We start from the raw sequence: 220893 nt of genomic DNA, 5'->3' as shown, positions 1-220893 counted from the left end.
TCCGAAAGGCGTGCTCCTCTACGGGCCGCCCGGCACGGGCAAGACCCTGATAGCGAAGGCCGTCGCCAACGAGACGAACGCGAACTTCATCTCGGTGCGTGGCCCGCAGCTGCTGTCGAAGTGGGTCGGTGAGTCGGAGAAGGCGATTCGGCAGACGTTCCGCAAGGCGCGGCAGGTCTCCCCGACCATCATCTTCTTCGACGAGCTCGACGCGCTCGCCCCGGCCCGCGGCAACGACATGGGCAACAACGTCTCCGAGCGCGTCGTCAACCAGCTCCTGACGGAGTTAGACGGCCTCGAAGACGCGGGCAACGTCATGGTCATCGCGGCGACCAACCGCCCGGACATGATCGACCCCGCGCTCATCCGCTCGGGCCGGTTCGACCGCCTCGTGCTCATCGGCCAGCCCGAAGAGGAGGGCCGCGAGCAGATTCTCGACATCCACACGCAGCAGAGTCCGCTCGCGCCGGACGTGAGCCTCCGCGAAATCGCGGAGATAACCGACGGCTACGTCGGCTCCGACCTCGAATCCATCTGCCGCGAGGCGGCCATCGAGGCGCTCCGCGAGGACTCCGACGCCGAGGAAATCGAGATGCGCCACTTCCGCAAGGCGATGGAGTCGGTCCGCCCGACCATCACCGAGGAACTGATGCGCTACTACGAGGACATCCAAGACCAGTTCAAAGGCGGCTCCCGCGAGGGGCTGTCGCCCGACACCCGCGACGGCGGCCGCATCGGCTTCCAGTAAGCCCGACGGCCGGCGTTCTGCGGTCGTGTTGTTCTCGCAATTTTCGAAGAAGACGGTGAAGACAGCGACGCGTCGGCGTGAGACGCCCGCTTAGAACAGCAGTGAGTCGTCGTTGTCGATCATGTAGAGCGTCCGCGCCGCGACGTTGACGGCGTGGTCGCCGATGCGTTCGAGGTCGCGCACCGTCAGCAGGAGTCGGCGCACGTCGACGAGGGCGGTCTCGGGGTCGAGGTCGCCGTCGCCCTCGAAGTCGTCGCCGCTCATGAGGTCGCGGACGATGCTCTGGGAGGCGGTGTCGCACATCGCGTCGAGGTCGTCGTCGCGCTCCGCCACGGAGCGACAGAGGTCGGTGTCCTCGGACTCGTAGGCGTCCAGCGCCTGGTCGACCATGTCGAGGGCGGCGTCACCGATGCGGCGGATGTCGACTTCCGCGTACACGTCGTTTTCGGCGTCGATGGCGTACTGCGCGAGGTTGGTCGCGAGGTCCCCGATGCGTTCGAGGTCGGTGATGATTTTGAACGACGCCGCGATGAACCGCAGGTCGCCCGCGACCGGCTGTTGGAGCGCGAGCAGGTCGATGCAGTCCTGTTCCAAGTCGAGGTAGATGCGGTTGATTTCGTGGTCGCCCTCGATGACTTCCTGTGCCTTCCGCTCGTCTTTGTCTTCGAGCGCGTCGAGGGCGTACCGGACCCGTTCGGCGGCGAGTTCGCTGAGGTACAACACGTCCTCTTCGAGCTGATTGAGGCGAGATTGGTACGTGTTTCTGGCCATACGTGACGTTCCGACAGGCGAAGTGAAATTCCTTGTGATGGTTTCGGTGGCCGCGCCGCCGATACCACCCGAACGACCGTGTCGGATGCGCGGCGGCGGGACGCGGCCGTCGCTCCGCGGGTACGAATCGAACGTCGCACAGAAGCGACCCGAGGGTCGGGCGAGCGCCGGTGAGCGCCGGTGAGCGCCGGTGAGCGCCGGCGACGGAGTTATCCGAACTTGCCGGTGATGTAGTCTTCGACGCGCTGGCTCTCGGGGTTCTCGAAGATTTTCTGGGTGTCGTCGAACTCGACGAGTTCGCCGCCGGTGAGGAAGACGGCGGTCTTGTCGGAGATGCGCGCCGCCTGCTGCATGTTGTGGGTGACGATGACGACCGTGTAGTCCTCGGCGAGCTCCTCGACGAGGTCTTCGATTTGCGAGGTCGCCACGGGGTCGAGCGCCGACGCGGGCTCGTCCATGAGCAGCACCTCGGGGTCGGTCGCGATGGCGCGGGCGATACAGAGGCGCTGTTGTTGGCCGCCGGAGAGGTCGAGTCCGGACTCGTGGAGGCGGTCTTTCACCTCGTCCCAGAGGGCGGCGCGCTTGAGCGACTCCTCGACGACCGCGTCGTAGTCGGCGTCGATGCCCTGAATCTTCAGGCCGTAGACGACGTTCTCGTAGATGCTCTTGGGGAACGGGTTCGGCTTCTGGAACACCATGCCGACGCGGCGGCGGAGGGCGACGGGGTCGACGTCGTCGTCGTAGACGTTCTTCCCGCGGAGCGTGAGTCGGCCCTCGACGCGGGCGACGTCGATGAGGTCGTTCATGCGGTTGATACAGCGGAGGAACGTGGACTTCCCGCAGCCGGAGGGTCCAATCATGGCGGTCACGCTGTTTTCGGGGATGTCCATCGTGATGTCGGTGAGCGCGTGGTCGTCGCCGTACCAGACGTTGATGTCCTCGGAGCTGATGACCGTCTCGACCCCTTGGCTCACCGAGTTCCCCGACGCAGAGAGCCCGTCGCTCACGTCGGTTTCGACGAGCATCTCGTCGTTCGTCGGGTCCTCTGTTCCGTTCATGGCTTGCTGTTCTCCCTCGGGTGCTTTGTCTCTTTGGCTCATTGGTGGTGTTCAGGATTCACTTTCGAACTTGTTGCGCAGGACGATGGCGATGGAGTTCATGGCGAGGAGGACCGCCAGGAGGACCACGACGCCCGCCGGGACGGCTTTCGTGTAGAAGTCCTCGCTGGCGAACAGGCTGGACCACGCGTACACCTGCAGGGGCATCGCGCTCACCTTCGAGGTGAGCTCCGTCGGCAGGTTGAAAAGCACGTTCGGCGCGCCGATCATGATGAGCGGCGCGGTCTCGCCGATGGCTCGGCCGAGCGCGAGGATGGTCCCGGTCAGGATGCCGGGGAACGCCTCCGGGAGGACGACGTTCTTCACGGTCTGCCATCGCGTCGCGCCCATGCCGTAGGACGCCTGCCGCATATCGCTGGGGACCGCGCGAATCGCCTCGCGCGAGGAGATGATGACGATGGGCAGGATGAGGAGTGCGAGCGTCGCGCCGCCGATGAGGACCGTCCCCGTCGGCTGGCCGAGGTAGGTGACGAACACGCCGAGCCCGAGCAGGCCGTAGACGACCGAGGGGACGCCGGCGAGGTTCGAGATGTTCACGTCGATGAATCGGGTGAAGGCGTTGTCGGGGGCGTACTCTTCGAGGTACACCGCCGCGCCGACGCCGAGCGGGAACGAGAGGGCGGCGACCGTCGCCATCAGCAGGATGGAGCCGCCGATGGCCGGGTAGAGACCCGCGTTCTCGGCGGTTCCGCTGTGGGCGCTCGTGAGGAACTGCCAGTCGACCCACGACTGCGGGCCGGCGAAGCCGAGCACGTCGACCGCGACCGCGCCGACGAGCGAGCCGCCGACGACGACGGCCGCGAGCAGGAGGCCGATTCGCTCCCGTTCGCGGGTGACCGCCGCGCCGCCGGCGTACGCCAGCGTGGGAACGAACGCGACCGACGTGACGACGGCGGCGGCGTTGGCGTCGACGCCGAGCGTCGGGCCGACGACGGCCGCGAGGCCGGTCAAGAGGAGCGCGGACGCGCCCGCGGCGAGGCCCGCGGTGGTGTCCTCACGGATGCGGGCGACGTACTGGCCGACGGCGACCGCGGCCACGCCGCCGAGGACGAGCGTCAGAATCACCCAGTCGGCGGGGACCACGGGAAGTTGGCGGACGATTTCGGGAATACTGTGGAAGTAGCCCGGCACACCGACGAGCGAGAGGACGAACGCGGCCCCGGTCGCGGCGACGCGGAGGGTGAAGGAAATCCGCTGTTCGTACTTCGTCAGGACGACGACGAGCGCCGCCGGGACGAGGAGGCCGACGACGTACGAGAGGCCGGTCAGCGGCGGAACGATGTCGACGAAGACGATGGCGACGCCCCCGCTGAACAGCAGGAACACCGCGAGCATCCCGACGACCATGCCGCCGAGTTTGAGCGCCGGCACGTTCCGGCGCGCGAGATAGCCGCCGACGACCGCGGCGGGGACGACGAGCGTCAGGAAGAAGGTGAGATGCCAGCCGGGGTCGGCGGTGAGCGGGCGAATCGCGTCGTTGGCGACGTAGACGAGGAGGACCGCGAGCGTGACGATGCCGAACATCGTCGCGGCCAACAGCAGATACCGGAAGACGGTCCCGGTGGTTCGGCTGACCTGTCCGAAGCCGTCGATGTAGCCGGAGTCGGTGTCGGTCGCCATCTCAGTATGCCTCCCGGTAGCGCCGCGAGACGTAGTCGCTGATGACGTTCATGACGAGCGTGATGACGAACAGCACGAGGCCGATGGCGAACAGGCTGCGGTAGGCCAGCCCGCCGCCGGTGATGTCACCGGTGAGAAGCTGGACCATGGCGGCGGTCATCGGCAGCGCGCCTTCGAGATACGACGCGGGGTTGAGCGGGTTGAGGAACTTCGCCTGCGCGCCCGCGGCGACGGTGACGGCCATCGTCTCGCCGATGGCGCGAGAGAGCGCGAGGATGAACGAGGAGAAGATGCCGGACAGCGCGGCGGGGACGACGATGCCGGTGGACACGTCGAACTTCGTCGCGCCCATGCCGTAGCCCGCCTGCCGGAGTTCGTCGGGGACGGCGGACATCGCGTCCTCGCTGATAGAGGCGACCATCGGGATAATCATGATGCCGACGACGATGCTCGCAGACAGCATGTTGAACGTCCCGATGCTGGGGAAGACGACTTCCAGCGCCGGGGTGATGTAGATGAGCGCGAAGAAGCCGTAGACGACGGTCGGGACGCCGGCGAGGATCTCCAGTGCCGGCTTGAGGACCGACCGAGCCTGCGCGCTCGCGTACTCGCTGAGGTAGATGGCGGTGGCGACGCCGAGCGGGAGCGCGATGATGGCCGACCCGATAGTGACCATCAGCGTCGAAGACACGAGCGCCAGCACGCCGAACTCTTGGCTGTGTATCTGCCACGTGGTTCCGGTGAGGAAGTCGACGATAGAGGCCGTCTCCCCCGCGACACCCATCAGCGGGGCCGTCAGCGTGAAGAACTTGGCCGCCTCCGTGATGAGGAGTCCGACGATACTGAGGGTCGTCACGACGGACAACGCCGCGCACAGGAAGAAGAACGACCGCGTCAGTAGCTCACGCGGCGCGTTCTCCGTGTTCCGCGTGAGGTCGGTTTCGAGGTCATCTGTGCTCATTGGTTGGATTGAATCGTGGTGTATGAAAAAGCGCTTCGTTAGCTGATTCTGTCGAGAAAGCGGCTAGTTGGCTTCCTCGATGGCCGCGTTGAGGGTGTCGAGCATCTCCTGTTGCTCGTCTTCGCCCAGCGGGACGTAGCCGACCTCGTCGGCGACGATTTCGCGACTGGTGGAGTTCTCCATCCAGTAGCGGGCGAACTCGGCGACGTGGTCCTCCGCGAGCGACTCGCGGGCGGGGTAGGTAAACAGCGGGCGGGAGAGGGGGTTGTACTCGCCGGACAGCGCCGTGTCGAGCGACGGCTCGACGAACTCGCCGGCGTCGTTCTCGATGGCGACCGCCTGCACGGCGTCGGTGTTCTCGCTGTAATACGCGAAGCCGAGGTAGCCAATCGCGTATTCGGAGCCTTCGACGCCCTGGATGATAGTGCGGTCCTGCTCGGTCGCGGAGTAGTCCTGACGGTGGCCCGGGCCCTCCTCCCCGATGATGGCCTCGATGAAGTAGTCGTAGGTACCGGAGGCGTCGGTGGGACCGTAAATCTCGATTTCCTCGTCGGGCCACTCGGAGTTGACGTCCGACCACGTCGTCGGCGTCGACTCGGCCGAGAAGATGGTTTGGAGCTGTTCGACGGTGAGCCCCTCGCCGAGGAAGTCGTTGTCGTTGTTGACGATGACGGTCAGCGCGTCGGTTGCGACCTTGAGTTCGACGGGCGTCACGTCGTTGTCCTCGCACTGCGTCTCTTCTTCGCCCTTGATGGGGCGCGAGGCGTTGTTGAAGTCGGTCTGCCCCGTACAGAAGTAGTTCGCGAAGCCGCCACCGGAGCCGGTGGACTGGAGGTTGATGTTGACCTCCGAATGCTCACTCTGGAAGCGCTCGCCCATCGCGGTTGCGAGCGGGAACACCGTCGAGGAACCGGCGATGTCGATGGTTCCCGAGAGCTCGTTGCTCCCGTCGCCCGACGAGTCCGTTCCCTCGGAGTCGCCGCCGGAGCCACCGTCGGAGCTCCCGCCCTCGCCGCCGGTGTTGTTCTCGGTACATCCGGCGAGTCCCGCGAGACCGGCCGCGCCCGAGGCAATCAGGAACTTACGCCGCGAAAGAACGCTGTCCGAGTTACGCGTCATCGATTTTGAGGAGCCGATTTTTCCGTAAATACCCTGCTATGACGACTATATAGTGGTACGTTCCGGTATGTCCCCAATGAATGCTAACGTGTGACAAGAACGGATTGAAATCGACAGAAACAGCCGATTGCCTCATTCATGGCCGTCTCGTGCGCGAACTTTCTCCGATGTGTCAGAAAACTCGGGGCGTTCGGGGCGACGGACGCGGGGCAAAATGACTACTGAGTGAGCGGCAGTTCGCGCTCGAATCGGCACGAGTCACGTTCGGTCGCACTCATCACATAAAAACGAACCCCAATATATAGACATAGACAGTTTTATTGTGGATTGAGAACCACCCACGGACATGGTCGAAACCCGAAAGGTGCAGGTGACGGGCGGTTCCACCTACACCGTCTCGATTCCCAAAGACTGGGCGACGGACAACGGCGTCTCGGCGGGGAGCGAAGTCGAGTTCTATCCGGAGGGCGACTCGCTGTTCTTGACGCCCCGTTCCGAGGAGGAACGCACCGAGGGAACTCTCGATATCGCGACCCTCGAAGGCGACGAACTCACGCGCGCCGTCATGACGATGTACGTGAGCGGGTTCGACATCATCGCGCTGGAGAGTTCGCGCATCACGACCGACCAGCGCCGGACCATCCGCGAGGCGACCCAGAGTCTCGTCGGGCTCGAAGTGCTCGAAGAGACGCGCGACCGGGTCGTCATCCGCGACCTGCTCGACTCCTCCGAGCTTTCCATCCACAACGCGGTCACTCGGATGCGACTCATCGCGCTTTCGATGCTCGAAGACGCCATCGCGGCCATCGCCGAGCAGGACGACGACATGGCCCGCGACGTCATCCAGCGCGACGACGACGTCGACCGCCTCTGGATGGTCGTCTCCCGCATCTTCCGGGCGACGCTCCGGACCCCGAAGGCCGCAGAAGAGCTCGGCCTCCCCCGCGAAATCTGCTTCGACTACCAGTCCGCCGCCCGGCAACTGGAGCGCATCGGTGACCACGCGACCAAAATCGCCCACCTCTCGTTGAACTTCGAGGAGCCCGTCGACGGCGAAATCGTCGAGGCGATTCAGGAGCTGTTCAAGGACACCGAGAGCGTCGTCAACGGCGGGATGGACGCGCTGTTCGCCGAGGAGAGCGACGAGGCGAGCCGCCTCGCCAACGAGTCCCGCGAGGCCGTCCAGGCCATCGACGCCAGCGCCCGCGGCATCGACGAACTCCTCCGTGACCTCGACCCGGCGCGCGCGCAGCTGCTCGGCCTCATCGTCGACTCCGTCTCGCGGAGCGCCGACTACGGCGGCAACATCGCCGAAACGGCGCTCCAGAAGGCCGCGCCGACGCCCTGACCGGCCGACCCGCCGCGTCGGCCCGCCGGTCGGTTCGTCGCACGATTCGATTCGGTACCGTCCAGTTCCGTGTTCGACTTCGACCAATCGCGCCCGCGAGCGACGGCCGCGCGGCTCGCGGGAGTAAAACAGTCGAGCCGCGCCGAAACGACGACGCGGGGAGAGAGAGTTACTCGTCGTCGACGACGACGGCGTTGACCTGTCCGTCCTGACCGGGGCGGGAGGTGACGCGGGCGCGACCGGCGCTCGTGTCGATGATGGAGCCCTTCGTGATGATGTTCCGGCGGGCGTAGTTGACGTTCGACGGGTTGTCGACGACGCCTTCGATGTCGGCCTGCGTCACGTCGGCACCGTCTGCGACCTGCGCGACGTTCGTCGAGAGCGCGCGGAGCTTCTCGTTGTTGCCGCGGGAGTCGATAATCTGGAACCGGGGCTCGCCGACCGTCGTGGCGGCGGGTTCGCGGCCCAGCTGGTATCGCTTCTTGTTTCGGGACGGCTTGCGCCGACCGCCGGTCCGCTTCCGCTTGGAGCGTCCTTGGTCCTTCATACGGGGTAAAAACCTCGGTGACTACTTGAATCGCTCGAATCGGTGCTCGGCGGAGACGGGTGCCACCACGTCGCTCGGGGGCGGAGGCAACACAAACCGTTTAGTTCGCCCGCGCCCGCCGTCGAAGCGATGAGTCTCGACGTCACCGTCGCCGTCCCCTTCCAGCAACACGGCTCGACCCGCCTCGGCGAGGGCGAGTTCGTCGTCGCCCTGTCGCTCGACCGCGACTGGTTCTCCCCGGACCAGGCCAAGCGCCTCATCGACCTCGCGGCGGGCCGCGGCCTCGTCGAACGCGACGACGGCGAGGTCGTCGCGACGTTCGACCCCGCCGACGTACAGATTCCCGAGGAGTTCGAACCCGACGCCGCCGTCCTCCGCGAGCAGTCGGCGTTCGAGCAGATTCTCGACGCCTGCGTCGCCGCCGGCGTCGAAAAGCAGGCCGCCGTCGCCGGCATCAACGAGCGGCAGTCGCGCCTCGGCATCACCGCCGAGGCCGCCGCGGTCCTCTTCGCGCGCTCGAACGACGTGAACGTCGACGACGCGGCCGCGAAAGCAAAGCGCTCGCTGGCGGAGTAGGTCACATTTTCCGCGCTCGTCTTCCCCCGCCGCGAAGCGACACCCCGAAACCGCCCGGGCGCGAACGACCGGCATGGTCGTCGATTCGCTCTCCGACGGGACACGCATCGCCCAACTGCTCGCCTCGGAGGTCACGGGCCACGAGGACGCCTTCTCGGTTCTCTCCGTCGTCGATTCCGACCCCGACGTGGAACCGACCGACGACGGCGCGCTCGCCTACGCGGTCGCCGCCGACGACGAACGCGTCGCCGAGGTGTACGTCCAACCGGACCGCGCCCGCGTCGAGTTCCTCGCCCACCCCGACGTGACCGCCGAGGCCGCCTCCGAGGCGGGGCTTCGCGTGCGCCCGAAGGCGGTCCGCCCGCCGCGAACGCTCGTGTTCGTCGAGGACGGCGCGCAGGTGAAGTGGACGCTCCCGGCGTTCCGCGCGCTGGTCGCGGCGCTCGACGCCGGGGAGCGAGAGGAAGACGAAGGATAGACGCTCTCGCGCGACCGGTTCAGAGGTCCGCGAGGAGCTTCGGAAGCTCGGCCGGCAAGTCGTCGTGGTGGATATGTGCGATTGCTCGCGGGTCGGGGTCGTCACAGCCGTCGCCGAGCACCTGCACCGGACGCAGCCCGGCGTCGTGCGCGCCGGCGATGTCGTGGTGGACGCTGTCACCGACGTAGACGGTCTCGTCGGGGGCGGTTCCGAGGTCGTCGAGCAGGGCTTCGAACGCCCGCTCGTCCGGTTTACCGGCGGGGAGTGCCCCCGTTACGAGGGCCGTGTCGAAGTGGTCGCGCCACCCGAGTTTGTCGATTTTCGCTTCCTGGGCGACGACCGGCCCGTTGGTGAGGAGGCCGACGCGGTAGGTCGTCCGCAGGCCGGCGAGCATCGCCTCGACGCCCTCGACGGGGACGACCGCGTCGGTGATTCGCTCTCTGTACGCCGTCGCGACGCGCTCCGGGTCGACGGGAGAGCCGTGCTCGTCGAGGAGCGTCTCGAAGATGGGCGCGCGGGTCTCGCGCGTGAGATTCTCTTGGTGTGCCCGGAGATACGCCTCTCGGGTCAGCGGGGGCGCGCCCGCCGCCGCCGCCGCCTCCGAGAGAATCGTTTCGCGGTCCCGCGTCGGCACCGCGAGTGTGTAGTCGAGGTCGAACCCGACCGCGCTGACAGACATCGTCGGTGAAGCGTTGGCAACGGAGCGGTATGAGCGTGCCGGGACCTGTCGAGGGGACGAGTCGTCGCGCGCCGGCTCGCACCGGCCCCGTCGCGGCGACACCCACCGACGACGACAACCACTATACTCGTCGGCGACGACGCCGAGATATGACCCTCGACCCCGTCCACGTGGACGACATCGCGTCCATGGCGAGTTCCATCGCTGACTCGGTCGACGACGCCGACTACGACGACCTCGCGCGGACGGTCTGGGAGTCGTGGCTCGACCCCCTCGAATCGCCCGACGGGGGACTCCCAATCGTCGAGCCGCTCGGCGAAAAACAGCTCCACGCCGCCGATATCGACGACGTGGCGCTCACGGAGTCGCCGTTTCCGACCGTCCACGGCCTCGACTCGGGGACCATCAACCCGACGACGTTCAAAAACGGGCTCGTCCTCGACGTGGCCCACGCCGCGATGGCCGCCGAGCCGTCGAACCTCGACCTCCACCGCCACCGCTCTATCGTCATGGCGGCGCACACCCACGACCCGGTCCAGTTTTTCGACACCGACGAGTGGCTCCACTCCGACGAGGGCTACGGCCGCCGGCGCGTCCTGAGCGTCCCGCGGGTCAACCGCTACGCCGAGGGGGTCGTCCACGCGCTCGCGCTCTACCTCGCCGAGAGCGCCCACGCGCTCGAACACGCCGACGCCGTCTCCGACTTGCTCATCCTCGACGGGCCGGTGTATCCGAAGGAACTCCTGAACTGGCGCGACCGCGACGCCGAACTGAAGGACCTCGCGCGGGACGCCAAACCGAAGGCCGTCGTGGAGAACTACGTCCGCCTCGTCGAGCGCTTCGTCGAGCGCGACGTGCCCCTCGCCGGCTTCGTGAAAAATCCGGGCGCGAAACACGTCGTCCGCACGGTCAGGAAACAGCTCGACGGGAGCGACGCCGGCCGGCGGCCGTGGGTGGACGACGCCGCCTTCTTCGTCAGCCTGCTCGAACGCCGCGAGGGAGCCGACGGCGACGAGCGCCGCACCGACGAACTCACGTTCACGAGCTGGTTCGTCTCCCGCGGCGGCTCGGACCGCCAGCTGAGCGCCGAGGGCGAGGCGTTCGGCATCGAGCGGAAGCTCGACCCCGAGGCGTACGCGGTGACGTTCTTCGTGCTGTACGACCCCCGAACCGACGTGTGCTACCGGGTCGAAGCGCCCTACGCGTTCACGAAGGACCCCGACCGCCGCGCCGACCTGATGCACCACGTCGTCCGCGACGTGGCCGCCACGCGCGGGCCGCCGCTTGCGGTCGAGAAGGCGGACGAACTCGCGCGGGTGAGCGTCGGTGAGAAGGCGGCGCTCAGGCGCAAACTCTCCGATAAGCTCGATTCGGACCAGATGAAAAGCTACGATAACATCCGCTGGGTCGACGCCGACGAGTGAGTCTCGGGGCGTCGCCCGCGCGGCAGACCGGAATCGCATCGGGGCGCGCGCCCGACTCAGCGCGCCCTAGTGCGACGCGTCGCCCTCGGGAGAGCCTTCGTCGGCGGAGCGGTCCGTCGGGACCGGCTGTTCGGCCTCCGGCGTCCCCTCCTCTTCGGGCCTGACGACCTCGACCCGCACCTCGTCGGCCGGGACGCCGACCCGCGCGAACTGCGTCCTGACGTGTTCTTTCGCGGCCGACAGCGCCTGCTCGCGGGTGTCGAAGCCGCGGGGAAGCGGCGTGTCGAAGGCGACGCGAATCGTCCGCCCGTCGATTTCGGTCTCCGAGCCGCCGCTTTCGACCTCGTAGAACTCGTCGCAGACCCAGACGTAGGGCGCGTCCTCGTCCGGCGCGCCGCGGTAGGTCGGCGCTTGCTCCCCCCGTTCGAATATCGTCCCGGTGAGTGCCGTGCCGCCGCCGTGACCGCGGACCAATAACATAGCCGGGCTAGGTTCGCGAGACGGAAAAGTCGCACGCGACGCCCCGACTCCGCATCAGGCGGCACCCCGAGGCCGCCAGACCGCGCGCCGCCGCCGACGCGTGGCTTTTTACTCGCCGCCCGCAAGCGTTGGAACATGACCGACTTGGGGGATTTCAGCGACTTCGACGGCGACGACCCCGACAGTTCGTCCGATGCGGGTGGCGACGAGCAGGCGGGGTCCGCCGCCGGGAACGGGCGCTCGGCGCGGGCCGACCCCGTCTCGGAAACCGAGAGCGCGACCGCCGCGAGTTCGGCCGACGGCGACGGCGTCGATGCCGACCGCGACGACGACAGTTCGACGGGTGTGACCGGTGGGGCCGGCGCGACCGACGACGGGGACGATCTCCAGTTCGACGACTACGACGCCGACCCCGTCGGCGACGAGCGGGGCCTCGGTGCGATTGCGGTCTCGCAGGGCCTCCGCGTGTCGGAGGACTCGGACCGGACGGCGCTCCGGGCGTTCGTGACCGCGGGCAACCGCGAGCGCGTCCGCCTCGGGAAGTATCTGGTCGTCCCCTACCCCGACGACGAACTGCTGTTCTGCCGCATCGTCGGGCTGGAGTACGCCCAGGAGTTCCAGGCCGACGACGCGACGGAGATTCACGCCCGCCGGGCGATGCGCCGCCCCGCAGACGAGTTCGAGGAGCGCGATTTCAAATTCATGGCCGAACTCGAACCCATCGCCGTGCTGTTTTCCGACGACGGCGACCTCAAGCGCCGGATGGTCGACCGCGTGCCGAAACCGCAGGCGACGGTCGGTGAGGCCACCGACGCGACCCAGATTAAGACCGGCCTGAAGATTCCCGAGGCGGGCGTCTTCCTCGGCCACCTCTCGGTCGGCGGCGAGAAGGTCCGGACCGCGGCCCGGCCGCCGACTATCGACTACCGGCTGAAAGACGACTACACCGACGGCGACCCGCTCGTGTTCCGCCACACGCTCGTCGCCGGCGGCACCGGGTCGGGGAAGACCCACGCCTCGAAGAACATCCTGCGGCAGTATCTCTCCGAAGAGCGGAGCTACGAGATGGACGACGGCCGCGAGGTCCAGACCGCAGTCGTCCAGTTCGACCCGCAGGACGAGTACGCCCAGATGCACGACGACAACCCCGACATGGACGACGAGACGGCCCGGCGCTACGAGCGCGAGGGCGTCGCCCACGGCGGCCACGACGACACCGTCGCGCTCGTCCCCAAGATGGCCGGGTCGTCGTACCCGGGCGCGAACCACCGCGCCGAGCAGTTGGAGTTCACCGTCCCCTTCTCGATGGCGCGGGACCTCCCGTGGCTCGTCGCCGGCAGCAGCCTCAACGACAACCAGTACTCGGCGCTCACCGAGCTCCTGAACCGCTTTTTCCGGGACTACGGCGACGCGGGGACGTACAAGCAGTTCCTCCAGTACCTCGACGACCCGGCGCTGAAAGAGGAGCTTCACGAGTCGGGGCGGGTCCACGAGGCGACCTTCGACGCGGTGAAACGCCGGGTCCGCGGCGTGCCGAGCGGCGTGTTCGACCAGGACGCCCGCCCGATAACCGAACTCGACCACCAGCTCGTCCGCCCCGGCGGGCTGACGGTCGTGCCGACCTACCATCTCTCGTCGAGTCGGGCGAAGGAGCTGTTCGTCCTCGCGGTGTCGGCGCTGCTCATCGACGATAAGCTCTCGAACGACCCGTCGAGCGACCGCATCAAGGAGACGCCGGTCGTCCTCGGGATGGACGAGGCGCACAACTTCCTCACCGACGCCGATTCGGTGCAGGCGCAGAAAGTCATCCAGAAGTTCACCGAGGCGGCCAAGCAGGGCCGCAAGGAGCGCCTCGGCCTGTTTCTCATCACGCAGGACCCACAGGACATCGCCGACCCGGTGTTCAAGCAGGTGAACACGAAAGTCGTGCTCAACCTCGGCGACGAGGACGCCATCAAGAGCGTCAACATCCCGCCGAACCTCGAAGACAAGGTGCCGTACATGGAGAAGGGCCAGATGGTCGTCTACTCGCCCGACAACTCCGACCCCGTCGAACTGACGGGGCTTTCGACCTGCGTGACGCGACACGGCGACTGAGCGCCCGCAGCGCGGCGCGGCGGGCGGATTTTTAGCCCGCGCCCGAGTAGGCCGCGACATGGCCGAACACGTGCTCGTCCCAATCGACGGGTCGCCGCAGTCAGTCGCCGCGGTCCGCTTTGCCGCCTCGGAGTGGCCCGACGCCGAACTCACGCTGTTGAACGTCATCAACCCCGCCGACGCCGATTACAAAGAGCGGGCGCTCAGCGGCTCCGAGGAGTGGTTCCAAGCGGAGAAACGAAAGGCGAGAGAGACGTTCGCCGAGGTGAAAGCCGAAGTGGGACTCGTCGACGCCGACAGGCCGGTCACCGACCGCATCGAGGTCGGCAGCCCCCAGAAGCTCATCGTCGAGGTGCTGGCGGACGACGACGCCGGCTACGACCACGTCGTGATGGGCAGCCACGGTCGGACGGGCGTCTCGCGCATCCTGCTCGGCAGCGTCGCCGAGGAGGTCCTCCGGCGGTCGCCGGTGCCCGTGACCATCGTGCGGTGAGTCACGGCGCGCGACACGCCGCAACGGGACCGCGTATCCGACCCTTCGGTAACACCGGCGTCACCTAATGAGGCGATGTTATGAGTCCTGCGAGCACACCGGAATCGGCCGGTTCGACCGGATTGCAACGCCCTATTTCCGTGCCGTCCCTGGCGGCAACCGATGGAATTCACAGAGGTCGTGACGACCCGCCGCTCTATCCACGAGTACGCCGACGAGTCGCTCGATGACGAGACGCTCCGGACGATATTCGAAAACGCCGTGCAGGCCCCGTCGAGCTACAACCTCCAGCCGTGGGAGTTCGTCGTGCTGCGCGAAGACGAGACACAGCAGCTGCTCCGCGAGGCGGCCTACGACCAAGACCACGTCACCGGTGCCGCCGCGTCGGTCATCGTGCTCGGCAACAAGGACCCCGAAGCGCACGCCGAGACCGTCACCGACGACATGCTGGAGAAAGGCTACCTGCCGAGCGAAGAGGTCCGCGACGGCATCCTCGACAACATCGCCGGCATGGCCGACCTCCCCGAACAGGAGCGCCGCGTCTGGACCGTCCGCTCGACGTCGCTCGTCGCGATGTCGCTCATGTACGCCGCGTGGGACGAGGGCGTCGCCTCCTGTCCCGTCGGCGGCTTCGACGCCGACGCCGTCCTCGACGCGTTCGACATCGACGGCGAGCGGTACGAACCCGTGATGCTCCTGACGATGGGGTACCCCGCCGAGGACGCCGACGAACTGCAAGCGGAACGCAAGTACCGCCGCCCGGTCGACGAGGTCGTCCACTTCGAGAGCTTCGAGTCCGAACAGTCGGCCGACCCTGCGACCGCCGACGACTGAGGTCTCGACGGCAACGCCGACGACGCTTTTTTGCCGCGGAGACGCGCCCTTCAGCGGCCGACGCCACCGGAACACGGAACACGGAGCACGGAACACGGAACACGAAACGCGGAACGCCGGACGCGGACTCAGAAAATATTCGCCTGCTGGTAGACGCTGATGCCCTCATTCGTGAGTTCGTACGGTTTGGTCTCCCGGGAGTGGTTGGCGTCGCGTATCTTCTGAATCTCGATTGCGAGCCGGGTCTCCCGGAAGTCGTCGCCGCGGACGTACTGGAGGACGAACACGGCGTCCGAGAGGTACTCGACGATACCGTGGCGGGAGACGTACGGCGTCGACTGGTCCGCCTCGGAGGTGAGCATCGTCGTCACGCCGGCGTCCTTCAGCGACCGCGTGAAGTTGAACACCTCGCTGCGGCGCTTCGAGGGGTGGTCGTACATCATCTCCAGAAGCGAGACGGAGTCGAGGACGAGTCGGTCTGCGCCGAACTCCTCGACCAGCCGCGGGAGGTCGTTGCGGATGCTCGACAGGCTGTTGGCCATCTCCACGGGGTCGAGGTCGACGACGGCCAATCGGCCGTCGGCCTCGTACGTCGAGAACTCCCAGCCCTTCTCGTCGGCCGTATCGAGGATGCGCTCGCGGCTCTCTTCGAGCGTGATGTAGACGCCGCTGCCGCCGTCTTCGAGGGCTTTCCGGAGGAATTGTAGCCCGAACGTCGTCTTGCCGGTCCCGGCGCTCCCGATGGCCACCATCAGCGACCGTTTGGGGACGCCGCCGAGAATCATGTCGTCGAGCCCCTCGATGCCGATGTCGATGCGGTCGATGTCGGAGTCGAACTCCTCGTCGTCGAACGTCGGGGAGTCAGACCCCCCGGGACCGGAGCCGGGAGCGGGACCGAATCCGAAATCGTCGTCCGACGAGTCGCCGCCGAACCCGCCGCCCGCGTCGGGCATCGGCGCGTTGTTGAACGCCGTGGCGAAGTCGGTCGAAAACGGGTCGTCGTCGCCGTCGAGTGGGTCGTCGTCGCGTGAGTCGTCGCCCGTACTGTCCCCGAACGGGCCGTCACCGAACGACAGCGGCTCGTCGCGCTCGTCGGCGGCGTCGGCCCCCTCGCTTTCGGTCCCGAACTCGGCTCCCCCCGTCACCGACGAGTCCGGCGCGTCCGACTCCGCGGCCGAACCGCTGTCCGCGTCGCCCGCGTCGGTCCCGCCGTCGTCGGTCTCGCCGTCGTCACGCTGCTCGCTTTCCTCGGGGTCCGCGTCGTCTGCGTCGGTCTCGCCGTCGTCCGTCTCGCGGAGTGCCCGTTCGAACCAGTCGTCGTCACTCACGGGAGCCACCACCGAACGACAGCGCGGCCGGCGTCCGTGCCTGCCATCATCACATGGTGTGTCGGCGTCGTGATGAACGTTTCCCGTGCGCGGAGCTACCACGCAGCGTCACCGAGGGCGGCGAGCCGAGACTCGCCGGGACGAACCGAGCGAGCCGGGACCGGACGACGTGACGGTGGGCTTTTGCCCGGGGGCGTCAAATCGCGGGGCATGAAGGTCGGCATCGTCGCACAGAAGGGCAACAGCCGGGCCGCGTACCTCGCCGCGGAGACGTGCGAGGCGCTCGCCGGGGTCGACGCCGAGGCCGTCGTCGACGCGGCGACCGCCGAGGAGTTGGGCGTCGAGGGCACGCCCGTCGAGTCGTTCGACGACTGCGACCTCGTGGTGAGCATCGGCGGCGACGGAACGTTTCTCTACGCCGCCCGCGGTGCCGACGGCGTCCCCATTCTCGGCGTCAACCTCGGCGAGGTCGGCTTCCTGAACGCCGTCTCGCCCGCCGACGCCATCGACGAGGTGCTGGCCGAAGTCGCCGCGTTCCGGGAGGGGGACCAGTCGGTTCGAGAGGTCCCTCGCATCGTTGCCAGCGGCGACGGCTGGGAGATGGACCCGTCGATGAACGAGGTCGTCGTCCACGGGCCTCGGCGGGGTCACGGCGGCGGCGCGGACCTGGAAGTCCGCGTGGACGGCTCGCTGTACTCCGGGAGCCACGCCGACGGCGTACTCGTCACGACGCCCGCGGGGAGTTCCGCCTACAACCTCAGCGAGGGCGGCCCGCTCGTCCACCCCGGCGTCGAGGGACTCGTCGTCACCGAGATGGCGGCCGACGAGGGGATGCCGCCGCTGGTCGTCCCTCAGGGTGCCGCCGTGAGCGTCACCGTCACCGGCGCGGCGTCGGCGGTCGTCGTCGGCGACGGGCGGACCCGGCGGACGGTGTCCCCGCCGACGGAGGTTCGCATCGAGCGGTCCGACTCGCCGGTCCGACTCGCCGGTCCGACCTCCGACTTCTTCGAAGCGCTCGGCAAACTCGACTGACTGCGCCGCCGCCGACTACTCCGCGAGTTCTCGCTCTCGCTCTCGTTCGCTCTCGTCGCCCGCCGCCTCGGCCCGGGGAAGCGGCGTCCAATCGATATCGACCACGTTGTCGGCCCGCTTGCGGAGTCCGGGGCGAGAGACGACCTCGAACGTCCGGTTTTCAGTCTCGCGGGTGAAAAGCGAGTGCGCGAGGACGTTCGCCACGTCGGCGCGGGGGATGCTCCCGCGGACGGAGTCGCCGCCCTCCCCGACGACCACGTCGCCGGTCGCGGGGCCGTCGGTGAGCGCGCCGGGCCTGATAATCGTGTGGTCGAGCGGCGCGTCTCGGAGCCGGTTCTCGCTTCGTTCCTTCGCCGAGAGGACGCCCGCCGCCGTGAGAAGCGCGCGGAGCGACAGCGGGAGGCCGCCCTTCGAGTCGCCGACGCCGATAGAGGACGTGAGGACGAACCGCTGTGCGCCCGAAGCGGTCGCGGCGTCAACGAGGTTGACGACGCCCGCGCCGTCGACGAGGTCGCCGCGGATGGTTTCGAGCCCCGCCGAGACGCCGACCGCGGAGACGACGGCGTCGGCGTCGAGGACCGCCTGACGGGCGTCGTCGGGGTCGAGGAGGTCGCCGACGACGACCTCGTCCGCGCCGCGCGCTCTGAGCTCCGACTCGGCGTCGGCGTCGCGGGTCAGCGCCCTGACGACGAGGGGCGTCTCGGCCAGCGCGTCGAGGACGTGTCGGCCCGTCCGACCCGTCGCACCGGCGAGGAGGACGCGACCGCGATTGCGTGCCATACCCGCGCATGGGGGCGCGGCTCAATAACCTTCGGGAACGCGTCAAAAGTCCGGACCGGCGGCGGTCAGCGACCGCGAGAAAACACGGTCGAGTCGGCGGCGAGTCGAGGAATCGAGTCGGGTGGGTCGCGGGTCGCGCGCCGTACTGGCTCTTACTGGCCCCAGTTGGCGACGACGCGCGGGCGCTCGCCGACCGGGAGCACGTCGATGTCCTCGTCGGCCGCGCCGCGGGCTTCGAGCGCCGCCTTCGCGGAGGCGTACGTCGAGAAGTAGCTGACCTCCTCTTCGACGCAGTCGATGAGCGTGTCGCGGTCGCGGGAGACGACGAAGTCGAAGTCGCCCTCGCGGAGCATCGTGAGGAAGTCGTCGACGTCCTCGGGCGTGAGCACCTCGTAGTACTCGTTGAAGGCGTCGAGCAGTTCCTGTCCGGCCTCGCTGTCGGCGTCGGGGAACTCGGGGTCAGCGAGGTCCACGTAGACGGTGCCGTCGGCCGGAATCGGGTCGTTGGCTGCCGACTGGGCCTTCTCGTAGGCCTTGCCGAACGAGGTCGCGGTGCCCATGACCTCGCCCGTGGACTTCATCTCGGGGCCGAGACGCGGGTCCGAACCCGGCAGGCGGTCGAACGGGAGGACGACCTCCTTGACCGACACCTGCTCGGGAATCTGCTCGCTCACGTCGAGGTCGGCAAGCGAGTTGCCGGCCATGACCTTCGCCGCGAGTTTGGCGATTGGGACGCCCGTCGCCTTCGAGACGAACGGGACGGTCCGCGAGGAACGGGGGTTGGCTTCGAGGACGTACACGTCGTTCGAGCCGTCCTCGTTTTGCTTGACCGCGAGTTGGACGTTCATCAGGCCGACCGTGTCGAGGGCGCTGGCGATGTCCTCCGTGACCTCGCGGACGCGGGCCATCGTCTCGTCGTCGAGCGAGCGCGGCGGAATCATACACGCGGAGTCGCCGGAGTGGACGCCGGCGGCCTCGACGTGTTCCATCACGCCGCCGATGAGGACATCTTCGCCGTCGGAGACGGCGTCCACGTCGAGTTCGACGCCGTCAGCGAGGAACTCGTCGATGAGGATGGGCTTGTCGGGGGAGACGCGAACGGCCTCCTCGATGTACTCCTTGAGGTCCGCGTCGGAGTGGACGATTTCCATCGCGCGGCCGCCGAGGACGTACGACGGGCGAACGAGCACGGGGTAGCCGAGGTCGTTGGCGAGGTCGAGCGCCTCTGCCTCGCTGGTCGCGGAGCCGCCTTCGGGCTGGAGGATGCCGAGGTCGTCCATCAGGCGGTTGAAGCGGTCGCGGTCCTCGGCGAGGTCCATCGCGTCGATGGTCGTGCCGAGAATCTCGCAGTCGACGCCGCGGCGGTCGAGTTCGGATTCGAGCGGGTGGCCGATGTTGACCGAGGTCTGCCCGCCGAATTGGAGCATGACGCCGTCGGCGTCGATGGCCTCGATGACGTCGGCGACCTCTTCTGCCGTGATGGGCTCGAAAAAGAGGCCGTCGGAGGTGTCGTAGTCGGTCGACACCGTCTCGGGGTTGTTGTTGACGACGTGCGCGTCGATGCCCATGTCGCGGAGCGCCTGCACCGCGTGGACCGAACAGTAGTCGAACTCGACGCCCTGCCCGATGCGGATGGGACCGCCGCCGACGACGACGACGCTCTCCATGTCGCGGTCGACGCGGAGTTCGTTACCCGCCGAGTCGCCCTCGAAGGGGCCGCGGAAGAACTCGGGCTTGCGCGCGGAGTAGTAGTACGGCGTCTGCGCGGCGAACTCGCCGGCGCAGGTGTCGACCTGCTTGTAGGTGCGGCCGGGGACGTTCTGTTCGACCTCGCCGACGCTCGTGCCGGTCGCCGCGGCGATGCTGGCGTTGGTGTGGCCGGCGGAGGCGGCGGCGGCGAAGTCGCCCTCGGCGGCGGCCTCGACCGCCTCGACGACGCGGCCGAAGCGCTCGACGTACCACTCGTGGATGTCGGTCAGTTCGACCACGTCCTCCGTGGTGTAGCCGCGCTCGAACGCCTCGAAGATGGCGTACGGGCGGTCGGGAGTCGGTTTTTCGAGGTACTCGGCTTCGAGTTCCTCGTCGGACACCTCGTCCCAGTCGGCGGCGGGGTCGTACTCGGACGACCGAAGCGCCTTCAGAAGCGACTCCTCGAAGGTGCGCCCGATGGACATCGCCTCGCCGGTGGACTTCATGGCCGTCGAGAGCTCGAAGTCCACGTCGGTGAACTTGTCCTTGGGCCACCGCGGCACCTTCGTGACCACGTAGTCGATTGCCGGCTCGAAGGCGGCGGTGGTCTCGCCGGTGATTTCGTTGGTAATCTCGTGGAGGCGCTTGCCGAGTGCGACCTTCGCCGTGACGCGGGCGATGGGGTAACCGGTCGCCTTGGATGCGAGCGCGGAGGACCGCGAGACGCGCGGGTTCACCTCGACGACGCGGTACTCGCCGCCGGGCGTGCCGTCGTCGTGCCACGCGAACTGGATGTTACAGCCGCCCTGAATGCCGAGTTCGCGGATGACCTGGAGCGCGGCGTCGCGCATCTCCTGGTGGCCCTCGTCGGGGATGACCTGCGAGGGCGTGACGACGGTGGACTCGCCGGTGTGAATCCCCATCGGGTCGATGTTCTCCATGTTGCAGATGATGATACACGAGTCGTCGGCGTCGCGCATCACCTCGTATTCGAGTTCGACCCAGCCGGAGATGGACTCCGTGATGAGGACTTCGCTGTTGCGCGAGAGGCGAAGCCCCTTGCGGACGCGGGAGACGAGTTCGTCCATCTCGTGGACGACGCCGGAGCCGGAGCCGCCGAGCGTGTAGGTCGTCCGCGAGATGACCGGGAGACCGCCGACGGCGTCGACGGAGTCTTCGACGCGCTCTACAAGGGCCTCCTCGGTGATGTTCTCGACCGCCTCGCCTTCCTCCAGCGAGATGGTCGTCGACTTCGGGACGGGCTGGCCGATTTTCTCCATGCGCTGGCGGAACAGGTCGCGGTCCTCCGTCGCGTAGATGGTGTCGAGCGGCGTGCCCATGATGTCCACGTCGAACTCCTCTAAGACGCCCTCCTCCGCGAGTTCGGCCGTGACGTTGAGTCCGGTCTGCCCGCCGAGTCCGGCGATGACGCCGTCGGGGCGCTCGCGTTCGATAATCTCGGAGATGGCCTCGGTCGTGATGGGCTCGATGTAGACCTTGTCGGCCATCTCGGGGTCGGTCATGATGGTCGCGGGGTTCGAGTTGACGAGGACAACTCGCGCGCCTTCCTCTCGGAGCGCGCGGCAGGCCTGCGCGCCGGAGTAGTCGAATTCCGCCGCCTGTCCGATCTGGATTGGGCCGCTTCCGATGAGCAAAATCGTCCGGTCCTCCGTGCCTTCCTGAGGGCCGGTCGAGGTGTCCTCGTCAGTCATCGTCGGAATCCAATCCGCACATCGTAATAAGTCCGGCGAAAAATTACGAGGTCCGAAACTCGATTGCGAATTTCGAAAATGTTGCCGAACGCCGCTGTCGCGGCCGGGGAAGGCTTTTGACGGGTATCCGAGTACCGGCTACGCATGCCCGCGGTATTCACGACGCCGCCGCCGCTCGACGCCGGAGACCGGGTCGCGGTCGTCGCGCCGTCGCGCCCCATCGACGAGTCACAGTTGGACCGTGCGTGCGCGCGACTCCGCGACGTGTTCTCGCTCAACCCCGTCGTCTTCGAGTCGGCCCGACGCGACTGGGGGTGGCTCCGGGACAACCCGGCGGCGCGCGCGGAGGACGTGATGGCGGCCTTCGAGGACCCGTCGATACGCGGCGTCATCGCGGTCACCGGCGGCGACGACCAGCTTCGAATCCTCCCGCATCTCGACCCGGCGCGGCTGACCGCGTCGCCGACGCGCTTCTTCGGCTTCAGCGACAACGACAATCTCCGGCTGTTCCTCTGGACCCACGGCGTCGTGAGCTACGGCGCGACGCTCCACCCGACGCTCACCGTGGACCCCGAAATCCGCCCGTACGTCGAGCGATACCTCCGGCGGGCGTTCTTCGAGCGCTCTCTCGGCGTCGTCGAGCCCGCCTCGGAGTGGACCGACGACTGGTTCGACTTCGACACCGAAGAGCCCCGAGAGTGGCGCGATAACCCGGGTCGGACGTGGCGGGGCGACGAACGAGTGACCGGGCGACTCTGGGGCGGTAACTTCAGCGTCGTGAAGTGGCATCTCCAGACCGGCCGGTACCTCCCGAACCCCGACGAACTCGACGGGGCGGTGCTCGCGCTCGAAACCTCGGAGGACGTGCCGCTCCCCCGCGAGGTCCGGTACACGTTGCGGTCGATGGGCGAACGCGGCTTGTTAGAACGATTCGACGGCGTCGTGGTCGGTCGGCCGCGGACGTACTCGCCCGAACTGGAGTGGGAACCGCCGGCCGACTACGGCGCGCAACTCCGCGCGGAGCTGCTGTCGGTCCTCGACGCGTACAACCCCGACGCCACGGCGGTGTTCGACGTGGAGTTCGGCCACGCCGACCCGACGGTGCCGCTCCCGCTCGGCGCGAAGGCGACGCTGGACCCGGCGGTCGAGCGGCTTCGAATCGACTGAAAAGCGGGGCGTCCCCGCCCGAGCGCTACATGTACGGCTCGGGGTCGAGGTCGCGCTGGGCGCGGTACTGGTCGACGAACTCGCCCACGTCGAACTGGAGCATCTTCGACTCGAACTCCGAGACGACGTCGTCGTCGTCGGCGTGGCTGACGGCGTGTTCCATCAGCTCCACGACGAGTTCGACGATTATCTCGTGGAGCCTTCGAGAATCGAAATCGGTCACCCAGACGATGCCCGCGCCGAGTTCGCCGTCCTCGGACACGTCCTCGGAGACGACGGCCTCGGGGAACTCCTCCAAGACGATGCCCATGAGGTGGGCCGTCCCGAACTCGGGCATGTCGTCGCTCGTGGTCTCGATGGTCTCCTGAAGGATGTCGACGAGGAACTCCGGGAGGAAGCGGTCGGGCGGGTGGACGTCCATGACGACTGCGTGGCTGTCGCCGCACGGACAGTCGAACTCCCGTTTGCCCAAGTCGAGTTCCCGGACGCGCTTCGTCTCGCCGCAGGGGAGGTCCAAGACGGCCCCGCGGCCGCCGGGAACGCTCGGTTCAGACATACCCGTGGGTTGCGGTTCTCGCCGTTTAAACGTCGCGTTCTTCGGAATCGGCGCGAGCGAAAAACGAGGCGCGGACCGTCGGTTGCGGTCGGTCGGTCCGTCGGACTGTCGCGAAAAACGGCGGTGAGTCGGGCGAAACCGCCCGTCGGCGTCCCCTCAGCGACGGCCCGAGACGTAGACGATGGGGCCGACGACGAGGAGCGTGATGCCGAGGAACATGTAGTGGGGCTTGGCCAGCGTCACCGGGGTCAGAAGGAAGATGAGCCCGAACAGCGTGGCGTTGATGCCGAGGATGTGCCGGGACTTCAGCGGCAGCGTTCCGACCGTCGACAGGACGAACACGAGCAACAGCGCCTGCCCGATGTTGTAGTCGAGCAGGAAGGTGTCTACGAGCTGAAGGGGAAGCATTCTTGTTTTCTCGGTCGGTTCGAATCGACTATCAAAGTTCCGTTATTCTCGTTGGAAACCGGCGGTCGAACCCCCCGATATTGGGGCGACCGGGCGGTCGGTGCGGTCCCGGGAGTCGGTGAACACCGCTGTCGGTGCGGGTGACGCCCGACGGACGGGGGCGCGCTACTCGGCCGGACCGGTGATGTCGAGCGGGCGAATCCACCCGTACCAGACGATAACGACCATGCCCGCGTAGCCGAGCGTGAACACGACCATCCCGAGGTCGTTGTAGCCGGCCTCGCCGAGGAGGCGTCGCGCCACGCCCGGGAGGACGATGCCGAGCGTCACGACCGCCGCGAGGAGGAGGTTCCCCCGCGACAGAAACGACTGCTTCGTCTCGCTCATGAGCGGGACTCGGGACCGAGGCGACGTGAATCGCACGGTTCCGAGAGCGACCCCGAACTCCGGTCCCGACGCGCCCGAATCGCTGGACCGCGCGCCCGCGGCACCGAAAACCTATATCGTCCCCCGACGCACCGCGGGTATGCACCTCCGTCCCCTCCCCGAGGAGCACCGCGAGACGTACCGCGAGTTCCTCAACTACGCCTTCCGGCCCGAGAACGGCCCCGACTGGTCGGACGAGCGACTACCCGACCCGGAGAGCTACCGCCCGCGGGGGTTCTACGACGCCCCGCCCGACGCGCCCGTCGAGGACCTCGACGCGGCCGACCTGCGGACGGTGTGTGCCTTCTACGACTTCACGGCCCGCGTCCGCGGCGAGTGGCACCCGCTCCCCGGTATCTCGGCGGTCGCCTCACCTCCGGAGGCGCGCCGACAGGGCCACGTCGCCGCGATGCTCGACGCCCTCCTCGCGGAGTTCCGCGACACCGGCCGGTATCTCTCGGCGCTCTGGCCGTTCGAGTACGCTTTCTACCGCCGGTTCGGCTGGGCGACGGCGAGCAACTACGCGAAGACGACGGTGCCGCCCGACGAACTCGGGGCGGTCGCCGCCGACCCGGCCGGGGAGTTCGTCCGACTCGACGCCGACGACTGGGGGCGGGTCAAAGACGTATCCGCGGCCGCGGCGACCGAAGACCTCGCGGTGGACCGAAGCGAGGGCTGGATTCGCCACCGGCTGTTCCGCGGGTGGGACGACGACCCGTTCGTCTACGGCTGGGAGCGAGACGGCGACCTCCGCGGCTACGTCGTCTACGACGTGACCGGCGACTGGGAGTCGCGGACGCTGTCCGTGGACGAACTCGTCGCCGCCGACGCCGAGGCCCGCGCCCACCTGTTTCGGTTCCTGCGAGACCACGACTCGCAGGTCGACGAGGTCGTCCTCTCGTCGGAACACGAATCCTCCCGGCTCATCGACGACCTGACCGACCCGCGGGCGGCGACGGTCGAACTCAAGCCCGGCCCGATGGTCCGTATCGTGGACGTGCCGGCGGCCCTCGAAGCCGTCTCGTTCCCCGCCGACGCCGCCTGCGACCTCGTCCTCGCGGTCGAAGACGGCCGGTGCGACTGGAACGACGGCCCGTTCAGCCTCATCGTCGCCGACGGCGCGGCGAGCGTCGAATCGGTTGGCCGCGACGCCGACCCCGACGCGACCGTCGAAATCGGGGCGCTCTCGCAACTCCTCGTCGGCGCGCGGGCCGTCGAGGCGCTCGCTCGCACCGACCGCCTCTCGGTCGCTGATGCGGAGGCGGCCGACGCCCTCGCCTCGGCGTTCACAGAGCGGGACCGCTACCTGCGCGAGGGGTTCTGAGCGAGCGGAGCGTCGAATCCGACACCCGGCCGGGTCGGGTTTTTTCTCACCGGCCGCCGAAGTCCGGGCGTGGCATCAGTTCCGGTTCTCGTCGGATTCACCGTCGCCGGTGCGATTCTCGCGTGGAAGGGCGGCGACATGCTCGTGCAGGCCTCGGACCGGTTGGGCGCGTACTACGGGCTCCCCGCCATCGTGCAGGGGGCTATCATCGCCGCCGTGGGGTCGAGCTTCCCCGAGCTATCGAGTATCGTCATCGCCACGCTCCGGTACCAGTCGTTCGACATCGGGGTCGGTGCAGTCGTCGGGTCGGCCGTCTACAACATCCTCATCATCCCGGCCGTGTCGGCGCTGGTCGGTGAGGGCCAGCGGCTCGCCTCGAACCGCGACTTAGTCTACAAGGAAGCGCAGTTCTACTTGCTTTCTATCGCCGTCCTCGTGCTCACGTTCTCGCTTGCGGTCATCTACCGCCCCGCCGCCGACACCGCGGGCCTCGACGGGTTCGTCACGCGCCCGCTGGCGTGCATCCCGCTCGGGCTGTACGGGCTGTATCTGTTCATGCAGTACCACGACACGCTGGAGCACCGCGCCGGACTCACCGCCGTCGTCGACGACGTGAACCCGAAACGCGAGTGGCTCGCGCTCGGCGGGTCGCTCGCGGTCATCCTCGTCGGAGCCGAACTGCTCGTCCGCGCGGCGGTCGGTCTCGGCGACGCCTTCGGCACGTCGCCGTTCCTCTGGGGGCTGACGGTCGTCGCCGCCGGCACGAGTCTGCCGGACACCTTCGTCAGCGTCGGAGCCGCTCGACAGGGCAACGCGCCGATGAGCCTCGCCAACGTCTTCGGGAGCAACGTCTTCGCGCTCCTCGTCGCCCTCCCCGTCGGCATCCTCGTCGCCGGGGGCGCGGTCATCGCGTTCGAGGAGGTCGTTCCGATGATGAGCTTCCTCACGGGCGCGTCGGTCGTCTTCTTCGCCGTCCTCCGGACCGAGATGGCGCTGACGCGCGGCGAGGCGTACGTCCTCCTCGGAACCTACGCGCTGTTCGTCGCGTGGCTGGTCGCAGAGAGCCTCGGCGTGACGGGCGTTCTCGGCTGAGGCGACGCTCGGGAGCAACCACTCAGAAAACGGAAAACGGACTCGCCGCAGGAAGGGCAGTCGCGGCGAGCGAGGTTGACGATGACTGCACGCGCAGTCGGGGGTCGAGGGTCGGTCCGAACCCTGTTAGTCGCCGGGCGTGTTACCACGCTGGTACCGGCCGACCATCTTCCACATCGCCGCGTCGAGATCCTCGCCGTCGGCGGCGGACTCAATCTGGCGGTACAGGTGTTCGGAGACGTCGATGGTTGGCATCACCAACACGTATGGCGTGTACGGATTTAATACTACTGGGATACAGAACTGAGTAAATTTGTTCGGGAGGGACGGACGCGTAGCCACGAGACCGGGCGACAGCGCCGCCGTTCGGAGGTGTGAAACGGTTGGTGCCGAGAGAAACTCGGAGTGGAAGACGTGACAGAAGCCAGAGTGTTGCTACTGCCGCGCCTGCCGGAGCGACGCGCCGTCGAAGCGCTTCAACGCGAGTTCGCCCGCTTCGAGCGGGTCGACGGGCGTGTCGTGTTCGTCGTCCATGTGTTCCATCGCGAGAACGCCGACGCTCTCGCGGGAGTCGGCCGTGGAGGTGTGGCCGCACCCGTACAGACAGGTGAGTTCGTATTCCATGTTATTCAGTACCACAATCTATTGCGTGATATATCTTTCTCCGTATTCGTCCGTTCGACCAACCAGATGCCGATAAATGCGAACGAATCTGCGTAAAGAGACGTGAGTTTGTGCGAAACAATCGGATATCTGAGTCAAACATTAGTGATTCTCTGTATCGGGTCGTCGTCGGTCGGATGGGGGAGTCGAGACTCCGTCGCTGATTCGTCCCGACGACACGAACGATAGACCGAGCGTTCTCTCGGTCGGTGATATTCGCAGAAGTTGGGTGGCCGGGGAGTTTCAGCCCCTGACTCGCATCGGCAACGAAACGTTATCGATGGGAGTGGGCCAACGCGGATTTGAACCGCGGGCCTCCCGGTTATCAGCCGAGCGCTCAACCTGACTGAGCTATTGGCCCAGGTAAGCGCATTCACTCGTTGTGCGCTGTTGATTTTAAGACTTTCTTTTCGGAGGCGCGTTGGTGCGTGTTAGTGAATGTCGTCGCCGTCGGTCGATTGCGGGACTCGAAACGCCGGCCAATCGCGTGACTGCGCGGGTGAAACACTCGGAACAACCGACACGAGAGCGGCGAAAACGGTTACGTGGAGTCGTTGCTGTCGCGGTCGAACCGATACGAGTCGGGGTCGGCGTCGTAGACGCCGTCACCGCCGCTGCTACTGCCGGAACTGCCGCTGCCGCTGGAACCGCTTCCGCCGCTCGGGCCGGGCGAGCCACCGGGACCGCCGGGACCGAAGTCGCCCTGCGGGAAGCCGGTCGTCCAGACGTTGCCGGTGACGAAGCCGTCGGCGCGCTTGTCGAGGTACGGCTTGACGACGAAGCGCTTGAGCACCTCGCGGATGGGGTACCGCGTCACCGGGATGGCGAGCAGGAAGCCGATGGTGTCGGTGACGAGCCCCGGCGTGAGGAGGAACGCGCCCGCGGCGATGAGCAGGCCGCCGTCCATGACCTCGTTCGTCGGGAGGTCGCCGCCGGCGAACTTCGACTGGAGGCTTCTGAGGGTGTGTCGCCCCTCGGCGCGGACGATGAGCATCCCGACGAGCCCAGTCAGGACGACGAGCGCGACGGTCGGCACGAGGTCGATGTACTGCGCGACGACCACGAGCAGCAACGCGTCGGAGAGGGGGATGAGGAGCAAGAGCGCCATCAGCGTGCGCGTTCGCATGGGCGACACTACCGGGCCGCGGCCCATAGCCCTTTTGTCCCGCCCGCGGCGCGCCGGGTTCTCGCATCCGTCCGCGACGGTCGTCGAGGGGTTCGCGCGACCCGCGGACGGCGACCGGTCGTGCCACGAGGGCTCGAAGCGCTTACCCGCGTCCACCGCGGATGGGTGGACATGACCGACGAGACGCGCGTCGAATGGCGAGAGTGGGGTCCCGACGCGTTCGCCGAGGCGCGAGCGGCGGACAAGCCAATCTTGCTTTCGCTGTCGGCGACGTGGTGCGAGGACTGTCACGAGATGGACGCCGAGACGTACGCCGAACCGCGCATCGCGGCGAACCTCAACGACGGCTTCGTCCCGATTCGGGTGAACGTGGACCGCCAACCGCGCATCCGCGAGCGGTACAACATGGGCGGCTTCCCCTCGACCGTCTTCCTCGCGCCCGACGGCCACCCCATCACGGGCGCGACGTTCATCGGCCCCGACGGCATGCGGCAGGTTATCGACCGCGTACGCGAGGTGTGGGACAAGAAGGGCGCAGAGGCCGGCCGCCTCCCGCGGGCGCTCAGGGGTGACCTCCCGCCCGCGGGCGAGGTGTCGCCGCAGATCGAATCGCACCTCGCCGGCCAGTTGGAAGTCGCCTTCGACGAGGCCCACGGCGGCTGGGGCGACGCCGCGAAGTTCCCGCTCCCGCGGACCGTCGAGTTCGCGCTGAAGCGCGACCGAAGCCGGGCGCTCCGGTCCCTCGACGCGATTCGCGACGGGCTGTACGACCCCGTCGAGGGCGGCTTCTTCCGCTACGCCGACGACGCCGCGTGGTCGAAGCCGAACCGCGAGAAGACGCTCGAATCGAACGCCGCGCTCCTGCGGGCGTTCGCCAACGGCTACCGCTACACCGGCGAGGACGCCTACCTCGACCCCGCGTCGGGGACCGCCGACTTCCTCGTCGACTCGCTGTGGACCGGGACCGGCTTCGCCGGGAGCATGGGCCCCGCGGCGGGGACGGACTACTACCTCCTCGGGAAGGAGGGCCGCGACAACGCGCCCGGCCCGCGAACCGACCTCACGGTGTACGCCGGCGGCAACGCCCTCGCCGCGGACGCGCTGTTGGTGCTGGCGGGGCTCACCGACGACGAGCGGGCCCGCGAGTTCGGTTCGCGCGCGCTCTCGCGGGTCGCAGAGGACCTCGTCGACGACGGCGTCGTGACGCACTTCCGGTCCGGCGGCGACGCGGGCGAGGACCTCCTGCTCGAAGACCAGGCGCGCGTGGTCGCCGCGGCCTGCCGCGCCCGGCAGGTGCTCGGCGACGAAACGGTGGCGGGCGACCCGCTTCTGGACTTCGCCGCCGAGGTTGCCGACGCCGCCATCGACGAACTGTTCGACGAGGGCTCGTTCCTCGACGGCCCCGCGAGCGGCGAGGCGCTCCTGTCGTCGCCGCTGCGCCCGCTCGACGGGAACGTGGAGATGGCGAACGCGCTCGTCGACCTCGCGGCGCTCACCGGCGACGAGCGCTACCGCGAGGTCGCACAGGAGACCATCGCCGCGTTCGCTGGCGCGTGGGACCGCATCGGCGTGCAGGTCGCCGCCTACGGAACCGCGGCGGCGCGGCTGCTCCGCGACCCGCTTCTCGTCGAACTCAACGACGGCGTCGGCTCCGACCTCCACCGGGCGGCGCTCCGCGTCGCGGACCACGAGGCGCTCGTGGTTCCGGATGCCGATGCCGACGGTCTCCCGGCGGGGACCGCGCGCGTCAGCGCCGGCGAGACGGCGGTGGAGGCAACCACTCCCGAGGAGTTGATGGAGGCGGTCTCCACGGTGACGCCCGACGCCTGACCGCGACCCGCGGCAACCGCAGACGGGTGTAAACATCCGGTTTGTTTATCAGGGAGAAACGAGACGGACGGTGCATGACCAGTTTGCGAGACCTCGGGCTGTCCGAGTACGAGGCCCGAGCCTATCGCGCCCTCCTGCGGACGGGCGCGACGACGGCCAAGGAGTTATCCCGCGCCAGCGACGTGCCGATGGGCCGCGTCTACGACGTGCTGAACAGCCTCGAACAGTACCACCTCATCCGGAGTCAGGCGGCCAGCCGGCCGAAGAAGTACGTCGCCGTCGAGCCCGACACGGCGCTCGACCGCCTACTCGAATCGAAGCGCCAAGAGCTGGCCGAGAAGGCCGAGCAGTACGAGAACGTCGTCGCCGAGCTGACCGACGAACTCGACGCCGCCGAGCCGGTTCACGACCAGTTCTGGACGGCCGCGGTCGGCGCTGACGAGACCATCGACCTGCTCGTGGAGCGACTCGCGGCGGCCGACGACTCGCTCGTGATGGTCGCCGGGACGCCCTCGCCGCAGTTCGACCTCGACGCCGTCGGCGACCTCGTCGTGGACGAACTGGAGGCGGCGCTCGACCGCGGGGTCGACGTGTCGATGCTCATGTCGCCGGGGCTCGTCGACAGCCTGCCCGAGAGCGTCGGCCAGAGCTACATGGACCGGCTGTCGAGCAGGTCGAACTTCCGCGCGCGCACCGCGGAGAACGTCACGGGCGTGTTCAACCTCATCGACGACGTGGAGGTCTGTATCGAGGTGCCGAACCCCCTCAACCCCGGACAGGCGTTCGCCATGATAGACCTGAAAGACCCCGAGTTCGCCGCCGACCTCCGCGCGACGTTCGACCCGCGCTGGGAGGAAGCGGCACCGCTCCCGTTGTAGCGGTTCGCGGCGGTACAGAATCGAGGTTCGAAAAACGAGCGTCTCGGGCGTCGAGGGCGTTCAGGCGTCGAGTTCGTCGCGGAGCTGTCCCAGCGTCACCTCGCGCTCGGCGTGGGCGTTGTGCTGGTGAATCGACTCGTCGTTCGACTGTTTCATGTGGACCACCGCGTCGTCCCCGAGGTGGTCGAGCGCCTCGATGGACAGCTCGGCCATCGAGCGGACGCAGTCCTCGACGAACTTCGCGTTGGCGTGGGCGTGGTAGGTCATGTGGTCCTCGTCGGGGCGCTTGGCGAGGTTGTAGATGCGCGCCGACATCGAGTCGCGGGCGATGTCGATGAGGTCCATGAGGTCGACCTCCGGCGAACCTTGCGTCTCGACGGTGAGCGTGGCGTGGCCGCGCTGGGAGTGACCCGGCTGGGGGACCTTGTCGAGGAACTCCTCGATGGTGTCGTCGTCGACGGCGAGGTCCTGCAACACGTCGCGGGCGCGGGAGGCGGACATGCCCTGCGAGCAGGGACAGACGGTCATGCCGACCACTTCCGCGCCGATTTCCTCGCGAGTGCCCTCGTCGGTCGCGGTGGCGCTGGCGATGATTTCGGCGGTGCTCTGGGTGGAGAGGCCGCTTGCGGGGGTGTCCTCGCGGACGACGAGTTCGGCGGTCATGCTGACCTCGGCGGTCGTCGTGTACTCGTGTTTGGCGAGGAGGCGCTCGGCGGCGTCGCCGCACATGTCCTCGACGCGGTAGGCCGGCTCGGAGACGGCGGCTTCGAGGACCTCGTCGATGACCTGCATATTTCGGCTCATGTCGATGCCCTTGCGGCCGCCGGGGAGGTCGACGAACACTTCGAACTCCGCCATCAAGACGAGGGGTCGCTTCCCGTCGCGGGCGATCTTGACGAGCTTCTCGACGCCCGTGACGCCGACCTGGCTCAGCCCGACGGTCACGTCCGGCTGGGAGGCCTGTACGTCAGGCAACTGGTGACTCATCGAGGAGTAAAAAGTGCCGTTGCTGATTAGTGCTTTCGATAGGGGAACGGAATCGCGGGCGAACGCGCCGCTGTGTTCCGACTAGGGCCAGTCGTCGCGCCCCTCGGCCTCGAAGGGGTCGGCGGGGGCGTCGTCGTCGCCGGCGAGCACCCACTCGGCGGCCTCGGCGGCGTCCTCGACCGGGAGGTACTCCCAGCCGGTTTCTTCGGCCACCGCGCGGTCCTCGTCGGACGTGCCGATGAAGACGTGCCGGTCGGTGTCGAACTGGCGCATCACGTTTTCGAGGCTCTCCTCGACGCCGCGCGGTCCGGAGAAGAAGTCCTGCCGGATGCGCTCTTTCCGGGTGAAGTTCGTCACGACGTAGGTCGGCTTCTCGCTCACCACGCCGATGTACTTCGTCCACGTTCGCGCGTCCGAAAACGCCGCGTTCGGGTCGCCGAGCTGTTTGAGCGCGGAGAGTTCGAACGCGAGCGTCATCGTTCCTTGGCCGCCACCTGTTGCCATACCCGGCGATAGGCGGCGACGCGTGGAAAACGACTTCGGTCCCGGCCGTCCGCGAGCGGGGGACCGCCGGCTCGGCGGCGACCGGGACGGGCGGCGAACGCGAGCAACGGGGCGGCGCAGAGAACTTACTTGACGCGAACGTAGTCGGTGAACACCACGATATCGCCCCGCGAGAGCCGCGAGGTGGTCGTGTCGATGTCGAGCGTGCCGGCGGGGGTCGCGGTCGCGAGCGCGCGCTGGGTCCGCTCGCTCAGCTCGTCGAAGTGATGGACGCGCACGCCGGGCGGTACGTCAGAGACGGGTGCGACGGTCGGCGGTGCGGTGGCGTCTGGAGAAGACGGCGGCTGTCCGTCTTTAGATGACATGTGGTAACACACTACATAGACGGAGATAAATGTTTGGCCGTTGGGGCGTCGGACGACGAGGGACGAGACGAGACGGGACGGTGAGTGCGCCGGACGAAAGAGAGCCAAAACGGGAGCGAGCGAACCGCGAGCCGCGGGCGGCGCGCGAGCCCGGACCGGCGGACACGCGCAGACGCGGCTGGCCGGGTGAAAACAGCGGGAGCGGGTCCCGAGTTACTGTTCGGCCGCCGCGCCTTCGAGGTCGTCGAGCTGGAAGTCCTGCTTCACGAGGACCTCCTTTTGGCCGCTCACGTCGACCTGCTCGCGCATGAGCTTCTTGTACTTCGTCTGCGGCGAGAGGTCACCGATGAGGACGCCGCCGACGATTTTGCCGTCCTTGATGGCGAGTCGCCGCCACTCGGTGTCGGAGTACTTCGCTTCGACGTGGTCGTCGCCGAGCGTCGGGTGGCCGAACGAGAGGAACGGGAAGTCGAAGTGAGTGATGGAGTACGACGAGACCCAGCGGAACTCCTCGGAGCCGTAGTCGACCATGTTCTTGGCCGCGATGGTCCCCTGTTCCTTGGCGGAGCCCCACGCGCCGTTCTGGGCGCGGTCACCGAGGATGAGGTCGTGGAACTCGGTGATGTCACCGGCCGCGAAGATGTCATCGTGGTTCGTCCGCATGAACTCGTCCGTGTAGATGCCGTTGTCGTACTCGATGTCGGTGCCGCCGAGAATCTCCGTGTTGAAGTTCAGGCCGATGGCGATGCCGACGAAGTCGGCGTCGTAGCGGTCGCCGTTGGGGTCGACGGCGGTCGTGACGCGGTCGTTCTCGTCGACCTCGAAGTGGTCGACGCCGGAGTCGAAGACGGGTTCGACGTTGCGCTCGCGGAGCGCCTCGTGGATGATTTCCGCGCCCTCCTCGGAGAGGGCGTAGCGCCACCACGCCTTGCCGCGCATGAGGTACTTGCCCTCGACCTCTTGGGCGGCCGTGATGGCCGCGAGGTCGATGCCGAGCAGGCCCGCACCGATGACGACGGAGTTGTCCGCGCCCTCGATGTGCTCTTTGATGTCCCGGGCGTCCTGGAACGTCCAGAAGTGGTGGATGCCCTCCGCGTCGGAGTTCTCGACGGGGAGCTGGGTCGGCGTGCCGCCGACGGCGAGGAGGAGTTTGTCGTAGTCGTACTCGGTGCCGTCGTGGGCGGTGACGGTGTGGCCCTCGGGGTCGATGTCCGTGACGAGCGTGTCGAGTTCGAGGTCCACGTCGCGGTCGTCGTACCACGACTCGTCGTGGATGGAGATGGGGGCCTCGGGCAGTTTGCCCTTGGCGAATTCCTTGATGAGAATGCGGTTGTACAGCGGTTCGCCCTCGTCCGTGATGATGGTGATGTCGGCGTCGGGTTCCTCTTCGCGGAGTGTCTCAGCCGCTGAGGCCCCGGCGATACCGTCGCCGACGATCACGTACGATTGGCTCATGACCCGACGTTTGTATTCGGGGTTAATGTGGATTGCTATCTCCCTCATGATTGTTTTGCAGGCGGAACTCGGGGCGAGATGGCGAGACGGGAGCCGAATCGCGGGCGTTGCTGCGGCTCACCGAGTCACTCGGTGAAGCCGCCGTCGGCGGCAGCGGGGCACTCCGACGGTCCCGACGCCGCGTCGTCGTCGCCGCGAGCGAGTGCGTCGCGGGCGAGGCCGCGAACGCGGCCGGGAACGCCGCTGGCAGCGACGACACCGACGGCCCCGCGAACGACGGCGATGCCGACCGCGAGGCCGAGCGGCCAGCCCAAGAACAGCGCCACGAGACCGAGACCGGGTACGAGCGGGGCGACGAGCGTCGCGACGGCAGTGGCCGCGAAGACGCCGACGACCGCCGCGACCGCGGCGAGAGCGGTCTCCGAAAGCGTCCTGAACCGCTGCGGGAGCGTCGCTCGCACGTCGTCGCGGCCGAGATGAGTATCGTCGAACATGGTCGTTCTCCTCGTGTGGAGAGACGACCGTCGACACCAAAATAGTAATCTGAATTACATTTCTGTAAGCGGGTTTACCGTAGCGAGCTTATGAAATTCGCTCGATAGGTTCGACCGCGGAGTCGACGACCGACAGGTCGCCGTCGAGTTCGACGACGAGATGCTCGTCGTCCGCGTCGATGCGGACGCGGATGCGCCACGGCTCCTCGGAGACGACGGTGAGCGCCTCGTCTCCGACGACCCACGGGAACCGCCAGAACGGCGTCCCGCACACGTCTTCGCCCCGCGAGGAGAGGAAGCCGAGGACCGTCGACTCGTCGAGGAGCACCAGTCCCACGGGCGAGACGGCCTCGTAGGCGCACTGGGCGCAGCGGTGAGTGACGACTACCTCGAGGTCGAACGGGTCGGCGTCGCGGGACAGCGCGGTGCTCGTCGTCCCGCCGCACTCGGGGCAGACGCCGTCGGCGGCGAGGCAGTGGAGGTGTCGCACGCGCTGGTCGAACGCCGACAGGAGCGCCTCCGACGAGCGGCCTTCGAGACCGCCGGGCGGGAACTCCTCGTGGGCGTGGACCCGAGCGCAGTCGGCACAGGAGATGGTGAGTTTCTCGTCGCCGTAGTCGGCTTCGAGCGAGCCGCCGCAGGCGACACAGGAGCCGGGGGCCGGAAAGGCGGGGAGGACGGGGTCCTCGTTGAACGTCCCCGCGAGCACGGCGCGGACGACCTTCTCGCCGGCGTGGCGGAAGTCGTAGCCCTCGTCGGTCTTGCGGACGAACTGACCGCGGAGCTTTCCGAGGTGGTAGTTGAACCGTGCGCTGTCGTCGACGCCGACCCGTCGGCGGAGCTCGGAGAAGGGGATGGGGCGGTCGGGTGACTCCCAGAGCGCTTCGAGGATGGTGAGTCGAGTCTCGTCGGCGACGATGCCGAACGCTTCGGCCGGCGAGATGCAGTCGTCGCAGTCGAGGACCGAGTCCTCGCGGACGGATGCGGAGTCGCTCATACCCCCCTCATTCGGGCGAGTCGCATTAAATCACCTCGTCAAATCTCGTTCGGGAGCTTCGCGGGCCGCGACGGGGTCGGTCCGTCTCGCTCGGGGCGAACGCGCGTCGTCGTCCCCGGAGACGTGGTCTTTACGTGTATTCGACCCGAAGCGAACGACGAAATGAAGATTCGCCAGAACATCCGCCACTTCGCGACGAAAAAGGCGCTCACCATGCCGGTCATCGGCGACATCGCCACCGAGAAGATGGTGGACCTCCACGTTCGCATCTTCAGCGAGCGCGCGGACCCCGACCGCCGAGACGAGCGCGAGGACCACATGGCGGCGTTCTTCGAGTGCACCTTCGACACCTACCTCGCGGCGCTCGACGCCGGCTTCCCCGAGGCCGAGGCCCGCGAGATAACCCACGTCCAGGCCAACTTCGACTTCTACAACCACGGCTGGACCGAGATGATGGAGATTCCGGTCGACGAAATCGAGGCCCACTACGAGCGCTACGAGGAGTTCTTCGAGCGCCACGGCATCGACATCGCGGAGCCGCTCGGCGAGTTCCGCACCATCGATATCCCCGACGCGCCCGCGACGCTGGACAAACTCGACGACCCCGACCACCCCCACGCTGAGGGCGGCTTCGCCGACGACGTGTACGTCGAAGACGACTCGGGCGAGGTCGGAGTCGGCGGGGCCGACGAGCCCGAGGACGTGGACGTGTCGGCCGCGCCGGGGATGCAGGACGTCGACCGCACCGACGAGAAGACCGCTTAAAAGGGACCGCGCGGAGTCGTTTCTCGCTTAGTCGTCGGTCGGCACGGCGGGGCCGACGTCGACGACGCTGTTTTTCCACGTGCCGCGGGTGAACCACGCGAAGGCGAGCAGCGCCACCCCGACGTTCGAGAAGGCGATGCCGTACCAGATGCCGGTCGGGCCCATCGAGAAGAACTCCACGAGGACGAACGCCGCGGGGATGCGAAGCACCCACAGCGAGATGAGCGAGAACACCATCGCCGTCCGGGTCGAGCCGCTGCCGCGGAACCCGCCGTTGACGACGTTGAACGCCCCGAGGAACAGGAACGTCGGGCCGATGATTCGCAGGTAGTCCACGCCGATGGCGATGACCGCCGGCTCGCCGGGGATGAACACCGCGACGATGGGTTCGGCGAACAGGTAGGCGGCGGCGGAGACGAACACCAGCGCGGTGACGATGATGCCGACGCCCCAGAACACGGCGTGTTCGGCGCGCTCGGCCTGGTCAGCGCCGAGGTTCTGGCCGACGACCGTCGAGGTCCCCTGCGCGAGGCCGATTGCCGGCAGGAACACCAGCGAGTTGAGGCGGTTGCCGATACCGAACGCGGCGACCGCGGTCTCGGTGCTGGCTCCGCCGGCGTTGACCGCGGCGTAGGCGACGAGCGCCGTGAGGGCGGTCACGCCGAGCGCGCGGGTCGACTGTTCGATGCTCGACGGCGCGCCGATGCGGACGATGCGCTCGACCATCTCGCGCTCCGGAATCAGGTCGCGCGGCGAGAGGCTGATGCCGACCCGGCCCGACAGCAGGAGCCAGAAGCCGACGAGCGCGCCGACGCCGCGGGAGAACACCGTGGCGATGGCCGCGCCCTGCACGCCGAAGCCGGTGAAGCCGGTCGCGGCGAACAGCGACTGTCCGAGGCTTTCGAGCCCGAGGAGGCCGAATATCGGGTTCGCGTTGAACCCGAGGATGAGAAACGGGTCGAGAAAGACGTTGATGACGACGCCGAGCCCCATCAGGTACATCGGCGTCTTGGTGTCGCCCCACCCGCGGAGCAGCGCCTGGAAGATGAAGAAGCCGAACATGAACGCGACGCCGAGGAAGATGGTGCGCGTGTACTCGACCGCCAACTGGTGGACTTCGGTGCCGGGCGTCGTCCCGATGAGCGGGAGCAGTATCGGCGTCAACAGATAGCCGATGACCGCGAACCCGGCCGAAAGCAGGATGACGAACCCGAGGGTCTGGCCGGCGGCGTGGTCGACTTCGTCGTGGTTGCCCGCGCCCTTGTTCTGGGCGACGAGGACCGTCCCGGCGACGGTGAACCCGCCGCCGAACGAAATCATGAGGAAGACGAGCGGCCACGAAAACGACAGCGCCGAGACGGCCTCGGAGCCGACGCGCCCGACCCAGAAGGTGTCGGCGAGGTTGTACGCGACCTGCATAATCTGCGAGAAGACGAGCGGGAGCGACAGCACCAACATCGGCTTGACGAGGTCGCCGTCGACGAGGTTGACGTCCTTGGCCTTCGCGCTCATTCGTCACCTCCCTCGCGAACGAGGTTCTCGACGACGAACTCGTCGAGCGCGGCGCGGACCTCGGTCGGCGCGTCGAAGGCGGACTGACTCGCCGTCTCGGTTCCCGAGGGGTCGGTCACGGCGACGCGCTGGAGGCGCGCGCCGTCGAGCGCGGCGAAGAGGAGCGACGCCGTTCGGTCGGCGTCGACCTCGCGGAAATCCCCCTTCTCGACGCCCTCGCGGATGATGTCGGCGAGGCGGCGGCGGATGACCGCCTCGTTGCGGGCGACCCGCTCGCGGTAGGTCTCGACGTAGGGGGCCTGCGTCCGCAGTTCGTTGAGGGCCAGTCCGAAGCGGTCGTAGTCGCCGTCGTAGTCGCCGTCCGGGACCATCTTGTCGAGGAGGACCCGGAGCCGCGTCTCGGGGGCGTCGCCCTCCGTCGCGGCGACCCGCGCCTCGAAGCGGTCGAACAGGTAGTCGAGAAAGGCGACGAGCAGTTCCTGTTTCGTTCCGTAGTGGTAGTGGAGGAGGGACTTGCTCTTTCCGGCCTCGTCTGCGATTCGTTGCATCGTCAGGTCCGCGTAGCCGTGGGCGCACAGCGCCCGGTAGGTCGCGGCCATCAGTTCCTCGTGGACCTCGTCGGGGACCGACTGGTCCGGCGTCTCGTCTGCACTCACTAACTGACTAGTCAGTCAGCAGCTTAAAAAGCAGTTGCGAACGGGAAACCGATTGCCGGTAAGCGTGCGACTAAGCGGCACGAGAGACCGTTGCACGCCACGACGACGAACCGCGCTGAAACGGCTTCGAAAGCGGCGCTGTGACGGCTACTGGCTGCGGTCGATGCGGTCCGCGACCTCGTAGCCGGCCACGATACCGCCGTTCAGCGACCGCTCGGGGTACTGCGCCTCCGACGCCATCCCCGCGTAGTAGACGCCCTCGGCCACGTCGTCGCCGAGGTCGTACGGGACCACGAGGTCGAGATAGCCGCGTTCGTACACCGGGCCGGCGCGGGGGTTACGAGCGATTTTGAACTCCTCGACCGCCGACCGGTCGAAGTCGGGGAACATCTCCTCGATTTCGTCGAACCACGCGTCTTCGACCTCCTCGTCGCTCATCTGCCAGAGCTCTTCGTGCGGTCCCTGCACGTAACTGGCGACGTACAGCAGGTGGTCGCCGCCGTAGCGCTCTTTCGGCACGAAGTTCGTGTGCTCGATGAGCGACCCGAACGGCGCGTCGTGGGCGATGTTGAGCCAGTAGGTGTCCATCAGCGACTCCGACATGGTCGCCAGCCCGCAGACCGCCCCTTGGAAGTCGATGTCGCAGGGGAAGCCCGTGAGGTCTTCGAGCACGTTCGGCATCGTCGCCACGACGACCGACTCGACCTCGTGGGTCTCGGTCCCGTCGTCCGTCTCGACGGTCAGCGTCGAGACCGCCTCGCCGTCGGTGTCGAGTTCGGTCACGCGCGCGCCGGTCTCGATGTGCTCGCGGCCGACCGCCTCGACCAGCGCGTCGATGAAGGGCGCGAAGCCGCCGTCGAAGTAGCCGAGTTTCTCGCCGCGCAGCAGGTCGCGCTCGCCGCGGAAGCGCACGCGCCCGAGGAACCACGACGCCGACACGTCGCGTTTGCGCTCACCGAACTTGCCGTCGAGAAGCGGGTCGACGAAGTTGTCGTAGACGCCGCGGGTCGTGTGCTCGACGACGAACTCCTCGATTGGGGTGTGTTCGTACTCCGCGAGTTCCTCGTAGGCGTCGAAGTCGGGGATACCCCCGCGCACGTCGACGCCGAGGGTGAGCATGCCGAGGCGGAACTTGTCGTAGAGGCTCATGTGGGGGTACGCGGCGATTTGCCACGCGGTGTCCAGCGGGTGGACGACGCCGTCGACGTAGTAGGCGTTCTTGCCGATGCGCCACTCCAAGTCGTCTTCGAGGCCGAGTTCCGCGGCGAGTTCGACGATGGTTTCTTCGGACTTCGAGAGGTGGTGGTAGAACTTCTCGATGTCGTCGCCGTTCGTCTCGTAGGTCGCTGCGAGGCCGCCGAGGGAGTCGGCCGCCTCGAAGACTCGAACGTCGTGACCCCGGTTCTGGAGTCGGTACGCCGCGGCGAGGCCCGCGATGCCGCCGCCGACGATGCCTATCATGCCCCGAGGTTCGGCGTGGGGTGGAAAGTCCTTTCTGATTGGCCGGTTCCGGCGCCGACGGTGGGAGTTTTAATCCCTGTCGATAGAAAGCGGGGCATGCACGGCGCTCCGTACTGGCAAACGACGCCGTACACGATTCCCATCGGAATCGGTGCGCTCCTCTTTGTCGTCCTCGCCGCCTCCCTCTTCCGCCGCCGGACGGAGCGCCGCCTCGTGCCCGGCGCGACCCTCGGCGCGCTCCTGTTGGTCGCGTCCGGGCTCTGGATGGGGACGTACGCGCTCGAACTCTCCGTGACCGACTTCTCGACGAAGGTGCTGTTGAACCAGCTCGGCTACGTCGGCATGGCGCCGCTGCCCCTCCTGTGGTTCGCGTACGTGACGCGCCACGCCGGCGTGAAACTGAACTCGCGGGCCGCGTGGGTCGCACTCGGGTCCGTGCCGGTCGCCGTCGTCGCGCTCGTGGTGACGAACCCGTGGCACGGGCTCATCTGGACCGACCTCTGGGTCGACGCCGACCACGGCTACGCCGTCCTCGTCAACGAACACGGCGTCGCGTTCGACGGCTTCATCGCCTACGCCTACGCGCTCATCCTGCTCGGGTGCGGCGTCCTCGGCCGGACGCTCCTGCGGGCCGACGGCATCTACCGGGAGCAGACGCTCGCGCTCCTCGGCGGCGGTCTGGTCCCGGCCGTCGGCGGCGTCGTCTGCGTCGCCGGACTGAGTCCGGTCCCCGGTCTCGACCTCCCCGTGTTGGCCTTCTCCGTCACCTCGGCCGCCGTCGCGTGGAGCGTCTTCCACCACCGGCTGTTCACGCTCGTCCCCGTCGCGTGGGAATCGGCCGTCGAGTCGATGCACGACGCCGCGCTCGTCCTCGACGGCGACGGGCGCGTCATCGACGTCAACCCCGCGGGCGAGCGGTTCCTCTCGCTCCCCCTCTCGGACGCCTACGGGCAGTCCGTCGCGCGCGTCCTCCCCACGGAACTGGTCGACGCGTTGGGCGGCGTCCCGACCGCTGGGTCGGAGGCGGAGGCGACCCTCACGACGGAGGACGGCGAGCGCGCCCTCCTCGTCGAGACGACGCCGCTGGGCGACGAGTCCGACATGTCGGGGTCGCTCGTGCTCGTCCGCGACGTGACCGAACGGGTCGAACGCGAGCGACGGCTCGAACGCCAAAACGAGCGGCTCGACGAGTTCGCGTCGGTCGTCTCCCACGACCTTCGGAACCCGCTCACCGTCGCCCGCGGCTATCTCGAACTGGCGGCCGAGACCGGCGACGCGGAGTACTTCGAGCGAATCGAGAACGCCCACGACCGGATGGAGACCATCATCGAGGACCTCCTCACGCTGGCGCGGCAGGGCGAGACGCTCACGGACGTGACGCCGGTCGCCCTCCGAACCGTCGCACAGGAGGCGTGGGACGGCACGGTCGTCGGCGACGCGACCCTCGACGTTCGGGTCGACCGGACTATCGCGGCCGACCGCGGCCGCCTCCGACAACTGCTCGAAAACCTGTTTCGGAACGCCGTCGAGCACGGCTCGACGGGCAGTCGGGATACTCCCGACGACGCCGTCGAACATGGTTCCACGGGCAACCTGACTGCGTCTGGTGACGCCGTCGAGCACGGCTCCGACGGCGGCTCGCTCACCGTCGTCGTCGCGGGAGTCGACGGCGGCTTCACCGTCGAAGACGACGGCTCCGGCATCTCCGAGGCGGAGCGCGCCGACGTGTTCGAGCGGGGGTACACGACCCACGAAAACGGGACGGGCTTCGGCCTGCCCATCGTCAAGACGGTCGCGGACGCCCACGGCTGGTCGGTCGAACTCACCGAGTCGGACGCCGGCGGCGCGCGGTTCGAGTTCACCGGCGTCGAGACCGAACCGGAGTCGGTGAACGCGGAGCAGCCGACGAGCGACTGAACCGGGACCGTTGCGACGTTCGCCACATTTTTATCTGCGATAAGGCAACAGCGGGGCATGGTTACGGTCCGCGCACCCGCCACGAGCGCCAACCTCGGAAGTGGGTTCGATGTTTTCGGCGTGGCTCTCGACCGCCCCGCCGACATCGTGCACGTCGAACGGGCGGACCGGACGACAATCGAAGTGACCGGCGTCGGCAGCCAGTACATCCCGACCGACCCCGACCGGAACGTCGTCGGTGCGGTCGCGGAGGCGCTCGACGCCCCCGCGCGCATCCGCATCGACAAGGGCGTCCGCCCGTCGTCCGGCCTCGGGTCGTCGGCGGCGAGCTCGGCCGCCGCCGCGGTCGCGCTGAACGAACTGTACGACCGCGGCCTCTCCCGGGAGGAACTCGTCCCCGTCGCCGCCGAGGGCGAAGCGGTCGTCTCCGGCGAGGCCCACGCCGACAACGTCGCGCCCGCGCTCCTCGGCGGGTTCACCGTCGCGACCGACGAGGGCGTCACGACCGTCGACGCCGACATCCCGCTCGTCGCCTGCCTCCCCGAAATCGCCGTCTCGACCCGCGACGCCCGCCGCGTCGTCCCGAGCGACGCCAGCATCGAGGACATGGTCCACACGGTCGGCCGGGCGGCGACCCTCGCGGTCGGGATGTGCCGCCGCGACGCCGACCTCGTCGGCGCGGGGATGGACGACCGCGTCGTCACGCCCGCGCGGGCGGAACTCATCAACGGCTACCACGACGTCCGCGAGGCCGCCCTCGCTGCGGGCGCGACCGGCGTCACCGTCTCCGGTGCCGGCCCGTCGGTCCTCGGCGTCTGCCAAGCCGCCGACCGCACCCGCGTCGCCGGCGCGATGCTCGAAGCGTTCGACGAGGCCGACGTGGCCGCCCGCGCCTACAAGACGCGGGTCGGTCGCGGGGCCGAAGTATTCGAATCCTGAGTAGTACAGAGAGAACCACTCGCACACTCGTATCTCGCCTTTTCTCGCGCCTGAGTCACTGTAACGCGTTGTCGCGGCCGGTGGTAACACGATTCCGAGAAGACTTTTCTCACTATCACGATATATTCGAATCATGGAACGAGCACTCGTCGTCGTCTCCCCCGAAGAACGGTCGCAGCGAATCCTCCGCGAGGCGGGCGAACTCGCCGCCGGCAGCGGCGCGGAACTCGTCGTCCTCACGGTTCTCCCGGACGAGGAGTTCGAGCGAACCCGCTCGGCGCTCGCCAGCGTCGGCTCCTCGGACGTGGTGTACGGCATCGACCAGGCCATCGAGTCGGCCACCCGCCGCGCCAAGCGCGTCGCCCGCGAGGCGTTCGAGGGGCTGGACCTCGACTACCGCATCGTCGCGGACATCGGCCCCGAGGCCGACACCATCTTAGAGACGGCCCGCTGGGAAGGCTGTGACCACCTCTTTATCGCCGGTCGCCGCCGCTCGCCCGCCGGAAAGCTCATCTCCCGGGACATGACGCAGTCGGTCATGCTCAACTTCGACGGCCCGGTCACCGTCCTCCTCGGCGAGGCGTCGTCCGACGACGCGAAGGGGAACGAAAAGGAGAAGTCAGGACTCCTCGCCTGAGAGCGGAGCGCCGAGACCGAAGAAAAGCGGAACCGGAAGGAATCGAAAACCGAGACGGTGAGTCAGTCGGCGGCCGCCGGATACCGCCGCGTTAGACGCCGCGGCCCTGAAGTTTGTCCTCGTCGGCCATGCCGACGTTCGCCTCGCCCTTCATGCCCTTGCCGATGCCGGCGGCGATGTCGGCGAGCGTGTCCGGGTCGTCCCAGTTGTTGACGGCCTCGACGATGGCCTCGCCCATCCGTTCTGGGTCCTCCGCGCCGAAGATGCCGGAGCCCACGAAGATGCCGTCGCACTCGTGGTACATCATGAGCGCGGCGTCCGCGGGCGTGGCGATGCCGCCGGCCGCGAAGTTGACGACCGGCAGGCGTCCCATCTCCGCCGTCTCGTGGACGAGTTCGGCGGGCGCTTCGTGCTCGCGGGCCCACTTCTCGCGCTCGTCGAAGTTGAGGCCGGTCAGGCTGCGAATCTGGTGTTTGATGGTGCGCTGGTGGGTGACGGCCTGGTTCACGTCGCCCGTGCCGGCCTCGCCCTTGGTGCGAATCATCGCCGCGCCCTCGTTGATGCGGCGGAGCGCCTCGGGGAGGTTGCGCGCGCCGCAGACGAACGGCGAGGTGAACTCGCGCTTGTCGATGTGGTAGTCGTTGTCCGCCGGGGTGAGCACCTCGCTCTCGTCTATCATGTCCACGCCGATGGATTCGAGAATCTGCGCCTCGGTGTGGTGGCCGATGCGGGCCTTCCCCATCACCGGGATGGAGACGGCGTCGATAATCTCCGTGACCGTCTCGGGGTCGGCCATCCGGGAGACCCCGCCGCGCTTGCGGATGTCGGCCGGGACGGCTTCGAGCGCCATGACGGCGACCGCGCCGGCTTCCTCCGCGATTTTCGCTTGCTCTGCGTTCACGACGTCCATGATGACGCCGCCCTTCTGCATCTGGGCGAACCCGCGCTTGACGAGTTCGGTCCCGCGCCGAAGCTCCTCTAGGTCGGTCTCCTCTGGCATATCCGTCGCTTGCGACCGGGTTCACTTAAGCGGTCGCTTCCACACGCCAACCGTTCGCATTCCGCACAGGTCGTGTTTCGCGGTCGACGACACCGGCCGCAGTCACCGAGACCGGCATCACTTTTTCGTCCCCCCGCTTCGGCGTGGGTATGGACGCGGCGACCCGACTGCGCCGACTGCTCGATGACCCCCGCCAGCTCTTTCAGGACGACGGCCTCCCGGCGGGAACCGACCTCCCGCGGTGGCTCGCGCCTCTGCCGGAGTGGTTGGAGAACTTCGGCCTCAACATCGCGTGGCTCGTGGTCGTCATCAACCTCGTCGGGACCGCCTTCGGCTTCTGGTACTACGGCTACCAGTTCGGCATCGAACCGACCGCGATGTGGCCGCTCGTCCCCGACAGCCCGGTCGCCACGCTGTTTATCGCGCTGTCGCTCGCGCTCTGGAAACTCGGGCGCTCGAACGAGTACGTCAACGCCCTCGCCTTCTTCGGCTGTCTCAAACTCGGGCTGTGGACGCCGTACGTCCTCCTCGCCTTCAAAAGCGACTTCTCGTACCTCCACTGGGCGATGTACAACTTCCTCTTCTGGAGCCACCTCGCCATGGTCGTCGAGGCCTTCCTCATCCAGCGGTACGCCGAGTTCCCGTCTCTCGCCGTCCTCGTCGCGGTCGGCTGGTACGCCCTCAACGACCTCGTGGACTACTTCGTTCCCATCGTGGGCACGCCGCACCACACCCTCATCCCGGCCGAGCCGGTCGTCGACGGCGTCGTCCAGCACGTCTCGCCCGCCCACGAGTACGCCGCGGCGGGCGCGGTCCTCCTGACCGTCGCGGCGACGTTCCTCGCGCTCGCGACGCGTGTCGCAAAGCTCGAACGGGGCGGCATCGACTGACCGAGAACCGACGACGCGTCGGCCGACTCGGACGTAGCCTTTTGCCTCGCCCCGCCCAACCGACACGCCATGAGCCTCTTCGACCGCGTGGCCGACCTGCCGGTGACCGTCGAGTCCGTCTCCCGCGACCGCTTCGAGAGCGACACGTCGAGCGGCTTTCTCCGCAAGACGACGGTGTTCTCGCTCGCCGGCGACGGCGCGGTCGGCCGCGGCGAGGACGTGACGTACGACGCCGAGGACCACGACGCTCTCGCTGACGCCCCCGAAGACGCTTTCGACCTCGCCGGGAGCTACGATTCCTTCGCCGCCTTCTCCGCGGCGCTCGACGGCGTGGACCTGTTTCCGACGAAAGCCCCCGAGCGCGAGACGGCCGAACACTACCGGCGCTGGGCGCTCGAATCCGCCGGCCTCGACCTCGCGCTCCGGCAGGCCGACACCGACCTCGCGTCCGCCGTCTCCCGCGAGCGCGACCCGCTCCGGTTCGTCGTCAGCACCCGTCTCGGGAACCCGCCGTCGGCCGACCGCGTCGAACTGCTCCTCGACCGCGACCCCGACTGCGAGTTCAAACTCGACCCGACAACTGACTGGGACGATGAGCTTGTGGCGTCGCTCGCCGCCCGCGACCGCGTCCGCATCCTCGACCTCAAAGGCTACTACGAGGGGACCGACGTGGACCAAGCCCCCGACCCGGAACTGTACGAGCGCATCCTGTCGGGGTTCCCGGACGCCGTCATCGAGGACCCGGCGTTCACCGACGAGACGCGCCCGCTGTTCGACGGCCGCGAGGGCCGCGTCTCGTGGGACGCCCCGATTACCGGCGTCGAATCCGTCGAGCGCCTCCCGTTCGAGCCGTCGTGGCTGAACATCAAACCCTCGCGGTTCGGCACGATCGAGTCGCTGTTCGACACCATCGAGTACGCCGACGAGCGCGGGATGTCGCTGTACGGCGGCGGCCAGTTCGAACTCGACGCGGGGCGCGACCACATCCAACTGCTCGCGTCGGTGTTCTATCCCGACGGCCCGAACGACGTGGCCCCCCGCGAGTACAACCTCCCCGACCCGCCGGCGGACCTGCCGACGAGCCCGCTCGTGCCGTCGGCTGACCCGTCCGGCCTGGAGTTCTGACGCCGCGACTCGGTCGGAGAAAAAACGACGACCGCCCGCCGCCTACTCGTCGCTGTCGGCGTGGGCGCGGACCCACAGTTCACCGATGCGGGAGAGGCGCGTCCGGTAGGACTTCCCGCGTTCTTCCTGTTCGATGTAGCCCTTGCCGCCGGGGCCGAGGCGGTCGACGTTGTAGATGACCTTCGACCGGAAGGAGTCGGTGTACTCCTCGTTCATCTCGCGGGCGAGCGCCTCCGCGAGTTCGGAGACCGACCCGAACTCGCCGTGCTCACCGAGTTTGAACAGGATGACCTCCTCGAACGGCTTGACGTTGGAGAAGGAGGCCACCGGGAGTTCGACGATGTGGCGGCCATCGATCTGCTTCGCGCCGATGGTCGTCCCACGCTCGTCGAACTCCGACAGCAGGTCGGAGGTGGCGTCGAGGCGCTCGCGGATGCGGTCGGCGTCGATTTCGCCGGAGTCGAGGAGGTCCTGGAGAAGGGCGCGCTCGGTCCGCAACTCCTCTGCGAGTTCGGTTTCGAGGTACTTCTCGGGGGCCGTGTAGTAGGTGTGGATGCGCTCGCGGTCGGCCTGTCGCTCGACCATGATGGAGTGGGCGGCGGTGGCGAAGGCGAAGGAGACCGGCCGGGGCATCGCGCTCACGTTGACCCACACCTCGCCGGGTTCGTCGTCGTCGCCGCGGAGTTCGTCGTCGGCGTCGAGTTCGGCGTTGATGAGGTCGTACGCCTGCTCGAACGCCGCGTCGTAGTCGTACACGTCGTCGACGATGACGCGTTCGGTCTCCGCGCCGAGGAGGTTCTCGAAGTCCTTTTCGAGCTTTCCCGAGAGATTCCGCGAGTACTCGACGTTCGCCTCGCTCCCGACGGCCCCTTCGAGGAGGATGACGCGGTCCACGTCCAACTGATCGCGGATGAGCGGCGCGATGAGTCGGTCGTAGTCGAAGCCGACGGGAACGATGTGCGTCTGCATACGTGGTACGTGGGCGGGGTCGGTTATGAAACCGACCAACTGACCCGACTATCACATCCCGTCCCACACCGCGCGACCCCACCGCTCCCACGCCAGCCACGCGACCACCCCGCCGACGAACGCGACGCCCAGATTCACCGCGACGCCGACGACGCCGATGGCGACCACGAGGGGGTAGCCGTCCGCGCGGGACAGACTGGTCAGACTCGTCCGCGCCAGTTGCAGGCCGATAATCGCCAAAATGACGCCGAGCATGGCGACCGGGTAGGCGGCGACCACGTCCGCGGCGAACAGGGCGACGACGACGTAGCCGACGCCGAGAATCACGTTCGCGCCGGCGGTCCGCGCGCCGAAGGCGTACTTGCCGGCGACGCCGCCGCTGCCGTGGCACATCGGAAAGCCGCCGAGAGGGACCGCGAGAAGGTTCATCGCGCCCATGCTGGTGGCGAGTTCGTCGGCCGAAACGTCGCGGTCGAAGTAGTCCGCGAGCAGGACCGACGTGGCGAGCGCGGCGTTGCCGACGGTCATCGCCAACTGGGCGACCGCGGCCTCAACGACGGCGAACGAGAGGTTCCCGAGCGAGAACAGACCGGCGTCCCGGACCGGCGGAACGGCGAGCGACAGGTGGCCCACGTCGGAAAAAGCGACCGCGCCGCCGACCGCGAGGACCGCGAGGGCGCTCACGTTCGAGCGTCTGGTGAGGAGGGCGACGGCGGCGACGGCGACCGCGAGGCCGGCGAGCGGGAGGTCGCCCGCACCGAGTTCGAGACCCGTCGAGAGGAGGACGAGCGCGACGCCGAACTGGACGCCGCGGACGACCGGCGCGCCGATGTAGCGACTCACGCGGCCGAGCGAGCGCGTCCGGCCGATAGCGAGGAGGACGACGCCGAGGCCGAGCCCGGCGAGGAGCGCTTCGCCGGTCGTGACCGTCTCCGCGAGGACGAGCGCGGCCAGCGCCTTCATCGGTTCGACCGACAGCGGGGCCGCGTAGTACAGCCCCCAGACGACCTGAAACACGCCGAACCAAACGAGCACGACCGCCAGCGAGAGGTCCGTCAGGCGGGCGACGGCGACGACGATAGGGAGGACCGTAACCGAATCACCCACCGCGCCGGTGAACTCGTGCCACTCGAAGTCCACCGCGAGCTCGTCGCCGTACGGGAAGGAAACGCCCATCGAGATGGGGATTCCGCGTCGACGGGCAAATGCATTTGCGTAATCGAGAGACGGAACGACGGTCGGTCAGAGAAACCGGATTAGGTTACGCGCATCCGCGGTCGAACCCCGCGCTCATTCGAACGTCGAGAGGTCGAAGTGGACGCCGCCGCGGAGGTAATCGACGCCCATGAACAGCATCACGGGGGCGAGCAGGAGCGCGAACAGCCCGCCGAAATACGGGTCGCCGCGGGCGTCGAGGACGGACGAGAGGCCGTTTGCGAGCACGGCCAGCCCGAAGCAGACGTAGCCCGCGCCCGCGACGACGTGCCACCGGAGCGTCGTCGACCCGAGGCCGACCGACTCGCGGACGCCGGCGACGACCAACAGCACGCCGGCGGCGGCGAACAGCGCGAACCGGGCGAACGAAATCGGGTGGGCGGGCGGCCCGAGAAGCGCGAGGCCGCCCGCGATGAGGAGGTCGAACACCCCGACGACGGCGAGAAATCGACGGTCCATGTGCGCCGGTCTCGACGCGGAGATGTAAAACTAGCTACAACCCAGCGGCCGCCCGGCGGCGACGGCAGCCCGCCGACCGCTCACCGCGTCGTCGACAGGTCGGCCGACTCGACGACTGTCGCGAACTCCCGGTTCAGATGTGCCAGCGCGGTTCGGTGCATCTCGTCGGCCGAAAAGCGCTCGCCGTCGTGGCCCTCGCGGTCGAACGTCGCGGTCGCGTCCGCGGGGAGGTACACGTCGAAGCCGAGGTTCTCGGCCATCCGCGTCGTCGTCGAGACGCAGTGGTCGGTCGTGAGGCCGCAGACGACGAGCGTCGAGTGGTCGCGCTCGCGGAGCCACGCTTCGAGGTCGGTCCCGATGAAGCCGCTGTTGACGCGCTTCGTGAACACCGGTTCGCCGTCGACGGGTTCGGCCTCGGGCTTCCACGCGAAGCCTTCCCCGTCACTTCGGAGCGGCGAGTCGGGCTCGGCGGAGTCGTGGCGGACGTGGACGACGGGGCGGTCGGCCGCGCGCCACGCCGCGAGCAGGTCGGCGACGCGCGCCTCCATCTCGGGGTTGTTGCGGTCGCCCCACGCGGGGTCGTCGAAGCCGACCTGCATGTCGATGCAGACGAGCACGGCGTCGTCGGGGAGGTCGGCGGCGGTCATCGCTCACCCTTCGAATCGGACCCCGCCATCAGTCGTCCGCCGGGGCCGTCGGCACCTTCGGGTGCTCGCGGGTGATGCGAATCGGGCACTCGTCGGGCGCTTGCGACTCGTCGGCGGAGAACATGTACTGCGGCCACTCGCGGTCGCCCTCGACGCCCCAGTCACCGAGGTCGGCGTGGGGGCAGACGCCGTCGTACTCCTCGATGCGGTTCTGGATGACCGCGCGGGCCTGCTGGCCGGCCTCGGTGTCGGCGGTGATGCCGTCGAACAGCGCCCGCGGCTGGAAGGTGATTTCGAGGCCCCACGGGCAGTAGCGACTGATGCGCTCGTCGTAGAACGGCGCGCGGGTGGTCGGGAACATGGGCTCGCCGCCGAAGGAGAACTCCCACGTCGGGTCGTCGGGGTCGGTCGGGATGTCCGCGGGCCACGGCTCCGGGTCGTTGACGTGGAGGAACTGGAGGATGTGCCAGAGGCGTTCGTGGTAGTCGGCCTCGGAGAGGTCCGCCGCCGGCGGCTTGAAGAACGTGACGAGCGAGCACGCCTCGGAGTAGTCCGGGTACACCTCCAGATATTCGAGGAGGGTGTCGCGGAGCGCCAACAGCGCGTCCTTGTCGGTCATCGAATCCACGAAGGTGTAGAGGGCGTCGCCGTTTCGCTCGGACTCGATACCGAAGTAACACGGGAACGGCGCGCCGTCGCGGTCGCCGAGCATCGTCTCGCGGAACGTCTCGTAGTGCTTTCTCGCCCAGTCGGGGAGGTCGCCGTCGTCGAGGCGGCGGCGGAGCACACCCTGCTCCATGAGCACTTGGTTACCCGACTCGTTCATGCGCGTCAATTGGATTCAGCGGCTTTGAGAGTTCGGGTTCGCGGGGCGAACACGACCCTCGAAGCGGCGGGCGACGACTCCCGATTCGGCAGTCGGAGTCGCCGTCGGCCCCAGCTTCAGAGTAGGCGGTCGAGTTTCACAGCGGGCGGTCGAGTTTCAGATAGCGCGTCTCGTACCCCATCGACTCGTAACACGACCGGGCGGCGTCGTTGTCGGCGTGGACGCTCAGCGCGGCGCGCTCGCAGCCGCGGTCGCGGCCCCACTCGTGGGCTCGTTCGAGGAGTTCCGTGCCGACGCCCTCGCCCCGCGCCGCGGGCGCGACGTAGAGGTCTTTCACCTTGGCGACCGGCCCGCGGGCGAACACCGGCGGCGACTCGGACGCGGCGACGGTGACGTAGCCGCGGAGGTCGTCGATGGCGTCAGCCTCCGCACCCGCGTCCGCGACGGCGACGAACGTCTGAACGCCCTCGGCGTCCACCTGCTCGCCCCGGTAGTCGAGCGCCTCGGCGCGGGCATCGACGTCCTCGGCCAGCGCGTCGTAGTCGTCGACCTCGCCCATCTCCGCGGCGAACGGGAGCCACAGGTCGTCTACCAGCGCGTCCACCTCGTCGGCCTGAAGCGGTCGAATTCCCATGAATCACCGACGACTCGCGGCGGTGTCAAAAGAGTAACTGTATTCGGCGGTCGCCGGCGGCGAGTGTCGGCCGCCTCACTCGATTTCGAGGCCGCTCCCGTCGGCACCGTCGTCAGCGCCCTCGTCCCACTCCAGTTCGAACTCGATGCTCAGTTCGTAGGGGCCGCCGGCGGGGCCCTCGCGCTCGGCTTTCACCTCGAACGTCGGTGATGCGGGCGGCTCCATCGTGACGGTCTGGTCGCCGGCTTTCAGCGTAATCGGCTCGCCCGCGTCGAGTTTGTCTGCGACGGTGCGGAGGTACGACGCGATTTCGGCGCGGGCCTGTCGGTTCTCGGACTCGAACAGCACTTCTTCGGGCATGGAGTGGAGGTTACTCGCGCAGGCAGATAAGGTTCGTTGCGGAGCAGAGCGGACCGGCGCGACCCGGCGTCAGTCGGCCCGGAGGCCGTCGGTGAACCGGGACTGGTTTTCCTCGGGCGCGGCGGCGGTCATCGCGGAGACGCCGACGGTCAGAAGCGCCGACAGCGCCATCCCCCAGAGGGCGTAGTCCCACGTGAGGTAGGTCGCGCCGAACAGCGTCACGGAGCCGACTTCGACCGCGGGGACGAACACGTGCGCGAGGTAGAACGCCTGCGAGCCGAGGATGCCGGCGAACATCCCCGTCCGGGTCGTCTTCGCCCAGTAGAGCGCGACGATGACCGGTAGGGCCATCTGGGCGAACCCGCCGAAGGCGGTGTCACCGACGGAGACGAGCGTGCCGGGCCGGAACAGGCTGGCGACGAACGTGAGCGTGGCGAACAGGGCGACGCCGATGCGGGCCAGCCACGCCTCGCGGGCGTCGCTCGCGTCGGGGTTGACGAACGGCCGGTAGAGGTCGCGGGTGAAGTACGACGACCCCGAGAGGAGCATCGAATCCGACGACGACATCATCGCGGCCATCGCGCCGGCGACGACGAGCGCGGCGAACCACACCGGCGTGTACTCGTTGAGGAGCACCGGAAGGACGTTCGCGCCCTCGGGGACGGCGACGCCGAGGCCGGCGGCCCACGTACCGAGGATGAACGCGGGGACGAACAGCAGGACGACGAGGACGGGCCACAGCGCGAACGAGCGCTTGAGGACCGCGCCCGACTTGGCGACGAAGAAGCGCTGGTTTATCTGCGGGAACATCGCCACGCCGAAGGCGATGGTGACGGCCGACGCGATGATGTACTGCGGCGAGTAGAGGCCGCCGCCGAGCGCGAGGAACTCGGGTTTGTTGGTCGCGAGGGCGTTCGACAGCGCCGTGGGGCCGCCGGCCGCGGCGGCGACCCAGCCGACCGCAATCCAGACGACGCCGAGCATGAACAGCCCTTGGAGGGTGTCGGTCCACGCGACCCCGCGGAGGCCCGCGATGACGACGTAGGCAATCATGAACACGGTGATGCCGGCCGCGCCGGCCCAGTAGGGAACCATCCCGTTCGTCAGCCCGACGATGGCCTCGCCCGCGCCCATCTGCTGGAGCATCACGTACGGGAACAGCCAAAACAGGCTGATGCCGGCGACGACGGCGCGCAGGCGGGTCGAGCCGAAGCGGTCACCGAGCATCTCGCCGAGGGTGACGTAGCCGTGGGCGCGGCCGACGAGCCACTGCTTGTAGCCGACGACGTACCAGAGGATGGCGAACAGCACGCCGTCCATGACGCCCATCACGAGAATCCACTCGGGGCCGGCGCGGTAGGCGAGGTCGGGGCCGCCGAAGAACGTGAACGCAGAGAGGAGCGTCGCAAACGTGGTGAACAGGAGGACGACGGTCCCGATGGAGCGACCGGCGAGGTAGTAGTCCTCCGCGTCGCGGCTGGTCAGGCGGTAGGCGAGCAGGCCGACCGCGAGCGCGACCACGAGGTACGCGCCGACGACGCCGAGTTGGATACCGAGCGCCGAGACCATCAGCGACCCTCCCCGACGATGCCGCGGTCCCACGCCGTCCGGGTGAACAGGTGGAAGACGACGGCGGTCAGCCCCATCCAGCCGATGTGCCACCAGAGCCACAGCGGCAGACCGGCGAAGACCCGGCTGTCGCCCCAGAGGAACCACGGAACGGCGAACGTCACGAGGATTGCGAAGACGGCAACCCAGCGGTAGTCGATGCGCACTCGCGTCATTCGTAGGAACGATAATCGATAATGATGCGTAAATCTTACTCTATCGACCTACGTTGCCCCTGATTGAAGAACTATTTTCTTCAACAGGCCCTGTCGAATGACCGGAGCCGCTCACGTCGCGGTCGCGGTGCGGGTGGCGGTCCCGTCGGTCAGTCGGTCGGTCACGGCGACCCGAGCGCCGAAACAGTTTCCAGCGGCGCGGACGAGCGGACGCACATGAACTTCGGCATCCAGCTCTACTCGCTTCGAGACCTCGACGAGTCGACCGCGGCGCTCGTGCGCCGGGCCGCGGACGCCGGCTTCGACGGCGTGGAGTTCGCGGGCGTCGACGACGCGGCGGCGGTCCGCGCGGCCCTCGACGACACCGGGGTCGGCGCACCCGCCGCCCACGTCCCCATCGAGGACCTCGAAGCCGACCTCGACGCCGTCTGCGAGCGCTACGGCGCGCTCGGCGTCGAGACGCTCGTCGTTCCGTTCCTGCCCCCGGAGGCGTTCGCCGACGCCGACGCGGTCGACGAGACCGCACACCGGCTGGACGACCTGACCGCGAAGTGCGACGACCGAGGCGTCAGACTGCTCTACCACAACCACGACCACGAACTCGTCACGGTCGAGGGCGAACCCGCGCTCGACCGGCTCGCCGAGGAGTCGGGAATCGGCTTCGAACTCGACCTCGCGTGGATTCTCGCCGCCGGCTACGACCCCGTCGCGTACATCGACCGCTACGCCGACCGAACCCCGGTCGTCCACCTGAAAGACGTGGTACTCGACGCCGACGCGAAACGCGGCGGGCGACCCGTCCCGCTCGGCGAGGGAGAACTCGACATCGACCGCTGTCTCGCGGCCGCCCGCGAGGGATTCGTCGAGTGGGCCGTCGCCGAACACGACTTCCCCGAAGACCCGGCGGCGTTCTGCCGGGACGCCGGCGAGTTCGTCGGCGCGCACCGAACTGACGAGGAGGCGTAACGAATCGGGCGGTCGGCGGCGGTCGCTGGCGGCGGACGGAACGCGGGGATTCGCCGGCGACGGAGCGGATTTCGGGGACGAGACGAACGACTAACTGACGTTCGAACCGTCGGCCACGATAGATATTTCCCTCGGGCGCAACTTATATAATGACGTTCGTGGGTTCCGCCCATGACGCCATCACAATCATCACATCACCACCCCCAGCGGGGTGACTTCACCAATGGACGACACTTCAAAATATCTCATTCACGCTTCCATCTCCGCCGACGGGGTCGTCGAACGGAGCGACGTCGTCGGGGCCGTCTTCGGGCAGACCGAGGGCCTCCTCGGCGACGAACTCGACCTCCGCGACCTCCAACAGTCCTCCAAGGTCGGTCGGATAGACGTACAGATAGACTCGGAAAACGGCCACTCGTTCGGCCAGATGACCATCGCCAGCAGCCTCGACAAGGCCGAGACGGCCATCCTCGCGGCCTCGCTGGAGACGCTGACCCGCGTCGGTCCCTGCCAGGCCGTCATCGAGGTCACGAACATCGAGGACGTGCGCGAGGCCAAGCGCCGGATGGTCGTCGAGCGCGCCAAGGAACTCCTCGCGGAGTCGTTCGACGACACCGTGATGTCTTCGACGGAAATCCTCGAAGCGGTCAAAGAGAGCGTCCGCGTCGAGGATATCACCGAGTACCAGGGTCTCCCGGCGGGCCCCCGCGTCGCCGATTCCGACGCCATCATCGTCGTCGAGGGACGCGCCGACGTGCTCACCCTCCTCCGCTACGGCATCAAAAACGCCGTCGCCGTCGAGGGAACGAACGTCCCCGACGCGGTCGCCGGCCTCACCCAAGAGCGGACCGTCACGGCGTTCCTCGACGGCGACCGCGGCGGCGAACTCATCCTGCGGGAACTCTCGCAGGTCGGCGACGTTGATTACGTCGCGTTCGCGCCCGACGGCCGGTCGGTCGAAGACCTCGACCGCGCGTCGGTCGTCCGCGCCCTCCGGAACAAGGTCGCGCTCTCGTCGCTTCCGGACGACGGCGACGGGGACTTCCGGGCCGCCGTCGCCGCCGCCAACGGGACGGGGGCGGGGGAGGCTCCGACGGACCCTCACACGGAGTCGCCGACGACTGAGGCGTCGTCGACTCCACCCGCAGACGGCCCCATCAACGGGTCGGCCGACGCGGTCACCGACCCCACCGCCGAGGGCGGTAACGGTGGCACCGTCGCGGTCGAGCGGCCCGCGGACGCCGCGAGCGAGAACGCGGCGGCCGACGGCGACGCCGCCGACGCGGAGGTGTTCACCGAGTCCGAGGTCGAAGCCGTCGCCGAGGCGGTCGACCCCGCCGACGAGCGACCCTCGCTCACCGACCACGTGCAGGCGGTCATCGCCGACGAGAGCGGCATGGCACGCCTCCTGAACGACGGCCTCGACATCGACGACGAGGTCGCGGTCGAGAAGGTCTACGACACCGTCGAGTACGCCGACCCCGCCCCGGCAATCGTCGTCGTCGACGGCGAGGCGAGTCAGAAACTCGTCGACATCGCGGCCCAGCGCGGCGTCGGGCACGTCGTGGCACGCTCGAACGGCGAGTACGTCAAAAAGCCCGTCAGCGTCCGCGTCAGAACCGCGGACCAGCTCCTCGACTGAGGGCGGAGCGGCCCGACGCCGGCCGGGACTCAACCCTCGCTCGATTCGAGGACGAGCCGAAGCCCGTCGTCGCCATCGAACGCGTCCGAAATTCGGGCGTCCAGCCGGAACCCGAGTGCTTCGTAGCAGGCGCGCGCGCCGTCGTTCTCCGGATGAACCAGCAACGTGAGCGGTGCGTCAGCCGCGTCGGCCGCGTCGGCGTCCGAGCGGCGCGCGTCGCGGAAGGCTTCCACGAGCGCGGTGGCGCGTCCTTCGCGCCGGTGGTCGGGCGAGACGGCGAGTTCAGTCAGATGCGCGCCGACGCCGAGCAGGTAGCCCACCGGCCGGTCGTCGGCGTCAACGGTGACAAGCAGCGTGCCGACGGCGGGCCACGCGTCCAAGAGGCCGGGCGACGGATGAGAGACGAATCGCTGGAGCGACTCGACGGCCGGCAGGTCGGTGTCGCGGGCGGGTCGAACGCCCGCCACGTCGGCGTCGCCCCCGTCACGGCCGTGTCCCCCCGTCACAGCGGAATCCAGACGATGACCGCGCCCAGCGCGCCGGCGAACGTGGCGAGGAAGTTGACCGCCTGATTGCCGAGGCCGGCCCCTTCGACCGTCGCGCCGAGGAGGCTATCGACGGTCATGCCGACGAGGCCGCCGGCGAGAATCGCGATGGCGGCCGTCTGAGCCGGGATGGGGAGCACCAGCACGCTCACGCCGGCCACGAAGGCAGCGCCCACCGCGCCGGCGACCTCGCCCTGCCACGTCACCGCGCCGTCGGTCCCCGCCGGGACGGGCTTGAGCGAGGTGATGAGCCGCGGCTGGTCGAACAGCCCGCCGATTTCGCTGGAGAGGGTGTCGCTCATCGCGGCGGCGGCCGACCCGGCGAACGCGAGGACGAGCAGGTCGCTGACGAACGGATAGCCGAGGGTTTGCGCCGCGGCGTAGCCGACGACGGAGACGAGCGAGACCCCCGAGTTGCCGAGGACGTTGCCGGTGCCGCGAGCGCCGTCGTTGTCCTCGGCGACGCCGCGTTCGGCCTTGCTGTCGTACCGGAACTTGGTGGCGAGCGCGCCGACGCCGAAGAAGGAGACGAGCACGAGCGCCCATCCGAAGCCGCCGAAGACGACCGCGAAGAGGAGGAGGAGCACGCCGGTTATCATGCCGGCGACGGAGGCCGTTCCGAGGGCGTAGGCGGCGTAGCCGAGCGCGACCGTGAGAGCGAGCGCGACGCCGGTCTGCGTCGGTGATACCGGCCCCGCGAGCACCTCGACGCCCCAGAGGACGAGCCCGATAGAGAGCATGACGAGCGGGTCGTCGCGCTCGTAGAGGGCCGTCCGGAGCACCGCGCCGACGAGGCCGCCGACGGCCGCGAGCAGGGTGAATCGGGCGAAGAGCATCGCCTCGCCCGTCAGCGACGCGATTGCCGCCTGTCCCGCGGTCCCTGCGAGGACCGCGGCCGCGACGAAGCCCGCCGCGCGAAGCGACTCGTCGGACGTTCTCGAATCCACCAGTCGCGCGCCGAGGTTGCCGTAGGCGAGTATCAACACCGCGGCGGCGAACACCGAAAGCGGCATCGTGACGCGCGGGACCGTCGCCAAGAGGGCGAGGCCGGTCGCGGCCAGCGCGAACCCGGCGAGCCCGTTGAGCCGGCCGTCCTGCCGGTCGCCGGGGCGCGCGAACAGCTCGAACAGCGGGCCGTCGTCGACGACGAACGCCGCCAAGAGCGCGACTGCGGTGAAGGGCGCGAACGCGGCCGCGCCGAGACTGGGGGCCGCGAGGGCCAACGTCCCGACGACCGCGAACCCGCCCGCTCGCCGTACCGTGGAAGTCACACCATTCGGTATCCCCGACGCGCACTTAACCCTCCCGACATCACCGACGACCGCACAACCGCGGGTCTGCGGGCCGGTGCCGAGGGGCGGAATCTCGGGCCGACGCCGAACCCGAAGCGTTAGGAGAATCGCCGCGAGAACGATTCCCGTGGGACTGTACGACTCCTATCTCGCCCTCCGGTTCCGCCTCGACGACGCCGACGCCCCCGAGCACGTCGCGCTCGTCATCACCGAGCGCGACCTGCTGGAACAGGGCGCCTACGAGACGCTCGAAGCGTTCGTCGGCTGGGCGTTCGAGTTCGGGAGCGACCGCGTCACCATCTCCGTGAGCGTCCTCGACGAGGCGGTCGTCCCGACGCTCGCCCGCGAACTCCGCGACCTCGACGTTCCGCACCGAGTCGAGCTTCGCGAGCCGGGCGACACCGAGCGCGCCGACGCCCCCGTACAGGTCAGTATCGGCCTCGGCGGGAAACGCGAGTTCGCGTCGGTCGTCCGGTCGCTGGCCGGGGAGGTCGACGAGGGCGCGCTCGACCCCGACGACATCGACGCCGCGGACATCGAACAGCGACTCGTGTTCCCCGACGAACCCGACTTCGTGGTCAAGACGGGCGCGGAGCGCCTGTCGGACTTCATGATTTGGCAGTCCGTCTACGCCGAACTCTACTTCACCGACGTGAACTGGCGGGACTTCAGGAAGCGGGACTACCTGCGGGCGTTGCGGGACTATCAGGACCGCCAGCGGAGGTTTGGCCGATGAGCGTCAGCGAATCGGCCAACCGTTGTCGCGCTCGAAGAGTGCGACAGAAGTTCGGCCGCTAGGGCGAATCGCGTGGCGGCGTTGCCGACGCGTCCTCCTCGACCGCACACATATGTTGATTGAATAGCAACACGTCCCTAATGCCCTCCACCTCGACCGACAGAACGGACCTTCTCCCGCCGCCACCGCCGGCCAGCGAGTGGCTCGAAGACGGACACGTCATGTTCGCGCTCACAGTACTGCTCGTTCTCTGGCTCAATCTGCCCGCCCAGCCGGACTGGCCGTGGGCGCTCGTCGGCGTCGCTGTCGTCCCGCCGTGGCTGTTCCTCGAATCGCGTTACGAGGGCTGGCGCTCGTGGGTTCCGACCGTCGCCTACGGCGGGGCGGTGCTACTGTTGGGGCCGCGGTACGAAGCCGAGTTCGTCGCCATCGTGCTCGGCCAGAGCGCCACGCTACTGGCGTGGTTCTGCTGGCGGACGTTCCGACGGCGGGTTCGCCGGTAGGGTGACCCGCCGCGGTCTCTCAAACCGCTGTTTGTGCTTACAGAAGACATATTGTTAGACGGCTGAACTTTCCGGCATGAACCGCCGCGAGATGTTGGCGTTGTCGGGCGCGCTCGCCGCCGCGACGATAGCCGGCTGTACGGGCGACGGGCAGTCACCCGCCGAGACCGAAACCGAGGCGACGGCCACCGAAACTGCGACGATGGATACGCCGACAGAGACCCCGAACGATGAACCACCGACCGGCGAACCGAGCGTGGACAACGAGCGACTCGCCGCGCTCGCGGCCGGCAACGCCGAGTTCGCCCTCGACCTGCACAAACAGGTCGCGTCCGAACAGGGCGGCAACCAGTTCCTCTCGCCGTACAGCATCTCCGTCGCGTTGGCGATGGCCTACGCGGGCGCTCGCGGAACGACCCGCGAACAGATGGAAGCGACGCTCCACTACACGCTCGGGGAAGACGTTCACCCGGCGTTCGCAGACCTACGGGCGGCGCTCGAAGAGCGAGAGACGGCTCGGGCCCCAATCGACGGCGGCGAAGCCGACGCTTTCCGATTGGCCGTGGCGAACGCGCTGTGGGGCCGCGAGGGGTTCGCGTTCTCGGACGCGTTCCTCGATAGCCTCGAATCGAACTACGGGGCCGGGCTTCGACGGGCCGATTTCGCCGGCGACCCGGACGGCGAGCGGGAACGAATCAACGAGTGGGTCGCCGGCCAGACAGAGGGCCGAATCGAGGACCTACTTCCGGCTGGCTCCGTCACACCCGACACGGCGCTCGTCCTCACCAACGCCATCTACTTCATGGCGCAGTGGGCGCACACGTTCGACTCCGAGGACACCGAGGACGGAACGTTCACCGCGCTGGACGGGTCCGAGTCGACGGTGCCGCTCATGCGGCAGGAACTCAAGGCGAACTACGCCGACCTCCCGAGCGCGCAGGCCGTCGAACTCCCGTACCTCGGCCGGGACGTGTCGATGGTACTGCTGCTCCCGGACGAAGGCGAGTTCGAGTCGTTCGAACAGAGTCTGACCGCAAGCCGACTGTTCGGCGTCTTCGAGGAGATGCGAGAGCGAATCGGCGACGTCGTCCTCCCGCGGTTCGAGTTCGAGACCGAGGTCCAACTCTCGGAGGCGCTGTCGAGTCTCGGGATGTCCGCCGCGTTCGGCTCGGATGCCGACTTCGGCGGCATGACCGAGGGTGACGGGTCAGCTCTCGCCATCGACGAGGTGTTCCACAAGTCGTTCGTCTCCGTGGACGAGGAGGGGACAGAGGCCGCGGCGGCCACGGGCGTCGTCGTCGAATCGTCGCTACCACCGAGTTGGGGCGAGCTCCGGTTCGACCGGCCGTTCCTGTTCTGCATCCGCGACAGGCCGACGGACGCGACACTGTTCTACGGTCGCGTCGTCGACGCCGGGGCTGCGCAGGGCGACGAATAACCGCAAAACAGTTCGGACGGCCGACTCAGTCGGCCGTCTCGTCGGTCCGCTTCGCCAACTCGGCGGACACCTCGTCGGCCCCCGACGAGGGGAGTTGCTCGCGGAGGCGACCGGCGACGGTGCGGGCGTCCTCCAACTCGACTTCGGCGACGGCCCGGACGAGCGTGACGGCGCGCTCGGTCCGGGTGCGCTGCCACGACTGCTCTCTGGACTCGTAGGTGCGGATGCCGCGCAGGAAGTCGACCTTCGAGAACTCCGGCCAGTAGGGCGCACAGAAGTAGACCGCGGCCTCGTTGCCGTTGGCGTGCCACGGCAGGAAGTTCGAGGTGCGCTCGTCGCCGCCGGGGCGGATGATGAGGTCCACGTCGCGGACGGGTTTTCTGGACAGGCGGCGGTCGACCGCCGACACGTCCACTTCGTCGGGCGAGAGGTCGCCGCGCTCGACCGCCCGGCAGACGTCGCGGGCGGCCCCGAGGAGTTCCGCCCGGCCGCCGTACGCGAGGGCGATGTTGAGGGTGAAGCCGTCGTAGTCGGCGGTCCGGGACTCCGCGTACTCGACGGCGTCGCGGACGCGGTCGGGGAGCAGGTGGACCTCACCGATGGCGCGGACGGCGACCTCGCGGTCGTGGACGCGCTCGGAGTCGGCGAACTCGTAGAGCTTGTCCTCGATGAGGTCGAAGAGGGGTTCGCGCTCGTGTTCCGGGCGGTCGAAGTTCTCGGTCGAGAAGGTGTACAGCGTCAGCTCCTCGATGCCGAGTTCCTCGCACCACGTCAACACGTCCTCGGTCGTCTGCGCGCCGGCCTTGTGGCCGTCGGGGGCGTCGTCGCCGTTCTTCCGGGCGTACCGGCGGTTGCCGTCCTGAATGATGGCGACGTGGGTCGGTCCGTCGTCTATCTCCCGGTCGAGCACCCGCTCGTAGGCGCGTCGAAAGCCGCGTCGGACCCACCCGAACATATACCGCCGGTCGTCTCCCGGGGCAATGTGTCTTGTGGGTTACACCGTCGCACGGTGCGGCGGGCGACGAATCGCCACCCGTTTGTACCTCCCCGAGAAGACTCGGACATGAGCGAGACCATCGACGAGGACCTCTACCAGCGGACCCTCGCGCTGCTCGAACCCGGCGATATCGAACTCGTCGGGGCCATCGTCCACACCGACCTCACCAGTCGCGAGGACCTGGAGATGCAGGAGCTGACCGTCGAAATCAACGATGTCATCGCGGAGCACGCGGGGAAGGGCGACGCGTGGATTTACGCCGGCAACGACGACACCGACTTCTCGTCGAACCAGTTCCAGGGCCTCTCCGTCGAGGACGACGAGTTCGTCTGGGAGTGCCAACAGCTCGTCCGCGACGGCACGTTCGACCTCGTGTTCTACTACGAGGCCATCGCCGACCAGGACGCCATCGTCGAGGGCCTCGAAGCGCTCGACGACATCGACCGCGTCACGCCGGTCCCCTGACGCGGTCCCTCGACGCGGGCCGCGGCCCGTCGACGCTCGAACGTCCTTTTTTACCCCACGGGCCGGGCGCTCGCGCCGCCCGCGTCGAGCGTTCACGGACGGCTCGCCGGGCGTTCGGGTCTGTTCGCCGCGGTGAGAACAAGCGAGGCGTTTATCCGCCTCGCATCCCGAGTGACGCCCATGATACAGGCGGACGCGGACCTCTCTCGTCTCGACCGCGCCATCGTCAACGCCTTCCAGGGCGGCTTCCCCGTCGTCGAACGTCCCTTCGAGCCAGCGGCGGCCGCGCTCCGCGAGCGCGGGGTGGACGTGTCGGCGGCCGACCTCTGCGAGCGGGTGCGGACGCTCGACGAGGAGGGCGTTCTCTCGCGGTTCGGCGCGCTCGTCAACGCCGAGGAAATCGGCGGCACGGCGACGCTCGTCGCCATGCACGCGCCGCCCGAGCGATTCGACGAGGTGGCCGAGCAGGTGAACGACCACCGCGAGGTCGCGCACAACTACGAGCGCGAGCATCCCCACCTGAACATGTGGTTCGTCGTCTCGGTCGCCGACGAGTCGCGGGTCGAGGAGGTGCTCGGTGACATCGAGGACGAGACGGGCCAAGCGACGTACAACATGCCCAAGCGCCACGAGTTCCACGTCGGCGCGAAGTTCCTCCTCGACGGTCCCATCTCGGACGGCGACCTCGACCTCTCGCACCTCGGCCCCGACGTGGAGCCGACGGACGCGCGCACCCTGACGCCCGACGAGCGCGACCTCGTCATGGAGATTCAGGGCGGCCTGCCGATTACGGAGACGCCCTACGCCGACGTGGCGGCGGCCATCGGACAGGAGCCGTCGTGGGTCGTCGAGACCATCAAGCGGTTCAATCTGGAGGGGAAGGTCCGCCGCGTCGGCGTCATCCCGAACCACTACGCGCTCGGCTACTCGGAAAACGGGATGACCGTCTGGAACGTCCCCGACGACCTCGTGATGGAGGTCGGCCCCGAAATCGCCTCGCTGGACTTCGTCACCCACTGCTACCGCCGGCCGCGACACGAGGGCGTCTGGCCGTACAACTTCTTCGCCATGACCCACGGCCGCTCCGAGGCGGAAAGCGAAGCCCGCATCGAGCAGGTGCGCGAGGTCATGAGCGACTACTGGGACGTGGGCGACGACGACTGGGACACCCTGTTTTCGACGCGCATCCTGAAGAAGACGGGAATCAGACTGGACGAACGAGCCGAGGCGAACACGGAGTGAGATGATTCCGCTGGTCCACGACCTCTCCGACGAGACGGTCGTCGTCTTCGGCGGGGGGCCCGTCGGCGCGCGGAAGGCCCGCCGGTTCGCCCGCGAGGCGCGGACCGTCGTCGTCAGCCCCGCGTTCGCTGACCGCGACTTCGGCGACGCGGAACGCGTCCGGGCGGCCCCCGCGCCCGACGAGGTTTCCGACTGGGTCGAACGGTTCGCCCCGGCGCTCGTCGTCGCGGCGACCGACGACGACGACGTGAACGACGCGGTCGTCGCAGCCGCCCGAGACGCCGGCGCACTCGTCAACCGGGCCGACCGGAGCGGCGAGCGCGACGCGGGGAGCGTGGTCGTCCCGGCCACCGTCGAGGACGGCGACGTGTCGGTCGCGATTACGACCGGCGGGGCGAGCCCGGCGCTCTCGAAGCACCTCCGAGAGCGCGTCGAAGCCGAGTTGGCGGGAGCCGGCGAGATGGCCGCGTTGACCGCGGAGCTTCGGGCGGAGCTCAAGGCGTCCGACCGGTCGCCGGCCGAGCGCCGTGATGCGATTCGCGCGGTCGTGCGAGACCCGTCGGTTTGGAAGGCTTTACGTACCGGCGATGCAAATCCCCGCCAAGAGGCAGCGCGCGTGATACGAGACACACAGCGAGGTGATTCATGAGAGATTCGGGCGTCATCTCCGGTGTGAGCGTCGCCCACGACCGGGCCAGCGTTCGCGAGATAGAAGCCGCGTCGAGCGACGACGTTCAGACCGTCGTCGAGCGACTCCTCGCCCGCGACGGCGTCTCCGAGGCGTTTTCGCTCCAGACGTGTAACCGCGCCGAGGCGTACGTCGTCACCGACGACGCGGCCGACGGCCGCCGCGCGCTTGACGATTTCGCTCCCGACGTTCGAGACGGGAGCGTCCGCCACATGGACCACGAAGAGACCCTCCGCCACCTCATGCGCGTGGCGTCGGGGCTCGAATCGCTCGTCCTCGGCGAGGACCAGATTCTCGGACAGGTCAAAGCCGGCATCGAGGCCGCCCGCGAACAGGACGCCATCGGCCCGATGCTCGAAGACGCGCTCATGAAGGCCGTCCACGTCGGTGAGCGCGCCCGCGACGAGACGGCCATCAACGAGGGGGCCGTCTCCCTCGGGAGCGCCGCCGTCAGGCTCGCGCGGGCCGAACTCGACGCCCCCATCGGGGAGGTCGAAGCCCTCGTCGTCGGGGCCGGCGAGATGGGCACGCTCGCGACGAAGGCGCTCGCGTCGGTCGACGTGGGCGACCTCGTCGTCGCGAACCGGACGGTCGCCAACGCCCGCCACCTCGCCCGCGAGGTGCCGGGCGTCTCGAAGGCCGTCGGACTGGGCGACCTCGGCGGTCGCCTCCGCGACGCCGACCTCGTCATCACGGCCACGAGCAGCCCCGACTACGTCGTCACCCCGAACCAGTTGGACGACGCCGGCGAGACGATGCTCATCGACATCGCCCAGCCGCGGGACGTCGACCCCGACGCCAGCGACCTCGCCGGCGTCCGCGTCCGCGACATCGACGATTTGGAGACGGTGACCGACCGGACCGCGGAGCGCCGCGAGCGCGCCGCCAGCGAGGTCGAGGCGATGATAGACGAGGAGTTCGACCGCCTGCTCGCCGCCTACAAGCGCAAGCGCGCCGACGAGGCCATCAGTTCGATGTACGAGGCCGCAGAGCACGTCAAGCGCCGCGAGGTGTCGACGGCGCTGTCGAAGCTCGAATCGCAGGGCGACCTCACCGACGAGCAACGCGAGACGGTCGAGTCGCTCGCGGACGCGCTCGTCGGCCAAATCCTCGCCGCGCCGACCAAGAGCCTCCGCGACGCCGCCGGCGACGACGACTGGACGACCATCCAGACCGCCATGCAGCTGTTCAATCCCGACTTCGGCGACCTCGGGGCGTCGGAGTCGGCCGGGCCGTCCGAGCCGTCCGGACCGTCCATCGAGTTTTCGGGTGAGCCGCCGGAGGACCTCGACCGCGAGGCGCTCGAAGGCGAGGTCCCGCGGCGCGTTCTCGAACAGCTCTCCGACGACTGACGGCGGCCGAAGCGGCCGACGACCGAACCTTCTTATCCGAACGCGGGACCACTCCGCGACGATGTTACCACGCCGACCGAAAGCGACGAGCCTCGTGTGTGGCTCCCGTTTCGACGCCGACCACCGAGGAGCCGCGGCCAGCGCGTTCCCGGCCGTCGGCCGGCGTCTCGTGAACCGCCTCCGGGCGCGAGCGCGTCGCCGCCTCGTCGGGGCGACCCCGGAACGACGAGTTCACGACCTCGACGGCGTCGCTCGGGCGACCGTCGTCGGCACGGTCGCGGGCGTCGCGGGCGACGGGCCGGCGGTCGAGGTCTGGCGGGGCAAGGCGAGCGCCGGCGACGGCCGACGAGGGGACGGCGGTCGGCCGGTCGTCGGCCGTGCGACGCGCCCGTTCGTCCTCCGCGACGCGACCGGCGAGGTTCGGGTTCGCGTCCCGCCGGGCGGGCACGTCGCGTTCGGCGGCGAGGAAGTGACGGGGGTCGTCGCCCGCGGCGACGAGGTCTCGGTGACGGGACGCGTCGTCCGCGGCCGCGACCGCGAGCGACGACGGCTCCTGACGGGGCCGCGGTTCGTCGTCCGCGCGGGCGACACCTGACAATCCGGCAGAATCCTTATCGGGGTGCCACCCGACGGGTTCGGCATGGCAGAGCTGCTCTCGGACGACGAAATCGACGCACAGCTCGGGTCGGATTGGGAACGCGACGGCGACGAAATCGTCCGCGTCTACGAGTTCGACGACTACCTCGACGGCGTGGCGTTCGCCGCCAGCGTGGGCGAGGTGGCCGAAGAGGAGTTCCACCACCCCGAGATAACGATTCGGTACCAGGAGGTCGAAGTCCGCCTCACGAGCCACGAGGAAGGCGGCATCACGGATAAGGACCTCCGACTCGCTGACCTGTTCGACGACGAGCTGTGAGCGACGGGGAGACCGCGGAACTCACCTACGTCTTCCGGGTTCGCTTCCGCCTCGACGCCGCCGCCGGTGTCGAGACCGACCCGCGGGAGTTCGAGACGACGGTCCGCATCACGCCGCCGCCGCCCGGCGAGGAGGGCTGGCTGTTGTTCCGCGACGCGCTGTGGCGCGGCGAGGTGAACGACGAGCGGCACGCCCGCGACCTCGCGTCGTCGTGGCTCGACGCCCCCGTCGTCTCGTGTTCGTTCTCCGAGGTCCGGGCCGACGAGGCGTCGCTGGACGCGTTCCGCGAGGCCGTCGCCGCGGACCTCGACGCGTTCAACGCCGACTCGGTCCGCGAGGTGCTCCACAAGTACTTCGGGAGCGCGATTCGCGTCGAATCGAGCGATTCGTGACGCGGGGCAAGACATTTATCCACGCCTGACGTACTGTGTTGTCCGAATGGTCGCCGATGACTACGATTTCTGGCTGTTCGACCTCGACGGAACCCTCGTCGACGCCGAGTGGTCGTACACGCGCGACGTGTTCGACCGCGTCGGTGACCGACTGGGTCGTCAGTTCACGGACCGCGAAGCCGAGACCATCTGGCACGGACTCGGCGGCGCGCGCGACCCGATGCTCCGCGAGTGGGGCATCGACCCCGCCGAGTTCTGGCCCGCGTTCCACCGCGAGGAAGACCCCGTAAAGCGAGCCGAAGTGACGTACCTCCACGACGACGCCGAGCGCCTCATCGAGGAGATTCACGCCGCCGGCCGGCCGGTCGGCATCGTCACGCACTGTCAGCAGTTCCTGACCGACCCCGTGTTGGACCATCTCGACGTGCGCGACTGGTTCGACACCGTCGTCTGCTGCACCGAGGAGACGGGGTGGAAACCCGACGCCGCGCCGGTGCGGCGGGCTATCGGTGGGCTGGGGTTGGACGACCGGCTCCTGACCGACGGCGGCACCGCGGGCGTGCTCGCCGGCGACGGCGAAAGCGACATCGGGGCCGCGTGGAACGCCGGTTTGGACGGCATCCACGTCGAGCGCCACGGTCCGGAACACCGCGGGCGCTGCGTGCTCGGGGAGTACCGCGTCGAGAGCTTCGACGACCTCGTTCGCTCCGGATAGGTCGGCCGATTCCGCTCACAGAGACAGAGTCCACGGGAATCGCGGGGGCAACGGCCGAGAAGAGTCGACGCTCAGGACAGCGTGTGTTCGGGCGTCGGGCGGGCGAAGATGTCGCCGGTGCTCGTGACGGCGACCTGAACGTCTTCGTACGGGAACCGGACCTCGATGCCGGGGCGCTCTTCGTCCTCGACGACGGGTCGGAGCAGTTCTTCGAGCGCGTCGGTGTCGATGTACTCGTACAGCGGCGTCTCGATGGCCGAGAGTCCGCCGTAAGACTCGACGGCTTCCACGATGACGATGCCGAGTTCCTCGTCACCGAACCATTGCCCGACGAGTTCCCAGTTATCGTCGAGGCCGAACGTGGCCTCGGCGGCCGCGTCGGCGTGGTCTTCGAGGGCCTGCGTGACCGCGGAGGCGCCGACGGCGAGCGCGGAGTCGGCGCTGTCGTCGTCGACGATGCCGCGCACGCGCTGGAGGACCGTCGCGAGGTCGCCGGGGCCGGCCTTCTGGACGTACTCGGTGACGCCGGCGGTCGAGGCGACATCGGCAACCTCTGGCCATTCTTTCGCCGTGAACAGGAGGATGGGGATGTCCGCGTGCTCCTGTCGGACGGCCTTGACGAGCGGCACTCCGTTGGGGAGGACGAGCGAGTCGCTCACGACGCAGTCGACCGACTCGGCGGCGATGACGTCGAGCGCCTCCGTCGCCGTCTCGGCGGTGAGAAAGGAGACGGCGTCGAGTTGGCGGAACGCGGCGGCCGAGAGGGCGAGCATCTCGGGGTCGTCGTCGACGTGTAGGACCTTTAGCGGGCGGTTCATATACCAGTTATACACGCTACGTGGATAAAAACGTTCCACTTAGTTTATACTTCAGCGGAACGCGACTATCTGAACCGCTCGCGGCGACTTCCTAAAGGGTTACCGGGGTGTTTGGCCCCTCTCGAACCCTGCGAGGTCGGCAAAGGCATCGTCGCTCGCCGCGAGCGCGTCGCGGAGCGAGTCGACGCCGGGTTTCTCGATCCGGGCCGGATTCGCGAGGACGGCGACCGGCTGTGTCCCGAGCGAGACGAAGTCGAGTCCGAGCGAGTCGGCGGTCGCGCGGAGGCCGAGTCCCGCGTCGGCGCGGCCGGCGGCGACCGTCCGCGCCGGGCTCTCGAACGCCTTCGTCCCGCGGTCGAACCCTTCGATTGACTCCACGAGTTCGTGGCGGGTCGTCCCGCGCTCGTCGGCGAGGGCGGCGACCGCGTTGCCGAGGTCGGTCCGCAGGCCGGAGTTCGAATCCCGGTTGATAAAGCGGAGGTCGTCGTCCACGAGGTCCGCGAGGCCGGACACGCCGTCGGGGTTGCCGGCGGGGACGACGAGGCCCCACTCGCGGGTCCACGAGCCGAGTTCGACCGCGTCGATGTCGTCGATGGCGTCGCCCCGGTCGCCCGCGACGACGGCCACGTCCGAGATACCGTCTCGGAGCCGTCGCAGGCCCTCGCGGGAGCCGAACGGGAGATACCGCGGCGACGACACGCGGTCGAGGACGCGCGAGAGCGCGGGGTCGTCCTCGCCGACGCCGAGCAGGTCCGGCGCGCGAACGTCGGGCGAGAACAGGTGGACCGTCACCGACTCGCCTTCCGCGAGGTACTCCACGTCGGCCGGGACCTCGACGACGCCGTCGGCCTCGACGAGGCTCGTCGTCGCGCCGGACCCCTTGTCGACGGGGTAGACGAGCGTGTTGCCGTCGCCGTCGGCGACGAGTCCGACGGGCATGAGCCGCGTCCGGCCCTCTGCGTACCGCTCGCGGGCGGCCATCGTCCCCTCGACCGTCGCGGTCCGGGGTTCCGGAAGGCCCGCGGCGTCGCGGACCGCCGGCGCGACGAACGTCCGGAAGATGGTGAGCGCCGACACCGGGTAGCCCGGCAGGCCGATGTAGGCGCTCCCCTCCCCGAGCGTGCCGACGAGCATGGGTTTGCCGGGCTTGACGGAGACGCCGTGCAGCAGGAGTTCGCCGCGCTCTTCGACCACGCGGTAGATGACGTCGACCGCGCTCGCGGACGTGGAGCCAGACGAGAGCACGAGGTCGCACTCGTCGGCCGCCCGCCGAAGCAGGCGCTCCATCTCCTCGTAGTCGTCGCCCGCGTGGGGGTAGAGCTTCGGCACGCCGCCGGCCTCCTCGACCCCCGCGGCGATGGTGTAGGAGTTCACGTCGTAGATTTCGCCCGCCTCGGGGCGTAGTTCGTCGCCCGGCCGGACGAGTTCGTCGCCGGTCGAGACGATGCCCACGGTGGGCTTCCCGCGGACCGGAACCTCGTCGACGCCGAGCGCCGACAGCAGGCCGATTTCGCGGGGCGTCAGGCGCGTCCCGGGGCCGAGGGCGCGCGCGCCGGCGGCGATGTCGGTCCCGGCGGGCATCACGCTGTCGCCGGGGGCGACCGACGAGTAGACGACGAGCGAGCCGTCTCGCTCCTCGGTTCGTTCCACGATGACGACGGCGTCCGCGCCCGGCGGCATCACCGCGCCGGTGGAGATTTCGACGGCGGTTCCGGAGTCGACCGCCACGTCCGGTTCGGTGCCGGCGTGGACCGCTCCGGCGAGGTCGAGTTCGACCGGGTCGGACTCGTCCGCGCCGAAGGTGTCGCGGGCGCGGACCGCGTAGCCGTCCATGCTCGCGCGGTCGAAGCCGGGCACGTCGAGTTCGGCGTCGATGCGCTCGGCGAGGACGCGGCCGCGGGCGTCGTCGAGCGCCACGGTCTCGGCGTCGGGCGTCAGGTCGAGCGACGCGATGGCCTCGCGGGCGTCCTCGGGGGAGGCGAGGTCGCGGAACTGCTTTCTCATGCGGACCACTCCCAGCCCTCGACGGCGACCGTGTCGCCCTCGTCGTAGCCCTCTATCTCCTCGGGGACGACGACCCAGCCGTCCGCGAGCGCGACGCTGGAGAGGATGCCCGACCCGCTCGTCCGGGTCGGCTCGGCGGTCGGCTCGTCGCCCGACGCGTCGAGTTTGACGCGGGCGAACGTCCGCGTGCCGGGGGAACTCGGGAGTTTTCTGGTGAGCGTCGCCTCCTGCGTCGGCAGGGGGCGCTCGGGGAGCGAGCCGACGTGCTTCAGCACCGGTCGGAGGAACTGGAAGGCGTTGACGACGCAGGCGACCGGGTAGCCGGGAAGCATCACGACGGGCGTGCCCTCGACCACGCCGACCGCGACGGGGTGGCCGGGTTTGAGGGCGACGCCGTGGACCAACACCTCACCGATATCGTCGATGACCTCGGGGATGAGGTCGCGTTCACCGACCGACGACCCGCCGGTGGTGACGACAACGTCGTGGTCGAGGTCGGACTCGACGGCCTCGCGGAGCAGGTCGGCGTCGTCGACGACGATGTCGCGGTAGCTCGCTTCGCCGCCCCAGCGTTCGACCAGCCGGGAGACGGTCAGGCCGTTGGTCTCGATGACCTCGCCGGGGCCGGGGTCGGACTCGACGAGCTCCTCGCCGGTCGGGATGACGGAGACGCGGGGGCGCTCGAACAGCGTCACCTCCTCGACGCCGACGGAGCGAAGCAGGCCGATGTCCGACGGGCGAAGCTCGTGACCGGCCTCGAACAGCGGGGTTCCCTCGCGGACGTCTTCGCCGCGCTCCCCGACGTTCTCGCCCTCCGCGAGCGCGTCGAACACTTCGAGTTCGTCGCCGAGGCGCTCGGTGTGTTCGACCATCACGACGGCGTCGGCCCCGTCGGGCACGTCGCTGCCGGTGTGGACGCGGGCGGCGGTCCCCGGTTCGACCGGGCCGTCGACGATTCGGAGGACGTTCGGTGAGCGGCCGCTCGCGCCGAAAGTGTCCGACGCGCGGACGGCGTAGCCGTCCATGGCGGCGCGGTCGTAGCCGGGCACGTCGGCGGGGGCGACCGCGTCCTCGGCCAGCGCCCGGCCGTCGGCCTCGGCGAGCGGTCGGCGCACGGTTCGGTCGTGCGGCGTCGCCGCCGCGAGAAGTTCCTCGCGGGCGTCCGACAGCCGCGTTCGTTGCTTGAACCCGGCCGTGCGTCGGTCGTCGTGGTTCATACCGACCCTTCGGTTCGGGGGGCAAAAAGCGTCGGCCTCGGGCGCGGCGGCTGGCGATTCCAGAACCGGACGATGGTGTCTCGCGCTCGCGCGAGCGCGCGAGACCGCCGGGTTTTTCGACCCCGGCTCCCTATGAGCGTTCATGTCAGCACTGCGCGACGCGCTGTCCGACCTCCCGGACGCGGTGTTCGCCGACCTGTTGGAGTCCGAGACGGCCTACCTCTTGGTCCTCGACCTCCCGGGCGTGACCGCCGAGACGGCGGAGCTTCGGGTCGAGAAAGGCCGATTGGTCGTCGAAGCGCGACGCGACAAACAGCTTCCCGCCGAGTTCGACTACGTCCGCGAGGAACGACCGCTGTTCCTCGACGCCGAAGTTCCCCTCCCGCCTGACGCCGTGGCCGACGAGGCCGAGGCGTCGATGGAACGCGGGACGCTGGAAATCCGGCTCCCCAAGCGCGAGGCCGCCTCCGAGCGGACCATCCCCATTACCACCGGCGACGAAGACGCCTGACGAGGCGGGTGGTCACGCTGGTCAACCTCCGCGCCTACTGGCGGTTCCTCGTCGTCCTGTATCAGTTCTTTCCGCTCATCGTCGCGTACACCCGTGACAAGCGGAAGTACCTCCTGTTCGGCGGCGGCCGACGCGTCACGACCGAGATGCGCGTCGAGCGCGCCGACGTCCTCCTGGAGTCGCTACTGACGCTCGGGCCGACGTTCATCAAGCTCGGACAGCTCCTGTCGACGCGCCCCGACATCCTCCCGCCGGAGTACATCGAGGTGCTCGGCAGCCTCCAAGACGACGTGCCGGCCGCGCCGTGGGACGAGTCGAAGGCCGTCCTCGAAGCCGAACTCGGCCCGGTCGAAGAAGCGTTCGACGCGTTCGACAGCGACCCGATAAGCGGCGCGAGCCTCGGTCAGGTGTACGTCGCGGAGTACGAAGGCGAGAAGGTCGCCGTCAAGGTCCGTCGCCCCGGCATCGAAGACCTCGTCGAGGCCGACCTCCGGGTGATTCGGTGGTCGATGCCGCTTCTCATGCGCTTTATCGGTGAGGGGCGGGCGTTCTCGCTTGAGAACCTCGCCGACGAGTTCGCCAAGACCATCCGCGAGGAGATGGACTACGCCGAGGAGGCCGAGACGCTCGTCGAGATTCAGGAGAACTTCGCGGACGACGACACGCTCGTCATCCCCGAGCCGATTCCCGAGCGCTCCGGCGACCGGGTGCTCACGATGGAGTACCTCCCCGGAACCAAGATAAACGACATCGACGCGCTGGACGACCGCGGCATCGACCGCACGGAGTTGGCGACGAACCTCCAGCGAATCTACCTCCAGATGATCGTCGACGACGGCGTCTTCCACGCCGACCCCCACCCGGGGAACCTCTCCGTGACCGACGACGGCCGCATCATCTTCTACGACTTCGGGATGCACGGCGAGGTCGACCCGTTCATCCAGGAGAAAATCGTGGAGTTCTACATCGCCGTCGCCAACCAGGACGTCGACGGCATCCTCGACACGCTCATCGAGATGGGGACGCTCAGCCCGAACGTCGACCGGCAGGTGATGGGCGACGTGATGGAACTCGCCATCGCCGACGCCCGCGGCGACGACATCGAGCAGTACCGCGTCAACCAAATCCTCGAACAGGTCGAATCGACCATCTACGAGTTCCCGCTTCGGCTCCCGCGGAACCTCGCGCTCGTGCTCCGGGTCGCCGGCGTCGTCGAGGGCGTCTGCGTCACGCTCGACCCCGAGTTCGACTTCATCTCGGTGGCGACCGACTACCTGACCGAGGAGGGCTACCGCGAGGAGAGCGTCCAGAAAATCATCGAGGGCGTCGGCCAGCAGGGCCAAAAGACCGCCCAGTCGCTGTTCCGCGTGCCGCCCAAACTCGAACGCGTCCTCGACCGGGCGGACCGCGACAACCTGACGCTCAACGTCCGGCTGGAGGACAACCGCGGCGTCCTCGACAAGCTGGCGAAGCGACTCATCTACGGCATCTTCCTGTCGTTCGGCTTCGTCTCGACAGTCATCATCTACGCGCTGAACCCGGAGAACCTCGTCGCGGTCGGCGCGGCGGGCGTACCGACGGGCGTCGTCGCCCTGCTCCTGTGGCGGTCGTTCCGCTCGCGGAGGGGCATCCGGACGACGCCGCAGTTCACCCGGCAGAACCTCAAAGAGCGCCGCAGAGAGTAATCAAAGCTGAGAATCGGGCGCGTAAGTTTATCGGCTCTCGCGGACACACTCTCGGTTATGACGGAGTGGCGAGCGGTGTCCGTGGGGGTGTGTCTCGCCGCGTGCACCGAATCGCTCGTCTACGCGATGACGGGGCAGTTCACGCTCGTCGGCGGGGTCACGGGGAGCGCGCTCGCCGGCTACGTCGTCGGCACCGACCCCGCCGACGGCGGCTGGCACGGCCTCATGGCCGGCGTCGTCTGGGGCTGTCTGCTCATGCCGCTGTCGGTGCTTTTGACGTTTCTCGAACGGACGCCGATTCTCTTTCCGTTCCAGTACGTCATCCCGCTTGTCGAGACGCCCGGCGAGCTGACGACCGCCATCATGCTCGCGCTCGCGCTGCCGAACGTCGCGTCCGGGGCGCTCGGGAGCCGCGCCAGACGCGACGCGACGGGGACGTGGTTCGACCCGGAGATGGCCGAGGTCGACGCGGTCGAAGACGCCTGACCGAACCGGCCGACGGCCGCGCATTCCACGGCAGAGATTCGCGTGCGAAGACGGTTCCAAACCGTTTATACCCTCCATCCGATAACGGAGAGACATGGCGAAAGAGCAGAAGCAGGTGCGCGAGCTCCAAGAAGGAAGCTACGTCATGATGGAAGAAAAGCCGTGCAAAATCAACGCTTACAGTACCGCCAAGCCGGGCAAGCACGGCAGCGCGAAGGCGCGCGTCGAAGCCCGCGGCGTCTTCGACAGCAAGAAGCGCTCGCTCTCCCAGCCTGTCGACGCGAAGGTGTGGGTGCCCATCATCGAGCGGAAGCAGGGTCAGGTCGTCTCCGTCACCGGTGAGGACGCCCAGATTATGGACCTCGAGACGTACCAGACGTTCACGATGCGCATCCCCGAGGAGGAAGACCTCAACCCCGAAGACGAGATCGAGTACCTCGAGTACGAAGGCCAGCGAAAGATCGTCTAAACGGGGGCCACAGAGATGTTCCCCGGAGCAATCGCAGACCGCGAGGTCGCTGACTACGTCCTTCTCGGCGCTCCGCTCGACATCTCGACGTCCTTCGAACCCGGAACCCGTTTCGGACCGAATCGAATCCGTCGGTTCGCCGGGTCGTTCGACGACTACGACCGGCGCACCGACCAGTTTTTCACCGACTTGCGCGTCCACGACGCGGGCGACGTCCGCGCGTGGGACGACGCACCTGAGTACGTCGAATGGCTCGCCGGGAGCGTCCGCGACGCCGTCTGGGACGACGCCGTCCCCGTCGTCCTCGGCGGCGAACACACCGTCACCGCCGCCGGCGTCACCGGCGTCGACCCCGACGTGTTCGTCTGCCTCGACGCCCACCTCGACCTCCGCCGCGCGTACGACGGCAACGAGTGGAGCCACGCCACCGTCACCCGCCGCGTCCTCGACGAACTCGGCGTCGACGAGGCCGTGATTCTCGGCGCGCGAACCGGCTCGCCAGACGAGTGGGAGCGCGCCGCGGCCGACGACGTGACCGTGGTCGAACCCGAGGCCGTCCCCGACTGGGAGCCGGCGTTCGACGGCGACCAGTCCGTCTATCTGAGCGTCGATATCGACGCCGCGGACCCGGCGTTCGCGCCCGGCACGGGCACCACAGAGCCGTTCGGCCTCACCTCCCGGGAGATGCGAGACGTGGTCCGAGCGGTCGCACCTCACGCCGACGGTTTCGACGTGGTGGAAGTCAACGACCGCGACGACGGACAGGCCGCGTCGCTGGCGGCGAAGCTCCTCCGGGAGTTCGTCTTCTCGCACGCCGCCGGGCGGTCGTAAGCGACTGACGGTCGGGCGGAGCGCCGACCGCTGGACGGTCGCCACGAACCGCCGAGTCGCGCGCGTCGCCGCCGACATCGCGAACCACCGAACCGCGCACCGTCCCGTTCCTTACAAGTCCCCGAGCCACCACTCCCCGGTATGCAGCTCTCCGACATCGTCGCCCGACTCGACGAGACGCTCGCGACCGACGACTTCGCCGACGTGGACGCCAGCGCCAACGGCTTGCAGGTCGGCCCCGACGAGAAATCGGTCGAGAAAGTCGCCTTCGCCGTCGACGCCGCGGAGGCGACCATCGACGCCGCGCTCGACGCCGACGCCGACCTGCTCGTCGTCCACCACGGCCTCGTCTGGGGCGGCCTCGACCGAGTGACCGGCCGCGACTTCGACCGCATCGAGCCGCTGGTTCGCGGCGACCTCGCGCTCTACGTCTCGCACCTCCCGCTTGACGGCCATCAGGAACTCGGCAACGCCGCCGGCGTCGCGGACCACCTCGGCCTCGGGGACACCGAGCCGTTCGGCTCGCTCGGCCCGATTCACATCGGGCAGACGGGGAGCTTCGAGTCGCCGCAGACGGCCGACGAGATTCGGGCGGCGCTCGACGAACTCGACGGGAGCGCGGGGACGACCGTCCTCGACTTCGGCCCCGACGAGCTTTCGTCGGTCGGAGTCGTCACCGGCTCCGGCGTCGACTGGCTGGACGAAGCCATCGACCGCGGCGTCGACGCGCTCGTCACCGGCGAGGGCAAACAGAAGGTGTACCACGAGGCGCGCGAGGCCGGCGTCTCGGTGTTCCTCGCGGGCCACTACGCGACCGAGACGTTCGGGGTGCGAAGCCTGCGCGACCTCGCAGACGAGTGGGGGCTCGAAACCGAGTACGTCAGCCATCCGACCGGGCTGTAAGGCCGAGCGAACGCCTGCCAACCCGCGGCACGGCCTCGTCGGACCGGGGCGTTCAAACGCTCGGCCGACGCACTCCCTCGCATGAGCGACCACGACGATGACGGCTACGAGATGCCGGACCGCGAGGAGTTCCAACACGACCCGCTGGGCCACGCCGAGGTCCGCGGCGGTATGACCGTCGGCGAGTTGGTCGAGCAGTACGGCCACGCGGGCATCGGCGCGGCCGACGTACACGAGGCCGCCGACATCTACGCCGAGATGCTGGCCGACGACGACTGCACGGTGTTCATGTCGCTGGCCGGCGCGATGGTCCCGACCGGGATGCGCAAGGTCGTCTCCGACCTCATCCGCGACGGCCACGTCGACGCGCTGGTGACGACGGGCGCGAACCTCACCCACGACGCCATCGAGGCCATCGGCGGCAAGCACCACCACGGACGGGCCCATCCGGACCCGTCCAGCTCCCCCTCGCACGGCTCGCGGGAACACGGAGCCGAGCACCACGGCGAGAAGACCGAACGCGAGCACGACGAGACGCTCCGCGACGAGGAGGTCGACCGCATCTACAACGTCTACCTCCCGCAGGAGCACTTCGCGCTGTTCGAGTCGCACCTTCGCGACGAGGTGTTCCCGGCGCTGGAAGCGGAGGGGACCGTCAGCATCGCCGCCCTCTGCCGCGAACTCGGTCGCGCCAACAGCGAGGTCAACGACCGCGAGGGAATCGAGGAGGACGCCGGCGTCGCCGCCGCGGCCTACGAGGCCGACGTGCCCATCTACTGTCCGGCGGTGCAGGACTCCGTCCTCGGCTTGCAGGCGTGGATGTACTCGCAGACCTCGTCGTTCTCGCTGGACGCGCTGGCCGACATGACGCCGCTGACCGACCTCGCGTACGACGCCGACACGGCCGGCTGTCTCCTCGTCGGCGGCGGCGTCCCGAAGAACTTCACGCTCCAGACGATGCTCGTCACGCCCGGCGCGTACGACTACGGCGTCCAGATTACGATGGACCCCGCCGCGACCGGCGGGCTCTCGGGCGCGACGCTCGACGAGGCGCGCTCGTGGGGCAAACTGGAGAAGGACGCCCGCAACACGACGGTCCTCGGCGACGCGACCATCATGCTCCCGCTGCTCGTCGCCGCGGCGCGCGAGCGAATCGAGTAACGCCGCGAGGTACCACGACCGGCCGCAGACGGGCGCGACTGCCGCGGCCGTCCGCCCTCTCGGCCGTCGCGGCCCGTCGCGTCAGGTGGGATACCTTTTTGCCCGGCGAGCATCCTTCCATGCCAACGAATGGCACGAAAGGGTGCGCAGGGCGTTCGCGTCTGTCTCGACATCTGGCACCCCGACTGCTGGACGCTCCAAGTGACCGCGGAGACGAGCGGCGGCCTGCTCGGTTACGGCGTCCACGAGATAGACGGCCTCGCCAACGGGCGTTTCACCGCCTACGCCGACACGGTCGAGGAGGTGGACGACCTGCTCGCAGCCGTCCGCGAGTCCCCACTGACCGAGTCGGTGTGGGAGACCGACGACCACGACGGCGACGCCGGGGTGCCGGGGAGCGCGGCCCGCGGCATCGTCGTCCGCTACGACCTCGGGAACTCCATCAACGACGCCCTCGTCTCCCGCGGGTTCATCCCCGACGAGCCGGTTCGGATGGAGGGCGGCTGCGAGCGCTGGACCGTGCTCGTCCACGAGACGCGCCAGACGGTCCACGAGCGGCTAGAGGAGATTCGAGCGGAGCGAAACGCCGACATCGACGTGGAACTCATCACCGCACCCGAAGACGGCGGCGGCATGTTCCGCACCGACGCGCTCTCCGAACGCCAGCGCGAGGTGTACGAGTTGGCCCGCCGCCGCGACTACTACACGTGGCCCCGCGAGGTGAGCGCGGCGTCGCTGGCGGCGGAGTTGGACATCTCGAAGGCGACGCTCCTCGAACACCTCCGGAAAGCCGAATCGAAACTGCTCGGAGACTACTGACGCCGCGTTTCGGTTCTCCGGGCCGAAAGCCGACGGGTCGGCGCTCACCCCACTCATGAGAGGGAGGGGTACTTTACGCGACAACTGACCCATGTGATAGCATGTCATCGATAGACGTGAACGACGGACGGAGCCTCTCGCGGGACATCGGGTTGTTCGGCGCGGTGAGCACCGTGGCGCGGGCACCCTCGGCGCGGGGCTGTTCGTCACCCTCGGCACGGCGAGTTCGACGACGGGACCGAGCGTCATCCTCGTCGTCGTCCTCTCGGGGCTGCTGGCGATGAGTATCGCGCTCAACTATGGCTGGATGACGACGATTTTCCCCGGCGCGGCGGGGTCGTACGCCTACGTCTCGGGGGCGTTCGACAGCCGCCTCCCCGGGTTCGTGGTGACGTGGTCGAAGTGGCTCGGCTACATGGCCGCCGACGCCGCCGTCCGATTCCTCGGCTGAGGCGGCGTCCGTGCCCGCTCCCGAGGCCGCGCGTTCTCAACGCCGAGAACCGGGCGCAAACACCTAACAGCCTCGCCCGGCACCTCGGACGCAATGACAGCGCCCCGTCTCACGTCGGTCGTTTCGGACCGCACCGACGTCGAACTCGCCGCCGTCTTCGAGCGCGTCTGGAGGGCGCGGGGCTACCAGACGCGCGTCCGCTTCCGCGGTCCTGACGTGCACGTGGACGCTGTCGGGAAGACGCCCGAGGGCGCGAAACGCGAGCTCCGAATCTGGATGACGTCGACGGGAACTGTCACCGCGGACAAGGCGAGCGCGTTCGTCCGGCGGTGCGAGCGCGCCGGTATCGAACCCTACGTGGCGGCGGTCGGCGGCGGCCGCGTCGCACCCGACGCCCACCGCCCCGGGCTCGTCGTCCTCGACGCGCCGGCCATCGCCGTCGAAATCCGCGAGACGGGCGTCGAGTCGTTCGTCCGCGACCTCGCCGCCGAGGGAGACGGTGCGAGCGACGGCGAGGGCGGGGGTCTCGGCTCCGAGGGCGACGACGACGCCGAAGACCCAGAAGACGATGAGGCCGACGAGAACGACGCGGCCGACCGACTCACCCGCCGCGAGGCACTCACGAAGGTCGGCACCTACGTCGCCGGCGGCCTCGTCACCTACCTCGCCGTCGAGCGCGTCTCCGATTTCGTCCAGCGGTCCCCGAAACTCCGCGCCGCGGTCGCCCGCCGTGTGGCGTGGCTCGACGCCCGCCTCCCGGACGTGCGCCTCCCGACCGTCGAGTGGTCGGTCCCGACGCCACAGCCGCTCTCGGAGGAGTCGACCCTGCCGAACCGAACGACTGCGGTCTCGACGCCGGCGAACGCGACGACGATTCCTTACGCCGACCTCCGGGAGCGCCCCGAGACGTACACGGGGACGGCCGTCACCTACGCCGGCCGCGTCGAGGAGACGATGGAACGCGACGAGGTCCGACTGGCGCTCGTCGCCGTCGAGGACGACCGGGGGCGACTCAGCGGCGACGTGGTCGCTCGCTGGCCGACCGGCCGGTTCTTCGACGACGACATCGGCTTTCGACTGCTCGCCGACGAGCGCGTCCGGTTCTGGGGCGTCGTCGCCGGCGAAGGCTCGATTTCGGGCGGCGTGCAGTATCCCCGCATCGACGTGTCCGTGTTAGAGAAGTCGTGAGTGAGTCGGTTGCGGGGCGGGCGAGACCGATGGTGATTACTCGGTTGCGAGGCGAGAGCGAGGTGGCCGATGACGACGGCACCGTTCCGAACCGAACTAGGCACTCGGTGATGCGGAGCCCTATGAGTGCCGAGGCCACTTTCTCACTCGAAGTCCATCAGCCCGTAGCCTGTGTCACGCGACCCGGTGACTTTGTCGCTCGACTCTCTTAAGCCTGCTTTCGGTTCGACGGGACAGAGAACGGTGCGCGTACTACAACAAACTCGGTCACAAACACACAGAAAGACACAATGACTTCAGTCGTGATTTTGGCACTCGCGGCGAGCGTCCCAATCGTCGTCGCGTTCGTCCTCCTCGCCGGGCTTCGGTGGTCGGCGGCGCGGTCGATGGGGGTCGGGTGGGTGTTGGCGACGGCGCTGGCGTTCGCAGTGTGGGGTATGGAGCCGACAGCGTGGGCGGGAGCCGCGGTGTACGGCGCGCTTGAGGGGCTCAACATCGTCCTCATCGTCTTCGGGGCGATTCTGCTCATGAACTACTTGGAGGTCAGCGGCTCCATCGAGACGATTCGGTGGTACTTCCGCCGGCTGGAGCGCGACCGCCGCATCCAGTTGCTCCTCATCGGCCTCGGCTTCGAGACGATTATCGAGGGCGTCGCGGGCTTCGGGACGCCGGGAGCGCTGGCCGCGCCGCTGTTTATCGGCCTCGGCTTCCCGCCGCTGGCGGCGGCGGTGTTCGGGCTGTTTTTCAACGCGCCGAACCCGCAGTTCGGGGCCGCGGGGACGCCGATTATCGGCGGCGTCAGCCAAATCGAGTCGATTCTCCCGGCGGCGATGGCGGGCGGGCCGTTCCGGCAGTTAGTCTCGGCGTGGACCGGCGTCATGACCGGGCTGACGTTCGCGTTCTGGGGGCTCCTCGGCGTGTTCCTGCTGGTCTACTGGTTCGGTGACGACGACGAGCGGTCGGTTCGCGGGGCCGCGCGAGCCGCCGCGCCCATCGCGCCGTTCGCGCTCGTCCTCGGCGGGCTGACCGGCGCGGTGCAGCTCGCCGTCGCGTGGTTCATCGGCCCGGCGCTCCCCGATATCGCCGCCGGGTTCGCCGTCCTCGCCGTCGGCGTCGTGATGGCCGACCGGGGCGTGCTCGTCCCGTCCGAGCGATGGACGTTCCCCGACCGGCGGGGCTGGCTCGACGAGTGGTTAGGCGGCCTCGACCCGTCGTCGCTCGACACCGAAGAACCGCGAAAGCGGATGCCGGTCTGGATGGCGTGGGCACCGTACGTCGCCGTCGCGCTCGTGTTACTGGTCACGCGCTGGCCGACGCTCGACCTCGTGTCCGTCTTACAGGGGTTCACGGTCGGCCCCTACCGGATATTCGGGTACGAGACGATGGAGTGGTCGCTGGCGTATCTCTACCTCCCGGGGACGATGCCGTTTCTCCCCGTCGCCGTCCTGACCGGCCTGTTCTACCGGATGGACGCCGGCGAGATGGCCGACGCCTGGGTCGAGTCCGGGCGGCAGGTCGCGACGGCGGCGGTGACGCTCGTCGTCGCCGTCTCGCTCACGCAGGTCATGATTCAGTCGAGCATCAACCCCACCGACACCGTCGGGATGATGAACGTCCTCTCGTTGGTGTTAGCCGAAGGGGCGGGGGCGGCGCTTCCCGTCGTCGCCCCGTGGATCGGCGCGCTCGGGACGTTCGTCACCGGGAGCAACACCACGTCGGACATCCTGTTCAACGCCCTGCAGTACAACGCGGCCGCCGACGTCGGTATCTCCCGCGCGCTCGTCGTCGCTATTCAGAACGTCGGCGGCGGCGTCGGCAACATGATATCGGTCCTCAACATCGCCGCCATCTCCGGCGTCATCGGCATCGCGGGCCGCGAGGGCGACATCCTCCGGAAGGTGGTCGTGCCGACCGTCGTCTTCGCGCTGTTCGTCGGTGTCGTCGGGTCGCTTCTGGTCTACGTCGTCGCCCCCGGCGTGTTCTAGGCGGCGGTGGGGCGACGCCGGTCCCCGAGAGAGCGAACCACTTTTGGGCCGATTCGTGAAACGGACCCCATGCAGCGACTCGAGGAGTCCCTACACGAAGCGCCCATCATCGACAAGGACGGTTACTCCTACCTCGTCCATCCCATCAGCAACGGCGTGCCGATGCTCGACCCGCAACTCCTGCGCGAGGTCGTCGTCGGCATCACCCGCGCCGCCGACCTCGACGTGGACAAAATCGTCGCCCCGGAGGCGATGGGAATCCACATCGCCACCGCGCTCTCCCTTCAGACGGACGTGCCGCTCGTCGTCATCCGCAAGCGCGAGTACGGTCTCGACGGCGAAGTCGCGCTCCACCAGACGACCGGCTACTCCGAGTCGGAGATGTTCATCAACGACATCGAAGACGGGGACCGCGTGCTCATCGTGGACGACCTGCTTTCGACCGGCGGAACGCTCGCGGCCATCTGCGGCGCGCTCGACGACATCGGCGCGGAGGTCTCCGACATCGTCGTCGCCATCCGGAAGGTCGGCGAGACCGCCCTCGACGACACCGACTACGAGGCGACGAGCCTCGTGGACATCAGCGTCGACGAAGAGGGCGTCGAGATTCACTGAGCGGAGCCAGTTGCAGTCGGTGCAGTCGGTGCAGTCGGTGCGATGTCAGTTCCCCCACTCGCCCGTCAAGTATGCACGTCTGTGTCCAATACATCGCACCAAGTGCAGTGAAATACGCTCGAACGCGAAACTATTATTGAACGGGAGTCGCTCGTGGCGAGTACAGATGGCAGACGAGAGCGGTGAACTCGGCCTCGAATACGAAATCGACGACCGGCCACCGTTGCTGGAGTCGATTCTCCTCGGGATACAGCACGTCTCGGTGATGATCGTCCCGGCGACCGCCGTGGCGTTCATCGTCGCGGGCGCGGTCGGTCTCGGCGTCGCCGACACGGCCTACGTGGTCCAGATGGTGCTCCTGTTTTCGGGGCTCGCCACCGTGGTCCAGGCGTACGCCGTCGGGCCGGTCGGCTCGCGGCTCCCCATCGTGATGGGGACGAGCTTCACCTTCGTCGGCGCGGCGACGACCATCGGCGTCGACTACGGCCTGAGCGCGGTGTTCGGCGCGATTCTCGTCACCGGCTTCCTCGTCGAGGGACTCATCGGCTGGCAGTTCGACCGCATCAAACCCTTTTTCCCGCCGTTGGTGACGGGCCTCGTCGTCGTCATCATCGGTCTCTACCTCGTCCCGGTCGGGATGGACTACGCCGCCGGCGGGGTCGGTGCCGCCGACTACGGCGCGACCCACAACATCGGCCTCGCGGCGCTCGTCCTCGGGGTCGCCATCGCGCTCAACCTCTTTACCGACGGCATCACGCGACTCCTGAGCACGCTCGTCGGCATCGCCGTCGGCTACGCGGTCGCCGTCCCGCTCGGCGTGGTGGACTTCTCGCCCGTCGCCGACGCGGCGTGGTTCGCGATTCCCCGCCCCGGGGCGTTCGGCGTCACCTTCGAACCCGTCCCCATCGTCACCTTCGCGTTCCTGTTTCTCGTCTCCGCGATGGAGACCGTCGGCGACATGTCCGGCATCACCGCCGCCGAGGGACGCAACCCGACCGACGAGGAGTTCCGCGGCGGCCTCTTTACCGACGGTCTCATGAGCTCCGTCGCCTCGGTGTTCGGCGCGTTCCCCGTCACCTCGTTCTCGCAGAACGTGGGTATCGTCAACTTCACCGGCGTGATGAGCCGCTACGTCGTCGGCATCGCGGGCGTCGTCCTCGCCGTTCTCGGCCTCAGCCCGAAAGTCGGCGCGGCGGTCGCGACCATCCCGAGCGCCGTCTTCGGCGGCGCGGTCCTGCTCATGGCCGGCATGGTCGCCGCCAGCGGCGTCCGCCTCGTCTTCCTCCACACGAACCTCGACCGCCGCAACATGGTCGTCGTCGCCGCCTCGCTCGGCCTCGGACTCGGCGTCGCCACGCGACCCGACGCGCTCTCGGGGCTCCCGCAGGCCGCCGCGACGTTCTTCGGCGAGCCGGTCATCGTGACCGCGCTGACGGCGCTCGTGCTCAACACGCTCGCGCCGGGCGACCAGAGCCCGCTTTTCGACGCGGCCGACGAGTCGGTCGCCGCGGACGCCGCCGACGGCGCGGACGGTCGCGCGTCAACCGACGACTGACACGCATCGAACAGATGGTAACTGGTTCCGGTTTCAACGGGTGGGTTATAGTTCGTGTCTCACGACTGTCGGGAAAGAGTCCGGATTACCGACGAGTTCATTTCTGTCCGCAGCCTTACCGGTGTACGAGATGAGCGAGCAGCGGGTCACATTCAACGGGGATACGCGGGTGCTGTACCGGCAGGCAGTCAGAACGCCGCTGCCGAACGAGGACGCCGAGCGGCTGTTTCACGAGAACATGATGAACATCGCGGACGCCCAAGAGCGGAAGGCGGATATGCTCGCCGACCCCGACATCTCCCTGCTCGAAGCCTACGAGACGCAACTCGAAGGGATTGCCAAGAGCTACAAGCGACGCTGTCGACACATCGCCGGCGACGACTACGAGGAGATTGCGATGGCGTACAACCGCGGGGAGCGCGACGACCGCGTCGGCGCGCTCACGGCCTACTACTTCGAGGGGCTCTGGCGGATGCAACAGCGAATCACCGTCACCGATATGCTGTTTTTCCCCATCATCCTGCGGTATCCCGACTGCTTCACCGTCAACATCCGCTTCGCCAGCGGCCACACGACCACGGAGTCCGTCCTCTACGAGTCGCCGGAACACTCCACCGAGGAACTCGACGACGAGTACGCCGAGCGCTACTACAACGAGAGCCTCTACTCGCAGAAGGAGGCCGCCGAGTACATCAGAGACACCGCGGAAATCATCCGCGAGGAGTTCCCCAGCCCCGACGAGTCGACGTTCGAGGAGCGACAGTACGGCGGTATCACCTCCGCCGGCGGCCGGAAGGGGCCGGTGTTCTCGTCGATGCTCAAGCGGGTCGAACCGGACCCGAACCGGTTTTCGGAGCCGGTCGACCAGCCGACGCTCGTCGAGGAGGGCAAGGAGGCCCGGCGGACCGAGCGTGAGCTACTCCCCGAGGGCGCTATCGTCCTCTGAGACGGTCGCCGCCGGGTCCCCCCGCCGTCGGGCCATCACCTCGCGGACGACTGTATAAGTAGCCCAGCCCCGAAGACGGTGTATGGACGGTCACGCGCGGAGGTCGCGCCGCGAGACGCCGCGGGACGTGGTCAGGTTCTATCTCCTCGACCATCGAACCGCGGTCGGCAAGGCCATCGACATCGCGCTCCTCGGGCTCAACTTGCTTTTCGTCGGGGTGTTCGTCGCCGAGACCTACCCGCTTTCGGCGTCGGTCCAGTCGACGCTCTGGTCGGTCGAGGCCGCCGTCTCCATCGTGTTCCTCGCGGAGTACCTCCTCCGACTCTACGGCGCGCGGGACCGGACCGCCGAACTGCTCAACGTCTACTCGTTCGTCGACCTGCTGGCTATCCTGCCGACGCTGGCGGTGCTCGTGCTTCCCGTCTCGTCGGTCGCCGCCAACATCGGCTTCCTGCGGGCGATTCGCGTGGTCCGCGTCCTCCGGTTTTACCGCTTTACGCGCGACGAGGAGTTCTTCTTCGGCACCGTCTCGGTCGGGACGCTCCGCGTCATGAAACTGCTGTTGACGGTGCTCACCATCTTCTTCGTCGCCGCGGGGATGTTCTACTCGTTCGAACACCGGGTGAATCCCAACATCGGGTCGTTCGGCGACGCCTTCTACTTCGTCGTCGTCGCGCTCTCGACGGTCGGCTTCGGTGACATCGTCCCGGTGACCGAGGCGGGGCGGTGGGTGACGGTCGCCGCCATCCTCGCGGGCGTCATCCTCATCCCGTGGCAGGCGAGCAAAATCGTCAAGGAGTGGGGCCACCGCGACAAGGTCAACGTCACCTGCCAGAACTGCGGGCTGGCCTACCACGACGCCGACGCCTCGCACTGCAAGTCCTGCGGCCACGTCATCTATCAGGAGTACGACTCGCGGGAGTGAAGGCGAGGCTCCGGCCGGGCAGACGGTTCGCGGGCCGAGAACGCGCCCGCTGTTCGAACATGAATATTTATTATAGATTGGTCTGTACTGCCGGGTACAACAATGTCGGTCGTACGCGTACGTCGCTAACTCTTCTCGTCGCCGCACAGCCGTCCGACCGACCCGAACCCATCCCGAAATCGTGAGCACACACGCCACCCCGACCTACGAACCGACCCTGCGAACCGACCGCGAACGGTCCGCCGAACGCGAGACCACTACCCCCGACCGCGCCGCCCCTGTCGACCCCGCCGACTCCGCGTCGGGCGTCGCCCGGTGTCAGCGCCAGTTCGAATCGACGCGCACCGAGCGCATCCACAACCTCGTCGACCGCGAGAACCGGTCGATGCCCCGGATGAATCGGGCGTCCGCGACCGACTGAGTCGCGGCGGCGGCCCGCGCGTCCGGTTTTCTCGTACCCGCTTGCGGAGACACGTCGCTTGAAGTGAGTGGCCGACGCAGGGGCGAGTAATGCGATTGGCACGGATTCGAACCGACGGCGGAGTGGTCTCGGGCCGGTACGACGACGGCGTCGTGACGGCCGACGGCGAGGAGTACGAAGTCGGCGTCGACGCCGAGTTGCTCGCGCCCTGCGAACCGACCGCGCTCTACTGCGTGGGCCGGAACTACGCGGCGACGGTCGACCAGATGGACTACGATATCCCCGACCAGCCCGACTGGTTCATCAAGCCGCCGGTGTCGGTGCTCGACCCCGGCGCGGACATCGAGTACCCCGACTGGACCGACGAGCTGACGTACGCCGGCGAACTGGCCGCCGTCATCGACCGCGAGTGCTCTGACGTGGCCGAAGAAGACGTGGACGAGGTGGTCCGCGGCTACACGATTCTCAACGACCTCGACGCGCTCGACCAGCCCGGCCGAACGGCTCGAAAAGCGTTCGACGGCTCCGGGCCGCTCGGCCCGTGGATTGAGACCGACGTGGAGCCGTCGAACATCGACATGACGACCCACGTCGGCGGCGAACTCCGGCAGGAGGCCAACACCGAGCGGATGCTCTTTTCGCCCGCCGAAGTGGTCTCGTTCCTCTCGGAGCGCTACACCTTCCAGCCGGGCGACGTGATTTCGTTCGGCAGCCCGGCGAATCCCGGACTGGTCGAACCCGGCGACGACGTGGAAATCTGGTACGAGGGCGTCGGCACGCTCACGAATCGCGTCGTCGACGGCGAGTGAGGTGGCTGCCGGCGACCGATTGCGGGCGGTGGCGGTGGCCGGCGGCCGTCAGTCGCCCGGCTCAGTTCAGCGCCTCGACCTCGTCGCCGAGGTCGGCCGGTTCGTCCACGGGGCCGTTGACGAACAGGCCGTGCGCCATCACGACCGCGGCGAGGGCGCTGAAGCCGACGAGCGTCGTCTGCGGCTCCATCGGCGTGAGTTGGCCGACGACGACGCCGGCGAGGAGGCTCCCGAGGATGCCGAGAAGTACGAGGTCGTAGTACTGCCACGTGTAGCCCATGACGAGTCGTTCGAGGGCCAGCGCCGAAGGCGTGGCGTTCGGTTCCGTCGTCGGAGATGCTGAAACGAAGTCGGCGCGTCGGTGCCGCGGCAAAGACGGTCACGGAACGGCTATACGTCGCCAGACACTCGAACCCCTATGGAGTATCAGACTGCGCTCGACCGAGCGCTCAACGTCCTACCGGAACGAAACGTCGAACAGGAACGCCTCACGGTGCCGGATCCGTCCGGCGAAACCGACGGCGCGTTTACCCGCCTCACCAACCTCGGGGAAATCGCGGACGCGCTCTCGCGGACGCCCGCGCACCTCCACAGCGCCATCCAGCGCACGCTCGGGACCAGCGGCCAGTTGGAAGGCGACCGCGCCCGATACAGCGGGTCGTTCTCCATCAACGACTTCGAGGAGGCCATCGACGGCTACGTCGAGGAGTACGTCATCTGCTCGGAGTGCGGCCTGCCGGACACTCGCCTCGTCACCGAGGACGGCGTCGACATGCTTCGCTGTGAGGCCTGCGGTGCCTTCCGCCCGGTCCAGAAGCGCTCCAGCGTGAGCAACAAGCGCCAGCGCGAGGCCGTCGAAGAGGGTCGTACCTACGAGGTCGAAATCACCGGGACCGGCCGCAAGGGCGACGGCGTCGCCCAGCGCGGGAAGTACACCATCTTCGTGCCCGGCGCGCAGGAAGGTCAGACCGTCCGCGTCTACATCAAGAACACGAGCGGGTCGCTCGCGTTCGCGCGACTCGCCTGAATCGGTCGCACGCGTCGCGCCGACGCGCCGGACCACGAGTCGCTCGGCGACCGACTGCCGCGCACAGTCTCATATTCTCTCGCCGCGGTCGCTTCTTTCGCGGGCCGGATTACCGCCGTCGCGACGCCCGCGAGACGCAGTTATGCGTCGTCGCCTTCGCTGTCGTCGCCGTCACCGCCGCACCGACCGCGGAGGCCGACGAGCGCGACCAACAGGAGCACCGCTCCCTCGACGCGCGCCGCCGTCGTCACCCACGGTTTCGCCGTCATCTCGCCGCCGTCCTCGTAGGCGAGGCGCGTCATCACGGCGACGAGTTTATCCGGAACGAGCAGTTCCACCAGACCGAACGCCGCCAACAGGGCTCGGAGCATACCCGAATATCGGCGCGGAATCGGTGAAAAACCGCCGTTCGTTCTCACACAACGGGAGCGGCAACACTCATTCTGCCCTGAAGCCAATGATTGATTATGAAAGTATACCTCACAGACGGAACCAGCTTCGAGTGCGGCGGCTACAAGGCGCTCGACTCCGGCGGGGTCGTCCTCACCGCAGACAGGAAGCGCAAACAGGTCGTCGGCTACGTGCCGGCGGACGCGCTGGTCTACGTCCTCCCCGACGACGTGGCACCGGGCGATTCGCTCGCCGATGCGGACGACGGCAACGGAGACGAGCCCGAAGACGACGACGCCGACACCGATGCGGACGACGCCTCCGAAGATGACGAAGACGAAAACGAGGGCGAAGCCGACGAGGCCGGCGACGGCGAGACAGACGACAGCGGCAGCGACGACTCCGACCGGACCACCGTCGAAGCCGGGGTCGACCCGGACGTGGCCGGCGTGACCGGCGTCGCCGACGAGGAGACCGAACACACTCACGACGACCTCGCGGCGCGCATCGACGAAATCGACGGCCGAGTTGACGGTCTCGACGGCCGGGTGGACGAGATGACCGAACAGCTCGCGGCGGTCGTCTCGGCGGGCGGCGTCGATGCCGAGGAGGCCGAAGAAGCACGCGACCCCGAGGACCCGCGGAACATCCGCGGCATCGGCGAGGCGTACGCGACCCGGCTCCGGGCGGCGGGCATCCACACCGTGACGGCGCTCCGCGAGGCGTCGGACGAGGAACTCGCCGCCGCCGCAGACGTGTCGGCGCGGCGGGCCGCCGACTGGAAACGGCGGGCCGAGCGGTACGCCGAGCGACCGGCGTCGGAACGCGAGGCCGAACCGGAAAGCGACGCGGCAACCAAGTCCGAAACTGACGCGGCCAGCGACCCCGAGACAGACGCCGACGACGCGACCGGTGACGGATAGCCGCCTGCACCGCACCCGTCTCCGGAATCGCGTCTCCCCGGTCGAGACTCGTCCCGCGTAGTTCCCATCGCGCGGGAACTGGCGAAGAGGGTGATACTGTCCCCGCCTAATCCCCAGTTGATGTACGACACAATCCTCGTGCCGATAGACGGGAGCGACTCGATGCAGCCGGTCGTCGAAGACGCCGCGGAACTCGCCGCAGAGCGCGACGCCGCCGTCTCCCTGCTCTACGTCGTCGACGAACGAGCCTTCTTGACGCTCGCCGACGAGCGCGTCGACGAGGTGTACGAGGAACTCAGGTCGCAGGGCGAGGCCGCGCTCACCGAGGCCGCCGAGACGATGGCCGAGTACGGCGTCGACGCCGCCACCGAACTCCGCCGCGGCGACCCGGCCGAGGAGATTCTCGCGTTCGCCGAGAAGATAGACGCGGCGCTCATCTCGATGGGCACCCACGCCCGGTTCGAGGACAACATCCTCGGAAGCGTCTCGCGGTCGGTCGTCGTCCAGTCGAAGATACCCGTGCTCGCCACCCCCATCGAACGACAGTAATCCGGCCGCGCCGGGTGGGCGAACACGTCGCACCACCGAAGCGGGTTCCGAGGTCCCGCGTCTCGCGTACTCTTCTGCGGTTTCCCGAGTTCGACCGACCTTCGAGTCTCGCCGCGTGCCCCGGGGTCAAACCGCGATTCAGAGCCGAAGGAGCAACAGGAGGACGCCGAAGAACGTCGAGGCGGCGCTGATGAGCAGCAGGCCGCCGCTGAGGACCAGCGTGCCGCCGTCGAACGCCGGGGTCGCCCCGCTGACGGCGACGTTCATCACCGTCAGGCCCGCCGAGAGGTCGGCGACGGGAGCGAGGACGGCGATACAGAACGTCACGAGACCGGCGACGACGAGGGCGTACGGCGTGAACGGCGGGCCCCGCCGTGTCGGGTGACGACTGGCCGGGTAGCTGCGAGACATACAGCACGTACGTCGCCACCCTAGTTTGGTACGTGTCGACTACCCACAAGGCGTGTGCGTTAGACCCGTCCTACCGCCGCGAAAGCGGGCTTCTCGATGCGTCGTGCGCGCCGGCAGTTCGTCCGCGCCGGGCGAGCGGTTTTCGGCGTAATTTGGGCCTAACCCCGGGCGGATTCACGACCGACTCGTGTTCGAGTTCGGAAAATCCTCTTTTAACCCCCCAACGACCGGACAGACGAGGAACGAATCATGAACAGACTCACAACGCTCGGGGTGGCGTTCGTCGTCGCCTCGCTCGTCTTCGCGGGGACGGTCGCCGCCGCCGGCGGCCTCGCGGCCCAGACCCACGCCTCGGAGACCGTCTACGCGACCGACGGGACCGCCGTCCGAGCCGCCGGCGGCTGGCACGGCCCGTTCAACGGGTCCGCGAACGAAACCCGATACGCCCCGGGCGACCGCCTGCAAGACCGCTACGACCTGACCGACGAGCAGACCGACGAGGTTTGGACGCTCGTCGCCGACATGCGCGACGACGGCGCGACGGCCGAGGAGATTCGGACCGCCGTCGACGAGCAACTCACCGAGTTCGGCGTCGACACGTCGACGCTCGCCTGCGACGGCGGTGGCGGCCCACGACAACACGCGGGCGGCCCCGGCGCACCCGGCGGCTTCGGGCCGCGCGGTAACTAACCCCCGTGTCCCTCGCTGACGCCCCTGTGTCCCTCGCTGACGACTGCCCCCCAACGCGACCGGCGCACTCCCTCAGTCCCCATGCCGAACACACCCACTCGCCCGACTCCCGCCACACACGACTCCACTGCGGGCCGCCGAAGACGCGGAGCCGAGGCCTGCCGTTTTATTACGTCCGGATTTGACGAGTTAGCCGGATGCGACGTGTGCTGTGGTGGCTTATCGGCGGGTCGCGCGGGGGACGAAACCGCCTGCGAATTATCCGCGCGCTCGACGACATGCCGATGAACGCCAACCAACTCTCGAACGAACTCGACCTCGACTACAAGACCACACAGCACCACTTGGAACTCCTCGTCGAGAACAACGTGTTGATGACTATGGGTGACAACTACGGAAAGACGTACTTTCTGACCGACCAGATGGAAGCCAACCTCGACGTACTCGACGAGGTGGCTCGAAAGGCCGACTTAGACGACGTGACGGTCGGAGGTGACGACGCGTGAGCGACACGTCCAACCGCGACCCGGTTCGGCGGACCGCGGTCGTCGTGGGCGTCTCGCTCGCCATCGCGGCGCTCGTGACGTGGTTCACGCCCGACCTCGTGGCGTGGTTCGCCCCCGACCTGTTCGGCCCGCACAAGCCGGGCGGCCACGGCGGTCCGCCCATCCCGGACCTGTTCATCCAGTTGAAGCTGTTCGTCTCGACGTACAACCTCGTCGCGCTCGGCTTCCTCGCGGGAACCTACGCGATGCTCTACCGGGAGCTGCCGAACCGCTTTACGCTGAGCTTACTCCTCTTTACGGCGGCGCTGCTCCTGTACGCACTCACGTCGAACCCGCTGGCGTCGCTGTTCCTCGGGTTCAGAGGCAGCGGGCTGGGACCCTTCACGTTCCTGCCCGACCTGTTTGCGGCCGTCGCCGTGACGTTCCTCACGTACCAGAGTTCGGCGTGAGGAAGGCGGGGTGGTGTTCGATGGTTGGGCGTTCTGGTTCTGTCGACGCTTAGTTCTCGTCCGCCTCGAAGTCGAGCGCGACCGAGTTGATACAGAAGCGCTTGCCGGTCGGCTCCGGTCCGTCGTCGAAGACGTGCCCGAGGTGGCCGTCGCAGGTCGAACAGACGACCTCGGTGCGGTCCATGCCGTGGCTCAGGTCGCGCCGAAGCTCGATGTTCGAGTCCTCGGCGGCGTAGAAGCTCGGCCACCCGCAGTTCGAGTCGTACTTCGTCTCCGAGTCGAACAGCTCGGCCCCGCAGCCGGCGCATCGGTAGACGCCGTCGTCGCTCCGGTCGACGTGCTCGCCGGAGAACCGCGGCTCGGTCCCCTGTTCGCGGAGGACGCGATAGGCGTCCTCAGAGAGTCGCTCGCGCCACTCGGACTCGGAGAGGCTGAATTCGCTGTCGCTCATGCGTCGAGAGAGGGTTCGGACGCCCAAAGGTTCGTCGGCTACCCGCGTCGGCCGTGTGGCCGGCTACCCGCGTCGGAGGAACTCCGGCAGCCGAATCCGAGAGAAGTCGTCGCCGCCGCCGTCGAGGGCGGACGCCCGACCGACGGCGTCGGGGATGCCCTGTTTGTCCGTCGGCTTCTGCATCGTCACGTCGGCGCGACCCGTCGTGGCGGGCGTCGTCTCCTCGTCGACGAGCGCCTCCCACACGTCCTGTTTCGAGTCGTACTCCGACTCGTTGCGGGCGACGCGCTGTTTGCCCTCCTCGAAGGCGAGCTGGAGGACGCTCCGACCGTAGGCGGTGCCGGCCTGCCGGCGGATGCGCTCGAACTCCCCGCGGTTCGGGTGGCCGAGCGCGCTGGAGACGCCGAGGGCGTACATCCGGCGGATGGCCTCCTCGTCCGAAATCGTCCGCCAGTCCGTTCCGAAGACCCGTTCGTACATTGTTGTTACCTCAGAGGTCGACCTTCGACCGGGGGTCGACGACCAGTCCGTTGTCGGTGAACTCGAGCGACCGGATGTCGCAGTCGATGTTCGTTCCGCGCATCTTGATGACCTGAATGCCGCGTGTCATCCCCGTCGCCTCCAGATAGTTGTGGAAGAACACCACGCCGTGGGCGAGGAAGTGCTCGTCGGAGTACGACGAGGGGTCCGTCATCTCGGAGATGAGAAGCGTCGTGGCGTCGCCCTGCTTGAGCGCCGTCAGAAACCGCGTCATCTCCTCGGAGCCGTTGGCGAAAAACAGCCGAAGCAGCATCGTCGAGTCGATGACGAGGCGGTCGACCTGCCGGGAGTTGACGAACGCGACGATTTTGTCGGTGAGGCTCTGGACGCTCGACGACCCCCCGGTCTGTGAGAACTGATTGAGGATGTGTTTCCCCTTCGGGCTCACGAGGTTGATGAAGCGAAAGCCCTCGGAACTGGCGAGCGTCTCGAAGCCGAAGTCGAAACTCGACATGTCGTTGACGAGTTCGTCTTCGGTCTCGTGCATGGTGATGTACATACACTTCTCGCCGTTGCGAAGTCCCTCGGCCATGAACTGCGCCGTGAACGTCGTCTTTCCGCTCCCCGGCGGTCCGCTCAGGACGTACAGTCGGCGCGGAAGGAAGCCACCCTGAATGAGCTCGTCGAACCCGCTTACCCCACTCGGAATCCGCATGGTCGGACACTCGCCCGCCGTGTTATAATCGTTCCGGGACCGGTATCGAAATTGAGACTTCGAGACGGCACCGAGCGGCTGAACCGTCACTCGGGAAACAGTTCGACTTCAGATTCGATACTGTCGATGGCCGCCACGTCGGCCGCGTCGAGTTCCAGCGAGACGGCGTCGAGGTTCGCCCGGAGGTGGCGCTCGCTCGACGCCTTCGGGATGGGACACAGCCCCTTCGCGGCCAGCCACGCGAGGCTCACCGCCTCGGGCGTCGCGTCGTGTTTCTCCGCGACCGCGACGACTTCGTCCACGTCGCGGACGCGGCCCCCCGAAAGCGGCGAGTACGCGACCACGTCGTAGCCGCGTTCCTCGGCGTGGTCGAGGAGTTCGGAGCGCTGGAACAGCGGGTGGTACTCCGTCTGGTGAGCGACGAGCGGCGCGTCGAGCAGGTCGAGCGCCTCGTCCAACTCGGCGGCGGTGAAGTTGCTCACGCCGACCCCGCGGGCGAGGCCGTCGTCGACGAGTTCGTCGAAGGCCGCAAGCGTCGCCTCGGGGTCGTAAGTGTCGATGGGGCGGTGGACGTACAGGAGGTCGACGGAGTCGGTTCCGAGCTTTTCGAGGCTCTCGCGGGTCGTCCGGCGCACGTCGGCGGGCGCGAGGCTGTCCGCCCAGACCTTGGTGGCGAGCGTCACGTCCTCACGGGGGACGTCGGCGGCCGCGAGCGCGTCGCCGACGACCGCCTCGTTCCCGTAAATCTGCGCGGTGTCGACGTGTCGGTAACCCAACTCCAGCGCCGTCGTCACGGCGGCGGCCTCGTCGGGCGTGTCGAGGCCCATCGTCCCGAGACCGATGCGGGGGAGCGAGGCGGTCATCGGGACGACGCACCGCCCTCGCGGCCGCCGTCGGCCGCGGGGTCGGACGGTGCGGACGCGCCCGCCTCGCCGGCCGCGACCGGGACGCCGTCGAGTTCGAGCAGGTCGTCGAGGCCGGCGATTTCGTGGGTCGGGTCGGGCGTCGGCGTGTGGTCGGCGCGGTGGCCCCGACGGATGAACGCGGAATCGACGCCCGCGGCCTCGGCGGCGGCGATGTCGCTGTCGCTGTCGCCGACGAACAGCGGCGACTCGACGCCGAGGTCGGCCATGGCGCGTTCGAGGTAGTAGGGTTCGGGCTTCTTGCGGTGGAGGCTCGTCATCGAGGGCTCGCGGCCGTAGGCGGTGCCGAACAGGTCCGCGGCGTCGAGGTGGTCGACGACGAAGTCGATGGTCGCCTGCTGGTTGCTGGAGACGATGCCCATCGGGGCGTCGATGCGGCGGAGCGCGTCGAAGTCGTCGTAGGGGACTTTGCGGCCGTCGGCGATGGCCCGCCGTTGGGCGGCCGACTGGCGTTCGTCGCGGACGCGGAACAGCGCCTCGGGGTCGAGGCCGTAGGGCTCGGCGGCGGCGCGCACGTCCTCGGGCGTGACGTGGATGACCACCTGCTCGACGTGGTCCGGGTCGGGGTCCGAAACGCCGAGTTCGTCGAAGGCGTCCCACGTCGCGTCGCGGAGGGGAGAGAGTTCGACGAGCGTCGTCAACACGCCGTCGTGGTCGAAGATGACCGAGTCGTACATACACGGACTCCGGCGGCGCGACGTGAATCGTTTTCGCCTCCGGGCGCGGTCGCGGGCGCGAACACGGTCACCAATCCCGCCGCGTTGCGAGTCTTTTAGCGCCTCGAAGCCTCACGTCTGACCGATGCTGGCTGGACTCACACGCGGGGTGGCGAGATGACTCGCGACGTGTGCATCGTCGGAGCCGGGGCCGCTGGGGCTGGCGCGGCCTACGCGCTCCGCGAGGCGAACGCGAACGTCACGATTCTCGAGAAGAGCCGCGGGGTGTGCGGGCGCGCCGCGACGCGCCGCCGACACGGCTGTCGGTACGACCACGGCGCGAACTACGTGAAAGACTACGACCGCCGCACCGAACGGCTCGTCCGCGGACTGGGAACAGAGGGGCTGGTCGACATCGAAGAGCCGGTCTGGACGTTCGACGGCGACGGCGTCGTCTCCGAGGGCGACGACCGCGACCAACACAAGTGGACGTGGACCGAGGGCATCACCCAACTGGCGAAGCGCCTGCTCGCGGAGACCGACGCGACCGTCGAGCGGGAGACGCGCGTCGCCGCAATCGACCACAACCCCGACAGCGGCTACTGGTCCGTCGTCGACGAGGCGGGGACGCGCCACGGCCCGTTCGACTCGGTGCTCCTGACGCCGCCGGCCCCGCAGACGGCCGGGATTCTCACCGAGATGGGCTGGGGCGACCAGTGCATGGTCGCGCTCCGCGAGGCCATCGGAAGCGTCGAGTACCGGACGATTCGAACCGTCGTCCTCCACTACCCCTTCGAGCGCGAGGAGCCGTGGTACGCGCTCGTCAACACCGACAAGACCCACCCGGTCGGCTGGGTCGCCCGCGAGGAGTGCAAGGAGGGCCACGTCCCCGACGGCGAGAGCCTGCTCGTCGTCCAACCGAGCCCCGAGTGGTCCGAGGCGCACTACGACGACCCGCTCTCTGACGCGGCCGACGAGGTCGCGGGGATGGTCGCTGGACTCCTCGACGACGAGCGCCTGCGCGACCCCGACTGGGTGGACGACCAGGGCTGGCGGTACGCGCTGCCCGACGGCGTCGCCGACCGCGAGATACTCCGCCGCGGGGAGTCTCACGGCCTCTACTTCGCTGGCGACTGGACGGTCGGTGAGGGCCGGGTCCACGCCGCGCTCTGGAGCGGCGTCGACGCGGGCGAGCGAATCGCCGAGCAGTAGCGCCCGCGGACACAGTTCGACGTTTCCGCCGCCGGAGTACCGTGTCTGCCCCGACTGAGACGCCGTCCGCTAGGGATGCCGCGAGCTAGCACGATTCGGGCGTGTCTTTTTCGTTGCCGAAGCCTAACGAGGAGTCGTGTCCGCGCTGACCGTCCGCATCGACCCCCACGTACACTCGGAAGGCTCGTACGACGCGCACGACCCGGTGGAGCTCATCTTGGAGCAGGCCGCCGAAATCGGGTTGGACGCCGTCGTCGTCACCGACCACGACGTCATCGACGAGTCGCTCCGAGCGGCGCAACTCGCCCCCATGTACGGTCTCGTCGGCATCCCCGGCGTGGAAGTCTCGACGGCCGACGGCCACCTCCTCGCGCTCGGCGTGGAGGAGCTACCGCCGCGGCGTCGCCCGCTGGACGAGACGGCGCGCTGGGTGCGCGAGCGCGGCGGCGTCGCCATCGTCCCCCACCCGTTCCAGCGGAGCCGACACGGCATCGGTCGCCGTCGGCTCGGCCGGTATCACGACGCCGCGGGCGGCGACGCCTTCGACGCCATCGAGACGTACAACTCGTGGCTGTTCACGGGCTACAAGAACCGCCGCGCCCGCCGGTTCGCGGCGAAGCGCCAGTACCCCGGCGTCGCCGGCAGCGACGCCCACCGGGTCGGGTACGTCGGCCGCGCCTACACGGAAATCGACATCCCCGACGTGTCGCGCGCTTCGCTCACGGCCGACGACATCCTGACCGCCATCCGCAGCGGCTCGACCGAGGTGCAGGGCCGCCGGACGCCGATTCCGACGAGCACGAAACACTACGCCGGCGCGGCCGGCCGGAAGTCCGCGTACTACGCCAAACGCGGGGCGCTCGGGAGCGCGCTCCTCGCCAAGAAGGGCGCGTTCAAGTCCGGCTACTACGCGAAACTCGGCGCGCTCAAAAGCGGGTCGATAGCGAAGACCGGCGTCGCGCAGGCCGCTCGGATGCTCTACCGGCTGTCGCCGCTCTCGCGGTAGCGCCCTGATTCGGCGCGGACGGCGGCGCGGCGGCGCGGGCGTCGAAACGCGAATTTTGTTCTGTCCTCAGTCGTCAGAACCCACGAGTTTCTCGTACTGCGCGCCGGTCTGCTTGAGTTTCGCCGTCGAGTACAGTCGCTCGTGGTCGAACGGCAGGTGGTCGGCGGCGAGTTCGTCTATCTTCTCGTCGACGGCGTCGGCGTCCCGGCCGTGAATCATGGTAAACAGGTTGTACTCCCAGCCCTGCTCGGGGCGGCGCGGCCGGTGGTAACAGAGCGTGACGTACGGGAGGCTGCCGACGGCCTCGCCGCGGGCGTCGAGTTCGTCGTCGGGGACGTTCCAGACGACCATGCAGTTGTTCCGAAAGCCGGTGACGATGTGGTTGACGACGCAGCCGATGCGCTTGATACAGCCGTCCGCGAGCAGGCGCTCGACGGCGACGAGCACGTCGTCGACCGCGGCGTCGAGGGCGTCGGCCACGTCGCGGTAGGGCGTCTTCGTAAGCGGGAAACCGCCCTGAATCTCCACGAGCAGGCGGGCTTCGAGGTCCGAGAGGTCGCCGGTCGCGTCCTCGGAGATGCGGGTGGCGCTCACGTCGGTCGCGCCGAGGCTCTCGCGGGCGAAGCGATCGTCGTTGACGATGGGGAATTCGAGGTCGATGTAGTAGTCGGTGAGCATCGGGAGGTTCAGCACCTCGCAGCCCGTGCGCTCCTCGATTTCGTCGAGGATGCGGTCGCGCGTCTCGCGGGAGCCGGCGGTGACGACGAACCACATGTTCCAGTCGTGGGCGCGGCGGTAGTTGTGGTTCACCTGCCGGTAACCGTTGATAATCTCCGCGACCTCGTCGAAGCGTTCCTCGGGCGCGGCGACGGCCGCGAGCGTCGAACTCCCGATGACCGGCGGGTTGAGCACCGGCCCGAACCGCCGGAAGACGCCGTCGTCGCGGAGCCGGCGGACGCGGTCGAGGGCGTCGTCCTCGTCGATACCTAGCTCCGCGGCGACGACGCGGAACGGCCGTCGCTCGACCGGAAAGCCGCTCTGGTAGCCGTCGATAAGCGCCGCATCGACCTCGTCGATGGCGTCCCGCCAATCATCCGACAACGCGCTCATTATCCGGCGTTAGGAGTCGGGAAGCCTATCGCTTTCGGACGGTGTCGACGCTCCCGGGCGACGGGACCGAACGGGACGTTTTTTGACCGCTCGCCCGAACACAGGGGCATGGCAGTAGTCGAAAGCGAGTTCGGGGAATGGCCGCTGAAGCGTCTGATGACGGAAGTCGTCGGCACGGGCACGAAGTCCGCCGAGGACATGACCCGCGAGCAGGCGTCCGAGGCGATGCGCCGCATCCTCGCCGGCGAACCGGACCACACGACGCTCGGCGCGTTCTGGCTCGCCAACCGCTGGAAGCACAACAACGCCGAGGAACTCGCCGCCTACGCCGACGTGATGGCCGAGCACGTCGAGTACGCCGAACCCGACGCCGACCCCGTCGACTGCGGCGCGAACTACGACGGCAAGGGCACGACCGCCATCCTCGGCGTCGCCGCCGGCGTCGTCGCCGCCGCGGCCGGCACGCCCGTCGTCGTCCACTCCGGCGACCGCGTCCCGACCCAGAAGCAGGACGCCTACAAGCACGTCCTCGACGAACTCGGCGTCCGCACGGAGCTCGACCCCGAGGAGTCCGCCGACATGGTCGACGACACCGGCTTCGGCTTCTACTACCAGCCGCGGTTCAACCCCGCCATCCACGCCCTCTGGGAGCGCCGCGACAACATGGGCGTTCGGACGTTCGTCAACACCATCGAGACCATCGCCAACCCCGCGAACGCCTCGGTTCACCTCGGGTCGTTCTACCACCTCGCGTTCGCCAAGAAGATGGTCAACACCTTCGAGGCGAGCGAGCACCACGACCTCGACCGCGTGCTCATGTTCCAGGGCATGGAGGGCTACGACGACATCCGCCCCGGCTACACGAAGGTCGCCGAGTGGACCGCCGGCGACGACGGCGACGCCACCTTCGACGACTTCGACATCGAGACCGCCGAGTACGGCATGGACTTCGAGTACGACGACCTCGGCGTCGACGAGGACGACGTGGCCGGCGACTCCGCCGAAATCACCGAAGCCGTGCTCGCCAGCGAGCGCGAGGACCGCTTCGCCGACGCCGTCGCCCTCAACGCGGCGCTCCGCATCTACGCCCGCGAGGACGCGGAAACCATCGACGAGGGGCTGGAGATGGCCCGCGAGACCATCGCCTCCGGCGACGCGGAAGCCGTGCTCGAAGACCTGCGCGACTTCTGAAGTCGCAGTCGACTCGAACGCTTTCGCTTCGACACGCCGGTCCCTCCCGTTCGACCGACCGGCTTTTTTCTAGATGTCGAGGTCGCCGTCGGCCTCGTCGAAGGGGTCGTCCCCTTCGGTGTCGCCCTCGCCGTCGTCCAGCGGGAGCGCGATGCCGACGAGCGTCTCGCCGGCCGTGACGGTCGCCTCGCGGGCGATAGAGTAGACGAGACCCGCGCGCTCGGCTTCGACCTCTTGGAGCACCTCGTAGGTGGTCGGGTCGTACACCCAGCCGAGGTGGTCGCCGGGGCGGACCTCGCGGGCGAGTTCGACGTCCTCGCGGGCGACGAACAGGCCCGAGGCGGCGGCTTGCACGCGGCCGAGGTGGTTGCGATAGGTGCGGCCGTCCCACGGTTCGACCGCGCCCGAGAGGATGCCCATGTCGCGGCAGACGTTGAGGACGCCCTCGACGCCGGCGACGATGGCCGGCTCGACGAGCTGTTTGTTGTGGGCGAGTTCGGGCGTGATGGAGGGGATGCCCGCGCTCGTGGCCGCGACGCGGAGTTTGCCGTCGAAGCTCCGCTCGGTCCACTCGTCGTCGGCCTCGTCGCCGGCGGCCTCCGCGAGGAGGATGTCGACGCCGAACGCCCGCGCGAGGTCGCGGGATTCCTCGTCGCCCCGGAGGTAGACCGTGTGGGTGAGCATGTCCGGACTCCCCGTGTGGAGGTCGACGATGGCGTCGGCGTCGCTGATGTACTCCCAGAGCGTCGCGGCCATGCGCTGGTGCAGCGAGCCGTCGGGGTCGCCCGGCCAGACGCGGTTCATGTTGGAGTTGACGGAGTCGAGCACCTCGGGGGTGACGTAGGAGACGCGGTCGAACGTCAGCGGGTCGGCCACGGGGACGGCGACGACGCGGCCCGAGAGCTCTGCGCGTTCGAGGTGGCCGTGGAGTCGGCGGAGCACTTCGGTGCCGTTGATTTCCCGGCCGTGCTGGGCGGCCTGCACGTAGAGCGTGGGACCGTCGGTCCCGTCGGCTGGTTCGTAGGTGTGAACTGTCGTCTGTACCGGGACGCCGGAGGGGAGGCGAGTGAGCGTCACGGTCTCCGCGGTGTGCATATCCGACGCATCGCGGTGGGGTGTCTTGTAGTTAGGGGAGCGAGAAAGGCAGACGGAGCGGAGCGCGGCGGGGCGGGGCGAGCCGCAGGCGTCAGTCCCGGTCGTCGAACGTGTCGATGCCGAACGGCAGGTACAGCGGGCAAATCCGGCCGGCCCCGGTCACGAGCAAGACGACGCCGGCGACGGCGACGAACGCGGCACCGAGCGCGAGGCGAACAGTCCGGTCGAGCGTGCCGACGTTTCGAATCACACAGTGATGTTTACCCCTCACAATACATTACCCCCGAATCGATTCCGACCCGACGAGACGGGGCGCAACGACGCGACTGCGACGAACGATTCAGTCGTCAGCCGGCGCGCCACCAGCGGAGTCGCTCGCAGTTCGCGCGAAGTAGCTGGCGAGGAGCGGGCCGGTGATGTTGTGCCAGACGCTGAACAGCGCGGGCGGCAGGGCGGCGGCGGGCGAGAAGAACGACAGCGCGAGGGCCGCCGCGAGCCCGCTGTTCTGGAGGCCGACTTCGAACGTGGTCGTTCGGACGCGGTCCGCGGACATCCCGGCGAGGCGGCCGGTGCCGTAGCCGGTGCCGAGGCCGATAGCGTTGTGGAGGACGACGGCTCCGATGGCGGCCGCGCCCGCGCTGAGGATGGTATCGACGTTGAGGCCGACGACGGCCGCGACGATGGCGACGATGCTCAGGACCGAGACGAGCGGGAACACGTCGAGGCCGACTTCGGCAACCTCGGGCGCGTTGCGGTCGAGCACGACTCGGAGCGCGAAGCCGAGGACGACCGGGATGAAGACGATTTGGACGATGTTGAGAAACAGGTCCACGAAGCCGACTTGAAGCTGTTCGCCGGCGAGCGCGACGACCCACGCGGGCATGACCAGCGGCGCGGCCAGCGTGGTGACGGTCGTGATGGCGACCGACAGCGCCACGTCGCCTTTCCCGAGGTAGGCCATGACGTTCGAGGCGGTGCCGCCGGGGGCCGCGCCGACGAGGATGACGCCGACGGCGAGCTCCGGCGGGAGCGACAGAACCACCGTGAGCGCGTAGGCGGCGGTCGGCATGACGAGCCACTGGGCGAGCGCGCCGATGGCCACGTCGCGGGGGCGCTCCGCGAGTCGGCGGAAGTCCGCGGGCTGGAGCGTCAGCCCCATCCCGAGCATGATGAGCCCGAGCAGCGGCGAGATGTAGGGCGCAATCCACGTGAACAGGTCCGGCTGCGCCAACGCGGCGGCCGACGCGAGGAGCACGAGGCCGACGAAGTAGGTGTTTGCGAGCTCCGAGAGGCGTTCGAGCGTCGAGCGGGCGTTCATTCCGACCACCCTCCGTCGAGTTGTGATGTCATCTCACACCACTCGGTCGCGGGGGAGAAAAACGTCTGTCGGTGTGACAGTCCGCGGTGCCGACCGAAAGACGCGGACCGAACGGAGTCGTGTCACCGAGGATGAAACAAGCGCCGCGTCACCGGCGACGAACCGGAGGCGGCACGGTTTTCACTCGCCCGCCCGACGGGTCGAGTATGAGCGACAACCCAACGGCCACGCTCCACACGAACAAGGGCGACATCACGGTCGAACTCTTCGAGGACAAGGTCCCGAACACGGTCGAGAACTTCGTCGGCCTCGCGACGGGCGAAAAGACGTGGGTCCACCCCGAGACCGACGAGACGATGGAAGGCGAACCCCTCTACGAGGACATCCTCTTTCACCGCATCATCTCGGACTTCATGATTCAGGGCGGCGACCCGACGGGGACCGGCCGCGGCGGCCCCGGCTACACCTTCGACGACGAGTTCCACTCCGACCTCAGCCACGACGGCCCCGGCGTGCTCTCGATGGCGAACCGCGGCCCCAACACGAACGGCTCGCAGTTCTTCATCACGCTCGACGCCCAGCCCCACCTCGACGGCAAGCACGCCGTCTTCGGGAAGGTCACGGACGGCATGGACGTCGTCGAGGACATCGGCTCGGTCCCGACCGACCGCGAGGACAAGCCGGTGTCCGACGTGGTCCTCGAATCGGTCGACGTCGAGCAGTAAGCGCCTCGACTCACGGGACGCGCTCGGTCGCTACCCGCTCGCGTTCGTCGGGACCACAGTCCGACCGCCGGTCGACCCGTCGGCGCGGTCGAGCCACGCCGGTCGCGTGACCGTCGTCCCGCCGACCGCGTCGTACGCGAACCAGACCTCGACGCCGAGGCCGTCGCGGGTCTCGTAGGCGACGCGCATCGAGCGGACGAACCCGTTTTCTTCGACGACTGCTTCGACCCGATAGTCGCGCGACCGCGGGAAGTCGGTGCCGAGTCCCCGAACTCGGTACAGCGCGGTCCCGCTTTCGGCAGTCTCGTTCGTCACGCTCTCTACGCGCGTCACGCTCGTCTCGTCGGTCGAGAGATACCAGTCGACGTAGCGGGCGGCGCGGGAAGCCTGCCGTCCCGGGCCGTCGCGCACGTCGGGGTCGAGGACGCGGGCGGCGACGCCGTCCGGTTCGGCGGGCCGGCGGGCGTAGCGCGTGGTCCCGTCGGCGTAGGAGTCCTCCGAGGCGGTCGGACGCGGAAAAGCCCGGAGTCGCCCGGTGCGCCGGACCTCCGAGACGTAGACGTGCGGGGCCTCGACGCGGACGACCTCCACCTCGCGGCCCGTCTCGTCGCCGGCGATTGACTCGCGGTAGCCGAGCGTCCAGCGGTACGACCGATTCGCCGCGGCCCGGCGGTGGGCCGCCGCGAGGCGCGTCGCGTTCTCGACGCCCGCGGTTGTCACGCCGGGGGCGACCGCCCGCGGTTCGGGCGTCGGCGTCGGCTCGGGAGTCGTCGCGGCCGGCGTCGGTGTCGACGACCCATGACCGCCCAGCGCCTCGCCGAGCACCGGTACGCCGCCCGGCCCGGCGGTCACGACGACCGCCGCGAGCAGGAGCGCGACGAAGACGAGCGGCGCGACCGGGAGCGACGAAAGCCGGCGAGAAAGCGGAGAGACGACTGCGCCACCCGCCTCGTCCGCACCCCTCGCACCGACGCCGCGGTCATCGGCCGGGAGGTCGTCGAGGCGGACGCCGAAGTGGTCTGCGACGAGGTCGTCGCCGCGGCCCGCCGGGAGACCGTACCGGACGAGGTCGTAGAACTCGTCGACCGAGAGAACCCGGGCGTCGTCGGGGGCCGCGCGCCGGGTTCGCTCGGGGTCGCCGAGGGCGACGACGACGGTCGCCTCGGCGGGGACCGTTGGCGACGGGCGGAGCCGAGACCGAGAGACGACCGCGAGTCGCTCGGTTCGGTCGCCGCGGCGGGCGACGACCACGGACCCCTCGACGGTCGTCTCCCACCCGCGGGCGGTCCAGAGGTCGGCCAGAAATCGGCGGCGGTCGCTGGGGCCGGCGGCGCGAATCAGGTCGCCGAAGCGCGAGCGACGGGACTGCCGCATCGCTCTGAATTAGGACTCGATGGCGAAAGCATCACCGGGCGAGTCGCGGTTCGGTCGGGGTCGGTCGGGGTCGGTCGGGGTCGGTCGACACTGACGCGGTCGGGTCGGTTGCGCCCGCGCCGAGTCAGCGGTTCGCTGAGTGCTCGTACTCCGACAGGCGGGCCGACACCTGCTCGTCCATCGTCGCCAACACGGCGTCGAGGTCGCGGCCGTCGAACAGTTCGGACAGGCCCTCGGAGACGATGGTCCTGACGGTCGTGAAGGGGCCGACGCGAGCGCCGCGGGTGGCCGGGGTGTCGTCGGTCTCGACCAGTTGGTCGAACGCGACCGCGAAGCCGGGGTGTTCGTCGAACCAGCCGTCGTCGCGGAGGAGGCCCCTCGTCCGGCGGTGGACCGGGAAGTAACCGGTCTGGCGGTGCCAGCGACGCTGTTGTTCGGGGCGGGTCAGCCACGCGATGAACTCGCCCGCGGCGGCCCGTTTCCGGGATTCGACGCCGTCTGCGACCCACAGCGACGCGCCGCCGACGACCACGCCCTCGCGGGACGACCCGGGCGCGGGGAACCGGCCGACTTCGGCGGTGAACCCGCGGTCGGCGGCCCCCCGAACGACCGACGCGGCGCTCGAACTGGAGTCCACGAGCATCGCGGCGCGGCCGTCGAGGAACGCCTCGCGGGCGTCTCGTCGGGCCTCGACGCCGGGGTCGAACAGCAAGTCGTTCCGTTCGAGGTCGCGCCACCACTCGAACACGCGCGTCCCGACCGGGCTGTCGAGGTTCGAGGTGCGGGCGGTGCCGCTCCGGCCGTTGTCGGCGTCGAACAGACACTCCCCGGCGGCCGCGAACCACTGCTCGACGAACCAACTGTAATTCGCCCACGTCGCGCCGTAGTCGACCGCCCCGCTCGTCTTCAGCGTCGCCGCGGCCGAGGTGACTTGGTCGAACGTCGCCGGCGGGTCGTCGGGGTCGAGGCCGGCCCGCTCGAACGCGTCGGCGTTGTAGTACAACACGGGGTTCGAGGCGTTGAACGGCATCGACCAGAGCGCGCCGTCGTGGCGGTAGTAGTTGGCGATTTCGGGGACGAGTTCGCCCGCCGATGCCCTGTCCGGAAGCACCGATTCGACGGGGGTGAACGCCCCGCTGTCGAGGGCGCGCTGGGTGCCGACCTCGTACAGTTGCGCGATGGTCGGCGGCGTCCCCGACCGGGCCGCGGCGAGGGTCGCGTCGAACGTGCCGCGGTAGCTCCCCTTCGACGCGGTGTCGACGCGGACGCCGTCGTGGCTGGCGTTGAACTCGTCGACGAGCGACTCCAGGACCGCCGCCTTGTCGCCGGACATGCCGTGCCAGAACTGGACGACGGTCTGGCCCGAGTCGGTCGCCTCGGCGTGGAGGCGGTAGTCGTCGATGGAGTCCCGGAGGTGGTCGGCCTGGTCCGAAAGCGCGTCTATCTTCGTCACCGCCTCGGAGAGCGAGACGGTCTGGCGGCGCGCCGACCCCGCGGCGTCGGCCGCGAGCGCCGCGGTCTCGTCGCTTATCTCGCCGACGCCGTCGGCCTGACTCACGACCTCTTGGGAGGTCGCCGCCTGCGAGTCCGTGGCGTCGGAAATCTCGTGGAGGCTCCCGTTCGTCTCTTCGAGGTCGGAGACGACGCCGTCGAGCGCCGACAGCGCCTCCTGAATCGTCTCGCTGCCCTCGTCGAGGCGCTCGCTCGTGTCGGTGATGTCCTCGACCGTCGCGGCCGACCGGGTCCGAACCGTCTCGATGGTCGATTCGATGTCGGCGGTCGCGGCCTGCGTCTCCTCGGCGAGCGCCTTCACTTCGTCGGCGACGACGGCGAAGCCGGAGCCGGCCTCGCCGGCGCGGGCGGCCTCGATGGAGGCGTTGAGCGCGAGGATGTTCGTCTGCTCCGCGATGTCGGAGATTTTGGTCGCGATGCCGGTGATGTCGTCGATGTGGTCGTCGAGTTCCGCGACGCGCTCGACGGTCGCGTCGGTCCGCTCGCCGATGACCGCCAACTCGTCGATAGCGGTCTCGGCGGCGCGCTTGCCGCGGTCGCCGCGCTCGACGGCCTCGTCGGTCGCGTGCCTGATTTCGTCGGCGGAGGCGGCGACCTCCTCGATGGTCGCAGACAGGTTCCGCATCTCGTCTGCGACCTCCTCGACGCTCTCGCTTTGCCGGCGCGCGCCCGCCGCAATGTCGTCGACGGAGGCGGCGACCGACCGGCTCTCCTCGCGGCTCTCCTCGGCGGCGTCGGCCACGATTCGGGTCGACGCCGAGACCTGGTCTGCGAAGGCGTCGACGTTCCGCATGGCGGTCTGCCACTCCTCGAACAGTTCGTTGAGGAGGCGGGCGTGACGCGCGAGCGCCGGGTCGTCGGGAACGTCGACGCGGACCGTCAGGTCGCCCTCGATGCAGCGCTCGATGGCCGCGGAGAAGTCGTCGAGACCGTCGAGCGCGGCGGCGTCCGGGGGCGACGACGCGGCGACATCGTCGGCGGGAGACTCCCCGCGTCCCGATTCGACGGCGACCGAGGGAGTGCCCCCGCCGTCGCTTCGCGCGTCGTCGGCGCGCGCCGTCTCGTCTGCGGCGTCCGATTCGGATTCGTCGTCGGTCGCGCGTGCGCCGAGCGCGGCCCGGACGGAGGCGCGAACCGACGACGCTCGTCTCCGGAACTGGCTGTCGTCGTCCATTGGTCCAGAAGATTTCTGGTGAGTGATAAGACCACGCTCTCGGGTATCATATCTGAGAACGGATTCGTGACTGGTACTGTGTCTGTCGATGATTCATGTGACGGGAGTATCCCACTGTTACGTGATGCCACGGATAGAATACGGTACGCCCGCTCGCCGCCGCTCGGATTCGAAGCACGACAAGCGGGCTTCGACAGATGTACCAGAAGTTCGAGGCGTCTCGCGGGTTCCGGGGCGCGCCGTCGCCGCGCGACCGACAGCGCAAAGACCACCGCGCGGTAAGGGCCGACGATGAGCGAGGAGTCCGACCGTCCGAAGCCGAGCGACTTCGGAACCGACGAGAACGCCCCGCCGGTCGACGAAAAGCCCTACAAGATAATCTTCGAGGCGAACAAGTGCTTCGGGGCCGGCCGGTGCGCGGAGGTCGCCGACAACTGGGAGATGGACCTCGAAACCGGCCTCGCCCGCGCCAAATCGTACTTCGTCGGTGAGGACGAACTCGACGAAAACGTCGAGGCGGCGGAGGTCTGCCCGGCGAAGAAGGGCCGCGGCGTCATCCACGTCATCGACCGCCGAACCGACGAGGAGCTCTCGCCGGACCCCCACGGCGACGGGACGCTCTCGGTCGACTGGTAAAGCGAAAGCACTTTTCTCCCCCTCGAAGAACGGGAGAGTGCGCGGGGGTGGCTGAGCCAGGCCAAAAGCGGCGGACTTAAGATCCGCTCCCGTAGGGGTTCGCGAGTTCGAATCTCGTCCCCCGCATTTTCGTCGCCGAGCGACAGCGAGGCGTGAGAACAGGACGACGCGTTCGAACTAGGGAGCGTAGCGAACGGCGTGAGCGGAGCGAGTGGAGTTCGAATCTCGTCCCCCGCATTTTCGTCGCCGAGTGACGGTGAACCGAGCGACGCGTTCCCGCTCCGTCTCTGTCGCCCGGGTCCTCGTGGGACCGCCGACCACGTTATCTCGGTTCCCCGCCAACTGGTACGAATGGCTTCGACGCGTAGACACCGCTATTCGGAGGGACAAGGGTTCGGAGACCCCTACGACGGGTTCGGCCTCGACCCGCCGACGTATCGGGTCAACGGGCGACTCGTCGACCCGATGGACGACCACGTTCTCAGCGAGTTCGTGGACGCGGCGGGAATCGACCCCGAGGCGGTCGACCCGGCGGCGCTCGTCGAGGTCGGACTGGCCTACGTCGCCATCGAGGAGTACGAGCAGGCTATCGACAGTTTCGGACGGGCGGTCGCCTACGCCGACGCGGACGCCTCTGACGCCCGGGCGTGAGAGAGGGAGGCGAGTAGGGCCGCACCCGCAAATATTTTGACAGTTCGGATAATGAGATGTAATTAGACCGTGTCACCCGGACTCCTCATCACGCGTTTCGACGCCACGCTCCTCGGCATGGCCGTCTGTCTCCTCGCCGGGGCCGTCGCCGGCGTCCTGTCCGCGCTGCCGACGGCGCTGGCCGCGGGCGGCGGTGCGACCGGGGCCGCCGCCCTCGCACTCGGGGTCACCGTGAGCGAACTGTAACGATTCTCGGAACTCGTCTTCGGTGAGAGCGGCGCATATCGGGTCCCTCTGCTATCAGAACTGATAGTTAGCGGGACAACGCTTTACGTCGGTCTCTTGCTACCGAGTGGCATGAAGTTCGCCACGCTGGTTCCGAGGGTACTCAGGCGGAGTTACCTCCGGAAATTTCTGTTCGTTATCCTCCTCGTGGCCGCGGTGATGGGCGGGTTCGGCCTGTACGTCTCAGACGTGGTCGGGACCGAGGTTCGATTCGAGCGCGCGCGAATACGAGCCGGCGGCTCTCCGGTGTGAGTTTTGCGAGAAAGGGATAGGCAGCCGCACGGGAGCGGCCCGCGCGGCAAATGCCGCCCTAGATTGGTCCCCGCTGACGCTTCGGCCCTCCAAAGCGAAGCGTCACCTGAACGGAGTGCCGCGAGATACTTAAACGTGCCGCCATTCACCCAAAACCGCCGCAGGCGGGCGATTCGGGAGCGCTCGCGACGCAACGGGCTTTTCTCCCGTCGGGACCTTCGTCCGGGCATGAGCGAAGACGACATCCCCGGTCGAGTCCGCCGCGCGTTCGGCGACCACGGGTCGTTCGAGCGGGTCGATGACCGAACCTTCGAGTCCGTGACGACGCCGTTCGACGGCACCGTCGGCGTCGCGGCGCAGGACAGCGGCCGCGTCGAGTTCGACGTGGAGGTGCGTGTCCCGATGCTCTCGGCGGTCGCAGACGACGTGGCCCCAGTGGTCGAAGACGGCTGGTACGAGACGTTCGAACTCCGCCTCGAAGACGTGGGCGGCGTCGTCGCCGGCGACCACGACCTCGACCCCGACGTGACTCGCGCGGGCGACGAGGCGGTCGTTCGGGCGAGCTTTGCCGACATCAACGAGCGCCGCGGCGTCGACGACGCCGGCGCGGTCATCGACTACGTCGAAGGCACGTTCGTCGAGGGCATCATCCCCGGCTACGACTACGGCGAACCGGTGACGAGCCTCATTCAGAACGCGAAAGACGCCGCCGGCGCGGGCTTCTGAAGAACAAGTCGGTGACAGTCGGTCGAGCCGGGGCGGACCGCCGCGTGGCGACGCGCCGACTCAGTCCATCGCGATGTACGTCTGGGTGTCTTCGATGCCCGCCACCGACTGGATGCCACCGGCGATGCCCTTCACGTCGGCGGGCGAGTCAACCTCGACTTTCACGATGAAGTCCACGTCGCCGGCGACGATGTGCGCGCTGACGATGCCGTCGGAGACGGCCAAGAGGTCCTGTTTCAGCTGGTCGATGCCGTCGGAGACGGGCGCGGCCTTGACCATGATGTAGGCGTAGACCATCGTCACGCACCCCCCGCCGCGGTGACGACCTCGTCGCCGACGAGCAGTTGTCGCACGTCGTTGAGTACGTCGAAGTCCGCGAGGACGGCCACGCGGTCGCCCGTCTCCAGCGAGTCGTCCGAAAGCGGGATGCCCATCGGCCCGTCTTTCTTCCCGAACGCGAGGATGCGGGCGTTCGCCGGGAGCGCAACCTCTTCGATACTGTACCCGTTCATCGGTGACTCTTCCGTCACCGTCACGAGGATGACCTGCAAGTGTTGGGCGATATCCGCGATGGCGCGGATGGAGCCGCCGAGAAGCGCGTTCTTCGCGCCGATAGCGCCGAGGCGCTCGGGGTAGACGATTTCGTCGACCTCCTTGGCGTACTTCTGGTACACCTCCTCGCGGTAGTCCTCGTCGACCCGGAGCACCGTCCGACAGCCGAAGTGCTTGCCGATCATGCAGGCCGCGAAGTTCACGTTGAGGTCGGCGGTGAGCGCGCCGAGGGCGTCGGCCGCCTCGATGCCGGCGTCGACGAGCACCTCCTCGCGGGAGCCGTCGCCTTCGACCACCTCGAAGTTCGCCTCGCGGGCCCGCTTGAGCCGGTCGCGGTCCAACTCCACCAGGACGATATCGTGACCCTCCTCGCGGAGGACGCGAGCGGTGCGCAGCCCAACCCGTCCAGCACCAATGATAACGAACCGCATGATAAGACGGTATGTCGGCGGAGGCAAATAACCTTCCCCCGGCTCGGACGAACGGGCCGCGCTCGGTCGAAGCAAGGCTTTTGACGACTGTGGTAGAATATCTCACGCATGGTTCACGCGTTCATCATGGTGAAGACCGGAGCCGGCGAGTCGGAACAGTTGCTCGGTCCCATCCGCGACTTCGAGACGGTGACCGAGGCCCACATCGTCGCGGGCGCGTACGACATCATCGCGGAGGTCGACACCGACGCGGTCTACGAGGTGCTGAAGACCGCGTCGAGCCGCGTGCAGGGGTTAGAGGGCGTCGCAGACACGAAGACGTACATCTCGCTGGACGACTGAGACGACTCGCCGCGGCTCAGCGCTCGATGTCGAACGGGCCGTTGCGCTCGACGAACGCGACGTGTTCCTCGCGCTGGCGGGCGAGTTCGGGCGGCAGTTCCTCGTAGACGTTGTCGAACAGCTCGTCGGTCCCCGGTTCGGGCGTCGCCTCGGCGCGCTCGACGGCCTCGCGCAGTTCCTCGTCGGCGTCGTCGCGCATGGCGTCGAGCGCCGCGTCGTCGACGACGCCCGCCTCGCGGCAGAACGACTCGAAGCGGTCGAGGGGGTCGCGCGTCCGCCAGTCGGGGAGGTCCGGCTCGTCGTCGCGGTAGCGCGAGGGGTCGTCGGCGGTCGTGTGCGGCCCCTGCCGGTAGGTGAGGCTCTCGATGAGCACCGGCTCCCCGGCGCGGGCCTTCTCGAAGCCGCGCTCGACGGCCTCCCTGACCGCGAGGGGGTCGTTGCCGTCGACCTGCATCCCGTCCATCCCGTAGGCGTCGGCCTTCGCCGCGATGGACTCGCTTGCGGTCTGGCGCTCGCGGGGGAGCGAAATCGCCCAGCCGTTGTTCTCGCAGAAGAAGACGACCGGCGCGTCGAAGACGCCGGCGAAGTTCAGCCCCTCGTGGAAGTCGCCCTCGGAGGTCGCGCCGTCACCGAAACAGACCAGCGCCGCGCGGTCGTCGCCGCGGTAGTTCGCGGCCATGCCGACGCCGGCGGCGTGGGGAATCTGCGAGGCGATGGGGACCGCCTGCGGGAACACCGGCACGTCGTGGTCCGAGGCGTACTCGGCGTGACCGCGCCGAAAGAGGAGGATGTCGCTCGGCGGCACGCCGCGGGCGAGTTGGAGGGCGTTCGACCGATACGTCGGCAGCAACACGTCGTCGTCGCGCATGGCGTGGGCGGCCCCGATTTGCGAGGCCTCCTGTCCGCGGAAGGGCGGATAGCCGCTCATCCAGCCGCGTCGCTGGAGGGCGAGTGCGCGCTCGTCGAACCGTCGCGCTCGAATCATGTCGCGGAGGGCGGCGCGGGCGTCGTCTGCGGTGAACTCCGTATCGTCCAGCCCGCGCTCTGCGATGAGTCGGTGCATGGCGGTGAGTCACGGTCCTTCGTGATAAACGTCACCCGTTGCGGGGGCGGACCCGGCTGGCGGTTCGACCGACGGCGGCGCGGGACGAGCGGGCCGCCGAGAGCGACAGGCCAAAGACCACCGCCTCCCTACGTCGGCTATGGTCTCGGTGGTCAACCTCGTGCTCATGGGCGCGCTCATCGTCCTCCACACGCTCATCGCGGCGGTCATGACCCGCTTTTTCCGCCTGCGGTTGAAGACGCAGTGGGGGTACATCCTGTACGCCCTGTTTCTGATTCCGCTCGTGCTACTCGTCTCGACGCTGGTGTTCTCCGGCGTCTTCGGCATCGGCGTGAACCTCGGCAGCCCCACGGCCGCTCTCGGCGTGATGATAGGGATGCCGCTCGCGCTCGGCTTTACCATCGACACGCTCTACGTCCCGCCGCCGGAGGAGTACGAGAACCTCCCGAACTCGCGGTGAACTGCGAGTCGGTCGGCGGCTACTGTTCCGCGAGAATCGCTTCGAGCGCCGCTTCGACCGCGTCGAGCACGTCCTCGGGCGACTGCGTCGCGTCGATGCGGACGAACCGCTCCGGTTCGGCCTCGACGAGTCGCTCGTAGTTCTCGCGCACGTCCGCGAGGTACGCCGCCTGTTCGAACTTGTTCGTCGCGCCGCTGCGCGCGGCGGCCGTCTCGGGGTCGACGTCGAGGTAGATAGTCTTGTCCGGCGGACGGGTGAACGCCGTGTGGATGCCTCTGATGTACTCCATCGGGCGTCTGAGGTCGCTGTCGCGCAGCGCGGCGGCCTGATAGGCGTACCGCGAGTCGGAGTAGCGGTCGGAGACGACGAGCTTCCCGTCGGCGAGGGCGGGTCGGACGACCCGCGAGAGGTGGTCGGCGTGGTCGGCGGTGAAGAGAAACAGCGTGGCGAGCGGGTCGGCGCCGTCGTCGTCGATGGCGCGGTTGACGGCCTCTCCGTACCACGAGTCCGACGTGGGCTCGCGCGTGAAGACGGCGTCGGGGTACGCGTCGTGGAGCGCCTCCCAGACGGTCGTCTTCCCGCTCCCGTCGAGCCCTTCGAGTGTGACGAGCATATCCTACCAACTCGGCGCTCCGGAAAAAGCGCGCCGAAGCGAGACGCCGCAATGATAATGTCAACGCGACCCGACATGTGTGGTGTGCCACCCGCCCGCGAGCGGTGGGACGACCTCCGTCCGAGCGAAAAGCCGTTCACCGTCGTCCGGTTCGACGAGAGCGTCCCCCCGACGGACGCGTCGTTCGCGACGAAGCAGACGGAGGTCGACCACCCGACCGACGCGCCCGACGACTGCCCCGACCCGTCCGAGGAGCTCGTCGTCTACGACCGAGTCGGTCGGATGGTGAAACGCACCGACGGACCGGTCGCGCCCTCGATACTGTTTTGAGCGCGGTCGCGGGCGGCGCGGGTGCGGGCCGGTGGCGCGGTCTGACGCGCCCGCCCGGAAGAGCGTCGTTCCCATCGGGGTGTTCTCCGGCGAAATCGACCCCGATTCCCCGTTAGCTTTACCCTCATTCCGCCGAATATTACGGCATGAAAGTCCTTGTTGTCGGCGGAAGCGGATTCATCGGGAGCCACCTCTGCCGCGAACTACAATCGCGGGGACACAGCGTGACCGCGATGTCGCGGAGTCCGAACAGCGAGGACCTCCCCGACGGCGTCGAAAAGGCGATGGGGGACGTGACGGACTACGACTCCATCGCGGGCGCGTTCGAGGGGAAAGACGCGGTCGTCAACCTCGTCGCGCTGTCGCCGCTGTTCGAACCGAGCGGCGGCAATCGAATGCACGACATCGTCCACTGGCAGGGGACCGAAAACGTCGTGAAGGCCGCGGAGGCCAACGACGTGCCCCGACTCGTCCAGATGAGCGCGCTCGGAGCCGACTCCGACGGCGACACGGCCTACATCCGCTCGAAGGGGAAAGCCGAGGGGGCGGTCAAGTCGTCCGGGCTCGATTGGGTCATCTTCCGGCCCTCGGTCGTCTTCGGAGACGGCGGCGAGTTCGTCTCCTTCACGAAGCGGCTCAAGGGGATGTTCGCGCCCGGCGTCCCGCTCTACCCGCTTCCCGGCAACGGGGAGACGCGGTTCCAACCCATCTGGGTCGGAGACCTCGTGCCGATGCTCGCGGACGCCGTCGAGGGCGACGACCACGCCGGCGAGACCTACCGCATCGGCGGCCCGGAAAAGCTCACGCTCCGCGAAATCACGGAGATGGTGTACGACGCCGAGAACAAGTCCATCACCATCGTTCCGCTGCCGATGGGTCTCGCGGGCGTCGGCCTGACCGTCCTCGGGGCGGTCCCCGGCTTCCCGATGGGGAAAGACCAGTACCGGTCGCTCCAGTTCGACAACACGACCGACCGGAACGACGTGGGCGTCTTCGGCGTCGACACCTCGTCGATGAAGACGCTCGGCGCGTATCTCGGCGAGCGAAACTGACACCGAAGTGACGACTCGGCGGCGTTAAGCAGCCGTGAACTGCGGCTCATTTTACCGGAATTGGCGGTTCTCACGGGATAACGACTGATTAACACCGGTTTCGAGTCGCCGCGTTCCGCCGATAATCTGATGGTGGTTCGACACGTCCCCATCACAACGCTTATGTCCGCGTTCGTACTGCAATTCACGCAATGGCGAGGGGACTGAACCTATGAAGCTCGCAATGATCGGATTCGGGCAAGCCGGGGGAAAAGTAGTCGACAAGTTCGTCGAGTACGACCGGGAACGCAACGCCGGAATCGTCCGCGCTGCGGTCGCGGTGAACTCCGCAAAAGCCGACTTGCTCGGACTGAAGAACATCCCGAAGGACCAGCGCGTCCTCATCGGCCAATCCCGCGTGAAGGGACACGGCGTCGGTGCGGACAACGAACTCGGTGCCGAAATCGCCGAGGAGGACATCGACGAGGTACAGGGTGCCATCGACAGCATCCCCGTCCACGAAGTCGACGCCTTCCTCGTCGTGTCCGGGCTCGGTGGCGGCACCGGCTCCGGCGGCGCGCCGGTCCTCGCGAAACACCTCAAGCGCATCTACACCGAACCCGTCTACGGGCTCGGCATCCTGCCGGGGTCCGACGAGGGTGGTATCTACACGCTCAACGCCGCGCGCTCCTTCCAGACGTTCGTCCGCGAGGTCGACAACCTCCTCGTGTTCGACAACGACGCCTGGCGGAAGACCGGTGAGTCGGTACAGGGGGGATACGACGAGATCAACGAGGAGATCGTCAACCGGTTCGGCGTGCTCTTCGGAGCTGGCGAAGTCCAAGACGGACAGGAAGTCGCGGAGTCCGTCGTCGACTCCTCGGAGATTATCAACACGCTGGCCGGCGGCGGCGTTTCGACGGTCGGCTACGCCTCCGAGGGGGTCGAGCCGCGGAAGAACAACGGCGGCGGCCTCCTGTCTCGGCTGACGGGCGGCGACGAGCCCGACGACAATCTCGACACCGCCCACACGACCAACCGAATCACGAGCCTCGTCCGCAAGGCCGCGCTCGGTCGGCTCACGCTCCCGTGTGAAATCGAAGGCGCGGAGCGCGCGCTGCTCGTGCTCGCTGGTCCGCCGGAGCATCTGAACCGGAAAGGCATAGAGCGCGGGCGGAAGTGGATCGAGGAGCAGACCGGTTCCATGGAAGTTCGCGGCGGCGACTACCCCATCCCGGGCGCGGAGAAGGTGGCGGGTGTCATCCTTCTGTCGGGCGTGACGAACGTCCCGCGCATCAAGGAGCTGCAGCAGGTCGCCATCGAAGCACAGGATAACATCGAAGAGATCCGTCAAGAGAGTGATTCGAATCTGGAGACCCTCATAAACGATGACGAGGACGAACTGGAGTCGCTTTTCTAAGCTGGCGCTCGCGCTCGTCGTACTCCTGTCGGCCTTCGCAGGGCAGGCAGGGGCGGTGAGCGTCGCGTCCGACGACGTCCCCGACGAGGCGCAGGTCGGTTCGCAGGTGACCGCGTCGGTCACCCTCGAAGAGCTGTACCGGAGCCCACAACTCGAATCGTGGACGCTCGCGGGCCAGACCGACCTGGAGGACGTGACGTGGACCGTCGCGTACTACGACCAGACGGGCGCGAGAGTCGACCAGCAGTCCTTCGACGGGCAGAACTTCAGCGGCGCGCAGATCGCCACTGCCGACGGGACGAGCGAAGTGGAGGTCACCGTAACGGGAATCGTTCCCGAAGTGGAGTCGTTCAGCTACGACCCCGCACAGACGTTCACGATAATCTCGCTCGACCAGACCCGCGAAGGCGGCTCCAGTAACGATATCGACTCGTGGTCGGTCCACCACTACACCGAAGAAAGCGCCGCCGCGCGCGACGAACTCGACAGCGCGCGGGACGCGATTGAGCGTGCGAGTGGGGCCAACACGCAACAAGCCGAGCAGACGTTTGCCAACGCTGTCGAAGCGTTCAACGGCGAGGAGTTCAATCTCACGACGAACCTCGCCAACGAGGCGGAGACGAGCGCAAACCAGGCCCGGCAGTCGAGTCAGACGACCCAACTGCTCATCTACGCGGCGGGCGGTCTGCTCGTCGTCGCGCTCATCGTCGGTGGATTCCTCTACTGGCGGTCCCAGCAGACGACCTACGACAAACTGGGCTGATTCCCCGTGCGAGTCGTCGTTCCCTTCGGGGGACGCGATCCGAAGACCCGACTCGCCCCGTTTTTCGACGCCGACGAGCGACGCGAGTTCGCCGTCTCGATGCTCCGCGACGTGCTCGACGCGGTCCGCGCGGTCGGCGGCGACCCGGCGGTCGTCGCGGACGCGCCCGTGACCGTCGACGCGCCCGTCACCGTGGACGACCGACCGCTCACCGAAGTCGTCGGCGGCGAACTCGACGACCTCGGCGGCGGCCCCGTCGCGGTCGTCATGGCCGACCTCGCGCTCGCGACGCCCGCGGCGCTGTCGCGGCTGTTCGAAACCGACGCCGACGTGGTCGCCGCGCCCGGCCTCGGCGGAGGGACGAACGCGCTCGTCGTCCGCCACCCCGAGTTCTCCGTGGACTACCACGGCGCGTCCATTCTCGACCACCGACGAATCGCCCGCGACGCCGGCTGTTCGTTCGCCGAGGTGGACTCGATGCGACTCGCCGTCGACGTGGACGAGCCGAGCGACCTCGTCGAAGTGCTCGTCCACGGCGAGGGGCGGGCCCGCGAGTGGCTGGTCGACGCCGGCGTCCGGCTCGCACGCGGGTCCGGTCGGGTCGAGGCCGTCCGCGAGCGCCGATAGGACCTTAACGGTCCGCGATAAACAGTGTCTGGCGCGGTTGTCCGTCTGCCCGGCGGGAACTGAGGCAACGTGCGCCGCGCGCTCCCGCGTCGCGAAGACGACGCGAGAGTCGAAGTGGAGTCCGAACGTCGCGACGACGACGCGAGTCTCACTCGCAACCAACTCGGGGCGAGCGCCTGACGGCGCTTCGGACGGGCCGGAGACGTGTCTGGCACCAACTATCCGGTCCCGAACTCGACTTCCGCGCTTCGGTCTCGACGCCGCCGTATCGCCGCGAATGACACGCTTTTAGTGGTTCGTCACGCACCGAGAGATATGTTCACGGGTGCCGACGAGTACGGAGTCGACCTGACTATCGACGATGCCGACGTGGAGCGACTGCTCGCCGTTACCCCCGACGACGCCGACCCGCCGGCGTCGCTTTCGTTCTCGCGGAACGTCTTCGTCCCGCTGACGACCGCCTGTCGGTACACCTGCACCTACTGCACCTACTACGACGTGCCCGGCGAGGCGACGCTCATGTCGCTCGACGAGGTCCGCGAGGTGGTCCGCACGGGCGCGGACGCCGGCTGCACGGAGGCGCTGTTCACCTTCGGAGACGCCCCCGACGAGCGCTACACGGAGATTCACCGCCAACTCGACGAGTGGGGCTACGACGACATCCTCGACTACCTCGCGGCGGCCTGCGAAGTCGCGCTCGACGAGGGCCTGCTCCCGCACTCGAACCCCGGCGACCTGACCCGCGAGGCGTTCGCTGACCTCGCGCCCCTGAACGCCAGCATGGGCGTGATGCTGGAGACGACCGCCGACGTGGCCGCCCACTCGGGCAGTCGGCGGAAGACGCCGGGCCAGCGGCTCAACACCATCCGCGCCGCGGGCGAGGTGGGCGTCCCCTTCACGACGGGCATCCTCGTCGGCATCGGCGAGACGTGGCGCGACCGGGCCGAGAGCCTGCTGGCCATCCGCGCGCTCCACGAGCGCTACGGCCACGTCCAGGAGGTCATCGTCCAGAACGTCGTCCCCAACGAGCGGTCGGACTACGAGCGCCCGTCGCTCGACACGATGCGCCGGGTCGTGGCGATGGCGCGGGTCGCGCTCCCCGAGGAGGTGTCGGTGCAGGTGCCGCCGAACCTCTCGGCGGCGGCCGACCTCGTCGCCTGCGGCGTCGACGACCTCGGCGGCGTCTCGCCGGTCACGGACGACTACGTCAACCCCGACTACGAGTGGCCCGCGCTCCGGGAACTCGCAGACATCGCCGACGAGGCGGGCGTCCCGCTCCGCGAGCGACTGCCGGTCTACGAGCGGTTCCTGCCGAACGGGGCGCTCGGACCGGCGGACGAACCCGGCGAGAGCGGCGGCGCGCCCGCGGCCGCGCCGGACCGCGAGTGGCTCCGCGGCCCGATTACCGACCGGCTCGCCGCCGACGACGTTCACGGACGGCGGTTCCGAAACGTCGCCCGCGGCGACGGCCCGCTGTCGATTCCGCGGTGAGAGCGACGCCGCGTCGGCCGACCGTGTGGTCGTCTGCTACCGACGACGACCGAGAACTGAGTAGAGCGCGACGACCGCGGCGGTCACGGCGGGCGCGCGCCCCGAGAGTTGGGGCACGCGTTTTCTGACGAGTGTGTAGATGACGCCGACGGCGAGGCTGACGAGGAGAACCCCTCGCGAGTCGCCGCCGAGCGTCAGGAGGCCCGGCACCGACAGCGCCGCGGCGAGCGCGAGGTCGCCGGGAGAGCCGTCGTAGGCGGCGAGGCGGCGGGGTTCGACCCAGCCGCCGAGGCTGCGGACGTAGACGCCGCGGTCGGTCCGCGCCTCCCACGGACGAGCCTCGCTGCTGCCGCCGAGGTAGTCGGCCGCGCAGTGGAGCGCCGCCGCGACGAACCCGGTCGCCGCGGCCGCGGCCAGCGGGTCGCCGGTGACGACCGCGACCGCGCCGAACCCGACCGAGCCGCCGACGAACGCCTCGACCTGATGGAGCGTCCTACGGTGGACGCCGACGACCATGTCGAGGTCGGGGAAGACGCCGCCGACGAGCGCCGCCGCGACGACGAGCGGCGCGGCCGCGGGGGCGACGACCGCGACGGCGGCGGCGAGCGCGAGGCTCATCGCCACGTGCGTCGGGGCCATCACGGGGCGACCACCTCCCGAGCCGGTCGGAGCCGTCGAGTCGTCATCGCTTCGACCACTCGGCGACCGAGACGTATGAGTTTCGTGGTTGCGCCGAGCGCTCGCGGGCGCGGCGGGTCACGCAGACGCCGCGCCTCAGATGCCGAACCACTCGGGCATCCGCTTTCTGAAGCCCGTGTAGAACAGCGCGACGGCGACGCCGACCGCGATGGCGACCCGGACGCCGCCGGAGAAGGCGAGGAAGCCGGGGACCGAAAACAGGAGCGTCAGCGCGAGGTCCTCTGGCGCGCCGTCGTAGCGGACGAGATAACGGGGGCGGAGCCACCGCTTCGCGGGATGGACGTACACCGCGCGGTCGGAGGTGCGGTCCCACGGCCGGAGTTCGCCGCCCGCGCCGAGCCAGTCGGACGCGGAGTGGAGCCCCGCCGAGAGGCAGAAAAAGGCGACGCCGACGGTGAGCGTCGAAGGCGAGACGGCGGCGACGCCCCCGAAGACCGCGGCGGCGACGCTGTAATAGACGGGGAAGTGCAGCGTCTTGCGGTGGACGCCGACGAAGAGGTCCACGTCGGGGAAGACGCCGCCGACGAGCGCGCCGACGGCCGCCGCTGTGGCGAGGTCGGGCGCGACCCAGACCAGCGGCGCGGCGAGGGTCAGCCCCACGGCCGCGTGGGTGGTCGCCATCATCTCAGTCGTCTGCGGTCGCCGGGTCGCGGCGGCCGTCGAGCAGGGGCGTCCCGTCGGCGCGCGGGCCGAGCGTCGGGCCGTGCGGGCCGTCGTCGGGGTCGATTGGCCGGCGGGTCCGGTAGTCGGTCGAGCGCTCGACCGGCCGGCGGCCGATGGCGGTTATCATGTCGACGTAGTCGTCGAACGAGCGGAACTCGCCGAAGCCGCCGCCGGCGCGCTTCGTTATCTCCTCGGAGAGAATCGTCCCCATCAGGTCGTCCGCGCCGCAGTTGAGGAGCTTCAGCGCCTTCGCGTTCCCGAACTTCACCCACGACGACTGGATGTGGTCGACGTTGTCGAGGTAGAGCCGCGCGACGGCGACCATCAGTTCGTCCTCGTCGTCGGACGCGCCGCCGGTCACGAGGCCGCGGTCGTACAGCGGCGTGTTCTGGTGGATGAACGACAGCGGGACGAACTCGGTGATGCCGCCGTAGCGGTCTTGCAGGTCGCGAATCACGTCGAGGTGGAGCACGCGGTGTTTCTCGGTCTCGACGTGGCCGTACATGATGGTCGCCGTCACGTCGAGGCCGGCTTCCATCGCGCCCTCCATCCCGGCGACCCACTCGTCGGTGCCGATTTTGCCGGGGCAGATAACCTCGCGCACCTCGGGGACGAGAATCTCCGCGGCGGTGCCGGGCGCGCTGGCGAGGCCGGCGTCGGCGAGGCGGCGGTAGACCTCCTCGTAGCTCCAGTCGGTGCCGCGCTTGGCGTGATGGGCCTCTTCCGGCGTCATCGAGTGGACGTGCGCGCCGGCGGCCGACATAGCAGAGAGCTGTTCGGCGTAGCTCGCGGGGTCGGTGTCGTACGCCTCGGGCGGCTTGTAGTTCACCTCGGCGGCGGGGTTGTCGTAGGCTTCGAGAATCTCGCGGTGTTCCTCGTCGAGCACGAGCGCGGGGTGGAGGCCGGAGACGGACGTGACCTCGTAGATGCCCATCTCGACCGCGTCGGCGACGATGTCGCGGGACTCGGCGGGCGTCTTCGTGAAGCCGCCGTGGTCGGCGTCGGAGTCGGCCTCGAACAGGTGGGCGGTGTTCTTGAAGTTACAGAACAGACACCCCGTGTTGCAGGCCGTCGTCACGTTGTTGTTGAGGTTGGCGACGAACGTCACGTCGTTTCCGACCATCTCGGCGCGCCGCCGGTCGGCGGCTTCGAGCACGAGTTCCTTGCGTTCGGGGTCGATTCCCTCGCGGTCGGTCCCCGTCGTGATGAGTTCGACGCCGTCGTCGACCGTGAGGCGCTCGCCCGCTCGCGCCTTCGCTAAGGCGTTCTCGAACGACTGGTCTGTCTCCGGGACGTGTTCGAACCCGAAGTCGTGGGCGGCACCAGACATGCTCGTTGGCAACGCGCCACGGTCGTAAAAACGGGGCGGTACCGGAACTCCGGCCGCCGGATACAGCGGGACGCCGCGGGACGCCGCGGAGAAAGCGTTAGGCCCTCCCGCCGTGTTGGGTCGCACATGGAACACTCCCCGACTTCGGCGACCGAGTCGGCTCTCGACGACGGAGGAGAGAGCCTGCTGTTTTCGGCCCTCGTCGGCGCGGTCGCCAGCGTCGTCCTCTCGCCGCTTCCTGGGTCGACCGTCCTCGGCGGGGCACTCGCCGGCTACCTGACCGGAAGCGACCGCGAACTGGGCGTGAAATCCGGCGCGGTCTCGGGGCTGTTCGTGAGCCTCGTCGGGACGGTCCTCGGCGTCGTCGTCCTCGGGTTCTTCAGCATCTTCGCCATCGGCGTCACCCCGTTCGAGTTGGGCTTCGGCCTCGGCATCCTCGGCATCGTCATCGTCGCGCTGTTCGGCCTCCTCGCGCTGCTCGTCTACACCGTCGGCCTCGGCGCGCTCGGCGGCTACCTCGGCGCGTACCTCCACGAGGAGTTCGCCTGAGTCCGGGTCGCTCCGACCCGCCACTCAGCCACCGGCACCGACGCCGGTGAACTCGAAGCGAGCGCCGCCCGCGGCGCTTTCCTCCACCGAAACCGTCCAGCCGTGCGCGTCGACGACGTTCGAGACGATTGTCAGCCCGAAGCCGATGCCCGCGGTGCCGGTCGAAAAGCCGGTGTCGAAGATGCGCGAGCGGAGTTCGGGGGGGACGCCCGCGCCGTCGTCTTCGACGTAGAAACCGTCGTCGAGCGCGCCGACGGTGACGGTGACGCGGTCCTGCCCGCCGTCGGCAGACCCGGATTCGTCCGGCGAGCCGTGTTCGACAGCGTTCCGCATCAGGTTCTCGAACAGTTGGTGGAGCCGGCCCGCGTCGGCGACGACGGTCCGGTCGGACGCGACGACGAGCGCCGCGTCCCCGGTTTCGACGTGATCCCAGCACCGCTCTGCGGTCTCCGCGAGAGAGACCGGCGTCGTGGCGAACGCGTCGGTGCCCTGTCGCGCGAGCACGAGCAGTTCCTCCGTCAGCGCGGTCATCCGGTCGTGGGCCCGCGCCACCGCCGCGAGGTGGTCGTTGTCGATTTCCTCGCGGGCGAGGTCGAGGTGGCCCGTGGCGACCGAAAGCGGGTTGCGGAGGTCGTGCGAGACGACGCTCGTGAACTCGTCGAGTCGGCGGTTCTGGGCTTCCATCTCGCGTTCGATGTCCCGGCGCGCCGTGATGTCCGTGTACACCGCGTATATCGTGTCCTCGCCGACCGGGACCGACCGGAGGAGGAAGTCCCGCTCGCCGTTCGCGGTCTGTCTGCGCACCTCCGTCTGGACGAAGTCGCCGGCGCGGACCATCTCGGTGAGCTTCGCGGCCTCGTCGAGACGGTCGTCCGGCGCGACCACGTCGTCGATGGCGCGGCCGACGACCTCGGATTCGTCGTAGCCGAACGTCGCCTCGAACGCCGGGTTCACCGCGCGGATGACGGACTCGCCGTCGACGAACTCCGAGTCGATGATGCAGTCGGCGCTGTTCTCGAACAGGGCGGCGTACTGGTCGCGTTCGACCCGAAGCCGGCGCTCGAAACTGAGCCGCTGGAGCGCCGCGTTCGTGTGGGCGACGAGCAGTTCCGCGAGTTCGAGATCGATTTCGTCGAACGCGCCGGTCTGCTCGGAGACCGCCTGAAACACGCCGAACGAACCGATAGCGACGCTGAGGCCGGAGCGGTAGTCACCGAACTCGGGGCGGCCGAACGCGTGGAGTTCCATGTCGACCGCGCGGTGGGACTCGCCGGTGCGGAACGTCTCGCCCATCGCGCCCGCGTCTTTCGGGACCGGTCGGAGTTCGCGGTCGGTCGGCGTCGACGACTGCGCCCGCGGGACGAACCGGTCCGCCTCGGCCGCGAAGGCGAAACAGATGTCGAGGTTGAGGATGCGCTCCGCGGCCTCGACGGTCTCCGCGTAGATGTCGTCGGCGTCGGAGACCGACGCGAGTCGCATGGCGACGCCGTGGAGCGACGTTATCTTCCGCTCGGTGCGCTGAATGCGGCGTTCGAGCCGGCTGACGATGTCGCGTTCGGTGCGCTGGGCCTCCGAACTCCGATAGCGGGCGACCGCCGCCCGAACCCGGTCGGCGAGGCGGTCGTAGGAGAGGGATTCGATGTCGCCGGAAACGCGGTGGGCGGCGGGGTCGTCCGCGAGTGCGTCACCGTCGCTCCCGTCGTCGCTCCCGCCGGAACCGAGGAGGACGACCGGCACGTCGGGATGGCGCTCGCGGACCAGCGCGACCACGTCGGCGGCGGTGTGTCGGCCGAACTGACCGGGAATCAAAAGGCAGTCGACCGTCCGGTCGACGACGCGTCCGAGGGCCGTCCCGAGGTCGAACTCGACGGTGACGGACACGTCGTGGCGGTCGAGCGCGGCCGCGACGGCGTCCGCCCGGGTGCGGTCGGGAGCGACGAAGAGAACGGACGGTGCCGTCCCCGCCGACGAACCCGGCGAGGGTGACCGAGTCATGCACCGACATGCTTGGGAGAGAGCATCAATTGATTGGTGAGTGCGACCGGCGGTTCGTGACAGTTGGCCGCCGGTAATCTGCCGCGAGTGAGGAGAACAGGGAGCCCGCTGTCCGACGACACCGACGCGTCGTCGCCCGAGGCGTCCGAGGCGGTCGACGCCGAGAGCCCGGGCGGGCGGCACCGGTCGCGCTCAGATTCGTTTTTCGACTTCGGGGAGGAACGCCGCGAGGTCGCCGCGGACGACCCGGTCGGCGCGGTCGTCGTACTGCGTCGCGTCGAAGTTGACGACGACGAGCGAGCCGACCTCGGCGGCCCGGCCGGCGAGACCCGCCGCGGGGTGAACCGTCAGCGACGAGCCGAGCGACAGGAACACGTCGGCGTCGCCGGCGAGGCGGTTCGCCTCGCTGTAAGCGACGCGGGGGAGGCGCTCGCCGAACAGGACGACGCCGGGCTTGAGCAGGCCGCCGCAGTCGTCGCACGTCGGCGGCGCGTCGCCGGCGCGGACCGTCTCGAACGCGGGGGCCGCGTCGGTTCGCGCGCCGCAGTCCTCGCAGACGACTTCGGCGGCGTTCCCGTGGAGTTCGACGACGCGGTCGGAGCCGGCCTCGCGGTGGAGGCCGTCGGTGTTCTGCGTCACGACCGCGTCGAGGACGCCCCGCGATTCGAGGGCCGAAAGCGCCTCGTGGCCGGAGTTCGGCTCGACGCCGTCGGGGAACATGCGCTCCTGTAAGTGGACGCGGTCGCGCCAGAAGCCGGCGGGGTCGTTGACGAAGCGGTCGCGGTGGAACGACGCCGGGTCGAACTCGGTCTCCCAGATGCCGTCGTCGCCGCGGAAGTCGGGGATGCCCGAGGCCGTGCTCATCCCCGCGCCGGTGAAGGCGACTGCGGTGTCGGCCTCGCGGAGTCGGCGGGCGACCCACGCGGCGTCTGATTCGAGGGCAGCGTCCATAGCCCAACGGACGGGCCAGCCGCGAAAAAGCGATACGATTCGCCCGGTAAGCGCATTCGTGCATAGATTGGTCGCGTATCCGACCGAGATACGCACGGAAGTGGAAGCTTCTTAGTGGGATGAGCCCAGAGGACGACCATGACCAGCGTGAAGGACTTCCGCGTCGAGGAGGAGCCGACGGCGACCGACCTCGGGCGGGGCCGCTTCGTCTTCTCGGACCGCTACTCCGTGTTCGACTGGGGCGAGATGCCCGACCACGTCCCGAACAAGGGCGCGAGCCTCTGTCTCATGGGCGCGTACAACTTCGAACTGCTCGACGTGAACCACGTCCCGACCCACTACCTCGGCGTGGTCGAAGACGGCGAGGTGAAGGAACTCGGTGAGTGCGAGTCGCCGCCGACGGAGATGGCCATCGAACTCACGCAGGTGCCCGACCTCCCGCACGCCGACGGCGCGTACGACTACGACGCCTACCACGAGGCCGCCGGCGACAACTACCTCATCCCGCTGGAAATCGTCTTCCGCAACACCGTCCCGGTGGGGTCGAGCCTCCGGCGGCGCGGCGACCCCGCCGACTACGGCCTCGAAATGGACGAGTGGCCCGACGAGGCCGTCTCGCTCCCCGAGCCGGTCGTGGAGTTCTCCACGAAGTACGAAGAACAGGACCGGTATCTCTCCCGCGCGGAGGCCGACGACATCGCCGGGAAAGTCGACCTCGACCGCCTCGAAGAGCTGGCGCTCGCCGTGAACCACGTGCTGACCGAACGCGCCGACGAAGCCGGCTTCGACCACGAGGACGGCAAAATCGAGTGTCTCTACCACGACGGCACCGTCAAGGTCGGCGACGTGGTCGGCACGTTCGACGAAAACCGGTTTTCCTACGGCGGCCAGCAGGTCTCGAAAGAGGTCGTCCGCCAGTACTACAAGCGCGTCCAGCCCGAGTGGGTCGAGGCCGTGAAAGACGCGAAGGCCGAGGCCATCGAGACGGGCGAGCCGAACTGGCGCGAGAACTGCGCGGTCGAACCCGACCGCCTGCCCGCCGACATCGTCGAGGCGCTGTCGGACCTCTACTGCGCCGGCACCAACGCCTACGTCGACCACGACTGGTTCGACGCCCCGACCATCGAGGACGCCGTGGCGCGCGTCCGCGACCTGTAACCGGGCGGCTCGAGCGACTCCGCTTTTCGTCTGTCCCCTTCTCACGCCGCGTCGTCGCCGACGAGGAACCGCCAGCCGCGGCGGGAGCGTCGGACGACGCCGAGCGCGAAAAACACCGTCGCGCCGGTCACGACGCCCGGTTCGACGCCGGGAAGGAGCGGGATGAGTCCGAGTTCGTGCGCGGCGAGGAGGACGGTCGCCACGAGCCACAGCGCGTAACAGCCGAGCGCGACGCGGTAGCGGGAAGAGACGGGCACGCCTCCGAGTCGTGTCGGCGGCAAAATAGGGCTGGTGTCTGGCGGGGGTCGCCCCGCCGTCGCTGCCGCAGTCGCCTCAGTCCTCGGACGGTTCGGGCGCGAGCGCCTCGCGCTCCCCGAGGGCGTCGATGATGCCGTCGACCGGGCGGTCGGGGTTCGACGCCTGCGCCTCGCGGGTGAGGCCGAGTTGGTAGCGCTCGGGGTCGGCGCTCTCGCGGAGGCTGGTGCGCCCGCGGTGGACCGACACGTCGTTGTTGAGGTGGAGCTTCACGGCTTCGAGGAGCGCGTCGGCCTCCAGCGGCTGGCCGCGCTCTTTGATTTCGTCGATGGAGGCGTCGTCCGGCACGTCGAAGGCGCGCTGGGCGATGATGGGCCCCTGGTCGAGGTCGGTCGTCACGTAGTGGGCGGTGACGCCGGCGATGCGGACGCCCTCCTCTTTCGCCTGCCGGTAGGCGGCCGCGCCGGGGAACGCCGGGAGCAGCGACGGGTGGATGTTGATGATGCGGTCCTCGTAGCGGAAGACGACGTTCGGGCCGAGGATGCGCATGTAGCGCGCGAGGACGATGAGGTCCACGTCGTACCGTTCGAGGAGGTCGAGCAGGCGCTCTTCGTTGGCGGTCCCTTTCTCGTCGCCGATGTCGTGGAACGGCACGTCGTAGTGGCTCGCCAGCGGTTCGAGCGTGTCGTGGTTACCGATGACGACCGAGATTTCCGCGCCGAGGTCGTCGTTGGCCCACGCCTCGAACAGCGCTTCGAGGCAGTGGGACTCCTTCGTGACGAGGACGGCGATTTCGCGGGTCTCGCGGTCCGAGGGGAACCGGACCTGCACGTCGACGCCGAGGTCGTCGCCGAGGTCGGACAGCGCCGCTCGGAGTTCGTCGCGGGAGCAGGTCATCTCCGCGGTGTCGGCGTGGAGGGTCATCCGGAAGATTCCCTCGCGGACCGCCTGGTCCAAGTCCTCGACGTTGATTCCGCGCTCGAACAGCAGGGTGGTCACGTTCGCGATGAGTCCGGTCTTGTCTCCTCCGATGACCGTGATTTCGGTGAGTTCGCGAGTCATACCGTCACCTCCAGCTGTTCGAAGCTGAACATACCCGTCCTGCGTCGGCGAACGGTAAACCGCTGTCGTTCTCCGCAAGCGAATCCCTCGGGAACGACCGTGAATCACCCGTCAAAAGGAAAAGCCGGCGTGCGCGCGTCGTCGCCTACGCCAGCGGCAGCACCGACGAGACGATGAGGACGACGACGAGCCCAGTCACGGAGATAATCGTCGTCAGCGCGGTCCACGTCTTCAGCGTCTCCATCTGCGTGAGGCCGCCGATTTCCTTGACGAGCCAGAAGCCGGAGTCGTTGTACCACGAGCAGATGTTGCCGCCCGCGCCGATGACCATCACCAGATACGCGGTGTGGACCGGAAGCTGGCCGGTGAGCGGGGCCATGATGCCGGCGGCCGTGAGCATCGCCGCGGTCGCGGAGCCCTGCGCGATGCGGACGATGGCGGCGATGAGCCACGCGGTCACGAGCATCGGGATGCCGAAGACTTCGAGCCCGTTGGCGAGGTACGTGCCGATTCCGGAGGCCGCGAGGAGCGCGCCGAACGCGCCGCCCATCGAGGTGATGGCCGCGATGTTGCCGCCGCTTTTGAGCGCCTCGGTGAGTTCGTCTTCCCAGTCGGACCGCGAGAGGTCGGACCAGCGGTAGTACGTGTAGGCCGCGGCGAGCGCGGCGATAGTCAGCGCGACGTTCTTGTCGCCGATGAACGCGACGAACGGCCGGTTGTCCACGATGAACGAGACGAACGGCCGGAACGGTTCGGCCACCGTCACGCCTTCGAGGGCGTTGACGACGGTGAGCGAGCCGACGAGCGCGACGGCGATGATGATGGGCGCGGTGGATTCGAGGAAACTCGGCAGGGACGACACGTCGCGCTGGGCGCGCTCTTGCAGTTCCTCCGTGGTCGTCCCCATCGCGTCGCGGAGGGGGATATCGACGTGACGGTTAATCCAGCGGCCGTAGATGAGGCCGCCCATGGTGGCCGACGGGACGGCGACCGTGACGCCGATGAGCATCGTGGTGCCGATGTCGGCCCCGATTTCGCTGGCGACCGCGAGCGGGCCGGGCGTCGGCGGGATGAACACGTGAGCCGTCGCCGCGCCGGCCCCGACGACGACGAGGTAGAGCGCGTAGTTGTCGCCCATCCGGGCCCGCATCGACCGCGCGAGCGGGGCCATGAGGTAGAAGACGCTGTCGAAGAACACGGGGATGGCGAGCACCGTACTGCTGCCCCACAGCGCGATGTCGCTGTTTTCTCGCCCGACGAGCGACTGGAAAGCGCGGACGATTCGCTGGGCGGAGCCGCTTTCGAGCATCGACTTCCCGATGATGGCGGCCATCAGGATGGGAATCCCGATGCCGGCCATCCCGTCGCCGAAGGCAGACGCCGTCCGCGTCGCCGCGTCCGCGAGCGCGAAGTCGGGGACGAACGCCGCGTTGACGAGGCCGACCGCGAACGCGGCTATCGCCAAACCGACGAACGCGGGGAGGTCTAACACGACCAGTAGCAACACGACCAACGCAAGTCCGATGACGAACGTCAAGAGCGGACTCTGTGCGAATTCGAGTGCCATACGTGAGACGGCGTCTCACTCGTGCTATAAAAATGATTATCATATACCATGTATGTAATTATTATATTAAAAATTGAGAGAAATAATTTGTATAGTACGTATAACAACGAATATGAATCAGGGGGAGAGCCGCCGCGGAGTCCTGCCCGTCAGAGACCAACGGCGGCGGTGTAGCGCGGTTGCCGGCGGCGTCGTCGCCGGTTCGCGCGTTGATACCCACATCTGTGCATATCAAACTCGACCCAAAACCGTTTTTGCACATGACCGCGCATCGCCACCTGATGACCACTTACACCGCGACGGTGACGGTGCGCCTCAAGCGCGGCGTGCTCGACCCGGAGGCGGAGACGACGAAGCGCGCGCTGGAACGACTCGGGTTCGAACTCGAGGCGCTGCGCTTCACCGAACGCTACGAGGTGGACCTCGACGCGGCCGACGCCGACGAGGCCGAGGCCCGCGCCGACGAGATGGCAGAACGCTTGCTGGCGAACCCGACCATCCACGACTACGAGGTCGCGGTCGCCGAGGCCTGAGATGATTGCAGTCGTGCAGTTCGGCGGCTCGAACTGCGACCGCGACGCCGTGCGCGCGCTGTCGGACCTCGGGTTCGAGGCCGAGCGCGTCTGGCACGAAGACCCCCTGCCCGAGGAGACGACGGGTATCGTGCTCCCCGGCGGCTTCTCGTACGGCGACTACCTGCGCGGCGGCGCGATGGCCGCCCGCTCGCCCATCATGGAGTCGGTCCGCGAGGCGGCCGACGACGGCGTCCCCGTCCTCGGCGTCTGCAACGGCGCACAAATCGGCTGCGAGTCCGGGCTCACCCCCGGCGCGTTCACGACGAACGCGAGCGCCCGCTTCCAGTGCGAACACGTCTACCTCCGCGTCGAGAACGCCGACACGCGCTGGACCGCGGCGTACGACGAAGGCGAGGTCATCGAACTGCCCATCGCCCACGGCGAGGGTCGCTTCGAACTCGACGCCGAGCGCTACGAAGAACTCGAAGCCGACGACCGAATCCTGTTCCGCTACTGCGACGCGGAGGGCAACGTCACCGACGAGGCGAACCCCAACGGGTCGCTCGGCAACGTCGCGGGCGTCCTCGGCGACAGCGAGTCCGTCGCGGTGCTGATGCCCCACCCCGAGCGGGCGTCGCTACCGCAACTCGGCAACACCGACGGTCGGGGCGTGCTGGCGGGCTTCGAGGGATAGTAGTATAAAAAAGACCGTCCGCCGCGGTGGCGGACGGCACGGGGCCGGTGAGCGAACGGAGCGGCGTACACGATGAGCGATGTTGGAGTGTCGAGGGTTCCGGCCCGCGTGCCGTGTGCTATGGAGCGAGAGCGCAGGGAGCGTCCGTGGCGACCCACGCCTCGGCGTTCTCCTCCTCGCGAATCTCGAACCACCCATCCGCGTAGTAGACGGTCTTGTACGTGTGTTTCGTCATGATGGCGGGCGGTTCGGATGGACACGTCCGAACCACCGAATATGACAACGACTCACACCCTCTTTGATACGAATATCCTATTCGACGGTTAGGAGCCTGTTACTTTCGGATAGCACCCCCTAACGCGGCCGAATGAGGGAAAACGACGCGGGATTGTGGACGAACGGTCGGAGATGCGGACGGGCGACGCTGCGGTTCGGGTTCAGCGAGTGTACGCCCGCGCGAAGGCGAACGTCGGCGGTGGCGCTCAGTCGCGCGACTCGGCGCGCTTACTTCACGAGCGGCATGTTGTAGCTCGTCTCGTTGTCGAGGACGAACTCCCAGGTCGCCTCGCAGTCGCAGGACACCTGGTCGAAGACGCTCGGGTCCTGCCGGAGGTTGAAGTCCTTGACCGCCTTGAACACGAGTTCGTCGCAGTCGCCGCAGTTGTGCGCGCCGCGCTCTTGGCCGCCGCCGACGGGGTCGGAGACGACGATGGCGTCCACGTCAACCGTCTCGCGGAGCGCCTCTGCGACCGACCAGAGCCACGGCGGGCGGTAGCCGCCGTTGAAGAATAGCTCGTCGACCATCGTGTAGCGCTGGACGTTCGTCGGGTTCATCGAGACGGTGTGGCAGTTGTCGACCGCCGCACACCGGCGGATGGAGGACTTCATGTCGTCGAGCGCCTCGGGCTCCGAGAGGAACGGCGGCTTCATCAGGAGGTACGCCTTGACGCCGCCGCCGGCCGCGGCGGCCTCCTCGCAGGCGTCCTCGAAGTCCGCGAAGTCGAAGTACTTGTTCACGCAGTCGTGGCGGACGCGGTCGGTGGCGGTTTCGAGGCCGATTGCCACGTCGGTGTCGAGGCCGCGGTCGGTGAAGTCCGCGAGTTTCTCGCGCGTGACGAAATCCGGCAGCGACTCGACGACCATCCGGTCGCGGTCGGCAAACGTCTCGGCGATGGCGTCTCGGGTCTCGGCGGGCACCTCGCGCTCGTCGAGGAACGAGCCGGAGGTGTAAATCTTGATGAGCCCCGCCTTTTCGCCGTCGTCCATCTCCTCGGCCTCGTGGTCGAGACAGACCTGAATCTGGTCCATCAGCGCCTCGTGGGCGACGGTGCCGCCCTCGACGGACTCCGCGACGTAGCCGCACATCGTACAGCCGCCGGCGCGGGCCCACCGGCAGCCACCGGTGTTGAGGATAATCGTCAGCGAGTCGTAGACGCCGTCGGGCGTGTTGTCCTCGTCTATCCACACCCGAGTGGGCTCGTGGGGGTCGTAGGTCTTCTGCTTTTGCGAACGGATGTCGCGCATCACCTTGTTGTGCGCGTCCATCCCGCGTCCCCGTTCGTAGACCTCGGGGCTCGGCTTACTCATTGGATACCCGTATCGGACGGGTGCGTAAAGCGGCTTCGTCTGGGGGCGGCGGGCGGCGGTCGCCGGCCCGTCCCGCCGTCACATGTTCCGCGAGATGTAGCGGTCGATGTCGGAAACGAGCGACGGCCGGAACGTCCAGTAGCCCTCCCAGCGCTTCGGCTCGGTCTCCAAGGCGAGGAGGGCGACGGGCTGGTCCGGTTCCACGTCGTCGAGACGCCCGTCGCTCGCCGCAGTTCGGTCGCCCGGTTCCGCCTCGACCGACTCGTCTTCGGGCGGCGTGTAGACGACGAACCACGAGTCGTAGAAGTCGTCCGTGTAGCCGCCGTGGGTCACGAGGTTCGAGTTGGTCGGCGGCGACCAGTCCGGGATGCCGTAGATGTGGGTCTGCACGTCGGTCGACGCGACCTTCTTGTAGACCGCTCGCGTCCCGCGCTCGTCTTCGATTCGGGAGAGTCGCTGGAACGACGACCGGAGCCTGCCGTTGCCGGCGCGCCACGCGTGGCGCTCGATGTACCGCGAAATCGCCACGAGGAGCAGTTTCTCCTTGTCCGATTCGGGATAGCCACGAAGCGAGAACGGCACGTCGTCGAGTCGGGTGAGCACCGACGGAAGTTCGAACTCGTCGAGCTTCGCCTGCCCCGTCTTGTAGAGGTCGGAGTTCACGAGGAGGACGGAGTTCATCACCTCCTCCAGCGGCGAGGTCGCGACGACCTCGTGCCCCTCGGCCGTCTGCTCGGTGAGCACGACCACGTCGTCGCCGCGCGCGTCGTCGGAGAGTTCGTCGACGTCGACCGGCTGGTCGGCGAACGTGGTTTCGAGCATCCGCTGTACGGGGTCGGGAGCCGAGCGATTGACTACCGAGAGCGACCGGCTCGCGGTGTCAATCGCGCCGAGGAAGCTGGCGAGTCCCATCGATTCGTGAGAACGACTGACCGCCGACGGAATAGCTGTTTTGGAGGCCGGTGTCGCGGCGGCGGAGCGCCGCGTCGCGGGGGGCGGCGGCCGCGACAGACGTTCATATGCGCCGCGCCCTATGAGGGGTATGGAGCGCCGCACGCTCCTCTCGCTTCTCGCGGGCGGCGTCGCCGGGCTCGCCGGCTGTGGGACGCCAGACGGAGAGACGGAGACGCCGACGCCCGAAGAGGGGACCGACGCGCCGACCGCGACGCCGACGCCCGAAGCGCGCGTCGAGCGGTCGCTGACGCTCTGGAACCCGACGCCGGACCCCGTGTTTACCACCGTCGTCGGCGTCCGCGACGGCCGCGACGTGTTCTTCGAGAACCGCGACCTCGTGCCCGGCGAGCGCGCCGCGCTGTCGGTGTCGGTGCCGACCGGGGAGACGGCGGTGCTCGTCGAGACGGACACCGGCGTGCGGGCCCGGTCGGAGTGGGTCGTCGACGCGGCGTTCGAGGGACTGGAGGTCGTCCTCGGCCGGGACGGCGCGGCGTTCTGGCAGACCGTCTCGTGCGACGCGCGAGGGGAGTGTTCGCTCGCGGCGGCGACCCCCGACGACGGGCCGCGAATCGACCTCCCGCTCGTCGGCGACGGCTCCGCCCGGTGGTACGCGCCCGCGGGCGTCGTCGTGGAGAACGCCGGTCCCGAGACGACCGCGCGGCTCCGCATCGACCTCGGGGACGCGTCGCTGGTCGACCGGGCGTACCGCGTCCCCACGGGAGCGCGGCTGTCGATTCCGGTGACGTACCGAAGCGGGACCTACCGCGTCGCCGTCGAGACCGACGAGCGACGCGTCGAGACGGCGTGGCCGGTGCCCGACCAGCCGACGAAGTACGTCGACGTGTCGAGCGGGACGACCGGCTGCGGCCCCGCGAACACGACGCTCACGGTCGCCAACCGCGACGACGAACCGCACCGGCTCTCGCTCCGGGTCGACGCCGCGGGCGGCGGCGAGTCGTTCGACCGCACGCTCGCGCTCGACCCCGACGAGGCCCGCGAACTCGTCCCCGTGACGACCTCCGGGCCGCACGCCGTCTCGGTGAGCCTCGAAACCGGCGCGGCAACCTCGGGAACGTGGTGGTCCTGTCCGCCGCGCGGCCCCGCGAGCGTCGTCGTCGACGCCACCGGAACCGTCTCGCTCCGGGCCGCCGGCCCGCAACCGGGATGAGTCGCACGGATTGCCGCAATCCCGAGACAGTCCGGCGTCGGCTCGCGTCGGCGTAACCTCGAACGGTTACGTCGAGGTGGGAATCACTAACCCGACAGCGACCGTATATAATCAACGAGGATTACAATGACTGAACTCGGTGGTTATCACGACAGGGTCGCTCGGGTGGACCTGTCGTCCGGCGACATCGCGTACGAGGGAATCGACGACGAGGACGCAAAGAAGTACATCGGGGCCCGCGGCCTCGGCGTGAAGTACGTCTTCGACCAGGGACCGGACGTGGACCCGCTCGGACCGGACAACCTCCTCGCGTTCATGACCGGCCCGCTCACCGGTACGCAGACCGTGATGAGCGGCCGAATCGCGGTCGTGACGAAATCCCCGCTCACGGGGACCGTCACCGACTCGCACCACGGCGGCTGGAGCGGCGCGCGGCTCAAGTGGTCCGGCTTCGACGGCCTCCTGTTCACGGGCAAGGCCGAGCGGCCGAGCTACGCCGTCGTCGAAGACGGCGAACTGACGCTCCACGACGCCGAACACCTCTGGGGAAAGGGCGTCCACGAGACAATCGAGGAGCTCGAAGGCGAGGTCGACGGGAGCCTCGGCAAGAACCTCTCGATAATGGCTATCGGCCCCGGCGGCGAAAACGAGGTCAAGTACGGCTGTATCGTCAACGAGGACGACCGCGCGTCCGGCCGCGGCGGCACGGGGGCGGTCATGGGCTCGAAGAACCTCAAGGCGATCGTCGTGAAGTCCGGCACGCGGATGCCGAAGCCCGCCGACGCCGACACGTTCAAGCAGGGCTACCAGCAGGCGATGCAGCTCATCCGCGAGTCCGAGGTCACCGCGCCCAACGAGGGCGGCCTGTCGCTGTACGGGACGAACGTCCTGATGAACGCGGGCGAGGAGCTCGACGGCCTCCCGACGAAAAACGGGAAGTACACCTCGACCGCGGCGATGCGAGACGCCGAGGGCGCGGACATCGACTCCGAGCGCGTCTCCGGCGAGAACGTCCGCGAGAACATCCTCGTCGACGAGCCGACGTGTCACTCCTGCCCGGTCGCCTGTAAGAAGGAAGTCGAGGTGTCGGTGATGCACAAAGGCGAGGAGATGAACGTCCGCGGCGAGTCCTACGAGTACGAGTCCGCGTACGCGCTGGGCCCGAACTCCGGGCACACCGAGCGCGACGAAATCGCCGTCATGATCGACCGCTGTAACGACATGGGGGTCGACACCATCGAGGTGGGCAACATGATGGCGATGGCGATGGAGATGTCCGAACAGGGCAAGCTCGACGGCCTGAGCGAGCAGCTCGACTGGGGCGACACCGAGCGCATGATAGACCTCATCACCGAGATTGCGAACCGCGACGGCGACCTCGCGGACGCGCTCGCGGAGGGCGCAAACGGCCTCGCCGAGCGCTTCGACGCCCACGACAACTCGCTGGCCGTCAAGGGTCAGACCATCCCGGCGTACGACCCCCGCTGCATGAAGGGCATGGGCATCGGCTACGCCACCTCGAACCGCGGCGCGTGTCACCTCCGCGGCTACACGCCGTCCGCCGAGATTCTCGGCATCCCGGAGAAACACGACCCCCACGAGTGGCGCGGGAAGGGCGAACTCGTGGCGCTGTTCCAGGACATGCACGCCATCTCGGACTCGTTCGACATCTGCAAGTTCAACGCGTTCGCGGAGGGCATCGAGGAGTACGTCCTGCAGTACAACGGCATGACCGGCCGCGACGTGACCGAAGAGGAACTGCTCGAAACCGGTGACCGCATCTACACGTTAGAGCGGTACTACAACAACCTCGCCGGCTTCGACGGTGCCGACGACTCGCTGCCGGGACGCTTCGTCGAGGGCGACGAGGCGATTCCGGGACAGGGCGCGTCCGAGGGGCAGCTGTGCGAACTCGACGAGATGAAAGAGGAGTACTACGCCCGCCGCCAGTGGGTCGACGGCGTCGTCCCCGACGAGCGCCTCGACGAACTCGGAATCGACATCGGCCCCGGCACGGGCGTCTCCCGCGGCGACTCGCCGGCACCCGCCGACGACTGAGCCGACGACCGAGCCGACGCCGTTCGGTCCAATCGGCTCCCGCGCGAATCCGAATCACGCCTTTTTCGACCGATTGCGAACCGCGGAGACGAGTCGCCCAACGAGCGACGCCACCGCCCCGCCGAGTCCGCCGAAGACGACGCCGTACACCAGCCCGGAGAACGCCCCCCAAAGCGGGAGGCCGACGGAGTCGCCGTCGAGGTCGGTCGGGTGAAAGCCGGTCGAACCGACGCGGACGAACCCCTCCGCGTTCGGGGGCACGTCGCCGAGGCCGACGCGGGCGACGAGCGCGGTGACTGCGACGGCGGCGGCGAAGCCGACGGCGACGGACGACCCGGTGGCGAACCCCTCGGCGGGGCGTCGAGACCACGCCGTGAGGCGCGCCGTGACGACGCCGGCGAGAAAGAGGCAGGCGGGCGGGAGCGCGCCCAGCCAGTACCACGGGTCGGCGGGGCCGTCGAGTCCGTCGACGAGGTTGCGGAGGACGACCGCGCGACCGGGGCCGGTCGTCTCGACGAGGCGGACGGGCAGGCCCATCGCGCCGCCGAACGCCCAGACGGGGACGAACGGGGCCGGAACGAGCTTGCCGCCGGTCATCTCGGTCGCGGCGTCGAGCGTGGAAAACGGGCCGTCGGTGGCGAGGACGAGCCAGCCGGCGACCGCGACCGTGCCGACGGCGAACGCGGCGACGCCGGCGGCGAACCCGGTCGGCAGGAGAGGGCGACCCTCGTCGTCGCGGGGGAGCGAGAAGAGGCGCGGGAACGGAGAGGACATACGTGCGGTCGTGGTCGCCCGCGGGACGAGTATCTTGGGGGAGGCGACGGGTCAACGAACAGGGCTGACAGCGGCTCAGACGACGAACCGGAGGACCCAGAGCGCGCCCATGCCGACGAGGATGGTGGCGAGCACGCGTTCTGTGTACCACGCGGCGAGCGCGGCCAGCGCGCCCGCGACGAGTTTGTCGTTGCCGACGGAGACCGCGAGGTCGCCGGATGGAGCCAAGAGCGCGGGGAAGACGAGCGCGGCGAACACGGCCGCGGGGACGTACTCCAAGGCCGACTCGACCGCCGGCGGCACGTCGTCGATGCGGCCGAACAGGTAGATGAACGACCCGCGGATGGCGAACGTGAGGACGCCCGCGAGGGCGATGACGAGCCAGACGGTCGCCGAGTCGTAGCCGGTCGGCATTCAGGCGTCGCCTCCGAGCGAGTCGACCGCGAGGCCGGCGAGGACGCCGACGACGGCCGCGACGATGATGTCGAGGTGGAACGGGACGCCCGCGACGACGACGCCGGTGGCGACGAGGCCGCCGACCAGACACGACGCGCCGGAGGCGCGGTCCTTCAGCGTGGGGACGAGCAGGGCGAGAAAGACCAGCGGCGCGGCGAAGTCGAAGCCCCACTCGGGCGGGAGCCCGGAGCCGAGGAGCGCGCCGGCGACGGTCGTCACCTGCCAGACGAGCCACAGCGACGCGCCCGCGCCGACGTAGTACGCGAAGCGGTCGGTCTCGCCGTCGCGGCCGTAGCGAGCGATTGAGACGGCGTACGCCTGGTCGGTCAGCAGGTACGACGCGAGCGCCTTCGACCGGGCGGTCAGGTCGCGGAAGTAGGGCGCGATAGAGGCCGAGTACATCATCGTCCGCAGGTTGATGACGACCGCCGTGCCGACGACGATAGCCAGCGGCGCGTCCGCACCGAGGAGCTCTATCATGGCGAGCTGCGACGCGCCGGCGAAGACGACACTGGAGAACCCGAGGGCGTGCGCGACCGACAGCCCCTGCTCGACGGCCGCGACGCCGGCGACGAGGCCGAACGGCGCGATGCCGAGTTGGAGCGGCCCCGCGGCCCGGACGCCGTCGAGGAGGTCGGAGGAAACGGTTGGCATCTGTCGGTAGCAGGGCACCGTCCCCAAAATAGCCGTCTATCGTCGGGCGGATTGCCGGCTTTTTCCCTCCCGACTGACGACGGCGACCTCGCGGATTTCGAGCGCCGTCTCGAACTCGTCGCGGCGGTCGGCGTCCGCGCCGACCCGCCGGAGGTGTTCGGCGTGCGCCCGGCGGACGGCGTCGACCTCACGGTGGGAAAAGTCGAGGTCGAGCCCCTTCGTGTCCCAGTGGCCCAGCGGGACGAGATACACCGCCGCGTCGTCGTCCTCGTGGACGCACTCGAACCCCTGTGCGTACTCGGTCGCCCGCCCGTCGAGGTACGCCTGCGCCCGGTCGAGCAGCCGCGGCAGACTGCTGGCGGGGACGCTCGCCTTCGCGGCCGCGAGCATGATGGCCGTGCCGTCGATGGCACCCCCGCGGGGCGCGCCGTCGTCGCCGTCCGGCGCGAGGCGCTCGCTGAGTCGTTCGCGACCCGGCCGCCGGTCGCCGTCGGCCCCCACGGTCATCCCCCCGCGCGCATCGCCTTGCGGGCGAACCGCTCGACGAGGTCGTCGAGCGTCTCCTCGTCGCCCTCGAACGCGAGTTGCACTTCGGTGAGCTGGATACTGCTCGTTATCGTGACCTCCTCGGTCTCGATGTCGACGGCCCAGTCGGGACCGACCACGCGGCCGTCGCCGTCGGCCTCGCCGCCGAGCCCTTCGAGGTACTGAATCGCGAGGCGGGGCGAGATGCCGCGGAAGGCCCGCTGTCGGCGCGCCACGTCAGCCCCCCGCGACCGGCGGGAAGACGCTCACGGCGTCCCCGTCGTCGAGCGCCGTGGCCATCCCGTCGAGGTGGACCACCTCGCGCCCGTTTTTCAGCACGTTCACGTGCGGCTTGACCTCGCCGTCCTCGATGAGTCGGCCGGCGAGGCCGTCGTACTCCGCTTCCAGCGACCGGAGGACATCTCCGACCGTCGCGTCGTCGTCGACCCGCCAGTAGATGGACTTCTGACCCACCACCTCTCGAAACGTCGCGAAGAAGCGTAATTCGAGTTCCATACCCCTTGTCGGCGTCCACGAGACAAAAAGGTACGTCGCGGCGAGGACGCGGAGGCGTCTCACTCGCCGTTATTCGGGACAGTAATTCAAATAAACTGCAAGATTTCTGCCAGAAAGTTCTTAACTGATAACGTTGAGACCGCGTCCGGTGGTCTCGTTCGAACGAACATCTCAGACGACTTCGAGAGCGATTGGCGCGGGTCGAGGCGGCGAGGGCGAGCGGTCCCGCCGGCGACGCTCGACCCGTCACAGCGTCGTGCCGAACGACCCGGCAGATTACCGGCCCGCGTCCCGAACTTCGATGCGGCCGACGGACTCGACGGTGACGACAAAGTCGGCGTAGTCGAATTCGAGCGAGGCACCCGAGACGCGCGGCGCGCCCGGCGTGTCGCGGCCGAACAGCGTATCGAGGGCGTCGGTGTCTACGTGGTCTGTGAGCGGCGGCAGGTCCGCGTCGCCGCGGGCGTGTTTGTCCACGGCTGCGGCGACCGCCTCAGAGACCGGTTCGGTACGCTCGCAGTCGTACCAAACACGCGTCGGTTCGTACTCAGTTCGTGTCCGTGTGTCAGATGTGATGATGGTCTCGTCCCCCCAGTATCGTCCGTCTGATACGTCGTCTCGATGTGTTATATTTCTTGCGTACTATCGGTATGTTCCCTTGATAGTGCCGTTCTAATGCAATACTGTGCTGGCGAGCGGGGACCGGCGACGCAGCGAACGCGGTTCGGTGTCGTGGAAACGAGCGGACGGCTGGAAGAACGGAGAGAAGCGCGTGACCGAACCGAGAACCGACCGAAACGGGATGTGGGACGGGACGGGACGAATCGGAGCAGAATGAGACGATAGGACGAAGCGGAGACGCGGGAGACGCACCTAACCCCTCGCGAACTCGCGCTGTCAGGGCACGTCAGTCAGGCGGCCGGCGTCACGTCGGTGCCCCACGTGACGCGCCGGTACGACGCGTCGAGCGCCTGTGCGTCCTCCGGGAGGAGCGCCGCGACGAGGAACGTCGGGTACTGCTCGAAGTGGTCGACCAGCGCGGCGATGCGCCCGGCGTCGATGGCCTCGACCGAGTCGAGGAGCATGAACGGAACCTCCTCGTACACCTCGTGGACGAGGTAGCCCGCGAGGGCGAACACGAGGCCGACGACCTCGCGCTCGCTTTCGCTGAGGTGGTCGATGGAGTCTTCGTACACCGCGCCGGAGTCGGACGCGCGGACGATGTGGAGTTCGAACTGGGCTTTTTCGACCTTGCGACGCCCCTCGCGGACCCGGCGTTCGACGCGCTCCAGCCAGACGCGCTCGATGTTGTCGTAGCCGAGGAGGTCGAGCACCGTCTCCATCTCCTCGTTGAACGACTCGACCGCCGCGGCCGTGAGCGACCGAATCCGGGTCCGTGCGGCTTCGAGCTCCTCGTTCACCTGTTCGCGTTCGCGTTCGAGTTCCTCGCGTTCGTCGAACCGGTCGTCGAGTTCGTCGAGTTCGTCGTGGACCGACGCGAGGTCGTCGCGCGTCCGGTCGAGAGCGAACTCGACTTCGTTGAGCTCTCTGTGGAGTTCGATGAGGTCGCCTTCCCCTCCGCTCTGTCCGCGGAGTTCGGACGCGTCGGCTTCGAGCGCGTCGACTTGTTCGGCGAGCTCCTCGCGCCGGTCGGTCAGCGACTCGATTTGTCCCGTTCGGCGGTCGAGTTCGTCTTCGAGCCGCCGGAGTTTATCGCGGAGCTTCCGGCGGTCGCGCTCGGCCTGTTCCGCCGCCCGCATCGAGCGTTCGAGCTCGTCGAGTTCGCGGCGGAGCTCGGCGCGTTCCTCGCGCTTTTCGTCTCTGACCTCGCGGAGCCGGTCGGTCGTCCCCCGAATCTGGTCGCGGTCGACCTCGGTGCCGCAGGTCCAGCAGGTGGTCGTCTCCGACGAGACGAGTTGGTCCGTCACCGAACCGTCGCCGTCCGCGCCCAGCGAATCCTCGACGAGACCCGCCTTCCCGTCGAGCACGTCTTCGGTGTACTGGACGACGGTCTGAAGCTCCGAAATCGTCGAGTTGAGCGACTCGATGCGCGACCGAACCGACTCGATTCGGTCGCTCGCCTCGCCGCGGTCGACCGCCTCGGCGTCGAACGAGTCGAGTTCCAACTGGAGTTCGGAGCGCTCCTCGCGGAGCGATTCGACGCTCTCGCGCTCGCTCTGGAGGCGGAAACGGACGCTCTCGAGGTCCGACCGCGCGGACTGGAGCTCCGAAAGCACCTCGTCTAATTCGGCTTGGTGCTCGCGTTGCGTCTCGACCGTCCGATCTTCGGCCTCGATTTCGGCTTCGATGTCGTCCCGCTCGGCTTCGAGCGCCTCGATTTCGGCTTCGAGGTCGTCGCGTTTCGATTCGAGCGACCGCCGGTCGGCGTCGAGCGAGTCCAGCGAGTCGAGTCGGCGCTCGACCTGCGTGCGACGCGACTGGAGGCGCTCGATTTCGGCCTCGATGGCATCGGTGTCGACCGGGGACATGATGACGTCGTAGAGGTCGCGCTCCGCGACGACCGCCCGCCGCGCCTCGTTCGAGCCGAGGAGGAACGCAAAGCGGTCCGCGGTCGCCGCGTCTCGGAGATAGGGCGTCCCGTCGGTCGAGACTGTCCCGTTCTCACGCGAGAGGAGGCGAGTGTACGTCCGGCCGTCGAGTTCGAGTTCGACCGACCCCTCGTCGGCGTCGCCTTTGAGGCTGATCGCGTCGCTCCCGCACGCACCCATGAGCGCCCGCAGGAACGACGTTCGGTTCGTCGCGTTGCGGCCGGTGAGCACGGTCACGCCGGGGTCGAGTCTGACGCGCCGCTCGTCGATACCGCCGATGTTTCGTATGCGTACAGTCGCCGCCTGAAGTGCCTCTGAATCGTTCATGTGTCGGATGTGGATGTGTTGGTGAGCCCGAATCGCTACTCGTCTCGCTCGCGTTCGCAGTCGCAGTGCCCGGAGGAGAGAAGCGCCGTCGGGGTCATTCGAGTGTCACAGTCGGTACAGGTGACTCTGATGTCGACTTCGACCTCGTACGCGCCGATGAAGACCCGCTCGGCCTTCACCAAGCGGTCGACGACGTCGATGGTCACGGTACGAAGTCGGGACCGGAGCTTTCGAATCGTCGCGAGTCCCGCCTCGGTGGCGTCCGTCTCGTCGTCGTCATCGTCTTCGCGTTCGACGTTTCGGTGTCGCTTGAGGTAGTTGTACACCGACTGGTAGGAGATGATGTCGGCCTCTAGCTGCTCGACATCGACGCCGCGTTCGCGGAGCGTGTTCCGCGCGTCGGTTCGACTCCCTGCGGTCACGTCGTCGCTGGTCAGGAGGCGGTAGAAGTTCTCCGCCTCCCCGTCGAGGACGTGTGCGCCGGCCTCATCGAGTGCGGCCCGGATGAGGCGCTTGTTCACGTCGCCTTCCAGTTCGCGGAGGCTCCGCTGCGCTCGGCCATCGCCGAGCCACGCATCGACGAGGTCGTCGCCGAGACCGTCGAGGCCGTAGCGATTCGCGATGCGTTCTATCTTCGGACCTCGGCCGCCGCGGCGGGAAACCGACCTTCCAGAGTCTCGCATTGTGACTTCGCCGGCGGAAGCTTAGCGTGCAGTACCCTAAACGTTACCCATGGATTATCAGACGTGATAAAACTAGAACACAAACGAGTTACACGATTTGAGTCCTCGTTCGTGCGGATTTCGAGGTGGAACGTCGAAATATCAGAAGGTGAGATAGCCGAGACCCACCCGACTGCGGTCGGTTTTTACCATCACTCCGCCCGAACTGTCACCCAGAGGTGGACTTCGCGGTAGGCGTTGTCCGCCGTCGGTGCCGCCGGCGGCGCGCCCTCGTAGAGGAGGTACGTCAGCCGCAGGCGCTCGCCCGTCATCGTCGGGCGGACCTCGTGCGGTTCGTGCCACGTCTCGTTGTGTTCGAGTCGGGGCGTGAACGTCCGAAGTCGCTCGGACTCCAGGACGGTCGTCGAGTTGTTCGACACCTCGACGCGCTGGAGCACGGTGACGACGGTGTAGTTCACCGTCCGGTGTTCTTGGTTGCCGACGCCGAGGACGAGCGACGCCGGCTCGCCGCGGACGAGTTCCTCGGGGTAGTTGTCGGCGGTGAGTTCGTCGTTCCCGTCTTCGGTCAGGAGGTACAGTTCGGTGAACGACTCGCCGTCTTTCGGCACCGCCACCGCGTAGCCGACGCTGGCGGTCGCGAGCACCACGCTCACGACGAGGACGACGTTCAGCATCGCGTCGGTCCGCGACGCCGGGTTGAACAGTTCGTCGCGCGCGGCGGCGAACCAGCGCTCGTACGGAACCACAAGCCGCTCGTCCTCGGGGAGCGCCGACCGCCGGGTCGCCGCGAACGCCGTCGCGACGAGCGTGAAGCCGCTCAGGGTGACGAGGATAGGACCGAGTCGAAGCCCCCACGGCGTGAAGTTGAGGACGAGACCGAGGAGCGGGACGACGGCGATGCTCGTTCCGAACGACAGCGCCACCCGTTCGATACCGTCGATACCGCCCATTCGGTCGCGGTCCTCGGCGTCTATCGGCGGGCCGCGCTCGGGAAACAGCGCCGCGATGAGCGCGTAGCCGGGGAGGAAAAGCGAGAACACCAAGCCGGCGATGTCCCGGAGCGGCGTCTCCGCCAGTCCGGGCGTGAGCGTCACGACGAGCGTGAGCGCGACCCCCGCGACGACGACCGCGAGGTCGGCCGGAAGGCTGCGGACAGGCTCGGGGAGGAACAACCGCCAGTCTCGGCGCTGCGACATCTACTCGAGGTGGGAGGCACGAACACAAAAATCATTTGTCACCCGCGGCTCCGCGAGCGCGCTACTCGACCGCGCCGACCGCTTCCGAGGCGTCCGCATCGCCGTCGGAATCTGGCGAGTCCGTCGCGTCGGGCGCTGCCGTGCCGGCGAGCGAGCGGGCCGTCTCGACCAGTTCGGCGGCCGCTTCGTCGCTCACCGACAGCCCGCTGTAAGCCGCGCGCTCGTAGCCCGCGGTCAGCGATTCGAGCGCGTCGGCGGGCGCGACGCCGGCGTCGACACACCGGTCGCAGAACTCCCAGTGGGTCGCGGCGTCGTCCACGCCTGCGGCGGGTCCGAGCGACTGTCTGACGCCCGCGTAGGCGACGACCACCGCGTCGTTCGGCCGGCCAGCGTCGAGCGCGTCGACCGCCGCGTCCAGCGCCGGTGTCCCCGTCGTCACCGAGTCCGGCTCGGACGAGTCGTCGGTGTCCGACGCGGTCGGTTCGTCGTCAACCGTCGTTGTCGTCGCCGACGCGCCGGCGCGGTTCCGCCGGAGGAGAACGGCGGCGACGAGGCCGACCACCGCGGTCCCGGCGACGACCCACGCGAGGTCGAGCGGAAGGCCGCCGGACGCGTCGTTTCCGGCTCCGGCCGCGGCGGGACCGTCCACGAGCCGGACGCTCGCCGTCGCGGCGGACGACTCGAGGTTCGTCCCCCCGCCGTCGAACGCGGCCGAGACGGTCGCGTTCTCGGCGCTGGCGTCGCTCGGGAGGTCGAACGTCGCCCGGTACGCCCCCGACTCGTTGGTCGACGCCGACGCGACCTCCCGCCCGGCGACGCTGACGGCGACCGTCTGGCCGGACACGGCCTCGCCCTCGTCGGTTTCGAGGCGGCCGTCGACGACGACCGTCCCGTTCCCGGCCTCGCGGGCGCTCGCGTCGAGCGCCGTCCCCTCGGTTTCGAGCGGGACCGACACCGCCGCCGGGGCGAACGTCACCGCCCTACCGTCGCCGTCGGGCGCGACGCGAATCGACGCCGCGCCCGTCGCGGTCGCCGGGACGGTCGTCGAGACGGTCGACTGGCCGCTCGCGTTCGTCGCCGGCGCGGTCGCCGACGACTCGGCAAAACTCGCGGCGAGCGGGTAGTTCGGAACCGGCGTCCCGTTCACGCGGAGCGTCGCGCGAACCGAGACGCCGTCGGCGTAGCCGTAGGCCGGCGCGGCCGGCTCCGACAGCCCCGCGGTCGCGTTCACCTGCGAGACGGCGACGGGGACGACCCGCTCCGTCGCCTGATACACCGACGTGTCGTTCGGGAGATACCGGAGGGTGACCGAGGAACTGCCGGCCGGAATCCGCGCCGGCCGGTAGGTCAGTTCGAACGAGCCGTCGGCGTCGACCGCGGTTCGAATCGTCTGTCCGCCGACCGCGAAGCGGGCAGTCGACCCCGTCACCGGCGTGCCGTCGTCGGCGACGAGCGACCCCGAAAGCACGAGCGGGTCGGTAAAGGAGATGTTCCGGTCGTAGTCGTCGACGGTGAGGCTGGTGGCGACGAACTCGCGGGAGACGATTTCGTCGCGCTGTTCGGAGACGTTCGCCTGCACCGCCTCGATTTGGGTGCTGCTCTCCGTCAGGTCGCCGTCCGTCCGGTTCGAGATGACGTCGAACGCCGTCAGCAGTCGGTCGGACTGCGACTCGCCGTCCTCGGCGAGCCGCGTCAGCTCGCGGGCGAGTTCGCGGGCGCGCTCGTCGTCTCCGGCCCGCCTCGCCGCCTCGTACTCGCGACGGGTCTCGCGGAACTCGCTGACGGTGTCGACGTACGCCCGCTGGGTCTCGCCGACGGTCCGGTACTCCTCGCTCGCGCCGTCGCCGTCGGTCTCGGTCTCGCCTTCGACGTCGACGTACTTGCCGAGCGAGTCGTCGTAGTCGTCGCCGAGCGCCGCCCGCGCGGCCTCGTACTCGCCCCGACTGAGTCGCAGCGTGCTCGCGCCGATGTCGCCGTTGAGCTCGCCCGAGAGGTACGAGAGCAGGCGGTCGAGTTCGTTCTCTCCGTCGACCTCGTCGGGGTTCTCGTGGATGACGCCGGTGCTGTTGTCCGTCTCGTTCCCGGTCTGTCGCGGCGGGGTCGCGGCCGTCCCGAGTGCCGACCGGTCAGCGTCTGCTCCGGGCGACGCCGGGACGGTCGCGGACTGCGCGGCAGTGTCGGCGGCCGCTCCCGCGGGGACTGCCGCCGCCGACGCTGTCGCGACGAGACAGGCGACGACCAACATCGTCCAAAGCAACCGTGCCGGGCGGCCCCATGCTCCACGCACTACTCGTAGTCAGACGGGGGGACGTAATGGGTTTTGGCATTCGGCTGACGCTCGGCCGCGACCTCGGAGGCGCGATTCGCAGACTGCGATGCGTTAACGTCGGGTTTAACCTCCGGTTGAAGCCGCGACCGCGGCGTGAATCGCGGGGTCCGCGCGACCGACTGCGGCCCGCTCCAACACAAACATTCAACTTCGGGGGCACGAATCGAATCCACGATGCTTCCGACCCGCCGGTGGGCCGCACTCGCAGGCGTCGCCTGCTTCCTCGCCGTCTACGCGGTCGTCCTCGACGAGCCGACGCCGCTCGTCGCCGCCTGCGGTCTCGTCGCGTGGCTCGTCGTCGCGCAGGTCGAGGCCGTCGGGGCGATGCGCGCCGTCGACCGCGACCTCTCGGCGTCCGTCTCGGTCGAGCCCACGTCGGTGTTCGTCGGCGACCGCGCCGCGGTGACGCTGACGGCGTCGCTGTCCGAGGCCGTCGACGCGCCCGTCGAAGTCGAACTCGTCGCGCCGCCGAGCGTGAACGCACCGGAGCGGGCGCGCCGGACGGTCAGTCTCGCCCCCGGCGAGACCGAGGGGTCGGTCACGTGCAGCGTCGAACTCCCCGTCGCCGGGCGAATCGCCTTCGACGAGGTCGCCGTCGATATCGACGGGCGCGCCGGCTTCTTCACCGAGTCGGTGACGCTCGACGCCGACGCCCGCTGTCTGGTCGAACCGCCGGCCCCCGAGGGAATCCACGTCGGGCGCGGCGGCGAACTGGTCGGCACGACGTTCGGTGACCACTCCAGCGACCAGACCGGACCGGGGCTCGTCCCCCACGAGACGCGGCAGTACCTCCCCGGCGACACGCTGTCGCAGATTGACTGGAAGACCACCGCCCGGATGAACCACCCGTACATCCGCGAGTTCGAATCTGAGTCCGACTACCTACTGTCGCTCGTGGTCGACTGCGGGTCGCACATGAACCGCGGCCCGACCGGGCGGACGATGCTGTCGTACGCGCGCGAAATCGCGCTCGGCCTCGTCGACGCCGCGGAGTCCCACGGCGACCCCGTCTCGACGCAGTTCGTCGGCGACGACGCGATGGAGTGGGAGTTCGGCCCCTCCTCCTCGTCGAACGCCTACCAGACGGTTCGGCGGCGACTGCTCTCGATGGAGCCGACCGCCAGCCCGCGCCGCCCGGTCGACGCGTCCCGCCCGGTCGCCCCGGAAGACGCCCGCAAGCGGAGTCGCCTCCTCGACGACGACTCGGCGTTCGCGGCGACGCTCCGCCCGTATCTCCGCGACGGCGAAAGCTACGTCTCGCGGGTCAGCGACCGGCCGCTTTTCGACGCGGTGAAATCCGCGTGCTCGCGGTCGAACAGACAGGACCACCTCGTGCTCGTCACCGACGACTCGGCGAAAGTCGAGACCTACGAGGCGGTCGTCGTCGCATCGAAGCGGAGCAGCCAGACGAGCGTCTTCCTCACGCCGACGACGTTCTTCGACGACGCCGCCGACGCCGTCGACGCGGGGGCCACGGACTTCGCGGCCGGATTCGTCGCCTTCGAGGAGTTCAGAAAGCGCCTCGAACGGCTGCCGAACGTCACCGCCTACGAGGTCGCCCCGAAGAGCGCGATGGCACTGGCGACGGCGCGGGCCACCACAGCGGAGTGAACACCGATGGAGACACCTGTGAACCAGAGCGAACTGACGATTCGAACCGTGTTGGACGCGAACGAGCTCACCCCGATGGACGCGGCGGGCGTCCTCTGTTTCACGCTCGCGGTGGGGCTGACCAGCGGGCCGTGGGGCGTCGCCGCCGGCGTCCTCGTCCTCGTCGCGGCGGCGGCGACCGGGGGACCGCTCGCGTTCGTCGTCGCCCAACTGACCGCCGTCTCGCTGTTCGGAGACGCCGGCCTCGTCGCGGTCGGGGGCGCGCAGCTCGCCGCGTTCCCGCTCCTCGCGAGCGCCGCGTTCGCGTGGCCGCCGGACCGCGCTCGACTCGCCCGGCTGGCGGCGGGCTACGTCGTCGCCCTCGGGGTCGCGTGGGCGCTGTGGTCGACGCTTCGGTGGGCGTGGCAGGCCGCGGCGGTCGCCGCCGTCCTCGCCGCGGCGGTCGCCTACGGGCTCCACCGATACGAGCGCGTCGCCCTCGGTCTCGTTGACGCGCCGGAGGCGGAGCGATGAGCGCGGACGACCCCGACCGTCTCGACGAGGGGCTGGCGAACGGCGAGACCCACGCGGTCGTGTCGGCTGCGACCGAACGCGACGGCGACGCCGGCCGAACCGACACCGGCGACCCCGACGCCGACCGCGCCGAACTCGCCGGGCTCCGGCGCGAGAACGTCCGGCTCAGACAGCGCTACGAAGCGCTCCGAGAGGGGCAGTACCGGCGGACCGCGGTCGCGCTGGCCGCGCTCGGCGTCGCCGGACTGCTCGGCGGGGCGCTGTTTCCGCCCGTTCGCGAGACGCTCGTCGTCCTCGGGGCGATCGGGCTGTTCGCCGCCGCGGTGACCCGGTATCTCAGCCCCGAGCGGTTCATCCCCGTCGGCGTCGGCGCGTCGGTGTTCGGCGCGCACGCGGGCAACCACGCCGCCGTCGTCGACGAGCTCGGATTGCAGGACGCGACCGTCTACGTCCCCGACGCCGACCGCGACAGCGTCCGCCTGTTCGTCCCGGAGCACCGCGCCTACGCGCTTCCCGACGCCGAGGCGCTCCGGGACACCTTCGTCGTCACCGACGACGAACTGGCCCGCGGCGTCGCGTTCGACCCCAGCGGCGGCGGCCTGTTCGACGAGTTCGAGCGAAGTCTCGACGGTCCCCTCGGCGACGACCCCGAGACGCTGGCGCGACAGGCGACCGACGCGCTCGTGGAACTGTTCGAACTCGCCGGGGCCGCGACCGCCGAGACGGACGCCGCGGACGGTCGCCTGACGGTCCGCGTCGAGGACTGTCGGTTCGCCGCCGCCGAGACGTTCGACACGCCGGTCGCGTCGTTCGTCGCCGTGGTCGTCGCCCGCGGCCTCGACGCGCCGGTCGTCACAGAGGTCGCCGCCGGCGAGGAGATGGATTTCGCCGTCACCTGCCGGTGGGAGGTCGGAGGCGACGAAGAGACTGAGACCGAGCCGTCGGCGGACGCGGCGGACGGCACGACCGAAACGAGAAGAGAGACCGAGAACGCAGACCCCGACGAGCGCCGATAGGTCGCCGGCTCGCGCTCAGTCGTCGTCGCCCGCGACCGAGGTCGTCGTCGACTCGTCGAGACCGACTTCGGGCGTCGGAACGGTGTCGACGACCTCTTCGACGACGTCTCGGGGGTCGCGCCCGCTGATGTCCGCCTCGGTCCCGAGAACGAGGCGGTGCGACATGATGATGGGCGCGAGTCGCTTCACGTCGTCCGGAATCACGTAGTCGCGGCCGCGAATCGCCGCGGCGGCCTTCCCGGCCCGCAGGAAGGCCAGCGAGGCGCGGGGCGACGCGCCGAAATCGACCGCGGCGTGCGTCCGCGTCGCGCCGACGAGGTCGAGGATGTAGTCGAACACCTTGTCGTCGACGTGGACGCCCGTGACGACCTGCCGGGCCTTCCCGATGTCGGCGTCGTCGATGACGTTCGAGATGTCCGAGGGCTTGAGCGACGGCGAGCGGTCGAACCGTTCGAGAATCTCCCGCTCGTCGGCCCGTTCGGGGAGGTCGACGACGACCTTGAACTGGAAGCGGTCGCGCTGGGCCTCCGGGAGATTGAACGTCCCCTCGTACTCGATGGGGTTCTGCGTGGCGACGACCATGAACGGATAGGGGAGCTTGAGCGTCTCGCCCTCGATTGTCACCTGTCCCTCCTCCATCGCTTCGAGGAGCGCGGACTGCGTCTTCGGCGTCGCGCGGTTTATCTCGTCCGCGAGGACGACGTTCGAGAACACCGGCCCCCGCTGGAGTTCGAACTCGCCGAGGTTCTCGCGGTAGATGTGGGTGCCCGTGATGTCGGCAGGCAACACGTCGGGCGTCATCTGAATCCGCTGGTAGTCGAGGTTCGCGGCGTGGGCGAACAGGTTGGCAATCGTCGTCTTAGCCACGCCCGGAACCCCTTCGAGGAGGACGTGCCCGTTCGTCAGCAACGCGATGGTGAGCGCCTCAATCGCGTCTTCGTTCCCGACGAGGAGTTGCGACGTCTCGTCCAGGATGGCCTCGTAGACCTCTTCGGGAGCACTCATATGGCAACAGTCGGGACGGCGGCCACATATAACTGCGGTCTCCGCGACCCCGCGAGACGGACAGCGAGGCGACAGCGCCGGTCGAGCGTCGAGACGGCCTACGAGAGCCGTCCCTGTCGGGCGACCAACGCGACCGCACCGGCGGCGACGACGCCGAACAGGAGTTGCAGCGCGCCCGAGTCGCGGAGCGCCCGAAGCGCGACTTGCAGCGGCGGGCGCTCCTCGGCGTGCGAGAAGTCCAACACGACGGTCGCCCGGTCAGAGACGAGCGCCGTCGCGAACGCCCGGTTGTCCGGCCGGTCGAGCATCGCGTTGATGAACACGCTCGGGTCGCTCACGACGACCACGTCGCCCGCGCCGAGGCGCTCTCTGGTCACGACGGGGTGCGATTGGAGCGTCTCGTCGTCGTCGAGTTCGCCGTCGTCGTCGCGGTCGAGATACGAGAAGTTCGACGAGCGGACGAGGACGGTGCTTTCGTTCGCCGTCACCGTCGCCGGGTGGTTCAAGCTGAGTTGCGTCACGTTTCGGGTCAGCGGGTCCGCGGCGACACGCGTGGCGACCGGGAGCGCGCCCGATTTGTACTGGTGGCGGTCGTCGCGGAGCGGCGTCCGGTCGATGCGCGCCGACGCGCCCAGTCGGGCGAGCAGGTCGTTGCCGTGCGGCCTGAAGTCGTCGGCGACGACGACGGTCCCGCCGGCGCGGACGAACGCCTCGATGCGGGCGGCCTCGGCGTCGGTGTAGCCCCGCTCGGGCGAGATGACGAACGCGACGGAGCCCGCCGGGTCGACCGCGTCGTACTCGGTGGTGTTGTAGACGACCTCGGTCTCTGCGCCCGCGTCGGCCGCGACCCCGCGGACGCCGGAGCCGCCGTCCCACGCGGCGTTGAACGCGCCGTAGGTGGACGACGAGGTGCCCGCGCCGACGCCGACGCCGACGAGCATCGCGACGAGGAGCGCCGCGACCAACAGGTGCGGATAGCCGACCTCGCGGGAGCCGAGGCGCACTCAGAACACCCCCGGCGGGAGGATGTTGAGGATGCGTCTGACCACGATGTAGCCGAAGGCGACGAGGCCGCCGCCGATGAGCCACAGGAGCCGTCGTCGCCACGCGGGCGTCACCGCGACCGGCGCGGTGAGTTCGACGACGACGAGAAAGCCGATGAGCGACACGACGAACACCAACTCGTAGGAGAGCGAATCGAGGAGGGCCAAGACGAGGGTCGCGCCGAGCATCCAGGCGAGCTGGGCGCGGATGAATCGCTCGCGTCGTGCCGTTGCCATGTACGGTCGTGGACGGGGCGGGATAACTAAACTATCGCTTGCGGGGGTCGGGCGACGCCCGGATGGCCCCGCGATTACAGGTGGTCGAGCGGCCGGATGCCGGCTATCTGCCGGCTGACCGCGAGCGACGACACGAGGCTCATCACGAACGCGATGGCGAAGCCGCCGGCGAGCACCGCCCGCGGGAGGACGACCACGTCACCGAAGCCGACGAGGAGCTGTGCCAGTCGGTTCAGGCCGACCGCCGCCGGGAACGACAGCGCCACCCCGAGCAGACCGCCGAACGTGCCGAGGACGAGCGCCTGCGCGACGAGCGTCAGCGACAGCGTCGACGACGACGTACCCAGCGCCTTCAGCGCCGCGAGCTCCCGCTTTTGGTGGTAGACGTGCGACAGCAGGACGTTCACGCTGAGCGCCAGCCCCGCGAGGAGCGCGAGGAAGACGAGGCTCCCGCCGGCGGCCATCACGACCGCCTGGTCGCGCAGAATCTCCGTGAGCTGTTCTTGGTTCGTCCGCACGTCGTAGTCCGGATAGTCCGCTTGGATGTCGGCCGCGACCGCCTCGGGGTCGGCCCCGTCGGCGACGGTGAGCGTCATGAGCGTGGCCGTGTCCGCGCCGGTCGAGCCCGTCACCTCCTGAAGCTCGCTCAGGTGGACCACGACGCTCGGCGTGCCGAGGAACCGCGAGAACGTCGGCGAGACGCCGACGACGGTGAACTCGTTTTCGCGGGCGATGCCCGTGGTGCCGCCGACGTACAGCGAATCACCGACGGAGACGTTCATCATCTCGGCGGTCCGCTGGTCGATGACGACCTCGTGGGTCATCGGCCCGGTGTAGTTGCCGCCGGCGTAGTGGACGTCCGGTCGGCTGAAGCCCGAGCCGTTCGTAATCTGGACCGAGCCGCCGCGGGCGGGTGCGCCGACGCCGACGAGCGTCTCGTAGTCCGATTCGTTGGACCTGACGTACACCGTCTGGAACGACATCGGCGTGACGACTTTCACGTCCTCGCGGGCCTCCAGTTCGGCGTCTAACCCGTGGGCGTCGACGATGCTGTTTTCGAAGCCGCCGACGCCGGTCGGTGAGAACCGGACCGGGCCGCCGGTAATCCACACGTCGCGACCCGCCGCGTCGAACTGCTGTTGGCCCGTCTGTATCACGCCGATACCCGTCCCCGCCAAGAGCGTCGCCGCGAGGACCGCGAGCGTGATGCCGAGGACGGTCAGGACCGTCCGCCCGCGGGCGTGAGAGAGCTGTGAGACCGCGATGCCCGCAGACCCGCGGACCCGAGACAGTCGCGGGAACCGCGACGACTCCGGGGTCGTGGCTGCGTCCGAACCGCGGTTCGGGTCGGCGCCCTCAGTCATGCGACATCGCCTCCAGAGTGGGGGTCCGCCAGGTGAGCCACGCCGGATAAATCGAGGAGACGAGGCCGATGAGCGCCGCGACCGCGACGCTGTATCCGACGAGCACCGGGTCGAACAGCGCGACCTGCACGCCGAGGAGCTCCCGCGTAATCGCGTTCGTCAGGTGGATGCCGCCGATGCCGGCCACGACGCCGACGACGCCGCCGACGGTGGCGACGACCACCGTCTCGGCGACGACGAGCAACATCTGCGAACTCGTCCGGTAGCCCATCGCCGAGAGCACGGCGAGGTTGCGGCGGTCCGCGTTTACTTCGAGGCCCATCATCGTGGCGACGAACAGCACGCCGACGAGGACGGCGACGACGAGCGAGACGGCGGCCATCGCCAGCGGGAGGCTGGAGGTCGACGCGCCGCGGACGGCGAGGCCGGTCTGGGTGACGACCGAGGTCCGCGGGTAGAGCGCCTCGATGTCGGACCGCACGCCCGCCGAGTCGGTGCTGACGAGCAGTTGGTCCGCGAGGTCGCCCTCGGTCGAGCCGGTCATGGTTTGCAGTTCCGAGAGGTGGACGAGCGCGACCGGGACGGGGCCGACGCCCGACGACAGCGACCCCTCGCGGACGTCGGCGACGGTGAACTCGGCCCGCGAGCCGCCGACGCTCGCGGTCACCTCGTCGCCGGCCGAGACGCCGAGCAGCTCCGCGGCGGCGTCGTTGAGGACGAGTTCGCCGGTTCGGGGACCGTCGTAGCTCCCGTTCGCGTAGTGGGGGTCGCCCGGCGTGAGCGCCTCCGTCGAGACGCCGACGACCGAGGTCGGTTCCTCGGGCGGGATGATGCCCGCCGCGAGGACGTACTCGTCGGTCGAGCCGTCTTCGGGCGCGAGCGTCACCAACTGCGTCTGGACCGGCGTGGCGTAGTCCACCCGCTCGTCGCGTGAGAGCCGGTCGGTAATCGCGTGGGTGTCGCCGAGTTGCGGGCTGCCGACCGAGACGGCGACCGACGAGGCCGTGCTGGCCTCGGGGACGACCCAGTAGTCGACGCCCTCGCTCTGGATGGCGTTTTCCGCGCCGAGACCGAGGGCGATGCCGCTGACGGTCGTCATGAGCGTCACGGCGAGGGCGACGCCGATGACGCTCAGAAGCACCTGCTTCGAGGACGTGGTCCGCAGGCGACCGAGGACGCGCCGGCCCGCGAGGCCGACGACGCCGAACAGCCGGTGTCGCCTAGCCATCGCTCACCACGCGGCCGTCGCGGAGGCGGACGACGCGGTCGGCCCGCTCGATGACGTGTTCGTCGTGCGTGGCGACGACGACCGCCCGCTCCGTGGCGGTCTGTTCGATGTAGTCGAGGACGCGTTGGCCCGTCTCGGTGTCCAACTCGCCGGTCGGCTCGTCGGCGATGAGGACCGCGGGGTCGGAGACGAGCGCGCGGGCGATGGCGACGCGCTGTTGCTCGCCGCCGGAGAGTTCCCCCGGCTTGTGGCCGGCGCGGTCGCCGAGTCCCACCTGTTCGAGGAGGTCTTCGGCGCGGGCGCGGCGGTCGCGCTTCGACGCGCCGCGTTCGATGAGCGGGAGCGCGACGTTGCCGCGGGCCGAAAGCGAGGGCAGCAGGTGGAAATGCTGGAAGACGATGCCGATGGTGTCGCGGCGGAGTTTCGTCCGCCCGCGGTTCGACAGCGACCGAACGTCGGTGCCCGCGACCCGGATGTCGCCGCGGGTGGGCGTGTCGAGCGCGGCGAGGAGGTGCAACAGCGTGGACTTACCGCTCCCGCTCGGCCCGGCGATGGCGACGAACTCGCCCGTCGAGACCGAAAGCGAGACGCCGTCGAGCGCGCGGACCGTCGGGGCGTCGGACCCGCGGGAGAAAAACGAGTCGGAGCCGCGGGTGTACTCGCGGACGACCCGCTCGCAACGGAGCGTCGCCGCCGAGTCCGCCGCGGCGGGAGGGCGGTGTTCGGAGACCGAATCAGACATACTGCCACGTGGTCCCCGACGTGACATATACTTGGTGCGTGGAGTCGCGAGCGCCGAGAGTCCAGCGCGATTCGACGAACGTCCAGATTCGCGGGTCGTGCGGCCCCGCGCCGTCCACACGGTTGAATAGCCTCGGTGCCGTCCACCTCGGTAGTGTTCCCAATCGGCCACCTCGCGCTCGGATATCTCTCGGTCGCGCTCTTCCGGGTCGGCCGGCGTCGCCCGCTGCCGACCGGGTGGACGCTGGCCGCCGCGCTCGTCGGGTCGCAGTTGCCCGACCTCATCGACAAACCGCTCGCGTACTACGGCGTCCTCGTCAGCGGCCGCTCGCTCGGCCACTCGCTTCTCGTGATGCTGCCCGTGCTCGTCGTCCTCGTCGGCGTCGGCTATCGGCTGGGCTACGGCGAGCACGCGACCGCCCTCGTCGTCGCGACGCTCTCGCACTACCTCGGCGACACCTCCCGGGCGCTCCTCGCCGGCGACTGGGGTTCGATGCAGTTCCTCCTGTGGCCCCTGTTCCCGGCGACCGACTACGCCGCGGACTCGGTGCCGCCGTGGGTCCGCGTCCTCGAATCGCTCGGCGACCCGCGGTACAACTTCCAGTACGCCCTCGCCGCCGTCGCGTTCGGTATCTGGCTGGTCAACCGACTCGACAATCGGCGCGCGCGAGCGGAGCGCTGAGAGGCACAGAAAAACAGGGAGTGACGCGGGGGCGCGGGGGGCGCGTTAGCCGACGAGGCGGCGACCGACCGCGAAGACGACGAGCGCGCCGAACAGGACGTGGAGCGCCGTGTTCGGGACTTCCGAAGACGTCGTCGTCTGGGCCGTCGTCGTGGACTCGTTGGGCGTCACGACGTTATCGGTCGTCGTGGTCGCCGTCGGCTCGGTGGCGTCGGTCGTCTCGGTCGACTCGGTGGTCGACCGCTCGTCGTCGTCGGTCGTCGCCGCGGTGTCGGTCGTCGATGTCGACGTGTCGTCGGACTCCGTGGTGGTCGTCTCAGTGGCGTCGTCCGCGGCGCCACCGCCGCCACCGCCAGCACCGCCGGAGCCCTCGTCGGGCGTCGACGTGTCGCTCTGTTCGACCACCTCGACCGTCGAGGCGTCGCTCACGCCGATGAGTTCGTTCTCGCCGAGGGCCTGGTCGTCGCCGCGGACGACCGCGTACAGCGAGTAGTCGCCGGCGTCCACGTCGTCGGTGGAGACGGACGCCGAGTAGTGCGTGTCGTTGACCGCCGAGGCGTCGACGCGGAGGTTCTCGGAGTCGTCCGCGAGGACGACCTCGACGGCCTCGATGGACTCATCCGACTCGACCTCGTCGAGTTCGACGGTCACGTCGAGGTCGTCCGACTGCTCGACGCTCTCGGCGGCCTGCGTCGAGACCGCGTAGGCGCGAATCACGAGCGGTTCGCCGGCGTAGACCTCTTCTGTCGACTGGTTGCCGGCGACGACGGCGTAGGTTCCGGGCTCGAGTCCACCGGTTCCGAACTCGCGGCTCGCGTCGCCGGTGGCGTCGGCGGTCCGCCGGAATCGCTGTTCGGAGTCGAGAATCGTGATTGTGTAGTCGCTGTCGCTCGGCGCGTCCACGGAGACCGAGACGGTGTCGCCGGCGTCGGCGCGGCCGACTTGGGTGACGGTGAACTCGCCTTGCGAGGTCGAGACGGTTCTGTCGACGGTGTCGATCGAGCCGTCGATGTCGATGTCGTAGTCGTGGGTCGTCCCCACGGCGGGGGGCGCGACGGCCGCGAGGAGCATCGCGGCAACCACGAGAACGGGAATCGAGACGCGGGGTCGTAACATCATCGTTCGTTTTGCTCACCGGTGGTAAAAGCTTGTAGGCAGTCGAGCCGGCCGCGGGCGTCGCTGGACCGGTCGAAGAAATGAGAGAAAAAAGGGACGAACCGCGCGGTGCGGTCGTTAGTCGTTCCGACGGACGGCGAGGAGCGCGGCCGCGAGGAGCGCGACCACGGCGAGCGCCGCGCCGAATCCGGGAACGGGGGAGTCGGTCGTGTCGCTCGCTGCCGTCGACGTTTCGTCGTCGAAGCCGGCAGTGCCAGTCGTCGTGTCGGTGCCGTCGTCCGGCGTCGTCGTCGTCGTCGTGCCGTCGTCGTCGTCCGGCGTCGTCGTCGTGACGGCCTGCCTCGACGTCACGGCGAAGTACGAGAAGCCGGGCGTGTCGGCCTCGAGGACGACCGCGCCGTTACCGCTGTCGACGACGCTGGTTTCGAGGTCTTCCCACGAACCGGCGTCCTCGTTGAACCGCCGGACCACGAGGTCGGACGATTCGATGCCGAGTTCGTCGAGCCGGCTCTGTTTGACGGTGAACCGGAGGGTCGACGCGCGGTCGCGCGCGCTGTCGGGCACGTCAATCCGCACGTAGCTGACGGCCGTGCCATCGGGCTGTCCCACGCTGCCGGGGACTCCCGACCGTTCGCTGACGACGACCTCGCCGGTCGTCTGCTCGCTGAACGTGATGCTCACCGCGGAGACGCCCTGTCCGCCGTCGAACTGGGCGTCGAAGCCGCGTGCCGAGAACAGCCGGTCGCTGTCGGTCGTGTCGTCGTGGGGGAGGCTGCTCCCGCCGGCACCGCCGCCGCCGCCACCGACGTTCGGTTCCTCGACGGTGATGCTGCCGACCGTGACGTTGTCGACCTGGAGGTCGTACGTGCCGGCGTCGTCGATAGAGACGGTGTACGTCAGCGTGCCGGAGGAACCGGGGCCGACGGTGACGCTCTCCGTGGCCAGCGTCGTGCCGTCAGCCGTGAGCGCTTTGGTGTACGTCCCCTCCGCGGTTCCGGTGTTGTTCACGCGCACCGAGACCGTGAACGTCTCTTCGGTGTCCACGGTCGACTGCGAGATGGAACTCGCGCCCGCGTCGATGCTGAACGCCGGGAGACGCGCCGAGACGCTGACCGTCTCGATGGTCTCGCCGCCGAACGCGTAGACGTAGTCGCCGGTTCCCGGCGGCGTGTCGGTGAAGGTGAACGTCCGCTGTGCGCCGGACGCGAGCGAGGTCGAGACGTTCCCGACCGTCGTCCCGTTCCGGGTCACGTCGCCGGAGATGTTGCCGCTCGCGCCGCCGAGGTTACCGAGTTTGACCGTGACGGTCGTCTCCTCGTCTTCGAGGAGCGTCGACGGGCTGGCCGACGAGTCGCTGAGCAGTTGGATGTCGGCGGTCGGCGAACTCACGTCGAGCGCGTTCTCCGTGGTCGTTTCGTCGACCGCGATGGAGTAGGTGCCCGCGCTCGTCGGCTCGATGACGAGGCTCACGGACTGGTTCTCACCAGTGTCGAGGGTCACGGACTTCGTGACGCCGAAGTCGGTGGTGCCCGCCTGACTGGTGCCGGTGACGCCGATGTCGAGCGACCCGGTCTCGTCACCGAAGTTCTCGACCTGCGCGGTCACCTCGACTTGGTCGCCGGTCTGCACGCTGGTCGCGTTGAGGTCCGCGGCGGTCACGGCGATGTCCGGACCCTGATTGACCGAGAACGTGGTGTCGTTCGTGGTCGTGTCACCGTTGTTGTTCGTGACGCGCACGCTGAGTAGGTGTTCGCCCGAGTCGATTTCGGACGAGTTGAGGTCGAGCGTCGCGCCGGGGTTCGAGAACACCGTCGCGTCGTCGGTCACGTCCTCACCGTCGAGCAGCAGCGTCACCGCGGAGGCGTCGATGCCGCTCTCGGGGTCGGAGTAGTTCACTTCGACCGAGACGTTAGCGTCGCTCTCGAAGGTGGCGTTCTGGGAACTGACCCGCGTGACGTTCGGTGCCGTCAGGTCGGGCGCGACGGTGAAGTTCACCGTCGAGACGTTCTCGTTCCCGCTCTCGTCGGCCGCCGAGACGGACACCGTGTGGCTGGTGCCCGGTTCGAGACCGGTCTCGTTGAGCCGGATGTTCGAGAGGTCGTCGAGGGCCGCCTCGCTCGTGACGTCGGTCCCGTCGAAGGTGACGGTCACGGAGCTGAGGTTGACGCCGCTTTCGGCGTCGTCGACGCTCGCGGTCACGTTGACCGAACTCGTCGTGTTCGAGAGTTCCTCGTCCTCGACGGGGCTCGAAATCTCGACCGTCGGCTCGGCGTCGTCAGCGGCGATGCTGAAGTTCGTCGTGTCCTCGACGCTGTTACCGGCGTTGTCGAGCACGCGAACGGTGAGGTTGTGCGTCTCGTTTCCGTCCACGGAGACGGTCGTGTTGAACCCGGTCGCGTCGGGCGCGGCCGAGGCCGAGATGTCCTGTCCGTCGTACAGGACGGTGACGTTCTCCGCGTCGACGCCGGTGTCGTTCACCGCGTCACTCGCTTCCTCGTAGGTCGCGTTGAGTTCCACCGTGTCGGTGCCGAACGGGAAGGTCGTGCCGTTGGTCGGGCCGAGCGCGGTGATCGTCGGCGGTTCGCGGTCGTCCTGCACGGTGAAGTTGACCTGTTCGGTCGCCGTGTTGGCGGTCAGGTTCGTGTCGGACGCCTCGATGGTGACGGTGTAGTCCGCCGGCGAGAGACCGGACGCGGTGTAGTTGACCGACTCGTTCGTGACCGTCGCGTTGTCGGTCACGTCCACGTTACTGACCGGTCCGTCGCTGTCGAGCGTCACCGACACCGAGGAGGTGTTGACCTCCACGTTGTCGGAGAGCGTCGCGTTCACCGAGACCGTGTCGTTGACCTCGGAGAACTCGGCGCCTTCCGTCGGGTCGTCGTAGCTGATGGTCGGCGCTTCCGTGTCGTTTTCGACCGCGCCGTAGGTCGACAGACCGGTTCGGGTCGCGGTGTAGTAGTTACCGGACAGGCCGAACGGGTCGGTCTGGAGCGTCGTCGGCAGCACCTGCGTGCCGCCGCGCTCGATGTAGACGATGTTGAAGCCGTTTCCGGAGGTGTCGAGGTCTTCGTTGAAGCCGTAGGTGACGCTCTCGATTTGGTCCTCGGTGAGTCCGGCGTTGGCTTCGAGGTACTTCGTCGCCGCCGTGCCCTGCGAGAGCGCGTTCGGCGGGACGTTCGTGTCGGTCAGCGTGATGACGGTCTGCCCAGCGGGCAGGTCGGCGTCGTCGCTGGCGTTAATGCGGATGAACGTGTCGCCGCTCGCGCTCACGAGCAGCACCGACGACTGCTCCGAGAAGTTGTTGCTCGTGACGGTCGCGGTACTGGAGTCGCTCGCCGTGTTTCCGGCGCGGTCGGTCCCCGTCACGTCGAGTGCGTACTCGCCGGACTCGGTCGTGTCGAGTTCGGCGGTCCACGTCGTCGAGTCCTGTTCCGTGAGGTTCAGCGACTCGACGTTACTGTTCGGGTCGGTGAGTTCCGCGTCGGGGGTGCCGGCGAGCGGTTCCGTGCTGGCGACGCTGACCGAGAGGGTGCCGGACTCGGTCGTGTTGAGCGTCGCGGTGAGTCCGGGGTCGGTCGTGTCGACCACGACGGGGTCGGCCCGTTCCACGGTGACCTGGTTGTTACCGAGGTCGGTGGCGGTCGCCGTCATCGTGTAGTTCCCGTCGGGGAGCGCCGACGCCACGTCGAGCGTGTGGTTGCCCGTCCCGTTGTCGGGCGTCCGTTCGAACGTCGCCGTCACGCCCGAGTCGGACTCGAACGCGTATTCGACGGTGACGCTCTCCGAGGTGCTGTACGCGACATCGACGCTGCCGTTCGTGTAGACGGGGTCCGTCGTTCCGTCGACGGCCGACACGTCGTAGGTCGGCTCATCGTTGTCCACGCAGACCGTGGCGTTGGCGACGCCGGTGTTACCGCCGGCGTCCGTGCTCACGAGCGTGAGGTTGTAGGAACAGCTGTCGACGAGACTGCTGTCGTCGCTCGTGCCGTCCCACTCGATTTCGAACTCGCCGGTCGAACTGGCGAGGGAGGTCACGTCGCGCGTGTACACCGCCTCGTCGTCCGAGTCACGGACGACGAACGCCGCGGATTCGAGGTTGTCGTCGGCGCTGTCGAGCGTTATGTCGACGGGGTTGTTCGCGCTCACGTCCTCGCGGTCCTCGTCGTAGTCGGGGTCGAGCGTGAGACTCGCGGTCGGCGCGGTCTCGTCGTACTCGAACTCGAACAGCCGCGAGGTGGCGTGGCCGGCCTCGTCGACGACGGTCAGTCTCGCGGTCGTCGGCCCCTCGTCGAGCGAGACGCCGAGTTCGGAGACGTTGATTTCGAGCGTCGAGTTGTCGTTCGTCGTCGCGCCCGAGAGGTCGACGGCCGTGCCGTTGACCACGAGCGTCGTCGCGCTGGCGTTGATGCCTGACTCCGCGTCGCCGTTGCGGTCGTCCGCGAAGGACGCCGAGATAGTGCTCGACGGCCCGACGACGTCGGTCGGTTCGACGCTCGTGACGCGCGGCGAGGAGACGAAGTCGAAGCTGAACGTCCGGGTAATCGTGTTCCCGGCCGTGTCGGTCGCGTTGACCGTCAGCGTCGTCTCTCCCTCGTCGAGGTCGCCGGTCGGGACGGTCGCACTCCCGTTGGCGTCGAGCGAGAGCGGCTGCGAGCCGTTACCGAAGCTGTACGTCGCGCGCCTGATGTCCGACTCGTCGCTCACGTTGAGCGTGATGGGCGTGCCGAAGGGAACCGCGCCCTGTGCGGGTTCCGGAAGCCGGACGGTCGGCGGAAGCCGGTCGCGCCGCGTGACCGTCAGCGTCGAATCCGCTTCGACGCCGTTGACGGCGACGGTGAAGTTTCCGACGTCGTCGGCACCGAGCGCGGTCGGCGCGAGCGTGGTCACGTTTCTCGTGACCGTGGAATCAGCGCCCACGACGACGGTTCGGGTGGTGTTGGAGACCTCCGTGCCCGAGTCGTCGGTCGTCGTGTACGTGAGCCGGACCAGGTCGGAGCGACCGCCGGTGTTCTCGACGGTCGCCGAAGTGGTGTAGCGCTCGGTCGTGTTGACGCTCGTCGGCTCGACGGTGACGTCGGTCACGGTCGAGTTCGCCGGCGCGATGACGCGGACGGTCCGCGAGACGAGTTCGGCGTCGTCGGTCGAGAGCTCGTCGATGGAGACGTTGTAGGTGCCGGGGTCCTCGAACGAGGTGGTGAAGCTCACCTCGGTCGACTCGTTGGGCTGGAGCTCGCCGGTGTCGGAGGACGGCTGCGGCTCGCCATCGACGGTGAGCGCCGCCTCGTAGCTCCCGTTGACTTCACCGACGTTCTCGACGGTCGCGTTCGCGACTACGTCGGTTCCGGGAACGACCTGTTTCGGTTCGATGGTGAGGTTGCTGTACTCGAAGGTCGCCGGCTCGAACACGTCGAGCGCGAGCGCGTCGCCGGCGAACGCCTCGCCGTTCGTCGCGTTCTTCGAGACGGTGGCGTTGTACTCGCCCGCCGTCGGGACGGTGACGACCGCGACGCCGTTGGCGTTCGTCTGGACGGTCGTTCCGCCGACGGTGACCTCGGCGTTCTCGACGGCCGCGCCGGTGTCTTCGCGCGTGACGGCGAACTCCACGTCCTCACCCGCGACGGGCGTGGTCGTGTTCGCCGTCAGGTTCAGTTGGACGCTCTGGGCGACTTGCAGCGGCGCGCGGTTCGTCACCGACTCGGTGCCCGACTGGTTCGTCGCGACGTGCATCACGACGTAGTCACCGGGCGTGGCGTCGTCGGCGATGGGGACCTCGACGGTCGTCTGGTTCCCCGCGACCTCGGTGACGGCCGAACCGTAGACGGTCGCGCCCGGGGAGACGACGGTCACGTCGTCGAACCGGGACGTGCTGTCGTTGAGCTGGTCGAAAATCGAAACGGCCGTCTCGCTGCCGACGAACGAGCGCGAACCGGGCGTGACGCCCATGATGTTCGCGTTCGACGGCATCCGACTGGTCCCGTTGACCCGCGCGATTTCGGTTTCGAGCGAGATGCTCGACCGGTCGGTCGCGTTGATGGTCTGGTCGTAGTTCGAGAGGTCGGACTCGTTGAAGATTGCGACGGTGTGGCTGACCTCGATCGCGTCGAGCGACGAGGCGTCCACCGTAACCGTCACGTTCTGGCCGTTGCCCGCGAGCGACGGCGCGCTCACCGACGACGACCCCTGCTGAACGGGCAGGGCGTCGACGCCGACGAACGTGACGTTGCCGTCGGTTTCGAGGTTCCCGTCGCCGTTGGCGTCCGAAAAGCCGGTGCCGTCGTCGACGGTGACGACCGCGAACATCCACATGCCTGACTCGTCGGGCGTGAACGCGAACGAGTTGTCGTCCGACGTGCCCTGCGCCGAGCCGACGACCGAGGAACTCACGTCGTCGTCGCTCGTGAGCGTCTGGGCGATGCCGGGGACGCTCCGGGGAATCGTCGCGCCCTTATCGAGCTTTGCCGCGACGAGTTGGACGTCCTGGCCCTCGATGGCTCGGGGCGCACCGGCGCTCGAACCGGAGAACGTGAACGGGACCTCCTGTCCGACGTTGTACACGTACATCGGATTCTTTTCGAGGGACCGCTCCCTCCCGTCTACCCGCACGTACGTGTTGGTCGACTGGACCTGATACGCCGCGGCCGAGTCGAGCCGCGAGTCGGTGTCGTCAGGCCGGAGCGACAGGAACGCGCCGTCCCAGACGCTAATGTTCTCCGACGCCCGGGTCAGTTGGTCGTCGTCGACCGTGTCGAGTTGGTTAGCGGGCGGTCCACCCAGTTGTGCCTCACCTGTGGCGGTCCCGGCGCTCGCAGAGACTGGCCCTGCGATAACCGAGAATACCACGATGAGAGTGAGTGCAAGACTCAACCCTTGTCGGGAGAGCCTGCGGTAGCGACTCATATCTCACCCAACAGATAGAAACGGCATAATACTTTTGAATGTGAAAATTTCTGAAAGGTCGATGCCTGCTCTCGGGCGGACCTCACGCCGTTGAAATCAACCCCCGTCGTCGCAAGCGACACGGCGCGGTCGCCGCCGACGTGCGAATATCCATAATATATGTTATGATATCGGCGGTGTCGACTTGGCTCCCGCGTAAGCGAGGGGCGTTGGGAGGCGACCGCGGGTGGCGGTTGCGAGGCGACCGCGGTGGACGGAACGCGAGTGACCGACAGAGATGTAACAGACGTATCTTCATCACACTCTGGGACAACCGACAACGGTTTGGCGCGTTCGACCTCGGCCGAGAACACGCGTGTCGGACGTTCTCGAACGCGATGAAACTCGCGATCACGACCACCCGACCGTGTGAGACCCGTTCGGCCGCCGCTCTCGTCCACTTGGGGGGAACGATTATCATCGTGGTCGTTGGAGTTGTAGTCGAAACTCGATAGGATATCTCAAGGGGTGGGTGAGATACTGCTCAGAGCCGCCACAAAGGGTGGGTAATCAGAATGGTTAACAAGCGATACGAAGCAGGAGAGAACGTACCGACGGATATCTGCTCGGTTCCCGCTGCCGAGGATGTGCTGACGTTCGCCGTGCCGGTCGAGGTGTACCACGGCTACGGCAGCGCGAAGCACGTCTATCCGACAGAACAGATCGAACGCGTCTCGGACCTATTCGTCACGGACGGTGAACCCGCCGAGATGACCGTCGCGGACGAGGTCCGACTCTACACGATTCCGCACGACGCCCTCCGCTGAGCCCGACGTCGCATTCGCGGGTCGCGTGCGACACGAACTGTCCGCAAGCTGATGGTCGACTATCAGGCCGCGCGCACGACGACGTACCAGGGAGACGACTAGACAGTTGACGGGGAGTTCACCCGGCGACGCGTCGGTGAACGCGCGGGTTCTCGCCCGGGCCGGGAGCGTCGGCTGTCGAGTTCGTCGCCCCCGAGGCGGGCGAAGAGACACACCACGGGCGTCGGCCAGCGGTCGGCGGCTCGCGGTTCGGTTCCGACGCAGTGACTCGACGCACGCGGGTCAACGCGCCGCCGAACGTATCAACTACTCATATAGTTCTGACGGTTGAGTAATAGTTATGACGGTGCTCGTTGGACATATGGCTGAAACTTGAGCAGTGTGTTCCCGAAGAGTGGGCGGGGAGAAACACGGTTCAAGGTAATGAAAAATAGTGTGGGTTGTCAACGGATGGTCAAAGAGATATACGATGCAGGGGATACGGTACCATCAACTATCTGTACAGTTGTCGATGAGGACGACGAGCTGACGTTCGGTGCGACAGTCGAAGTCGACGAGGGAGAGATTGCGTTCGCCGTGCCGGTCGAGGTGTACCACGGCTACGGCAGCGCGAAGCATATCTATCCCATCGAGCAAGTCGACTCGGTTTCGGACCTGTTCGTAACGGAGAGTCACTTCGAGGAGGTGTCGATAGCGGACAACGTTCAGCTCTACACGATGCCGCACGAGGCGCTCCGGTGAGCGCGCGGGTGGGGCGTGCCAACGACGCTGCCGCCCGTACGCACCAGCCGGACCCGTACATTCATCACCCCGGCGGGGAAACGGCGCGACGAGCGGCTGCGCTGTGCGTGACTCTCGTTGACGTGGCGCTGTCGGAGCGAAGGGTCTACTTACCTCACCGTTCCCATCACGAGCAATGACACTCGGAGACGACGCCCGAGACTACCATCGGCGTCCGCCCGCGGGGAAAGTAGAGATAGCGACGACGAAGCCGACGAACACACAGCGCGACCTGAGTCTGGCGTACTCGCCGGGCGTGGCCGCGCCGTGCCGCGACATCGCGGAGGACGAGAACGCCGCCTACGAGTACACCGCGAAGGGCAACCTCGTCGGCGTCGTCTCCAACGGCTCGGCGGTGCTCGGGCTGGGTGACATCGGAGCGCAGGCGTCGAAGCCGGTGATGGAGGGCAAGGGCGTGCTGTTCAAGCGCTTCGCCGACATCGACGTGTTCGACGTCGAGTTCGACCACGACGACCCCCAAGCGTTCGTGGAGTCGGTCGCCGCGATGGAGCCGACGTTCGGCGGCATCAACTTAGAAGACATCCGTGCGCCCGAATGCTTCGAAATCGAGGAGTCCCTGCGCGAGCGGATGGATATCCCCGTGTTCCACGACGACCAACACGGCACGGCCATCATCTCCGGGGCGGCGCTTTTGAACGCCGCCGACATCGCGGACAAGGAGCTGTCGTCGCTGAACGTCACCTTCTCGGGGGCGGGCGCGGCCGCGACCGCGACGGCGCGGTTCTACGTCTCGCTGGGCATCCCTCACGAGAACATCACGCTGTGCGACATCGACGGCGTCCTCTCGGAGTCGCGGGCCGAGGCCGGCGAACTCGACGAGTACGCCGAGCCGTTCGCCCGCGGCGTCGACGACGGCGACCTCGAAGACGCAATCGAGGGCGCGGACGTGCTCGTCGGTCTCTCGGTCGGCGGCATCGTCAGTCAGGAGATGGTGCGGTCGATGGCCGACGACCCCATCATCTTCGCCATGGCGAACCCGGAGCCCGAAATCGCCTACGAGGACGCGAAGGAGGCCCGCGACGACACGGTTATCATGGCCACCGGGCGCTCCGACTACCCGAATCAGGTGAACAACGTCCTCGGTTTCCCCTTCATCTTCCGCGGCGCGCTCGACGTGCGCGCGACCGAGATCAACGAGGAGATGAAGCGCGCCGCCGCCGAGGCGCTGGCGAACCTCGCGCGCCAGGACGTGCCCGACGCGGTCGTCAAGGCCTACGGCGACGGCCCGCTCCAGTTCGGCCCCGACTACCTCATCCCCAAGCCGCTCGACCAGCGCGTCCTCTACGAGGTGACGCCCGCGGTCGCGCAGGCGGCCATGGAGAGCGGCGCGGCCCGCCGCGAGCGCGACCTCGACGACTACCGCGAGGAGTTGGAAGCCCGCCTCGGGAAGTCCCGCGAGATGATGCGCGTCGTCCTCAACAAGGCGGCGTCGAACCCCAAGCGCGTCGTCCTCGCGGAGGGCGAAGACGAGAAGATGATTCGCGCCGCGAGCCAGCTAGTCGAGGAGGGCATCGCCGAACCCATCCTCGTCGGCCGAACGAAGGAGATTCTCCGGACCGCCGAGGACCTCGGCCTCGATTTCGACCCGACCATCGCGGACCCCGAAAGCGGCGAGTGGAACCACTACGTCGACCACCTCTACGAGCGCCGCCAGCGCAAGGGCCTCACCCGGACCGAGGCGGCCGAACTCGTGCGGGGCGACTCGAACTACTTCGCCAGCGTGATGGTCGAAGTCGGTGACGCGGACGCGATGCTGACGGGCCTCACGCACCACTACCCGTCGGCGCTTCGCCCGCCGCTCCAGATTATCGGCACGGCCGACGACGCCGACTACGCCGCCGGCGTCTACATGCTGACGTTCCGGAATCGCGTCATCTTCTGCGCCGACGCGACGGTCAACCTCGACCCCGACGAGAACGTGCTCGCCGAGGTGACGAAACACACCGCCGAGCTCGCCCGGCGCTTCAACGTCGAACCCCGCGCGGCGCTCCTCTCGTACTCGGACTTCGGCAGCGTCACGAACGAGGGGACGCGCAAGCCCCGAAACGCCGTCGAACAACTGCACGCCGACCCCGAGGTCGACTTCCCGGTCGACGGCGAGATGCAGGCCGACACCGCCCTCGTCGAGGAGATGCTGACCGACACCTACGACTTCGCGGAACTCGACGACCCCGCGAACGTCCTCGTGTTCCCGAACCTCGAAGCGGGCAACATCGGCTACAAACTGCTCCAGCGCCTCGGCGGCGCGGAGGCCATCGGCCCGATGCTCGTCGGCATGGACAAACCCGTCCACGTCCTCCAGCGCGGCGACGAAGTCAAAGACATCGTCAACCTTGCGGGTGTCGCCGTGGTAGACGCCCAATCCGAGTAGCGGCCCCGAGCGGAGCGAGGGTTTTTTGGTCCAGATTTTTGCGGAGAGGGTGAGCGGAGCGAACCCGAACCGGAAAAAGGTGGTCGTGCAACCTGGCGGGGGTCGCCGTGGTGGACGCCCAATCGGAGTAGCGGCCCCGAGCGGAACAACACGACCCAATCGGAGTAACCCCGCCGTCGACGGCGCACCCGACCGCCCGCTCGGGCGCGCCAGCACGAGAAATTAAATAGATTCGGCCGAGTCTGGGAGTATGGTCGAGTTGGGCACACACACGTCGGCGTCGGAGCGCCGGTTCGCACTCGGGTGGGTCGGGATGGCCATCGTGATGTCGTTCGCGGTCGCTGCCATCGATTTCCTCGAACTGCCGTTACAGACGGTGTACGTGTTCGCGGCGGGCGTGACACTTCGGGAAGCCATCGGACTGGCGGTCTGGGCGCTCCGACGCTGACGGCGGACGGGGGCGGGGGCGCGGTCGGCTTCTCACCCCGTGGCGACCAGCCTCCTCGCTTTTGTGCGTTCGCTGAGAATATCGAACCATGTTCGACCAACTCCTCTTTCCGACCGACGGGAGCGACGGCGCGGACGCCGTCCTCGACCACGTCGTCGACATGGCCGCCGCCCACGACGCGACCCTCCACCTACTGCACGTCGCCCCGCCGGAGCCCGAGCGCCGCCCGAGCCTGACCGGCTCCGAGGGCGACGGCGCCGGCGACGACCCCAGCGAACGCCGCCGAAGCGACGGCGAGCGATTCGTGAGCGACGCCGCGGCCCGCGCGTCGCAGTCCGACGTGACGGCCGTGACGAGCGTCGAGCGCGGCGAGCCGTATCAGGTCATCACCGAGTACGCGGCCGAGCAGGGCGCCGACCTCGTGGTCATGCCGACCCACGGGCGGACGGGGCTGAGCCGCCTCCTCCTCGGGAGCACCACGGAGCGCGTCGTCCGGCGGTCGGACGTGCCCGTGCTCACTGTTCGGCCGGACGCGGCGACCGACCTCGCGTACCCCTACGCCGACGTGCTGACGCCCACCGACGGGAGCGCCTGCGCGACCGCGGCGGTCACGTTCGGGAGCGAGTTGGCCGCGGCGACCGACGCGGCGCTCCACGCGGTGTCGGTCGTCAACGTCGCCGCCTTCGGCGCGGACATCCGCGGACCGCTCCTCCTCGACGAACTCGAAGAGCGGGCGAGCGACGCGGTCGACGCGGCGAGCGACACGGCGGCCGCCGCGGGCGTCGAGACTATCAGGAAGTCGGTCGGCCGCGACGTGTCGATTCACGACGGCATCCTCGCGTACATCGACGAGTACGACGTGGACATCGTGGTGATGGGAACCCACGGCCACACGGGGTTCGACCGCTACATGCTCGGGAGCGTCGCCGAGAAGTTGGTTCGGAGTTCGCCGGTGCCGGTGGTGACGGTCAGACAGCCGCGAGAGGAGTAGAGCGGGGTCGCCGGGCGTCGGCCCGAGTCGGCCCGAGTCGGCGGACCCGACGGACCGACCGCGTCCGCCCGTCAGTTCCGAAGCAGACCCGTGACGCCCGCGGTCTCGGCGATAACCCAGCCGACGAAGACGAGATACGCCGCGCCGAGCGCGTACGACTCCAGCCGGGTGAGCGACAGGTCCGTGCGGAGCAGGCCGAAAAGCAGGACGGTCGCCAGCGTCAGCACGCCCAGCATGGGGACGGCGACGGCGAAGTCCACCGGGACGCTCCCGACGATGAGCACGCCCACGGGGATGGCGACGAGCAGGTCGAACGTGTTCGACCCGAGGACGTTGCCGAGGCTCGTCGCGCTGTTGCCGTCGGCGGCCGAACGGACGCTGACGAGCGTGTCGGGGAGGCTCGTCGCGGCGGCGACGACCGTGACGCCCGCGAGGAACGTCGGGACGCCGAACGTCGCGCTGAGCGACTCGACGCTCCCGACCAGTTGCTCGACGCCGACGAGGATGACGAGGAGGCCGCCGAGGAGCCGCGCCCACTCGCGGCCGATGCCGTCAGCGACGCCAGCGTCCTCGGCTTCGTGCTCCGACACGTCCTGCCACTGGATGAATAGATAGAGCCCGTAGAGGAGCAGTGGGATGAGCGCGATGGGGCGGGTGAGTTCTCCCGTCAGCGGCGGGCCGTCGGGCACGGGGAAGTAGATGACCGCCAGCGAGAAGGTGACGACGAGCGTGGCCACGGCGACCATGTAGAACTGCGCCTCCTTGTAGACGACGAGGCGACTGGTTTCGAGGTCGCCGTCGGTGGCGAGCCCCGACAGCGCCGGAATCACGAGGACGTTGAAGATGGCCGAGCCGACGATTGCGCCGACGCCCATGTCGAAGACGCCCGCGGCCGCGGCGACGGCGACGCTGGCGAACTCGGGAAAGCTCGACCCGAGGGCGACGATGATGGAGCCCTGGACGACCGCCGGGAGGCCGTAGTACGCCGCGAGGTGGTCGGCTGACGCTTCGAGCCACCCGCTGCCGACCCAGATGAGACCGGTCATCAGGAGAATCAGGGCGACGTTCGCGAGCGGCGACGACGGGAGGAGACTGCCGAGGACCATTGGTACTCCCTTTCAGCGACCCGGAAAAAGAAGCCACCGACACGGGGTGGTCGCGCGGTGGGTTCGGTCGATTGCCCGCGCGGTCGGTTGGTCGGCGGGCCGCGGACGCGGCGGGTCGTCAGTCGTCGCCGTGGGCGGACTCGGGCGTGAACGTGACGCCGCCGATTTCGATTTCGTCGGGGACGCGGTCGGTGTCGTGCGCGCCGACCGGCGGGAGGTTCGCGTCGGCCGCGGGCGACGCGTCGAGGTCGGTCGCGGACTCGATTGTCTCCATCTCGCCGTCGGCCTCGCGCGCGTCCTGGTCGATGCGCATCGAGCAGAACTCGACGCCGCACATCGAGCAGAAGCGCGCCTCCTTGTAGTTGTCGCCGGGGAGCGTCTGGTCGTGGTACGACCGCGCCCGCTCGGGGTCGAGCGCGAGGTCGAACTGCCGCGCCCAGTCGAACTCGTAGCGGGCCTCCGAGAGCGCGTCGTCCCAGTCGCGCGCGCCGGGGAGGTCGTTCGCCACGTCGGCCGCGTGGGCGGCGATTCGGTAGGCCGCGAGCCCCTCGCGCACGTCCTCGCGGTCGGGGAGGCCGAGGTGTTCCTTGGGCGTGACGTAACACAGCATCGCCGCGCCGGCGCGTCCCGCCTCGGTCGCGCCGATGGCGCTCGTGATGTGGTCGTAGCCCGGAGCCACGTCGGTGACGAGCGGCCCGAGCACGTAGAACGGCGCGCCGTCGCAGACTTCCCGCTGGCGCTCGACGTTCTCGGCAATCTGGTCCATCGGGACGTGGCCGGGCCCCTCGACCATCACCTGCACGCCGTGGTCCCACGCGGTCCGCGTGAGTTCGCCCAGCGTGTCGAGTTCGGCGAACTGCGCGTCGTCGCCGGCGTCGGCCAGACAGCCGGGTCGGAGGCCGTCGCCGAGCGAGAACGTCACGTCGTGCTCAGCGAAGATATCGCAGATGTCCTCGAACGCGACGTACAGGGGGTTCTGCTCGCCGTGTTCTTCCATCCACTGGGCGAGGATAGAGCCGCCGCGGGAGACGATGCCCGTCTTCCGGCCGTCGGTAAGCGGGAGGTGCTCCATCAGCACGCCCGCGTGAATCGTCATGTAGTCGACGCCCTGTTCGGCCTGTTTCTCGATGATGTCGAGGAGCAGGTCGCGGGTGATGTCTTCGGGGCTGTCGACGCGCTTGACCGCCTCGTAGATGGGGACGGTGCCGATGGGGACCGGCGAGTACGCGACGTTCGCCTCGCGTATCTCGTCGAGGTTCGACCCCGTCGAGAGGTCCATCACCGTGTCCGCGCCGTAGTGGACCGCGGTGTGGAGTTTCTCCAACTCCGCGGTGAGGTCGCTCGTCGTCTCGCTGTTGCCGATGTTCGCGTTGACTTTCGTGGCGAACTCGCGGCCGATAACCATCGGGTCCAGCGAGTCGTGATTGCGGTTCGCGGGGACGACCGCCTGCCCCTCGGCGACCTGCTCCCTGACGAACTCGGGGTCGCGGTTCTCGCGCGCTGCGACCCGTTTCATCGCCGGGGTGACGGTTCCCGCTCGGGCGTGTTGGAGCTGTGTCGACGCCATTGATTAGCTAGTGATACAACTGGTTAATAACAGTTGTGACGGGCGGGTCGGAAACGGGGGACCGACAAGCGGGCGACCTGCTTACCGGCTCCGACGACACGAGGGTACGTCGTTCAGCCCTCGTAGCCGGCGTACTCCATCAGGCTCGCGAAGATGTCGGTGTCCATCGCCTCCTTGTAGACGACGCCGCTCAGCATGCCGCCGGGGTAGAAGCCCCCGTTCATGACGTGGTTGACCTTGTGGCAGTGCATGAGGTAGATACCGGGTTGGGCGTCCGCCGTGAACTCGATGGTGTGGCGCTCCGCGGGCGCGATGTTCGTCACGTCCATGTCGTGGCGGGCGGCCTCGGGGACGACGCCGCCGTCCTTCTCGACGACCTGGAAGCGGTGGTTGTGGATGTGCATCGGGTGGCTCATGTAGCCCGCGTTGACGTAGTGGACCCGGACGGTGTCGCCCTGCTCGACGATGATGGGCGAGCCGTCTTCGGGGTGGAGCGTCCGCGGCGCGCTCTTCCCGTTGACGGTGAACACGTCCGGCTTCCGGTCCCGGGGGTCGTACGTCACGTTCTCGCCGGCCATCTGCCGGGGGAGCCGCGAGTCCCAGTCGCGGACGGTCATGAAGTACTCCCGGTCGGCCGGCTCGTACCCCTTCGGGTCGACGCGGAGGATGCCGTACATCCCCATCTCGATGTGCCGGTGGGTCTGGTAGTGACAGTGGTAGAGGTGCGTTCCGGGCACGTTCGCCGGGATGGTGTAGGTGTGTTTCTCGCCGGGGTCGACTCGGATGCCCGTCGTCGTCGGCACGCCGTCGTCCTTCCAGGCCTTGCGCACGCCGTGGAAGTGGACCGTGTGCGGGCGCATCCCGTCGGTGTTGTCCAGCGTGACCTCCATGTCGTTGCCCTCGGTCGTCCGGAGAATCGGCCCGGGGACGCTCGGCTCGCCGTCGTCGGCGCTGAACGCCCACACCTGCGGGAGTTCGACCGGCCCGCCCATCGTTTCGAGGGGGTGGGCCGCGTGGCGCGCCGGCGCGCTCTTGAGGGTGACCTGCCCGCCCTGTTCGTCCACCTGCACGACCTCCGGCGGACTGGTGTACGGCAGACTCGACTCGCTCGTCTGGGCGACCGTCGTCTCGTCCGTGCCGACGGCGGCGTTGCCGTCATCGTTCGTGGGCGCGGCGCACCCCGCGAGGCCGAGCGCTCCGACGCTTCCCGTTGCGGCGAGGAATTCGCGACGCGATACCGTCGAACCGGGTGCACCGACGTAGTTTCGCATTACGGTCGGTCGTTGTCCGGGGGTATGGAATACGGTCTCGCCGGTTCCCGACGCACAGGAGTTCACCGAACATGTTCGGCATGACCGATACGTACCGGGCGGGAAAACAGTCGAGTCGGGCGTACCAGTCAGAATCGACGGCCATCGGTTCGACCGCACCGACGCTGGTGCCCCACGACTTTCATACGCCCCGGAGGTGTATCGGGAATCGAACCGACGGCGCGCGGGTCGCCGCCGAGCAATCCACTCTCACGCAGATGTCGACCAATCCACTCTCAGACGCGCTCGAACCGGACTTCGAGACGGTGTTCGCCGCCCTCACCAGCCCGCAGTGTCGGGCGGTCCTCAGGCGGCTCGACGGGCCGATGACCGCCTCGGACATCGCCGCCGCGTGCGACCTCCCGCGGTCGACGGTGTACCGAAAGCTCGAACAGATGGTCGAGGCGGGGCTCCTCGAAAAACGCGACCGCGGCCGCGACGCCGCCCGCTACGCGCTCGGCTTCGAGGAGGTCGTCGTGACGCGCGAACCCGGCGACCTCTCGCTTTCGGTGTCGTCGCCGTCGCGGTCGGCCTCGGACCAGCTCTCGACGATGTGGTCGGCCGTCAGCGACCAAGCCGACGACTGAGACCTACCCGACCGTCGCGTCGTCCCGCGCGAGAAACGCCTTCATCACTTTGCCCTCCGCCCGGTGGAGCTTCTCGCTCGTCGTCGACTTCGCCAGCCCCACGGCCTCGGCGAGTTCGGTGAGCGTGCATGTCCTCGGCGTGTCGTAGTAGCCCTCGGAGACGGCCGTTTCGAGGAGGTCGTACTGGTCGTCGGTGAGAAGCGACTCCGTGTCTATCGACTGGTGGATGGAGACGAGGTCGAACGGGATGCCGAACTGCGTGAGCTGTTCGCCCAACTCCGAGAGGTTCTCCCGCGGCGCGGTCACCTCGACTGTCACCTCGCCGTCGACGATGGTGATGGGCAGTTCCAGCGGGATGCCCACCTCGCTGAGCGTGAGAATCAACAGCGGCTCGGTCGTCTCGAACTGCACGAGCGCGCGCTCCGGCTGCGCTTCGAGAATCGTCACCGAGACGACCGACTCGTACTCGTCGATGGTGGTGACGACGGGTTCGATGTCGGCCGCTCGTATCTCGACGAGGCCGACGCCCGTCTCGTCGGCCGGCATCGCCGCGAGCACGGTGAACTCGGCGTCCGGATAGCGGCCCGAGAGGTCGGAGACCCAGACCTGCTCGGGGAGCGTGATGGAGAGTGTTGCCCGGGGCATCGGTAGTGAAACGAAGTCGTCCCCGCCGCACAAAGATAGTTCCGAACATGTTCGGCTTCCGGCCGCGGTTCGAGAACCACCGAGACGGGCTTTTCACCGGACCCCCGACCGTCGAGTGTCGAGCGGGGCGGGTCCACCGCCTCGCCATCCTCAATCATGAGTTCGAACGACACCACATCTCCGACGCTCGGCCGGCGAACCGTACTTCGACTCCTCGGCGGCGCGGCCGTCTCTACGACCGCGCTGGGAGGCGTCACCGATTCCGCACGAGCGCAGTCGGGGTCCGACCTCGACTCGTGGTTCGCACAGACCTCGAACTACGACGGGGTGGTGGACGAGACGGGACGCTCGACGGTGACGGTGACGGTGGGGTCACAGGCCAACGGCGGGGCGTTCGGGTTCGGCCCGGCCGCCGTGCGCGTCGACCCCGGAACGACCGTCGTTTGGGAGTGGTCCGGGAAGGGCGGGTCGCACAACGTCGCCGCCGAGGACGGGAGCTTCGAGTCCGACCTCGTCGGCGACAGCGGCCACACGTTCGAGCGGACGTTCGATTCGACCGGCGTCTACACCTACGTCTGCACGCCGCACAAGACGCTCGGCATGAAGGGTGCAATCGTCGTCGGCGACGTCGGCGGCGCGACCGCGACCGAGGCAGCCGACTCGACCGACTCGGCCGGCGAGGGCGAGTCGGAGTCCACCGAGAGCGCCGGCGAGGGAGACGCGGACCTCGACGCGTGGTTCGAAAACACCTCGAACTTCGACGGCGTGGAGGCGCAGACCGGCCTCCAGCGCGTGACGGTCGAGGTCGGGTCGCAGGCCAACGGCGGGGCGTTCGGCTTCGGCCCCGCGGCGATTCGCGTCTCGAAGGGGACGACCGTCGCGTGGACGTGGACCGGCGAGGGCGGGTCGCACAACGTCGCCGCCGAGGACGGGAGCTTCGAATCCGACCTCGTCAGCGCCGGCGACCACACGTTCGAACACACCTTCGAGGAGGCCGGGACGTACACCTACGCCTGCACGCCGCACAAGACGCTCGGCATGAAAGGGGCAGTCGTCGTCACCGACGACGAGGGCGGGTCGAACGCGCAGGTGGCCGAACCGTTCGGTGACCCCGGGACCGAGCGCCTCGGCGGCATCGCGCTGGCCGGGACGTTCGGCGCGATGCTGGCGTCGCCCGCGCTGTTCGGCGCGTTCATGTGGCTCAAGGGCGAGGGCGGCGAGTCGGCGGGTGAGACGTATCCGAAGGGGAAGTCGGAGTAACTCGTCCGCGGGAGGAGTCGGGGGGTTTCAGTTCAGTGTCGGACCGAACCGTCTTTCTCGAACTGCGCGCTCAGAACAGCGACGCGAGCACCCCCGAGATATCGACGTGGAACCCCAACCGCTGGACGCCCTTGTATCCGAGGTAGATGCCGACGATACCCAGTATCCCGGCGAGGTCGGGCGGGGCCGGAATCGGTGTTTCTATGAGGCCGAACAGGGCTCCGGCGAAGACGCCTGCCAGCAGGGCCAAAACGAGTTGCGAGGCCATAGGAGAGTCATCCGCGTTCCCCGATAAATAGGTACAGCATCGACGCGAGCGCGGCGACCGCCTCCGCAACAACCAGGTCGCGGTCGGCGGTGTGCCGCGGTTGTGACCGGACGACAGCGAACAGAACCGGGACGCTGCCGAAGCACTCACAGCGCGTGTCATCGGTCCAGAACATTGTTACTGACTCCGGTGTGTTGCTACGTATGCGCCGTCGCGCGTTTCTCGCGTCCGCCCTGATCGCAGCCTCCACCCTGACCGCAGGATGTAGCTCTCTCGGCCCGCAAACCGAACGCACGGACCCGGTAGTCGAGACCGACGACAACCCCCGAGACAGGGGAAAATACCTCGAATTCGACGGGGCCGGAGACGACGGAGACCTCGCCACCGTGGGCGTCGACCCCACTTCCGGCCCCCTTCCGAGACCGCTCGCCGTCTCGATTTCGCATACAGACGACACCGAACTCCGGTCGCTCACACAGCGGTTCGTGGCACCGGACGGCGACGGGTCTCCGCCGAAACTCTCACTCCGAGGGCCGTTCGAGGGAGGCCACGAGCCCCACCCGTCCGTGTCGCTGTTCCGAGACGATACGGCCACGGTCTTCGAGGTCCACCGGTTCGGCGAGCTCGCCGACGAGACCGCGTTCATCAACCTCGCGGTCACCGAATGGCCGGACTCGGCCCGCAGACTCGTCGTCGACAGTACCGTGGAACTCGTCGAGACGGGGGCGTTCGAGCACACGCACGTCCTCGACGGCGAACTGGCGTTCGACTTCTTCGCCGGAACGGATGCCGGCGACGGAACCGCTGAAACCCCGGACTCGTCGGGGGAGCTAGACACCGGCTCGCCGCGAGTGTAGACACCGGTCTCGACGTTCGAGCACGAGACCGAGACTACTCCACGTACACCCGCGTCACGTGCCCGCCGCAGCCGCACTGTTCGACGTACTCGTACGCCACGCCCTCGAACCGTTCCGCGAGCGCGTCGTACAGGTACGTCTCCGGGTGGCCGTGGTCGCCGTGGGTGACGAGGTTGACGTGGTGGCCGGCGGTCGTGTGTTCGACCGCGGCGACCGCCTCCGCAACGACGAGGTCGCGGTCGGCGGCGTGTCGCGGGAGTTCGAGGTTCGCGGACCACGAGGTGTCGTGGACGCGGTCGGTCGCCGTGTCGGGCGTGTCGTGGTCGTGGGCCGCGGGTCGCGAATCGGTCGTCATTACGCTTCGAGGAACGGCGTCCGGCTCAAAGAGCGACCATCCGAACATGTTCGTCCGAGCTGTGCGAGGCCGGGAAGCGGCGTGTAGAGCCTATTGCAGGCGTGTGAACCACGACGTGTATGGAGATACAACGCAAGACCATCGCGAAGGCAATCGTCGTCGTGTTCGTCTTCAACCTCGTCGTGATGGGTGCGGGCGCGTGGTTCGCCTATCAGGAGGCCCCACCCATCCCCGACGAGGTGGTCGGACCCGACGGTGACGTCGTCGCCAACGGCGACGTGATTCGAGAGGGCAAGACGGTGTTCCAGAAAGACGGCCTGATGAACCACGGGTCGATACTGGGCAACGGCGCGTACTACGGCGCGGACTACACCGCCGACGCGCTGGATTTGAAAGTCGGGTTCATGCGGAACTACTACGCCCAAGAGCGCTACGGTGAACCCTACGACGAACTCGACTCCGCAGACCAAGCGGCCGTCGCCGACGTGGTGAAATCCGACCTCGACGACAGCTACGAGGGCGGCGCGATTCGGTACACCGCGGCCGAGGTCTACGCCCACGAGCAGGTTCGACAGGAGTACGTCGAGCGCTACCACGAGGGCGACCACGAGCGCGGCGTGCCCGTGAACATGATCGACTCCGAGGAGGAGGCGCGGGCGTTCGCGGACTTCGCCATGTGGACGGCGTGGTTCTCGCACACCGACCGCCCCGACGGCACCCACTCGTACACGAACGACTGGCCGTACCAGCCCGGCGCGGGGAACGACGCCACCGCCGCCTCGATGACGTGGAGCGTCGTCGCCATGGTGCTTCTCGTCGCGGGGGCGGGCCTCGGCATCTGGCTGTACAAGTCGGTCGAACTCCCCGAGCCGTCGGCCGAGAACATCACGGTGCCCGAACCGGGCGACGTGAGCGTCTTCCCGAGCCAGCGGGCGGCGCTCCGGTTCGTCCCGGTCGCCGCCGGGTTGTTCTTGGCGCAGGTGCTGTTGGGCGGTCTGCTCGCGCACTTCTACATCGAGCGCGCCGGCTTCTTCGGCATCGAGTCGCTATTCGGCGTGCCCATCCTGCAACTGCTCCCGTTCGCCATCGCCAAGACGTGGCACATCGACCTCGGCATCCTCTGGATAGCCGCGACGTGGCTCGGCGCGGGGCTGTTCCTCCCGCCGCTTCTGACCGGCTACGAACCGCCGAAGCAGTCGAGGTACATCAACGTCCTCCTCGGCGCTATCGTCGTCGTCGTGGTCGGCGGTCTGTCGGGCATCTGGCTGGGCGCGAACGGCTACATCGACGGCTCGCTGTGGTGGATTCTCGGCAACGAGGGGCTCGAATACCTCGAAGTCGGGAAGCTCTGGCAGTTCGGCATCCTCGCCGGCTTCCTCATCTGGGCGGGACTGGCCGTCCGCGGCCTGAAACCGCTTCTCGACAAGGAACCGCCGTACGGACTGGCGCACATGATTCTGTACGCCGGCGGCTCCATCGCCCTCCTGTTCACCGCGGGCTTCCTCTTTACCCCCGAGACGAACATCGCCGTCACGGAGTTCTGGCGCTGGTGGGTCGTCCACATGTGGGTCGAGGGGGCGTTCGAGTTCTTCATCGTCGCCATCGTCGGCCTGACGCTGGTGTCGATGAACCTGCTGTCCCGCCGGAGCGCAGAGAAGGCCGTCATGCTCCAGGCGCTGCTCGTCATGGGGACGGGCATCATCGGCGTCTCGCACCACTACTGGTGGGTCGGCATGCCCGACATGTGGGTGCCCATCGGGAGCGTCTTCTCGACGCTCGAACTCATCCCGCTGGTGTTCATCCTCTACGAGGCGCTCGGGCAGTACCGCGCGATGTCGGGCGAGTCGTTCCCGTACCGCCTGCCGTTCATGTTCATCGTCGCCAGCGGCGTCTGGAACTTCGTCGGCGCGGGCGTGCTCGGCTTCTTCATCAACCTCCCGCTCATCAACTACTACGAACACGGGACGTACCTGACGGTCGGCCACGCCCACGCCGCGATGTTCGGCGCGTTCGGCTTCCTCGCGCTCGGCATGGTCACCTACATGCTCCAGCTCTCCATCGACGCCGAGCGCTGGGACGGCTCGTGGCTGCGCGCCGCCTTCTGGTGTTGGAACGTCGGCCTCGTGTTGATGGTGTTCGTCTCCGTCCTCCCGGTCGGCTTCCTCCAGCTGGAGACGGCGTTCACCGGGAGCTACGCCGCCGCCCGGAGCGTCGCCTTCTACGACCAGCCGCTGATTCAGACGCTGTTCTGGGCGCGGCTCCCCGGCGACACCCTCATCATCCTCGGGACGGTCATCTACGCGGCCGACCTCGTCAGAAAGCGGTTCGTCCTCCGGCAGTCCGCCGACGACCCGAGCGTCGACGATATGGCGGTCGCTGAGGGTATCTTGGGCGACGACTAACGGGCGAGGCTCTGTCGAACCTCGTATTTTCTGATATTTGTCGGAGTCGTGCTGCATAGAGCGCGCGAGTCGGTCATCACACTCACCCGTTCCCGAACGAATCACGGTTTCATTTCGGTCGCGAGAGCGGTATGCCGAATGCTTATACAGTTCATCGGGCAACTAGAGGTAAGATGGCCAGTTCGACTCGTAACGGCGATACCAACGAAGGCGAGATTCGTCTCTGGCAAGAGGGTGGCTGGTGGATTGCGAAGGACGTCGATACGGGCGTGACCACGCAAGGAGAGTCCAGAGAAGACGCGCTGGATAACCTCGACGACGCCGTTGCAGTCCACGCCGGCGAATGTGGCCGTGAGCCGACGGACGACGAACTTCGTGCGCTGGGAATCGACCCCGCGAACAACGCTACTGGCGGCCAAGAACCGCCGGATGTTCTCGACTAATCGATGGGGCGGCGGACGTTCTCCGGGATGGAGGTCGTGAAAGTTCTCGTCAACGCCGGCGGGTTCGAGTGGCGGCGAACGACCGGGGACCATGCGCAACTGTACTACGAACATCCGACGAACGAACAGGACCGCCGACAGGTAACCGTCCCCCTGCATAGCGAGCTACGTACCGGGACGCTCCGGAGCATCGCTGAGAGTGCCGAGGCACACGATTTCGGTGCGTTCTGTGCATTGATAGACGAACATTCCTAAGCTTCACGCTCGGCCACCGGGAACTGAGTAACGCGTTCTGATTTCTCGTTGATGTCGGCTCTCCCGACTCACTCCCACGCGAGCGCCAGCCCCGTCGCGGCCCCGACGACGATCGTCCCGCCGAGCGTCGCAATCACGCCCAGCGCCCCGAGGAACAGCGGGACGACGAGAAACAGGGCAACGCTCCTCGCGAGCGCCGCAACCGGCCCCATCCCGACCGGCGCTTCGAACGGGCTCCCCTCCATCACGACCACCGCGAGTTCGAGCAGGTACATCGGGACCGGGAGCGCGAGCAACCCGACGAGGCCGCCGACGAGCGCGCCGCGGGGTCGGGAGGTCGGCCCGCCGAGTCGCCGCCAGAGCAGGCTGGCGAGCAGGCCGCCGCCGAGAAACCCCCCGGCGACGAGCACCGCCATCGGTCCGGAGGGGACGGCCCGGTCGCCGCCGGTCAGCAACGCGACCACCGGCTCAGCGAGCACGTACCAGAGCGCGAACGCGCCGGCCGCGAGGGCGAACGTGAGCGACGGGCGGCGGCGCGCGGCGGCGAGGACCGAGGACCGAGGCATACGAGAGATTCGGCGCACTGGGAGAAGAAGTTCGCGGGAGGTGCGAACCGACCGACAACGGGCGAAAACAGTCCGAAAAACGGCGCGGGCGGACGCTACTCGACGACGATTGCGCCCTTCATCCCGACCGTCTCGTGGGGCGTACAGGCGTAAGTGTACGTCCCGGCCGCCTCGAACGTGTGTTCGAACGTGTGGCCGCTACTGCCCGCCAACTCCGATTCGAAGGAGCCGTCGGCGGCGGCGACGTTGTGGGAGCCGCCCTTGCCGTTCCACTCCCAGACGACCGTGGTGCCGGAATCGACCCGTACGGCGGCCGGGCCGAAGCCGAACGCCCCGCCGTTGGCCTGTGATCCCACCGTCACCGTGACTGTCGACTGCCCGGTCGCGTCCGCGACGCCGTCGTAGTTGCCGACGTTGTCGAACCAGCCGTCGAACTGCGGGGCGCTCCCGCCGCCGGACCCGCTCTCCGCGCCGGTCGTCTCGCCGGAGTCGGTCGTCGGCTCCGCGGTCGATTCGGCGGTCGTCTCGCCGCCGTCGTCCGCCTCGGCCGCGTTCGCGGCGTCGCCGCCGGAGCCGGAACAGCCGGCGAGCGCCGTCGACAGCGCCGCCGTCGCAGTCAGTGCTGTAAAACGCCGTCTCGTGAGGTTGGTGTCGCGCGTCATCGGCTGTACCTCGGCGGCGACGGATGCAAGCGATTGTCCCGAACGTGTTCGGGTTGACTCCCGCGGACCGCTATTCCGAGGCGTCAGTCGCCCGCCGACCGAGTCGCGGGCATCGGGCCGTCGTAGCCGTCGGGCACGTACGCACAGAGCGGGTCGCTCGCCAGCGGGTCGCCGGTGTGTGCGTAGGCCCGCGAGCGACTGCCGCCGCAGACGTGGCGGAACTCGCACGCGCCGCACTTCCCGCCGAGGGCGTCGCGGTCCCGGAGCGACCGGAAGAGGTCGCTCTCGCGGTATCGTTCGACGAGTCCGCCGTCGCGGACGTTGCCGGCGGTCGCCGGGAGGAACCCCGACGGGAACAGGTCGCCGGTGTGGCTGACGAAGGCGAAGCCGTCGCCCGCGGTGATGCCGAGCCGGCGGCCGATGCCGTCGGTCGGGGGCGCGTCGCTCGCGTCCCGCCGGCGCTGGATAGCGACCCGCCGGTAGTGGGGCGCTTCGGTCGTCTTGACGCCGAAGGGGGCGTCCTCGCTCACCTCGGTCAGCCACTCCATGACGCGCTCGGCGCGCTCGGGGGAAATCGGGTCGAGGACGCGCCCGCGCCCGACGGGGACGAGGAAGAACACGGACCAGAGGACCGCGCCGAGGTCGGCCACGAGGTCGCAGAGCGCGGGGAGTTCGTCGACCGTCTGGGCGCAGACGGTCGTGTTTATCTGGAGCGGGAGACCGGCCTCGCGGGCGGCGCGGGCGGCCGCGACGGTCTGGTCGAAGCTCCCGTCTTCTCCTCGGAAGGCGTCGTGTGACGCCGCGGTCGCGCCGTCGAGGCTGAGCGCCATGCGCCTGACGCCCGCGTCGACGAGGTCTGCGACCGTCTCGGGCGTCAGCGACGACGTTCCGCTCGGGGTGAGCGTCATCCGGAGGCCGAGGTCGGTTCCGTACTCGACGAGCTCCGCGAGGTCCGAGCGCGCCAGCGGGTCGCCGCCGGAGAGGACGACGAGTTGGCCCGGGCCGAACTCGCGGGCCTGGTCGAGCAGGCGTTTTCCTTCGGCGGTGGTCAGTTCGTCGGGGTGTCGCGCGGGCGTCGCGTCCGCCCGGCAGTGGTCGCACGCGAGGTCGCACGCCTGCGTGACCTCCCAGATGAGGACGAACGGCCGCCGCGAGGTGTCGATGCTCGACGGGTCCGGCGGGGCGGTCGCAGTCGGCGGCGCGCCGGCGTCACTTCCCGCGTCGGCGTTGGCTTCGGCGTCGGCGTCGGTGTCGACGTGTGGCGGTCGAGACATGGCTCTCGTCGTGCGGTTCGGCGTCGCGGAAGGTGAGCCACGCCCCGAACGTGTTCGGCCGACTGGCCGGGGAAACCGAATCGAACACGTTCGGGGTGAGCTTCCTGCGCTGTCGCCCCCACGACACGCATATGGACCGCGAGGCGTACCTCGACGGACTCGACGCACCGACCGAGCGAGCGGTGGATTTCCTCGACGTGCGGGAGCTGCCGCCGCCGGAACCGCTCACGGAGACGATGAACCGCCTCACCGACCTCGACGGCGAAACCGTATTCGTCCAGCTTAACGACCGCGAGCCGAAGTTCCTCTACCCGAAGCTCGACGACCGGGGATTCGCCTACTGTTCCGCCGAGCGCGACGAGGGCGTCGTCACCGCGATTTGGGAGCCCTGAGTCGGCGCGGTCTCCGACACCCCTCCTGCGTGCCCCTCGTCAGCACCGGGAGCGGCACCGTTTTCGACCCGAAACGTATCGGTCGCGCCTAATTTGGCATAATCGTTAATGTAATAATACCCCATGCGTTTGTACGTGGTATGAGTTCAGACCACACGAATACCACCCACTCCGAATGGTGTCCCGACTGCGGCTCCGAGATGGCCTTCACCGGCACGCAGCCGGCGGGGCTCGCGCAGTTCTTCTGCGAGCAGTGTCGGTACCGCCGCGACCGCTTCGTCGGCGGCGACTGAACCCCCGTTCGTCTGCTCGGGATTCGCGCGCTCGTTAGCGACCGCGCCTCTCCGCGTCTCACGGCGTGGTACGGTTCGCGAAGATGTTCGGAGCGCGTCTCCAACCCGGACAACCAGTGTCCGTTTATACCAGTATCCGGGCACTCGATTCAACCGGAGGGAGACACAGATGCTATCCACGACTCGGCGGCGGACGCTCCAGTGGCTCGGACTCGGCGGCGTCGCATCGCTCGCCGGCTGTGCGACGAAATCGCCGACCGCCGCGCAGTCGCTCGACGAGACGGAGGAACCGACACAACAGGGTTCGACGAACCTGGTGGACCAAGTCGCGGCCGACCCGACGGACATCCCCGGTCCCATCGACCGGAGCGAGCCCGCCGAGGTCGACGTGACGCTCCGGCCGGAGGAAGTGACCGCCGAGGTAGAAGACGGCGTGACGTTCACCTACACGACGTACAACGGGCAGGTTCCCGGCCCGCTCGTCCGCGTCCGGCAGGGCGACACGGTGAACGTGACGTTCGAGAACCCCGAGGAGAACACCATGCCGCACAACGTCGACTTCCACGCGGTCGCCGGCCCCGGCGGCGGCGCGGAAGCGACGATGACGAACCCCGGCGAGACGGCGCACCTGCGGTTCAAGGCGACCTACCCCGGCGCGTACATCTACCACTGCGCCGTGCCGAACATGGACATGCACATCAGCGCCGGGATGTTCGGGCTCATCCTCGTCGAACCGCCGGAGGGGATGCCCGAGGTCGACCACGAGATATACCTCGGCCAGCACGAACTCTACACCGACAAGGACGCCGGCGAGGAGGGCCAACACGCCTTCGACTACGAGGCCATGCGGAACGAGGAGCCGACGTACGTCCTCATGAACGGCGAGAAGTACGCGTGGACGCCCAACGGCCGAGGGCCGGCCGCGACGGTCGGCCTCGACGAGACGGTCCGGGTGTACTTCGTCGACGGGGGGCCGAACCTCTCCAGTAGCTTCCACCCCATCGGAAGCGTCTGGGAGACGCTCTACCCCGAGGGGTCGCTGACGACCGAGCCGCAGACCCACATCCAGACGCGACAGGTGCCGCCGGGGAGCACGACCATCGCAACGATGAGTTCGCCCGTCCCCGGCGACTTCAAGCTCGTCGACCACTCGCTGTCCCGCGTCGTCCGCAAGGGCTGTATGGCGGTCGTCCGCGCCGAGGGGCCGGAAGACCCCGAGATATTCGACCCCGACCCTGACCCGCAGTAGCGCCGTTGCACCGACTGGCAACCATTGATCGCTGTTTTTCGCCCGTCTCTGTCGAAACCTCTCGGTGTTGAGAGCACACGCGTGCAACGCTTAGCGGGTGAGTTCGGCGCGTCAACGTCGCTGCCGTGGGAGTTCACGTCTGTAAATCTCGGAAAGGTATCGGAGCACTACTCCCAGTAGGAATCGACCGATTCACCGGCGAGTCGTGCGCGGACGAACAGGTACGCGAAATGAACTGGAACGTAGCCGAGACAGAGTATCCAGCCCTGTGGCTTCGAGACTAAGTCCCACGTGCGTTCAACGCCTCTCGGAGCATCCATCGAGAGCGTTTCCAAGCCGGCTATCGAATCAAGCGCAGGTCCGACGACTATCACAAACACGCAGATGTAGAGGATAGCCACGACGAGGATTTCGAGCGATTGGTGAGAACGCATCGTTCCGCAAGTGGTGTACCGTATCGGGCCGAAAATAAAGCTACTCTGAGGACGGTTGGCATCCATCGTGTACTCGACCGTTCCGACCGCAACGGAGCGCCGGCACCGACCGGTCGTCCCCGGACTGACCGGGGTTTCCCTGACGCTGTTGACCCCCGCCGGAGCTAACAGAACCCGCGTGTCGGAAGCGACTACCGAGAATCGGCCACAGCATTATCCCGTTCGCTTTCGAAGTGCCAAGGATGCCAGACGACAAACAGGGCCGAAACAAGCAAGCGGCCAACGAAGAACAGCGCCAGCGCGAACGAGCGCTCCAAGAGGCGCGTGACCGCGCCGACGAACCCGCCCCCGGGGAGCAGCTCGGTGACCTCGACGATGCGCTTGAAATTCAGGACTATCCGACCACGACGGAGCAACTCGTCGAGAACTACGGCGACTACGAGGTCGAAACGCAAGGCGGGTCGAAGCCCATCCACGAGGTGCTCGCCTCGGTCGACAACGAGATTTACGACTCCGCGGACGACGTTCGCGACCGGATTCAGCGATTGATAAATCGGAGATGAGTGCGTCCGGAGCCGTCTCCGTCGTGGCGATATTTCGGTGACCTGCGCTCCGAGCCGTGTCCGGGCTGTCTGTGCCACTCGTTGGCCCGTCCACATCAGTAGCTCCCGCCCCGCGACGACGAGTTTTGACAGCACCAAGCACTATCGACTCGTGCCACGACCGCGACGAGCGCCAGCGGCGAACAGTGAATTGAACGTGTTCGGGGGTGGGCCTACGCCCGTGGCGACCCCACTTCGGACTATGCCAGACATTCCGTCCCTGTTCGGCGGCGGGTCGCGGGCCGACCGCTTCGACGATATCGACCAGTTCGTTCCCGAACACCTGCCCGACCCGGACGCCTTCCTCGACGGCCACCGCGTCCTCGACGGCGACGACCACGTCGCCGTCCACCGGGTCGCCCGCGACCTGTTCGAAGCGCGGGGCGTCTACGACGTGACGTTCGGCTACAACCTCGCGCGGCTGAACCTCGACCGCCGCCACCCGGACGCGGGGTTCCGCTACGCGGAGGATCGAGACGACCCGTCGGTGCTTGTCGCGGAGTTCACGCCGACGACGCCGTTTTGCCCGCAGTCGAAGACGCTCACCGTCGGCGCGTTTCGGGCGTGGAACGGCCTCGACGACCGTCACGACTACGACCGCGTCCGAGTCCGCGTCGCGCCGATGCACCAGCAGGCGGACGCCATCAACGCGGAGCTCGACGCGATGGACCCGGCTGACGCGCAGGCGGAGACGGACGACTCGGTCCCCGATACCGGGTCGTCGACGGGTGAGCGCGACGGCGACGAGCCGGATTCGGTTTCGCTGTCCGAGGAGTTCGAAGCGGCACTGAAGCGGCTGTCGGGCGAGCCGGAGTAAATCAGGTGTTCGTCCGCGGGAGTTGGCCCCGCGGTTCAGTCGTCGACAGCCGGGGCGAACACGAGCACTGCGGTGCTGTCGACCGGCGCGCGCGGCGAGATGTCGCGGTCGCCGCCGAACCGCAGCAGCTCTCCCGCGGCAACCTCGTGCGTCTCGCCGTCGAGCGCGAGTTCCATCCGGCCGGTGACGACGTGGAAGACGATGTCGAACCCGGGGTGGGAATGCGCCGGCACCTCGTCGCCGGCTTCGAGGCGGAGTCTGACGGTTTTCGGACGGTCGGTCTCGAAGACGGGCGCGTGCATCTGCGGCGGGAGGTCGTCGAGCGCGGCGTGTTCTGGCATCACGAGTGAGTCGTCGACCGCACGGTCGGTAAGCCTGCGGCCGAACGCGTTCGGGGGACGCGGGGCCGGAAGCGACCGGATGTGAACGAGAGCCAGCGCGAGCGCGACCGAGGTGGCGAAGGCAGGTGCTCTTTTCACCTTCGCGGGCGATGACGTGTTCAATGCCCTCCATAGTTGACGAAACCCTGTTCAGCGAACCCACCGGCGGCCTCTTTCCAGTCGTCCAACTCTCTGGCGCGCTCATCTTCTCGGGTCTGTACTGGCAGTACGCAGTCGTGGAACAGTCCCTATCGGGCGGGTGGCTACTGTTCATGATAGCCGGGACCGCCCTGTCCGGCATCGCGGAGTCGCTCCCGGAGGATCGACGACGAGCGGCCGGCATCCTGCGTGTCGCGGCGGTTCTCGTCCTGACGTGCCTGCTCGCACTCCTCTTTCTTGCACCCGAACTGCTCGGGATGTGAGTTGGTGCGAGACCGTCCCTGACGCGCCGACTCAGTCAGCGCCGTCGTCCGCACCGCCAGCCGACGCGGCCGCGCCGCCGACCAGCGACTGCGGGCTGTGAAGCCAGATAACTCGCAGGAGGTTCGTGGCGAACGCCGCCACACCGGCGAGCACGAGCGCCCAGCCCGCCGTCTCGAAGACTGACGAGAGTCCGGCGAGGTCGCGTGCGACGACGGCGGCGACGCCCGAGACGACGAGACCGAAATCGAGGCGGGCGAGGCGGGCGTCGTAGAGGTCGTCGAGCATCGGCACGGGTTCGAGGCCGAGGCGGTCGCTGTATCGGTGGACCCAGACGATGAAGGGGACGACGTGGTAGAGCGTCCCGAGCACGACGAAGCCGACGAAGCCGAGCCGGAACAGCGACCCGGTTCCCGGCGCGCCGAACAGTCGGTCCCCCGCCAGCGGGTCCGCGAGCCACGCGGGGAGCGTCAGGGCGGCCCACCCGGCGAGCGCGACGGCCGCGACGGCGTACCGGGTGAGCATGGGCGTCCAATCGACCGCCGACTCGACGAGGCGACGGGCGAGAATCGCGGCGATGCCGAAAAGCGAGAGGGCGACGAGCGCGCCGCCGACCCGCGCGAGCGTCGGGTCGGAGGCGAGTCGGCCACCGGCGAGGGCGACGACACCGACGGGGTAGCCGACCTCCTCGAATCGGCGGAGCCACACGTCGACGCCGCGGAGCTTCGTCTGGGTGAACATCGTCGCGAGTTGGTAGAGCGCGCCGACGACGGTCGTCACGACGACGCCGAAGACGGCGAGCGTGACGTGGGCCGCGCGGACGCTCGCGTGGCTCACGCCGATACCGGCGAAAAGCGGGCGCGTGAAGTCGACCGCGAGCAGGACGCCGAGCGCGGTGACGACCGCGAGAAAGCCGAGTGCGAGGCCGAAGTGGCGCTCGGTCACGTCGAAGTCGTCGAGTCGGGAGAGCGTGCGCGCGACGTTGTAGGCGAACGTCCAGAAGCCGAGGAGCGCGACGGCACCGAAGACGGGAAGCCACGCGAACGCCCCGAGGAGGAAGCATCCCGCGAGGCCGGCGAGACCGACGCTGACGACCCACAACTGCGTGGTCGCGAGTCGTCGGGAGTAGAGTTCGACGCCGGACCAGACCGGGACGAACTGCGTCATCGCGCCCATGATGGTGACGCACACCCACCCCGCGAGCAGGAGGTGGACGTGCGCGAGTCGGGCGGCACCGGGAGCGACGCCGACGGCGAGAGCGACCCGGAGGCCCACCGCGGCCGCGAGGAAGCCGAGCGCGACGACGAAGTGCCGGAGCGGAATCGTCATCGGGGGCTGTCGGGCCGTGTCGACATCGGCGGGAATGACGCTCATACGCGGACTAGCGCGGCGCGAAGCCCTACCGGTGACGCCGAACATATTCGACGAGAGTGGAGAAACGGCGGAGACGGGTCGGGACAGCGATGTACGACTCGCGGCCGCGACCCGCGACCCGCGGCCGCGGCGCTACCGCTTCGGGAACGTCGCCGCGAACTCGTCGGGAGCGCGTTGTTCGACCGTGTAGTTGTCGGCGTCGAACGCGTCGACTTCGGCCTGCATTTCGTAGAACAGCGGCTTCGGGTCGTGGTCGTTGAGAATCGTCAGCGACTCGCCGGCGTCGAGGTCGTCGAACGCGGCGTGAATCTTCGGATGGCGCTCCGCCGGTGGGAGGTCGCGCACGTCGAGGGTGGTGTCTGCCATACGCGTCGTACCTCGCCGGGGACCGCCGAGTCGGTTGCCCCGAACACGTTCGACGACTGGGCGACCACAGACGTACCGCAGCCGTAAGCAGTCAGAACTGATATACCTCCCATTTCGGAACTACCACTACGACATGGACATCGAAGCGAGGATCCAACGTCGGCAACGCCGGGACGGTGAGCCTCGCCTCCTCGTCGATTACGACTCGCTCTCGCCGGTCGCGCACACCGACGACCCGGTGAACTGCGGACCGGTGTTAGAGCGACTGCTCGACTACCTCGACCCGGTGTTCGACGGTCACCTCCCGCCGAACGCCTACGTTTACGGCCCCAAAGGGTCGGGGAAGTCGGCGGTCGTGACGGCGCTGTTCGACCACCTCGTCCGCGTGTCGAGCGTCAACAACGCCGCCATCCACACGACGACCCGCGTGCAGGCGACGTTCGCGCCGCGGTTCGTCTACGTCGACGCGCGCGAGACGACGAGCGCGTTCGCGTTCTACCACGCCGTGCTCGACGCGCTCGTCGATGAGTCCGTGCCCAAGCAGGGTATCAAGACCGAGGCGCTCCAGTCGCGGCTCAAGGACGCGCTCGACGGCCCGAAGACGGGTGCCGTCGTCGCCGTCGACCACCTCGAAGAGCCGGGGACGCTCGACGGCGAGGCGTTCGTCGACCTCTGTGCCGGGCTTCCGAGCAAAGTCAGTTGGCTGGCTATCGGGCGCGCGCCGCCCGACGAGACGGTGCTGACCGACTACACGGCCGGCGCGATTCAGTTCGAACCGTACCAGAGTCAGGTGCTCGTCGACGTGCTGATGACGCGAGTGTCGGCGGCCGGGTCGCGGCGGACGCTCGACCACCGACTCGCTCGCGACATCGCGGAGTGGGCCGACGGGGACGCTCACGACGCGCTCGCGGCGCTGTTCGGCGCGGCCGACGAAGCGGTCCGCAACCAACACCGGAGCATCACGGCCGCCGACGTCGCCGCCGGAATCGCCGCGGTCCCCCAACCCTGCGTCTCGCTCGGCCGCGTGTTCTCGCTCCCGGAGAACCGCCGGCAGGTGCTCCACGAACTCCTCGCGTTGCGCCCCGACCAACAGCAGTCGGTGCAGGCGACGAGCCAGCACATCGCCAAATCGGTCGACCTCTCACCGACCACGGTCAAGCGCATCCTCTACGAACTCGCAGAAGACGGCATCACCCGCCGGGTCACGGCGGAGCGCGTCGAACGGAAAGGCCGGCCGCCGAGCCGGCTCGAACCGCAGTTCCCGACGGTCGTGTTCGAACGCCTGTTCGCCGCCCGGTAATCTGTTCCCACGTAGTGACAACGTATTAATTATCGGAGTTTGTCACGTTTTAGTATGGGATTGAGTGTGAAGCGACAGTCCATCGCTGCCCTCCTCGCTATCTGTTGTGGACTCCTTTCTACAATGATTGCTGTGGAGGTTATCGGTGGCTATCTCTCGATGGAAGGAATGCCAATCGTGTACGGCCTTCTGGGACTGTCAGCAGTCGGAACTCTCGTGTCGAACCGGTGCAGCCGAACCTCCTCGTGGAAGTCTGTGCCGCTGTACGGAGCACTGACGTTTGGCAGTTCGATTCTCCTATTTCTCTACCTGTTCTCTCTCACAGCTGCATGATGGGCCGTGACTCGACGCTGGTGCATCACGAGACGCCGTCGGTTTCGACCCGATACCCGACTCGCGCGCTGTATGCAGCACGGCCCCGACAGCCGCTCTGCGACTGAGGATTCGACCAGCGCCCGAGTCGAAAACCCGCCGCCAACGCCGTCGTCGCCGCGGTGCAACGCTTACGCGCGGGGACAGAACTATACTTCGCCCACGGGACCAGTAGGTAATGACGACCACCCCGACGCCCGTCCGTGCACCGCCCGTCGGCGCTCCGTCGAACCGCTTCGGCGCAGCCGCGACTCCGCAGGGTGTATCGACCGCATGACAGACGCATCGAGTCGGGAGGACGACGTGGTCGACGCCGTCGTCGAGACGCTGTGTGCGGCCGCGCCGTCGATTCGGGCGGGACTGCCCGGCCGGCGCGTCTACGAGGAGGGGACGAACCCGAGCGGCGAGCGCCAACTGGAAGCCGACACCTACGCCGACGAACTGCTGTTGAAGCGCCTCCGCCCCCTCGACGGCGTCGGCGAGTACGCCAGCGAGGAGCGCCCCGACGTCATCGACATCGGCGAGGGGGTTTCGGTCGCGCTCGACCCGCTCGACGGGTCGACGAACCTGAAGCCGAACAACGTGATGGGAACGCTGTACAGCATCTACGACGAACCGCTCCCCACGGGCGGCGAGAACCTGCTCGCCGCGGGCTACATCCTCTACGGCCCGGTGACGACGCTCGTGGCCGCCCGCGACGGCGTCGTCAGCGAGTACATCCTCGAATCGGGTATCAAGCGCCCGCTCCGCGAGGAACTAACGCTGCCCGGCGACCCCGCCATCTTCAGCTTCGGCGGCCGGGTCAACCGCTGGTTCGACGACTTCGAGGCGTTCGCCCGCGAGACCGAACGCACCGAGGGGATGAAGCTCCGCTACGGCGGGTCGATGATCGGCGACGTGAACCAGATTCTCCACTACGGCGGCGTCTTCGCGTACCCCGCACAGACCGACGCGCCGGGCGGCAAACTCCGCCAGCAGTTCGAGGGCTTCCCCATCGGCTACATCATCGAGTGCGCCGGCGGGCGGTCGTCCGACGGCGAGCAGTCGCTCCTCTCGGGAACGCCCGAGGACATCCACGACCGCGTGCCGGTCTACATCGGCAACGACTCGTTCGTCGAGTCGTTGGAAGCGCGGCTGGACTGACGGTCCCGATTTATCGGCGTCGCGGCGAGTCGCGGGTGCTGACGTGACCTGTTTCTGCGCCTGACACGACGCAGTTCCGAAAACCAGTCGTCGAGCCGGCGGTCCGTCACTCACTGGAGACGCGGAAGAATGAACTCAGTAGGAGCCAAGATAACAGATATAAGATATGTATTTTTTCTAGATATATTAGGGTGGCAGAGGTTGAGCCTATATTAGCCATATGTCGATATATTCGGGATAGTATGCTTGATTTTTAGGATAAATCAGAGTTAATTCGATAGTTATCCTTAATTTTGAGATTACATGGACAATAGCCCGTCTCTGTTCATTCGCGGCGCTTGCGATTGAAACACCCAATAGTCGCGCTTTAGGCGCAGAAATACGATACTACGGATTTCGAGTTCGGCATCGGAGACCCGACCGAAAACACAGTATTTTGATACTACTTGCTAAATATACTATTTCGGGTATTTTTGCTGGCGAAGCGAGCAACTGCCTGCGGTCTGCGACGGAGTGCCGGTTCCAACAAACCGAGTTGGTCGAGTGACCGTCGGACGACAGAGCGCGCGAGAACCCGATTAGCATTACACGCTTATCGATGTCATGGAAGTCGGCCGGTGCGGCTCAGTCGAAGCGCCCGTTGTTCGAACTCCGCGCGGCCATGTTCATGTTCACCTCGATGATGTTGGCCGTGCTCGTGACCATCTCGGGGATGGTGTCGCGGAACTGCTCGCCCTTGATGCGACTCGTCGGCCCGGAGACGCTCAGCGCGCCGAGGACGGTGCCGTTGCGGTCGCGAATCGGCGCGCCGACCGCGCGGAGTCCCTCGATTTCCTCCTCGTCGTTGCAGGCGTACCCTCGCTCGCGGATGGCGTCGAGTTCGTCGAACAGCTCGTCGCGGTCGGTGATAGTCGCGTCGGTCTTCGCCGGGAGGCCGTGTTGGTCGACGATTTCCTCGACGCGACTGCGCGGGAGGAACGCGAGGATGGCCTTCCCGGTCGACGACGCGTGGAGGTTATCAGGGCGCTGAATCTTCGAGCGCTGGTACTGACTCCCGACGGCGCGCTCGCCGCGCACCTTGAGCAGACTGATACGCAGGCCGTGCTGTTCGGTCGAGAGGTGAGCGTACTCGCCGGTCTTCTCCGCGAGCGCCTCGACCTCCTCCTTGCCGACCTGGTAGAGTATCTGCTGGTTGCGCACGTACTCGCCCAGAAGCAGGAACTGGAGGCTGAGGTGGTAGCTGTCGCCCTCCTTGGCGACGAGGTTGTTCTTCCGCAGGGTCGCAAGGTGGTTGTACACCGTGGACTTCGAGAGGTCCAAGTAGTCGACTAACTCCGCGACGCGCGCCCCGTTCAACTCCTCGAGCGCCCGGACGACGCTGACCGCCGTGTCCACCGTGCTCAGCGTGCGGGACGGCGCATCGGTGTTGGGGTTCTCGGGCATGCTACCAGAACGTCCATCTGGTGTGATAGCTGTTCCGAATATCTTGCAATCGAACTCGGACGAGGGAAAACGGTGTTGGGACCGGCTATCAGAGCTGCTATCGCTCGATGATTGTCCAGCAAGCGACCCCCCGTGGGACGGCCGGGACCCGACTGGCGTGTGAACGAGCGCGCGACCCGAGACAGGACCGAGACACACCCGAAGCGACGCCCGTCGCCGGACTCCCATCAATTGTCGGATACGTGGAATCGGCTTCGCACTCGATATCCGACCGTTCGGCGTCGCTGTGTGCGGTCGCGCCGCATACGGCTTAGAGAGTGGTTGCATATAGTGACAACACCCGGAGTAAAGCGCGTATCCGCATGATTCTCGGGGGTAATCCGATAACTCACGGGACGGGGATTCGACCGACGCGGCGTAGAAAACTACGGTTCGAGTTCGAGCGCCCACGCACTGCCGGGATACGGGGTTCCACGCGGAACACGGGGTGATTCGGAGCCGCGTGTCACATATCGAGACAGGCGACGCGGCCGCGACGAAATCGCGACAGAGGCGCGAATCTGGCCACGAACTGTCTGAAAACAAAGGATTAGTCCACAAGCGGGAGCAGGCCGTCGGCCGCGACTCACGCGCCGGCGAGGCGTGCGAGCGTTCCAGCGAGAACCGACGCCGCGGTCGCGCAGTCCGCCCAGTCGGTCCATTCGCGCGGGTTGTGCGAGAGGCCGTCCGCCGACGGCGCGAACAGGAGCACGGCATCGGTGACGCCGGCAACATTTGCAGTATCGTGCATCGCCGCGGAGTGCATCCGTTTCGCGTCGATATCCTCGGTCGCGGCGGCGTCGAGGGCGGCGGCGACGCAGTCGTCGGCCATCCGACTCGGGCGCTGGTCGCGGTAGCGGTCGAAGTTCGTCTCGACCGGGTGGGCGGCTTCGAGTTCGTCGAGCGCGGCCTCGGCCCGCTCGGCGATGGCGTCCATCGCGCGGTAGTCCACGTCGCGGATGTCCATCTGGAGCGTGACCTCGCCGGGGACGATGTTGCGCGCGTTCGGGGCCACGTCGAACTGGCCGACGGTCCCCACGGCGGTCGAACTCTGGTTCTGCGCCACGTCGTCGGCCGCGGCCCGGACGTCGACGACGAACTCGCTGGCGGCGACGAGCGCGTCGCGGCGCTCGTCCATCGGCGTCGCGCCCGCGTGGTCGGCCTCGCCGACGATGTCGGCCGCACAGGTCGTGATGCCGGTGATGGCGTCGACGACGCCGACCCCCGCGCCCGCGGACTCCAGCACCGTCCCCTGTTCGATGTGGAGTTCGGCCCACGCGTCCCACGCCGCGGCGTCGATGGTGTCGGTCCCGCGGAAGCCGATGGCGTCGAGGTGGGCGTCGAGCGTCGTGCCGTCGGCGTCGCGGAGCGCGAGCGCGTCGTCGGCGTCGCGCGCACCGGTCGCCACCGACGACCCGAGCAGGCCGTGCGAGAAGCGCGCGCCCTCCTCTTCGGTGAACGAGACGACGTCGATTGGGCGGTCGAGGCTCGCGCCGGCGTCTCGTTCTTGGAGCGTCCGCACCGCTTCGAGCGCCGCGTAGACGCCGAGCGGGCCGTCGAAGATGCCGCCCTCGGGGACCGAATCGAGGTGACTGCCGGCGGCGACGGGGGCCGCGTCGGGGTCGGCCCCGTCGGGAACCCACCGCCCGGCGATGGTTCCCACGGCGTCGATGCGGACCGAGAGGCCGGCGTCGCGCAGTCGCTCGACGAGGAACTCGCGGGCGCGGCGGTCTGCGTCGCTCCCGGTCAGGACGGTGCGGCCGCGCCCCGCCGGCGCGTCGATGTCGCCGAAACGGGCGTTCGCTTCGATATCCTCGCGGAGTCGTTGCTGGGAGGCCTGCATGTGCGGCTCAACTCGCGAACAGCGGATAATAGTTGTGCGTGTTCGTGGCAGATTCTACGGGTCGAGGGGGACGACGGCCGGCGAGACGCGCGGCTGGTCGGGGTCGAACAGCCGGGTCGGACCGCCGCGTTAGAGTGCGCGAATCGTCTGACACACCACGTCGACACCGATGTCGAGGGCGTCTTCGTCGATGTCGAACCGCGAGGTGTGGTGGCCGAACTCGTTGCTCGCGCCGATGCCGACGTAGGTCGCCTTCCCGCCGTGTTCCTGCACGCGCCGGATGAGGTAGGAGGCGTCCTCGCTGCCGCCGATGTCGAGTCGCGGGACCGTCTCGGTCACGTCGTCGAGGTCGGCCGCCGACGCGAGGACGGCCTCTATCATCTCGTCGTCGGCCGTGAACGTCGCCGTCTTCCCGTACAGCCCCGTCTCGACCGATACGTCGTGCATGCCCGCGGCGTGGTCGAGGACGCGCCGGGCCTTGTCGAGCATGTACTCGTTCAGGTCGGCGGTCCCGCCGCGGACCTCGACGCGGAGGCGCGCCTCCTCGGCGATGATGTTCTGCGGGTTGGGCGATTCGAACTTCCCGACGTTGATGCGGGTCGTCCCGTCGGCGTGGCGCGGAATCCCGTAGAGGTTCTGGACCGCGGCCGTCGCCGCGTGGAGCGCGTTGCGCCCCTCGTTGGGCGCGTTGCCCGCGTGGCTCGGTGCGCCCTCGAATGTCACGTCGAGTTTCGCGTTCGAAAGCGGGTTCTCGTAGGCGGCGATGACGGTTCCCGTGGGGTTGCCGAGGCCGAGGTGGAGCGCGAGGAAGTAGTCGATATCCGCGAGCAGGTCGGTCTCGCTCATCGGTTTGCCGCCGCGGCCGCCCTCCTCCGCCGGCTGGAAGAACAGTCGGAGCGTGCCGTCGAACCCGCCGTCGTCGTCGAGGGCGCGGGCGATACCGAGGCCGATAGCGGTGTGGCCGTCGTGGCCGCACGCGTGCATCTCGTTGGGATGCGTGCTCGCGAAGCCCAACTTCGCGGGGCGGTGTTCCTCGTCGCTCGACTCGGTGCGTTCGAGGGCGTCCATGTCGACGCGGACGCCGACGGTCGGCCCGTTTCCGAAGCGCTTCTCGGCGACGAGACCCGTAACACCGCCCATCTGGTCGAGATAGGCTTCGGGTGCGCCTTCCTCGCGTGCGCGTTCGACCGCGGCCGCGACCGCGTCGTCGTCGGGGACGCCCAGTCGCTCGTCTTCGGCGACGGCGTCCGAGCCGAGGTGAAGCGTGAACTCGCGGTCGTCGAGCGCGGCGGCGATGAGGGCGGTCGTGCGGAACTCCTTCCACCCGGACTCGGGGTGAGCGTGAAGGTCCTGTCGTAACTCTCGCAGGGAGAGCGTGCTGGCGTACGCCATGAAGCCGACATTGCAACCACCCCGTTAAACTGTTTGGGAAGCGGTAGCACAACGAACGCGCACGGCTCCATTGCGATATAGTACCAAGATTGTGAGAGGTTGCCAAAGCTATAAATAACGGTGTTTCATGAGCTAAGGTATCACGCGTACCGCTACAAGGGTGTGTACGTAGCTCCAGAAAACAATGTCAGACGACAACATTACCGAGATAAACATGGACAGACGGCAATTTATTGCGGCCGCGAGCGCGGTCGGCGCGACCGCGTTTGCGGGCTGTACCGGCGGTGACGCCGGTGGTTCCGGCGGTTCCGACGGAACCGAGACGAGCGGCGGGAGCACCGACAGCAGTTCGTCGGGCAACTCGGGAGAGACCGTCCGCGTCAACGTCGCGCTCGCCGCGGAGCCGTGGAACTTCGACCCCGCGCTCTGGACGGACACCGCGACCAGCACCATCGGCGGCCTCATCTACGACGAGGTCATCGAACTGACGCCCGACTCCGAACTCCAGCCCGGCCTCGTGACCGAGGTGCCCGACCCCGTCGACGGCGGGACCGCCTTCGAATACACGCTCCGCGAGGGCATCACGTTCCACAACGGCGACGAAGTGACCGTCGAGGACTTCAAGTACTCCGTCGACTGGATTCTCAACCCCGACAACAAGTCGCCGGTCAAGAGCCGCCTCCCGTTCGTCGAGGGCACCGAAATCGTCGGTGACCGGACGCTCCGGCTCAACCTCTCTCAGCCGTTCGGGACGCTCAACTGGTGGCTCACGCGCGGCCTGGAGGGTATCGTTCCCGAGGGCTCCCGCGGCGACACCGCAGACGGGAAGGGACCCAGCGGCCTCGCGACCGACCTCACGCAGGACCCCTCCGGCGCGGGCACCGGCGCGTTCAAATTCGTCGAGTGGAAAAGCGGGAGTCACGTCCTCCTCGAAAAGAACGAGGACTACTGGAAGGAGGGTGCGCCCGCCGTCGACGAGTTCAAGTTCGACTTCATCGGCGAGGACTCCACGCGCCTCGCGAACCTCCGCTCGGGCCAGCTCGACCTGACGGACAAGGTCCCCCCGAAGGACTTCGAGAGCCTCAGCGGCCAGCCCGACATCACGACCGAGTCCGTCCCCGGCAACTTCACGCAGGTGCTGTACGTGAATCTGATGGAGTCGGAGGGCAACCCGATGAGCAACCGGCACAACCGCCGCGCGGTGCTGTTCGGCATCGACCGCGAGGAGATTCTCGACGAGGTGTTCTACGGGCAGGGCGCGGTCCAGAAGGGACCGTGGTACCCCGACAGCGACTGGACCTCGCGGAAGCTCAAGGAGATGCAGATGTACGACCCCGAGAAGGCCAAGAAAGAACTCGAACTCGCGGGCAACCCCGACGGCTTCGAGATGGACATCATCGCCACCAAGGGCTCGTGGTTCAAAGACGAGGCCGTCGTCATCCAGAACCAGCTGTCTGAAATCGGCATCGAAGCCAGCGTCACCGCCGTCGACAAGTCCACGCTCCTCAACCAAGTGTACAGCACGGACACGTGGCACGCCGCGATGGAAGACTGGGCGCAGTCGATTCCGGTCGCCACGTCGTGGCTCGACGCCGGCTACGCCGACAACAACCACAACCACAACAACTGGCACCACCCGTCGGACGACCTCGAAGACATCTACGCGCCGAGCGGCCCCGCCGCGCCCGAAGACGCCGACGGCGACTTCTCGAACGGCCACGAGTGGTACGTCTCGAAGCTCCGCGAGGCGCAGGCCTCGACGGACGAACAGGAACAGAAGGAAATCGTCTGGGAACTGGAGGAGTACCTCGTCGAACACGGCATCCAGATCGACATCGCCTACGTGAACAAGCTCGAAGCGTGGCGCAACGCCGTCAACGACTACGACGTGGGCACGTTCCAGGACAACTACCGCTTCGTCTCGAAGGGTGAGTGACGAACAGATGCACACGCGTTCGCGCCAGCCCCGTCGATTTCCAGCGGCGACCCGGGGGGTGACTCAGCCGTGAGCATGTTCCGGTTCGTCCTCAAGCGCCTGCTGTTGAGCCTGCCCGTCCTCCTCGGGGTGAGCGTCGTCGTCTTCGCGCTCGTCCACCTCGCGCCGGGCGGTCCGGTGCGGGTGATGCTCGGCCCGCTCAGCAGCGAGGAGCTCGTCAGGCAGATTCGACTGGAGATGGGGCTCAACCGCCCGCTGTACGTCCAGTACGGCCTGTGGATGCTCGACGCCCTCCAAGGCGACTTCGGCGTGTCGTGGACGGTCCAGCAGGGAACGCCCGTGACCGACATCATCGTCGAGCGCATCCCGCTGACGGTCGAGCTGTCGATTCTCAGCATGATTACGGCGATTCTCATCGCCATCCCGGCGGGCATCATCAGCGCCGTCCGCAAGGACAAGCCCGCGGACCACGCCGCGCGTATCGCCGCGCTGTCGGGCATCTCGATTCCCGACTTCTGGCTGGGTATCATCCTCATCATGATATTCGCGGTGCAGTTTTCGTTCCCGTGGGCGACCGGCGGCTGGACGCCGCCGTGGGTCGACCCGGTGGCGAACCTCCAGCAGTTGTTCCTCCCGGTCATCACGCTCGGGACGGCCTACTCCGCGCTCATCGCCCGGATGATGCGCTCGGAGATGCTGGACACGCTCAGTCAGGATTACGTCAAGACCGCCCGTGCGATGGGCATCGGCGCGCGCGAAATCGTCCTCAAGGACGCCTCGAAGAACGCGCTCATCCCCGTCGTGACCGTTATCGGCGTCGGACTCGGCCAACTGATGAACGGCGCGATTCTGACCGAGACGGTGTTCAACCTCCCCGGTATCGGGAAGCTCCTGATACTGGCCATCGACCGCCGCGACTACCGCATCATCCAGGCGCTCATCCTGTTCATCGCGAGCGTGTTCGTCTTCGCGAACCTCGCGGTGGACGTGCTGTACGCCTACCTCGACCCCCGCATCAGACACGATGGAAACTAACATGGCAACGACAGACCAGACGGACGAGGCGGTGCCCGCCGCGCAAGCCCCCGGCACGCACCACAGTCAGTTCGAGATGTTCTGGAAGGAGTTCCGCCAGAACACCCTCTCGCTCGTGGGGAGCGCGATCATCCTCACGATGCTCCTGACCGCGCTGTTCGCGCCGTTTCTCGCCCCCCACGACCCGACGACGCAGTTCGAGGCACCGGACGGCGAACACAACCCGATGCCGATGGGCACCGAGATGCTCATCGAGAACAGCGCCGGCGAGGTCGTCGGCACGACGACGGCCTACCTCGGCACCGACCACCACGGCCGGGACATCCTCTCGCGCATCATCTACGGGTTGCGGACGCTGATGACCGTCTCACTCGGCGTCGTCGGCTTCGCGATGGCGCTCGGCGTGACCGCCGGCGCAATCGCCGGCTACTACCGTAACACGTGGGTCGACGAGGTCGTCATGCGCTTCATGGACATCCTGTTTTCCTTCCCGAGCCTCATCCTCGCTATCGCGGTACTCGGCGTGCTCGGGGTGGGAAGCACGGAATACGGCTCGTTCACGCTTCCGAACATCGTGAAGGTCATCGCCGTCATCGGCGTCGTCTACATCCCGAGTTTCGCGCGCGTCATGCGCGGGTCCGTCCTCAAGGAGATGGAAGAAGACTACATCGACGCCGCGAAGTCCCTCGGGGCGAGCGACCGACACATCCTCGTGAAGGACATCGCCGTCAACACCCTGCCGACCGTCGTGGTCCAAGGGACGCTCTACATGGGGACGGCCGTCCTCGCCAGCGCCGCGCTGTCGTTCCTCGGACTCGGCATCCAGCCGCCGAACGCGAGCCTCGGACTGATGCTGTCGAACGCCCGCGGCTACCTTTACAGCGGCGAGTGGTGGTACTCGGTGTTCCCCGGACTCGTCATCGTCGTCACTATCCTCGGGTTCAACCTGCTCGGAGACGGCCTGCGCGACGCGCTCGACCCCCGCAACGACGGAGGCGAGCGATGAGCGCCGACCCGGACGAACAGCCGGTACTCGAAATCCGCGACCTCGTCACGCGGTTCTACACCGACGAGGGGACGGTCAAGGCCGTCGACGGCTCGTCGTTCGACCTCTACGAGGGCGAGACGCTGGGCATCGTCGGCGAGTCGGGCTCCGGCAAGTCCGTGACCGCGCTGTCGATGCTCCAACTCGTGGACAGCCCCGGTCGCATCGAGCGGGGGAGCGTCCGCTACCGCGGCGACGACCTGCTCGAAAAGAGCGAGACGGAGATGCGGTCGATTCGGGGCAACGACATCGCGATGATGTTTCAGGACCCGATGACGAGTCTCAACCCCGTGTTCACCGTCGGCGACCAGATTAGCCGGGTCATCAAGACCCACCAGGACGTGTCGGACGCGGCGGCCCGCGAGCGGACCATCGAACTCATGGCCGACGTGGGCATCCCCGAACCGACCTCGCGCGTGGACAACTACCCCCACCAGTTCTCCGGCGGGATGCGTCAGCGCGCGCTGCTCGCGATGGCAATCTCCTGCGAGCCGGACGTGCTCATCGCCGACGAACCCACGACGGCGCTCGACGTGACCATCGAGACGCAGATATTCAACGTCCTCGACGAACTCCAGGAGAAGTACGGGATGAGCATCATCCTCATCACGCACGACCTCGGCGTCGTCGCCGGGACCTGCGACCGCGTCGCCGTCGCCTACGGCGGCCGCGTCGTCGAGCGCGCCGGCGTGGACGACCTGTTCGAGAACCCGCGGCACCCCTACACCCGCGGCCTCATGCGGTCGATTCCGCGGCTGACCGACGACACCGACCGGCTGACGCCCGTCGAGGGCGACGTGCCGAACCTCACCGACCTGCCGTCGGGCTGTTCGTTCCACCCGCGGTGTCCCCACGCGACCGCCGAGTGCGAGTCGTACGACCCCGAACTGCGGGAGGTCGAACCCGGTCGGGAGGCGGCGTGTCTCCACGCCCGCGGCTACGACCTCTCGCCGTCGGCCATCGAGACGGAGACGGAGCGCGCGGAGGCGGACGGCGGCGGCCCCACGGCCCCCGCGACCGACGGGGGTGCGTCCCAATGAGCGACGACCCGCTGTTGTCCGTCTCGGGACTCCACAAGTATTTCACGCAGAACGACGGCTTCATCGACCGCCTGCTCGGAGCCGACGAGACGGTGAAAGCCGTCAACGGCGTCTCGTTCGACATCGAGCGCGGCGAGACGCTCGGGCTCGTCGGGGAGTCCGGCTCCGGCAAGTCGACGACTGCGCGGTCGGTCCTCCGGCTGGACGAACCGACGAAAGGGACGGTCAGCTACGACGGCACCGACCTGACGGCGCTGTCGGACCGGGAGATGACGGAGATGCGAAAGCGCATCCAAATCGTCTTCCAAGACCCCGCGTCGAGTCTCAACCGCCGGAAGACCGTCGGCCAAATCATCAAACAGCCGATGGAGATTCACGGCCTCTACGAGGGCGAACGCGACGCCCGCGTGGACGAACTCATGGAGACGGTCGGCCTGCCGCCGCAGTACTCGAACCGCTACCCCCACGAGTTCTCCGGCGGCCAGCGCCAGCGCGTCGGCATCGCCCGCGCGCTCGCGGTCGACCCGGACTTCATCGTCGCCGACGAACCCGTCTCCGCGCTCGACGTGTCGATTCAGGCGCAGATTCTCAACCTCCTCGACGATTTGCAGGAGGAGTTCGACCTGACGCTTCTGTTCATCGCCCACGACCTCAGCGTGATTCGCCACGTCTGCGACCGCGTCGCCGTGATGTACCTCGGAGAAATCGTCGAACTCGCGGACGCCGACGAGCTGTTTTCGAACCCGCAGCACCCCTACACGCGGGCGCTGTTGGGCGCGATTCCCCAGCCGGTGCCCGAACTCGCCCGGCAACGACAGGTGCTCGAAGGCGAGGTTCCCTCGCCGCTCGACCCGCCGTCGGGCTGTTCGTTCAACCCGCGGTGCCCCGCGGCGACCGAGGAGTGCACGTCGGTCGACCCGACGCTCGACGACGTGGCGGGCGCGACCGGCGGCCACAAGGCCGCCTGCATCCACGTCGACGAGTTCGAGACCGGCGCGGGCGTCCCGAGCGCCGCGCAGGGCGTCGACGAGCGGTTCAGCATCGAGAACTTCGACGCCGAGCCGACGCTCGTCACCGACGGCCGGGGTGACGACGACAGATGAGCGTCGCCGTCAAGCCGATGCTCCGCATCGTCCTGACGTTCGCCATCGTGTGGTTCTACCGCGGGCTGTTGCCGCCGCTGTCGCCCGTGGCGAGCACGGTCGCGTTGGTCGTCCTCGCGGTGCCGACGTGGGTGGTCGTGAGCCGCCTGCTGTTCAACGCCGGCGGGGCGCTGGCGATGATAGACGACGAGTTCGACCGCACGTAGCGGGAGCGCTCGAACCTCGGTAGCTGTTCGGGAGCGTTTCGCGCAACCGGGTGGCGGCGTTCACTTCGCTCTCCCACAAGTAGAGTATAGCGAAGTCAGTCTCCCGAGAGCACCGATAAATATAGTATTAACTAAGCAATAATCCACCACGAAGTGACGCATCGAGTTGAATCGCCCAATTAGACAATTCTAGCTATCCACCGCACTTAACATACTATTTAGTAGCGCATGTTATTATATCTAGTTAGAAAGTGTAATAAATGCTATTTTAAGTTTGGAATTAATATCTTCCGAATCAGATAGAAATCCAAGTCCCCAAATTATATTGTATGTTTCTCACAATATTTTGTTGTCAGAATTACGTCCTCGATGACCCGTCGTATGCCTACTCGGGGAGACTAACGGTCCCGCGGACTGCGCCGCGGACGACGAGCGAGACACCAGTAGGGGTGCATCGAAACAGCGACTCGTCTGACGAGACGGTGCCACGGCCATGGAGTAAAAGCGCGGTTACGAGGTTGTTCGCCGGGAAATCACCGCTCGGTGAGTAGTTCTGTCGGGTCGAATCGAGTGGCCGCGATGTGTCGTTGACCCCCGTCGACAGCGACGTCGTCGTCCTGTTTGTTGAAATAGTACGTGGCGAGGATGGTCCCGTCGTCGAGTACGGCCGCCCGCGGGTAGCCGAGGTCGTAGTTCGCGCCGTCGTCGCGGAGAATCCATTCGCGGCTCCACGTGGCACCGTCGTCGTGACTCACGCGGGCGCGGATGCCGTACGGCGGGTGGCGGTAGCCGTAGATGCACACGAGCGACCCGTCGTACTCAAGGAGTTTGCTCGGTGCGCCGAGGTCGTTCACGCGCGAGACGAACGACCAGTTGCGCCCGTCGTCGGTCGAGCGATAGATTTCGGTCCACTCGCAGTCGACTGATATCTTACACCGAACGGCCGCGACGAGCGTCCCGTCCTCGAGCAGGACTGGCGAGGGACACAGCATGCGGTACTTCTCGCTCCCGTCGATCTGCGACAGGAACGTCCAGTTCTGCCCCCCATCGAACGACGCGTACACGATTGGCACGTCGTGGGGGTCGCTTCCCGTCTTCCCCGTCAGCATCAACAGGAGCGTGCCGTCTTCGCGAGTGATGTACGACGGACGGCCCTGTATTCGCTCGAAGTCGAACATCGGGAGGCGCTTCGCGTCGCTCCACGAGTCCCCACCGTCGTCGGACAGCTTCACCCAGGGAACCGCGTCCGAGGCCGCTGAATGCGGAGACGACCAACAGGCCATGAGGGTGTCCCGATTCGAGAAGTCGTGGGGCTCGATGTCCGGAATCTCGTTGTAGAGCACCTGTTCGGAGGTCTCGACGTTATCCGAGATGACCCCGTCGTCCGTCCACGTGTCGCCGCCGTCGGTCGTTCGCATCGCACGGATAGCGCCGTAGGTCTCGATGCGTGCGTGGCTCAGCTGATTCTGCTTGTTCTCGGTCGGGGAGACGACGCTCCCGTAGCGAACGACCTTGGCGTCGTGGAGGTTCTCGGGCACCGAGTAATCGCAGTCGTGGTTGATGAACGCGACGACCACGCCATCGTCGGTCTTCCACATCCCGCCGTTGAAGGGCCACGCCGAGAACTCGCCGTCACCGTGGTAGACGACGGTGTGTTCGGCACTCTCGACTCTCTTGGGTGAAGCTAGCATGCGTCTGTTTCAGAGAGTTGGGGCGGGGATATTAAAGATACCGCAGGCGGTGGTGAAAACGGGTCACGCCCCGACGACTTCGACGAACGAGGCGTCGCAGTCCGCACATCGCATCGTCGTGACGGTTCGCGTCCGACAGCACGTCGCTTCGGTTCGACGCTGAAAGCCGGGGTCGCCGCCGCAGGACGGGCAGCGGTCGAGGAACAGTCGAAGCTCGCCGAGGGCGATGCCTCGCGTTCGCGAAGACAGCCCGTGCCATCCCGGGAGTTCGCTCGCCAGCGCAACCGCACCGGCCGCGTCGGCGAGGAACGCTTCGCGCGAGGGCCACCGACCGGCGTGCGCCCCATCGACGGAGACGGCGAAGTCGCCGGCCGATTCGTCGACGACGAACTCGGACGACTCGGCATCGACAAGCGCGGACTCCGAGAGTGCGGCGTCTACGTCGGCACCGATGGCGTCGAGTGCGTCCGTCCACGCACGACGAACGGCGTCCGTCAGACAGAAATCCGCCCCGCCGTCGCACGGCACAAGCACGCCGTGTTCGACGAGGACGTTGTCGCGGTCGCGGTCACTCACGTCGGTCGGTTCCGGATGCGAATCGAGGGCCGTCTGTGCCGGCCCGTGTTCGAAATACGCCATCGCCCGCGAGGGGAGGTATCGCTGTGTCAGGGTCGGTGTCCCCGGTATCAGATACCCCCGGAGACCGATGACTGCGGCCGACGCCGCGAGTGAGACAGCACCCAAGAGCGGCGACCCCGCCCACGCGACGACTCCGGCGAGGGCAACGGCGAAAACGGCGTTCACGCCGGTACAGGGGAGACACCGATTATCACCCGTGTACGCTGGATTCCTGACGCGGTCGAGCACGGTCGAGCCGCGGTGACGTAGCCAGTGCATCGGTCACCTCGTCAGACGTCCGGGCCGCGGGTCACGACGTCGTCGGAGCCGGAATCGAAGAGATGCGTCGCCCGAGTCTCGATAGCGAGGCGAACCACCTCGCCTTTTTCGTAGGAGTTGTCGGCCGGGAGCGTCACCCTGACTTCGCCCTGCGGGCCCTCGATGGTCGCCAGCATCTGCTTTCCGATCCGCTCGATGAGGGTGATTTCGCCTTCGAGATCACCGTCGTTCCGGTCGAGCCTGACGTCTTCGGGCCGGACGCCAACCGTGACGTCGTCGCCGACGCCGACCGCCGTGGAGTCGACCACCTGAAGCTCGACGTCTCGACCGTCGACCGATACGACGACCGTCTCGCCGCTCGCGCGGTCGACGGTGCCGTCGAAGAAGTTCATCGACGGGTTGCCGATGAAGTTCGCCACGAACCGGTTCGCCGGCCGCTGGTAGAGTTCGTCGGGCGTCCCGATCTGCTCGATGCCGCCGTCGTTGAACACCGCGATACGGTCGCTCATCGTCATCGCCTCCTCTTGGTCGTGCGTCACGTAGATTGTCGGCTTCTCCACGCGGTCGTGGACGCGCTGGATTTCCTTGCGAATCTCGACTTTGAGCTTCGCGTCGAGGTCGCTCAGCGGCTCGTCCATCAGGAACGCCTCCGGTTCGTGGACGATGGTTCGCGCCAAGGCCGCCCGCTGTTGCTGGCCACCGCTGAGTTCGCCGGGGTACTTCTCCAGCAACTCGCGAATCTGCATGATGTCCGCGGCTTCCTCGGCGTTCTCGTATCGCTCCTGCTTCGGAACGTTCCGGACTTTCAGCGGGTAGGAGATGTTCTCTTTTACCTTCATGTGCGGGTAGAGAGCGATGTTCTGGAACATCATCGCTAAGTTCCGCTTGTGAGCCGGCTTCCCCGTCATGTCCTCGCCATCGAATCGGATGCTCCCGCTCGTCGGCGTTTCGAGCCCCGCGATACAGCGGAGCGTCGTCGTCTTCCCGCAGCCCGATGGGCCGACGAACGTGAAGAAATCGCCTTCGTCGATGCTGAAATCGATGCCATCGACGGCCGTTATCGTGCCGGACGGCGAACTGAACTCTTTCCGCAGGGAGCTGACCTCAATAGTCATGATTAACAACCACACACATCTTGTGAGACGGTCCCATTATACGTTTCGGTGGATGCAGATTCTCAGCTCGACTGCGAGCGAAAAACGAGGGCACAGGACTGCGGTCGAGCGTTACATCTGTCCGCCGACTTCGAAGCCTTCGAGGAGGTACTTCTGGAGCGCGAAGACGAAGATGAACGCCGGGATTACCATCATCACGCTCGCGGCCATCACCTCCCCCCAGAGCGTCTGCTTCTGTATCGTGAACATGTGGATACCGACGGTCAGCGGCCAGTTCTCACTGGTCGGCATGATGATGCGGGGAATCGTGTACGCCCCCCACGCCGTCGCGTACGAGAAAATCGCGACCGCGATGACGCCGGGCTTCGCCATCGGCAGTGCGATCTCGTAGAACGCGCGGAACGGCGACGCGCCGGCCATCTGAGCGGATTCCTCGAGCGAGATGGGGACGTTCTGGAAGAACTTCCACATCAGCCAGATACCGAACGGAAGCGCCGTCGCCGTGACCGCGAGAATGAGACCGAGGTGACTGTTGATGAGGCCGATGCGACTCCAGAAGATGAACATCGGGATCGCGAGGAGAATCTGCGGGAACATGTACCCGAAGAGGATGATTCTCGCGAACGTCTTCTTGTGTGGGATGTCGATGCGCGTGAGCCCGTAGCCGGCCAGCGTCGACATCGACGTCGTGACGCCGACGACGCCGACCGAGAGAATCATGCTGTTCGTGAAGTACGTCGGGAAGTTCGTCCCCTCGAACGTATTGACGAAGTTCTCGACGGAGAACGTCTGCGGCAACAGCGTCTGCGGAACGTTGTAGATCATGTCGGTCGGCCGCAGCGCCGTGCTGACCATCCAGAAGATGGGGAAGATGACGACGAAGAGCAGCAGCACCAACAGGGCGTTCAAAAGCAGGTTCCACCCTCTCGACCGACCTTGGTGCGAGAGGTGCGTCAGCGGGTTCCACGGCTTGTCTACGGTTCGCTGCTTGACGCTCGACCACTTCCGCCCGATGTCGTTGCGGATGCTCATTCTGCACGCACCTCCGCGGACGGTTCGAAGATGCGGAAGTACAACACCGCCGCGACCAACAACACGAGGAACAACACGGTCGAGACGGCCGCCGCGATACCGAGTCGACTCGTCCCGAAGGCGACGTTGTACGCGTAGATGGGTGCGGTGGTCGTCGCCCCGCGAGGGCCGCCCTGAGTGAGGACCCAGATGTAGTCGAAGGTGTTGAACATCCATACCGCACGCAGCAGCAACACGATGAAGAACACGCCCTTCAGGTTCGGGAGGGTGATATCCCGGAAGCGTTGGTACGCCGTCGCACCGGACATCTTCGCGGCCTCGTAGAAGCTCTCCGGGATGGCCTGCAACCGAGCGAGCACCATCACCGTGACGAAGATGGAGTCCTTCCAACTACTCGTGAGAATCGCCGCGAGCATCGCAGAGCCCTGATTGCCGAAGAACGACACGTACCCCTCGGTGAGTCCGATCTGGACGGCGAGTTGGTTGACGATTCCCCACTGCGAGTTCAGCATCCAGAGCGCCATGAAGCCGATGACCGCGTTCGGGATGAGATACGGGAGAATCGCGAACGTCCGCGCGATGTTGACGAACTTGAACGACCGATTGAGTAGCAACGCGAGGGTGGTGCCGAAGACCACCTGAATGACGACCGAACCGCCCGCGTAGACGACCGACCGGCTGAGCGCATCGTAAAACGAATCGCTCGACAGGAGCGTCTCGAAGTTCGCGACACCGATCCACTGCCACTCGTTCGAGAACGCGTTGATGCTGAAGAAACTCGCGCCGATGACGCCGACAATCGGAACGAGATTCACGAACGTGAAGAGCAACATCGGCGGGAGAATCGTCAGCGCGGCCAGTACCTTCTTCTTCGAGAGGAACTCGAACGCCTCGTCTCGTAGTTGTCGAGCCCGAGAGCCGTGCTTGTTGATTGTACTCATGGAACGTGCCAATTCTTCATGAACCAATGGTAAAAATCTTCCCATCACCGTAGTCATCGGGGTGAGTGAAAAGGACGAAACCAGGCGGAGCGCACCCCGACGAGGACGTATCCCCCCCCCATAGATTATTATAGGAGTATGCGAGAACGTACTGACGACCATGGTATTTGGAGAGCCGAGAGTGGGCTTCGGAACGTGGCAGAACACCGACCCGGACGCCTGTGCGGAGAGCGTCCGAACGGCGCTGGAGATGGGCTACCGCCACATCGACACGGCGCAGCTGTACGACAACGAAGCCTACGTGGGCGACGGAATCGAGCGTGCGGACGTCGACCGCGAGGAGATAACGCTGGGGACGAAACTCTGGCCAGGCGACCTCGCGTCCGACCGCGTCCCCGAAGCGGTCTCCGAGAGCCTCGACCGCCTCGGCGTGGACTACGTCGACGTCCTCTACGTGCACTGGCCGGCGAAAGACTACGACGCCGCGGACACGTTAGGCGCGTTCGCCGAACTCCGAGACGAGGGCCTGATTCGACACGTCGGCGTGAGTAACTTCACCGCCGACCTGCTCGACGAGGCGCAGGCCGCCTGCGACGTTCCAATCGCCGTCAATCAGGTCGAACTGCATCCGCTGCTCCCGCAACCGGACCTCATCGAGTACTGTCGCGGTCACGATATCGAAGTCGTCGCCTACTCGCCGCTCGCCCGCGGCGAGGTCTTCGAGATTCCGGAGATAACCGACATCGCCCGCGAAAACGGGCTCAGCGAGGCGCAGGTCGCCATCGCGTGGCTGCTCTCGAAAGACGGGGTCCACCCCATCCCGAAGGCGTCGAGCGAAGACCACATCCGTGGAAACCTCGAAGCCGCGGATATCGAACTCGCGTCGGACGAACTCGCTCGTATCGACGATATCGACCGCGAGCTACGAATCGCCGACCGAGACTGGGTCGACTGGTAACACCGACCCGAGAGCGGGCTTTTACGAACCGTCTGGAAGAACCACCAGCAGTGGCACACGAGTGACGGTGCTGCGGGTTCCGAACCGAACACGCCTCGGGGTCGGTACCTATGTGGCACAGAAAAGAAATCGGTAGGGGACGCCGACTGCACGCCGGGTCGTCGCAGGCAGGAGCGACACCGGAATCTGCGTCGCGGTTGGACGGCAGACAGATTCGGGGCGGGAGACGACTGCCCTAATCGTCGGCGGCGACCACTTCTCTGGCTCCTCGTTCGCGCATGTGTGCGACGGCCTGCTCGATTGCCGCGCGTTTCTCGTCGCCGTTCGTCACCTCGTCGAACGGGTGGAAGAGATGGCCCGGGTCGCGCCCGAGGACGTCGATGGCCGCTTTTTCGCCAGCGGGGAAGTTCGACTCGTAGTCTTCCATCGCGGCGCGGATGAGCGGCACGATAGAGAGGTGAAGCTCGCGAGCGCGGTCGTAGTCGCCGCGTTGGGTGGCTTCCCAGATTTGGACGGAGATACGCGGGCAGACGCTGCTGATACCCACGATACCGCCGTTGACGCCCAGCGTGTACGTCGGGAACTGCGCGATGCTCATCCCACCGAGCACGAAGCCGTCGTCGCCGATGGCTCGGAGATAGCGCGTCAAGTTACCGAGCGTGCTACTGACCTTGATGCCGACGACTTCCGGAATCTCCCGGACGAGGTCGCCGACGAGTTCCGCGTCGAGGTCGAGCAACGACATGACGTCGTAAACGACGATCGGGAGCTCCGAGACGTCCGCAATCGCGCGGTAGTAGTCGCGAATCGAGTCGTTGTCAGCCATATGCGAGCCGGCGTACCCCGTCGGTGGCATCACCATGAGGAAGTCAGCGCCGGCGTCGCGAGCGAGCCCCGCTTTCGTGGTGGCCTCGCGCGTCTGCCGCGCGATGACTCCCGCGACCACGGGAACGGCGCCGTCGACTTCGTCGACCGCGACTTCGTAGAGGTGCTGGAGCTGGTCGTTGTTCATCCGCATCCCTTCGCCGGTGCTTCCGCCGACGACGACGCCGGAAACGCCGGCGTCGAGATGGTAGCGAATCTCGTCTCTGAACGCGTCGTCTTTCAGTTGGCCATCAGCGTCGAGCGGGGTGATAAGCGGGGGGTTTACGCCGTGAAGTTCGTTGGTCATCTGTTGTTGGGGTCGTGTGTGAATCGGTGTGTCGTTTGGAACGTAACGGAGTCCGCTGTCGCGGTTACGGGGCCTTCGACACGTCGAGACGGAGGCCTCCGGCGTCGGTGGCTGTGACGTGAGTCACGCATCGTTACGGCCCTTTCGCCTGGTTCAGCGACTCGCGGGCGCTCTCGGCGACCTGGTCGACCGCCTCGCCGGGTGCCATGTCCTCGCTGATCACGAGCGAGATGGCGGTCGAACCCGGTCGCGTCGTGAAGATCGAATCGACGTAGGGGTTCGGTGGGCTGGTCTCGTGCGCCGGCGGAATCGCGTCGGTGACAGATTTCCACGCCGCGATATCCTCGTCGGTGTAGGAGTCCGGGAGCTTCTCCCGCATGTCTATCTCCTCTTTTTGTTTCGGGTACAGCGGCGCGTTCTGGATGTTGATGTAGCGCTCGTAGTACTCCGGTTGGAAGATGAATCGGTCGAGGAACGTCTTCGCCATGTCCGTGTTCGACCCCTCGAACGAACAGATCGACTTGATGACGCCGAAGAACTCCCCGGGGCCGTCGGGTCCCGGAATCGGCTCGGCGCGGATGTGTTGGTGGAAGTCGCGGTCGCGTTCAATCGACTGAATCTTCGGCCGTGCACCGCCGTACGTCGTGTGCGCCGACGATTCGGTGTGAAGCGCGTTGATTCGCTCCTCACAGCCGATGTCCGAACCGGGACCCGTGTAGGGCTGGAGCCGTTTGCGGAATTCGAGCATCTCGATCCAGCGCTCGCGGTTCTCTCCTTGGTCGATAGAGACCACGACCTCGCCGTCGTCGTTCCGAGTCGCCATGTTCGCGCCGTTACTCCGAAGGAAGCACTGAGCGACGAGTTCGCTACAATAGTGCGTCGACCACGGGAGCAGCGTCGCATCGGTCACCTCGTCAGAGTTGCTGGCTTCCTCCATCCAACTGACCATGTTCTCCCAGGAGTCCGGCTTCGACTCGGCGATGTCCTCTCGGTACCATTGCAGGTAGGGAATCGCGAAGAAGGGAATCGTGTAATGCTCGCCGTCGCGTTTGAGAAACGACCGCTCGTGGGGCATGCCCAGTCGGTCCGTAACCGTCTCGACCAAGTCGGTCATCGGCGCGAGCGTCCCCTGATTCTGGAGCTGCGTCGATTGCGTCACCGACGTGGGGAACAGCTCCGGTGGGTTGCCGGACTGAATGAGCTGAATGATTCGCTCTTGGATGCTCTGGCCCTCCGCACCGCATTCGAGGGTGACTGACGCGCCCGTCCGGTTTTCGAACTCCGCGAACGCGTCCTCCCAGACGCGCTTGAACACGTCCGAACACTCGTCGGTGACGACGCGCATCTCGCGCCCGCTGTAATCCGGCCAACCGTTTTCCTGGACCGAACCGGTCGTACTTCCTTCCGTGGGCGTCGACCCTGAACCACCGCCACCGCCGCCGATACACCCCGCAAGCCCGGCGACCGCTGAGCCGCCGACGGCTCTCAGGACGTTTCTGCGTCGAGTGACACTCCTCTCGCTGTCTCGGCATTCGTTCGATGCCATGAAACCTGCTTCATGATTGTAATGTAAATACATTTCTAATCATTGTTGACATTTGTCACACAACGGCCGAACATTCATGAGGGCGGGGCGGAACCGGTCGGTATGACCGAGTTGCACGCAGTCGTCATCGCAGACGACATCACCGGAGCGAACGACACCGGCAGTCAATTCGCCAGTCGAGGGTATCGGACGAACGTCGCGTTCGACCCGAACGCACCGACGGACTGTGACGTTCTCGTCGTCGACACGGAGACGCGGGAAGCGCCGCCGACGGAGGCGTACGACTCGGTTCGAACCGTCGTGGCAGCACACGACGCGCCCGTCCTGTACAAGAAACTCGACTCGACGCTCCGCGGGAACGTCGCTGACGAACTGACGGCGCTCCTCGACGCCGCGACGCCGGACCTGCTGTTGCTCGCGCCGGCGTTTCCGGCGAACGGACGGACGACGGAAGACGGCGTCCAACTGGTCGATGGGGACCCGGTCCTTCAGACGCTCACCGACTCGGAGAACCTCCCTTCGGCGTCATCCGTCGTGGATTTGCTCTCGTCGGTCCCGTACCCCGTCGAAACGATGCACACGGGCATCGTAGACGCGGGACGGCAGGCCGTCCGGTCGCGGCTCACCGAGATACACAGACGCCACAACGAACCGACCGTCGTCGTCGCCGACGCAACGTCGCAGACACACCTTCGGTCGCTCGCCGACGCGGCCGACCGGCTCGCCGCCGATATCGCCTACGCGGGGAGCGGCGGGCTCGCGGGGGCGTTGTCGCTCTCACCCACTGACGGGGACGAAGGGGCGGTACTCGGGGTCGTCGGGAGCGTCAGCGAGACCTCGTTCGAGCAACTCACCGCAGTCCCCGACGGTGCGCTCGTGGTACTGGACCCCGAGGCGATGCTCGAACGCCCCGAAGAAGCCGCGGCCTCTGCGCTCGGCCCGCTTCTCGACGCACAGCGCGTCCACGGCTTCGCTGTCGTCACGTCGGCCGCGTCTCCCGGGGCCGTCGACGCGGTACATCGGACCGCGGACGCGCTCGGACTCGACGAAAGCGCCGTCAAAGACCGAATCGCGACGGCGTTGCGCGAGACCGTCCGACGAGTCCACGAGTCGCGGCCACTGACCGGCCTGTTCACGACCGGCGGTTCGACGACTATCGCGGTGCTCGACGAACTCGACGCGACATCGCTCGACCTGACGGGAATCGAACTTTCGGAGGGGGTTCCGCTCACCAGAATTCGCGGCGGACCGGCGGACGAGACGTTGCTCGTGACCAAGGCGGGGTCGTTCGGTGAGCCGACGACAATAGTTAATTGCCTCGACTTCATCGGTACGCGGTGATGACGGAAGCAGAGAGACCCCTCGTCGGCGTGACGATGGGAGACCCCGGTGGTATCGGAAGCGAGATAATCGTCAAGGCAGCACCGCAGGTGACCGACGACGCGGACGTGGTCGTCATCGGTGACGCAGACGCGGTCCGGAACGCGGTAGCGCAGTGCGGGAGCGACCTGACCGTCGAGGCGGTCGACACCGTCGCTGACGTTCGGTCCGCCCCGTCGACGCTGCCCGTCCTCGACCTCGACAACGTCGCGTCGCTCGCTCACGGCGAAATCGACGAAGCGTACGGACGAGCCTCGCTGGAGTACGTCGAGCGCGCCATCGAACTCGCCATCGCAGGCGACATCGACGCCATCGCGACGGCCCCGATTCACAAGCAGGCGACGGCACGGGCCGGAAGCGAATTCGCGGGCCACACCGGGATGCTCGCGGCGTACACGGAGACGGACAACTACTCGATGATGCTCATCGAGGGAGGACTGCGCGTCACGCACGTGAGCACGCACGTCCCGCTCCGCGAGGCCTGCGACCTCGTGACGACCGAAAACGTCCGCGACACCATCACGGTCACCGCTCAGGGGTTGCGCGACCTGGGAATCGACGACCCGACGATCGCCGTCGCCGGCTTGAATCCCCACGCCGGAGAGGGCGGCCTCCTCGGAGCGGAAGACGACGACGCCATCGAACCGGCGGTCGAACAGGCCCGTGCGGCGGGCATCGACGCCGAAGGGCCCATTCCGCCGGACACCGTCTACGTCAAGGCGGCCGCCGGCGACTACGACTGCGTCGTCTCGATGTATCACGACCAGGGACACATCCCCATCAAGATGCTCGGCTTCGACAGTACCGACACCGTCAGCGGCGTCAACATGACGGTCGGACTGCCGATTATCAGGACGAGCGTCGACCACGGCACGGCGTTCGACATCGCGGGACAGGGAATCGCATCCGAGTCGAGCATGGTCGACGCGATTCGAACCGCCGCCCGCGTCGCCGTCGAGCGAGCGTGACGAACACGGAGCCCTCGTCAGGTGGTTTCGGCGGCTTTCCAACTGGCGTGGAAACATCGCATCGTCGGTTACGCGTGTTCTATCTTGAGTTCGATGATGTTGGTCCCGTTGAGAATCTTGTGTGAGAGTTCCTCTTCGACGCGGTCGTCCCGGAGTTTGTTCGACGGGACGGTCACGCTGATCGCGCCGACCGGGTTGCCTTCGATGTCCTGAATCGGCGCGCCGACACAGCTGATGCCCACGTCGCCTTCGTCTCGCTCGATAGCGTACCCGCGTTCTCGTGTGGCGTCGAGTTCCTCGAAGAGCGCCTCGCGCGTGTTGACGGTGTTTTCGGTGACCGCTCGAAGCCCCCACTTGTCGACGATGTCGTTCACCTCGTCGTCGGAGAAACACGAGAGGATGGCCCGCCCGAAGGCCGGTCGGTGGAGGTACGAGTGCTTCCCCACGGGCGCGAGGTCGACGGCGGCGTTGTCGCCGCGCGCCATGAAAATCACGACGCCGCGACCGCTCTCCTCGATTGCGAGATTGACAAGTTCACCGGTCTCTTTCGCCAAGTCGTGGACGACCTTTCGCCCGTGTCGGTAGACCGGAAGTCGCTCTCGAATCTTGCCCCCGTAGTGGAGGAACTGAAGCGAGAGTCGGTACTTGCTGTCCTCCTTGACGACGTACTCGTTCTCTCGGAGCGTTTGTAGGTGGACGTAGACGGTGCTCGTCGGGAGTCCGGTTCGCTCCGACAGTTCCGTCACCCCGAGTGAGTCCTCCTCCACTAGCGCCTCGACGATTTCGAGAGTCCGTTCAACCGCCTCGAGCGTTCGTGGTTCGTTGGTTGCCATACGATAACACACTGTTTCCAACCTGATTAAATATTTGGGTTTGAAGCATAGTTGAGCACGGTTATCACCGCTGAATCGAACACTAGCCGAGAAAGCGACCCTAGGTCGGGGTATCGGCTGTCTCACCGGCCACCATTCGGCGTAGGGCTCTCCGTCTCCGTCTCGAAACGGGACCGTTGCATGCAGAGAAGCGCTTTCAGAACGTCCGCCTCCGTGTGCGACAAGTGGACGGTTCCGGAATCGTCTGCGTTGTAATGCCACGATTACGAACGGTTCGGGTCGAGAGTTTCGTTTCCATTCCGAGTGAAAGCACTAAACGGTACGAGTTGCACTGCGTGGGGACTTGCTCCGTGATAGCCACGCGAACGCACGGTTTCGAGTGTCGTTGGAGTGGTTCGGCGGCGAGCGAGCGACCCGCGGAACCGTAACGCCGATTGGAATGGTCGCCGCTGGTCGGAGCCGCCGTGCGTCGCTTTCCACGTGAGTTGGAAACCGTTTCGGAGCGAGCGGTCACGCGCTTCGCTCGGATACGAGATAGGCAGTATCGATTACAGGTGTATGCTTGTAATACATCGACGGATTACGGTTCCCGCGTCCGTGCCGTCGACGCGGTCGGTCGTCGTCCAGTCGGCGGGCCACGCCGTCACGGTCGATGTCACTCCCGTTGATAGAACGCCGCGATGTCCCGCCATCGGTCGAAGTACGCCTCTTTTTGCGTATCGAAGTCCGCGCTGACCGACGGGTCCGGCTCGATAACGTCACGCTCTCGGAGGAGGTTTTCCGCCGCCGTCTCGACGTCGCTGTAAATCGACGTGATGAGCGCGGGAGCCATGACCGCGCCGGCAGTCGTTCGCGGTTCCATCTCGACGACCGGGCGGTCCCATATCGACGCCCGGAGCGTGTTCCACCAGTCGTAGTTGCCGTCGAGCGTCGGCGTCCCGTCGTTGATGACGAGCACGCGGTCGATGTCCGTGTCGAAGTGTTCTTCGACCAGCGAGATGTACGTCCACTCGGTCAGGATGATGCCGGTAATGAGCCCGCGCGCCAGTCGGCCGTGGACCTCCTCGGTCGACAGGGAGTTGTCGTAGTTGAGGCCGAGGAGCGACCCCGCGACGTCGGCGTCGAAAAACGGGCTTCGGTTGCCCTTGAGGAACACCTCGTAGCCGTGGCCGCTCGGGACTTGTCGGGCGAGTTCGAGCCCGCGCTCCGGCGTGCAGTTGAGGACGCGGTCGAAGAACCATCGGAGGAGGTTGCCGGTGTCGAACGACGCACCTGGCAGATAGCCGTCGATGGGGTGGCGGTGGTAGTACAGCGCCGGGTGGGGCGAGACGGACTCCGAGACGTACTTGACGACGCTCGACGCGCCGAAGGTGATGCTGAAGTCCCCGGGTTTGACGCCGCCGTTCGCCAGCACCGAGGCGTTGCCGTCAGTGAGCCCCTGAAAGAGTTTGATACCGTCGAAGTCGGTCCGCTCGGCCAACTGACCGTCGGCGACCCCGATGAACGAGCCGGGGGGGCGAATCGCCGGAAAGAGCGACCGAGGCAGGTCGAGCGTCTCGAACAGCGACTCGAACCACGTGGGGAGTGGCGTCGTCACGTCGGCGCCGAACTTCAACGCGTTCGTCCAGTCGGTCTCGATATCGCGCCACGGCGTCGACGCGTCGAATCGGAGCCGGTACAACAGCCACGTCGTCGGGCTGAGAATCCACTCCACCCGCTGGAACTTTTCGGGGTGCTCCTCGCGAAGCTTCAGAATCTTCGGAAGAGGGCTGGTCGGAGAAAACGCGATATTCTGGTTAATCGAGAGGTCAGACAGGTCGAGGTCGCGGAGCTTCGACGCCTGTTCGGGCGCGGAATCGAAGTACATCTGCGGGGGGAACACCGGCTCGCCGTACTTGTCGACGAGCACGGCGGTCCCCGACGTACTCGCGACCGAGCCGATGCCGGTCTGCGGGAGCGCCGGCGCCGCCTCGTGGAGCGCTCGCTCCCACGCGAGCGTCGTCTGCTCGGCGACGGGTGCCTCACCGCCGGCGAGTCGTTCGCCGTCGGTGCTGTACACATCGACATGCACGCTCGCGGTACCGAGATGAACGCCGACCAGTTGCGGGCTCTCCATACCACGCTGTCACGCAGGACGCCATTAAATCCTTCCGAGGATGGTACCTCGACGAGGGCGCGAGGGCGCAGTTCGGCCGACTGGCAACAGCGGGGTTCAGTTGGCAATAGTTAGCATACGCTCTAGCGGAGAGCATATCTGGGTGACAAATGGCTCCGGTTCGGGAGAATACAATTAGATAACCGCAGAGAGAAGAGACATAATCAGATAGACCGTAATTATTGTTGGAGTAGCATGCATTCTGTATTTAAGAACGAATGTACACTCAGACTGAACAACACCGTCAGAGCCGGCGGCGACTTGCAAGAGCCGTCGAGACGTTCATTACAACTGTATTCTTGTAATCTTTAGTGGTTCGTGTGGAGTTCGATGACGTTGGCGGCGCTCTGGACGATGTCGGGAACCTCGTCGGTGAACCGCTCGTTATTCATGCGGCTGACGGGTTGCGAGACGCTGATTGCACCCAGGACGGTCCCGTCTTTCGCGATGATGGGGGCGCCAACGCATCGGAGCCCTCTGATGAGTTCCTCGTTGTCCACGGCATAGCCCCGGTCACGGACCGTCGCCAACTGTGCGTCGAGTTCCGCTCTGTCGGTAATCGTCTGGTCGGTCTCCGCGGGAAGGCCGTGTTCCTCGATGATTTCGTCGACGCGCTCGGACGGGAGGTGCGCCAGTATCGCCTTTCCGAGACCGATGGCGTGGAGCGGCCGTCTGAGGCCGGGGTAGATGTCTAAATCGACCGCCCGCTCACCCTGTTCGGAGGCGAGATAGACGCCCTGTCCGTACTCCTCGACCATCAGGTTCGCGAGCTCACCGGTCTGGGACGCCAACCGGTGGACCTCCCGCTTCGCCACCTGATACAGCGGGTGGCGGTGCTGTACGTATCCCCCGAACCCGAGCAGGCGGAGACTCAGTTCGTAATCGGTCCCGTCGCGGACGACGAACTTCTCGGCTTCGAGCGTGCTGAGGTGGTTGTGAACCGTGCTCTTGTTCATCCCGAGTTCCCGCGCGAGGAACGTCACACTGCTCGACCCGTGTTCTCGAAGCGCGTCGAGCACCCGAATCGTCTTCCGACTCGTTTCGATCCGGTTGGGCGCGTTTTCTGTCATAACTGCGTGTCGTCGAGGCAACCCTAAATAGTTTGTTCCACCGAGCAGAACAACTGTTCGACTCGGTGAGACAGTGGAGCGAACCACCGACACCGTCCGAACGGTGGTTGTAGAAGGGAGAGCCCAAGATATCTGCCGCCTAACGGTCACTGTGCGGCGTTCGGGAGATTGTCGGCAAAAACTATTTACGCTCACTCCCTGAGCTACGGTGTATGGAGATACAGACAGAGAGCTTCTCCATCGAGAGCCACAGCAGGTTCGAGATTCTGAGCGTCACTCCCGAGGTGGAAGCGACCATCGAGGACCTCGGCGTGACCGATGGACTCGTGTACGTGTCGACGCCCCACACGTCTGCGGCGCTCTCGACCAACGAGTACGAAGAGAAGCTCCTCGACGACATGATTGACAAGTTCAAGGAGATAGCCCCCCCGGACGACGGCTACTACCACGACCTCGACCACATCACCGCGGGCGAGCAGCCGAACGCCCACGCGCACCTCATCTCCGCGATGATCAAGCGACCGGTCCTTCTCGTCCTCCGCGACGGGGAGCTCGACCTCGGGACCTGGGAAGAGGTCATGTTCTTCGAACTGTGCGGCCCGCGCGAGCGAACGATTACCACGACGATTCTACGATAACCATGACGGACCAACGACTCGGACGATCGGTGACTGTCGCCATCGACCACGGCCTCCATTGGGGTTCGCTTGAGGGGTTCGAGGACCCCGCGGCGCTCCTCGACACGGTGTTGGACGCCGGCCCCGACGGTATCCTGGCGAGCGTGCCGTTTCTGAAGCGCTTCGAGGACCGAATCGACGCCGCCGACGTCCACACCATCGGCACGCTCGACCTCCTGTACGACTCGACGATGCCGGGCGACGTCGAGAACGCCGAAATCCACTCCCAGGTGTTCAGCGTCGAGGACTGCGCCGAGGTGGCCGACGCCGCGAAAGTCGCGCTCGTCTTCGGGCGGGAGAGTCCCGACGTGCTGAAGGAGAACGCCGAGTTCGTCGCGGCCGCGGCCGAAGACTGCGACGACGCGGGGATTCCGCTCATCGTCGAGCCCACACTCTGGGGCCAGCGCGCTGACGACGAGTTCGACACCGACTACCTCGTCAACGCCAACCGCCTCGGCTTCGAACTCGGCGCGGACATCCTGAAGACCCCGTACCCGCCCACGGGCTTCGAGCGCATCGTGCACAACGCGCCGGTGCCGACGTACATCGCCGGCGGCCCCACCGTCGAGACGGACCGAGAGGTACTGGAGATGGTCCACGGTGCCGTCGAGGCCGGTTCGCAGGGCGTGATGTTCGGCCGGAACGTCTGGCAGCGGGACGACCCCGCGGCCATCATCGACGCGCTCTCGGCCATCGTCCACGAGGGCGCGACTATCGAGGAGGCGGCGACGCTGTTATGACTCCCCGAGGTAGTTCCCGGACCCGCTCATGAACCTTCCGTACCCCCACTTTCAGGTCAACTTCAAGGTGTATCCGGACACGAGCGGCGAGGACGCGCTCGCGTTCGCGCGGCTGCTCGAAACGATAGAAGCGGAGACCGACGCGCGCTTCGTGTTGACGCCGCAACTGCCGGACATCCGGCTGATAACCGAACACACCGACCTCGCCGTCACCGCGCCCGCGATGGACGCCGTCGAGCCCGGTCGCGGGATGGGGAAAATCCTCCCGGAGACCGTCGCAGACGCGGGGGCCGACGGCGTCGTCATCAACCACGCGGAGAACCGCGACACGCTGTCCGACCTCGTGTGGAAAATCGAGCGCTGTCGCGACCTGGACCTCGACTCGGTCGTCTGCGTCGACAGCATCGAGATGGGTCGCGCGGTCGCGGAGTTCGACCCCGACTCGATGATATACGAGATGCCCGAGGACATCTCGTCGGACCGCGCGATTACGCAGACGCACCCCGACCGCGTTCGCGACTTCATGTCGATGGTCGAGACGGAGAATCCGCGCACTCGCGTCCTCGTCGGCGGCGGCATCTCGACCGCCGAAGATGTCCGCCTCGCCTTCGAACAGGGAGGTCACGCGACCGGTGCCGCGTCGGCCGTGTCGCTCGCGTCGGAGCCGGAGCCGCTCCTCCGCGACATCGCCGCGAGTTTCCCCT

Annotated in this window: 230 protein-coding genes, 2 tRNA genes and 1 pseudogene (2 of these 233 cut by a window edge); 116 read left to right on the top strand and 117 right to left on the bottom strand. The window is 67.7% G+C overall.

What is annotated here, in order from left to right; all coding sequences use genetic code 11:
* Positions 1–748, top strand: the 3' end of a protein-coding gene (locus tag E4P24_RS12055; protein ID WP_004042269.1) for a CDC48 family AAA ATPase. The gene continues 1484 nt to the left of window position 1, outside the view; only the last 748 of its 2232 coding nucleotides appear in the window; the start codon falls outside the window, past its left edge; the stop codon is at positions 746–748.
* Between the two features lie 90 nt (positions 749–838).
* On the opposite strand, the gene phoU is transcribed toward E4P24_RS12055, so the two are convergent.
* From phoU to E4P24_RS12030, 5 genes are all read right to left on the bottom strand, one after another.
* A complete protein-coding gene (phoU, locus tag E4P24_RS12050) occupies positions 839–1519 on the bottom strand; it encodes a phosphate signaling complex protein PhoU (RefSeq protein WP_004062587.1) in 681 nt (226 codons plus the stop codon).
* A gap of 209 nt (positions 1520–1728) precedes the next feature.
* On the bottom strand, positions 1729–2577 hold the full coding sequence (pstB, locus tag E4P24_RS12045; protein ID WP_004042267.1) for a phosphate ABC transporter ATP-binding protein PstB: 849 nt from the start codon (positions 2575–2577) through the stop codon (positions 1729–1731).
* Between the two features lie 51 nt (positions 2578–2628).
* The gene (gene pstA / locus E4P24_RS12040) at positions 2629–4257 is read right to left on the bottom strand and encodes a phosphate ABC transporter permease PstA (RefSeq protein ID WP_115802975.1); all 1629 of its coding nucleotides are present in this window, start codon (positions 4255–4257) and stop codon (positions 2629–2631) included.
* 1 nt (position 4258) lies between these two features.
* The gene (pstC, locus tag E4P24_RS12035; protein ID WP_004062589.1) at positions 4259–5218 is read right to left on the bottom strand and encodes a phosphate ABC transporter permease subunit PstC; all 960 of its coding nucleotides are present in this window, start codon (positions 5216–5218) and stop codon (positions 4259–4261) included.
* 63 nt (positions 5219–5281) lie between these two features.
* The gene (locus tag E4P24_RS12030; protein ID WP_008605494.1) at positions 5282–6337 is read right to left on the bottom strand and encodes a PstS family phosphate ABC transporter substrate-binding protein; all 1056 of its coding nucleotides are present in this window, start codon (positions 6335–6337) and stop codon (positions 5282–5284) included.
* Between the two features lie 346 nt (positions 6338–6683).
* On the opposite strand from E4P24_RS12030, the gene E4P24_RS12025 reads away from it, so the two are divergent.
* Positions 6684–7685, top strand: coding sequence for a phosphate uptake regulator PhoU (locus E4P24_RS12025; protein ID WP_004062591.1), 1002 nt, complete (start codon positions 6684–6686; stop codon positions 7683–7685).
* Positions 7686–7854: 169 nt separating this feature from the next.
* Here E4P24_RS12025 and E4P24_RS12020 read toward each other — a convergent pair whose 3' ends face one another.
* On the bottom strand, positions 7855–8232 hold the full coding sequence (locus E4P24_RS12020; protein WP_004042262.1) for a 30S ribosomal protein S8e: 378 nt from the start codon (positions 8230–8232) through the stop codon (positions 7855–7857).
* 129 nt (positions 8233–8361) lie between these two features.
* Between E4P24_RS12020 and E4P24_RS12015 the strand changes: the two genes are divergently transcribed.
* Positions 8362–8808, top strand: coding sequence for a DUF2240 family protein (locus tag E4P24_RS12015; protein WP_004062592.1), 447 nt, complete (start codon positions 8362–8364; stop codon positions 8806–8808).
* Between the two features lie 73 nt (positions 8809–8881).
* Entirely contained in the window at positions 8882–9286 is a 405-nt protein-coding gene (locus tag E4P24_RS12010; RefSeq protein WP_115802977.1) for a hypothetical protein, read from the top strand.
* Between the two features lie 19 nt (positions 9287–9305).
* On the opposite strand, the gene E4P24_RS12005 is transcribed toward E4P24_RS12010, so the two are convergent.
* Entirely contained in the window at positions 9306–9965 is a 660-nt protein-coding gene (locus E4P24_RS12005) for an HAD family hydrolase (protein WP_004062594.1), read from the bottom strand.
* Between the two features lie 149 nt (positions 9966–10114).
* Between E4P24_RS12005 and E4P24_RS12000 the strand changes: the two genes are divergently transcribed.
* Positions 10115–11389 carry a DNA double-strand break repair nuclease NurA gene (locus tag E4P24_RS12000; protein ID WP_004042258.1) on the top strand — a complete coding sequence of 425 codons (1275 nt, stop codon included), beginning with the start codon at positions 10115–10117 and terminating at the stop codon, positions 11387–11389.
* Positions 11390–11455: 66 nt separating this feature from the next.
* Here the strand turns inward: E4P24_RS12000 and E4P24_RS11995 are convergent, their stop codons facing one another.
* On the bottom strand, positions 11456–11869 hold the full coding sequence (locus E4P24_RS11995) for a hypothetical protein (RefSeq protein WP_115802978.1): 414 nt from the start codon (positions 11867–11869) through the stop codon (positions 11456–11458).
* A gap of 135 nt (positions 11870–12004) precedes the next feature.
* Between E4P24_RS11995 and E4P24_RS11990 the strand changes: the two genes are divergently transcribed.
* The 3 genes from E4P24_RS11990 to E4P24_RS11980 all read left to right on the top strand — a co-directional run bounded on the left by E4P24_RS11990 (position 12005) and on the right by E4P24_RS11980 (position 15293).
* Entirely contained in the window at positions 12005–13966 is a 1962-nt protein-coding gene (locus tag E4P24_RS11990; RefSeq protein ID WP_008605489.1) for an ATP-binding protein, read from the top strand.
* 58 nt (positions 13967–14024) lie between these two features.
* Positions 14025–14459, top strand: coding sequence for a universal stress protein (locus E4P24_RS11985; RefSeq protein ID WP_004062599.1), 435 nt, complete (start codon positions 14025–14027; stop codon positions 14457–14459).
* A 162-nt stretch (positions 14460–14621) separates the two neighbouring features.
* Positions 14622–15293, top strand: a complete 672-nt coding sequence (locus E4P24_RS11980; protein ID WP_006601371.1) for a nitroreductase family protein — start codon at positions 14622–14624, stop codon at positions 15291–15293.
* Positions 15294–15421: 128 nt separating this feature from the next.
* Here the strand turns inward: E4P24_RS11980 and E4P24_RS11975 are convergent, their stop codons facing one another.
* Positions 15422–16621 carry a KaiC domain-containing protein gene (locus E4P24_RS11975; protein WP_188148520.1) on the bottom strand — a complete coding sequence of 400 codons (1200 nt, stop codon included), beginning with the start codon at positions 16619–16621 and terminating at the stop codon, positions 15422–15424.
* Between the two features lie 210 nt (positions 16622–16831).
* On the opposite strand from E4P24_RS11975, the gene E4P24_RS11970 reads away from it, so the two are divergent.
* On the top strand, positions 16832–17653 hold the full coding sequence (locus E4P24_RS11970) for an NAD(+)/NADH kinase (RefSeq protein ID WP_004062602.1): 822 nt from the start codon (positions 16832–16834) through the stop codon (positions 17651–17653).
* Between the two features lie 15 nt (positions 17654–17668).
* Here the strand turns inward: E4P24_RS11970 and E4P24_RS11965 are convergent, their stop codons facing one another.
* Together E4P24_RS11965 and carB are read right to left on the bottom strand one after the other, a co-directional pair.
* Complete coding sequence (locus E4P24_RS11965) at positions 17669–18433, bottom strand: SDR family oxidoreductase (protein WP_004062603.1); 765 nt, start codon at positions 18431–18433, stop codon at positions 17669–17671.
* A 152-nt stretch (positions 18434–18585) separates the two neighbouring features.
* Entirely contained in the window at positions 18586–21834 is a 3249-nt protein-coding gene (carB, locus tag E4P24_RS11960; protein WP_115802980.1) for a carbamoyl-phosphate synthase large subunit, read from the bottom strand.
* A 144-nt stretch (positions 21835–21978) separates the two neighbouring features.
* Here carB and E4P24_RS11955 point away from each other — a divergent pair, with 144 nt between their 5' ends.
* Positions 21979–23001, top strand: a complete 1023-nt coding sequence (locus E4P24_RS11955; protein WP_188148519.1) for a S66 peptidase family protein — start codon at positions 21979–21981, stop codon at positions 22999–23001.
* Positions 23002–23026: 25 nt separating this feature from the next.
* On the opposite strand, the gene E4P24_RS11950 is transcribed toward E4P24_RS11955, so the two are convergent.
* The 3 genes from E4P24_RS11950 to E4P24_RS11940 all read right to left on the bottom strand — a co-directional run bounded on the left by E4P24_RS11950 (position 23027) and on the right by E4P24_RS11940 (position 24352).
* Entirely contained in the window at positions 23027–23557 is a 531-nt protein-coding gene (locus tag E4P24_RS11950; RefSeq protein ID WP_004042248.1) for a DUF5815 family protein, read from the bottom strand.
* A 156-nt stretch (positions 23558–23713) separates the two neighbouring features.
* On the bottom strand, positions 23714–23965 hold the full coding sequence (locus E4P24_RS11945) for a hypothetical protein (protein WP_004062606.1): 252 nt from the start codon (positions 23963–23965) through the stop codon (positions 23714–23716).
* 165 nt (positions 23966–24130) lie between these two features.
* The gene (locus tag E4P24_RS11940; RefSeq protein WP_004042246.1) at positions 24131–24352 is read right to left on the bottom strand and encodes a hypothetical protein; all 222 of its coding nucleotides are present in this window, start codon (positions 24350–24352) and stop codon (positions 24131–24133) included.
* Between the two features lie 139 nt (positions 24353–24491).
* Here E4P24_RS11940 and eis point away from each other — a divergent pair, with 139 nt between their 5' ends.
* The gene (eis, locus tag E4P24_RS11935) at positions 24492–25715 is read left to right on the top strand and encodes an enhanced intracellular survival protein Eis (protein WP_049921830.1); all 1224 of its coding nucleotides are present in this window, start codon (positions 24492–24494) and stop codon (positions 25713–25715) included.
* A 69-nt stretch (positions 25716–25784) separates the two neighbouring features.
* Positions 25785–26807 (top strand): sodium:calcium antiporter, encoded by a 1023-nt coding sequence (locus tag E4P24_RS11930; RefSeq protein WP_188148518.1) that lies wholly within the window; start codon positions 25785–25787, stop codon positions 26805–26807.
* Positions 26808–26933: 126 nt separating this feature from the next.
* On the opposite strand, the gene E4P24_RS19195 is transcribed toward E4P24_RS11930, so the two are convergent.
* The 4 genes from E4P24_RS19195 to E4P24_RS11915 form a co-directional block, all read right to left on the bottom strand.
* Positions 26934–27062, bottom strand: coding sequence for a hypothetical protein (locus E4P24_RS19195; RefSeq protein ID WP_004042243.1), 129 nt, complete (start codon positions 27060–27062; stop codon positions 26934–26936).
* 180 nt (positions 27063–27242) lie between these two features.
* On the bottom strand, positions 27243–27431 hold the full coding sequence (locus E4P24_RS11925; RefSeq protein ID WP_004042242.1) for a hypothetical protein: 189 nt from the start codon (positions 27429–27431) through the stop codon (positions 27243–27245).
* 326 nt (positions 27432–27757) lie between these two features.
* A tRNA-Ile gene (locus E4P24_RS11920) sits at positions 27758–27831 on the bottom strand.
* Between the two features lie 180 nt (positions 27832–28011).
* The gene (locus E4P24_RS11915) at positions 28012–28596 is read right to left on the bottom strand and encodes an FxsA family protein (protein WP_013035598.1); all 585 of its coding nucleotides are present in this window, start codon (positions 28594–28596) and stop codon (positions 28012–28014) included.
* A 171-nt stretch (positions 28597–28767) separates the two neighbouring features.
* Between E4P24_RS11915 and E4P24_RS11910 the strand changes: the two genes are divergently transcribed.
* Both E4P24_RS11910 and E4P24_RS11905 read left to right on the top strand, forming a co-directional pair.
* The gene (locus E4P24_RS11910; protein ID WP_115802983.1) at positions 28768–30426 is read left to right on the top strand and encodes a DUF255 domain-containing protein; all 1659 of its coding nucleotides are present in this window, start codon (positions 28768–28770) and stop codon (positions 30424–30426) included.
* Positions 30427–30500: 74 nt separating this feature from the next.
* Entirely contained in the window at positions 30501–31304 is an 804-nt protein-coding gene (locus E4P24_RS11905; protein WP_004062611.1) for a TrmB family transcriptional regulator, read from the top strand.
* A gap of 60 nt (positions 31305–31364) precedes the next feature.
* Here the strand turns inward: E4P24_RS11905 and mptA are convergent, their stop codons facing one another.
* The 6 genes from mptA to E4P24_RS11875 form a co-directional block, all read right to left on the bottom strand.
* Complete coding sequence (gene mptA, locus E4P24_RS11900; protein WP_188148517.1) at positions 31365–32291, bottom strand: GTP cyclohydrolase MptA; 927 nt, start codon at positions 32289–32291, stop codon at positions 31365–31367.
* Between the two features lie 81 nt (positions 32292–32372).
* Positions 32373–32768 carry a hypothetical protein gene (locus tag E4P24_RS11895; protein WP_004042237.1) on the bottom strand — a complete coding sequence of 132 codons (396 nt, stop codon included), beginning with the start codon at positions 32766–32768 and terminating at the stop codon, positions 32373–32375.
* Positions 32769–32920: 152 nt separating this feature from the next.
* Positions 32921–33160: a hypothetical protein gene (locus E4P24_RS11890; RefSeq protein ID WP_144858646.1), complete on the bottom strand. Its 240-nt coding sequence runs from the start codon at positions 33158–33160 to the stop codon at positions 32921–32923.
* Between the two features lie 213 nt (positions 33161–33373).
* The gene (locus tag E4P24_RS11885; RefSeq protein ID WP_115860899.1) at positions 33374–34615 is read right to left on the bottom strand and encodes an NAD(P)/FAD-dependent oxidoreductase; all 1242 of its coding nucleotides are present in this window, start codon (positions 34613–34615) and stop codon (positions 33374–33376) included.
* Between the two features lie 125 nt (positions 34616–34740).
* Positions 34741–35109 (bottom strand): hypothetical protein, encoded by a 369-nt coding sequence (locus E4P24_RS11880; RefSeq protein WP_004062615.1) that lies wholly within the window; start codon positions 35107–35109, stop codon positions 34741–34743.
* Positions 35110–35197: 88 nt separating this feature from the next.
* Positions 35198–36106 (bottom strand): winged helix-turn-helix domain-containing protein, encoded by a 909-nt coding sequence (locus E4P24_RS11875; protein ID WP_115802987.1) that lies wholly within the window; start codon positions 36104–36106, stop codon positions 35198–35200.
* A 123-nt stretch (positions 36107–36229) separates the two neighbouring features.
* Between E4P24_RS11875 and E4P24_RS11870 the strand changes: the two genes are divergently transcribed.
* Positions 36230–36871 (top strand): DUF6149 family protein, encoded by a 642-nt coding sequence (locus E4P24_RS11870; RefSeq protein ID WP_008575482.1) that lies wholly within the window; start codon positions 36230–36232, stop codon positions 36869–36871.
* 27 nt (positions 36872–36898) lie between these two features.
* Here E4P24_RS11870 and E4P24_RS11865 read toward each other — a convergent pair whose 3' ends face one another.
* From E4P24_RS11865 to E4P24_RS11855, 3 genes are all read right to left on the bottom strand, one after another.
* Positions 36899–38383: an MATE family efflux transporter gene (locus tag E4P24_RS11865; RefSeq protein ID WP_004062618.1), complete on the bottom strand. Its 1485-nt coding sequence runs from the start codon at positions 38381–38383 to the stop codon at positions 36899–36901.
* The gene (locus tag E4P24_RS11860; RefSeq protein ID WP_006601366.1) at positions 38380–39039 is read right to left on the bottom strand and encodes a TetR/AcrR family transcriptional regulator; all 660 of its coding nucleotides are present in this window, start codon (positions 39037–39039) and stop codon (positions 38380–38382) included. Before E4P24_RS11860 ends, E4P24_RS11865 begins: the two co-directional genes overlap by 4 nt.
* Before the next feature lie 147 nt (positions 39040–39186).
* Positions 39187–40500 (bottom strand): NAD(P)/FAD-dependent oxidoreductase, encoded by a 1314-nt coding sequence (locus tag E4P24_RS11855; RefSeq protein WP_115802988.1) that lies wholly within the window; start codon positions 40498–40500, stop codon positions 39187–39189.
* A gap of 96 nt (positions 40501–40596) precedes the next feature.
* Here E4P24_RS11855 and E4P24_RS11850 point away from each other — a divergent pair, with 96 nt between their 5' ends.
* From E4P24_RS11850 to E4P24_RS11840, 3 genes are all read left to right on the top strand, one after another.
* Positions 40597–42417: a histidine kinase N-terminal 7TM domain-containing protein gene (locus E4P24_RS11850; protein WP_188148516.1), complete on the top strand. Its 1821-nt coding sequence runs from the start codon at positions 40597–40599 to the stop codon at positions 42415–42417.
* A 57-nt stretch (positions 42418–42474) separates the two neighbouring features.
* Positions 42475–43356: a homoserine kinase gene (locus tag E4P24_RS11845; RefSeq protein WP_004062622.1), complete on the top strand. Its 882-nt coding sequence runs from the start codon at positions 42475–42477 to the stop codon at positions 43354–43356.
* A 133-nt stretch (positions 43357–43489) separates the two neighbouring features.
* A complete protein-coding gene (locus E4P24_RS11840) occupies positions 43490–43993 on the top strand; it encodes a universal stress protein (protein WP_188148515.1) in 504 nt (167 codons plus the stop codon).
* 91 nt (positions 43994–44084) lie between these two features.
* On the opposite strand, the gene pdxS is transcribed toward E4P24_RS11840, so the two are convergent.
* Positions 44085–44993: a pyridoxal 5'-phosphate synthase lyase subunit PdxS gene (gene pdxS / locus E4P24_RS11835; RefSeq protein WP_004042226.1), complete on the bottom strand. Its 909-nt coding sequence runs from the start codon at positions 44991–44993 to the stop codon at positions 44085–44087.
* A gap of 149 nt (positions 44994–45142) precedes the next feature.
* Here pdxS and E4P24_RS11830 point away from each other — a divergent pair, with 149 nt between their 5' ends.
* Both E4P24_RS11830 and E4P24_RS11825 read left to right on the top strand, forming a co-directional pair.
* Positions 45143–45883, top strand: a complete 741-nt coding sequence (locus tag E4P24_RS11830) for a DUF1405 domain-containing protein (RefSeq protein ID WP_188148514.1) — start codon at positions 45143–45145, stop codon at positions 45881–45883.
* A gap of 69 nt (positions 45884–45952) precedes the next feature.
* Complete coding sequence (locus E4P24_RS11825) at positions 45953–47008, top strand: hypothetical protein (RefSeq protein WP_188148513.1); 1056 nt, start codon at positions 45953–45955, stop codon at positions 47006–47008.
* Positions 47009–47050: 42 nt separating this feature from the next.
* Here the strand turns inward: E4P24_RS11825 and E4P24_RS11820 are convergent, their stop codons facing one another.
* From E4P24_RS11820 to E4P24_RS11780, 9 genes are all read right to left on the bottom strand, one after another.
* The gene (locus E4P24_RS11820; RefSeq protein ID WP_004042223.1) at positions 47051–47977 is read right to left on the bottom strand and encodes a DUF6293 family protein; all 927 of its coding nucleotides are present in this window, start codon (positions 47975–47977) and stop codon (positions 47051–47053) included.
* 51 nt (positions 47978–48028) lie between these two features.
* Entirely contained in the window at positions 48029–49153 is a 1125-nt protein-coding gene (locus E4P24_RS11815; RefSeq protein WP_115860911.1) for a putative sulfate/molybdate transporter, read from the bottom strand.
* 114 nt (positions 49154–49267) lie between these two features.
* Positions 49268–49651 (bottom strand): hypothetical protein, encoded by a 384-nt coding sequence (locus E4P24_RS11810; protein ID WP_188148512.1) that lies wholly within the window; start codon positions 49649–49651, stop codon positions 49268–49270.
* Between the two features lie 80 nt (positions 49652–49731).
* Positions 49732–50298, bottom strand: coding sequence for a cysteine hydrolase family protein (locus E4P24_RS11805; RefSeq protein ID WP_188148511.1), 567 nt, complete (start codon positions 50296–50298; stop codon positions 49732–49734).
* Positions 50299–50326: 28 nt separating this feature from the next.
* On the bottom strand, positions 50327–51124 hold the full coding sequence (locus E4P24_RS11800; protein ID WP_188148510.1) for a YqcI/YcgG family protein: 798 nt from the start codon (positions 51122–51124) through the stop codon (positions 50327–50329).
* A gap of 136 nt (positions 51125–51260) precedes the next feature.
* A complete protein-coding gene (locus tag E4P24_RS11795; RefSeq protein WP_008605889.1) occupies positions 51261–51758 on the bottom strand; it encodes a GNAT family N-acetyltransferase in 498 nt (165 codons plus the stop codon).
* 75 nt (positions 51759–51833) lie between these two features.
* Positions 51834–52118 (bottom strand): amphi-Trp domain-containing protein, encoded by a 285-nt coding sequence (locus E4P24_RS11790; protein WP_188148509.1) that lies wholly within the window; start codon positions 52116–52118, stop codon positions 51834–51836.
* Positions 52119–52187: 69 nt separating this feature from the next.
* Entirely contained in the window at positions 52188–53687 is a 1500-nt protein-coding gene (locus E4P24_RS11785; RefSeq protein ID WP_004062631.1) for a sodium:solute symporter, read from the bottom strand.
* On the bottom strand, positions 53687–53902 hold the full coding sequence (locus E4P24_RS11780) for a DUF3311 domain-containing protein (protein WP_004042215.1): 216 nt from the start codon (positions 53900–53902) through the stop codon (positions 53687–53689). The genes E4P24_RS11785 and E4P24_RS11780 overlap by 1 nt, the downstream gene beginning before the upstream one ends.
* A gap of 216 nt (positions 53903–54118) precedes the next feature.
* On the opposite strand from E4P24_RS11780, the gene E4P24_RS11775 reads away from it, so the two are divergent.
* Both E4P24_RS11775 and dnaG read left to right on the top strand, forming a co-directional pair.
* Positions 54119–54868: a sugar phosphate isomerase/epimerase gene (locus E4P24_RS11775; protein WP_188148508.1), complete on the top strand. Its 750-nt coding sequence runs from the start codon at positions 54119–54121 to the stop codon at positions 54866–54868.
* Between the two features lie 223 nt (positions 54869–55091).
* Positions 55092–56510: a DNA primase DnaG gene (gene dnaG / locus E4P24_RS11770; protein ID WP_188148507.1), complete on the top strand. Its 1419-nt coding sequence runs from the start codon at positions 55092–55094 to the stop codon at positions 56508–56510.
* Between the two features lie 29 nt (positions 56511–56539).
* On the opposite strand, the gene E4P24_RS11765 is transcribed toward dnaG, so the two are convergent.
* Together E4P24_RS11765 and E4P24_RS11760 are read right to left on the bottom strand one after the other, a co-directional pair.
* A complete protein-coding gene (locus E4P24_RS11765; protein WP_345776367.1) occupies positions 56540–57016 on the bottom strand; it encodes a GNAT family N-acetyltransferase in 477 nt (158 codons plus the stop codon).
* Entirely contained in the window at positions 57013–58326 is a 1314-nt protein-coding gene (locus tag E4P24_RS11760; RefSeq protein ID WP_188148506.1) for a DUF92 domain-containing protein, read from the bottom strand. Before E4P24_RS11760 ends, E4P24_RS11765 begins: the two co-directional genes overlap by 4 nt.
* A 148-nt stretch (positions 58327–58474) precedes the next feature.
* On the opposite strand from E4P24_RS11760, the gene E4P24_RS11755 reads away from it, so the two are divergent.
* The 3 genes from E4P24_RS11755 (at position 58475) to E4P24_RS11745 (ending at position 61024) form a co-directional block, all read left to right on the top strand.
* Complete coding sequence (locus E4P24_RS11755; RefSeq protein WP_004062636.1) at positions 58475–59083, top strand: undecaprenyl diphosphate synthase family protein; 609 nt, start codon at positions 58475–58477, stop codon at positions 59081–59083.
* A gap of 140 nt (positions 59084–59223) precedes the next feature.
* On the top strand, positions 59224–59586 hold the full coding sequence (locus E4P24_RS11750) for a hypothetical protein (protein ID WP_006601358.1): 363 nt from the start codon (positions 59224–59226) through the stop codon (positions 59584–59586).
* A 76-nt stretch (positions 59587–59662) separates the two neighbouring features.
* Positions 59663–61024: a serpin family protein gene (locus tag E4P24_RS11745; RefSeq protein ID WP_188148505.1), complete on the top strand. Its 1362-nt coding sequence runs from the start codon at positions 59663–59665 to the stop codon at positions 61022–61024.
* A 25-nt stretch (positions 61025–61049) separates the two neighbouring features.
* On the opposite strand, the gene uppS is transcribed toward E4P24_RS11745, so the two are convergent.
* Entirely contained in the window at positions 61050–61979 is a 930-nt protein-coding gene (uppS, locus tag E4P24_RS11740) for a polyprenyl diphosphate synthase (protein WP_004062639.1), read from the bottom strand.
* Positions 61980–62087: 108 nt separating this feature from the next.
* Here uppS and E4P24_RS11735 point away from each other — a divergent pair, with 108 nt between their 5' ends.
* From E4P24_RS11735 to E4P24_RS11700, 8 genes are all read left to right on the top strand, one after another.
* Positions 62088–62486 (top strand): DUF5778 family protein, encoded by a 399-nt coding sequence (locus E4P24_RS11735; protein ID WP_008575434.1) that lies wholly within the window; start codon positions 62088–62090, stop codon positions 62484–62486.
* A gap of 180 nt (positions 62487–62666) precedes the next feature.
* Positions 62667–63728 (top strand): Lrp/AsnC family transcriptional regulator, encoded by a 1062-nt coding sequence (locus tag E4P24_RS11730; protein WP_144858814.1) that lies wholly within the window; start codon positions 62667–62669, stop codon positions 63726–63728.
* A gap of 1 nt (position 63729) precedes the next feature.
* Positions 63730–64377, top strand: a complete 648-nt coding sequence (locus E4P24_RS11725) for a bifunctional precorrin-2 dehydrogenase/sirohydrochlorin ferrochelatase (protein ID WP_004062642.1) — start codon at positions 63730–63732, stop codon at positions 64375–64377.
* Complete coding sequence (gene hemA / locus E4P24_RS11720) at positions 64374–65768, top strand: glutamyl-tRNA reductase (protein WP_004062643.1); 1395 nt, start codon at positions 64374–64376, stop codon at positions 65766–65768. Before E4P24_RS11725 ends, hemA begins: the two co-directional genes overlap by 4 nt.
* A 61-nt stretch (positions 65769–65829) precedes the next feature.
* Positions 65830–66363, top strand: coding sequence for a hypothetical protein (locus tag E4P24_RS11715; protein WP_223173929.1), 534 nt, complete (start codon positions 65830–65832; stop codon positions 66361–66363).
* A 45-nt stretch (positions 66364–66408) separates the two neighbouring features.
* Entirely contained in the window at positions 66409–66684 is a 276-nt protein-coding gene (locus E4P24_RS11710) for a 4a-hydroxytetrahydrobiopterin dehydratase (protein WP_004042202.1), read from the top strand.
* Positions 66681–67076 carry an LWR-salt protein gene (gene lwrS, locus E4P24_RS11705; protein ID WP_008575420.1) on the top strand — a complete coding sequence of 132 codons (396 nt, stop codon included), beginning with the start codon at positions 66681–66683 and terminating at the stop codon, positions 67074–67076. The genes E4P24_RS11710 and lwrS overlap by 4 nt, the downstream gene beginning before the upstream one ends.
* Positions 67077–67122: 46 nt before the next feature.
* Positions 67123–67791 carry an HAD family hydrolase gene (locus E4P24_RS11700; protein WP_004062646.1) on the top strand — a complete coding sequence of 223 codons (669 nt, stop codon included), beginning with the start codon at positions 67123–67125 and terminating at the stop codon, positions 67789–67791.
* A 71-nt stretch (positions 67792–67862) separates the two neighbouring features.
* On the opposite strand, the gene E4P24_RS11695 is transcribed toward E4P24_RS11700, so the two are convergent.
* The 3 genes from E4P24_RS11695 to glp form a co-directional block, all read right to left on the bottom strand.
* Positions 67863–68609, bottom strand: coding sequence for a response regulator (locus E4P24_RS11695; RefSeq protein WP_008575417.1), 747 nt, complete (start codon positions 68607–68609; stop codon positions 67863–67865).
* Between the two features lie 99 nt (positions 68610–68708).
* Positions 68709–70613, bottom strand: a complete 1905-nt coding sequence (locus E4P24_RS11690) for a molybdopterin biosynthesis protein (RefSeq protein ID WP_188148504.1) — start codon at positions 70611–70613, stop codon at positions 68709–68711.
* On the bottom strand, positions 70610–71830 hold the full coding sequence (gene glp, locus E4P24_RS11685) for a gephyrin-like molybdotransferase Glp (protein WP_115803005.1): 1221 nt from the start codon (positions 71828–71830) through the stop codon (positions 70610–70612). The genes E4P24_RS11690 and glp overlap by 4 nt, the downstream gene beginning before the upstream one ends.
* A gap of 142 nt (positions 71831–71972) precedes the next feature.
* Between glp and E4P24_RS11680 the strand changes: the two genes are divergently transcribed.
* The 17 genes and pseudogenes from E4P24_RS11680 (at position 71973) to E4P24_RS11600 (ending at position 87590) form a co-directional block, all read left to right on the top strand.
* Entirely contained in the window at positions 71973–72341 is a 369-nt protein-coding gene (locus tag E4P24_RS11680) for an Hsp20/alpha crystallin family protein (protein WP_115803006.1), read from the top strand.
* 8 nt (positions 72342–72349) lie between these two features.
* A complete protein-coding gene (locus E4P24_RS11675; protein WP_008605327.1) occupies positions 72350–74026 on the top strand; it encodes an AarF/ABC1/UbiB kinase family protein in 1677 nt (558 codons plus the stop codon).
* 57 nt (positions 74027–74083) lie between these two features.
* Positions 74084–74512, top strand: a complete 429-nt coding sequence (locus E4P24_RS11670) for a DUF5518 domain-containing protein (protein WP_004042194.1) — start codon at positions 74084–74086, stop codon at positions 74510–74512.
* Positions 74513–74606: 94 nt separating this feature from the next.
* Entirely contained in the window at positions 74607–74981 is a 375-nt protein-coding gene (locus tag E4P24_RS11665; RefSeq protein ID WP_004062652.1) for a translation initiation factor IF-5A, read from the top strand.
* A gap of 15 nt (positions 74982–74996) precedes the next feature.
* Positions 74997–75812, top strand: coding sequence for an agmatinase (speB, locus tag E4P24_RS11660; RefSeq protein WP_115860930.1), 816 nt, complete (start codon positions 74997–74999; stop codon positions 75810–75812).
* A 141-nt stretch (positions 75813–75953) separates the two neighbouring features.
* Positions 75954–76715 (top strand): Nif3-like dinuclear metal center hexameric protein, encoded by a 762-nt coding sequence (locus E4P24_RS11655; RefSeq protein WP_115891463.1) that lies wholly within the window; start codon positions 75954–75956, stop codon positions 76713–76715.
* Between the two features lie 81 nt (positions 76716–76796).
* On the top strand, positions 76797–77876 hold the full coding sequence (locus tag E4P24_RS11650) for a deoxyhypusine synthase (protein ID WP_004062654.1): 1080 nt from the start codon (positions 76797–76799) through the stop codon (positions 77874–77876).
* A 129-nt stretch (positions 77877–78005) separates the two neighbouring features.
* Positions 78006–78695, top strand: coding sequence for a helix-turn-helix domain-containing protein (locus E4P24_RS11645; RefSeq protein WP_115891462.1), 690 nt, complete (start codon positions 78006–78008; stop codon positions 78693–78695).
* A gap of 101 nt (positions 78696–78796) precedes the next feature.
* Positions 78797–79131 (top strand): annotated as a pseudogene (locus E4P24_RS11640) (amino acid transporter); the annotation flags it as partial.
* A gap of 108 nt (positions 79132–79239) precedes the next feature.
* Positions 79240–80334: a hypothetical protein gene (locus E4P24_RS11635; RefSeq protein WP_115860936.1), complete on the top strand. Its 1095-nt coding sequence runs from the start codon at positions 79240–79242 to the stop codon at positions 80332–80334.
* A 290-nt stretch (positions 80335–80624) separates the two neighbouring features.
* A complete protein-coding gene (locus tag E4P24_RS11630) occupies positions 80625–82319 on the top strand; it encodes an L-lactate permease (RefSeq protein ID WP_049921570.1) in 1695 nt (564 codons plus the stop codon).
* A gap of 69 nt (positions 82320–82388) precedes the next feature.
* A complete protein-coding gene (gene hpt / locus E4P24_RS11625; protein ID WP_115803027.1) occupies positions 82389–82934 on the top strand; it encodes a hypoxanthine/guanine phosphoribosyltransferase in 546 nt (181 codons plus the stop codon).
* A 166-nt stretch (positions 82935–83100) separates the two neighbouring features.
* The gene (locus E4P24_RS11620) at positions 83101–84489 is read left to right on the top strand and encodes a uracil-xanthine permease family protein (protein WP_006601296.1); all 1389 of its coding nucleotides are present in this window, start codon (positions 83101–83103) and stop codon (positions 84487–84489) included.
* A 130-nt stretch (positions 84490–84619) separates the two neighbouring features.
* A complete protein-coding gene (locus E4P24_RS11615) occupies positions 84620–85435 on the top strand; it encodes a hypothetical protein (protein WP_004062661.1) in 816 nt (271 codons plus the stop codon).
* Between the two features lie 82 nt (positions 85436–85517).
* A complete protein-coding gene (locus E4P24_RS11610) occupies positions 85518–86360 on the top strand; it encodes an ion transporter (protein WP_115803029.1) in 843 nt (280 codons plus the stop codon).
* A gap of 181 nt (positions 86361–86541) precedes the next feature.
* Positions 86542–86781, top strand: a complete 240-nt coding sequence (locus tag E4P24_RS11605) for a hypothetical protein (RefSeq protein WP_006601294.1) — start codon at positions 86542–86544, stop codon at positions 86779–86781.
* An 89-nt stretch (positions 86782–86870) separates the two neighbouring features.
* The gene (locus E4P24_RS11600) at positions 86871–87590 is read left to right on the top strand and encodes a fumarylacetoacetate hydrolase family protein (protein ID WP_115860938.1); all 720 of its coding nucleotides are present in this window, start codon (positions 86871–86873) and stop codon (positions 87588–87590) included.
* Between the two features lie 61 nt (positions 87591–87651).
* Here the strand turns inward: E4P24_RS11600 and E4P24_RS11595 are convergent, their stop codons facing one another.
* A complete protein-coding gene (locus E4P24_RS11595; protein WP_004062665.1) occupies positions 87652–87870 on the bottom strand; it encodes a hypothetical protein in 219 nt (72 codons plus the stop codon).
* Between the two features lie 138 nt (positions 87871–88008).
* Here E4P24_RS11595 and E4P24_RS11590 point away from each other — a divergent pair, with 138 nt between their 5' ends.
* Entirely contained in the window at positions 88009–88617 is a 609-nt protein-coding gene (locus tag E4P24_RS11590) for a translation initiation factor IF-2 subunit beta (protein WP_004062666.1), read from the top strand.
* A gap of 140 nt (positions 88618–88757) precedes the next feature.
* Here E4P24_RS11590 and E4P24_RS11585 read toward each other — a convergent pair whose 3' ends face one another.
* Positions 88758–88988 carry a hypothetical protein gene (locus E4P24_RS11585; RefSeq protein WP_004062667.1) on the bottom strand — a complete coding sequence of 77 codons (231 nt, stop codon included), beginning with the start codon at positions 88986–88988 and terminating at the stop codon, positions 88758–88760.
* A gap of 96 nt (positions 88989–89084) precedes the next feature.
* Here E4P24_RS11585 and E4P24_RS11580 point away from each other — a divergent pair, with 96 nt between their 5' ends.
* Both E4P24_RS11580 and E4P24_RS11575 read left to right on the top strand, forming a co-directional pair.
* Positions 89085–89930 (top strand): helix-hairpin-helix domain-containing protein, encoded by an 846-nt coding sequence (locus E4P24_RS11580; protein ID WP_115860940.1) that lies wholly within the window; start codon positions 89085–89087, stop codon positions 89928–89930.
* 120 nt (positions 89931–90050) lie between these two features.
* Positions 90051–90479 carry a universal stress protein gene (locus E4P24_RS11575; protein WP_115860942.1) on the top strand — a complete coding sequence of 143 codons (429 nt, stop codon included), beginning with the start codon at positions 90051–90053 and terminating at the stop codon, positions 90477–90479.
* A 138-nt stretch (positions 90480–90617) separates the two neighbouring features.
* On the opposite strand, the gene E4P24_RS11570 is transcribed toward E4P24_RS11575, so the two are convergent.
* Positions 90618–90890: a hypothetical protein gene (locus E4P24_RS11570; protein ID WP_004042127.1), complete on the bottom strand. Its 273-nt coding sequence runs from the start codon at positions 90888–90890 to the stop codon at positions 90618–90620.
* Between the two features lie 249 nt (positions 90891–91139).
* On the opposite strand from E4P24_RS11570, the gene E4P24_RS11565 reads away from it, so the two are divergent.
* The 3 genes from E4P24_RS11565 to E4P24_RS11555 all read left to right on the top strand — a co-directional run bounded on the left by E4P24_RS11565 (position 91140) and on the right by E4P24_RS11555 (position 92535).
* Entirely contained in the window at positions 91140–91580 is a 441-nt protein-coding gene (locus E4P24_RS11565; protein WP_004042126.1) for a hypothetical protein, read from the top strand.
* Positions 91581–91786: 206 nt separating this feature from the next.
* Complete coding sequence (locus E4P24_RS11560) at positions 91787–92086, top strand: winged helix-turn-helix domain-containing protein (RefSeq protein WP_004042125.1); 300 nt, start codon at positions 91787–91789, stop codon at positions 92084–92086.
* Positions 92083–92535, top strand: a complete 453-nt coding sequence (locus E4P24_RS11555; protein ID WP_004042124.1) for a hypothetical protein — start codon at positions 92083–92085, stop codon at positions 92533–92535. The genes E4P24_RS11560 and E4P24_RS11555 overlap by 4 nt, the downstream gene beginning before the upstream one ends.
* A gap of 49 nt (positions 92536–92584) precedes the next feature.
* Here E4P24_RS11555 and msrB read toward each other — a convergent pair whose 3' ends face one another.
* From msrB to E4P24_RS11530, 5 genes are all read right to left on the bottom strand, one after another.
* Positions 92585–92986 carry a peptide-methionine (R)-S-oxide reductase MsrB gene (gene msrB, locus E4P24_RS11550; protein WP_004042123.1) on the bottom strand — a complete coding sequence of 134 codons (402 nt, stop codon included), beginning with the start codon at positions 92984–92986 and terminating at the stop codon, positions 92585–92587.
* A gap of 63 nt (positions 92987–93049) precedes the next feature.
* Positions 93050–93466 (bottom strand): hypothetical protein, encoded by a 417-nt coding sequence (locus E4P24_RS11545; RefSeq protein WP_008606181.1) that lies wholly within the window; start codon positions 93464–93466, stop codon positions 93050–93052.
* 10 nt (positions 93467–93476) lie between these two features.
* Positions 93477–94181, bottom strand: a complete 705-nt coding sequence (locus tag E4P24_RS11540) for an ATPase domain-containing protein (RefSeq protein WP_004062671.1) — start codon at positions 94179–94181, stop codon at positions 93477–93479.
* A gap of 86 nt (positions 94182–94267) precedes the next feature.
* Positions 94268–95044, bottom strand: a complete 777-nt coding sequence (locus E4P24_RS11535) for an aldo/keto reductase (protein WP_004062672.1) — start codon at positions 95042–95044, stop codon at positions 94268–94270.
* Positions 95041–95781: an HAD family hydrolase gene (locus tag E4P24_RS11530; RefSeq protein ID WP_115803032.1), complete on the bottom strand. Its 741-nt coding sequence runs from the start codon at positions 95779–95781 to the stop codon at positions 95041–95043. Before E4P24_RS11530 ends, E4P24_RS11535 begins: the two co-directional genes overlap by 4 nt.
* 156 nt (positions 95782–95937) lie before the next feature.
* On the opposite strand from E4P24_RS11530, the gene E4P24_RS11525 reads away from it, so the two are divergent.
* Both E4P24_RS11525 and E4P24_RS11520 read left to right on the top strand, forming a co-directional pair.
* Positions 95938–96972 (top strand): NAD(P)/FAD-dependent oxidoreductase, encoded by a 1035-nt coding sequence (locus tag E4P24_RS11525; protein WP_006601290.1) that lies wholly within the window; start codon positions 95938–95940, stop codon positions 96970–96972.
* Between the two features lie 136 nt (positions 96973–97108).
* The gene (locus E4P24_RS11520) at positions 97109–97978 is read left to right on the top strand and encodes a PHP domain-containing protein (RefSeq protein WP_004062675.1); all 870 of its coding nucleotides are present in this window, start codon (positions 97109–97111) and stop codon (positions 97976–97978) included.
* A 66-nt stretch (positions 97979–98044) separates the two neighbouring features.
* Here the strand turns inward: E4P24_RS11520 and E4P24_RS11515 are convergent, their stop codons facing one another.
* Positions 98045–99088, bottom strand: a complete 1044-nt coding sequence (locus tag E4P24_RS11515) for an Lrp/AsnC family transcriptional regulator (RefSeq protein ID WP_115803033.1) — start codon at positions 99086–99088, stop codon at positions 98045–98047.
* A 108-nt stretch (positions 99089–99196) separates the two neighbouring features.
* Between E4P24_RS11515 and E4P24_RS11510 the strand changes: the two genes are divergently transcribed.
* On the top strand, positions 99197–100279 hold the full coding sequence (locus tag E4P24_RS11510) for an anthranilate phosphoribosyltransferase (protein WP_188148503.1): 1083 nt from the start codon (positions 99197–99199) through the stop codon (positions 100277–100279).
* Between the two features lie 69 nt (positions 100280–100348).
* On the opposite strand, the gene E4P24_RS11505 is transcribed toward E4P24_RS11510, so the two are convergent.
* From E4P24_RS11505 to E4P24_RS11495, 3 genes are all read right to left on the bottom strand, one after another.
* Positions 100349–101374 (bottom strand): succinylglutamate desuccinylase/aspartoacylase family protein, encoded by a 1026-nt coding sequence (locus E4P24_RS11505; protein WP_115860948.1) that lies wholly within the window; start codon positions 101372–101374, stop codon positions 100349–100351.
* A 91-nt stretch (positions 101375–101465) separates the two neighbouring features.
* Positions 101466–101624: a YgaP-like transmembrane domain gene (locus tag E4P24_RS11500; protein ID WP_006601286.1), complete on the bottom strand. Its 159-nt coding sequence runs from the start codon at positions 101622–101624 to the stop codon at positions 101466–101468.
* Positions 101625–101714: 90 nt separating this feature from the next.
* Positions 101715–102692 (bottom strand): bile acid:sodium symporter family protein, encoded by a 978-nt coding sequence (locus tag E4P24_RS11495; protein ID WP_188148502.1) that lies wholly within the window; start codon positions 102690–102692, stop codon positions 101715–101717.
* Positions 102693–102898: 206 nt separating this feature from the next.
* Here E4P24_RS11495 and E4P24_RS11490 point away from each other — a divergent pair, with 206 nt between their 5' ends.
* On the top strand, positions 102899–103417 hold the full coding sequence (locus E4P24_RS11490) for a peptidylprolyl isomerase (RefSeq protein ID WP_004062681.1): 519 nt from the start codon (positions 102899–102901) through the stop codon (positions 103415–103417).
* 30 nt (positions 103418–103447) lie between these two features.
* Here the strand turns inward: E4P24_RS11490 and E4P24_RS11485 are convergent, their stop codons facing one another.
* Positions 103448–104791: a hypothetical protein gene (locus E4P24_RS11485; protein ID WP_188148501.1), complete on the bottom strand. Its 1344-nt coding sequence runs from the start codon at positions 104789–104791 to the stop codon at positions 103448–103450.
* A gap of 124 nt (positions 104792–104915) precedes the next feature.
* Positions 104916–107477 carry an extracellular solute-binding protein gene (locus E4P24_RS11480; RefSeq protein WP_188148500.1) on the bottom strand — a complete coding sequence of 854 codons (2562 nt, stop codon included), beginning with the start codon at positions 107475–107477 and terminating at the stop codon, positions 104916–104918.
* A gap of 291 nt (positions 107478–107768) precedes the next feature.
* Between E4P24_RS11480 and E4P24_RS11475 the strand changes: the two genes are divergently transcribed.
* From E4P24_RS11475 to E4P24_RS11450, 6 genes are all read left to right on the top strand, one after another.
* Positions 107769–108113 (top strand): ferredoxin, encoded by a 345-nt coding sequence (locus E4P24_RS11475; protein ID WP_004062684.1) that lies wholly within the window; start codon positions 107769–107771, stop codon positions 108111–108113.
* Positions 108114–108154: 41 nt separating this feature from the next.
* A tRNA-Leu gene (locus E4P24_RS11470) sits at positions 108155–108239 on the top strand.
* A 225-nt stretch (positions 108240–108464) separates the two neighbouring features.
* On the top strand, positions 108465–108764 hold the full coding sequence (locus E4P24_RS11465; protein WP_004062685.1) for a hypothetical protein: 300 nt from the start codon (positions 108465–108467) through the stop codon (positions 108762–108764).
* Between the two features lie 69 nt (positions 108765–108833).
* Positions 108834–109010: a hypothetical protein gene (locus tag E4P24_RS11460; RefSeq protein ID WP_004042107.1), complete on the top strand. Its 177-nt coding sequence runs from the start codon at positions 108834–108836 to the stop codon at positions 109008–109010.
* A 111-nt stretch (positions 109011–109121) separates the two neighbouring features.
* On the top strand, positions 109122–109301 hold the full coding sequence (locus E4P24_RS11455) for a hypothetical protein (RefSeq protein ID WP_115860956.1): 180 nt from the start codon (positions 109122–109124) through the stop codon (positions 109299–109301).
* Positions 109302–109529: 228 nt separating this feature from the next.
* On the top strand, positions 109530–110027 hold the full coding sequence (locus E4P24_RS11450) for a DUF5813 family protein (protein WP_004062688.1): 498 nt from the start codon (positions 109530–109532) through the stop codon (positions 110025–110027).
* Between the two features lie 60 nt (positions 110028–110087).
* Here E4P24_RS11450 and E4P24_RS11445 read toward each other — a convergent pair whose 3' ends face one another.
* On the bottom strand, positions 110088–110324 hold the full coding sequence (locus E4P24_RS11445; RefSeq protein ID WP_004062689.1) for an Lrp/AsnC ligand binding domain-containing protein: 237 nt from the start codon (positions 110322–110324) through the stop codon (positions 110088–110090).
* Between the two features lie 2 nt (positions 110325–110326).
* Complete coding sequence (locus E4P24_RS11440) at positions 110327–111010, bottom strand: TrkA family potassium uptake protein (protein WP_004062690.1); 684 nt, start codon at positions 111008–111010, stop codon at positions 110327–110329.
* A gap of 108 nt (positions 111011–111118) precedes the next feature.
* Between E4P24_RS11440 and E4P24_RS11435 the strand changes: the two genes are divergently transcribed.
* The gene (locus E4P24_RS11435; RefSeq protein ID WP_004042102.1) at positions 111119–111352 is read left to right on the top strand and encodes an Lrp/AsnC ligand binding domain-containing protein; all 234 of its coding nucleotides are present in this window, start codon (positions 111119–111121) and stop codon (positions 111350–111352) included.
* 16 nt (positions 111353–111368) lie between these two features.
* On the opposite strand, the gene E4P24_RS11430 is transcribed toward E4P24_RS11435, so the two are convergent.
* Positions 111369–112415, bottom strand: coding sequence for a thiamine pyrophosphate-dependent dehydrogenase E1 component subunit alpha (locus tag E4P24_RS11430; protein ID WP_004062691.1), 1047 nt, complete (start codon positions 112413–112415; stop codon positions 111369–111371).
* 139 nt (positions 112416–112554) lie between these two features.
* Between E4P24_RS11430 and E4P24_RS11425 the strand changes: the two genes are divergently transcribed.
* Positions 112555–112875 carry a hypothetical protein gene (locus tag E4P24_RS11425; protein WP_004042100.1) on the top strand — a complete coding sequence of 107 codons (321 nt, stop codon included), beginning with the start codon at positions 112555–112557 and terminating at the stop codon, positions 112873–112875.
* Positions 112876–112894: 19 nt separating this feature from the next.
* Here the strand turns inward: E4P24_RS11425 and tmk are convergent, their stop codons facing one another.
* Positions 112895–113488, bottom strand: a complete 594-nt coding sequence (gene tmk, locus E4P24_RS11420; protein WP_004042099.1) for a dTMP kinase — start codon at positions 113486–113488, stop codon at positions 112895–112897.
* Positions 113489–113572: 84 nt separating this feature from the next.
* Between tmk and E4P24_RS11415 the strand changes: the two genes are divergently transcribed.
* The 6 genes from E4P24_RS11415 (at position 113573) to cofG (ending at position 119150) form a co-directional block, all read left to right on the top strand.
* On the top strand, positions 113573–113818 hold the full coding sequence (locus E4P24_RS11415) for a hypothetical protein (RefSeq protein ID WP_004062692.1): 246 nt from the start codon (positions 113573–113575) through the stop codon (positions 113816–113818).
* 146 nt (positions 113819–113964) lie between these two features.
* Positions 113965–114870, top strand: a complete 906-nt coding sequence (locus E4P24_RS11410) for a complex I NDUFA9 subunit family protein (RefSeq protein ID WP_013035592.1) — start codon at positions 113965–113967, stop codon at positions 114868–114870.
* A 211-nt stretch (positions 114871–115081) separates the two neighbouring features.
* On the top strand, positions 115082–116269 hold the full coding sequence (locus tag E4P24_RS11405; RefSeq protein WP_004042096.1) for a tubulin/FtsZ family protein: 1188 nt from the start codon (positions 115082–115084) through the stop codon (positions 116267–116269).
* On the top strand, positions 116238–117032 hold the full coding sequence (locus tag E4P24_RS11400) for a hypothetical protein (protein WP_049896265.1): 795 nt from the start codon (positions 116238–116240) through the stop codon (positions 117030–117032). Before E4P24_RS11405 ends, E4P24_RS11400 begins: the two co-directional genes overlap by 32 nt.
* 6 nt (positions 117033–117038) lie before the next feature.
* On the top strand, positions 117039–117659 hold the full coding sequence (gene cofC, locus E4P24_RS11395; protein WP_004062695.1) for a 2-phospho-L-lactate guanylyltransferase: 621 nt from the start codon (positions 117039–117041) through the stop codon (positions 117657–117659).
* 315 nt (positions 117660–117974) lie between these two features.
* Entirely contained in the window at positions 117975–119150 is a 1176-nt protein-coding gene (gene cofG / locus E4P24_RS11390) for a 7,8-didemethyl-8-hydroxy-5-deazariboflavin synthase subunit CofG (RefSeq protein ID WP_188148499.1), read from the top strand.
* Positions 119151–119186: 36 nt separating this feature from the next.
* Here cofG and E4P24_RS11385 read toward each other — a convergent pair whose 3' ends face one another.
* The 3 genes from E4P24_RS11385 to cofH all read right to left on the bottom strand — a co-directional run bounded on the left by E4P24_RS11385 (position 119187) and on the right by cofH (position 121842).
* Positions 119187–119789, bottom strand: coding sequence for a hypothetical protein (locus E4P24_RS11385; RefSeq protein ID WP_115891461.1), 603 nt, complete (start codon positions 119787–119789; stop codon positions 119187–119189).
* Positions 119790–119924: 135 nt separating this feature from the next.
* A complete protein-coding gene (locus tag E4P24_RS11380) occupies positions 119925–120473 on the bottom strand; it encodes a hypothetical protein (RefSeq protein ID WP_004042091.1) in 549 nt (182 codons plus the stop codon).
* 1 nt (position 120474) lies between these two features.
* Positions 120475–121842, bottom strand: a complete 1368-nt coding sequence (gene cofH, locus E4P24_RS11375) for a 7,8-didemethyl-8-hydroxy-5-deazariboflavin synthase subunit CofH (RefSeq protein WP_006601276.1) — start codon at positions 121840–121842, stop codon at positions 120475–120477.
* Between the two features lie 126 nt (positions 121843–121968).
* On the opposite strand from cofH, the gene E4P24_RS11370 reads away from it, so the two are divergent.
* On the top strand, positions 121969–122391 hold the full coding sequence (locus E4P24_RS11370) for a DUF5518 domain-containing protein (protein ID WP_188148498.1): 423 nt from the start codon (positions 121969–121971) through the stop codon (positions 122389–122391).
* Between the two features lie 24 nt (positions 122392–122415).
* Here E4P24_RS11370 and E4P24_RS11365 read toward each other — a convergent pair whose 3' ends face one another.
* On the bottom strand, positions 122416–124386 hold the full coding sequence (locus tag E4P24_RS11365; protein WP_115860964.1) for an ATP-binding protein: 1971 nt from the start codon (positions 124384–124386) through the stop codon (positions 122416–122418).
* A gap of 192 nt (positions 124387–124578) precedes the next feature.
* Complete coding sequence (locus E4P24_RS11360) at positions 124579–125337, bottom strand: Sir2 family NAD-dependent protein deacetylase (protein ID WP_115860966.1); 759 nt, start codon at positions 125335–125337, stop codon at positions 124579–124581.
* Between the two features lie 138 nt (positions 125338–125475).
* On the opposite strand from E4P24_RS11360, the gene E4P24_RS11355 reads away from it, so the two are divergent.
* Positions 125476–126495, top strand: a complete 1020-nt coding sequence (locus tag E4P24_RS11355) for a phosphoribosylaminoimidazolesuccinocarboxamide synthase (protein ID WP_188148497.1) — start codon at positions 125476–125478, stop codon at positions 126493–126495.
* Between the two features lie 41 nt (positions 126496–126536).
* Here E4P24_RS11355 and E4P24_RS11350 read toward each other — a convergent pair whose 3' ends face one another.
* The 3 genes from E4P24_RS11350 to E4P24_RS11340 all read right to left on the bottom strand — a co-directional run bounded on the left by E4P24_RS11350 (position 126537) and on the right by E4P24_RS11340 (position 129379).
* The gene (locus E4P24_RS11350) at positions 126537–126752 is read right to left on the bottom strand and encodes a hypothetical protein (RefSeq protein ID WP_004062704.1); all 216 of its coding nucleotides are present in this window, start codon (positions 126750–126752) and stop codon (positions 126537–126539) included.
* A 76-nt stretch (positions 126753–126828) separates the two neighbouring features.
* A complete protein-coding gene (locus E4P24_RS11345; RefSeq protein WP_004062705.1) occupies positions 126829–127812 on the bottom strand; it encodes a formyltetrahydrofolate deformylase in 984 nt (327 codons plus the stop codon).
* A 145-nt stretch (positions 127813–127957) separates the two neighbouring features.
* Positions 127958–129379 (bottom strand): GntP family permease, encoded by a 1422-nt coding sequence (locus tag E4P24_RS11340; protein ID WP_188148496.1) that lies wholly within the window; start codon positions 129377–129379, stop codon positions 127958–127960.
* Positions 129380–129660: 281 nt separating this feature from the next.
* Here E4P24_RS11340 and purS point away from each other — a divergent pair, with 281 nt between their 5' ends.
* Both purS and purQ read left to right on the top strand, forming a co-directional pair.
* Positions 129661–129912 (top strand): phosphoribosylformylglycinamidine synthase subunit PurS, encoded by a 252-nt coding sequence (gene purS, locus E4P24_RS11335; protein WP_004042081.1) that lies wholly within the window; start codon positions 129661–129663, stop codon positions 129910–129912.
* Between the two features lies 1 nt (position 129913).
* Positions 129914–130588 carry a phosphoribosylformylglycinamidine synthase I gene (purQ, locus tag E4P24_RS11330; protein ID WP_004042080.1) on the top strand — a complete coding sequence of 225 codons (675 nt, stop codon included), beginning with the start codon at positions 129914–129916 and terminating at the stop codon, positions 130586–130588.
* A gap of 504 nt (positions 130589–131092) precedes the next feature.
* Here purQ and E4P24_RS11325 read toward each other — a convergent pair.
* A complete protein-coding gene (locus E4P24_RS11325; protein WP_006601270.1) occupies positions 131093–132175 on the bottom strand; it encodes an archaeosine biosynthesis radical SAM protein RaSEA in 1083 nt (360 codons plus the stop codon).
* Between the two features lie 78 nt (positions 132176–132253).
* Positions 132254–133087 carry a DICT sensory domain-containing protein gene (locus E4P24_RS11320; RefSeq protein ID WP_004062710.1) on the bottom strand — a complete coding sequence of 278 codons (834 nt, stop codon included), beginning with the start codon at positions 133085–133087 and terminating at the stop codon, positions 132254–132256.
* Between the two features lie 130 nt (positions 133088–133217).
* Between E4P24_RS11320 and E4P24_RS11315 the strand changes: the two genes are divergently transcribed.
* Together E4P24_RS11315 and E4P24_RS11310 are read left to right on the top strand one after the other, a co-directional pair.
* Positions 133218–134297, top strand: coding sequence for a hypothetical protein (locus E4P24_RS11315; RefSeq protein ID WP_115803049.1), 1080 nt, complete (start codon positions 133218–133220; stop codon positions 134295–134297).
* A gap of 126 nt (positions 134298–134423) precedes the next feature.
* Entirely contained in the window at positions 134424–136355 is a 1932-nt protein-coding gene (locus E4P24_RS11310; protein ID WP_004062712.1) for an aldehyde ferredoxin oxidoreductase family protein, read from the top strand.
* Positions 136356–136409: 54 nt separating this feature from the next.
* Here E4P24_RS11310 and E4P24_RS11305 read toward each other — a convergent pair whose 3' ends face one another.
* The 11 genes from E4P24_RS11305 to E4P24_RS11255 all read right to left on the bottom strand — a co-directional run bounded on the left by E4P24_RS11305 (position 136410) and on the right by E4P24_RS11255 (position 146280).
* Complete coding sequence (locus E4P24_RS11305) at positions 136410–137129, bottom strand: hypothetical protein (RefSeq protein ID WP_188148495.1); 720 nt, start codon at positions 137127–137129, stop codon at positions 136410–136412.
* Between the two features lie 75 nt (positions 137130–137204).
* Positions 137205–137543 (bottom strand): AzlD domain-containing protein, encoded by a 339-nt coding sequence (locus E4P24_RS11300; protein ID WP_004042073.1) that lies wholly within the window; start codon positions 137541–137543, stop codon positions 137205–137207.
* Complete coding sequence (locus tag E4P24_RS11295; protein ID WP_004042072.1) at positions 137544–138239, bottom strand: AzlC family ABC transporter permease; 696 nt, start codon at positions 138237–138239, stop codon at positions 137544–137546.
* A gap of 36 nt (positions 138240–138275) precedes the next feature.
* Positions 138276–138746 carry a hypothetical protein gene (locus tag E4P24_RS11290; RefSeq protein WP_008575287.1) on the bottom strand — a complete coding sequence of 157 codons (471 nt, stop codon included), beginning with the start codon at positions 138744–138746 and terminating at the stop codon, positions 138276–138278.
* Positions 138743–139000 (bottom strand): hypothetical protein, encoded by a 258-nt coding sequence (locus tag E4P24_RS11285; RefSeq protein WP_004042070.1) that lies wholly within the window; start codon positions 138998–139000, stop codon positions 138743–138745. Before E4P24_RS11285 ends, E4P24_RS11290 begins: the two co-directional genes overlap by 4 nt.
* A gap of 1 nt (position 139001) precedes the next feature.
* Entirely contained in the window at positions 139002–139280 is a 279-nt protein-coding gene (gene samp3, locus E4P24_RS11280) for a ubiquitin-like modifier protein SAMP3 (protein WP_004042069.1), read from the bottom strand.
* Between the two features lie 276 nt (positions 139281–139556).
* On the bottom strand, positions 139557–139856 hold the full coding sequence (locus E4P24_RS11275) for a HalOD1 output domain-containing protein (protein WP_158543171.1): 300 nt from the start codon (positions 139854–139856) through the stop codon (positions 139557–139559).
* A 335-nt stretch (positions 139857–140191) separates the two neighbouring features.
* A complete protein-coding gene (locus E4P24_RS11270; protein WP_115860972.1) occupies positions 140192–142156 on the bottom strand; it encodes an archaea-specific SMC-related protein in 1965 nt (654 codons plus the stop codon).
* A 35-nt stretch (positions 142157–142191) separates the two neighbouring features.
* Positions 142192–142839 carry a rod-determining factor RdfA gene (gene rdfA, locus E4P24_RS11265; protein ID WP_004062717.1) on the bottom strand — a complete coding sequence of 216 codons (648 nt, stop codon included), beginning with the start codon at positions 142837–142839 and terminating at the stop codon, positions 142192–142194.
* A gap of 191 nt (positions 142840–143030) precedes the next feature.
* Positions 143031–144035: a DUF1616 domain-containing protein gene (locus tag E4P24_RS11260; RefSeq protein ID WP_006601265.1), complete on the bottom strand. Its 1005-nt coding sequence runs from the start codon at positions 144033–144035 to the stop codon at positions 143031–143033.
* Positions 144036–144096: 61 nt separating this feature from the next.
* Positions 144097–146280: a DUF4129 domain-containing protein gene (locus tag E4P24_RS11255; protein WP_115860974.1), complete on the bottom strand. Its 2184-nt coding sequence runs from the start codon at positions 146278–146280 to the stop codon at positions 144097–144099.
* Positions 146281–146538: 258 nt separating this feature from the next.
* On the opposite strand from E4P24_RS11255, the gene E4P24_RS11250 reads away from it, so the two are divergent.
* Genes E4P24_RS11250 through E4P24_RS11240 form a run of 3 tightly spaced genes read left to right on the top strand, consistent with a single transcriptional unit; the run spans position 146539 to position 149504 of the window.
* Positions 146539–147975: a DUF58 domain-containing protein gene (locus E4P24_RS11250; RefSeq protein WP_115803053.1), complete on the top strand. Its 1437-nt coding sequence runs from the start codon at positions 146539–146541 to the stop codon at positions 147973–147975.
* 18 nt (positions 147976–147993) lie between these two features.
* Positions 147994–148488, top strand: a complete 495-nt coding sequence (locus E4P24_RS11245) for a hypothetical protein (protein ID WP_004062721.1) — start codon at positions 147994–147996, stop codon at positions 148486–148488.
* On the top strand, positions 148485–149504 hold the full coding sequence (locus E4P24_RS11240) for a hypothetical protein (protein ID WP_115803054.1): 1020 nt from the start codon (positions 148485–148487) through the stop codon (positions 149502–149504). Before E4P24_RS11245 ends, E4P24_RS11240 begins: the two co-directional genes overlap by 4 nt.
* 15 nt (positions 149505–149519) lie before the next feature.
* On the opposite strand, the gene E4P24_RS11235 is transcribed toward E4P24_RS11240, so the two are convergent.
* The 6 genes from E4P24_RS11235 to E4P24_RS11210 form a co-directional block, all read right to left on the bottom strand.
* Complete coding sequence (locus tag E4P24_RS11235) at positions 149520–150509, bottom strand: MoxR family ATPase (protein WP_004062724.1); 990 nt, start codon at positions 150507–150509, stop codon at positions 149520–149522.
* Positions 150510–150607: 98 nt separating this feature from the next.
* Positions 150608–151513, bottom strand: coding sequence for a DUF4350 domain-containing protein (locus tag E4P24_RS11230; RefSeq protein WP_006601261.1), 906 nt, complete (start codon positions 151511–151513; stop codon positions 150608–150610).
* Positions 151514–151789, bottom strand: a complete 276-nt coding sequence (locus E4P24_RS11225; RefSeq protein ID WP_115803055.1) for a hypothetical protein — start codon at positions 151787–151789, stop codon at positions 151514–151516. It abuts the gene before it with no gap.
* Between the two features lie 74 nt (positions 151790–151863).
* Complete coding sequence (locus E4P24_RS11220) at positions 151864–153153, bottom strand: ABC transporter permease (protein ID WP_188148494.1); 1290 nt, start codon at positions 153151–153153, stop codon at positions 151864–151866.
* Entirely contained in the window at positions 153146–154381 is a 1236-nt protein-coding gene (locus tag E4P24_RS11215; RefSeq protein WP_004062727.1) for an FtsX-like permease family protein, read from the bottom strand. Before E4P24_RS11215 ends, E4P24_RS11220 begins: the two co-directional genes overlap by 8 nt.
* Complete coding sequence (locus E4P24_RS11210; RefSeq protein ID WP_004042048.1) at positions 154374–155123, bottom strand: ABC transporter ATP-binding protein; 750 nt, start codon at positions 155121–155123, stop codon at positions 154374–154376. The genes E4P24_RS11215 and E4P24_RS11210 overlap by 8 nt, the downstream gene beginning before the upstream one ends.
* A gap of 153 nt (positions 155124–155276) precedes the next feature.
* Between E4P24_RS11210 and E4P24_RS11205 the strand changes: the two genes are divergently transcribed.
* Positions 155277–155804 (top strand): metal-dependent hydrolase, encoded by a 528-nt coding sequence (locus tag E4P24_RS11205; protein ID WP_004042046.1) that lies wholly within the window; start codon positions 155277–155279, stop codon positions 155802–155804.
* A 45-nt stretch (positions 155805–155849) separates the two neighbouring features.
* Here the strand turns inward: E4P24_RS11205 and E4P24_RS11200 are convergent, their stop codons facing one another.
* Entirely contained in the window at positions 155850–156923 is a 1074-nt protein-coding gene (locus tag E4P24_RS11200; RefSeq protein ID WP_115860984.1) for a cell surface protein, read from the bottom strand.
* Between the two features lie 114 nt (positions 156924–157037).
* Complete coding sequence (locus E4P24_RS11195) at positions 157038–163760, bottom strand: PGF-pre-PGF domain-containing protein (RefSeq protein WP_188148674.1); 6723 nt, start codon at positions 163758–163760, stop codon at positions 157038–157040.
* A 611-nt stretch (positions 163761–164371) separates the two neighbouring features.
* Here E4P24_RS11195 and E4P24_RS11190 point away from each other — a divergent pair.
* The 5 genes from E4P24_RS11190 (at position 164372) to E4P24_RS11170 (ending at position 169234) form a co-directional block, all read left to right on the top strand.
* Positions 164372–164623 carry a hypothetical protein gene (locus E4P24_RS11190; RefSeq protein ID WP_049896263.1) on the top strand — a complete coding sequence of 84 codons (252 nt, stop codon included), beginning with the start codon at positions 164372–164374 and terminating at the stop codon, positions 164621–164623.
* A 450-nt stretch (positions 164624–165073) separates the two neighbouring features.
* Positions 165074–165364 (top strand): hypothetical protein, encoded by a 291-nt coding sequence (locus E4P24_RS11185; RefSeq protein ID WP_006601256.1) that lies wholly within the window; start codon positions 165074–165076, stop codon positions 165362–165364.
* Positions 165365–165539: 175 nt separating this feature from the next.
* Positions 165540–167795 (top strand): NADP-dependent malic enzyme, encoded by a 2256-nt coding sequence (locus E4P24_RS11180; RefSeq protein WP_188148493.1) that lies wholly within the window; start codon positions 165540–165542, stop codon positions 167793–167795.
* Positions 167796–168045: 250 nt separating this feature from the next.
* Positions 168046–168243: a hypothetical protein gene (locus tag E4P24_RS11175; protein ID WP_004042040.1), complete on the top strand. Its 198-nt coding sequence runs from the start codon at positions 168046–168048 to the stop codon at positions 168241–168243.
* 88 nt (positions 168244–168331) lie between these two features.
* Positions 168332–169234, top strand: a complete 903-nt coding sequence (locus E4P24_RS11170; protein ID WP_115860990.1) for a universal stress protein — start codon at positions 168332–168334, stop codon at positions 169232–169234.
* Positions 169235–169305: 71 nt separating this feature from the next.
* Here E4P24_RS11170 and E4P24_RS11165 read toward each other — a convergent pair whose 3' ends face one another.
* The 3 genes from E4P24_RS11165 to E4P24_RS11155 all read right to left on the bottom strand — a co-directional run bounded on the left by E4P24_RS11165 (position 169306) and on the right by E4P24_RS11155 (position 173178).
* A complete protein-coding gene (locus E4P24_RS11165) occupies positions 169306–170340 on the bottom strand; it encodes a sodium:calcium antiporter (RefSeq protein WP_115860992.1) in 1035 nt (344 codons plus the stop codon).
* Between the two features lie 118 nt (positions 170341–170458).
* The gene (thiC, locus tag E4P24_RS11160) at positions 170459–171907 is read right to left on the bottom strand and encodes a phosphomethylpyrimidine synthase ThiC (RefSeq protein WP_049921952.1); all 1449 of its coding nucleotides are present in this window, start codon (positions 171905–171907) and stop codon (positions 170459–170461) included.
* A gap of 113 nt (positions 171908–172020) precedes the next feature.
* Complete coding sequence (locus tag E4P24_RS11155) at positions 172021–173178, bottom strand: multicopper oxidase domain-containing protein (RefSeq protein ID WP_004042036.1); 1158 nt, start codon at positions 173176–173178, stop codon at positions 172021–172023.
* A gap of 257 nt (positions 173179–173435) precedes the next feature.
* On the opposite strand from E4P24_RS11155, the gene E4P24_RS11150 reads away from it, so the two are divergent.
* Positions 173436–173804, top strand: a complete 369-nt coding sequence (locus E4P24_RS11150; RefSeq protein WP_049914811.1) for a helix-turn-helix domain-containing protein — start codon at positions 173436–173438, stop codon at positions 173802–173804.
* 3 nt (positions 173805–173807) lie between these two features.
* On the opposite strand, the gene E4P24_RS11145 is transcribed toward E4P24_RS11150, so the two are convergent.
* The gene (locus E4P24_RS11145; RefSeq protein ID WP_004042034.1) at positions 173808–174449 is read right to left on the bottom strand and encodes a helix-turn-helix domain-containing protein; all 642 of its coding nucleotides are present in this window, start codon (positions 174447–174449) and stop codon (positions 173808–173810) included.
* Between the two features lie 156 nt (positions 174450–174605).
* On the opposite strand from E4P24_RS11145, the gene E4P24_RS11140 reads away from it, so the two are divergent.
* Positions 174606–175709, top strand: coding sequence for a halocyanin domain-containing protein (locus E4P24_RS11140; RefSeq protein WP_115860994.1), 1104 nt, complete (start codon positions 174606–174608; stop codon positions 175707–175709).
* Positions 175710–175779: 70 nt separating this feature from the next.
* Here the strand turns inward: E4P24_RS11140 and E4P24_RS11135 are convergent, their stop codons facing one another.
* Positions 175780–175977, bottom strand: coding sequence for a XapX domain-containing protein (locus tag E4P24_RS11135; protein WP_004062737.1), 198 nt, complete (start codon positions 175975–175977; stop codon positions 175780–175782).
* Positions 175978–175984: 7 nt separating this feature from the next.
* The gene (locus E4P24_RS11130; protein ID WP_158543168.1) at positions 175985–176152 is read right to left on the bottom strand and encodes a hypothetical protein; all 168 of its coding nucleotides are present in this window, start codon (positions 176150–176152) and stop codon (positions 175985–175987) included.
* Between the two features lie 28 nt (positions 176153–176180).
* Between E4P24_RS11130 and E4P24_RS11125 the strand changes: the two genes are divergently transcribed.
* Positions 176181–176834: a hypothetical protein gene (locus E4P24_RS11125; RefSeq protein WP_115803063.1), complete on the top strand. Its 654-nt coding sequence runs from the start codon at positions 176181–176183 to the stop codon at positions 176832–176834.
* A 34-nt stretch (positions 176835–176868) separates the two neighbouring features.
* Here E4P24_RS11125 and E4P24_RS11120 read toward each other — a convergent pair whose 3' ends face one another.
* Positions 176869–177189 (bottom strand): CGCGG family rSAM-modified RiPP protein, encoded by a 321-nt coding sequence (locus tag E4P24_RS11120; RefSeq protein WP_115803064.1) that lies wholly within the window; start codon positions 177187–177189, stop codon positions 176869–176871.
* Positions 177190–177308: 119 nt separating this feature from the next.
* Between E4P24_RS11120 and E4P24_RS11115 the strand changes: the two genes are divergently transcribed.
* From E4P24_RS11115 to E4P24_RS11105, 3 genes are all read left to right on the top strand, one after another.
* Positions 177309–179591, top strand: coding sequence for a nitric-oxide reductase large subunit (locus tag E4P24_RS11115; protein ID WP_115860996.1), 2283 nt, complete (start codon positions 177309–177311; stop codon positions 179589–179591).
* A 173-nt stretch (positions 179592–179764) separates the two neighbouring features.
* Positions 179765–180034, top strand: a complete 270-nt coding sequence (locus tag E4P24_RS11110; protein ID WP_004062741.1) for a type II toxin-antitoxin system HicB family antitoxin — start codon at positions 179765–179767, stop codon at positions 180032–180034.
* A 3-nt stretch (positions 180035–180037) separates the two neighbouring features.
* A complete protein-coding gene (locus tag E4P24_RS11105) occupies positions 180038–180289 on the top strand; it encodes a type II toxin-antitoxin system HicA family toxin (protein WP_115860998.1) in 252 nt (83 codons plus the stop codon).
* A gap of 68 nt (positions 180290–180357) precedes the next feature.
* Here E4P24_RS11105 and E4P24_RS11100 read toward each other — a convergent pair whose 3' ends face one another.
* From E4P24_RS11100 to E4P24_RS11090, 3 genes are all read right to left on the bottom strand, one after another.
* On the bottom strand, positions 180358–180855 hold the full coding sequence (locus tag E4P24_RS11100; RefSeq protein ID WP_188148492.1) for a hypothetical protein: 498 nt from the start codon (positions 180853–180855) through the stop codon (positions 180358–180360).
* A 95-nt stretch (positions 180856–180950) separates the two neighbouring features.
* Positions 180951–181517, bottom strand: coding sequence for a halocyanin domain-containing protein (locus tag E4P24_RS11095; RefSeq protein WP_115861002.1), 567 nt, complete (start codon positions 181515–181517; stop codon positions 180951–180953).
* 83 nt (positions 181518–181600) lie between these two features.
* Complete coding sequence (locus E4P24_RS11090; protein WP_008605604.1) at positions 181601–182791, bottom strand: TIGR04053 family radical SAM/SPASM domain-containing protein; 1191 nt, start codon at positions 182789–182791, stop codon at positions 181601–181603.
* Between the two features lie 32 nt (positions 182792–182823).
* Here E4P24_RS11090 and E4P24_RS11085 point away from each other — a divergent pair, with 32 nt between their 5' ends.
* From E4P24_RS11085 to nirK, 3 genes are all read left to right on the top strand, one after another.
* Positions 182824–183183 (top strand): DUF2249 domain-containing protein, encoded by a 360-nt coding sequence (locus E4P24_RS11085; RefSeq protein ID WP_004042025.1) that lies wholly within the window; start codon positions 182824–182826, stop codon positions 183181–183183.
* Between the two features lie 140 nt (positions 183184–183323).
* Complete coding sequence (locus tag E4P24_RS11080; RefSeq protein WP_155821732.1) at positions 183324–183476, top strand: HVO_2142 family zinc finger protein; 153 nt, start codon at positions 183324–183326, stop codon at positions 183474–183476.
* Positions 183477–183645: 169 nt separating this feature from the next.
* Positions 183646–184725 carry a copper-containing nitrite reductase gene (gene nirK / locus E4P24_RS11075; protein ID WP_008605605.1) on the top strand — a complete coding sequence of 360 codons (1080 nt, stop codon included), beginning with the start codon at positions 183646–183648 and terminating at the stop codon, positions 184723–184725.
* A 167-nt stretch (positions 184726–184892) separates the two neighbouring features.
* On the opposite strand, the gene E4P24_RS11070 is transcribed toward nirK, so the two are convergent.
* A complete protein-coding gene (locus E4P24_RS11070; protein WP_115803069.1) occupies positions 184893–185159 on the bottom strand; it encodes a hypothetical protein in 267 nt (88 codons plus the stop codon).
* Positions 185160–185401: 242 nt separating this feature from the next.
* Between E4P24_RS11070 and E4P24_RS11065 the strand changes: the two genes are divergently transcribed.
* Together E4P24_RS11065 and E4P24_RS11060 are read left to right on the top strand one after the other, a co-directional pair.
* Positions 185402–185722 carry a hypothetical protein gene (locus E4P24_RS11065; RefSeq protein ID WP_004062748.1) on the top strand — a complete coding sequence of 107 codons (321 nt, stop codon included), beginning with the start codon at positions 185402–185404 and terminating at the stop codon, positions 185720–185722.
* Between the two features lie 241 nt (positions 185723–185963).
* Positions 185964–186578, top strand: coding sequence for a hypothetical protein (locus E4P24_RS11060; protein ID WP_115861004.1), 615 nt, complete (start codon positions 185964–185966; stop codon positions 186576–186578).
* Between the two features lie 35 nt (positions 186579–186613).
* Here the strand turns inward: E4P24_RS11060 and E4P24_RS11055 are convergent, their stop codons facing one another.
* Entirely contained in the window at positions 186614–186919 is a 306-nt protein-coding gene (locus E4P24_RS11055; RefSeq protein WP_004062750.1) for a cupin domain-containing protein, read from the bottom strand.
* Positions 186920–187080: 161 nt separating this feature from the next.
* On the opposite strand from E4P24_RS11055, the gene E4P24_RS11050 reads away from it, so the two are divergent.
* Positions 187081–187380 (top strand): hypothetical protein, encoded by a 300-nt coding sequence (locus E4P24_RS11050; protein ID WP_115861006.1) that lies wholly within the window; start codon positions 187081–187083, stop codon positions 187378–187380.
* Between the two features lie 31 nt (positions 187381–187411).
* Here E4P24_RS11050 and E4P24_RS11045 read toward each other — a convergent pair whose 3' ends face one another.
* Positions 187412–188752: a hypothetical protein gene (locus tag E4P24_RS11045; RefSeq protein WP_115861008.1), complete on the bottom strand. Its 1341-nt coding sequence runs from the start codon at positions 188750–188752 to the stop codon at positions 187412–187414.
* 132 nt (positions 188753–188884) lie between these two features.
* A complete protein-coding gene (locus tag E4P24_RS11040) occupies positions 188885–189118 on the bottom strand; it encodes a DUF2249 domain-containing protein (RefSeq protein WP_004062753.1) in 234 nt (77 codons plus the stop codon).
* A 133-nt stretch (positions 189119–189251) separates the two neighbouring features.
* On the opposite strand from E4P24_RS11040, the gene E4P24_RS11035 reads away from it, so the two are divergent.
* From E4P24_RS11035 to E4P24_RS11025, 3 genes are all read left to right on the top strand, one after another.
* Complete coding sequence (locus E4P24_RS11035; protein WP_115861010.1) at positions 189252–190418, top strand: Cdc6/Cdc18 family protein; 1167 nt, start codon at positions 189252–189254, stop codon at positions 190416–190418.
* 54 nt (positions 190419–190472) lie between these two features.
* The gene (locus E4P24_RS11030; RefSeq protein ID WP_115861012.1) at positions 190473–190751 is read left to right on the top strand and encodes a hypothetical protein; all 279 of its coding nucleotides are present in this window, start codon (positions 190473–190475) and stop codon (positions 190749–190751) included.
* Between the two features lie 312 nt (positions 190752–191063).
* Positions 191064–191933: a class 1 fructose-bisphosphatase gene (locus E4P24_RS11025; protein WP_115861014.1), complete on the top strand. Its 870-nt coding sequence runs from the start codon at positions 191064–191066 to the stop codon at positions 191931–191933.
* Positions 191934–192557: 624 nt separating this feature from the next.
* Here the strand turns inward: E4P24_RS11025 and E4P24_RS11020 are convergent.
* From E4P24_RS11020 to E4P24_RS11010, 3 genes are all read right to left on the bottom strand, one after another.
* Positions 192558–193376 (bottom strand): IclR family transcriptional regulator, encoded by an 819-nt coding sequence (locus E4P24_RS11020; RefSeq protein WP_006601246.1) that lies wholly within the window; start codon positions 193374–193376, stop codon positions 192558–192560.
* A gap of 625 nt (positions 193377–194001) precedes the next feature.
* Positions 194002–195258, bottom strand: coding sequence for a M20 family metallo-hydrolase (locus E4P24_RS11015; protein WP_188148491.1), 1257 nt, complete (start codon positions 195256–195258; stop codon positions 194002–194004).
* Between the two features lie 129 nt (positions 195259–195387).
* A complete protein-coding gene (locus tag E4P24_RS11010; RefSeq protein WP_004062759.1) occupies positions 195388–196650 on the bottom strand; it encodes an amidohydrolase in 1263 nt (420 codons plus the stop codon).
* A 184-nt stretch (positions 196651–196834) separates the two neighbouring features.
* Between E4P24_RS11010 and E4P24_RS11005 the strand changes: the two genes are divergently transcribed.
* From E4P24_RS11005 to E4P24_RS10980, 6 genes are all read left to right on the top strand, one after another.
* Complete coding sequence (locus E4P24_RS11005; protein WP_188148490.1) at positions 196835–198586, top strand: ABC transporter substrate-binding protein; 1752 nt, start codon at positions 196835–196837, stop codon at positions 198584–198586.
* Positions 198587–198661: 75 nt separating this feature from the next.
* Positions 198662–199621, top strand: coding sequence for an ABC transporter permease (locus tag E4P24_RS11000; protein ID WP_004062761.1), 960 nt, complete (start codon positions 198662–198664; stop codon positions 199619–199621).
* A gap of 1 nt (position 199622) precedes the next feature.
* Entirely contained in the window at positions 199623–200627 is a 1005-nt protein-coding gene (locus E4P24_RS10995) for an ABC transporter permease (protein ID WP_004062762.1), read from the top strand.
* Positions 200624–201706 (top strand): ABC transporter ATP-binding protein, encoded by a 1083-nt coding sequence (locus E4P24_RS10990; protein WP_004062763.1) that lies wholly within the window; start codon positions 200624–200626, stop codon positions 201704–201706. Before E4P24_RS10995 ends, E4P24_RS10990 begins: the two co-directional genes overlap by 4 nt.
* A complete protein-coding gene (locus E4P24_RS10985; RefSeq protein WP_004042006.1) occupies positions 201703–202809 on the top strand; it encodes an ABC transporter ATP-binding protein in 1107 nt (368 codons plus the stop codon). Before E4P24_RS10990 ends, E4P24_RS10985 begins: the two co-directional genes overlap by 4 nt.
* A complete protein-coding gene (locus tag E4P24_RS10980) occupies positions 202806–203015 on the top strand; it encodes a hypothetical protein (protein ID WP_004062765.1) in 210 nt (69 codons plus the stop codon). Before E4P24_RS10985 ends, E4P24_RS10980 begins: the two co-directional genes overlap by 4 nt.
* Before the next feature lie 533 nt (positions 203016–203548).
* On the opposite strand, the gene E4P24_RS10975 is transcribed toward E4P24_RS10980, so the two are convergent.
* The 5 genes from E4P24_RS10975 to E4P24_RS10955 form a co-directional block, all read right to left on the bottom strand.
* Complete coding sequence (locus E4P24_RS10975; protein ID WP_188148489.1) at positions 203549–204706, bottom strand: sialidase family protein; 1158 nt, start codon at positions 204704–204706, stop codon at positions 203549–203551.
* A gap of 63 nt (positions 204707–204769) precedes the next feature.
* Positions 204770–205603, bottom strand: coding sequence for a hypothetical protein (locus tag E4P24_RS10970; RefSeq protein WP_223173925.1), 834 nt, complete (start codon positions 205601–205603; stop codon positions 204770–204772).
* A gap of 11 nt (positions 205604–205614) precedes the next feature.
* A complete protein-coding gene (locus E4P24_RS10965) occupies positions 205615–206718 on the bottom strand; it encodes an ABC transporter ATP-binding protein (protein WP_115803328.1) in 1104 nt (367 codons plus the stop codon).
* Between the two features lie 111 nt (positions 206719–206829).
* Positions 206830–207750, bottom strand: a complete 921-nt coding sequence (locus tag E4P24_RS10960) for a carbohydrate ABC transporter permease (RefSeq protein ID WP_004062769.1) — start codon at positions 207748–207750, stop codon at positions 206830–206832.
* Positions 207747–208691 carry a carbohydrate ABC transporter permease gene (locus E4P24_RS10955; RefSeq protein WP_004062770.1) on the bottom strand — a complete coding sequence of 315 codons (945 nt, stop codon included), beginning with the start codon at positions 208689–208691 and terminating at the stop codon, positions 207747–207749. The genes E4P24_RS10960 and E4P24_RS10955 overlap by 4 nt, the downstream gene beginning before the upstream one ends.
* 181 nt (positions 208692–208872) lie before the next feature.
* Between E4P24_RS10955 and E4P24_RS10950 the strand changes: the two genes are divergently transcribed.
* A complete protein-coding gene (locus E4P24_RS10950; protein WP_004062772.1) occupies positions 208873–209649 on the top strand; it encodes an aldo/keto reductase in 777 nt (258 codons plus the stop codon).
* A 235-nt stretch (positions 209650–209884) separates the two neighbouring features.
* On the opposite strand, the gene E4P24_RS10945 is transcribed toward E4P24_RS10950, so the two are convergent.
* Both E4P24_RS10945 and E4P24_RS10940 read right to left on the bottom strand, forming a co-directional pair.
* A complete protein-coding gene (locus tag E4P24_RS10945) occupies positions 209885–210820 on the bottom strand; it encodes a dihydrodipicolinate synthase family protein (RefSeq protein ID WP_004062773.1) in 936 nt (311 codons plus the stop codon).
* A gap of 133 nt (positions 210821–210953) precedes the next feature.
* Positions 210954–212366: an ABC transporter substrate-binding protein gene (locus tag E4P24_RS10940; protein ID WP_223173924.1), complete on the bottom strand. Its 1413-nt coding sequence runs from the start codon at positions 212364–212366 to the stop codon at positions 210954–210956.
* 102 nt (positions 212367–212468) lie between these two features.
* On the opposite strand from E4P24_RS10940, the gene E4P24_RS10935 reads away from it, so the two are divergent.
* Together E4P24_RS10935 and pdxA are read left to right on the top strand one after the other, a co-directional pair.
* On the top strand, positions 212469–213707 hold the full coding sequence (locus E4P24_RS10935) for a four-carbon acid sugar kinase family protein (RefSeq protein ID WP_115861022.1): 1239 nt from the start codon (positions 212469–212471) through the stop codon (positions 213705–213707).
* A complete protein-coding gene (gene pdxA / locus E4P24_RS10930) occupies positions 213707–214714 on the top strand; it encodes a 4-hydroxythreonine-4-phosphate dehydrogenase PdxA (RefSeq protein WP_008605501.1) in 1008 nt (335 codons plus the stop codon). The genes E4P24_RS10935 and pdxA overlap by 1 nt, the downstream gene beginning before the upstream one ends.
* Positions 214715–214782: 68 nt before the next feature.
* Here the strand turns inward: pdxA and E4P24_RS10925 are convergent, their stop codons facing one another.
* The 3 genes from E4P24_RS10925 to E4P24_RS10915 form a co-directional block, all read right to left on the bottom strand.
* Complete coding sequence (locus tag E4P24_RS10925) at positions 214783–215547, bottom strand: IclR family transcriptional regulator (RefSeq protein WP_004062777.1); 765 nt, start codon at positions 215545–215547, stop codon at positions 214783–214785.
* A 655-nt stretch (positions 215548–216202) separates the two neighbouring features.
* Positions 216203–217663: an FGGY family carbohydrate kinase gene (locus E4P24_RS10920; protein ID WP_008605504.1), complete on the bottom strand. Its 1461-nt coding sequence runs from the start codon at positions 217661–217663 to the stop codon at positions 216203–216205.
* 347 nt (positions 217664–218010) lie between these two features.
* Complete coding sequence (locus E4P24_RS10915; RefSeq protein ID WP_004041991.1) at positions 218011–218772, bottom strand: IclR family transcriptional regulator; 762 nt, start codon at positions 218770–218772, stop codon at positions 218011–218013.
* 212 nt (positions 218773–218984) lie between these two features.
* Between E4P24_RS10915 and E4P24_RS10910 the strand changes: the two genes are divergently transcribed.
* The 3 genes in view from E4P24_RS10910 to E4P24_RS10900 are tightly spaced (at most 28 nt apart) and all read left to right on the top strand, a layout consistent with a single transcriptional unit that may run on beyond the window.
* Complete coding sequence (locus tag E4P24_RS10910) at positions 218985–219410, top strand: secondary thiamine-phosphate synthase enzyme YjbQ (protein WP_004062779.1); 426 nt, start codon at positions 218985–218987, stop codon at positions 219408–219410.
* 2 nt (positions 219411–219412) lie between these two features.
* Positions 219413–220189: a class I fructose-bisphosphate aldolase gene (locus E4P24_RS10905; protein ID WP_115861024.1), complete on the top strand. Its 777-nt coding sequence runs from the start codon at positions 219413–219415 to the stop codon at positions 220187–220189.
* 28 nt (positions 220190–220217) lie between these two features.
* On the top strand, positions 220218–220893 hold the 5' portion of the coding sequence (locus tag E4P24_RS10900; protein ID WP_004062781.1) for a triose-phosphate isomerase. 2 nt of this gene lie beyond the right edge of the window; only the first 676 of its 678 coding nucleotides appear in the window; its start codon is at positions 220218–220220; its stop codon straddles the right edge of the window (only 1 of its three bases is visible, at position 220893).

The sequence above is a fragment of the Haloferax sp. AS1 genome (genome assembly GCF_014530665.1).
GTDB lineage: Archaea > Halobacteriota > Halobacteria > Halobacteriales > Haloferacaceae > Haloferax > Haloferax volcanii.
This window is presented reverse-complemented; position numbering and strand designations above follow the sequence as displayed.

What these genes read in the sequence shown, in the direction of transcription:
- E4P24_RS12010 (WP_115802977.1), top strand. Translation starts at nt 8,882, where the DNA reads ATGGTCGTCGATTCGCTCTCCGACGGGACACGCATCGCCCAACTGCTC.
- E4P24_RS11010 (WP_004062759.1), bottom strand. Translation starts at nt 196,650, where the DNA reads ATGGCGTACGCCAGCACGCTCTCCCTGCGAGAGTTACGACAGGACCTT.
- E4P24_RS11140 (WP_115860994.1), top strand. Translation starts at nt 174,606, where the DNA reads ATGAGTTCGAACGACACCACATCTCCGACGCTCGGCCGGCGAACCGTA.
- E4P24_RS10925 (WP_004062777.1), bottom strand. Translation starts at nt 215,547, where the DNA reads ATGGCAACCAACGAACCACGAACGCTCGAGGCGGTTGAACGGACTCTC.
- pdxA (WP_008605501.1), top strand. Translation starts at nt 213,707, where the DNA reads ATGACGGAAGCAGAGAGACCCCTCGTCGGCGTGACGATGGGAGACCCC.
- phoU (WP_004062587.1), bottom strand. Translation starts at nt 1,519, where the DNA reads ATGGCCAGAAACACGTACCAATCTCGCCTCAATCAGCTCGAAGAGGAC.
- E4P24_RS11815 (WP_115860911.1), bottom strand. Translation starts at nt 49,153, where the DNA reads ATGGGCGTTTCCTTCCCGTACGGCGACGAGCTCGCGGTGGACTTCGAG.
- E4P24_RS11620 (WP_006601296.1), top strand. Translation starts at nt 83,101, where the DNA reads ATGGCAGACGAGAGCGGTGAACTCGGCCTCGAATACGAAATCGACGAC.
- E4P24_RS11050 (WP_115861006.1), top strand. Translation starts at nt 187,081, where the DNA reads ATGCCCTCCATAGTTGACGAAACCCTGTTCAGCGAACCCACCGGCGGC.
- E4P24_RS11100 (WP_188148492.1), bottom strand. Translation starts at nt 180,855, where the DNA reads ATGCCTCGGTCCTCGGTCCTCGCCGCCGCGCGCCGCCGCCCGTCGCTC.
- E4P24_RS11020 (WP_006601246.1), bottom strand. Translation starts at nt 193,376, where the DNA reads ATGCCCGAGAACCCCAACACCGATGCGCCGTCCCGCACGCTGAGCACG.
- E4P24_RS11295 (WP_004042072.1), bottom strand. Translation starts at nt 138,239, where the DNA reads ATGCCAACCGTTTCCTCCGACCTCCTCGACGGCGTCCGGGCCGCGGGG.
- E4P24_RS11145 (WP_004042034.1), bottom strand. Translation starts at nt 174,449, where the DNA reads ATGCCCCGGGCAACACTCTCCATCACGCTCCCCGAGCAGGTCTGGGTC.
- E4P24_RS11115 (WP_115860996.1), top strand. Translation starts at nt 177,309, where the DNA reads ATGGAGATACAACGCAAGACCATCGCGAAGGCAATCGTCGTCGTGTTC.
- E4P24_RS11220 (WP_188148494.1), bottom strand. Translation starts at nt 153,153, where the DNA reads ATGACTGAGGGCGCCGACCCGAACCGCGGTTCGGACGCAGCCACGACC.
- E4P24_RS11925 (WP_004042242.1), bottom strand. Translation starts at nt 27,431, where the DNA reads ATGGAATACGAACTCACCTGTCTGTACGGGTGCGGCCACACCTCCACG.
- purS (WP_004042081.1), top strand. Translation starts at nt 129,661, where the DNA reads ATGACCACTTACACCGCGACGGTGACGGTGCGCCTCAAGCGCGGCGTG.
- E4P24_RS11855 (WP_115802988.1), bottom strand. Translation starts at nt 40,500, where the DNA reads ATGATAGGCATCGTCGGCGGCGGCATCGCGGGCCTCGCCGCGGCGTAC.
- E4P24_RS10960 (WP_004062769.1), bottom strand. Translation starts at nt 207,750, where the DNA reads ATGAGCATCCGCAACGACATCGGGCGGAAGTGGTCGAGCGTCAAGCAG.
- E4P24_RS11615 (WP_004062661.1), top strand. Translation starts at nt 84,620, where the DNA reads ATGAGCGAGCAGCGGGTCACATTCAACGGGGATACGCGGGTGCTGTAC.
- cofH (WP_006601276.1), bottom strand. Translation starts at nt 121,842, where the DNA reads ATGTCTGGTGCCGCCCACGACTTCGGGTTCGAACACGTCCCGGAGACA.
- E4P24_RS11225 (WP_115803055.1), bottom strand. Translation starts at nt 151,789, where the DNA reads ATGGCAACGGCACGACGCGAGCGATTCATCCGCGCCCAGCTCGCCTGG.
- E4P24_RS11060 (WP_115861004.1), top strand. Translation starts at nt 185,964, where the DNA reads ATGCCAGACATTCCGTCCCTGTTCGGCGGCGGGTCGCGGGCCGACCGC.
- E4P24_RS11970 (WP_004062602.1), top strand. Translation starts at nt 16,832, where the DNA reads ATGAAGGTCGGCATCGTCGCACAGAAGGGCAACAGCCGGGCCGCGTAC.
- E4P24_RS11015 (WP_188148491.1), bottom strand. Translation starts at nt 195,258, where the DNA reads ATGCAGGCCTCCCAGCAACGACTCCGCGAGGATATCGAAGCGAACGCC.
- E4P24_RS11150 (WP_049914811.1), top strand. Translation starts at nt 173,436, where the DNA reads ATGTCGACCAATCCACTCTCAGACGCGCTCGAACCGGACTTCGAGACG.
- E4P24_RS11405 (WP_004042096.1), top strand. Translation starts at nt 115,082, where the DNA reads ATGAAGCTCGCAATGATCGGATTCGGGCAAGCCGGGGGAAAAGTAGTC.
- E4P24_RS11980 (WP_006601371.1), top strand. Translation starts at nt 14,622, where the DNA reads ATGGAATTCACAGAGGTCGTGACGACCCGCCGCTCTATCCACGAGTAC.
- E4P24_RS11425 (WP_004042100.1), top strand. Translation starts at nt 112,555, where the DNA reads ATGGTCTCGGTGGTCAACCTCGTGCTCATGGGCGCGCTCATCGTCCTC.
- E4P24_RS11110 (WP_004062741.1), top strand. Translation starts at nt 179,765, where the DNA reads ATGGCCAGTTCGACTCGTAACGGCGATACCAACGAAGGCGAGATTCGT.
- E4P24_RS11725 (WP_004062642.1), top strand. Translation starts at nt 63,730, where the DNA reads ATGATTCCGCTGGTCCACGACCTCTCCGACGAGACGGTCGTCGTCTTC.
- dnaG (WP_188148507.1), top strand. Translation starts at nt 55,092, where the DNA reads ATGGACGACACTTCAAAATATCTCATTCACGCTTCCATCTCCGCCGAC.
- E4P24_RS11175 (WP_004042040.1), top strand. Translation starts at nt 168,046, where the DNA reads ATGGTCGAGTTGGGCACACACACGTCGGCGTCGGAGCGCCGGTTCGCA.
- E4P24_RS11430 (WP_004062691.1), bottom strand. Translation starts at nt 112,415, where the DNA reads ATGCACCGACTCATCGCAGAGCGCGGGCTGGACGATACGGAGTTCACC.
- glp (WP_115803005.1), bottom strand. Translation starts at nt 71,830, where the DNA reads ATGAACCACGACGACCGACGCACGGCCGGGTTCAAGCAACGAACGCGG.
- E4P24_RS11940 (WP_004042246.1), bottom strand. Translation starts at nt 24,352, where the DNA reads ATGAGCGAGACGAAGCAGTCGTTTCTGTCGCGGGGGAACCTCCTCCTC.
- pstC (WP_004062589.1), bottom strand. Translation starts at nt 5,218, where the DNA reads ATGAGCACAGATGACCTCGAAACCGACCTCACGCGGAACACGGAGAAC.
- E4P24_RS11130 (WP_158543168.1), bottom strand. Translation starts at nt 176,152, where the DNA reads ATGTTCTGGACCGATGACACGCGCTGTGAGTGCTTCGGCAGCGTCCCG.
- E4P24_RS11185 (WP_006601256.1), top strand. Translation starts at nt 165,074, where the DNA reads ATGGTCAAAGAGATATACGATGCAGGGGATACGGTACCATCAACTATC.
- E4P24_RS11790 (WP_188148509.1), bottom strand. Translation starts at nt 52,118, where the DNA reads ATGCCCGAAGAAGTGCTGTTCGAGTCCGAGAACCGACAGGCCCGCGCC.
- E4P24_RS11095 (WP_115861002.1), bottom strand. Translation starts at nt 181,517, where the DNA reads ATGACGCGCGACACCAACCTCACGAGACGGCGTTTTACAGCACTGACT.
- pstA (WP_115802975.1), bottom strand. Translation starts at nt 4,257, where the DNA reads ATGGCGACCGACACCGACTCCGGCTACATCGACGGCTTCGGACAGGTC.
- E4P24_RS11190 (WP_049896263.1), top strand. Translation starts at nt 164,372, where the DNA reads ATGGTTAACAAGCGATACGAAGCAGGAGAGAACGTACCGACGGATATC.
- E4P24_RS11885 (WP_115860899.1), bottom strand. Translation starts at nt 34,615, where the DNA reads ATGAGCCAATCGTACGTGATCGTCGGCGACGGTATCGCCGGGGCCTCA.
- E4P24_RS11570 (WP_004042127.1), bottom strand. Translation starts at nt 90,890, where the DNA reads ATGTCTCGCAGCTACCCGGCCAGTCGTCACCCGACACGGCGGGGCCCG.
- E4P24_RS11785 (WP_004062631.1), bottom strand. Translation starts at nt 53,687, where the DNA reads ATGGTCTCGGCGCTCGGTATCCAACTCGGCGTCGTCGGCGCGTACCTC.
- E4P24_RS11775 (WP_188148508.1), top strand. Translation starts at nt 54,119, where the DNA reads ATGAACTTCGGCATCCAGCTCTACTCGCTTCGAGACCTCGACGAGTCG.
- E4P24_RS11155 (WP_004042036.1), bottom strand. Translation starts at nt 173,178, where the DNA reads ATGCGAAACTACGTCGGTGCACCCGGTTCGACGGTATCGCGTCGCGAA.
- E4P24_RS10935 (WP_115861022.1), top strand. Translation starts at nt 212,469, where the DNA reads ATGACCGAGTTGCACGCAGTCGTCATCGCAGACGACATCACCGGAGCG.
- E4P24_RS11575 (WP_115860942.1), top strand. Translation starts at nt 90,051, where the DNA reads ATGTACGACACAATCCTCGTGCCGATAGACGGGAGCGACTCGATGCAG.
- eis (WP_049921830.1), top strand. Translation starts at nt 24,492, where the DNA reads ATGCACCTCCGTCCCCTCCCCGAGGAGCACCGCGAGACGTACCGCGAG.
- E4P24_RS11840 (WP_188148515.1), top strand. Translation starts at nt 43,490, where the DNA reads ATGGAACGAGCACTCGTCGTCGTCTCCCCCGAAGAACGGTCGCAGCGA.
- E4P24_RS11200 (WP_115860984.1), bottom strand. Translation starts at nt 156,923, where the DNA reads ATGATGTTACGACCCCGCGTCTCGATTCCCGTTCTCGTGGTTGCCGCG.
- E4P24_RS11485 (WP_188148501.1), bottom strand. Translation starts at nt 104,791, where the DNA reads ATGCGGCAGTCCCGTCGCTCGCGCTTCGGCGACCTGATTCGCGCCGCC.
- E4P24_RS11710 (WP_004042202.1), top strand. Translation starts at nt 66,409, where the DNA reads ATGGCAGAGCTGCTCTCGGACGACGAAATCGACGCACAGCTCGGGTCG.
- E4P24_RS11475 (WP_004062684.1), top strand. Translation starts at nt 107,769, where the DNA reads ATGAGCGAGGAGTCCGACCGTCCGAAGCCGAGCGACTTCGGAACCGAC.
- E4P24_RS11365 (WP_115860964.1), bottom strand. Translation starts at nt 124,386, where the DNA reads ATGACTCGGTCACCCTCGCCGGGTTCGTCGGCGGGGACGGCACCGTCC.
- E4P24_RS10995 (WP_004062762.1), top strand. Translation starts at nt 199,623, where the DNA reads ATGGCAACGACAGACCAGACGGACGAGGCGGTGCCCGCCGCGCAAGCC.
- thiC (WP_049921952.1), bottom strand. Translation starts at nt 171,907, where the DNA reads ATGGCGTCGACACAGCTCCAACACGCCCGAGCGGGAACCGTCACCCCG.
- E4P24_RS11965 (WP_004062603.1), bottom strand. Translation starts at nt 18,433, where the DNA reads ATGGCACGCAATCGCGGTCGCGTCCTCCTCGCCGGTGCGACGGGTCGG.
- E4P24_RS11325 (WP_006601270.1), bottom strand. Translation starts at nt 132,175, where the DNA reads ATGAGTAAGCCGAGCCCCGAGGTCTACGAACGGGGACGCGGGATGGAC.
- E4P24_RS11905 (WP_004062611.1), top strand. Translation starts at nt 30,501, where the DNA reads ATGACCAGTTTGCGAGACCTCGGGCTGTCCGAGTACGAGGCCCGAGCC.
- E4P24_RS11715 (WP_223173929.1), top strand. Translation starts at nt 65,830, where the DNA reads ATGTTACCACGCCGACCGAAAGCGACGAGCCTCGTGTGTGGCTCCCGT.
- E4P24_RS11635 (WP_115860936.1), top strand. Translation starts at nt 79,240, where the DNA reads ATGACAGCGCCCCGTCTCACGTCGGTCGTTTCGGACCGCACCGACGTC.
- E4P24_RS11830 (WP_188148514.1), top strand. Translation starts at nt 45,143, where the DNA reads ATGGACGCGGCGACCCGACTGCGCCGACTGCTCGATGACCCCCGCCAG.
- E4P24_RS11445 (WP_004062689.1), bottom strand. Translation starts at nt 110,324, where the DNA reads ATGGTCTACGCCTACATCATGGTCAAGGCCGCGCCCGTCTCCGACGGC.
- E4P24_RS11300 (WP_004042073.1), bottom strand. Translation starts at nt 137,543, where the DNA reads ATGCCGACCGGCTACGACTCGGCGACCGTCTGGCTCGTCATCGCCCTC.
- E4P24_RS11495 (WP_188148502.1), bottom strand. Translation starts at nt 102,692, where the DNA reads ATGAACGCCCGCTCGACGCTCGAACGCCTCTCGGAGCTCGCAAACACC.
- E4P24_RS11055 (WP_004062750.1), bottom strand. Translation starts at nt 186,919, where the DNA reads ATGCCAGAACACGCCGCGCTCGACGACCTCCCGCCGCAGATGCACGCG.
- E4P24_RS11890 (WP_144858646.1), bottom strand. Translation starts at nt 33,160, where the DNA reads ATGTCATCTAAAGACGGACAGCCGCCGTCTTCTCCAGACGCCACCGCA.
- E4P24_RS10940 (WP_223173924.1), bottom strand. Translation starts at nt 212,366, where the DNA reads ATGGCATCGAACGAATGCCGAGACAGCGAGAGGAGTGTCACTCGACGC.
- E4P24_RS11515 (WP_115803033.1), bottom strand. Translation starts at nt 99,088, where the DNA reads ATGAGCGCGTTGTCGGATGATTGGCGGGACGCCATCGACGAGGTCGAT.
- hemA (WP_004062643.1), top strand. Translation starts at nt 64,374, where the DNA reads ATGAGAGATTCGGGCGTCATCTCCGGTGTGAGCGTCGCCCACGACCGG.
- E4P24_RS11045 (WP_115861008.1), bottom strand. Translation starts at nt 188,752, where the DNA reads ATGAGCGTCATTCCCGCCGATGTCGACACGGCCCGACAGCCCCCGATG.
- E4P24_RS11135 (WP_004062737.1), bottom strand. Translation starts at nt 175,977, where the DNA reads ATGGCCTCGCAACTCGTTTTGGCCCTGCTGGCAGGCGTCTTCGCCGGA.
- E4P24_RS11165 (WP_115860992.1), bottom strand. Translation starts at nt 170,340, where the DNA reads ATGGTCCTCGGCAGTCTCCTCCCGTCGTCGCCGCTCGCGAACGTCGCC.
- E4P24_RS11805 (WP_188148511.1), bottom strand. Translation starts at nt 50,298, where the DNA reads ATGACCGCCGCCGACCTCCCCGACGACGCCGTGCTCGTCTGCATCGAC.
- E4P24_RS11125 (WP_115803063.1), top strand. Translation starts at nt 176,181, where the DNA reads ATGCGCCGTCGCGCGTTTCTCGCGTCCGCCCTGATCGCAGCCTCCACC.
- E4P24_RS10980 (WP_004062765.1), top strand. Translation starts at nt 202,806, where the DNA reads ATGAGCGTCGCCGTCAAGCCGATGCTCCGCATCGTCCTGACGTTCGCC.
- E4P24_RS11610 (WP_115803029.1), top strand. Translation starts at nt 85,518, where the DNA reads ATGGACGGTCACGCGCGGAGGTCGCGCCGCGAGACGCCGCGGGACGTG.
- E4P24_RS11090 (WP_008605604.1), bottom strand. Translation starts at nt 182,791, where the DNA reads ATGTCTCGACCGCCACACGTCGACACCGACGCCGACGCCGAAGCCAAC.
- E4P24_RS11065 (WP_004062748.1), top strand. Translation starts at nt 185,402, where the DNA reads ATGCCAGACGACAAACAGGGCCGAAACAAGCAAGCGGCCAACGAAGAA.
- E4P24_RS11820 (WP_004042223.1), bottom strand. Translation starts at nt 47,977, where the DNA reads ATGCAGACGCACATCGTTCCCGTCGGCTTCGACTACGACCGACTCATC.
- E4P24_RS11895 (WP_004042237.1), bottom strand. Translation starts at nt 32,768, where the DNA reads ATGACGCTCGCGTTCGAACTCTCCGCGCTCAAACAGCTCGGCGACCCG.
- E4P24_RS11910 (WP_115802983.1), top strand. Translation starts at nt 28,768, where the DNA reads ATGACCGACGAGACGCGCGTCGAATGGCGAGAGTGGGGTCCCGACGCG.
- E4P24_RS11345 (WP_004062705.1), bottom strand. Translation starts at nt 127,812, where the DNA reads ATGACTCGCGAACTCACCGAAATCACGGTCATCGGAGGAGACAAGACC.
- E4P24_RS11670 (WP_004042194.1), top strand. Translation starts at nt 74,084, where the DNA reads ATGACGGAGTGGCGAGCGGTGTCCGTGGGGGTGTGTCTCGCCGCGTGC.
- E4P24_RS10985 (WP_004042006.1), top strand. Translation starts at nt 201,703, where the DNA reads ATGAGCGACGACCCGCTGTTGTCCGTCTCGGGACTCCACAAGTATTTC.
- E4P24_RS10955 (WP_004062770.1), bottom strand. Translation starts at nt 208,691, where the DNA reads ATGAGTACAATCAACAAGCACGGCTCTCGGGCTCGACAACTACGAGAC.
- E4P24_RS11105 (WP_115860998.1), top strand. Translation starts at nt 180,038, where the DNA reads ATGGGGCGGCGGACGTTCTCCGGGATGGAGGTCGTGAAAGTTCTCGTC.
- E4P24_RS11680 (WP_115803006.1), top strand. Translation starts at nt 71,973, where the DNA reads ATGTCAGCACTGCGCGACGCGCTGTCCGACCTCCCGGACGCGGTGTTC.
- E4P24_RS11530 (WP_115803032.1), bottom strand. Translation starts at nt 95,781, where the DNA reads ATGTACGACTCGGTCATCTTCGACCACGACGGCGTGTTGACGACGCTC.
- cofG (WP_188148499.1), top strand. Translation starts at nt 117,975, where the DNA reads ATGTTCACGGGTGCCGACGAGTACGGAGTCGACCTGACTATCGACGAT.
- nirK (WP_008605605.1), top strand. Translation starts at nt 183,646, where the DNA reads ATGCTATCCACGACTCGGCGGCGGACGCTCCAGTGGCTCGGACTCGGC.
- E4P24_RS11690 (WP_188148504.1), bottom strand. Translation starts at nt 70,613, where the DNA reads ATGAGAAAGCAGTTCCGCGACCTCGCCTCCCCCGAGGACGCCCGCGAG.
- E4P24_RS11070 (WP_115803069.1), bottom strand. Translation starts at nt 185,159, where the DNA reads ATGCGTTCTCACCAATCGCTCGAAATCCTCGTCGTGGCTATCCTCTAC.
- E4P24_RS11235 (WP_004062724.1), bottom strand. Translation starts at nt 150,509, where the DNA reads ATGAGTGCTCCCGAAGAGGTCTACGAGGCCATCCTGGACGAGACGTCG.
- E4P24_RS11745 (WP_188148505.1), top strand. Translation starts at nt 59,663, where the DNA reads ATGAACCGCCGCGAGATGTTGGCGTTGTCGGGCGCGCTCGCCGCCGCG.
- E4P24_RS11630 (WP_049921570.1), top strand. Translation starts at nt 80,625, where the DNA reads ATGACTTCAGTCGTGATTTTGGCACTCGCGGCGAGCGTCCCAATCGTC.
- E4P24_RS11240 (WP_115803054.1), top strand. Translation starts at nt 148,485, where the DNA reads ATGAGCGCGGACGACCCCGACCGTCTCGACGAGGGGCTGGCGAACGGC.
- E4P24_RS11880 (WP_004062615.1), bottom strand. Translation starts at nt 35,109, where the DNA reads ATGTTCGACGATACTCATCTCGGCCGCGACGACGTGCGAGCGACGCTC.
- E4P24_RS11700 (WP_004062646.1), top strand. Translation starts at nt 67,123, where the DNA reads ATGGTCGCCGATGACTACGATTTCTGGCTGTTCGACCTCGACGGAACC.
- E4P24_RS11730 (WP_144858814.1), top strand. Translation starts at nt 62,667, where the DNA reads ATGATACAGGCGGACGCGGACCTCTCTCGTCTCGACCGCGCCATCGTC.
- E4P24_RS11450 (WP_004062688.1), top strand. Translation starts at nt 109,530, where the DNA reads ATGAGCGAAGACGACATCCCCGGTCGAGTCCGCCGCGCGTTCGGCGAC.
- E4P24_RS11270 (WP_115860972.1), bottom strand. Translation starts at nt 142,156, where the DNA reads ATGAACGATTCAGAGGCACTTCAGGCGGCGACTGTACGCATACGAAAC.
- E4P24_RS12000 (WP_004042258.1), top strand. Translation starts at nt 10,115, where the DNA reads ATGACCCTCGACCCCGTCCACGTGGACGACATCGCGTCCATGGCGAGT.
- pstB (WP_004042267.1), bottom strand. Translation starts at nt 2,577, where the DNA reads ATGAACGGAACAGAGGACCCGACGAACGACGAGATGCTCGTCGAAACC.
- samp3 (WP_004042069.1), bottom strand. Translation starts at nt 139,280, where the DNA reads ATGGAACTCGAATTACGCTTCTTCGCGACGTTTCGAGAGGTGGTGGGT.
- E4P24_RS11590 (WP_004062666.1), top strand. Translation starts at nt 88,009, where the DNA reads ATGGAGTATCAGACTGCGCTCGACCGAGCGCTCAACGTCCTACCGGAA.
- E4P24_RS10920 (WP_008605504.1), bottom strand. Translation starts at nt 217,663, where the DNA reads ATGGAGAGCCCGCAACTGGTCGGCGTTCATCTCGGTACCGCGAGCGTG.
- E4P24_RS11645 (WP_115891462.1), top strand. Translation starts at nt 78,006, where the DNA reads ATGGCACGAAAGGGTGCGCAGGGCGTTCGCGTCTGTCTCGACATCTGG.
- E4P24_RS11795 (WP_008605889.1), bottom strand. Translation starts at nt 51,758, where the DNA reads ATGGGAATTCGACCGCTTCAGGCCGACGAGGTGGACGCGCTGGTAGAC.
- E4P24_RS11310 (WP_004062712.1), top strand. Translation starts at nt 134,424, where the DNA reads ATGACTGAACTCGGTGGTTATCACGACAGGGTCGCTCGGGTGGACCTG.
- E4P24_RS11650 (WP_004062654.1), top strand. Translation starts at nt 76,797, where the DNA reads ATGAGCGACCACGACGATGACGGCTACGAGATGCCGGACCGCGAGGAG.
- E4P24_RS11535 (WP_004062672.1), bottom strand. Translation starts at nt 95,044, where the DNA reads ATGACCGCCTCGCTCCCCCGCATCGGTCTCGGGACGATGGGCCTCGAC.
- E4P24_RS10905 (WP_115861024.1), top strand. Translation starts at nt 219,413, where the DNA reads ATGACGGACCAACGACTCGGACGATCGGTGACTGTCGCCATCGACCAC.
- E4P24_RS10970 (WP_223173925.1), bottom strand. Translation starts at nt 205,603, where the DNA reads ATGCACTGGCTACGTCACCGCGGCTCGACCGTGCTCGACCGCGTCAGG.
- E4P24_RS19195 (WP_004042243.1), bottom strand. Translation starts at nt 27,062, where the DNA reads ATGCCAACCATCGACGTCTCCGAACACCTGTACCGCCAGATTGAGTCC.
- E4P24_RS11875 (WP_115802987.1), bottom strand. Translation starts at nt 36,106, where the DNA reads ATGAGCGACTCCGCATCCGTCCGCGAGGACTCGGTCCTCGACTGCGAC.
- E4P24_RS11030 (WP_115861012.1), top strand. Translation starts at nt 190,473, where the DNA reads ATGGGATTGAGTGTGAAGCGACAGTCCATCGCTGCCCTCCTCGCTATC.
- E4P24_RS11435 (WP_004042102.1), top strand. Translation starts at nt 111,119, where the DNA reads ATGGTTCACGCGTTCATCATGGTGAAGACCGGAGCCGGCGAGTCGGAA.
- E4P24_RS11040 (WP_004062753.1), bottom strand. Translation starts at nt 189,118, where the DNA reads ATGGCAGACACCACCCTCGACGTGCGCGACCTCCCACCGGCGGAGCGC.
- E4P24_RS11360 (WP_115860966.1), bottom strand. Translation starts at nt 125,337, where the DNA reads ATGGACGCTGCCCTCGAATCAGACGCCGCGTGGGTCGCCCGCCGACTC.
- E4P24_RS11255 (WP_115860974.1), bottom strand. Translation starts at nt 146,280, where the DNA reads ATGTTGGTCGTCGCCTGTCTCGTCGCGACAGCGTCGGCGGCGGCAGTC.
- E4P24_RS11120 (WP_115803064.1), bottom strand. Translation starts at nt 177,189, where the DNA reads ATGACGACCGATTCGCGACCCGCGGCCCACGACCACGACACGCCCGAC.
- pdxS (WP_004042226.1), bottom strand. Translation starts at nt 44,993, where the DNA reads ATGCCAGAGGAGACCGACCTAGAGGAGCTTCGGCGCGGGACCGAACTC.
- mptA (WP_188148517.1), bottom strand. Translation starts at nt 32,291, where the DNA reads ATGAGTCACCAGTTGCCTGACGTACAGGCCTCCCAGCCGGACGTGACC.
- E4P24_RS11035 (WP_115861010.1), top strand. Translation starts at nt 189,252, where the DNA reads ATGGACATCGAAGCGAGGATCCAACGTCGGCAACGCCGGGACGGTGAG.
- E4P24_RS11465 (WP_004062685.1), top strand. Translation starts at nt 108,465, where the DNA reads ATGGCTTCGACGCGTAGACACCGCTATTCGGAGGGACAAGGGTTCGGA.
- rdfA (WP_004062717.1), bottom strand. Translation starts at nt 142,839, where the DNA reads ATGCGAGACTCTGGAAGGTCGGTTTCCCGCCGCGGCGGCCGAGGTCCG.
- E4P24_RS11505 (WP_115860948.1), bottom strand. Translation starts at nt 101,374, where the DNA reads ATGCACACCGCGGAGACCGTGACGCTCACTCGCCTCCCCTCCGGCGTC.
- E4P24_RS12030 (WP_008605494.1), bottom strand. Translation starts at nt 6,337, where the DNA reads ATGACGCGTAACTCGGACAGCGTTCTTTCGCGGCGTAAGTTCCTGATT.
- E4P24_RS11780 (WP_004042215.1), bottom strand. Translation starts at nt 53,902, where the DNA reads ATGACGCGAGTGCGCATCGACTACCGCTGGGTTGCCGTCTTCGCAATC.
- E4P24_RS12025 (WP_004062591.1), top strand. Translation starts at nt 6,684, where the DNA reads ATGGTCGAAACCCGAAAGGTGCAGGTGACGGGCGGTTCCACCTACACC.
- E4P24_RS11800 (WP_188148510.1), bottom strand. Translation starts at nt 51,124, where the DNA reads ATGAACGAGTCGGGTAACCAAGTGCTCATGGAGCAGGGTGTGCTCCGC.
- E4P24_RS10915 (WP_004041991.1), bottom strand. Translation starts at nt 218,772, where the DNA reads ATGACAGAAAACGCGCCCAACCGGATCGAAACGAGTCGGAAGACGATT.
- E4P24_RS11695 (WP_008575417.1), bottom strand. Translation starts at nt 68,609, where the DNA reads ATGAACCGCCCGCTAAAGGTCCTACACGTCGACGACGACCCCGAGATG.
- E4P24_RS11320 (WP_004062710.1), bottom strand. Translation starts at nt 133,087, where the DNA reads ATGGGACTCGCCAGCTTCCTCGGCGCGATTGACACCGCGAGCCGGTCG.
- E4P24_RS11985 (WP_004062599.1), top strand. Translation starts at nt 14,025, where the DNA reads ATGGCCGAACACGTGCTCGTCCCAATCGACGGGTCGCCGCAGTCAGTC.
- E4P24_RS11380 (WP_004042091.1), bottom strand. Translation starts at nt 120,473, where the DNA reads ATGATGGCGACCACCCACGCGGCCGTGGGGCTGACCCTCGCCGCGCCG.
- E4P24_RS11215 (WP_004062727.1), bottom strand. Translation starts at nt 154,381, where the DNA reads ATGGCTAGGCGACACCGGCTGTTCGGCGTCGTCGGCCTCGCGGGCCGG.
- E4P24_RS11995 (WP_115802978.1), bottom strand. Translation starts at nt 11,869, where the DNA reads ATGTTATTGGTCCGCGGTCACGGCGGCGGCACGGCACTCACCGGGACG.
- E4P24_RS12005 (WP_004062594.1), bottom strand. Translation starts at nt 9,965, where the DNA reads ATGTCTGTCAGCGCGGTCGGGTTCGACCTCGACTACACACTCGCGGTG.
- E4P24_RS11915 (WP_013035598.1), bottom strand. Translation starts at nt 28,596, where the DNA reads ATGCGAACGCGCACGCTGATGGCGCTCTTGCTCCTCATCCCCCTCTCC.
- E4P24_RS11990 (WP_008605489.1), top strand. Translation starts at nt 12,005, where the DNA reads ATGACCGACTTGGGGGATTTCAGCGACTTCGACGGCGACGACCCCGAC.
- E4P24_RS11810 (WP_188148512.1), bottom strand. Translation starts at nt 49,651, where the DNA reads ATGGACCGTCGATTTCTCGCCGTCGTCGGGGTGTTCGACCTCCTCATC.
- E4P24_RS11340 (WP_188148496.1), bottom strand. Translation starts at nt 129,379, where the DNA reads ATGGCACTCGAATTCGCACAGAGTCCGCTCTTGACGTTCGTCATCGGA.
- E4P24_RS11440 (WP_004062690.1), bottom strand. Translation starts at nt 111,010, where the DNA reads ATGCGGTTCGTTATCATTGGTGCTGGACGGGTTGGGCTGCGCACCGCT.
- uppS (WP_004062639.1), bottom strand. Translation starts at nt 61,979, where the DNA reads ATGTTCGGGTGGGTCCGACGCGGCTTTCGACGCGCCTACGAGCGGGTG.
- E4P24_RS11005 (WP_188148490.1), top strand. Translation starts at nt 196,835, where the DNA reads ATGTCAGACGACAACATTACCGAGATAAACATGGACAGACGGCAATTT.
- E4P24_RS11655 (WP_115891463.1), top strand. Translation starts at nt 75,954, where the DNA reads ATGCAGCTCTCCGACATCGTCGCCCGACTCGACGAGACGCTCGCGACC.
- E4P24_RS11385 (WP_115891461.1), bottom strand. Translation starts at nt 119,789, where the DNA reads ATGGCCCCGACGCACGTGGCGATGAGCCTCGCGCTCGCCGCCGCCGTC.
- E4P24_RS11000 (WP_004062761.1), top strand. Translation starts at nt 198,662, where the DNA reads ATGTTCCGGTTCGTCCTCAAGCGCCTGCTGTTGAGCCTGCCCGTCCTC.
- E4P24_RS11580 (WP_115860940.1), top strand. Translation starts at nt 89,085, where the DNA reads ATGAAAGTATACCTCACAGACGGAACCAGCTTCGAGTGCGGCGGCTAC.
- E4P24_RS11400 (WP_049896265.1), top strand. Translation starts at nt 116,238, where the DNA reads ATGACGAGGACGAACTGGAGTCGCTTTTCTAAGCTGGCGCTCGCGCTC.
- E4P24_RS12020 (WP_004042262.1), bottom strand. Translation starts at nt 8,232, where the DNA reads ATGAAGGACCAAGGACGCTCCAAGCGGAAGCGGACCGGCGGTCGGCGC.
- E4P24_RS11865 (WP_004062618.1), bottom strand. Translation starts at nt 38,383, where the DNA reads ATGAGCGCGAAGGCCAAGGACGTCAACCTCGTCGACGGCGACCTCGTC.
- hpt (WP_115803027.1), top strand. Translation starts at nt 82,389, where the DNA reads ATGCAGCGACTCGAGGAGTCCCTACACGAAGCGCCCATCATCGACAAG.
- E4P24_RS11845 (WP_004062622.1), top strand. Translation starts at nt 42,475, where the DNA reads ATGGTTACGGTCCGCGCACCCGCCACGAGCGCCAACCTCGGAAGTGGG.
- speB (WP_115860930.1), top strand. Translation starts at nt 74,997, where the DNA reads ATGTTCCCCGGAGCAATCGCAGACCGCGAGGTCGCTGACTACGTCCTT.
- E4P24_RS11565 (WP_004042126.1), top strand. Translation starts at nt 91,140, where the DNA reads ATGAACAGACTCACAACGCTCGGGGTGGCGTTCGTCGTCGCCTCGCTC.
- E4P24_RS10990 (WP_004062763.1), top strand. Translation starts at nt 200,624, where the DNA reads ATGAGCGCCGACCCGGACGAACAGCCGGTACTCGAAATCCGCGACCTC.
- E4P24_RS11315 (WP_115803049.1), top strand. Translation starts at nt 133,218, where the DNA reads ATGGAGCGCCGCACGCTCCTCTCGCTTCTCGCGGGCGGCGTCGCCGGG.
- E4P24_RS11490 (WP_004062681.1), top strand. Translation starts at nt 102,899, where the DNA reads ATGAGCGACAACCCAACGGCCACGCTCCACACGAACAAGGGCGACATC.
- E4P24_RS11540 (WP_004062671.1), bottom strand. Translation starts at nt 94,181, where the DNA reads ATGCGGATTCCGAGTGGGGTAAGCGGGTTCGACGAGCTCATTCAGGGT.
- E4P24_RS11455 (WP_115860956.1), top strand. Translation starts at nt 109,122, where the DNA reads ATGAAGTTCGCCACGCTGGTTCCGAGGGTACTCAGGCGGAGTTACCTC.
- E4P24_RS11355 (WP_188148497.1), top strand. Translation starts at nt 125,476, where the DNA reads ATGACCAGCGTGAAGGACTTCCGCGTCGAGGAGGAGCCGACGGCGACC.
- E4P24_RS11665 (WP_004062652.1), top strand. Translation starts at nt 74,607, where the DNA reads ATGGCGAAAGAGCAGAAGCAGGTGCGCGAGCTCCAAGAAGGAAGCTAC.
- E4P24_RS11480 (WP_188148500.1), bottom strand. Translation starts at nt 107,477, where the DNA reads ATGGACGACGACAGCCAGTTCCGGAGACGAGCGTCGTCGGTTCGCGCC.
- E4P24_RS11525 (WP_006601290.1), top strand. Translation starts at nt 95,938, where the DNA reads ATGACTCGCGACGTGTGCATCGTCGGAGCCGGGGCCGCTGGGGCTGGC.
- tmk (WP_004042099.1), bottom strand. Translation starts at nt 113,488, where the DNA reads ATGCTCGTCACACTCGAAGGGCTCGACGGGAGCGGGAAGACGACCGTC.
- E4P24_RS10945 (WP_004062773.1), bottom strand. Translation starts at nt 210,820, where the DNA reads ATGACCAACGAACTTCACGGCGTAAACCCCCCGCTTATCACCCCGCTC.
- E4P24_RS10965 (WP_115803328.1), bottom strand. Translation starts at nt 206,718, where the DNA reads ATGACTATTGAGGTCAGCTCCCTGCGGAAAGAGTTCAGTTCGCCGTCC.
- E4P24_RS11945 (WP_004062606.1), bottom strand. Translation starts at nt 23,965, where the DNA reads ATGCTTCCCCTTCAGCTCGTAGACACCTTCCTGCTCGACTACAACATC.
- E4P24_RS11170 (WP_115860990.1), top strand. Translation starts at nt 168,332, where the DNA reads ATGTTCGACCAACTCCTCTTTCCGACCGACGGGAGCGACGGCGCGGAC.
- E4P24_RS11290 (WP_008575287.1), bottom strand. Translation starts at nt 138,746, where the DNA reads ATGACCGTGGGGGCCGACGGCGACCGGCGGCCGGGTCGCGAACGACTC.
- E4P24_RS12015 (WP_004062592.1), top strand. Translation starts at nt 8,362, where the DNA reads ATGAGTCTCGACGTCACCGTCGCCGTCCCCTTCCAGCAACACGGCTCG.
- E4P24_RS11735 (WP_008575434.1), top strand. Translation starts at nt 62,088, where the DNA reads ATGAGCGAGACCATCGACGAGGACCTCTACCAGCGGACCCTCGCGCTG.
- E4P24_RS10910 (WP_004062779.1), top strand. Translation starts at nt 218,985, where the DNA reads ATGGAGATACAGACAGAGAGCTTCTCCATCGAGAGCCACAGCAGGTTC.
- E4P24_RS11545 (WP_008606181.1), bottom strand. Translation starts at nt 93,466, where the DNA reads ATGTACGAACGGGTCTTCGGAACGGACTGGCGGACGATTTCGGACGAG.
- E4P24_RS11210 (WP_004042048.1), bottom strand. Translation starts at nt 155,123, where the DNA reads ATGTCTGATTCGGTCTCCGAACACCGCCCTCCCGCCGCGGCGGACTCG.
- E4P24_RS11950 (WP_004042248.1), bottom strand. Translation starts at nt 23,557, where the DNA reads ATGTCTGAACCGAGCGTTCCCGGCGGCCGCGGGGCCGTCTTGGACCTC.
- E4P24_RS11585 (WP_004062667.1), bottom strand. Translation starts at nt 88,988, where the DNA reads ATGCTCCGAGCCCTGTTGGCGGCGTTCGGTCTGGTGGAACTGCTCGTT.
- E4P24_RS11370 (WP_188148498.1), top strand. Translation starts at nt 121,969, where the DNA reads ATGGAACACTCCCCGACTTCGGCGACCGAGTCGGCTCTCGACGACGGA.
- E4P24_RS10975 (WP_188148489.1), bottom strand. Translation starts at nt 204,706, where the DNA reads ATGCTAGCTTCACCCAAGAGAGTCGAGAGTGCCGAACACACCGTCGTC.
- msrB (WP_004042123.1), bottom strand. Translation starts at nt 92,986, where the DNA reads ATGAGCGACAGCGAATTCAGCCTCTCCGAGTCCGAGTGGCGCGAGCGA.
- E4P24_RS11600 (WP_115860938.1), top strand. Translation starts at nt 86,871, where the DNA reads ATGCGATTGGCACGGATTCGAACCGACGGCGGAGTGGTCTCGGGCCGG.
- E4P24_RS11955 (WP_188148519.1), top strand. Translation starts at nt 21,979, where the DNA reads ATGCCCGCGGTATTCACGACGCCGCCGCCGCTCGACGCCGGAGACCGG.
- carB (WP_115802980.1), bottom strand. Translation starts at nt 21,834, where the DNA reads ATGACTGACGAGGACACCTCGACCGGCCCTCAGGAAGGCACGGAGGAC.
- E4P24_RS11410 (WP_013035592.1), top strand. Translation starts at nt 113,965, where the DNA reads ATGAAAGTCCTTGTTGTCGGCGGAAGCGGATTCATCGGGAGCCACCTC.
- E4P24_RS11260 (WP_006601265.1), bottom strand. Translation starts at nt 144,035, where the DNA reads ATGTCGCAGCGCCGAGACTGGCGGTTGTTCCTCCCCGAGCCTGTCCGC.
- E4P24_RS11825 (WP_188148513.1), top strand. Translation starts at nt 45,953, where the DNA reads ATGAGCCTCTTCGACCGCGTGGCCGACCTGCCGGTGACCGTCGAGTCC.
- E4P24_RS11080 (WP_155821732.1), top strand. Translation starts at nt 183,324, where the DNA reads ATGAGTTCAGACCACACGAATACCACCCACTCCGAATGGTGTCCCGAC.
- purQ (WP_004042080.1), top strand. Translation starts at nt 129,914, where the DNA reads ATGATTGCAGTCGTGCAGTTCGGCGGCTCGAACTGCGACCGCGACGCC.
- E4P24_RS11250 (WP_115803053.1), top strand. Translation starts at nt 146,539, where the DNA reads ATGCTTCCGACCCGCCGGTGGGCCGCACTCGCAGGCGTCGCCTGCTTC.
- E4P24_RS11850 (WP_188148516.1), top strand. Translation starts at nt 40,597, where the DNA reads ATGCACGGCGCTCCGTACTGGCAAACGACGCCGTACACGATTCCCATC.
- E4P24_RS11305 (WP_188148495.1), bottom strand. Translation starts at nt 137,129, where the DNA reads ATGTCCTCTCCGTTCCCGCGCCTCTTCTCGCTCCCCCGCGACGACGAG.
- E4P24_RS11510 (WP_188148503.1), top strand. Translation starts at nt 99,197, where the DNA reads ATGGCAGTAGTCGAAAGCGAGTTCGGGGAATGGCCGCTGAAGCGTCTG.
- E4P24_RS11750 (WP_006601358.1), top strand. Translation starts at nt 59,224, where the DNA reads ATGCCCTCCACCTCGACCGACAGAACGGACCTTCTCCCGCCGCCACCG.
- E4P24_RS11180 (WP_188148493.1), top strand. Translation starts at nt 165,540, where the DNA reads ATGACACTCGGAGACGACGCCCGAGACTACCATCGGCGTCCGCCCGCG.
- E4P24_RS11595 (WP_004062665.1), bottom strand. Translation starts at nt 87,870, where the DNA reads ATGGGCTACACGTGGCAGTACTACGACCTCGTACTTCTCGGCATCCTC.
- E4P24_RS11025 (WP_115861014.1), top strand. Translation starts at nt 191,064, where the DNA reads ATGACAGACGCATCGAGTCGGGAGGACGACGTGGTCGACGCCGTCGTC.